The sequence below is a fragment of the Paraburkholderia sp. BL21I4N1 genome (assembly GCF_002973525.1).
Lineage (GTDB): Bacteria > Pseudomonadota > Gammaproteobacteria > Burkholderiales > Burkholderiaceae > Paraburkholderia.
The window spans coordinates 114,066-341,567 of sequence record NZ_PVEN01000002.1; the positions used below are offsets into that span (position 1 = coordinate 114,066).

General features: G+C 64.2%; 203 protein-coding genes, 2 tRNA genes, 1 pseudogene and 1 riboswitch (2 of these 207 running past the window's edge). Of the genes and pseudogenes, 120 read left to right on the top strand and 86 right to left on the bottom strand.

The features are described from left to right. The 4 genes from pheT to B0G83_RS06840 form a co-directional block, all read left to right on the top strand. Nucleotides 1-1,345, top strand: partial view of a phenylalanine--tRNA ligase subunit beta gene (gene pheT / locus B0G83_RS06825; protein ID WP_105506702.1) — the 3' portion only. Its footprint begins 1,091 nt before the window's first position; 1,345 of the gene's 2,436 nt are visible here — the last part of the coding sequence; its start codon lies off the left edge, out of view; the stop codon is at nucleotides 1,343-1,345. Between the two features lie 69 nt (nucleotides 1,346-1,414). Further along, nucleotides 1,415-1,825 carry an integration host factor subunit alpha gene (locus tag B0G83_RS06830; protein ID WP_035546911.1) on the top strand — a complete coding sequence of 137 codons (411 nt, stop codon included), beginning with the start codon at nucleotides 1,415-1,417 and terminating at the stop codon, nucleotides 1,823-1,825. 46 nt (nucleotides 1,826-1,871) lie between these two features. After that, nucleotides 1,872-2,288: a MerR family transcriptional regulator gene (locus B0G83_RS06835; protein WP_105506703.1), complete on the top strand. Its 417-nt coding sequence runs from the start codon at nucleotides 1,872-1,874 to the stop codon at nucleotides 2,286-2,288. 63 nt (nucleotides 2,289-2,351) lie between these two features. Further along, nucleotides 2,352-2,428 (top strand) — tRNA-Pro (locus B0G83_RS06840). A 79-nt stretch (nucleotides 2,429-2,507) separates the two neighbouring features. Here the strand turns inward: B0G83_RS06840 and B0G83_RS06845 are convergent. The 4 genes from B0G83_RS06845 to B0G83_RS06860 all read right to left on the bottom strand — a co-directional run bounded on the left by B0G83_RS06845 (nucleotide 2,508) and on the right by B0G83_RS06860 (nucleotide 8,902). Continuing rightward, nucleotides 2,508-4,088 carry an aspartate:alanine exchanger family transporter gene (locus B0G83_RS06845; RefSeq protein WP_105506704.1) on the bottom strand — a complete coding sequence of 527 codons (1,581 nt, stop codon included), beginning with the start codon at nucleotides 4,086-4,088 and terminating at the stop codon, nucleotides 2,508-2,510. Nucleotides 4,089-4,316: 228 nt separating this feature from the next. Beyond that, the gene (locus B0G83_RS06850) at nucleotides 4,317-5,474 is read right to left on the bottom strand and encodes an acyl-CoA dehydrogenase family protein (protein WP_105506705.1); all 1,158 of its coding nucleotides are present in this window, start codon (nucleotides 5,472-5,474) and stop codon (nucleotides 4,317-4,319) included. A 12-nt stretch (nucleotides 5,475-5,486) separates the two neighbouring features. Further along, entirely contained in the window at nucleotides 5,487-6,695 is a 1,209-nt protein-coding gene (locus B0G83_RS06855; RefSeq protein WP_105506706.1) for an acyl-CoA dehydrogenase family protein, read from the bottom strand. Nucleotides 6,696-6,781: 86 nt separating this feature from the next. Beyond that, nucleotides 6,782-8,902: a 3-hydroxyacyl-CoA dehydrogenase NAD-binding domain-containing protein gene (locus B0G83_RS06860; protein WP_105506707.1), complete on the bottom strand. Its 2,121-nt coding sequence runs from the start codon at nucleotides 8,900-8,902 to the stop codon at nucleotides 6,782-6,784. A gap of 147 nt (nucleotides 8,903-9,049) precedes the next feature. Here B0G83_RS06860 and B0G83_RS06865 point away from each other — a divergent pair, with 147 nt between their 5' ends. Continuing rightward, nucleotides 9,050-9,958: a LysR family transcriptional regulator gene (locus B0G83_RS06865; RefSeq protein ID WP_105506708.1), complete on the top strand. Its 909-nt coding sequence runs from the start codon at nucleotides 9,050-9,052 to the stop codon at nucleotides 9,956-9,958. 111 nt (nucleotides 9,959-10,069) lie between these two features. Beyond that, nucleotides 10,070-10,261: a hypothetical protein gene (locus B0G83_RS06870; RefSeq protein WP_105506709.1), complete on the top strand. Its 192-nt coding sequence runs from the start codon at nucleotides 10,070-10,072 to the stop codon at nucleotides 10,259-10,261. Nucleotides 10,262-10,395: 134 nt separating this feature from the next. On the opposite strand, the gene B0G83_RS06875 is transcribed toward B0G83_RS06870, so the two are convergent. Both B0G83_RS06875 and B0G83_RS06880 read right to left on the bottom strand, forming a co-directional pair. Next, a complete protein-coding gene (locus B0G83_RS06875; RefSeq protein ID WP_105506710.1) occupies nucleotides 10,396-10,761 on the bottom strand; it encodes an RcnB family protein in 366 nt (121 codons plus the stop codon). Between the two features lie 259 nt (nucleotides 10,762-11,020). Further along, a complete protein-coding gene (locus B0G83_RS06880) occupies nucleotides 11,021-11,653 on the bottom strand; it encodes an ABATE domain-containing protein (protein ID WP_105506711.1) in 633 nt (210 codons plus the stop codon). Between the two features lie 148 nt (nucleotides 11,654-11,801). Between B0G83_RS06880 and B0G83_RS06885 the strand changes: the two genes are divergently transcribed. The 3 genes from B0G83_RS06885 to B0G83_RS06895 all read left to right on the top strand — a co-directional run bounded on the left by B0G83_RS06885 (nucleotide 11,802) and on the right by B0G83_RS06895 (nucleotide 14,275). Then, complete coding sequence (locus B0G83_RS06885) at nucleotides 11,802-12,497, top strand: alpha/beta fold hydrolase (protein WP_105506712.1); 696 nt, start codon at nucleotides 11,802-11,804, stop codon at nucleotides 12,495-12,497. 83 nt (nucleotides 12,498-12,580) lie between these two features. After that, entirely contained in the window at nucleotides 12,581-13,435 is an 855-nt protein-coding gene (locus B0G83_RS06890) for an alpha/beta fold hydrolase (protein WP_105506713.1), read from the top strand. 69 nt (nucleotides 13,436-13,504) lie between these two features. Continuing rightward, a complete protein-coding gene (locus B0G83_RS06895; protein ID WP_105506714.1) occupies nucleotides 13,505-14,275 on the top strand; it encodes an SDR family oxidoreductase in 771 nt (256 codons plus the stop codon). Nucleotides 14,276-14,333: 58 nt separating this feature from the next. On the opposite strand, the gene B0G83_RS06900 is transcribed toward B0G83_RS06895, so the two are convergent. After that, complete coding sequence (locus B0G83_RS06900) at nucleotides 14,334-15,203, bottom strand: oxidoreductase (protein ID WP_105506715.1); 870 nt, start codon at nucleotides 15,201-15,203, stop codon at nucleotides 14,334-14,336. Nucleotides 15,204-15,326: 123 nt separating this feature from the next. Here B0G83_RS06900 and B0G83_RS06905 point away from each other — a divergent pair, with 123 nt between their 5' ends. Beyond that, on the top strand, nucleotides 15,327-16,319 hold the full coding sequence (locus B0G83_RS06905; RefSeq protein WP_105506716.1) for a LysR family transcriptional regulator: 993 nt from the start codon (nucleotides 15,327-15,329) through the stop codon (nucleotides 16,317-16,319). On the opposite strand, the gene B0G83_RS06910 is transcribed toward B0G83_RS06905, so the two are convergent. Further along, complete coding sequence (locus B0G83_RS06910) at nucleotides 16,316-17,368, bottom strand: trans-acting enoyl reductase family protein (RefSeq protein ID WP_105506717.1); 1,053 nt, start codon at nucleotides 17,366-17,368, stop codon at nucleotides 16,316-16,318. The two genes, B0G83_RS06905 and B0G83_RS06910, sit on opposite strands and share 4 nt — an antisense overlap. A 141-nt stretch (nucleotides 17,369-17,509) precedes the next feature. Between B0G83_RS06910 and B0G83_RS06915 the strand changes: the two genes are divergently transcribed. Beyond that, nucleotides 17,510-18,106, top strand: coding sequence for a TetR/AcrR family transcriptional regulator (locus tag B0G83_RS06915; protein WP_258167759.1), 597 nt, complete (start codon nucleotides 17,510-17,512; stop codon nucleotides 18,104-18,106). Between the two features lie 63 nt (nucleotides 18,107-18,169). Here the strand turns inward: B0G83_RS06915 and B0G83_RS06920 are convergent, their stop codons facing one another. After that, nucleotides 18,170-18,649, bottom strand: a complete 480-nt coding sequence (locus tag B0G83_RS06920; RefSeq protein WP_105506718.1) for a cupin domain-containing protein — start codon at nucleotides 18,647-18,649, stop codon at nucleotides 18,170-18,172. Nucleotides 18,650-18,761: 112 nt separating this feature from the next. Here B0G83_RS06920 and B0G83_RS06925 point away from each other — a divergent pair, with 112 nt between their 5' ends. The 5 genes from B0G83_RS06925 to B0G83_RS06945 all read left to right on the top strand — a co-directional run bounded on the left by B0G83_RS06925 (nucleotide 18,762) and on the right by B0G83_RS06945 (nucleotide 22,514). Further along, a complete protein-coding gene (locus tag B0G83_RS06925; protein ID WP_105506719.1) occupies nucleotides 18,762-19,673 on the top strand; it encodes a LysR family transcriptional regulator in 912 nt (303 codons plus the stop codon). A 112-nt stretch (nucleotides 19,674-19,785) separates the two neighbouring features. Continuing rightward, nucleotides 19,786-20,187, top strand: a complete 402-nt coding sequence (locus B0G83_RS06930) for a hypothetical protein (protein ID WP_105507187.1) — start codon at nucleotides 19,786-19,788, stop codon at nucleotides 20,185-20,187. 207 nt (nucleotides 20,188-20,394) lie between these two features. Further along, nucleotides 20,395-21,105, top strand: a complete 711-nt coding sequence (locus B0G83_RS06935; protein WP_105506720.1) for an SDR family NAD(P)-dependent oxidoreductase — start codon at nucleotides 20,395-20,397, stop codon at nucleotides 21,103-21,105. Nucleotides 21,106-21,165: 60 nt separating this feature from the next. Continuing rightward, nucleotides 21,166-21,402: a 4-oxalocrotonate tautomerase family protein gene (locus B0G83_RS06940; protein ID WP_105506721.1), complete on the top strand. Its 237-nt coding sequence runs from the start codon at nucleotides 21,166-21,168 to the stop codon at nucleotides 21,400-21,402. 200 nt (nucleotides 21,403-21,602) lie between these two features. Next, nucleotides 21,603-22,514 (top strand): LysR family transcriptional regulator, encoded by a 912-nt coding sequence (locus B0G83_RS06945; protein WP_105506722.1) that lies wholly within the window; start codon nucleotides 21,603-21,605, stop codon nucleotides 22,512-22,514. A 28-nt stretch (nucleotides 22,515-22,542) separates the two neighbouring features. Here the strand turns inward: B0G83_RS06945 and B0G83_RS06950 are convergent, their stop codons facing one another. Next, complete coding sequence (locus tag B0G83_RS06950) at nucleotides 22,543-23,445, bottom strand: LysR family transcriptional regulator (RefSeq protein ID WP_105506723.1); 903 nt, start codon at nucleotides 23,443-23,445, stop codon at nucleotides 22,543-22,545. A 94-nt stretch (nucleotides 23,446-23,539) separates the two neighbouring features. Between B0G83_RS06950 and B0G83_RS06955 the strand changes: the two genes are divergently transcribed. From B0G83_RS06955 to B0G83_RS06970, 4 genes are all read left to right on the top strand, one after another. Then, complete coding sequence (locus tag B0G83_RS06955) at nucleotides 23,540-24,418, top strand: alpha/beta fold hydrolase (RefSeq protein WP_105506724.1); 879 nt, start codon at nucleotides 23,540-23,542, stop codon at nucleotides 24,416-24,418. A gap of 13 nt (nucleotides 24,419-24,431) precedes the next feature. Continuing rightward, nucleotides 24,432-25,853: a 3-isopropylmalate dehydratase large subunit gene (leuC, locus tag B0G83_RS06960; RefSeq protein WP_105507188.1), complete on the top strand. Its 1,422-nt coding sequence runs from the start codon at nucleotides 24,432-24,434 to the stop codon at nucleotides 25,851-25,853. Further along, nucleotides 25,850-26,476: a 3-isopropylmalate dehydratase small subunit gene (leuD, locus tag B0G83_RS06965; protein WP_105506725.1), complete on the top strand. Its 627-nt coding sequence runs from the start codon at nucleotides 25,850-25,852 to the stop codon at nucleotides 26,474-26,476. The genes leuC and leuD overlap by 4 nt, the downstream gene beginning before the upstream one ends. A 116-nt stretch (nucleotides 26,477-26,592) precedes the next feature. After that, nucleotides 26,593-27,936 (top strand): dicarboxylate/amino acid:cation symporter, encoded by a 1,344-nt coding sequence (locus tag B0G83_RS06970; RefSeq protein ID WP_258167760.1) that lies wholly within the window; start codon nucleotides 26,593-26,595, stop codon nucleotides 27,934-27,936. Nucleotides 27,937-28,029: 93 nt separating this feature from the next. Here the strand turns inward: B0G83_RS06970 and B0G83_RS06975 are convergent, their stop codons facing one another. After that, complete coding sequence (locus B0G83_RS06975) at nucleotides 28,030-28,734, bottom strand: TetR/AcrR family transcriptional regulator (RefSeq protein WP_105506726.1); 705 nt, start codon at nucleotides 28,732-28,734, stop codon at nucleotides 28,030-28,032. A gap of 166 nt (nucleotides 28,735-28,900) precedes the next feature. Here B0G83_RS06975 and B0G83_RS06980 point away from each other — a divergent pair, with 166 nt between their 5' ends. The 3 genes from B0G83_RS06980 to B0G83_RS06990 are packed head-to-tail and all read left to right on the top strand — an operon-like array spanning nucleotide 28,901 to nucleotide 32,018. Then, on the top strand, nucleotides 28,901-29,818 hold the full coding sequence (locus tag B0G83_RS06980) for an SDR family oxidoreductase (protein WP_105506727.1): 918 nt from the start codon (nucleotides 28,901-28,903) through the stop codon (nucleotides 29,816-29,818). Continuing rightward, nucleotides 29,815-31,494: an acyl-CoA synthetase gene (locus B0G83_RS06985; protein WP_105506728.1), complete on the top strand. Its 1,680-nt coding sequence runs from the start codon at nucleotides 29,815-29,817 to the stop codon at nucleotides 31,492-31,494. The genes B0G83_RS06980 and B0G83_RS06985 overlap by 4 nt, the downstream gene beginning before the upstream one ends. Beyond that, nucleotides 31,491-32,018, top strand: a complete 528-nt coding sequence (locus B0G83_RS06990; protein ID WP_105506729.1) for an Lrp/AsnC family transcriptional regulator — start codon at nucleotides 31,491-31,493, stop codon at nucleotides 32,016-32,018. The genes B0G83_RS06985 and B0G83_RS06990 overlap by 4 nt, the downstream gene beginning before the upstream one ends. An 82-nt stretch (nucleotides 32,019-32,100) precedes the next feature. Here the strand turns inward: B0G83_RS06990 and B0G83_RS06995 are convergent, their stop codons facing one another. Beyond that, the gene (locus B0G83_RS06995; RefSeq protein ID WP_105506730.1) at nucleotides 32,101-32,511 is read right to left on the bottom strand and encodes a DUF2000 domain-containing protein; all 411 of its coding nucleotides are present in this window, start codon (nucleotides 32,509-32,511) and stop codon (nucleotides 32,101-32,103) included. Between the two features lie 294 nt (nucleotides 32,512-32,805). Between B0G83_RS06995 and B0G83_RS07000 the strand changes: the two genes are divergently transcribed. From B0G83_RS07000 to B0G83_RS07015, 4 genes are all read left to right on the top strand, one after another. Further along, a complete protein-coding gene (locus B0G83_RS07000) occupies nucleotides 32,806-33,204 on the top strand; it encodes a VOC family protein (protein WP_105506731.1) in 399 nt (132 codons plus the stop codon). A 110-nt stretch (nucleotides 33,205-33,314) separates the two neighbouring features. Continuing rightward, nucleotides 33,315-34,001 (top strand): tat (twin-arginine translocation) pathway signal sequence, encoded by a 687-nt coding sequence (locus tag B0G83_RS07005; protein WP_105506732.1) that lies wholly within the window; start codon nucleotides 33,315-33,317, stop codon nucleotides 33,999-34,001. A 71-nt stretch (nucleotides 34,002-34,072) separates the two neighbouring features. Next, entirely contained in the window at nucleotides 34,073-35,659 is a 1,587-nt protein-coding gene (locus B0G83_RS07010; protein WP_105507189.1) for a GMC family oxidoreductase, read from the top strand. A 165-nt stretch (nucleotides 35,660-35,824) separates the two neighbouring features. Further along, nucleotides 35,825-36,175: a ribbon-helix-helix domain-containing protein gene (locus tag B0G83_RS07015; protein ID WP_105507190.1), complete on the top strand. Its 351-nt coding sequence runs from the start codon at nucleotides 35,825-35,827 to the stop codon at nucleotides 36,173-36,175. 25 nt (nucleotides 36,176-36,200) lie between these two features. Here B0G83_RS07015 and B0G83_RS38490 read toward each other — a convergent pair whose 3' ends face one another. Continuing rightward, nucleotides 36,201-37,385 carry a hypothetical protein gene (locus tag B0G83_RS38490; RefSeq protein ID WP_181156737.1) on the bottom strand — a complete coding sequence of 395 codons (1,185 nt, stop codon included), beginning with the start codon at nucleotides 37,383-37,385 and terminating at the stop codon, nucleotides 36,201-36,203. A gap of 231 nt (nucleotides 37,386-37,616) precedes the next feature. Here B0G83_RS38490 and B0G83_RS07025 point away from each other — a divergent pair, with 231 nt between their 5' ends. Further along, nucleotides 37,617-37,997 carry a DUF5594 family protein gene (locus B0G83_RS07025; protein ID WP_105506733.1) on the top strand — a complete coding sequence of 127 codons (381 nt, stop codon included), beginning with the start codon at nucleotides 37,617-37,619 and terminating at the stop codon, nucleotides 37,995-37,997. A gap of 116 nt (nucleotides 37,998-38,113) precedes the next feature. Here B0G83_RS07025 and B0G83_RS07030 read toward each other — a convergent pair whose 3' ends face one another. The 3 genes from B0G83_RS07030 to B0G83_RS07040 form a co-directional block, all read right to left on the bottom strand. Beyond that, entirely contained in the window at nucleotides 38,114-39,694 is a 1,581-nt protein-coding gene (locus tag B0G83_RS07030; RefSeq protein WP_105506734.1) for a methyl-accepting chemotaxis protein, read from the bottom strand. Between the two features lie 31 nt (nucleotides 39,695-39,725). Beyond that, entirely contained in the window at nucleotides 39,726-41,525 is a 1,800-nt protein-coding gene (locus B0G83_RS07035; protein ID WP_105506735.1) for a methyl-accepting chemotaxis protein, read from the bottom strand. Between the two features lie 275 nt (nucleotides 41,526-41,800). Next, on the bottom strand, nucleotides 41,801-43,192 hold the full coding sequence (locus tag B0G83_RS07040) for a PLP-dependent aminotransferase family protein (RefSeq protein ID WP_105506736.1): 1,392 nt from the start codon (nucleotides 43,190-43,192) through the stop codon (nucleotides 41,801-41,803). Between the two features lie 360 nt (nucleotides 43,193-43,552). Between B0G83_RS07040 and B0G83_RS07045 the strand changes: the two genes are divergently transcribed. From B0G83_RS07045 to B0G83_RS07080, 8 genes and pseudogenes are all read left to right on the top strand, one after another. Then, entirely contained in the window at nucleotides 43,553-44,035 is a 483-nt protein-coding gene (locus B0G83_RS07045) for an MSMEG_0572/Sll0783 family nitrogen starvation response protein (protein ID WP_035546812.1), read from the top strand. A 19-nt stretch (nucleotides 44,036-44,054) separates the two neighbouring features. After that, nucleotides 44,055-45,089: a Nit6803 family nitrilase gene (locus B0G83_RS07050; RefSeq protein WP_105506737.1), complete on the top strand. Its 1,035-nt coding sequence runs from the start codon at nucleotides 44,055-44,057 to the stop codon at nucleotides 45,087-45,089. After that, nucleotides 45,040-46,152 (top strand): MSMEG_0568 family radical SAM protein, encoded by a 1,113-nt coding sequence (locus B0G83_RS07055; protein WP_258167761.1) that lies wholly within the window; start codon nucleotides 45,040-45,042, stop codon nucleotides 46,150-46,152. Before B0G83_RS07050 ends, B0G83_RS07055 begins: the two co-directional genes overlap by 50 nt. A gap of 2 nt (nucleotides 46,153-46,154) precedes the next feature. Further along, nucleotides 46,155-46,709: pseudogene (locus B0G83_RS07060) on the top strand (MSMEG_0567/Sll0786 family nitrogen starvation N-acetyltransferase); the annotation flags it as partial. 119 nt (nucleotides 46,710-46,828) lie between these two features. After that, nucleotides 46,829-47,815, top strand: a complete 987-nt coding sequence (locus tag B0G83_RS07065) for a sll0787 family AIR synthase-like protein (RefSeq protein WP_105506738.1) — start codon at nucleotides 46,829-46,831, stop codon at nucleotides 47,813-47,815. Continuing rightward, entirely contained in the window at nucleotides 47,812-49,032 is a 1,221-nt protein-coding gene (locus tag B0G83_RS07070; RefSeq protein WP_105506739.1) for an MSMEG_0565 family glycosyltransferase, read from the top strand. Before B0G83_RS07065 ends, B0G83_RS07070 begins: the two co-directional genes overlap by 4 nt. A gap of 13 nt (nucleotides 49,033-49,045) precedes the next feature. After that, nucleotides 49,046-49,330 carry an MSMEG_0570 family nitrogen starvation response protein gene (locus tag B0G83_RS07075; protein WP_035546803.1) on the top strand — a complete coding sequence of 95 codons (285 nt, stop codon included), beginning with the start codon at nucleotides 49,046-49,048 and terminating at the stop codon, nucleotides 49,328-49,330. A gap of 25 nt (nucleotides 49,331-49,355) precedes the next feature. Beyond that, complete coding sequence (locus B0G83_RS07080; protein WP_105506740.1) at nucleotides 49,356-50,645, top strand: MSMEG_0569 family flavin-dependent oxidoreductase; 1,290 nt, start codon at nucleotides 49,356-49,358, stop codon at nucleotides 50,643-50,645. An 86-nt stretch (nucleotides 50,646-50,731) separates the two neighbouring features. On the opposite strand, the gene B0G83_RS07085 is transcribed toward B0G83_RS07080, so the two are convergent. From B0G83_RS07085 to B0G83_RS07100, 4 genes are all read right to left on the bottom strand, one after another. After that, nucleotides 50,732-52,843 carry a phosphocholine-specific phospholipase C gene (locus tag B0G83_RS07085; RefSeq protein ID WP_105506741.1) on the bottom strand — a complete coding sequence of 704 codons (2,112 nt, stop codon included), beginning with the start codon at nucleotides 52,841-52,843 and terminating at the stop codon, nucleotides 50,732-50,734. Between the two features lie 81 nt (nucleotides 52,844-52,924). Then, nucleotides 52,925-53,260, bottom strand: a complete 336-nt coding sequence (locus B0G83_RS07090; RefSeq protein WP_105506742.1) for a hypothetical protein — start codon at nucleotides 53,258-53,260, stop codon at nucleotides 52,925-52,927. A 145-nt stretch (nucleotides 53,261-53,405) separates the two neighbouring features. Next, on the bottom strand, nucleotides 53,406-53,867 hold the full coding sequence (locus tag B0G83_RS07095; RefSeq protein ID WP_105506743.1) for a RidA family protein: 462 nt from the start codon (nucleotides 53,865-53,867) through the stop codon (nucleotides 53,406-53,408). A 78-nt stretch (nucleotides 53,868-53,945) separates the two neighbouring features. Beyond that, the gene (locus B0G83_RS07100; RefSeq protein ID WP_105506744.1) at nucleotides 53,946-54,833 is read right to left on the bottom strand and encodes an IclR family transcriptional regulator; all 888 of its coding nucleotides are present in this window, start codon (nucleotides 54,831-54,833) and stop codon (nucleotides 53,946-53,948) included. A 117-nt stretch (nucleotides 54,834-54,950) separates the two neighbouring features. Between B0G83_RS07100 and B0G83_RS07105 the strand changes: the two genes are divergently transcribed. The 3 genes from B0G83_RS07105 (at nucleotide 54,951) to B0G83_RS07115 (ending at nucleotide 58,931) form a co-directional block, all read left to right on the top strand. After that, nucleotides 54,951-56,168, top strand: coding sequence for an aminotransferase class V-fold PLP-dependent enzyme (locus B0G83_RS07105; protein ID WP_105506745.1), 1,218 nt, complete (start codon nucleotides 54,951-54,953; stop codon nucleotides 56,166-56,168). A 182-nt stretch (nucleotides 56,169-56,350) separates the two neighbouring features. Further along, nucleotides 56,351-57,466, top strand: coding sequence for a porin (locus B0G83_RS07110; protein ID WP_374954896.1), 1,116 nt, complete (start codon nucleotides 56,351-56,353; stop codon nucleotides 57,464-57,466). Nucleotides 57,467-57,560: 94 nt separating this feature from the next. Continuing rightward, nucleotides 57,561-58,931: a gluconate:H+ symporter gene (locus tag B0G83_RS07115; RefSeq protein ID WP_105506746.1), complete on the top strand. Its 1,371-nt coding sequence runs from the start codon at nucleotides 57,561-57,563 to the stop codon at nucleotides 58,929-58,931. Nucleotides 58,932-58,987: 56 nt separating this feature from the next. On the opposite strand, the gene B0G83_RS07120 is transcribed toward B0G83_RS07115, so the two are convergent. The 4 genes from B0G83_RS07120 to B0G83_RS07135 all read right to left on the bottom strand — a co-directional run bounded on the left by B0G83_RS07120 (nucleotide 58,988) and on the right by B0G83_RS07135 (nucleotide 63,660). Continuing rightward, nucleotides 58,988-59,833 (bottom strand): alpha/beta fold hydrolase, encoded by an 846-nt coding sequence (locus B0G83_RS07120; protein ID WP_105506747.1) that lies wholly within the window; start codon nucleotides 59,831-59,833, stop codon nucleotides 58,988-58,990. An 8-nt stretch (nucleotides 59,834-59,841) separates the two neighbouring features. Further along, nucleotides 59,842-61,434, bottom strand: a complete 1,593-nt coding sequence (locus B0G83_RS07125) for a benzoate-CoA ligase family protein (protein ID WP_105506748.1) — start codon at nucleotides 61,432-61,434, stop codon at nucleotides 59,842-59,844. A gap of 118 nt (nucleotides 61,435-61,552) precedes the next feature. Next, nucleotides 61,553-63,148 carry a 3,4-dehydroadipyl-CoA semialdehyde dehydrogenase gene (locus B0G83_RS07130; RefSeq protein WP_105506749.1) on the bottom strand — a complete coding sequence of 532 codons (1,596 nt, stop codon included), beginning with the start codon at nucleotides 63,146-63,148 and terminating at the stop codon, nucleotides 61,553-61,555. A 44-nt stretch (nucleotides 63,149-63,192) separates the two neighbouring features. Continuing rightward, entirely contained in the window at nucleotides 63,193-63,660 is a 468-nt protein-coding gene (locus B0G83_RS07135) for a DUF4863 family protein (RefSeq protein WP_105506750.1), read from the bottom strand. A gap of 182 nt (nucleotides 63,661-63,842) precedes the next feature. Here B0G83_RS07135 and B0G83_RS07140 point away from each other — a divergent pair, with 182 nt between their 5' ends. The 4 genes from B0G83_RS07140 (at nucleotide 63,843) to boxA (ending at nucleotide 69,446) form a co-directional block, all read left to right on the top strand. Further along, nucleotides 63,843-64,820: a helix-turn-helix transcriptional regulator gene (locus tag B0G83_RS07140; protein ID WP_105506751.1), complete on the top strand. Its 978-nt coding sequence runs from the start codon at nucleotides 63,843-63,845 to the stop codon at nucleotides 64,818-64,820. Between the two features lie 116 nt (nucleotides 64,821-64,936). After that, nucleotides 64,937-66,607 carry a 2,3-epoxybenzoyl-CoA dihydrolase gene (gene boxC, locus B0G83_RS07145; protein ID WP_105506752.1) on the top strand — a complete coding sequence of 557 codons (1,671 nt, stop codon included), beginning with the start codon at nucleotides 64,937-64,939 and terminating at the stop codon, nucleotides 66,605-66,607. Nucleotides 66,608-66,746: 139 nt separating this feature from the next. Continuing rightward, nucleotides 66,747-68,174 carry a benzoyl-CoA 2,3-epoxidase subunit BoxB gene (boxB, locus tag B0G83_RS07150; protein WP_105506753.1) on the top strand — a complete coding sequence of 476 codons (1,428 nt, stop codon included), beginning with the start codon at nucleotides 66,747-66,749 and terminating at the stop codon, nucleotides 68,172-68,174. A gap of 39 nt (nucleotides 68,175-68,213) precedes the next feature. Beyond that, nucleotides 68,214-69,446, top strand: coding sequence for a benzoyl-CoA 2,3-epoxidase subunit BoxA (gene boxA, locus B0G83_RS07155; protein ID WP_105507193.1), 1,233 nt, complete (start codon nucleotides 68,214-68,216; stop codon nucleotides 69,444-69,446). Between the two features lie 51 nt (nucleotides 69,447-69,497). On the opposite strand, the gene B0G83_RS07160 is transcribed toward boxA, so the two are convergent. The 3 genes from B0G83_RS07160 to B0G83_RS07170 all read right to left on the bottom strand — a co-directional run bounded on the left by B0G83_RS07160 (nucleotide 69,498) and on the right by B0G83_RS07170 (nucleotide 70,895). Further along, nucleotides 69,498-69,893: a type II toxin-antitoxin system VapC family toxin gene (locus B0G83_RS07160; RefSeq protein ID WP_105506754.1), complete on the bottom strand. Its 396-nt coding sequence runs from the start codon at nucleotides 69,891-69,893 to the stop codon at nucleotides 69,498-69,500. Continuing rightward, nucleotides 69,890-70,126 (bottom strand): type II toxin-antitoxin system Phd/YefM family antitoxin, encoded by a 237-nt coding sequence (locus tag B0G83_RS07165; RefSeq protein ID WP_105506755.1) that lies wholly within the window; start codon nucleotides 70,124-70,126, stop codon nucleotides 69,890-69,892. Before B0G83_RS07165 ends, B0G83_RS07160 begins: the two co-directional genes overlap by 4 nt. 61 nt (nucleotides 70,127-70,187) lie before the next feature. Continuing rightward, nucleotides 70,188-70,895: a TetR/AcrR family transcriptional regulator gene (locus B0G83_RS07170; RefSeq protein ID WP_258167762.1), complete on the bottom strand. Its 708-nt coding sequence runs from the start codon at nucleotides 70,893-70,895 to the stop codon at nucleotides 70,188-70,190. 342 nt (nucleotides 70,896-71,237) lie between these two features. On the opposite strand from B0G83_RS07170, the gene B0G83_RS07175 reads away from it, so the two are divergent. The 9 genes from B0G83_RS07175 (at nucleotide 71,238) to B0G83_RS07215 (ending at nucleotide 82,122) form a co-directional block, all read left to right on the top strand. Then, nucleotides 71,238-72,518 carry a Zn-dependent hydrolase gene (locus tag B0G83_RS07175; protein ID WP_105506757.1) on the top strand — a complete coding sequence of 427 codons (1,281 nt, stop codon included), beginning with the start codon at nucleotides 71,238-71,240 and terminating at the stop codon, nucleotides 72,516-72,518. A gap of 138 nt (nucleotides 72,519-72,656) precedes the next feature. Next, nucleotides 72,657-74,006, top strand: coding sequence for an NAD(P)-dependent oxidoreductase (locus B0G83_RS07180; RefSeq protein ID WP_105506758.1), 1,350 nt, complete (start codon nucleotides 72,657-72,659; stop codon nucleotides 74,004-74,006). A gap of 98 nt (nucleotides 74,007-74,104) precedes the next feature. After that, a complete protein-coding gene (gene preA, locus B0G83_RS07185; protein WP_105506759.1) occupies nucleotides 74,105-75,433 on the top strand; it encodes an NAD-dependent dihydropyrimidine dehydrogenase subunit PreA in 1,329 nt (442 codons plus the stop codon). Nucleotides 75,434-75,506: 73 nt separating this feature from the next. After that, nucleotides 75,507-77,018 (top strand): NCS1 family nucleobase:cation symporter-1, encoded by a 1,512-nt coding sequence (locus tag B0G83_RS07190; RefSeq protein WP_105506760.1) that lies wholly within the window; start codon nucleotides 75,507-75,509, stop codon nucleotides 77,016-77,018. Nucleotides 77,019-77,082: 64 nt separating this feature from the next. Next, nucleotides 77,083-78,534, top strand: coding sequence for a dihydropyrimidinase (gene hydA, locus B0G83_RS07195; RefSeq protein WP_105506761.1), 1,452 nt, complete (start codon nucleotides 77,083-77,085; stop codon nucleotides 78,532-78,534). Between the two features lie 386 nt (nucleotides 78,535-78,920). Further along, a complete protein-coding gene (locus B0G83_RS07200; protein ID WP_105506762.1) occupies nucleotides 78,921-79,703 on the top strand; it encodes an amino acid ABC transporter substrate-binding protein in 783 nt (260 codons plus the stop codon). A gap of 22 nt (nucleotides 79,704-79,725) precedes the next feature. Further along, a complete protein-coding gene (locus B0G83_RS07205) occupies nucleotides 79,726-80,403 on the top strand; it encodes an amino acid ABC transporter permease (RefSeq protein ID WP_105506763.1) in 678 nt (225 codons plus the stop codon). Further along, nucleotides 80,403-81,176: an amino acid ABC transporter ATP-binding protein gene (locus B0G83_RS07210; RefSeq protein ID WP_105506764.1), complete on the top strand. Its 774-nt coding sequence runs from the start codon at nucleotides 80,403-80,405 to the stop codon at nucleotides 81,174-81,176. Before B0G83_RS07205 ends, B0G83_RS07210 begins: the two co-directional genes overlap by 1 nt. Before the next feature lie 46 nt (nucleotides 81,177-81,222). Then, complete coding sequence (locus B0G83_RS07215; RefSeq protein WP_105506765.1) at nucleotides 81,223-82,122, top strand: LysR family transcriptional regulator; 900 nt, start codon at nucleotides 81,223-81,225, stop codon at nucleotides 82,120-82,122. Between the two features lie 18 nt (nucleotides 82,123-82,140). Here the strand turns inward: B0G83_RS07215 and B0G83_RS07220 are convergent, their stop codons facing one another. The 4 genes from B0G83_RS07220 to B0G83_RS38055 form a co-directional block, all read right to left on the bottom strand. Beyond that, nucleotides 82,141-82,878, bottom strand: a complete 738-nt coding sequence (locus B0G83_RS07220; protein ID WP_146120167.1) for a heme-binding protein — start codon at nucleotides 82,876-82,878, stop codon at nucleotides 82,141-82,143. Between the two features lie 32 nt (nucleotides 82,879-82,910). After that, complete coding sequence (gene leuA / locus B0G83_RS07225) at nucleotides 82,911-84,629, bottom strand: 2-isopropylmalate synthase (RefSeq protein WP_105507194.1); 1,719 nt, start codon at nucleotides 84,627-84,629, stop codon at nucleotides 82,911-82,913. 327 nt (nucleotides 84,630-84,956) lie between these two features. Beyond that, nucleotides 84,957-85,859: a class I SAM-dependent methyltransferase gene (locus B0G83_RS07230; RefSeq protein ID WP_105506767.1), complete on the bottom strand. Its 903-nt coding sequence runs from the start codon at nucleotides 85,857-85,859 to the stop codon at nucleotides 84,957-84,959. Beyond that, the gene (locus B0G83_RS38055; RefSeq protein ID WP_146120168.1) at nucleotides 85,859-86,146 is read right to left on the bottom strand and encodes a hypothetical protein; all 288 of its coding nucleotides are present in this window, start codon (nucleotides 86,144-86,146) and stop codon (nucleotides 85,859-85,861) included. The genes B0G83_RS07230 and B0G83_RS38055 overlap by 1 nt, the downstream gene beginning before the upstream one ends. Nucleotides 86,147-86,173: 27 nt before the next feature. Here B0G83_RS38055 and B0G83_RS07235 point away from each other — a divergent pair, with 27 nt between their 5' ends. Further along, nucleotides 86,174-86,515, top strand: coding sequence for a hypothetical protein (locus B0G83_RS07235; protein ID WP_105506768.1), 342 nt, complete (start codon nucleotides 86,174-86,176; stop codon nucleotides 86,513-86,515). Nucleotides 86,516-86,610: 95 nt separating this feature from the next. On the opposite strand, the gene B0G83_RS07240 is transcribed toward B0G83_RS07235, so the two are convergent. After that, entirely contained in the window at nucleotides 86,611-87,249 is a 639-nt protein-coding gene (locus B0G83_RS07240) for a cadmium resistance transporter (RefSeq protein WP_105506769.1), read from the bottom strand. Between the two features lie 264 nt (nucleotides 87,250-87,513). On the opposite strand from B0G83_RS07240, the gene B0G83_RS07245 reads away from it, so the two are divergent. Then, nucleotides 87,514-88,101 (top strand): hypothetical protein, encoded by a 588-nt coding sequence (locus B0G83_RS07245; protein ID WP_105506770.1) that lies wholly within the window; start codon nucleotides 87,514-87,516, stop codon nucleotides 88,099-88,101. Nucleotides 88,102-88,246: 145 nt separating this feature from the next. Here the strand turns inward: B0G83_RS07245 and B0G83_RS07250 are convergent, their stop codons facing one another. The 3 genes from B0G83_RS07250 to B0G83_RS07260 all read right to left on the bottom strand — a co-directional run bounded on the left by B0G83_RS07250 (nucleotide 88,247) and on the right by B0G83_RS07260 (nucleotide 92,118). Next, nucleotides 88,247-90,142 (bottom strand): glycosyl transferase family 1, encoded by a 1,896-nt coding sequence (locus tag B0G83_RS07250; RefSeq protein WP_105506771.1) that lies wholly within the window; start codon nucleotides 90,140-90,142, stop codon nucleotides 88,247-88,249. A gap of 181 nt (nucleotides 90,143-90,323) precedes the next feature. Further along, nucleotides 90,324-91,568: a DUF3443 domain-containing protein gene (locus B0G83_RS07255; protein WP_105506772.1), complete on the bottom strand. Its 1,245-nt coding sequence runs from the start codon at nucleotides 91,566-91,568 to the stop codon at nucleotides 90,324-90,326. Between the two features lie 85 nt (nucleotides 91,569-91,653). After that, complete coding sequence (locus B0G83_RS07260) at nucleotides 91,654-92,118, bottom strand: DUF2844 domain-containing protein (RefSeq protein WP_105506773.1); 465 nt, start codon at nucleotides 92,116-92,118, stop codon at nucleotides 91,654-91,656. Between the two features lie 469 nt (nucleotides 92,119-92,587). Between B0G83_RS07260 and bamC the strand changes: the two genes are divergently transcribed. After that, nucleotides 92,588-93,817: an outer membrane protein assembly factor BamC gene (gene bamC / locus B0G83_RS07265; protein WP_105506774.1), complete on the top strand. Its 1,230-nt coding sequence runs from the start codon at nucleotides 92,588-92,590 to the stop codon at nucleotides 93,815-93,817. A gap of 256 nt (nucleotides 93,818-94,073) precedes the next feature. Next, nucleotides 94,074-94,229, top strand: a complete 156-nt coding sequence (locus B0G83_RS38495) for a hypothetical protein (RefSeq protein ID WP_181156739.1) — start codon at nucleotides 94,074-94,076, stop codon at nucleotides 94,227-94,229. Between the two features lie 499 nt (nucleotides 94,230-94,728). Here the strand turns inward: B0G83_RS38495 and B0G83_RS07270 are convergent, their stop codons facing one another. The 6 genes from B0G83_RS07270 to B0G83_RS07295 form a co-directional block, all read right to left on the bottom strand. After that, complete coding sequence (locus tag B0G83_RS07270; RefSeq protein ID WP_105507195.1) at nucleotides 94,729-95,655, bottom strand: DMT family transporter; 927 nt, start codon at nucleotides 95,653-95,655, stop codon at nucleotides 94,729-94,731. 370 nt (nucleotides 95,656-96,025) lie between these two features. Beyond that, nucleotides 96,026-97,624 carry an L-lactate permease gene (locus B0G83_RS07275; RefSeq protein ID WP_105507196.1) on the bottom strand — a complete coding sequence of 533 codons (1,599 nt, stop codon included), beginning with the start codon at nucleotides 97,622-97,624 and terminating at the stop codon, nucleotides 96,026-96,028. A gap of 390 nt (nucleotides 97,625-98,014) precedes the next feature. Beyond that, the gene (locus B0G83_RS07280; protein ID WP_105506775.1) at nucleotides 98,015-98,542 is read right to left on the bottom strand and encodes a hypothetical protein; all 528 of its coding nucleotides are present in this window, start codon (nucleotides 98,540-98,542) and stop codon (nucleotides 98,015-98,017) included. Between the two features lie 193 nt (nucleotides 98,543-98,735). Continuing rightward, on the bottom strand, nucleotides 98,736-98,948 hold the full coding sequence (locus B0G83_RS07285; protein ID WP_105506776.1) for a glycine zipper 2TM domain-containing protein: 213 nt from the start codon (nucleotides 98,946-98,948) through the stop codon (nucleotides 98,736-98,738). A 289-nt stretch (nucleotides 98,949-99,237) separates the two neighbouring features. Continuing rightward, a complete protein-coding gene (thiC, locus tag B0G83_RS07290) occupies nucleotides 99,238-101,169 on the bottom strand; it encodes a phosphomethylpyrimidine synthase ThiC (protein WP_105506777.1) in 1,932 nt (643 codons plus the stop codon). A 94-nt stretch (nucleotides 101,170-101,263) separates the two neighbouring features. Continuing rightward, a riboswitch (TPP riboswitch) is annotated at nucleotides 101,264-101,382 on the bottom strand. A 163-nt stretch (nucleotides 101,383-101,545) separates the two neighbouring features. Beyond that, on the bottom strand, nucleotides 101,546-101,956 hold the full coding sequence (locus B0G83_RS07295) for a GreA/GreB family elongation factor (RefSeq protein ID WP_105506778.1): 411 nt from the start codon (nucleotides 101,954-101,956) through the stop codon (nucleotides 101,546-101,548). A gap of 554 nt (nucleotides 101,957-102,510) precedes the next feature. Between B0G83_RS07295 and B0G83_RS07300 the strand changes: the two genes are divergently transcribed. The 6 genes from B0G83_RS07300 (at nucleotide 102,511) to B0G83_RS07325 (ending at nucleotide 107,358) form a co-directional block, all read left to right on the top strand. Then, on the top strand, nucleotides 102,511-102,957 hold the full coding sequence (locus B0G83_RS07300; RefSeq protein WP_105506779.1) for a hypothetical protein: 447 nt from the start codon (nucleotides 102,511-102,513) through the stop codon (nucleotides 102,955-102,957). Nucleotides 102,958-103,163: 206 nt separating this feature from the next. After that, nucleotides 103,164-104,009 (top strand): thioredoxin family protein, encoded by an 846-nt coding sequence (locus B0G83_RS07305; protein WP_105507197.1) that lies wholly within the window; start codon nucleotides 103,164-103,166, stop codon nucleotides 104,007-104,009. A gap of 125 nt (nucleotides 104,010-104,134) precedes the next feature. Beyond that, the gene (locus B0G83_RS07310; protein ID WP_105506780.1) at nucleotides 104,135-104,785 is read left to right on the top strand and encodes a cytochrome b/b6 domain-containing protein; all 651 of its coding nucleotides are present in this window, start codon (nucleotides 104,135-104,137) and stop codon (nucleotides 104,783-104,785) included. A 66-nt stretch (nucleotides 104,786-104,851) separates the two neighbouring features. Continuing rightward, nucleotides 104,852-105,643, top strand: coding sequence for a molybdopterin-dependent oxidoreductase (locus B0G83_RS07315; protein ID WP_105506781.1), 792 nt, complete (start codon nucleotides 104,852-104,854; stop codon nucleotides 105,641-105,643). A 156-nt stretch (nucleotides 105,644-105,799) separates the two neighbouring features. Continuing rightward, nucleotides 105,800-106,048 carry a pentapeptide MXKDX repeat protein gene (locus B0G83_RS07320; protein ID WP_105506782.1) on the top strand — a complete coding sequence of 83 codons (249 nt, stop codon included), beginning with the start codon at nucleotides 105,800-105,802 and terminating at the stop codon, nucleotides 106,046-106,048. A gap of 377 nt (nucleotides 106,049-106,425) precedes the next feature. Next, nucleotides 106,426-107,358, top strand: a complete 933-nt coding sequence (locus B0G83_RS07325; RefSeq protein ID WP_105506783.1) for an EamA family transporter — start codon at nucleotides 106,426-106,428, stop codon at nucleotides 107,356-107,358. Between the two features lie 72 nt (nucleotides 107,359-107,430). Here B0G83_RS07325 and B0G83_RS07330 read toward each other — a convergent pair whose 3' ends face one another. Continuing rightward, a complete protein-coding gene (locus tag B0G83_RS07330) occupies nucleotides 107,431-109,476 on the bottom strand; it encodes an NADPH-dependent 2,4-dienoyl-CoA reductase (protein WP_105506784.1) in 2,046 nt (681 codons plus the stop codon). 361 nt (nucleotides 109,477-109,837) lie between these two features. Here B0G83_RS07330 and B0G83_RS07335 point away from each other — a divergent pair, with 361 nt between their 5' ends. Then, nucleotides 109,838-110,635, top strand: coding sequence for a DUF4397 domain-containing protein (locus B0G83_RS07335; protein WP_105506785.1), 798 nt, complete (start codon nucleotides 109,838-109,840; stop codon nucleotides 110,633-110,635). Nucleotides 110,636-110,912: 277 nt separating this feature from the next. Here B0G83_RS07335 and B0G83_RS07340 read toward each other — a convergent pair whose 3' ends face one another. Continuing rightward, nucleotides 110,913-111,047 carry an entericidin A/B family lipoprotein gene (locus tag B0G83_RS07340; protein ID WP_035546684.1) on the bottom strand — a complete coding sequence of 45 codons (135 nt, stop codon included), beginning with the start codon at nucleotides 111,045-111,047 and terminating at the stop codon, nucleotides 110,913-110,915. Between the two features lie 222 nt (nucleotides 111,048-111,269). Then, entirely contained in the window at nucleotides 111,270-112,748 is a 1,479-nt protein-coding gene (locus tag B0G83_RS07345) for a sensor histidine kinase (RefSeq protein WP_374954897.1), read from the bottom strand. A 170-nt stretch (nucleotides 112,749-112,918) separates the two neighbouring features. Here B0G83_RS07345 and B0G83_RS07350 point away from each other — a divergent pair, with 170 nt between their 5' ends. The 5 genes from B0G83_RS07350 (at nucleotide 112,919) to B0G83_RS07370 (ending at nucleotide 115,254) form a co-directional block, all read left to right on the top strand. Then, on the top strand, nucleotides 112,919-113,095 hold the full coding sequence (locus tag B0G83_RS07350) for a DUF1328 domain-containing protein (protein ID WP_105506787.1): 177 nt from the start codon (nucleotides 112,919-112,921) through the stop codon (nucleotides 113,093-113,095). A gap of 45 nt (nucleotides 113,096-113,140) precedes the next feature. After that, nucleotides 113,141-113,302 (top strand): DUF1328 domain-containing protein, encoded by a 162-nt coding sequence (locus B0G83_RS07355; protein ID WP_006052455.1) that lies wholly within the window; start codon nucleotides 113,141-113,143, stop codon nucleotides 113,300-113,302. Nucleotides 113,303-113,390: 88 nt separating this feature from the next. Next, nucleotides 113,391-113,969, top strand: a complete 579-nt coding sequence (locus B0G83_RS07360; protein ID WP_105506788.1) for a bacterioferritin — start codon at nucleotides 113,391-113,393, stop codon at nucleotides 113,967-113,969. A 203-nt stretch (nucleotides 113,970-114,172) separates the two neighbouring features. Beyond that, complete coding sequence (locus tag B0G83_RS07365; RefSeq protein ID WP_105506789.1) at nucleotides 114,173-114,805, top strand: response regulator transcription factor; 633 nt, start codon at nucleotides 114,173-114,175, stop codon at nucleotides 114,803-114,805. Nucleotides 114,806-114,825: 20 nt separating this feature from the next. Continuing rightward, on the top strand, nucleotides 114,826-115,254 hold the full coding sequence (locus B0G83_RS07370) for a response regulator (protein WP_105507198.1): 429 nt from the start codon (nucleotides 114,826-114,828) through the stop codon (nucleotides 115,252-115,254). An 80-nt stretch (nucleotides 115,255-115,334) separates the two neighbouring features. Here the strand turns inward: B0G83_RS07370 and B0G83_RS07375 are convergent, their stop codons facing one another. The 7 genes from B0G83_RS07375 to B0G83_RS07405 form a co-directional block, all read right to left on the bottom strand. Next, nucleotides 115,335-116,546, bottom strand: a complete 1,212-nt coding sequence (locus B0G83_RS07375) for an MFS transporter (protein ID WP_105506790.1) — start codon at nucleotides 116,544-116,546, stop codon at nucleotides 115,335-115,337. A 151-nt stretch (nucleotides 116,547-116,697) separates the two neighbouring features. Then, nucleotides 116,698-117,525 carry a phosphodiesterase gene (locus B0G83_RS07380; protein WP_105506791.1) on the bottom strand — a complete coding sequence of 276 codons (828 nt, stop codon included), beginning with the start codon at nucleotides 117,523-117,525 and terminating at the stop codon, nucleotides 116,698-116,700. 47 nt (nucleotides 117,526-117,572) lie between these two features. Beyond that, the gene (locus B0G83_RS07385; protein WP_105506792.1) at nucleotides 117,573-118,625 is read right to left on the bottom strand and encodes an ABC transporter ATP-binding protein; all 1,053 of its coding nucleotides are present in this window, start codon (nucleotides 118,623-118,625) and stop codon (nucleotides 117,573-117,575) included. Continuing rightward, complete coding sequence (locus tag B0G83_RS07390; protein WP_105506793.1) at nucleotides 118,622-119,545, bottom strand: ABC transporter permease; 924 nt, start codon at nucleotides 119,543-119,545, stop codon at nucleotides 118,622-118,624. The genes B0G83_RS07385 and B0G83_RS07390 overlap by 4 nt, the downstream gene beginning before the upstream one ends. 50 nt (nucleotides 119,546-119,595) lie before the next feature. Further along, nucleotides 119,596-120,420 carry an ABC transporter permease gene (locus B0G83_RS07395; protein ID WP_105506794.1) on the bottom strand — a complete coding sequence of 275 codons (825 nt, stop codon included), beginning with the start codon at nucleotides 120,418-120,420 and terminating at the stop codon, nucleotides 119,596-119,598. Further along, on the bottom strand, nucleotides 120,417-121,547 hold the full coding sequence (locus B0G83_RS07400) for an ABC transporter substrate-binding protein (RefSeq protein ID WP_105506795.1): 1,131 nt from the start codon (nucleotides 121,545-121,547) through the stop codon (nucleotides 120,417-120,419). The genes B0G83_RS07395 and B0G83_RS07400 overlap by 4 nt, the downstream gene beginning before the upstream one ends. 93 nt (nucleotides 121,548-121,640) lie before the next feature. Then, on the bottom strand, nucleotides 121,641-122,714 hold the full coding sequence (locus tag B0G83_RS07405) for a LacI family DNA-binding transcriptional regulator (protein ID WP_105506796.1): 1,074 nt from the start codon (nucleotides 122,712-122,714) through the stop codon (nucleotides 121,641-121,643). A 184-nt stretch (nucleotides 122,715-122,898) separates the two neighbouring features. Here B0G83_RS07405 and B0G83_RS07410 point away from each other — a divergent pair. Next, nucleotides 122,899-122,983: transfer RNA gene (locus B0G83_RS07410), tRNA-Leu, on the top strand. A 155-nt stretch (nucleotides 122,984-123,138) separates the two neighbouring features. Here the strand turns inward: B0G83_RS07410 and B0G83_RS07415 are convergent. The 3 genes from B0G83_RS07415 to B0G83_RS07425 form a co-directional block, all read right to left on the bottom strand. Continuing rightward, nucleotides 123,139-124,938 carry a chloride channel protein gene (locus B0G83_RS07415; protein ID WP_105506797.1) on the bottom strand — a complete coding sequence of 600 codons (1,800 nt, stop codon included), beginning with the start codon at nucleotides 124,936-124,938 and terminating at the stop codon, nucleotides 123,139-123,141. A 2-nt stretch (nucleotides 124,939-124,940) separates the two neighbouring features. Next, nucleotides 124,941-125,357: a MarR family winged helix-turn-helix transcriptional regulator gene (locus tag B0G83_RS07420; protein ID WP_105507199.1), complete on the bottom strand. Its 417-nt coding sequence runs from the start codon at nucleotides 125,355-125,357 to the stop codon at nucleotides 124,941-124,943. A gap of 87 nt (nucleotides 125,358-125,444) precedes the next feature. Continuing rightward, nucleotides 125,445-126,611: an HPP family protein gene (locus B0G83_RS07425; RefSeq protein ID WP_181156745.1), complete on the bottom strand. Its 1,167-nt coding sequence runs from the start codon at nucleotides 126,609-126,611 to the stop codon at nucleotides 125,445-125,447. A gap of 276 nt (nucleotides 126,612-126,887) precedes the next feature. On the opposite strand from B0G83_RS07425, the gene B0G83_RS07430 reads away from it, so the two are divergent. Both B0G83_RS07430 and B0G83_RS07435 read left to right on the top strand, forming a co-directional pair. Beyond that, a complete protein-coding gene (locus B0G83_RS07430) occupies nucleotides 126,888-127,205 on the top strand; it encodes a DUF1840 domain-containing protein (protein ID WP_105506799.1) in 318 nt (105 codons plus the stop codon). A gap of 52 nt (nucleotides 127,206-127,257) precedes the next feature. Further along, the gene (locus tag B0G83_RS07435; protein ID WP_146120169.1) at nucleotides 127,258-127,668 is read left to right on the top strand and encodes a hypothetical protein; all 411 of its coding nucleotides are present in this window, start codon (nucleotides 127,258-127,260) and stop codon (nucleotides 127,666-127,668) included. 52 nt (nucleotides 127,669-127,720) lie between these two features. Here B0G83_RS07435 and B0G83_RS38500 read toward each other — a convergent pair whose 3' ends face one another. Then, nucleotides 127,721-127,879, bottom strand: a complete 159-nt coding sequence (locus tag B0G83_RS38500; RefSeq protein ID WP_181156747.1) for a hypothetical protein — start codon at nucleotides 127,877-127,879, stop codon at nucleotides 127,721-127,723. Between the two features lie 342 nt (nucleotides 127,880-128,221). Between B0G83_RS38500 and B0G83_RS07445 the strand changes: the two genes are divergently transcribed. Next, a complete protein-coding gene (locus B0G83_RS07445; RefSeq protein WP_105506802.1) occupies nucleotides 128,222-128,731 on the top strand; it encodes a universal stress protein in 510 nt (169 codons plus the stop codon). A gap of 53 nt (nucleotides 128,732-128,784) precedes the next feature. Here the strand turns inward: B0G83_RS07445 and B0G83_RS07450 are convergent, their stop codons facing one another. The 3 genes from B0G83_RS07450 to B0G83_RS07460 form a co-directional block, all read right to left on the bottom strand. Then, a complete protein-coding gene (locus B0G83_RS07450) occupies nucleotides 128,785-132,138 on the bottom strand; it encodes an autotransporter (protein WP_105506803.1) in 3,354 nt (1,117 codons plus the stop codon). Nucleotides 132,139-132,219: 81 nt separating this feature from the next. Continuing rightward, nucleotides 132,220-135,447: a winged helix-turn-helix domain-containing protein gene (locus B0G83_RS07455; protein WP_105506804.1), complete on the bottom strand. Its 3,228-nt coding sequence runs from the start codon at nucleotides 135,445-135,447 to the stop codon at nucleotides 132,220-132,222. A 199-nt stretch (nucleotides 135,448-135,646) separates the two neighbouring features. Further along, the gene (locus B0G83_RS07460) at nucleotides 135,647-136,270 is read right to left on the bottom strand and encodes a GNAT family N-acetyltransferase (protein ID WP_105506805.1); all 624 of its coding nucleotides are present in this window, start codon (nucleotides 136,268-136,270) and stop codon (nucleotides 135,647-135,649) included. A gap of 274 nt (nucleotides 136,271-136,544) precedes the next feature. Between B0G83_RS07460 and B0G83_RS07465 the strand changes: the two genes are divergently transcribed. After that, the gene (locus B0G83_RS07465; protein WP_105506806.1) at nucleotides 136,545-137,024 is read left to right on the top strand and encodes a hypothetical protein; all 480 of its coding nucleotides are present in this window, start codon (nucleotides 136,545-136,547) and stop codon (nucleotides 137,022-137,024) included. 53 nt (nucleotides 137,025-137,077) lie between these two features. On the opposite strand, the gene B0G83_RS07470 is transcribed toward B0G83_RS07465, so the two are convergent. The 11 genes from B0G83_RS07470 to sctU all read right to left on the bottom strand — a co-directional run bounded on the left by B0G83_RS07470 (nucleotide 137,078) and on the right by sctU (nucleotide 147,292). Then, nucleotides 137,078-137,533 carry a CesT family type III secretion system chaperone gene (locus tag B0G83_RS07470; protein ID WP_105506807.1) on the bottom strand — a complete coding sequence of 152 codons (456 nt, stop codon included), beginning with the start codon at nucleotides 137,531-137,533 and terminating at the stop codon, nucleotides 137,078-137,080. Between the two features lie 188 nt (nucleotides 137,534-137,721). After that, nucleotides 137,722-137,889, bottom strand: coding sequence for a hypothetical protein (locus B0G83_RS38505; RefSeq protein WP_167378473.1), 168 nt, complete (start codon nucleotides 137,887-137,889; stop codon nucleotides 137,722-137,724). 159 nt (nucleotides 137,890-138,048) lie between these two features. Then, nucleotides 138,049-138,297 carry a type III secretion protein gene (locus tag B0G83_RS07475; protein ID WP_105506808.1) on the bottom strand — a complete coding sequence of 83 codons (249 nt, stop codon included), beginning with the start codon at nucleotides 138,295-138,297 and terminating at the stop codon, nucleotides 138,049-138,051. A gap of 40 nt (nucleotides 138,298-138,337) precedes the next feature. After that, nucleotides 138,338-139,609 (bottom strand): type III secretion protein, encoded by a 1,272-nt coding sequence (locus B0G83_RS07480; RefSeq protein WP_105506809.1) that lies wholly within the window; start codon nucleotides 139,607-139,609, stop codon nucleotides 138,338-138,340. Between the two features lie 155 nt (nucleotides 139,610-139,764). Further along, the gene (locus B0G83_RS07485) at nucleotides 139,765-140,871 is read right to left on the bottom strand and encodes a hypothetical protein (RefSeq protein WP_105506810.1); all 1,107 of its coding nucleotides are present in this window, start codon (nucleotides 140,869-140,871) and stop codon (nucleotides 139,765-139,767) included. Nucleotides 140,872-140,907: 36 nt separating this feature from the next. Then, nucleotides 140,908-141,171, bottom strand: a complete 264-nt coding sequence (gene sctS, locus B0G83_RS07490) for a type III secretion system export apparatus subunit SctS (RefSeq protein ID WP_035546645.1) — start codon at nucleotides 141,169-141,171, stop codon at nucleotides 140,908-140,910. Nucleotides 141,172-141,196: 25 nt separating this feature from the next. Further along, entirely contained in the window at nucleotides 141,197-141,847 is a 651-nt protein-coding gene (sctR, locus tag B0G83_RS07495; RefSeq protein ID WP_035546643.1) for a type III secretion system export apparatus subunit SctR, read from the bottom strand. Next, nucleotides 141,831-143,318, bottom strand: coding sequence for a type III secretion system cytoplasmic ring protein SctQ (gene sctQ, locus B0G83_RS07500; RefSeq protein ID WP_258167763.1), 1,488 nt, complete (start codon nucleotides 143,316-143,318; stop codon nucleotides 141,831-141,833). The genes sctR and sctQ overlap by 17 nt, the downstream gene beginning before the upstream one ends. Then, a complete protein-coding gene (gene sctP, locus B0G83_RS07505) occupies nucleotides 143,315-144,037 on the bottom strand; it encodes a type III secretion system protein SctP (protein WP_105506812.1) in 723 nt (240 codons plus the stop codon). Before sctP ends, sctQ begins: the two co-directional genes overlap by 4 nt. A gap of 10 nt (nucleotides 144,038-144,047) precedes the next feature. After that, nucleotides 144,048-146,156 (bottom strand): type III secretion system export apparatus subunit SctV, encoded by a 2,109-nt coding sequence (gene sctV, locus B0G83_RS07510; protein ID WP_374954903.1) that lies wholly within the window; start codon nucleotides 146,154-146,156, stop codon nucleotides 144,048-144,050. A gap of 8 nt (nucleotides 146,157-146,164) precedes the next feature. Next, nucleotides 146,165-147,292, bottom strand: coding sequence for a type III secretion system export apparatus subunit SctU (gene sctU / locus B0G83_RS07515; protein WP_105506814.1), 1,128 nt, complete (start codon nucleotides 147,290-147,292; stop codon nucleotides 146,165-146,167). A 322-nt stretch (nucleotides 147,293-147,614) separates the two neighbouring features. Between sctU and B0G83_RS07520 the strand changes: the two genes are divergently transcribed. The 10 genes from B0G83_RS07520 (at nucleotide 147,615) to sctC (ending at nucleotide 157,414) form a co-directional block, all read left to right on the top strand. Beyond that, complete coding sequence (locus B0G83_RS07520) at nucleotides 147,615-148,229, top strand: HrpB1 family type III secretion system apparatus protein (RefSeq protein WP_105506815.1); 615 nt, start codon at nucleotides 147,615-147,617, stop codon at nucleotides 148,227-148,229. A 14-nt stretch (nucleotides 148,230-148,243) separates the two neighbouring features. Further along, on the top strand, nucleotides 148,244-148,642 hold the full coding sequence (locus B0G83_RS07525; RefSeq protein ID WP_105506816.1) for a type III secretion protein HrpB2: 399 nt from the start codon (nucleotides 148,244-148,246) through the stop codon (nucleotides 148,640-148,642). Nucleotides 148,643-148,664: 22 nt separating this feature from the next. Beyond that, the gene (gene sctJ / locus B0G83_RS07530) at nucleotides 148,665-149,495 is read left to right on the top strand and encodes a type III secretion system inner membrane ring lipoprotein SctJ (protein WP_105506817.1); all 831 of its coding nucleotides are present in this window, start codon (nucleotides 148,665-148,667) and stop codon (nucleotides 149,493-149,495) included. Nucleotides 149,496-149,513: 18 nt separating this feature from the next. Beyond that, complete coding sequence (locus B0G83_RS07535) at nucleotides 149,514-150,335, top strand: type III secretion protein HrpB4 (RefSeq protein WP_105506818.1); 822 nt, start codon at nucleotides 149,514-149,516, stop codon at nucleotides 150,333-150,335. Continuing rightward, nucleotides 150,320-151,111 (top strand): type III secretion system stator protein SctL, encoded by a 792-nt coding sequence (gene sctL / locus B0G83_RS07540; protein WP_105506819.1) that lies wholly within the window; start codon nucleotides 150,320-150,322, stop codon nucleotides 151,109-151,111. The genes B0G83_RS07535 and sctL overlap by 16 nt, the downstream gene beginning before the upstream one ends. After that, the gene (gene sctN / locus B0G83_RS07545) at nucleotides 151,108-152,460 is read left to right on the top strand and encodes a type III secretion system ATPase SctN (protein WP_105506820.1); all 1,353 of its coding nucleotides are present in this window, start codon (nucleotides 151,108-151,110) and stop codon (nucleotides 152,458-152,460) included. The genes sctL and sctN overlap by 4 nt, the downstream gene beginning before the upstream one ends. Further along, entirely contained in the window at nucleotides 152,457-152,981 is a 525-nt protein-coding gene (locus B0G83_RS07550) for a type III secretion protein (RefSeq protein WP_105506821.1), read from the top strand. Before sctN ends, B0G83_RS07550 begins: the two co-directional genes overlap by 4 nt. Next, on the top strand, nucleotides 152,978-153,853 hold the full coding sequence (sctT, locus tag B0G83_RS07555) for a type III secretion system export apparatus subunit SctT (protein WP_105506822.1): 876 nt from the start codon (nucleotides 152,978-152,980) through the stop codon (nucleotides 153,851-153,853). The genes B0G83_RS07550 and sctT overlap by 4 nt, the downstream gene beginning before the upstream one ends. 208 nt (nucleotides 153,854-154,061) lie before the next feature. Next, nucleotides 154,062-155,537, top strand: a complete 1,476-nt coding sequence (locus B0G83_RS07560) for a helix-turn-helix transcriptional regulator (RefSeq protein ID WP_105506823.1) — start codon at nucleotides 154,062-154,064, stop codon at nucleotides 155,535-155,537. Between the two features lie 86 nt (nucleotides 155,538-155,623). Further along, entirely contained in the window at nucleotides 155,624-157,414 is a 1,791-nt protein-coding gene (gene sctC / locus B0G83_RS07565) for a type III secretion system outer membrane ring subunit SctC (protein WP_105506824.1), read from the top strand. 103 nt (nucleotides 157,415-157,517) lie between these two features. Here sctC and B0G83_RS07570 read toward each other — a convergent pair whose 3' ends face one another. Next, nucleotides 157,518-158,603 carry a response regulator transcription factor gene (locus tag B0G83_RS07570; protein ID WP_258167764.1) on the bottom strand — a complete coding sequence of 362 codons (1,086 nt, stop codon included), beginning with the start codon at nucleotides 158,601-158,603 and terminating at the stop codon, nucleotides 157,518-157,520. 490 nt (nucleotides 158,604-159,093) lie between these two features. Here B0G83_RS07570 and B0G83_RS07575 point away from each other — a divergent pair, with 490 nt between their 5' ends. The 4 genes from B0G83_RS07575 (at nucleotide 159,094) to B0G83_RS07590 (ending at nucleotide 167,862) form a co-directional block, all read left to right on the top strand. Continuing rightward, complete coding sequence (locus B0G83_RS07575; RefSeq protein ID WP_105506825.1) at nucleotides 159,094-160,191, top strand: aromatic ring-hydroxylating dioxygenase subunit alpha; 1,098 nt, start codon at nucleotides 159,094-159,096, stop codon at nucleotides 160,189-160,191. Then, nucleotides 160,191-162,218, top strand: a complete 2,028-nt coding sequence (gene menD, locus B0G83_RS07580; protein ID WP_105506826.1) for a 2-succinyl-5-enolpyruvyl-6-hydroxy-3-cyclohexene-1-carboxylic-acid synthase — start codon at nucleotides 160,191-160,193, stop codon at nucleotides 162,216-162,218. Before B0G83_RS07575 ends, menD begins: the two co-directional genes overlap by 1 nt. Next, nucleotides 162,215-163,588: a polysaccharide pyruvyl transferase family protein gene (locus B0G83_RS07585; protein WP_105506827.1), complete on the top strand. Its 1,374-nt coding sequence runs from the start codon at nucleotides 162,215-162,217 to the stop codon at nucleotides 163,586-163,588. Before menD ends, B0G83_RS07585 begins: the two co-directional genes overlap by 4 nt. 164 nt (nucleotides 163,589-163,752) lie before the next feature. Further along, complete coding sequence (locus B0G83_RS07590) at nucleotides 163,753-167,862, top strand: hypothetical protein (protein ID WP_146120170.1); 4,110 nt, start codon at nucleotides 163,753-163,755, stop codon at nucleotides 167,860-167,862. A 133-nt stretch (nucleotides 167,863-167,995) separates the two neighbouring features. Here B0G83_RS07590 and B0G83_RS07595 read toward each other — a convergent pair whose 3' ends face one another. Then, nucleotides 167,996-169,081 (bottom strand): LLM class flavin-dependent oxidoreductase, encoded by a 1,086-nt coding sequence (locus B0G83_RS07595; protein ID WP_105506829.1) that lies wholly within the window; start codon nucleotides 169,079-169,081, stop codon nucleotides 167,996-167,998. A 15-nt stretch (nucleotides 169,082-169,096) separates the two neighbouring features. Next, entirely contained in the window at nucleotides 169,097-169,618 is a 522-nt protein-coding gene (locus tag B0G83_RS38510; protein WP_181156749.1) for a DUF3455 domain-containing protein, read from the bottom strand. Between the two features lie 515 nt (nucleotides 169,619-170,133). Between B0G83_RS38510 and B0G83_RS38880 the strand changes: the two genes are divergently transcribed. The 4 genes from B0G83_RS38880 to B0G83_RS07625 all read left to right on the top strand — a co-directional run bounded on the left by B0G83_RS38880 (nucleotide 170,134) and on the right by B0G83_RS07625 (nucleotide 173,902). After that, on the top strand, nucleotides 170,134-171,192 hold the full coding sequence (locus B0G83_RS38880; protein ID WP_219849009.1) for a TylF/MycF/NovP-related O-methyltransferase: 1,059 nt from the start codon (nucleotides 170,134-170,136) through the stop codon (nucleotides 171,190-171,192). Next, on the top strand, nucleotides 171,186-172,430 hold the full coding sequence (locus B0G83_RS07615) for a cupin-like domain-containing protein (RefSeq protein ID WP_105506833.1): 1,245 nt from the start codon (nucleotides 171,186-171,188) through the stop codon (nucleotides 172,428-172,430). The genes B0G83_RS38880 and B0G83_RS07615 overlap by 7 nt, the downstream gene beginning before the upstream one ends. Next, on the top strand, nucleotides 172,427-172,846 hold the full coding sequence (locus tag B0G83_RS07620; RefSeq protein ID WP_105506834.1) for a hypothetical protein: 420 nt from the start codon (nucleotides 172,427-172,429) through the stop codon (nucleotides 172,844-172,846). Before B0G83_RS07615 ends, B0G83_RS07620 begins: the two co-directional genes overlap by 4 nt. A gap of 225 nt (nucleotides 172,847-173,071) precedes the next feature. Further along, a complete protein-coding gene (locus tag B0G83_RS07625; RefSeq protein WP_105506835.1) occupies nucleotides 173,072-173,902 on the top strand; it encodes a hypothetical protein in 831 nt (276 codons plus the stop codon). Between the two features lie 124 nt (nucleotides 173,903-174,026). On the opposite strand, the gene B0G83_RS07630 is transcribed toward B0G83_RS07625, so the two are convergent. Beyond that, on the bottom strand, nucleotides 174,027-175,454 hold the full coding sequence (locus B0G83_RS07630; protein WP_105506836.1) for a dienelactone hydrolase family protein: 1,428 nt from the start codon (nucleotides 175,452-175,454) through the stop codon (nucleotides 174,027-174,029). Nucleotides 175,455-175,700: 246 nt separating this feature from the next. Here B0G83_RS07630 and B0G83_RS07635 point away from each other — a divergent pair, with 246 nt between their 5' ends. The 6 genes from B0G83_RS07635 (at nucleotide 175,701) to aspA (ending at nucleotide 182,644) form a co-directional block, all read left to right on the top strand. After that, nucleotides 175,701-176,852: a serine hydrolase gene (locus tag B0G83_RS07635; RefSeq protein ID WP_105506837.1), complete on the top strand. Its 1,152-nt coding sequence runs from the start codon at nucleotides 175,701-175,703 to the stop codon at nucleotides 176,850-176,852. A 58-nt stretch (nucleotides 176,853-176,910) separates the two neighbouring features. After that, nucleotides 176,911-177,174 carry a DUF2164 domain-containing protein gene (locus B0G83_RS07640; protein ID WP_105506838.1) on the top strand — a complete coding sequence of 88 codons (264 nt, stop codon included), beginning with the start codon at nucleotides 176,911-176,913 and terminating at the stop codon, nucleotides 177,172-177,174. A gap of 109 nt (nucleotides 177,175-177,283) precedes the next feature. Then, nucleotides 177,284-178,195 carry a LysR substrate-binding domain-containing protein gene (locus B0G83_RS07645; RefSeq protein WP_105506839.1) on the top strand — a complete coding sequence of 304 codons (912 nt, stop codon included), beginning with the start codon at nucleotides 177,284-177,286 and terminating at the stop codon, nucleotides 178,193-178,195. A 178-nt stretch (nucleotides 178,196-178,373) separates the two neighbouring features. Continuing rightward, on the top strand, nucleotides 178,374-179,675 hold the full coding sequence (locus B0G83_RS07650) for a dicarboxylate/amino acid:cation symporter (protein ID WP_105506840.1): 1,302 nt from the start codon (nucleotides 178,374-178,376) through the stop codon (nucleotides 179,673-179,675). Then, nucleotides 179,672-181,180, top strand: coding sequence for an aspartate/glutamate racemase family protein (locus B0G83_RS07655; RefSeq protein WP_105506841.1), 1,509 nt, complete (start codon nucleotides 179,672-179,674; stop codon nucleotides 181,178-181,180). Before B0G83_RS07650 ends, B0G83_RS07655 begins: the two co-directional genes overlap by 4 nt. 48 nt (nucleotides 181,181-181,228) lie before the next feature. After that, entirely contained in the window at nucleotides 181,229-182,644 is a 1,416-nt protein-coding gene (gene aspA / locus B0G83_RS07660) for an aspartate ammonia-lyase (protein WP_105506842.1), read from the top strand. A 51-nt stretch (nucleotides 182,645-182,695) separates the two neighbouring features. Here aspA and B0G83_RS07665 read toward each other — a convergent pair whose 3' ends face one another. After that, entirely contained in the window at nucleotides 182,696-183,643 is a 948-nt protein-coding gene (locus B0G83_RS07665) for a D-alanyl-D-alanine carboxypeptidase family protein (protein ID WP_105506843.1), read from the bottom strand. A gap of 211 nt (nucleotides 183,644-183,854) precedes the next feature. Here B0G83_RS07665 and B0G83_RS07670 point away from each other — a divergent pair, with 211 nt between their 5' ends. Beyond that, nucleotides 183,855-185,498: a serine hydrolase gene (locus B0G83_RS07670; RefSeq protein ID WP_105506844.1), complete on the top strand. Its 1,644-nt coding sequence runs from the start codon at nucleotides 183,855-183,857 to the stop codon at nucleotides 185,496-185,498. A gap of 419 nt (nucleotides 185,499-185,917) precedes the next feature. Then, nucleotides 185,918-186,313, top strand: a complete 396-nt coding sequence (locus tag B0G83_RS07675) for a hypothetical protein (protein ID WP_258167765.1) — start codon at nucleotides 185,918-185,920, stop codon at nucleotides 186,311-186,313. An 87-nt stretch (nucleotides 186,314-186,400) separates the two neighbouring features. Here the strand turns inward: B0G83_RS07675 and B0G83_RS07680 are convergent, their stop codons facing one another. From B0G83_RS07680 to hmpA, 4 genes are all read right to left on the bottom strand, one after another. Then, nucleotides 186,401-186,859: a cupin domain-containing protein gene (locus B0G83_RS07680; RefSeq protein WP_105506846.1), complete on the bottom strand. Its 459-nt coding sequence runs from the start codon at nucleotides 186,857-186,859 to the stop codon at nucleotides 186,401-186,403. A 115-nt stretch (nucleotides 186,860-186,974) separates the two neighbouring features. Beyond that, on the bottom strand, nucleotides 186,975-187,649 hold the full coding sequence (locus tag B0G83_RS07685) for an FMN-dependent NADH-azoreductase (RefSeq protein WP_105506847.1): 675 nt from the start codon (nucleotides 187,647-187,649) through the stop codon (nucleotides 186,975-186,977). Continuing rightward, on the bottom strand, nucleotides 187,646-188,206 hold the full coding sequence (locus B0G83_RS07690; protein WP_105506848.1) for an Rrf2 family transcriptional regulator: 561 nt from the start codon (nucleotides 188,204-188,206) through the stop codon (nucleotides 187,646-187,648). The genes B0G83_RS07685 and B0G83_RS07690 overlap by 4 nt, the downstream gene beginning before the upstream one ends. 177 nt (nucleotides 188,207-188,383) lie before the next feature. Further along, nucleotides 188,384-189,565 (bottom strand): NO-inducible flavohemoprotein, encoded by a 1,182-nt coding sequence (gene hmpA / locus B0G83_RS07695; protein ID WP_105506849.1) that lies wholly within the window; start codon nucleotides 189,563-189,565, stop codon nucleotides 188,384-188,386. 111 nt (nucleotides 189,566-189,676) lie between these two features. Between hmpA and norR the strand changes: the two genes are divergently transcribed. The 3 genes from norR (at nucleotide 189,677) to B0G83_RS07710 (ending at nucleotide 192,600) form a co-directional block, all read left to right on the top strand. Further along, the gene (norR, locus tag B0G83_RS07700) at nucleotides 189,677-191,269 is read left to right on the top strand and encodes a nitric oxide reductase transcriptional regulator NorR (protein ID WP_105506850.1); all 1,593 of its coding nucleotides are present in this window, start codon (nucleotides 189,677-189,679) and stop codon (nucleotides 191,267-191,269) included. Nucleotides 191,270-191,432: 163 nt separating this feature from the next. Then, entirely contained in the window at nucleotides 191,433-192,062 is a 630-nt protein-coding gene (locus tag B0G83_RS07705) for a hypothetical protein (protein ID WP_105506851.1), read from the top strand. A 13-nt stretch (nucleotides 192,063-192,075) separates the two neighbouring features. Further along, nucleotides 192,076-192,600: a M48 family metallopeptidase gene (locus tag B0G83_RS07710; RefSeq protein ID WP_105506852.1), complete on the top strand. Its 525-nt coding sequence runs from the start codon at nucleotides 192,076-192,078 to the stop codon at nucleotides 192,598-192,600. An 11-nt stretch (nucleotides 192,601-192,611) separates the two neighbouring features. Here B0G83_RS07710 and B0G83_RS07715 read toward each other — a convergent pair whose 3' ends face one another. Further along, nucleotides 192,612-194,963: an FdhF/YdeP family oxidoreductase gene (locus B0G83_RS07715; RefSeq protein WP_105506853.1), complete on the bottom strand. Its 2,352-nt coding sequence runs from the start codon at nucleotides 194,961-194,963 to the stop codon at nucleotides 192,612-192,614. Between the two features lie 211 nt (nucleotides 194,964-195,174). Between B0G83_RS07715 and B0G83_RS07720 the strand changes: the two genes are divergently transcribed. The 3 genes from B0G83_RS07720 (at nucleotide 195,175) to B0G83_RS07730 (ending at nucleotide 198,257) form a co-directional block, all read left to right on the top strand. Further along, the gene (locus B0G83_RS07720; protein ID WP_105506854.1) at nucleotides 195,175-196,644 is read left to right on the top strand and encodes a PLP-dependent aminotransferase family protein; all 1,470 of its coding nucleotides are present in this window, start codon (nucleotides 195,175-195,177) and stop codon (nucleotides 196,642-196,644) included. Between the two features lie 60 nt (nucleotides 196,645-196,704). Next, complete coding sequence (locus B0G83_RS07725) at nucleotides 196,705-196,989, top strand: helix-turn-helix domain-containing protein (RefSeq protein ID WP_105506855.1); 285 nt, start codon at nucleotides 196,705-196,707, stop codon at nucleotides 196,987-196,989. A gap of 137 nt (nucleotides 196,990-197,126) precedes the next feature. Beyond that, nucleotides 197,127-198,257, top strand: coding sequence for a BMP family ABC transporter substrate-binding protein (locus tag B0G83_RS07730; protein WP_105506856.1), 1,131 nt, complete (start codon nucleotides 197,127-197,129; stop codon nucleotides 198,255-198,257). Between the two features lie 30 nt (nucleotides 198,258-198,287). Here B0G83_RS07730 and B0G83_RS07735 read toward each other — a convergent pair whose 3' ends face one another. Then, nucleotides 198,288-198,911 (bottom strand): lysozyme inhibitor LprI family protein, encoded by a 624-nt coding sequence (locus B0G83_RS07735; protein WP_105506857.1) that lies wholly within the window; start codon nucleotides 198,909-198,911, stop codon nucleotides 198,288-198,290. A gap of 307 nt (nucleotides 198,912-199,218) precedes the next feature. Here B0G83_RS07735 and B0G83_RS07740 point away from each other — a divergent pair, with 307 nt between their 5' ends. The 6 genes from B0G83_RS07740 to B0G83_RS07765 all read left to right on the top strand — a co-directional run bounded on the left by B0G83_RS07740 (nucleotide 199,219) and on the right by B0G83_RS07765 (nucleotide 205,877). Beyond that, nucleotides 199,219-200,127: an SH3 domain-containing protein gene (locus B0G83_RS07740; protein ID WP_105506858.1), complete on the top strand. Its 909-nt coding sequence runs from the start codon at nucleotides 199,219-199,221 to the stop codon at nucleotides 200,125-200,127. Between the two features lie 272 nt (nucleotides 200,128-200,399). Then, nucleotides 200,400-202,757: a bifunctional diguanylate cyclase/phosphodiesterase gene (locus B0G83_RS07745; RefSeq protein WP_105506859.1), complete on the top strand. Its 2,358-nt coding sequence runs from the start codon at nucleotides 200,400-200,402 to the stop codon at nucleotides 202,755-202,757. A 157-nt stretch (nucleotides 202,758-202,914) separates the two neighbouring features. After that, the gene (locus B0G83_RS07750; protein ID WP_105507201.1) at nucleotides 202,915-203,106 is read left to right on the top strand and encodes a hypothetical protein; all 192 of its coding nucleotides are present in this window, start codon (nucleotides 202,915-202,917) and stop codon (nucleotides 203,104-203,106) included. 112 nt (nucleotides 203,107-203,218) lie between these two features. Further along, a complete protein-coding gene (locus B0G83_RS07755) occupies nucleotides 203,219-204,619 on the top strand; it encodes an FAD-containing oxidoreductase (RefSeq protein ID WP_105506860.1) in 1,401 nt (466 codons plus the stop codon). Nucleotides 204,620-204,774: 155 nt separating this feature from the next. Then, complete coding sequence (locus B0G83_RS07760) at nucleotides 204,775-205,350, top strand: TMEM175 family protein (protein WP_105506861.1); 576 nt, start codon at nucleotides 204,775-204,777, stop codon at nucleotides 205,348-205,350. A gap of 29 nt (nucleotides 205,351-205,379) precedes the next feature. Continuing rightward, a complete protein-coding gene (locus B0G83_RS07765) occupies nucleotides 205,380-205,877 on the top strand; it encodes a metallophosphoesterase family protein (RefSeq protein WP_105506862.1) in 498 nt (165 codons plus the stop codon). A gap of 66 nt (nucleotides 205,878-205,943) precedes the next feature. On the opposite strand, the gene proP is transcribed toward B0G83_RS07765, so the two are convergent. From proP to argA, 3 genes are all read right to left on the bottom strand, one after another. Then, nucleotides 205,944-207,446, bottom strand: coding sequence for a glycine betaine/L-proline transporter ProP (gene proP / locus B0G83_RS07770; protein ID WP_258167837.1), 1,503 nt, complete (start codon nucleotides 207,444-207,446; stop codon nucleotides 205,944-205,946). 697 nt (nucleotides 207,447-208,143) lie between these two features. After that, a complete protein-coding gene (locus tag B0G83_RS07775; protein ID WP_035546551.1) occupies nucleotides 208,144-208,419 on the bottom strand; it encodes an oxidative damage protection protein in 276 nt (91 codons plus the stop codon). Nucleotides 208,420-208,485: 66 nt separating this feature from the next. Then, on the bottom strand, nucleotides 208,486-209,874 hold the full coding sequence (gene argA / locus B0G83_RS07780; protein ID WP_105506863.1) for an amino-acid N-acetyltransferase: 1,389 nt from the start codon (nucleotides 209,872-209,874) through the stop codon (nucleotides 208,486-208,488). 23 nt (nucleotides 209,875-209,897) lie between these two features. On the opposite strand from argA, the gene hrpA reads away from it, so the two are divergent. Next, nucleotides 209,898-214,202, top strand: coding sequence for an ATP-dependent RNA helicase HrpA (gene hrpA / locus B0G83_RS07785; protein ID WP_105506864.1), 4,305 nt, complete (start codon nucleotides 209,898-209,900; stop codon nucleotides 214,200-214,202). 7 nt (nucleotides 214,203-214,209) lie between these two features. On the opposite strand, the gene B0G83_RS07790 is transcribed toward hrpA, so the two are convergent. Continuing rightward, nucleotides 214,210-216,411 (bottom strand): YadA family autotransporter adhesin, encoded by a 2,202-nt coding sequence (locus B0G83_RS07790; protein ID WP_105506865.1) that lies wholly within the window; start codon nucleotides 216,409-216,411, stop codon nucleotides 214,210-214,212. Between the two features lie 569 nt (nucleotides 216,412-216,980). On the opposite strand from B0G83_RS07790, the gene B0G83_RS07795 reads away from it, so the two are divergent. The 4 genes from B0G83_RS07795 (at nucleotide 216,981) to B0G83_RS07810 (ending at nucleotide 220,917) form a co-directional block, all read left to right on the top strand. Next, nucleotides 216,981-218,000: a beta-propeller fold lactonase family protein gene (locus B0G83_RS07795; RefSeq protein ID WP_105506866.1), complete on the top strand. Its 1,020-nt coding sequence runs from the start codon at nucleotides 216,981-216,983 to the stop codon at nucleotides 217,998-218,000. A 58-nt stretch (nucleotides 218,001-218,058) separates the two neighbouring features. Continuing rightward, nucleotides 218,059-219,066, top strand: a complete 1,008-nt coding sequence (locus tag B0G83_RS07800; protein WP_105506867.1) for a sterol desaturase family protein — start codon at nucleotides 218,059-218,061, stop codon at nucleotides 219,064-219,066. A gap of 147 nt (nucleotides 219,067-219,213) precedes the next feature. After that, entirely contained in the window at nucleotides 219,214-220,047 is an 834-nt protein-coding gene (locus tag B0G83_RS07805) for an EI24 domain-containing protein (RefSeq protein ID WP_105506868.1), read from the top strand. A 30-nt stretch (nucleotides 220,048-220,077) separates the two neighbouring features. After that, nucleotides 220,078-220,917: a molybdopterin-binding protein gene (locus tag B0G83_RS07810; RefSeq protein WP_105506869.1), complete on the top strand. Its 840-nt coding sequence runs from the start codon at nucleotides 220,078-220,080 to the stop codon at nucleotides 220,915-220,917. A gap of 231 nt (nucleotides 220,918-221,148) precedes the next feature. Here the strand turns inward: B0G83_RS07810 and B0G83_RS07815 are convergent, their stop codons facing one another. Next, nucleotides 221,149-221,613, bottom strand: coding sequence for a rhodanese-like domain-containing protein (locus B0G83_RS07815; protein WP_105506870.1), 465 nt, complete (start codon nucleotides 221,611-221,613; stop codon nucleotides 221,149-221,151). A gap of 450 nt (nucleotides 221,614-222,063) precedes the next feature. On the opposite strand from B0G83_RS07815, the gene glnA reads away from it, so the two are divergent. The 3 genes from glnA (at nucleotide 222,064) to ntrC (ending at nucleotide 226,357) form a co-directional block, all read left to right on the top strand. Then, nucleotides 222,064-223,479, top strand: coding sequence for a type I glutamate--ammonia ligase (gene glnA / locus B0G83_RS07820; RefSeq protein ID WP_105506871.1), 1,416 nt, complete (start codon nucleotides 222,064-222,066; stop codon nucleotides 223,477-223,479). A 188-nt stretch (nucleotides 223,480-223,667) separates the two neighbouring features. Continuing rightward, nucleotides 223,668-224,810, top strand: coding sequence for a nitrogen regulation protein NR(II) (glnL, locus tag B0G83_RS07825; RefSeq protein WP_105506872.1), 1,143 nt, complete (start codon nucleotides 223,668-223,670; stop codon nucleotides 224,808-224,810). A gap of 35 nt (nucleotides 224,811-224,845) precedes the next feature. After that, nucleotides 224,846-226,357, top strand: a complete 1,512-nt coding sequence (ntrC, locus tag B0G83_RS07830; protein WP_105506873.1) for a nitrogen regulation protein NR(I) — start codon at nucleotides 224,846-224,848, stop codon at nucleotides 226,355-226,357. Nucleotides 226,358-226,427: 70 nt separating this feature from the next. Here the strand turns inward: ntrC and B0G83_RS07835 are convergent, their stop codons facing one another. Further along, entirely contained in the window at nucleotides 226,428-226,901 is a 474-nt protein-coding gene (locus tag B0G83_RS07835; protein WP_105506874.1) for a hypothetical protein, read from the bottom strand. A gap of 214 nt (nucleotides 226,902-227,115) precedes the next feature. On the opposite strand from B0G83_RS07835, the gene B0G83_RS07840 reads away from it, so the two are divergent. After that, on the top strand, nucleotides 227,116-227,502 hold the beginning of the coding sequence (locus tag B0G83_RS07840; protein ID WP_105506875.1) for a prolyl oligopeptidase family protein. 1,719 nt of this gene lie beyond the right edge of the window; the window shows 387 of its 2,106 coding nt (coding positions 1-387); it begins with the start codon at nucleotides 227,116-227,118; its stop codon lies beyond the right edge, outside the window.

Genomic DNA, 227,502 nt, shown 5'->3' on the forward strand with positions numbered 1-227,502 from the left:
TCGCTTCGAACGCGGCGTCGATTACGCGACCACGGTCGAGCACATCGAGCGCATCACGCAACTCATTCTCGACATTTGCGGCGGCGCGGCCGGTCCGGTCGACGACCAGACCGTCAACGTGCCGAAGCGCGAGCCGGTCAAGATGCGTGTGTCGCGTGCGAACCGCATCATCGGCATCAAGATCGACGCGGACGAAATCGCGCAAATCTTCACGCGTCTCGGCCTCACGTTCGAGCGCGGCGACGACACGTTCTCGGTGATGCCGCCGTCGTACCGCTTCGACATTGAAATCGAAGAAGACCTGATCGAAGAAGTCGCGCGTATTTACGGCTTCGAAAAGATCCCGGCGCGTCCGCCGGTTGCGACCAGCGAAATGCTCGCGACCAACGAAACCCAGCGTTCGGTCCACGTGATCCGTCACGCCCTGGCTGCGCGCGATTACGCGGAAACGGTGAACTTCAGTTTCGTCGACGCCGAGTGGGAACAGGACTTCGCGGGTAACGACAAGCCGGTCCGTTTGCTGAATCCGATCGCGAGCCAGTTGTCGGTCATGCGCACCACGCTGTTCGGCAGCCTGATCCACGTGCTGCGCACGAATCTGAATCGCCGTGCCGCGGATCGCGTGCGCGTGTTCGAAGCGGGTCGCGTGTTCCTGCATGATCCGTCGATCAAGGCCGGCGAACTCACGGTGGAAGGTTTCGCGCAGCCGAAGATGATTGGCGCGCTGGCCTACGGTCCGGCGCTCGACGAGCAGTGGGGCGCGGCCACGCGCACGGTCGACTACTTCGACATGAAGGGCGATCTCGAAGCATTGCTGGCGCCGGCGGTGGCACGCTTCGTGAAGGCGGAACATCCGGCGCTGCATCCGGGACGCAGCGCGCGTATCGAAGTGAATGGTCGCGCAGTCGGCTGGATTGGCGAATTGCATCCGCGCTGGATGCAGAAATATGATTTGCCGCATGCGCCGATTCTGTTTGAAATCGAATCGGAAGCATTAATGCAGCGCGTATTGCCCACTCCCGCGGAAGTGTCTAAATTCCCGCCGGTACGTCGTGATATCGCGCTGGTTGTCGATCAGAAAATCGAGGTTCAGGCGCTGTTGGACGAGTTGCAGAAGGCGCAATCCGAGCCCGCCTGCAAGAGCGTTCAGAAGGTTGCGCTTTTCGACGAATTCCGTCCAAAATCAAACACTTCCGGTGGTCTGGCCGCTCATGAGAAAAGCCTTGCGTTCCGTGTGACCTTGCAAGATACTGGCGGAACCCTTCAGGATGAGACGGTCGATCTGGCCATTCAAACTCTGGTGGAACGTCTGGCTCGAGTATATGGCGCACGGTTGCGCGGATAACCCGCATTTAACAATTGCACGGCTGTTTCCGCATCCTTTGTTTTTTGCTTGGCGCGCCATTTGATAGATATGAATGAAATGAACTCGAGTGATTTCGAAGCCCTTCTTACGGCGCAACGCAGCGCCATGATTCGCGATATTCCGACATCACCCGCCGTCGTTTCTGCTGAAACGCCGACGCTCACCAAAGCTGAACTTGCCGAGTTGCTGTTCGACAATGTCGGGCTCAACAAGCGGGAAGCGAAAGACATGGTCGAAGCGTTCTTCGAGGTGATCCGCGATGCGCTGGAGAGTGGCGACAGCGTGAAGCTGTCGGGGTTCGGCAACTTCCAGTTGCGCGACAAGCCCCAGCGTCCCGGCAGAAATCCGAAGACCGGCGAGGCGATTCCGATCGCCGCGCGCCGGGTTGTGACGTTCCATGCGAGTCAAAAGCTGAAAGCGCTGGTCGAGAACGGCGCTGAAGCGAGCTTCGCGCGCTGATCGACTGGCGCATTCCTGCGCAACCCACCACGACGGCTAACTGACGATGACAGCGACGATCGAAAAAGTCGTCTTGCCTCCGATTCCGGCGAAGCGCTACTTCACGATTGGTGAGGTCAGCGAACTATGCGGCGTGAAGCCGCATGTGTTGCGTTACTGGGAGCAGGAGTTCACGCAGTTGCGGCCGGTCAAGCGACGCGGCAACCGTCGGTACTATCAACACCATGAGGTGTTGTTGATCAGACGGATTCGTGAGTTGCTGTATGAACAGGGCTTCACGATCAACGGCGCGCGCAATCGTCTCGATTCACATGGTGGCGGGGCGCACGGTGCGCCGGCCGAGGGACTGGACGAAGGCGAGAGCGTCGCGGCCGCGCAAACGCCCGCGGCACCCGCCGCTTCAGTGGACGTCGAGCAGTTGCGCAAGGAGTTGCTGCACGTCATCGATCTGCTGGGTCGCTAGTTCACTTTGTTCGTACCCGGCGGTTCTAATCGAAAGAAGTGTCTGTTATAATTTTCATCTGTTCGGGGCGTAGCGCAGCCTGGTAGCGCACACGCCTGGGGGGCGTGTGGTCGGAGGTTCAAATCCTCTCGCCCCGACCACAAGAAATCAAGGCCTTACAAGCATCGCTTGTAAGGCCTTTTTCTATTTCTGTTCTATTTCTGGGCGGAGTTTTTAAGCTCACATCAACTTCGGCACGATATCCACAAACAGTATCTTCACGATCGTCATCGCGGGAAATATCATCGCGTAGCCGATATCGGGTCGGTCGGTGGGCGTGAGCTTATTGGCGAACGCGAGAATCGCCGGGTTGCCGCATGCACCCGCGACAATCCCCGCCACCTCGTCATACGGCAGCCGGTAAACCAGCAGTCCGAGAATCAGAATCGGCACGGCCAACGCGAGCAGCACGAGCGCGCCCAAGCCAAGCATCAGCAGTCCGGTTTGCGAGACCGTTGCGGCGAATTTTGGCCCCGACGCCATGCCCACTTGCGCGAGAAAAATTGTCAGCCCGAGATTGCGCATCACGAGATTCGCGGGTAACGGCATGGTCCAGTTGATGCTGCCGGTGCGGCGCAATTTGCCCAGTACGAGCGCCACGATCAGCACGCCGCATAAACCCAGCGCCAGTTTGCCGAAGCCCGGCAGCGGAAGCTGCAGCGCACCAGCCAGAAAGCCGAGTGCCATCCCAAGGCCGACCGAGATATAGCTGAACTCGGCGGTACCCTTGATCGAGTCGCCGAAGAACGTGCGCAGCGTGGGAAAGGTCGCGCGTTTCGTCAGCAGGCCGACGCGATCGCCGTATTCCAGCATGAGGTCGGGGCGCGGCATGATGTCGGCGTCGCCGCGTCGTACATGCGCGACGATCGAGCCGTCGGGCAACGCGAGTTCGCCGAGCGGGCGTCCCACCACGTTTGCGCGCGACGCAAACACCCGCAGATAATCCAGATCGCCGCGATCGCGCAGCACGCGGCCGGGCGCAGCCTCGCCCAGACGTGTGCGGGCTTCGGCGAGGGAGTGTTGATTGGGGCTGACGGCCAGCACCACGTCGTTTTCGGCGAGCACGAGTTCGAGGGACGCGGGCGCATTGTGATGCGCGCTGCGCACGGCAACGATCTGCACGTCGCTGGGCAACGCGGCGAGTGCTTCGCTCAATGTCTTGCCGCAGAAGTCGGGATTGCGCAGCGCGATTTCGAGAATATCCAGACCGGCGCCGGAGGCGGCGTCGATCTTTGGCGACAGGATCGCGAACGCCATGTAGAGCAACAGAATCGGACCGGCCACGCCGAACGGGTACGAAACCGAATAGCCGACCGCGGCGTTGTCGTTGCCGAGCACGGCGATCGCCGCTTGCAATGCGGCGGTACTCGTGCCGGAACCCGAGAACAGACCGAGCGCATAGCCCGGATCGAGTTGCATGATTTTCTGAATCGCCACGCTCACCGCGCCCGCGCACACCACCCCCACGAGCGCGAGCAGATTCGCGCGCCGGCCCGCGGCGCTGGTGAGACCGAGGAAAAACTGCTTCCCGTACTGAACACCTACTGTGTAGAGAAAGAGCGAGAGGCCGAGCGTGCCTATCATCGGCGCGGGCGCGGCTTTCGGCGCGAACCAGCCGGCCGCCAGCGCGACGAACAGCACCGCGCCGACACCGAGCGAAAACCCTTTGACGTTGATCTCGCCGACGAAATAGCCCGCCGCGATGGTGAGGAACAGCGTCATCAGAGGCTGCTGCTCGAGAAGCGTCTTCAGGGCGTCCATGTCGGCTCCGATCAGGTTGGAGGCTTCCGCGAGTCCAGCGGATTGTGTGGCGGTGATCCTGAAAGGTGAGGCGCAAGCGAAATGCGTAACGCGCGGCAAGCGTAAAGCGCCACGTCATGCCAGACCCCGCAGGGTCCGGCTGTTCGCCAGTATCTACTAGATTGCGCGTTTTGTTTCCAATCCCAGCGACGCCACGCCAACGCCGCGCCTCACGGCGCCGCCGACTTGCTACGCCTCCCGTCCGAGCGCGATAAACCGTTCGAGATGGTGATCTTCGTCGCCGAGTTGGTGATCTATCATCACGAGCCGTTTCGCGTAGTGAGCGAGCGGCAGTTCCCACGTCATGCCGATGCCGCCATGCAGCTGAATACATTGCTCGGCGACCATCGCCCCGATTCTGCCGATACTGTATTTAGCCGCCGACAACGCCCGTTCGCGCGTCGTACGCGGCGCACCGAGCGTGGCCGCTGCATTGATCACCGCCGAGCGCGCCTGCTCGATCTCGAGCAGTAGATCTGCCATGCGATGCTGCAAGGCCTGGAAGCTGCCGATCGGCACGCCGAACTGCTTGCGCGTGCGCAGATACTCGAGCGTGTGATCTTTCGCGACGTCCATTGCGCCGACGGCTTCGGCACACAACGCGAGCACGCCGCAGCCGATCGCGTATTCGAGTGTCGCGAAGCCTTCGCCCGCCGTGCCGAGCAGCGCGCCGGCGTCGAGCGTGACGTGGTCGAATGTCACTTCGGCGGCGCGGCCGCCATCGATCTTGCGATAGCCGCGCACGCTGACGCCCGGCGTCTCGCGCGGCACGAGAAAGAGGCTGATGCCGGGTTCCGCGTCCTCGGCGCCGTGCGTGCGGGCCGAGACCAGGAAGAGGCCGGCCTGTTCGCCGTGTTGAACCACCGCCTTCGAGCCGTTCAATTGCCACGCGCCGCCATTGGCATCGGCATCGCCATTACCGTCGCGCAGCGCACGCGTCGTCACCCGAGCCAACTCGTAGTGCCCCTCCGGCTCGCCATGGGCGAGCGCAACGATCCGCGAGCCGTCGATCAACCCCTCAAGCAACGCCCGCTGCGCGTCATTTCCGCTGCGTGCCAGCGCTTGCCCAACCATCAGCGTATCGAGAAACGGCTCGACCACGAGCCCACGACCGAGGCATTCGAACACGACAGCCATGTCGAATCCGCCGCCGCCAAACCCGCCGTTCGCTTCGTCGAACAACGCGCCGATCACGCCGAGTTCGGCAAAGCGGCCCCACAATTCGCTGCTGAAACCTTGCGTCGAGCGCGCGATCCGGTCGCGCGTTTCGAAGCCGTATTGCTCGCTGACGAATCGATTCAACGAGTCCGCCAGCATGCGGCGGTCTTCGGTGTGCTGGAAGTTCATGACGTGCGCCCCTTACAGTCCGAGGATCATTTTGGAAATGATGTTCTTCTGGATTTCATTCGAGCCGCCGAAGATCGACAGCTTGCGATTATTGAAATACAGCGACGCGGCGCTCGCCGCTTCGGCGGGGCCGACCGGCGCGCCGTCGAAGCCCTCGTGCAAGGCTTCCTCGACGAACGGTTGCGCATACGGTCCCATCGCGCGACGCGTCAACGAAGAAATCTCCTGACGGATCTCGGTGCCGCGAATCTTCAGCATCGAACTCTCCGCGCCCGGCACGCCGCCGCCCGCCACCGCCGCGATCACGCGCAGATTGGTGGTCTTCATGTTCTCCAGATCGATCTCGACGCGCGCCATGCGCGCCGCGAACGAGGGATCGTCCGCGAGCGGCCGGCCGTTGCGTTGCTGCTTCGCGGCGATCTTGCGCAGCCGGTTGAAGGCGGCGACCGAGAAGCCGACGCCCGCGATGTTGGTGCGCTCATACGTGAGCAGATACTTCGCGTAGGTCCAGCCTTGGTTCTCTTCGCCGACGAGATTCCCGGCCGGCACGCGCACGTAGGTGAAAAACACTTCGTTGACTTCGTGCTCGCCGTCGAGCGTCACGATAGGACGCACTTCGACGCCCGGCGTATTCATGTCGATCAGCAGGAAGCTGATGCCGGCCTGTTTGCGCGCGTCGGTGTCGGTGCGGACGAGGCAGAAGATCATGTTCGCGAAGTGGCCGAGCGTGGTCCACGTTTTCTGGCCGTTGACCACGTAATGCTCGCCTTGCGCATCCAGGCCTCGTACCGCACGCGTATTGACCGCCGCGAGATCCGAGCCCGCGCCCGGCTCCGAGTAGCCCTGGCACCACCAGTCCGAGCCGTCGAGAATGCGGGGCAGCCAATGGCGTTTCTGCGCGTCGCTGCCGTACTTGATGAGCACGGGCCCCAGCATGTTGACGCCGAACGGCACCACACGCGGCGCGCCGGCCAACGCGCATTCGTTTTCGAAGATGAATTTCTGTACCGGGTTCCAGCCAGGGCCGCCGTACTCCTTCGGCCAGTGATTCGCGAGCCAGCCTTGCGCGTTGAGAATCGCGTGCCATTGGGCCAGGTCGTCGCGCGTCAGACGGCGGCCGCCGTGCACCTTGTCGGCGAGACGCTGCGGCAGCTTTTCGCGCAGGAATGTCCGCACGTCGGTGCGGAAGGCTTCTTCTTCAGGGGTGAAGTTCAGATCCATAGCGGAGTGTTCCGTGGAAAGTGAGCGGGCGGGGCGCGGTTGCGCGCCACCGGCCATGCGGCATGACAGTGCAAAAAGCGGCGGCCTCAGACCGTCTGGTTCAGACTCGCGAAGTCGGCGCCGCGTTCGACCAGATCAACCAGCAGCGGCGAAGCTTGCCAGAACAGCGGGTCTTCCTTGGCGAACTCGCGGATGTCGGCGAGAATCCTCGGCAGCCCCACCATGTCGGCGTATTTCATCGGACCGCCGCGGTAGCGCGGAAAACCGTAGCCGTAGAGGAAGGTCACGTCGACGTCCAACGGCCGCAGCGCGATGCCTTCATGCACGACGTTCGCGCCTTCGTTGATCATCGCCGCCATGTAGCGGCGCACGATTTCTTCGTCGGTAAAGGCGCGCGGCGTGATGCCGGCGCGTTCGCGTTCGGCGTCGATGATCGCTTCGACTTCGGGGTCGGCCGTGCCGCTGCGCGAACCTTCGGGATACAGATAGAAACCGCAGCCGGTCTTCTGGCCGAACCAGCCGCGCTCGCACAAGCGGTCGCTGATCTGCACATAACGGGCGGCGGGATTGCGGGTCGCGGCGCGCCGTTTGCGCGTCGCCCAGCCGATGTCGCCGCCCGCCAGGTCGACCACCTGAAACGGTCCCATCGGGAAGCCGAACGCGCGCACGGCGGCGTCGATCTGATACGGCGACGCGCCGTCTTCCATCATCGCGTCGGCGGCGCTGCGATACACGGCGAGCACGCGGTTGCCGATGAAGCCGTCGCACACGCCCGCACGCACCGGTGTTTTACGCAGCGTCTTCGCGAGTTCGAACGCGGTGGCGACCACGTCGGCGCTGACCTGCTTCGGCACGACGACTTCCAGCAGCTTCATGATGTTGGCCGGCGAGAAGAAGTGCAGACCGATCACGTCGGCGGGGCGCGAAATGCTCGACGCAATCGCGTCGATGTCGAGGTAAGACGTGTTGGTCGCGAGCACCGCGCCTTGTTTGCAGACGCGATCGAGTTCGGCGAACACGGCCTGTTTCACGGCGAGATCTTCGAAGACGGCTTCGATCACGAGGTCGGCGTCGGTCAGCGCGTCGTATGACGTGCTGCCGCTCCAACGCGCCATCACGGCGGCTTTTCTCGCCGCGCTCAGGCGGCCTTTCGCGATCAGGCCGTCGTAGACTTTTTCGATGTGCGCACGGCCGCGCGCGAGCGATTCGTCGTCGCGTTCGATCATCGTCACCGGCAAGCCCGCGTCGAGCACCGCGACGGCGATGCCCGCGCCCATCGTGCCGCCGCCGACCACGCCGATGGCGCCGAGCGCGCGCGGTTTCGCGGAGCGCGTTTCGGGCGCCTTGAGCACTTCACGTTCGGCAAAGAATGCGTGAATCAACCCGGCACGTTGCGGACTGTCGAGGCAGTCGAGGAACAGCTTGCGTTCAAGCCGAAGGCCTTCGTCGAAGGGCTGTTCGATGGCGGCTTCGACCGCGTCGACGATCTTGAGCGGTGAGAACAGGCCGCGCGATTTCTTCGCGGTATCCGCGCGCGCGGCGACGACCGCGGCGAGATTCGCGGCGCGATCGGCCAGTGCCGCGGCGTCGCGTGTGCGACGCACCGGCGCGTGGGCGGCCAGCAATTCCTGCGTGTAAGCGAGGCCTTCGGCAAGCAGATCGTCACTGCTGCCGACGCGGTCGACCAGACCCAGCGCCAGCGCTTCCTGCGCGCTCGCATGACGGCCGCTCAGAATCAGATCGAGCGCGGCGGCGGCGCCGATCAGGCGCGGTGTGCGCTGCGTGCCGCCCGCGCCCGGCAGCAGGCCGAGTTGCACTTCGGGCAGGCCGAGCTTCGCGCCGTCGAGTGCGATCCGGTAATGCGCGGCGAGCGCCACCTCCAGGCCGCCACCGAGCGCCGCGCCGTGAATCGCGGCCACCACCGGCTTCGTGCACGCTTCGATGCGGTTGCACACGTCCGGCAGCGAAGGCGGCACCGGCGGCTTGCCGAACTCGCGAATGTCCGCACCGGCAATGAAGTTGCGCCCCGCGCCGACGATCAGCACCGCCTCGACGGACGGATCGGCGTCGGCGGCGTCGATCGCGGCGGCGAGGCCCCGCCGCACGTCGGCGGAGAGGGCATTGACCGGCGCGTGGTCGATCGTCACGAGCAGCACCTTGCCGCGTACGGCGTGCGTGACGACATCGGTCGAAGGGGTGAGGGTCATGGGGGTGTCTCCTGTCCTGAACGGTTATCCGTGGCTGCGCGCAGACCGCGTCTGGCGAATTCTGCGATTGTGCGGAGGTCAAGGTTTATTGACAATCACATGGTCGGTTGACAGACTGTCAAAATTCTTTTGACAAAGGGCGCCTCCGTGGACGTCAATTCGCTGACCTTGCTGGTGGACATTCTTGACGCGGGCAACCTGAGCGAGGCGGCGCGGCGGCTGAAAATGAGCCGCGCGAACGTGAGCTACCACCTGAACCAGTTGGAGCGCTCCATCGGTCTGCAACTGGTCAGGCGCACCACGCGGCGTGTCGAGCCGACCGAAATCGGCCTGCAACTCTACGAACACGGCCGCGCGATCCAGAACGCGCTGCTGGCCGCCCGCGAATCGGTCGCCACGCTTGGCCAGGGCCTGCAAGGACGGGTGCGGCTGAGCGTGCCGAGCGGCTACGGGCAACTGGTCATGTCCGACTGGCTGATCGCGTTCAAGCGTCTTTATCCGGGCATCGTGCTGGACGTGATGTTTGAAAATCGTGTCGAGGACCTGATGCGGGACGAAGTGGATATCGCCGTGCGGGTCATGTCCGAGCCGCCGCAAAACCTGGTCGCGCGCGACATGGGGCCGGTGCGCTATGTCGCGTGCGCGTCGCCCGGGTTCGCCGAAAGCCGCGGCATGCCGGCGCGGCTCGACGATCTGCGCACGGCGCCGTTGATCACGTCGGCGGTGGTCGGCAGGCAATTGCGCGTGGCCGCGTACTGGCGCGACGAGCGGCACGAAGTGCTGCTCGAGCCGACGCTCATCTCCGAGAACTTCCTGTTTCTGCGTGACGCGGTGCTCGCGGGTCTGGGCGTCGGGCTCGTGCCCGACTACGTGGTGCAGGACGATCTGAAACGCGGCGCGGTAGTGACCGCGCTCGACGAATGGCGCCTGAGCATCTTCGGCACGCACATGTACATGCTCTATATGCCGAACCGGCATCACACGCGCGCGGCGGCGACTTTCATCGAGTTTATTTTGCAGCAGGCGCAAGGCAGCGGCAGAGGCACGGGCGCGTGATCCGGACAGTCCCGGATCGGGAAAGCCGCAAATTATTTTTTCCGCGTGCGCGGGTATGCTCGGTGTGAAGGGACGCTTGACTTCACAACCATTGGGACGCGGAGGTGTCAGATGAAAGGGATCGTCCGACTTCTGGCCGTGGTGGCCGCACTCGCGCTGATGACGCTATTGATGTTCCGCCTGCCCAGCGAAGACGCGATTCGTTTCGCCGGCTACGCGGGCACCGCCGCGTTCGCGGGACTGATGGGCTTGTTGTTCCGCTGGTGCGCGAGCCGCGCGAAGCGCAATAACAAGCGCGTGTGAATGCCGGGTCAGGCGAACTGGCCGGCAATCCGAGCATGCGCGTCGGTAAGGTGGAACCCCTGCCGCGCGAGGTCGTCGAGACACACTGCTGAATCGACGCCCGGGGCTGCATGGTCTACCACCGTACCGGCTGGTTAGTGCCCGGACAGCAGCACGTCGGCAATCACGCCGGTGGCGACAGCGGCGAGCACGTAATCGCCATTCACGCCGACCCATTGATAGCCGCGCGGCGGCGAATGCAGCCCGTGTTCGCGCCAGTTGTCGACCACGTAACTGCGATCGCGATACTCGGACGGAAGCCGCTCGCCCTTGTGCCAGTCACTGTGCGGAATCGGACCGCCCTGACGGCCGATATCGGCTTCGCGTGGCGCACCGTGTCCTCGCATGTTGTGAGGTGGCGGGCCTCCGTGTTGATCGTCGTGGTGGGGTTGCTGCGCGAGTGCGGCAATCGATGTGCCGAGCAAGGAAACGATGACAAGCTGCGCGATGACTGGTTTCATGGCTACGCCTCGAAGAGAGTGTCACGAACTATCGGCTGTTCGACGCGGCCCGGGCGGATTCGCCCAGAAGGCCGGCGCCGGCAAATAATCGCACGAACGAGGTGGCTTTGCCAAAAGCGCGGGGGATCGATGCCGCATGATTTGCGCTTGATGCGCCACGGCTGGTGAGGCTGGACGCGCCCGCGTTTCAACATGAAGCGGAAGGTTGAAACGTGAACGCGACATAACCGTCACGCAGGCGTTTGGCGTCCGCGCAACATCAGTTGGCCTCCTGCTCCTTGATCCGCTTGCGATGCGCCGCCACCTTCGCGCGGTTACCGCAAAGCGCCATGCTGCACCAGCGCCGCGCATGCCCGCGGGTGTGATCGGCGAACAGCAGCGTGCATTTCGGTCCCTCGCACGCTTTCACATACGTGAAGTCTTCGTGGCAGACCAGTTTCGCCATCGCCTCGGCGATCGGCATCAGCAACGATTCGGCGCAGCCCCAGCGCCGCTTGTCGCTCAGTTCGAACACCGTCGCGCCACCTGACGCAGCGGCGACGATCTCGCGATGCTGTTCGTCGCGCGCCAGCAGCCGGTTGAGCGGCTCCAGCTCGCGCAGATTTTTTGCGCTCAACGCGCGGCCCTTGCGTTTCTGCACAAATCCCCTGAACCACTCGCGTAGTTCGCGCGCCTGCCCGGCGACGTGGTCGAGTTCGGCGTTTGTCGAGCGCGCGCGAATGTCCGCCAGCGCGGCGGGCGTCACGAACCCGGCCTGTTCCAACCAGGCCAGCAAGCCTGCGCCGTCGCCGATCCAGTCGACGGGCTCATCCACCGGCGTGGCGATGGAGTTCAGGAAATCGAGGCCGCCCGCGTCGGCTACGAATATCGGGGGAATCTCACGGTAGTCCATGTCTTCTGACGAATGCGAAAAGGTAACGCATTCATCGTAACCACTAAAAATCGTCTTGACAAGTTACATGGCGCTTGAGTAACCTTTAAAACACAAATTTAGAGGTTACAAACAAATCGATGTCTCTTTTCATTCAAGGAGCGCGGAAATGAATTCTCGTAACGTGACGGCGGTGCTCGTGCATGGCGCGTGGGCCGACGGTTCGAGTTGGAGCAAGGTGATCGAACGTCTTGCCGCCCATCACTTCGGCGCGGTGGCGGCGCCGCTGCCGTTGACGTCGTTAGCCGACGACGTGGGCGCGCTCGAAAGAACGCTCGAACGGATCGACGGTCCGGTGGTGCTGGTGGGTCATGCGTATGCGGGCGCGGTGATCGGTTCGGCGCGTTCGGCGGCGATCGAGGCGTTGGTCTACGTTGCCGCGCTCGCGCCGGACGAAGGCGAAACGGTCGCCGACGTGTTCTATCGCGGCACGGCGCATCCGCAGGCGCCGCGGTTGGCGCCGGATCGGCATGGATTGATCTGGCTGCCGCACGACGCTTTCGCGGCGGCGTTTGCCCAGCATGCCGCGCCGCTCGAACTGACGACGCTCGCCGCGGTGCAGCGTCCGATTGCGGCGGCGTGCATCGGCGAGTCGGTCGCCCGCCCGCTTTGGAAAAATCGGCCGAGCTGGTTTCTGGTCGCGGAACAGGACCGGATGATCAGTCCCGACACGCAGCATGCGATGGCGCGTCGCATGAACGCGAACGTGCGTACGTATCAGGTCGATCACACGCCGATCGTCACCGCGCCCGACGTCGTGACGAAGATCATCGTCGAAGCGGTCGAGTCGTTAGCCGCTCGTTAAACGTGGTTGCAGTCTTGTTGCACGGGCGGTCGCGAACAGTTCGCCGACCGCGCTAAACCCTTCTTTTCTCATAGGTGAGAATCATGTCCCCCACGACTTATCGCACCGCGGATGTCGACGGTTTCAACGTGTTCTACCGCGAGGCTGGCCGGCCGGGCGCACCGAAGCTGCTGTTGTTGCACGGCTTCCCGAGTTCGGGCCACATGTTCCGCGATCTGATTCCGAAGCTGGCCGACCGTTTCCATATCGTGGCGCCGGACCTGCCCGGTTTTGGGCAGTCGGCCATGCCCAGCCGCGACACGTTCGCGTATACGTTCGACAACCTCGCCAACGTGATCGACCGCTTCACCGAAGTGATCGGTTTCGATCGCTACGCTGTCTATGTATTCGACTACGGCGCACCGACCGGTTTCCGGCTCGCGCTCAGGCACCCCGAGCGAATCACGGCAATCATCTCGCAGAACGGCAACGCGTACGAAGAAGGCCTCAGTGACGGATGGAATCCGATTCGCGCGTATTGGCAGGATGCATCACCGGCCAACCGCGAAGCGTTGCGCGCGATGCTGACGCTGGAGACAACCCGCTGGCAATACACGCACGGCGTGCCCGATACGACGAGCGTGTCTCCCGACGGTTATACGCTCGACGCGTTCTATCTGAACCGCCCCGGCGCCGACGAAATCCAGCTCGACCTGTTTGGCGATTATCGAAACAACGTCGCGTTGTACCCCGAGTTCCAGCAGTATTTCCGCACGCATCAACCGCCCTTTCTGGCGGTGTGGGGCAAGCACGATCCGTTCTTTCTGCCGCCCGGCGCCGAAGCATTCAAGCGTGACATGCCGCAAGCGGTGGTGCGCTTCTTCGATACCGGCCATTTCGCGCTGGAAACGCATGCTTCGGAGATCGCCGCGGCCATCGGCGATTTTCTGACCCGTTGATGTCGATGTGTGCAGTAATGGATTGAATATCGCGAACGTTCGCGTTCGGCAAACGAAAGGAGCCATGACATGTCCACGAAAGTAGCTATCGTGACCGGCGCGAGCCAGGGGATCGGCCGGTCGACCGCGATCAGGTTGGCGCGGGATTTTCAGTCGATCGTGCTGGTGGCGCGTAACCGCGAGAAGTTGGAAGAAACCGCCGTCGACGTGAAAAATGCGGGCGCCGAAGCGCTGGTGCTCGACCTCGATCTGTCCGTCCCCGACGCCGCGCGGAAGGTGGTCGACCAGACGGTCGCCCGCTTCGGTCGAATCGATGCGGTGCTCAACATCGCGGGTGCGGTGCCGCAAATCGACGTGCTCGACATGACCGACGAGCAGTGGGACAGCGGCCTCGCGTTGAAACTGCACGGCGCGCGACGGCTGACGGTCGCGGCGTGGCCCGCATTGAAAGCGTCGTCGGGTTCGGTCGTGTTGATGTCGGGCAATTCCGCGTTGTTTCCGAAGGCGCCGTACGCCGCGGTGGGCACCATCAACGCCGCGATCGTGGCGCTCGCCAAGGCCTTGTCGGATCGCGGCATCGCGGACGGCGTGCAGGTGAACAGCGTCTTGCCCGGCGCGGTCATGACAGGGCGGCGGCAATCTTATCTGGCGCACTGGGCGCCGCTGCACGACATGACGGTCGAGGAAGCGACGGCGAAGTTTCCGCTCGAGGCGGGCATCACGCGTTACGGCACGCCGGAGGAGATCGCCGAGCTGATGGCATTTATCGTCTCGCCGGCGGCGCGCTGGATGACGGGATCGGCGTTGCGAATGGACGGCGGCGAGGTCAAATCCGTGTGAGCCCATGCACTGCCCGGGCTCATGCGGACTTGACCGGCCTACGTGGCGCAGCAATGGTTCAGGCCGCGAAATCGGTCGAGGCCGACAGCGTTCTCCACGCGTCCATTTCCTGCGCTACATAGGCGTTTTTCGCGGCGATCGCGGCGAGCGTGTCGTTGCCGAGCGGCAGGCGCAGCGGCGGGGTATCGGCATCGACCAGCGCGATCATCGCGGCGGCCAGTTTGTTCGGGTCGCCGGGTTGGTTGTGATTCATCTGCGTCGCCCGGCGGCGCACCGCGCCCGAGGTTTCGTCGTAGTCGTCGATCACGTGCTGCGCCACGACCAGCGACGATGCATCGAGAAAGTCCGTGCGGAAATAGCCCGGCTCGACCACCGTCGCGTGAATGCCGAGCGGCTTCAGTTCGGCATGCATCGCTTCGGTGATGCCTTCGACGGCGAACTTGGTCGACGAGTACACGCCGAATCCGGCGGCGGCCCGATAGCCGCCGATCGACGAAATATTGATCACGTGTCCCGCGCGCTGCGCGCGCATGACCGGCAGCACGGCACGCGTGACGTTCAGCAAACCGAACACGTTCGTGTCGTACATGCGGCGGACGTCCTGGTCGGCGGATTCTTCCACCGCGCCCAGCAGGCCGAAGCCGGCGTTGTTGACCAGCACGTCGATGCGGCCGAACTTTTCGATTGCGGCTTGCACGGCGGCTTTGGCTTGCGCCTCGTCGGTGACGTCGAGCGCAACCGGCAACAGTGCTGGCGAGTCGCCAAAACGCGCACTAAACCGTTCGACGATCGCCGCCACGTTGCGCCCCGCGGCGACCACCGCGTTACCGTCGGCGAGTGCCGCTTCGGCGATCAGCGCGCCGATGCCGCGCGCTGCACCGGTAATCAACCATACCCGCTTGAAATCGCCGCGTTGCGTGTCAGCCATGATGTTTCTCCTGCGTGTTGTCGAGTTGAAGTGATGCCATGGTAAAAGACGAGACTGACACTCACTAGCCGTCAATTGCTAGACTCATAATCAAGGTTTACTTGCGAATCGGGAGCGCACGCCATGAACGAAATTCGAGCGATCACCACGTTCGTGCGAGCTGCCGCGCTCGGCAGCCTGCGGCGCGCGGCGGTCGATCAGGGCATCTCGCCGCAGGCCGCGAGCCAGGCGGTCATGCAACTGGAGAAGGAGCTGGGCGTACGCCTCTTTCACCGCACCACCCGCAAGCTGAGCCTGACGGAGGAGGGGCAGCGGCTGTTCGACAGCGTGCAGCCGGCGCTGTCGATCCTGTCGTCCGCGCTCGGCGACGCGCGGCGTTCGAAAGAAGAGGTGGACGGTCTGCTGCGCGTGAGCGCGCCGAGGGCATTCGGCATCCCGGTGCTGTGGCCGTACTTCGAGGAATTTCAGCGGCTTTATCCGCACGTGCGGCTGGAGGTCCAGTTCGACGACCACTTCACCGATCTCGTGACCGAGCGCGCCGACGTGGGGTTCCGCGGCGGTCCGCCACCGTCGGGAGGATCGATTGCGCGGCGGCTTGTGCCGATTCAACTGATCGTGTGCGCATCGCCGGCGTATATCGAACGCAACGGCGCACCGCGCGGCATCGACGACCTGGCGCAGCATCGCTGCACCGGCTATCGGCGCGCCAACACCGGCAAGCTCGCGCAATGGCAGTTTCAGATCGGCGACGAGATCGTCTATCGCGACGTGCCGCCCATTGTCTGCGTGAACGACACGGAGATGGAAACGCAGGCGGTGCTGTCGGGTCTCGGGGTTGGGCAACTGGGCAGCTTCAACGCGGCGCCGCACATTCGCAGCGGCCGGCTCGTGCCGTTGCTGACGCAACATGTCACGGAGTACGGCGCGCTGTATATCTACTACGGGCATCGCACCGAACAGCCGTTGCGTGTGCGGACGTTCATCGACTTCATGATCGAACGTATGGCCGATAACCGCGCTTTCTTTCTCGATGCGGCGGAGTTGCGCGCCGCGCGTGCGCCGCAGCGGGGGGCGGGCGGTGGGCGCGCGCGGAGGGGGCTAGTGCCTGGTGCCTAGTGCGATGGCGTGCGGGCGAGCCGCGGGTTGCCGGTGACGTCATAAGAAACGCTCAGCGTATCGAGCGCGGCGAGAAAATCCCTCGCGTCGAAAATCTCGCCCAGACTGACTACCCCGCCCTGGGTTGTGGACTTGCCGCCGACCAGCCGCTCGGTCGCCTCAACGATAATCGGCGCGGTCACGGCATAGATGTCGCGTCCGGTCGCGGTCGCGCGCCGCGTCACGCCGTTCTGAACGATCACCACGTCGACGACGAACTGTTGGGCAGAGCGCCCTAGCTCGTCGTCGGCTTGGGGCGGCGGCGTATTCGGATCGCGAATGTCGCGCAGCGCGGCCGACGCGAGCCACGACTCCATCGTCCCGACACGCAGATGACGCGACACCGCGAGCACTTCCGTGAACGGCAGCATCACCACCTCCGCGTCGCCGAGCGGGGCCGGGAACGACCACTGGCTTTCCGGCGCGGGTTGCGGCAACGGCACGAGCCTGCCGTCCCGCTGGACCATCCGGGCCGCGTGATTGCGCGCGCCGGTGAGACGTGTTCCGCGGGTCGGATGCCAACTGTCGAGGCCAATGGCGACGTCCACGCGATCGAGCGCCTGCCTGGTGTCCGCCACCGAGCTGACCAGCAGGTCGGCCAGCCCGCCGTAGAACGCGGCGGCCGGGATCAGCGTGATCCCGGCGTTGCGCGCGCGCTCGTCGCGTTGGTCGATCAGCGCCTGCAGCGCCGGCTGTTCCGCCGTAACGTCGAGATAGGGAAGGCCGGCTCGCAAGGCGGCATCCACGATCGGCAGCGCCGTATCGAGAAACGGTCCGGCGCAGTTGATCACGGCGTGCGTACCGCGCAGCGCCGCGTCGAGTTGCTCGGGGTTGCCGACGTCGGCGACGCGCCAGGGTGTCGTTGCGTCACCGGGCGCGTTTTCCTGCAGCCGCGCCGCGTCACGTCCTATCCGAACCACACCGAGCCCACGCCGCCGCAACTCCGCCACGACGAAGCGCCCTGTGTGACCCGCCGCGCCGTACACCGCCACTGTGATTCGATCGTTCATGTCTCTTACTCTCTTTGTCCAAATTGTTTTAAGAACGCTACAGACCGGTATGTTTTATAGTACAGATCTGTAGCGCCGTCAATCGCGCGGTGCTATGATCGATTTCACTGTGACGGCAAATGAAAATGGTTGGGGTGGAACATGATGAAGAAGCGAGGGCAGGCGAGCGAAGCCGTTCCCGATACGCGCGAACGCATACTGCGAACCGCCAGCGAACTGTTCTATCAGGAAGGCACGCGTGCGGTGGGCGTGGACCTGATCGTGGCGCGCGCGGGGGTCGCCAAGACCAGTCTGTATCGTCACTTCGGCACGAAAGACGATCTGATCGAAGCCTTCCTGCTGCTCGAAGATAAAGACTTCTGGCAGCACTGGGACACGGTCGCGGCGCAGCACAAAGGCGCGCCGCGCGAAGAACTGGACGCGCAATTGCAGTGGATCGGCGAGCGCATTGCGCGGCCGGGCTATCGCGGCTGTCCGCAGATCAACATCGCCGCCGAATATGCCGACGACGGCCATCCGGCTCGCAAGGTGGCGGTCGCCCATAAGCGGGAGTTACGGCATCGGCTCGCGGAGCTGGCGCGCGCCATGCGCGTCGACGAGCCGCAGACGTTCGCCTTACGGATGGGCACGATCATCGACGGGGCATTGAGCAGCGGGCGCGCGCTGCATGGGGAAGGGCCCGTGGTGTTTCTGCAGGAGTTGGCGAAGCTGCTGATTCCGAAGAAAACGAAGAAGTGAATCCCGCTCCAGGGCGAGCGCGACGGCAATGCCCGGCAGCGCCGGGCATGTCCTCGTGGTCCGTTATGCCGGAATGGGCGCCACGTTCTGCGGCGGAATCAACGTAATACCGAAGCGCGGCGCGGCGTCGCGCATTCTCTGTTTCGAGGCGTCGCTCGGCGGCGCGGTCTCGTAGGGCGCGGGCAGCACGTCGGCGCAGGTCTCGACGAATTCGTCGAAGCCGGCCGGCGCGCAGATGACCAGATAGCGTGCCGTCGCGTCCGAGCGGTTAATCAGTTGATGCGCGGTGCCGCGTTCCAGATAAAGCGTCTCACCCGCGCGGACCGTGTGCGTCGTGCCTTCGATGTTGACGTCGAGTTCGCCTTCCAGCATATGGATCGTCTCGTCCTCATGCTGATGCCGGTGCGCCGGCGTGGCCCGGCCCGCCGGAGAAAAAATTTCGATCATGCAGTACGATCCGGCGGATTGCTTGCCGGAAACGAGCATCCGGGCGTGCGAGCCGCCGAAATCGTAGTCGACCGGTTTGATGTTCTGGAAAGACATGATGGGTTCCTTGGGTGTCGAGTTTGTTGATGCCCAATTTACCCGGATATGCACCGTTGTTTGATCTCCCTACTGCCGTTTCATTGATGACAGATTGTCGGGAATAGCCTGGATGAAAAACCTGAGTCAGTTCCTCAATTTCGCCGCCGTCGCGAGGCATGGCGGCTTTGCACATGCCGCGCGGGAGCTGAGCCTTGCTCCTTCGTCGGTGGCGAAAAGCATTGCGCGGCTCGAACAGGAGCTCGGCGTGCGGCTGTTTCATCGCACGACGCGTTCCGTGCATCTGACCGAGGAAGGTCAGACGCTGTTTGCCAAGTGTTCGCGTCTGCTCGACGAAATCGACGCGCTCGATCTGCGCAGCGTGTCCGCCGCCGCCGAGCCGGCCGGCACGCTGTCCATCGGCGCACCGATCGGCTACGGCACGCAGATCGTGTTGCCGGCGCTAACCGCTTTGCAGCGGCGCTATCCCGCGCTCGAATTCGATCTGCGGCTGTCGGACGAGCAGGTCAATGTGGTTGGCGAGGGACTGGACGCGGTGATTCGTTTTGGCGCGTTGAACGATTCGAGCATGATTGCACGCCAATTTGATTCGCAACCGCTGGTGTTATGCGCGAGTCCGGCTTATCTCGCCGCTCATCCGAAGATTCGCGCGGTCGCCGATCTTGCGCAACATGCGTTGGTCGCTTTCAGAATGCCGACGAGCGGGCGGGAACGTGCGCTCGAATTCGTCGAGAAAGGGCATGCCGTCACGATCGCGCCGAAATCGCGCTTTCGGATCAGTCATGGCGAGGCGCTGATTGGCGCGGCGGTGCAGGGCGCCGGGCTAGTCCAGGTGCCGGAGTTCATGGCACGCCGGCACCTCGATAGTGGCGCGCTGGACGAGTTGCTGCCGCAGTGTCGTCCCGCACCGTTGCCGGTCAACGTGATCGTGCCGGGCTCGCGAACGCGGCCCGCGCGCGTCGATGTATTGATCGACGCACTGATGAATTCGCGGCTGGGCGCGGGCTACGCCGTTAAGGCCTGAGCTGTCAGGGGCGCTCGGCTCGCAGATAGCGCGAGCATGAGCCGCTCACCGACCCCGCGGCGAACCAGCCATTACAATCCACTACTTCGATCCGACCCACATGAATGACGCCATGAAATCCTTTATCGCATCGACTCTCGTGGCGCTCGTCGCGGCCGCCGCCAGCACGGGCGCGCTCGCCCAAACCTCGGCCGGCGGCACACCCAAACTGCAATGCGCGATCGGCTACGTCACCGGTGTCGGCGGCGCCGCGCAAAGCTTCCACGACTATCTGGCCACGCCGGATCGCGACAAATACCGCTACATTGCCGACAACCCGATCCAATGCAAGGTCTCCGACGAGGGGCGCGCGTCGGGCTGCACGGGCGTCACCAACCTTCGGCGCGAAGAGGTGAGCGTGTATGACGACGTCGACGACGCGACGATCGCTGTGGTCGCGAAGGTGGAACTCGAGCACGGCACCTATCCGATCATCATCCAGGTGCGCAGGCAAGACGTGAAATGTGAGCAGTAAATGACGTGACGCGACGCAGCATTCGAACCGCCGCGTTGCGTATTTTCAGCCTCAAACCCGCACCACGCTTCATTTGTACCTCGCACGCACGACTGTTTGTCCACGGCGGGTATTCGAGATCCGCGCCAATGCGCCTAGATTTCATACCTATCGGAGCCCGTGGCCCGATCAGCATCTGATCCCAAACATGTCACCCAGAGGTTCACCATGAGCACGTCACAAAAAGTCGTCGTTGTCACCGGCGCATCGCAAGGCATTGGCGCGGAAATCGTCAAGGCGTTCCGCAAGCTCGACTATCGGGTCGTCGCCACCGCGCGCTCGGTCAGCCCGTCGGACGATCCCGATCTGCTGACTGTCGCTGGCGATATTGCCGATCCGGCCACCGCGCAGCGTGTGATCGCCGCTGCGGTCGAGCGCTTCGGCCGCGTCGACACGCTCGTCAACAACGCGGGCATCTTCATTGCCAAACCGTTCACCCAGTACGCCGCGGAAGACTATGCGGCCGCCATCGGCGTGAACGTGTCCGGTTTCTTCCACATCACGCAGCGAGCGATTGCCGAGATGGAAAAGCACGCGAGCGGCCATGTGGTCACCATCACGACCAGTCTGGTCGATCATGCGATCGACGGCGTGCCTTCGGTGCTGGCGTCGTTGACCAAGGGTGGCCTGAACGCGGCCACCAGATCGCTCGCGATCGAGTACGCGAAGAGGGGCATTCGCGCCAATGCGGTCTCACCCGGCATCATCAAATCGCCGATGCACGCCGAGCAAACGCACGCGGCGCTCGGCGCCTTGCATCCGATGGGGCATATGGGCGAAATGAGCGATATCGTGAACGCTGTGCTGTATCTGGATGCCGCGCCGTTCGTGACGGGCGAAATCCTGCACGTGGACGGCGGCCAAAGCGCCGGTCACTGATCGATCCCAGGGCGCCGTTCGCGGCGTCTTTCACGTCCCGCCAAGACTACGGAGAACGCTATGCCCATCGTCACGATCCAGGTGACCCGCGAGGGGTCCCGACCCGGCAACGATTCCGTCACCGCCGAAGAAAAAGCCCGCCTCATCGCCGGCGTGAGCCAGGTGCTGCTCGACGTGCTGAACAAGCCGCTCGACTCGACCTTTGTCGTCATCGAAGAAGTCAACCTGGAGAACTGGGGGTGGGGCGGCATGCCGGTCGACGCGTTTCGCAGGCAGCGGGCATTGAAATCGGAGTGAACGCCGCGAAGCGCGCGTTGGCTTCGAATCGATTCGTCCGATAGTCCTGATATTCTGTGTGGATCCTTGTTGCGTCACGCAGGCGGCCTCGGCTGTCCGCGATACGCAACCTTCAGCGTTTGGCATTTAGCGCTCGGCATGCGGCCGCTCCGGACGCATCCGCTACGCGAAAAGCCGCCACCGAAGCTTGTCGAGCGTCCATGCAGCGCCAATTTGAAGATGTCCTTCTGGGCAGTATCGAACTGTTCTGCCTCGCGGCCGAACTGGAGAGCTTTACGGTGGCCGCAACCGCCGCGGGCGTGACGCCGGCGGCGGTGAGCCGCACGGTGGCGCGTCTGGAGGCGCGCCTCGGCGTGCGTCTGTTCGTGCGCACCACGCGGCAGATCCGGCTGACGGATGCGGGCCGGCGATACTTCGAACAATGCCGTCAGGCGCTGGGTCAGCTTGCCGATGCCGAGCGCGAAGCCACCGGTCAGCAAACCGCGCCGAGTGGCGTGCTGCGCATCAGCATGCCGACACCGTACGGCCACTATCGGGTGCTGCCGTTACTGGCGGAGTTTCGCACGCGCTATCCCGGCATCACGGTGGAAACCCACCTCAGCAACCGCAACATCGACTTCGCCGACGAAGGTTTCGATCTCGCGATTCGCGGGCGCGCGCCGAGCGATTCCGGTTTGATCGCGCGCAAGATCGAGGACGCGGAGTTGGTCGTCGTCGCATCGCCCGCTTATCTGCGCAACGCGGGCAAACTCGACACGCCCGACGATCTGCTCCTTCACGACTGCATTCAGTACGCGCTGCCGAGCACCGGCCGCAACATTCCATGGCTCTTCAAACAGGCGGGCGACGCGGTCGAGATGATGACGCGCGGCGGCAACGTGTCGTCGGGCGACGTACTGGCCGGTGTGACGTTGGCGCGGCACGGCGCGGGCCTGTTTCAGACCTACCGTTTCATCGTCGACAAAGACCTCGCCGACGGCACGCTCGAGGAATTGCTCGTGCCTCATGGCGGATGCTCGCGGCCCTTCGTGCTGCTTTATCCGCATGCCCGGCATCTGTCGTCGCGCGTGCGGAGCTTCGTCGACTTTCTGATGGAAAAGCTCGGGACGTGATCGTCATCCCTGCGCCGCGCCCGCCGTACTAGATCGGCTTCACACTCTCGCGCAACTCGTCGCCGAGAAAGTCGATAAACGTTCTGAGCTTGGCCGACAAGCTGTGCCGCTCCAGGTAGATCGCGTGGATGTCCGCATTCGGCAGCGTCCAGTCGCTCAGCACAGGCGTTAATTCGCCGCGTCGCACGTGTCCGGCAATTTCCCACGCCGAGCGCACCGTAATGCCGCGACCGTCGAGCGCCCACTTCAACACGGCGCTGCCGTCGTTACTGCTCAACGGACCGTCCACCTTCACCGTCTCCGCTTTCTTGCCGCGCGAAAAATGCCACGTGCCATACGCCGATTCGTTCTCGCGTAACACGAGGCACGCGTGGCGCGTGAGATCGTGCGGCATCTGCGGGGCACCATGCCGCTTCAGATAAGCCGGTGACGCGCACGCCAGACGCTGGTTCTTCAGCAGCAAACGCGCATTGATGCGCGCGTCGGGCACGTCGCCGAAACGGATGCCGAGATCGAAACCTTCTTCCTGCAAGCTCAGCGGCCGGTCGGTCAGATGCAGTTGAATCTTCATCGACGGAAACCGCTCGCTGAAGCGCGAAATGGCCGGCGCAATATGCACGCGGCCGAAACCGAACGAAGCGTTCACGCGCAACAGACCGGTCGGTTCGGCGCGGCTCTGCGTCACCAACTGTTCAAGTTCAGCGAGATCGTCGAGGATGCGCGAGCCGTTCGCCAGATAGATTTCGCCCTCCGCCGTGAGACTGACGCGCCGCGTGGTGCGATTGACCAGCCGCACGCCGAGGCGCTGTTCGAGTTGCGCAAGGCGCTTGCTGATGGACGGCGGCGTCACGCCGAGTTCGCGCGCGGCGGCCGCGAGATTGCGGTGGCGCGCGACCAGGGCGAACAGATTCAGATCGGAAAAGCCGTCCATTGATTCGTTCCTAAAAGTTAATTCCGGATTGCCTGGAGAGAAACCACATCGCTGCAGGCATCAATTAGACTGCAATCACACACCGGAGGCAACGATGTTTGCAGACTTCATAGACGCGTCGGCCGAAGTCGACGGGATTCGGATCAACGCGATTCGCGGCGGCAGCGGGCCGGCTTTACTGCTGCTGCACGGTCATCCGCAGACCCACGCGATCTGGCACAAGGTCGCGCCCGCGCTGGCGCGGCACTTTACGGTGATCGCCGCGGATTTGCGCGGTTACGGCGACAGCGGCAAACCGCCGGGCGCGCACGATCACAGCAACTATTCGAAACGCCGCATGGCGGCGGATCAGGTCGCGTTGATGCAGGCGCAAGGTTTCAGCGAGTTCGCGGTGATCGGTCACGATCGCGGCGGGCGCGTTGCCGCGCGCATGGCGCTCGATCATCCGCAAGCCGTGACGAAACTCGTGACGCTCGACGTCGCGCCGACGCTCGCGATGTACGAGCAGACCTCGTTTGCCTTCGCACGCGCTTACTGGCACTGGTTCTTTCTCGTGCGGCCCGCGCCGTTTCCCGAGACGCTGATTCGCGCGGACGCCGACCTGTATCTGAAGCAGACCATTGGCGCGCGTAGCGCCGGGCTCGCGCCGTTCACCGCGGAGGCGTACGCGGAATATCTGCGCTGCCTGAGCGATCCTGCGACCGCGCACGGCATTTGCGAGGACTATCGGGCGAGTATCTCGATCGACCTCGATCATGATCGGGCCTCGCTGGACGAAGGACGAAAGATCGCTTGCGCGTTTCTCGCGTTATGGGGCGCGCAAGGCGTGATCGAACAGTGCTTCGACCCGCTCGCCGAATGGCGCCTGTGGTCGGCGCACGTGAGCGGCGAGGCGTTGCCGTGCGGTCATTACATTCCCGAGGAAGCGCCCGAGTTGCTGCTCGAACGCGTGCTTCCGTTTTTACAGGCTTAGGCGCGTGTCGATCATGTCATCTCCCTCTCTCACCCTCTATCAGAAGCTGGTCGATTCGCATGTCGTCAAACGGATCGATGCGCAGAACGTGCTGCTGTATGTCGATCTGCATCTGATGAACGAATACACCAGCCCGCAGGCCTTCAGTGCGCTCAAGGACAAGGCGCGCCAGGTGCGTCGGCCGCGGCAGCAGCTTGCCGTGGTCAGCCATATCATCCCGACGCATGCGGAATCGCCGCGCATGATTCGCGACGCCGCTTCGCTGCTGCAGGCGAATAACCTGGCGCGCAATTGCAAGGCGGCCGGCATTCAACTGCACGACGCGAATGATCCGCTGCAAGGCATCGAACATATCGTCGCGCCGGAGCGTGGTCTGATTCGCCCCGGCATGGCCGTGCTGTGCGGCGACAGCCACACGACCACGTATGGTGCGCTCGGTGCGCTGGGCTTCGGCATCGGCACGTCGGAAGTCGAGCACGTGCTCGCCACGCAGACACTGGTGTATCGCGTCGCGCAGACCATGCGCATCACGATCGACGGCGCGTTGCCGTACGGCACGTCGTCGAAAGACGTGATTCTGTGGATCATCAGCCGGATCGGTGCGCAAGGCGCGCGCGGCTATGCGGTCGAATTCGACGGCTCGACGATCGCGTCGCTGTCGGCGGAAGCGCGCATGACCCTGTGCAATATGACCGTCGAAGCGGGCGCGCGCGCCGCGCTGATCGCGCCCGATGCGACGACGTTCGACTATGTTCGCGCGCATACCCCGTCGCTCGATGACGCCGCGTGGAATGCCGCGCTGAACGACTGGCGCGAACTGAAATCGGACCCGGATGCGCGCTTCGATAGCGAACATCGTTTCGACGCGCACGACATCGCGCCGTTTGTCACATGGGGCACGAGTCCGGATCAGGCTATCGCGGTCGATGCGCGGATTCCCTCGGCCGCCGCCCAAACCACGCCGGAAGCCGCCGCCTCGTTGCAGCGCGCGCTCGACTATATCGGCCTCGACGCCGGGCAACCGATTGCCGGCACGCCGATCGATCGCGTGTTTATCGGTTCCTGCACGAACGGACGTATCGAGGATTTGCGCATCGTCGCGTCGATCGTGGCGGGCCGCCATGTCGCGCAAGGTGTGCGCGCGATGATCGTGCCGGGCTCGGGCAGCGTGCGCCGCCAGGCGGAAGCGGAAGGCGTGGCCGCGACGCTGCGCGCGGCGGGCTTCGAATGGCGCGAGCCGGGCTGTTCGATGTGTCTCGCGATGAACGACGATTTTCTGACGGCCGGCGAGCGTTGCGCGTCCACCACCAACCGCAATTTCGAAGGACGCCAGGGACGCGGCGGCCGCACGCATCTGATGAGCCCCGCGATGGCCGCGGCGGCGGCCCTGAGCGGACGCATCACCGACGTCCGCACGCTGGAGACGCAATCATGAGCGCAACATCCACGAGACTCGTCAACATTCACGGCACGGCCGCGCCGTTGCCGATCGACAACCTTGACACCGATCAGATCATGCCGAAGCAATTCCTGCGCATTATCGATAAGGCCGGGCTCAGCGAGGGACTGCTGTACGACTTGCGTTTCGACGCACAAGGCGCGCTGCGCGACGATTGCGTGCTGAACCAGCCCGCGTATCGCGGCGCACGCATTCTGCTGGGCGGCGCGAATTTCGGTTGTGGGTCGAGTCGCGAACACGCGGTATGGGGACTTCAGCAAGGCGGTTTCGACGCCATCATTGCGCCGAGCTTCGCGGAGATCTTTTATTCGAACGCAATGAATAACCGGTTGTTGCTAGTACAACTGGAACGCGAGCAGGTCGACGTGCTGCTGCGCGATGTGGCCGCCCAGCCCGCCGCGCAGCTGCGGATCGACGTCGAACAACAAACCGTGACGTCCGCCGACGGCCTCGTGTTCGCCTTCCCGCTCGGCGCGCGGCATAAGCAGATGGTGATCGAGGGCATGGACACCATCGACCTCACACTCGCCTCGCTGCCCGACATCGAGACCTTCGAGCGCGATCACTTTGCCCGGCACCCCTGGGCCGCCGTGTTGTAGCCGTCAGCCAGGCGGCGCGCCGCGCCGCCGTTCAACCGCAATGCGTGACCGATTCCTCGCGAGAAGGGAAGGGACGCGTTTTGCCCAAAATCTGCCTGAAGCAGACCGGAGGAGACATGAAACGCAAACCGCTTTACAAGGTGCTGTACGTGCAGGTGATCGTCGCGATCGTGATCGGCGTGGCCTTCGGTCATTACTGGCCGACGCACGCGGTGGCCATGAAACCGCTCGGCGACGCCTTTATCAAACTCGTGCGCATGATCATCAGCCCAGTGATTTTCTGCACGGTCGTGACCGGCATTGCGAGCATGCACGACATGCGCAAGGTGGGCCGGGTCGGCGGCAAGGCGCTGCTGTATTTCGAGGTCGTGTCGACACTCGCGCTGGCGATTGGTTTGCTGGCCGCGCATCTGCTGCAACCCGGCGCGGGCTTCAACGTCGACCCCGCCACGCTCGACGCGGGCGCGGTGTCGTCCTATACGGCGCAAGCCGCGCATGGCGAAGGGCTCGCGGGCTTCTTCATGCACATCATTCCCGAGACGTTTGCCGGTGCGTTCACGCAGGGCGACATTCTGCCGGTGCTGCTGATCGCCATGCTGTTCGGCACCGCGCTCGCCGTGATGGGCGAACCCGCGAAACCGCTGATCGGCCTGATCGAATTGCTGTCGAAAACCTTCTTCAGAATCGTGCGGATGATCACCAGCCTCGCACCGCTCGGCGCGTTCGGTGCGATCGCCTTCACGATCGGCAAATACGGCATCGTCTCGTTGCTGCCGATGATGAAACTGATCGGCACGTTCTATCTGACCGCATTTCTATTCGTGTCCTGCGGCCTTGGCCTGATTGCGCGGGCCTGCGGCTTCAGTCTGTGGCGCTTCGTGGTCTATATCAAGGACGAACTGCTGATAGTGCTCGGCACGTCGACCTCCGAAGCCGCGTTGCCGCAATTGATGGAGAAGCTCGAACGCCTCGGCTGCTCGCGTGGGATCGTCGGACTCGTGGTGCCCACCGGCTACTCGTTCAACCTGGACGGCACCAATATCTACATGACGTTGGCGGTGCTGTTTCTCGCTCAGGCCACCAATACACATTTGACGATCGCGCAGGAGATCACCTTGCTGGCGGTGACGATGCTGACGTCGAAGGGATCGACAGGCGTGACGGGCGCGGGATTCATCACGCTGGCCGCGAGTCTTTCCGTGGTGCCGACCGTGCCGGTGACGGCGATGGTGCTGATACTCGGCATCGACCGTTTCATGTCCGAGTGCCGCGCGTTGACCAATACGATGGGCAACGGCGTGGCGTCGATCGTGATCGCGGCGTGGGAAAAGGAACTGGATCGCGACCGGATGAAATCGGCGCTCGCGAAACCGGGGCGTGAGGCGCCGGCGGCGCAGGCGGAGACGGAGGTTGCGGTGAATAGCATGCCGCAGCGCGAAGAGGCGCAACGTTCCGCGTGATGGTCACGTGTCGTGGCGAGCACGCCGCGTTCACGCGCCGGGTTGGCGTTCAGCGTGGCGTGGCATAGCGCGTGCAGCGAAACGCGCTGCTCGTTACTTCGACTCCGCCGCCTCGAAGCGCTTTACCGCGCCCACGATATCGTTGCGCAATTGCCTTAACGCCGCCTGCCGCGCGTCGGGTGGCACAAGTCCCTGCCACAACAGATCGCTCAACGACGCAGCCGTCGCTTCGATGTCGACGGCCCGCTGTTTGCGTACCGCGTCCCACAACACGTGCTCCATCGGACCATATACCGCCGAACGCAGCAGACCGAGCGGCATGTCGGCCCGCACGTCGCCACTCGCAATACCCTCGGCAAGTACCTGCATCATCGGCGCCGTATAACGTCGTTGCAGTTCGACGATGACGTCGCCGAACTTGTCGTCTTTCTCGCGCCCCTCGGAAAGAATCAGCGCGCACAAGCCGGTTCCGTCCACCGTCAACCGATAGAGATGCGTGTGCACCAGATACGCGAATTTGCTGCGGGTGCCGTCGATCAGCGGCAATTCGCCTTCCACCTGCGCGATGATTTCATCGTACCAATTGCTCAACACCCGTACGCATAGATCCCGCTTGCTGGCGAAGTACGTAAAGATCGTCGCCTCCGATACTTCTACCCGTCGCGCTATCTCCGTCATTGTGGCGGACGCATAGCCAACCTCGGAAAACACCAGACGGGCCGCCTCGAGAATCGCCCTCAGACGTTGCTCGGAACGCGCCTGCACAGGCACACGGCGGGATGAGGCGGATACGGTCATGGTCGAGAAAGAAGGGGTAGGTGTATTTTAGTTGAGTCTAGCTCAAACATGTTCCGAGTAAAAGCTGCTATGAAGCCAATGAAAAAAATTTATTCGACACTGTGCATTCATATAACTTGAGCTAAACTCAAAAAATAACATCGAGCCGCCTGTGAAGGAGACACCCATGCCCATTGCTCCACCCGATACGTCGGCGCCGTCGAACGGCTATCGTTCCGTCTTCCGCGAAGGGTTGTTCGCGAGCAAGGTCGTTGTGGTCACGGGAGCGGGAAGCGGACTGGGCCGGTGTACGGCGCACGAGCTCGCCTCGTTGGGCGCCACGATTGCACTGATCGGTCGTAGCGTGGACAAACTCGAAGCCGTGCAAGCCGAACTTGTCGCCGACCACCCAAAGGTCAGCGGCCATCGACTCTACGCCTGCGATATCCGCAACGAACAACAGGTGCGCGAGGCAGTCACGGCGGTCGTTCGGGATCTCGGCCGTATCGACGGGCTCTTCAACTGCGCCGGCGGACAATTCCCCGCGAGGCTGGAGTCGATCTCGCTGAACGGCTGGGACGCGGTGGTGCGCAATAACCTGCACGGTACGTTCCTGATGTCCCGCGAGTGCTACACGCAATGGATGCAGCACCACGGCGGCGCCATCGTCAATATGCTGGCGGACATCTGGGGCGGCATGCCCGGCATGGGCCACTCCGGCGCAGCGCGCGCGGGTGTGTGGAACTTCACGGAAACGGCGGCGTGCGAATGGGGGCACGCAGGGGTCAGGGTCAACGCGGTCGCACCGGGCTGGATTGCCTCCGCCGGTATGGACAGCTATGACGAAACCTACCGGGCGTTGCTGCGCTCGCTGAAGCATAAAGTGCCGTTGCAACGCTTCGGTACCGAGTCGGAACTGGCGAGCGCGGCCGTGTTTCTGCTGTCCGAGGCGTCGACGTTCATCAACGGCACGGTGATTCGCGTGGACGGCGGCGTGCCGAATGCGCGCCACTCGTGGCCGCTGCCGGCTGCGGAGCGTACGATCGAATACAACGGTTTTCCACGCTACCAACCGCCAACCGGCTTGCAGGAGCAGACACGATGAACCTCGACGGCCAGACCTACGAATCGCTAACGGCCGGCTTCGCGTGGCGGATTCCGCCGCGTTACAACATCGGCGTGGATGTCTGCGATAAATGGGCCGATGGTTCAGGACGCCTCGCGCTGATCTATGAAGATCCCGAAGGCCGGGCCACGCACTACACGTTCGACGAATTGAAGGCGCTGTCGGATCGCTTCGCCAACGCGCTGCTCGCCTCGGGCGCACAACGCGGCGACCGCGTCGGCATCTTTCTGTCGCAGTCCATCGAGACGGCCGTCGCGCACCTCGCCGCGTACAAGGCGGGCATGGTGGCCGTGCCGCTGTTCGCGCTGTTCGGTATCGATGCGATCGAACATCGCCTGGGCGATAGCGGCGCAGTCGCATTGATCACGGACAACGCGGGTGTGCAAAAGATCGCCGGGATTCGCGCGGCCTTACCGGCGCTGCGCAATGTGTTCAACGTCGATATGGCCGATGAAAGCGCCTACGAGGCCACACAAGCCAACCCGGTGCGTTCGTTCTGGTACGCGCTGAATCATGCGCCTGCGGGTTTCACACCCGCCGATACCCGCGCCGACGATCCCGCCGTCATCATCTACACTTCCGGCACGACTGGCAAACCGAAGGGGGCGTTGCACGGTCATCGCGTTCTGCTCGGGCATCTACCGGGCGTCGAGTTGTCGCAACAGGGTTTCCCCGCGCAGGCCACGCTCATGTGGACGCCCGCCGACTGGGCATGGATCGGCGGTCTGTTCGACGTGTTGCTGCCTTCGTGGCATCACGGCGTTGCCGTCCTGGCGCGCCGTTTTGCGAAATTCGACGGCCAGGCGGCGTTCGATCTGATGGCGCGTCACGCGGTGTCGCATACGTTTTTGCCGCCGACCGCGTTGAAGATGATGCGCGGTGTCGAGCATCCGGAGCGCTGGCCGCTTGCGCTGCGCTCGGTGGCGAGCGGCGGTGAGTCGCTCGGTGAGGAACTGATCGGTTGGGGCCGCAAGGCGCTCGGCGTCACGATCAACGAGTTCTATGGGCAAACGGAGTGCAACGTGGTGGTGTCGTCGTGCGCGGCACTGTTCGAACCGTGCTTCGGCGCGATCGGCCGCGCGGTGCCCGGGCATCACGTCGCGATTGTCGACGCCGACGGCAACGAACTACCGCAAGGCGCGATCGGCGACATCGCGGTGGCCGCGCCCGATCCGGTCATGTTCCTCGGCTATTGGGGCAACGAGGCGGCCACGCGCGAGAAGTACCGCGGCAAGTTCCTGGTGACCGGCGACCTCGGCACGCGCGACGCGGACGGCTTCATCCGCTTCGTCGGTCGTGGCGACGACGTGATTACCAGCGCGGGCTACCGGATCGGCCCGGCTTCGATCGAAGATTCGCTGCTGCGTCATCCGGCGGTATCGATGGCGGCCGTGATCGGCGCACCGGATCGCGAACGCACCGAAATCGTCATGGCGTTCGTGGTGCTGAAAGCCGGCTTTATCGGCGACGACGCATTGGTGCGTGACATCCAGCAGCACGTCAAGACACGCCTTGCCGCGCACGAGTATCCGCGCGAGATCCGCTTTGTCGACAGTTTGCCGTTGACGGCGACCGGCAAGGTGATTCGCCGCGCGCTGCGCGACGGACTCGGGCAAGATGGCGAGCATCCCGCCGCGAAACCTCAATCCCGATGACTGAAGACTCCCGTCCGCCTTCGAGCCGATCCGGCAAGGCGCTGAAGACGCCCGGCGCGCAACCGGCCGTCGCGGCCGTGCTCGACGACACCGACCGCAAACTGCTGGCCCTGCTCGCGGAAGACGCCACGCGCACTTACGCGGAACTCGGCAAGCTGCTGTTTCTATCGGCGCCTGCCGTGCATGAACGCGCGCGACGTTTGAAGAAGGAAGGCGTCATCAAGGCGACCGTCGCCGCGCTCGATGCCGCGCGCCTGAACCGCCCGTTGCTTGCGTTCGTGCATGTCGATACGACGAGCTGGGCGGTCACGCGGCAACTGCTCGCGCTCAAGGAGCTCTCGGACGTCGAGGAGATTCACACGGTGACGGGGGAGAGCGCGATGCTACTCAAGGTCCGCACGCGCGATACGCAGACTCTCGAACAACTGCTGGCGCGGATTCATGCCATTGAAGGGTTCACGGGCACGCGCAGTTATATTGCGCTGACCACGTATCTGGAGCGTGGGCCGAGTCCGGAGTTGTGACTTGGGCGGGGCGGCGCATGTCGCGATGGCACCGCGCCACCCGTTCAACGCGATATCGCGTCACCCTGTCCCACGTTGCCGCTCATGCATGCAGCGACAAGCCCTTAACCGCTTTATCGACCGCCTTCTTTAACCCGCGCACCGCCAGCCCGACGAGATCGGGTGCGTCCGCGGGTTCCGCGCGGAATACCTCGCGATTCGCCTGATCGTGGCCGGTGGAGAACATCGCACGCACATAGACGGCGCGCGTCAAGTCCCGCTCGATGCCCTGACGGAACGCGCGCAGCAAGCCGGCGCTGTCCGCCTGATACACCATCATCGGTTGGCCGAGCAACCTCGCGTGCTGGCGGCCGGCGGCGTCTTCATACGGTTCGCCGAGCGCTTCGGGCGCGGCGCCCGCGATACCCGTCGCGAGAAACGCGGTGACGTTGAGTTTTTGCCATACCGCCAGATCGTCCAGCACGATGATTGCAACTTTCGTATCGAATTCCATCTTCCCCATCGCTCCACGGCGCGTTAGCGCACAGATAAAAAACCGATCTACTGCCGAATGGTAAGGAAAGCACGGCGCTTGCGCACGGTCTCGCGGCAAAAACGAATGCGCTTCGCCAAACCCGCGCTCGCGTTGCGTCGCAAGCGGTTTTTGCCGAATGCCATTCGGCGCGCGTGCGTGCTGCAATGCAACCTGACGGGCACGACATAGGGCAAGTCCCTGGCGCGATTTAGCCGTGCATTACCACTCGCGTGGACAGCCTCCTAAACTTGAATCAAACAGGAGGGGACACCGATGGCCAAACTCATCCACACGATGATCCGCGTGCAGGACCTGCCGCGTTCTCTGCAGTTCTATCAGAAGGCTTTCAATTTCGACGTCGCTCACCGGCTCGACTTTCCGGACTTCACGCTGGTCTATTTGCGCAACGACGAAGCCGACGCGGAAATAGAACTGACCTGGAATAAAGACCGCGTGGAACCGTATTCGCACGGCGATGGTTACGGTCACGTTGCCCTCTGCGTGGACGACGCGAACAGCGAGCGGCAGCGGCTGATCGCGCTCGGCATGACGCCCAACGATCTACGGGAATTTCACGACGACGGCGGCGAATTGCTGGCGCGCTACTTTTTCATTCAGGACCCGGACGGCTACAAGATCGAAGTGTTGGAACGCTACGGCCACTATCAATAGAACAGGCAATCCGGCGGCCGCCGCGTGTTGTGTACTACCCCACAGAAACTATCTTGCATGGGACTCGCGTCGGCGCCACAGCGCCGGCTCCGGTCCACAAGGAGACAGACATGAAGACAACGGTCATTCCGATCGTCGCGTCCGATCACGCACACGCCACGCATCATTCTCATGAGCCCGGGCACGGCCATGAGTCTCACCATGACCACCAGCATCGCGCGGCGCAGGCGGCGGCCGTGGCCATGCGCATTCCGCTCACGCGACGCGCGCTACTGCGCGGCACCGGTGTGTTGATGGGCACGCTCGCGTGGTCGTCGGTACTGTCGACGCTCGCGCCGAGTCGCGTCTGGGCGCTCGAACTGCAAGGGCTCGACACGCACCAGGGCGAAGTGATTCTCGCCTTCACGCGGCAACTCTATCCGCACGCCACGCTCGACAACGCGGTGTACGCACTGGTGGTCAAGGATCTCGACACGAAGGCGAAAGCCGATCCCGCCGTGCGTCAGCAGCTTGCCGACGGCGTCAGGCAACTCGACGCGCAAGCCGGTTCCGACTGGCTCAAGCGGCCGCCCGCCGATCAGGCGCAGGACGTCGCGGCGCTTGCCGGTACGCCGTTCTTCAACACGATCCGCAGCACGGCGGTGGTGTCGCTGTACGCCAACACCATGGCCTATGCGCATTTCGGCTACGGCGCATCGGAGGGCGACGGCGGTTATCTGACCAAGGGGTTCAACAGTCTCTCGTGGCTGCCGAACCCGCCGGCCGGCGCTAGTGGTCCGATCCCTTCGGATAGTTAACGGATGCGGCGAGTGCATGTGACTGGCGTATGGCCCTGAAGCGCGACGCCAGCCAACAATGGAGACACGATATGAATCAGGACAACAACAAGGTGCGGTTTTCGCACAACGACGACAAGGTCGTCGTCATCATCGGCTCAGGCGCGGGCGGCGGTACGCTCGCCAACGAACTGGCGCAGAAGGGCATCGACGTCGTGGTGCTGGAGGCGGGCAAACTGCATACGCAAGCGGATTTCACCACCGACGAATGGGGCGCGTTCCAGATGCTGTCATGGCTCGATAAACGCACCACGTCGGGCACCTGGCGTGTCGCCAAAGACTTCCCGAATCTGCCCGCATGGATCTGCAAAACCGTGGGCGGCACGACCACGCACTGGGCGGGCGCGAGCCTGCGCATCCAGCCGCACGAATTCAAGGCCAGGACTACGTACGGCGATATCAAGGACGCCAACCTGCTCGACTGGCCGCTCACCCGCGCGGAACTCGATCCCTACTACGACCGCGCGCAGCAGAAGATGGGCGTGACGCGCACCAACGGTCTGCCGGGTTTGCCGGGCAACAACAACTTCAAGGTGATGTCGGCCGGGGCGATGAAGGTCGGCTACAAGGAATGCAACACCGGCCACATGGCGATCAATAGCGTGGTGCGGGACGATCGCGCGCATTGCTTCCAGCGCGGCTTCTGTTTTCAGGGCTGCCGCACCGGCGCGAAATGGTCGACGCTGTACACCGAGTTGCCGCGCGCGCAGGCCACCGGGCATATGGAACTGCGCACGCAGGCGCACGTGGTGCGAATCGAGACCGACGCGCGCGGCAAAGCGAAAGAGGTGCTGTACTACGACGGCAACGGTAAATTGCAGCGTCAGAAAGCACGCATCGTCGCGGTGGCCGGTAACTCGATCGAAACGCCGCGTCTGCTGTTGAACTCGCATTCGAGCAGGTTCCCGCAAGGACTCGCGAACGGCTCGGGGCAGGTAGGCCGCAATTACATGCGCCACACCACAGGCTCGGTGTACGCGGTGTTCAACGACAAGGTGGACATGTTCAAGGGCACCACGATGGCCGGCATTATCGAAGACGAAGCGGTGTTCAATCCGCAGCGCGGTTTCGCGGGCGGCTATCACATGGAGACCGTGTCGCTCGGACTGCCGTTTTACGCGGCGTTTCTGAACCCCGGCGCATGGGGGCCGACCTTCGCGCAGGCGATGGATCAGTACGCGTACACGGCCGGTATGTGGATTGTCGGCGAAGACATGCCGCGCGACAGCAATCGCGTGACCTTGAATACCGACGTGAAAGATCAGTACGGCCAGCCGGTCGCCAACGTGCATTTCGACGATCATCCGAACGACGAAGCCATGCGCGAGCACGCGTTCAAGCAGGGTACCGCGGTGTATGAAGCCGCCGGCGCGAAGACGGTGTATCGCGTGCCGCCGTATCCGTCCACGCACAACCTCGGTACCGCACGCATGAGCGCACGTGCCGAAGACGGCGTGTGCAACAGTTTCGGCCAGACGCACGAAGTGTCGAACCTGTTCATCTCGGACGGTAGCCAGTTCACCACCGGCGCAGCGGAAAATCCGACCATGACGATCGTGACGCTGGCGATCCGGCAGGCCGATCACATCGCGGCGCAGATGGGCAAACGCACGGTGTAGCGGGGTTAGTGGGTTCGTTGGCGGGTTCGCCAGGGCCAGCGCGGCGTTCGGGTTCGACGCGATTGTCGGGCGGCGGAGGCCGGCGTATGTTGGGCAGAAGCGGCGGTGTGCGGCGGCGTCGTGAAGGCGCCGCCGCACACCGCTGCGAAACACGGAGCAAACGTCATGTGTGGGATCTACATCAACGCCGATCCGATCCTCTACGAATCGCGCACCCGTTCGTTGCGGATTCACGGAGTGATCACGACAGTCCGGCTGGAAAACCTGTTCTGGGACGTGCTGCACGAAATCGCCGCGCGCGAGAGCATGACGACCAGTCAGTTCGCGGTCAAACTCTACGACGAACTGATCGCGTTGCGCGGCGAAATGCCGACCAACTTCGCGTCGTTTTTGCGGGTGTGCTGTCTGCGCTATTTGTCGATGCGCACGGAGAAGGGCGCGACCGTGTCCGGCACGGCGCCTGAAATGACGGCGGCCGTGAGCGAAGCACGGCCGCGGATTCTGAAGACGGTCTGACGTAACGCGCTATCGTGTCAGGCGGTCAGGGAAACATGTTGCGCTTCGGAAATTCCTGATCGCTTTCCCAGATGCCCTGCCGTTGACGTCGCGTCAGTAGCCATTTGCCGTCGACAAAGCGGTAGGTTTCGTAGCGCGTCACGAAATCGTCGTCGTCGCCGGTACTGTCTTTCTTGTCGAAGTCCGGGCTGCACGCCACCTGTTGAATCTCATCGGCGCCGCCTTTGCGCGACGGCGAAATCTTCCAGGCCGCCTTACCGGTGGCGGCGAGCACCAGCGCGGCGCTTTTGCCGTCGTCCGCGGTGTATTGCACGGGGTCGAGCGACTGCCGCGCCGGCATCAGGATCTGCGTGGCGGGGCCGCTGTAGGAACCCATCGGCGCGGTGGCGTCGATCGTCAGAAACAGCACCGGGCCGGGCAGGCCGTGCAGCGGCGCGGGCTCGACGCGGGCCAGCGGATAGTCCAGTTGTCGCGTGGCCGCGATCGCGCCCGATGCCGACACGAGGCGCAACTGCGCTTTCACGAGCGGCTTCGGATCGTTGCCGGGCAGACCTTCTTCCGACGCGCCCGTACCCCAGAGCTGCTTTTGCAGCGCGGGGGTGATGCGCTCGTCTTCGAGCAGTTCGATCGAATCGCCATCCAGGCCAGGCGCGCGCTGCGTGACGTGGTAACCGTCAGGGGCCGCGACGGTGGGTGCGGGCGTTGCGGTTTTGGCGGGTGCCGCGGGTGTGGTTGGTGTTGCCGCAGACGCCTGAACTGGCGACGGCGCCAGCGCCAGCGCTTGCGCTTGCGTTTGTGCGGCCGGTTGCAATGCGGCTGCGTCGTCGGTGAATACGGGCGAAAAATCGATGTTCGGCACGACGAATGTCTCGACCGTTGTCGAACCCGGCCGCTGGTAGCTCACCACCGACGTATTCTTGCGCGCCGTCAGCACGGTGACAGTCACGCCCGGTTGAATATCGATGCAGCCGCCCGCCTGGGCTTGTGCCAGTTGCTCGGGCGTGGCGCTCGCGCCGTGGCTGCGGCTCTCGCCGCCGGGCAGCGTGAGTTGCGCGAGCGCTTGCGCCGAGACGCACATCACACCGGGTTTCGTCGCGATCAGATCGGCCGCCATGGCTTGTGTGCCGAACCAACCCGCAGCGGCGAGCAGGAAAGCGATATGGGTTTGCAGCCGCGTTTTGAACCGAATCTGGAACCGCTTCTGGAACATGTACTGCCTCGAATGGTTAAGCTTAGCCGCGGATTATAGAAAACCCCCGTAAGCGCAACAAGCGCGGCGAGCAAGGGCAAACAGGTCGCGCACGAGCGGCATTCCGTGGGTCACCCAACGGCACGAAAGCCCGCACCAGCCCCGCAAAAATCGCGGCGCCTACGCAACAGATCCCGGCCCGCCCGCATGCTACGATGCTTCGCTCATCGAGCATGAAAGTCGGAGACCCAGATGCGCCCGGAGAATGCCGCCCGTTTCGACGAACAGTTTGCGCCGCGCATCGCCGCGGCGATCGCCGCCTGTTTCGCCGCCACCGTGCATACCGAAGTGCTGCCGTACGGCGGTCACGGGCAACCTACCCGCGTGCGGATCCACGCCGCGCCGCTCGATAACCTGGGTCACTATCCGCATCCGCTGAACCTGTATCTGACGTGGGACAGCGACGAAATCGAACGACTGATGGGCCCGCAAGGGGAGGCGAGATTCGCGGGCTATCTGGCCGCGCTACCGCGCAAGCTTGCCGCATGGAACCATGCGCGCGAACTGGACTTTCTGTCGCATACGCAGGCCGAGCCGGTGGCCTTGATCGGCGGACTCGACTTCGAATCGTAAGCGGCGCGTAACCTGCCGCTGCGTTGCGGAAGCGAAAACGCCGCAACAAGTGCGGCGCTATACAACCATTCAATCGACGAACGCCACCGCTACGCGCGCAGCGCGGCGCCGCTTCGTTAAGCCGTCGCGCCCAGCTGGAAGAAACTCACGCTCTGCACCAGCCCCGACGCTTTGCTCTGCACCGCGTCGGCGGCAGCGGCGGCCTGCTCGACCAGCGCCGCGTTGCTTTGCGTCACCTGATCCATCTGCGTCACCGCGTCGTTGACTTCGGCGATACCCGTCGCCTGATCGACGCTGGCCGTCGCGATCGCCTCGACGATACGCGTCACGCTGCCGGCGCTTTGGACCACGCCTTCCATTGTATTGCTCGCGTGGTTGATCAACTGGGTGCCGGCGTCGATCGTCGCGACCGATTCGCGAATCAGCGTCTTGATCTCGCGCGCGGCGTCGGCGGAACGTTGCGCGAGGCTGCGCACTTCGCTCGCCACTACCGCAAAACCGCGGCCTTGCGTACCGGCGCGCGCGGCTTCGACCGCCGCGTTGAGCGCGAGAATATTGGTCTGCGCGGAAATCGCCTCGACCACGGCAATGATGTCGACGATCCGCTTGGACGCCACGTTGATCTGATCCATCGTGCGGACCGCGTCGGTCATCACGACGCCGCCTTCGCGTGCGGCTTGCGCGGCGGTTTGCGCGAGCGAGGTGGCTTCGCGGGCATTCTCCGCGTTGCGCTGAACCGAGTCGGTGAAATGCTGCATCGACGCGGCGGTTTCCTCGAGCGACGCGGCCTGCTGTTCGGTGCGGGCGGAGAGGTCCAGATTGCCGGCCGCGATTTCCTGCGTCGCCGACGAAATCGTATGCGCGCCTTCACGAATCTCGTGGACGATCGTGCGCAAACGGTGGTTCATGTCGTTCAGCGCCACCAGCAGCTGGCCGGTTTCGTCGCGGCTCACCACGGCCACGTCGGCCCGCAGATCGCCGGCCGCCACCGCTTGCGCGACGCCGACCGCCTGCTTCACCGGCAGCGTGATGCTGCGGCTCAGGAACCACACCGCGAACGCGCCGAGCCCGAGCGAGCCGAGCACCACGCTCAGCAGCAGTACGCTAGCCAGCGTGTAAGCGCTCTGCGCGGCTTCGGCCGTCTGCACGTTCGACGTCTGCGCCTGCTGCATGACGGACGCGACGATGTCGTCGATCGCGGCCGTCGGCGCACGGTCGATACCCTTGACGAGGCCGTCCACCGCGTGCGCGGTATTCGGATCGGCGGCGTCGTAGTGCTTGAGCGCCTCGAGGTAGCTGTCCTGCAACGACGCATGCGTGGCGAGCGCCTTGTCGACGCCGTCCACATTCGCGCCCAGCGCGCTCAACTGATCTTTCAGATGCAGGAGCGCCGCGTGCGTGGTGCCGCTTTCCTTGCTGAACGCGTCGCGATATCTGGCGAACGCGGCCGGATCGGCGCCGCGCAGCAGCAGGTCTTTCCATTCCTGCACCTGCTTCTTGAACTCGACCTGCGCGACGCGCGCCGTGTCGGCTGCTTGCGCGTACTGACTCAAGGTTTGGGCCGACTGGATTTGCAGCGCATGCGTGTCGGACAACGCATGCCAGCCTTCCAGCCCGACCACCATGGTGGCGGCGAGCAGCACCGCGCCAAGCAACGCCAGCTTGATGGCGATTTTCAGATTGCGATAGAACGTCACTGCGTGTTTCCCTGGCGTACCGGTAATGCGATTAATCGAGCTTGAATTGCGTCACTGCGCCCGCGAGGCTGACTGCCTGACTCTGCAATGCCGCGGCGGCGGCAGTCGATTGCTCGACCAGCGCGGCGTTCTGCTGAACCATTTCGTCGAGCTGGCTGACGGCGCGATTCACTTCCTGAATGCCGCGCGTCTGTTCGTTCGCGGCCTGGGTGATTTCGGAAATGATGGTGGTCACGTTGGCGACATTGCTGACGATCTCCGTCATCGTTTCGCCGGCCTGACGCACCTGGCCCGACCCCGACGTGACGCTCGACACCGTCGCTTCGATCAGCGCCTTGATTTCCTTCGCCGCCTGCGCGCTGCGTTGCGCGAGGCTGCGCACCTCGCCCGCCACCACCGCGAAACCGCGGCCCTGTTCGCCGGCGCGTGCGGCTTCGACCGCCGCGTTCAACGCAAGAATGTTGGTCTGGAACGCGATGCCGTCGATCACGCCGATGATATCGGCGATCTTCACCGACGCGTGTTCGATTTCACCCATAGTCGTAATCACTTCCGCGATCACCACGCCGCCGCGCGAAGCAACCTGCGACGCGGACACGGCGGTGTCGTCGGCCTGCTTTGCGGCGCTCGCCGATTGCGTGACCGTCGAGGTGATTTCTTCCATCGACGCGGCGGTTTGCTGCAAGCTCGCCGCCGCGGATTCGGTACGGCCCGACAGATCGACGTTGCCTGCGGCGATTTCATTCGCCGCCACGCGCACCGATTCGCTGGCGTCGCGAATCTGGCGCATCACCTGGCTGAGTTTGTCGATGAAGGTGTTGAACGAACGCGCGATCTGCGCGACTTCGTCGTTACCCTCGGCCGGCAAACGTTGGGTCAGATCGCCTTCGCCCGAACCGATCGCGTCCATCGCATCGCGCACGTTCGAGAGGCGCTTGAACGACACGGCGGTGACCGCGGCCACGACCGCCGCGGCAATGCCGGCGATCACGACCAGCGCGATCAGCGAGGCGGTCAGCAGCGAACGCATGCCGGCGGTTGCTTCCGCTTTATCCAGCGCGACGACCGCATACCAGTCGGTACCGGGAATCGCCTCGGTACGCAGCAGTTTGGCGCTGCCGTTCACGTCGACTTCGAGCGGATGCTCGGCGCTGAGGAGGGCGGTCAGTTTGTCGCTGGTGAGTGCCGGCACGAGATCGGAGACCGGCTTCAACGTCAGCTTCGAATCCGGATGCGCCACGATGTGGCCGCTCGCGTCGATCAGCATGCCGAAGCTCGCGGGCGTCGGATGAATCGCCTTGACGTTGGCGATCACGCTGTCCATCGCGACGTCGCCGGAGACCACGGCTTTCACCACGCCGTCGCGCACCACCGGCGCGGCGAACGCGACCACCAGCTTGCCGGTACCCACGTCCACATACGGCGGCGTTACGACCGGCTTGCCGGCCGCGGCGGCCTGCTTGTACCACGGACGCCCGGTCGGATCGTAGTCCGGCGGAATGCCGGTCGGGTCGGAGAACTTCGCGGTCTTGTCGGCGTAGCCGACATACACGTTGGTGAACTTGCCGCCGGCGGCGACCAGCTTCAGCGCGGCGCTCGGGTCCGGCTGCAGCACGGCGTCCTGCAACGAGTCGATCATCTGCTTGTGCGTAACGACCCAGTCGTCGATCCCGTCGGCGTGACCGCTTTCGACAGCGTTAAGACTGTTTTCGATCGCGTCGGCGTTATACGAGTTGGCGACGACATAGTTGAGGACCGCGTTGGCGGCGAGCGCAACCACAACGATAGCGACGCACAGGGCGACGATGCGCGCGCGAATGGAAGAGAACATGTCGGGAGTCTTTCGGAGTAAGCAGTGAGCCGTGGTCGGTGAGGCGGGGGCCTCACCAGAGGTATACGGCGTGGGCAGTGTGGACTTGAGCGGGTAATGCTTTCAGTTTATGACAGGGGCCGGGAGACCCGCTCGTGGCGGGTCGCCGCGATGCTACACAATTTTTCGCGCGGCGCGGACTTTTCAATAAACACCGAAACCCGCATGAACAGGGGCTCTGCGAGGCGCTGTATTCATCAGACAATAACGCTACGTAGCGTTGCCACGAGATCGCTTCACATCACCGGAGAATGCAGATGATGCGGATGCTCGAGTGTCTCCGCCACGATGCGCAAAGCCTCGGCGCATTCGTCGCGCGTCTTCGAGCCGCCCAGGCAAACACGCATCGCGTTGGGGGGATTGCCGTCGGTGGAAAACGCCGCACCCGCGACTGCCGCGATGCCCTGGTTGCGCAACTGCAACGCGAGTTCGGACGCGCTCCAGCCGCTCGCTACCGGCACCGGCAACCACAGGTGAAAGCCGTCCGGATGCGCGTCGTAAGGCCACGCTTCGAGTTGCCGCGCCGCGATCGCCTGACGCGCGCGAGACTCGTTGCGGATGGCATTGAGCATGTCGAGCGCGGTGCCGTCGGCGATCCATTGCGTGGCCAGCGTGACCGTGAACGGACTCGCCATCACGGTGGTCGCGCGCAACGCGCCGGCGAGGCGCTGCGTTTGACGCGGCGTCGGCGCGTGCAGATGCGCCACGCGCAGGCCCGCGCCGAGGCTCTTCGATAAACCGGTCACGTAGTAGGTCAACTCGGGCGCGAGGGTGGCGAGCGCATCCGGCGCGCTTTGCGGCAGCATCGCGTAGGCGTCGTCTTCGATGATCGGCACGCTGTAGCGCAACGCGACGTCGGCCAGCGCCTCGCGCCGTTTGTGCGTGAGCGTCAGCGTGCTCGGATTCTGTAGCGTCGGATTGCAATAGAACGCGCTCGGTTTGTCGGTCTTGCAGAGCGCTTCGAAGGCATGCGCGAGCGGACCTTCGTCGTCGCGCGGCAAGGCCTGCAGGCGCACGCCGAGTTGCGCGGCGATCGCCTTGATGCCGGGGTAGGCGAGCGAGTCGAGGCAGATCGTGCCGCCGGGCCGCGCGAGTTGCGACACCAACGCCACCAGCGCGCTGTGAATGCCGGGGCAAACCAGTACGTTTTGCGCATCCGCGTGCGGCATACGGCGCCGGAGCCAGTCGGCGCCCGCGTCCTTGTCGGCGGCCGAGCCGCCGAAGTCCTGATAACGCAGCAACTGGTACGGATCGCTGTCGGCCATCCGGCGTGCGGCGGAATCGCGCAGACGGTTCGCGTAATCGGGCGGCTCGGGCGGCGTGTTCATCGACATTTCAATGCTGCTGCCGCCGGTGAGCGGCAACGTGGCGGTGCGGCCGCGCACGAACGTGCCGCTGCCCGCGCGCGAATCGAGCAGGCCGCGTTTGCGCGCCTCCGCATATGCGCGCGCCACCGTCGTGTAATTCAACGCGAGTTCCTCGGCCAGATCGCGCAGGCCGGGCAAGCGATCGCGTGGCCGCAACCGTCCGGTGGCGAGATCTTCTTCGATCAGATCGGGAATCGCGAGGTAGGCCGGCTTGCGGAGGTCGGCGAGACGTTTGATCCAGTGATGGGTTGGGCTGTTCATCGCATGCGCGCTTTCGATTGGGGTGACAGGACCGATAAAAATTGATCGGATCTAAAAGCGATCAATGATCGGATTGATCGCCGGTGGTGAATGACTGCACCATGCCGACACGTTCGCGCCCGCGAATCGCACCCGGCTGGTGCGGTGACGCGTCGCGGATCGCACTTACGCGGCATGTCCCGGCGGTACGCAAACTTCACACCCGAAAATTTTTGTGTCGGACTTCGAATCGAGGCGGAATTGATTGCTGATTGATCGCATTCGCGCGGCCGATCAATGGCACGGCCGTTGCATTGAGAGAAGCGCGCACACACTGAACGCGCGCCTTCTTTTACTTAGCAAACCTGATCGGAGAGTGTCATGCCAGCCGTCAACAAACCGCTGCATCAGAAGGGCGATTACCTTGTCGACTACGAGGAGAAAGTCTTTGAGGACGTGAAAGCCGAACCGGGAGAGAAGGCGCTCGTCACGTTCCATACGGTCGCGTTCGAAGGCTCGATCGGTTTCGTCAATCTGCTGCAGGCCACGCGCTTGCAACGCAAGGGCTTTGAAACCTCGGTGCTGCTGTATGGACCCGGCGTCACGCTCGGTCTGCAACGCGGCTTTCCGACTCTCGGCGACGAAGCGTTCCCTGGCCATCTGAACTTCAACAAGCAGTTGATGAAGTTCATGGAAGAGGGCGGCAAGGTCTACGCGTGCCGTTTCGCGCTGCAGGCGCTGTATGGACACGGTGAAGCGTCGCTGATCGAAGGTATCCGGCCGATCAGTCCGCTCGACGTGCTCGATATCCAGCTTCTGCATCGCAAGGACAACGCGCTCGTCATCCACACGTGGACGGTTTGACGGAACACGGGTGACCACTATGTCCGACAAACGCATCGTGCGTGCCGCCGCGGTCCAGATCTCACCGGATTTCGAACGCAGCGGCGGCACCCTCGAAAAAGTGTGCGAGGCGATCGGCAAGGCGGCGCGCGAAGGCGTGCAGTTGATCGTCTTCCCTGAAACCTTCGTGCCGTATTACCCCTACTTTTCTTTCGTGAAGCCGCCGGTTGCCTCCGGCGCCGAGCATATGAAACTGTACGAGGAAGCCGTGCTCGTGCCCGGACCCGTGACGCAGGCGGTGGCCGAGCAGGCGCGTTTGCACCGGATGGTGGTGGTGCTCGGCGTCAACGAGCGCGATCACGGCAGCCTCTACAACACGCAGTTGATCTTCGACGTGGACGGTCAACTGGTGCTCAAGCGCCGCAAGATCACGCCGACGTTTCACGAACGGATGATCTGGGGGCAAGGCGACGCGGCGGGCCTCAAGGTGGCGCACACGGCGGTGGCGCGCGTCGGCGCGCTCGCCTGCTGGGAGCATTACAACCCGCTCGCGCGTTATGCGTTGATGACGCAGCACGAGGAGATTCATTGCAGCCAGTTTCCCGGCTCGCTGGTGGGGCCGATTTTCGCCGAGCAGATCGAGGTGACGATTCGCCATCACGCGTTGGAGTCGGGGTGTTTCGTGGTCAACGCAACGGGTTGGCTCACGGATGAACAGATCGCTTCGGTGACGTCGGATACGAATCTGCAGAAGGCGCTGCGTGGCGGTTGCAATACCGCGATCGTGTCGCCGGAAGGGCAGCATCTCGCGCCGCCGTTGCGCGAAGGCGAGGGCATGGTGATCGCCGATCTCGACATGGCGCTGATCACCAAGCGCAAACGCATGATGGATTCGGTCGGCCATTACGCGCGGCCCGAGTTGCTGAGTCTCGCGATCAACCGGCGTCCGGCGGAAACCGTCGCGCCGATGCCGCGGTGGTCCAGCGCGGCGCAGACCGATTTCATTTCAACCGCAGGAGAGTGCGATGAACGCCAGCGAGACGCTGTCGGCCGAGAGCCGGCAATTGATGACTGAATTGCAGTCGGCCGGCTTGCGGCTCGTCTCGCCGGATGCGGGCGCGGCGAGCCGGCGCGGCGGCGCGGGACCATCGGACCACAAGGCCGTGACGGTGGATGGCGTGACGATCATGGTGCCGGTGCATACCAGCACCGCGTGGCACTCGCCGTTCGTAGCGCAAACACCGGATGCGTCGGGATCGAGCGCGCTGCTGCGCGGCACGATTCCGATTGCGAACATCAGCTTTCCCACGGCACCGCGCTTTTACGGCATGCAGACGCTCGACGGCGTGCCGTATTCGAAGATCGCCGCGCTGCATAGCGCGGACGTGCTTGCGACCACGGTGTTGCAGACCTGTATTCGCTACGAGAGTCGCCGCAAGAGTTGCAAGTTCTGCGCGATCGGTCAGTCGCTTGCGGCGGGACGTACGATTGCGCGCAAGACGCCGGAGCAGCTGGCGGAAGTGGCGCGCGCGGCGGTGTTGCTCGACGGCGTGAAGCATATGGTGCTGACCACCGGCACACCGCCCACGCCGGATCGCGGCGCACAGATTCTGTGCGAGAGCGCGTTCGCGATCAAGACCGCGGTCGATCTGCCGATCCAGGCGCAATGCGAACCGCCCGACGACGACCGCTGGTTCGCGCGCATGAAGGCGAGCGGCATCGACACGCTCGGTATGCATCTGGAAGTGGTGACGCCCGCGCTGCGCGAACGCATCATGCCGGGCAAGGCGAGCGTGCCGCTGTCGCGGTACATGGAGGCCTTCAAGGCGGCGGTCGCGGTGTTCGGACGCGGACAGGTCAGCACGTACCTACTCGCGGGACTCGGCGATAGCGCGGAAGCGATTCTGACGATCTCGCGCGAGTTGATCGAGTTGGGGGTTTATCCGTTCGTGGTGCCGTTCGTGCCGATCAGCGGTACGCCGCTGGAGGATCATCCGGCGCCCACGCCTGAGTTCATGAAGTCGGTGTTGCAGCCGCTCGGCGGCATGCTCAACGCCGCTGCGATGCGCTCCAGCGATATCAAGGCGGGTTGCGGCAAATGCGGCGCGTGTTCGTCGCTTTCATCGTACGAGGCGTGATCATGTTTGGTGAAGCGATTGCAGGCATTACGCTGGACTCCGATATTGAGTTCACGCCTTATACGCCGAGCGAATTCCGTATCAAGTGGACTACGCTGGATTGGGAAGCCGATGAAGCGTTCAAGTTGCGGCGCGCGGTGTTTTGCATCGAGCAGGGCATTTTTGTCGGCGACGATCGCGACGAAATCGATCTGCACGCGCAACAACTGGTGGCGGTGAGTTGCGTGGCCGGTATGCCGGAGCAGGTGGTCGGCACGGTGCGGATTCATCGCGACCACGACAACGTGTGGTTCGGATCGCGGCTCGCGGTGCATGCGGCGTTCCGGCGGCACGGCAAGATTGGCGCGACGCTGATTCGGCTTGCGGTTAGCAGCGCGCATGCGCTCGGTTGCGAAACGTTTCTCGCGCATGTGCAGAGCCAGAATGTGCCGCTGTTTCGGGCGATGCATTGGGATGTGCTGGCCGAAGAAACCTTGCTCGGCCGTCCGCATCATTTGATGCAGGCGCAACTGGATTGGTACGCGCCGTGTGTGACGCCTTATGGCGGCTTCGTGACGCGTACGCCCGTTGCGTCGCCGAAGCGTGAAGCCAACTCCACAGCCGGTTCCGAATCCGCTTCTGCTTCTGCTTCTGCTTCCGCTTCTGCGTCCGCTTCCGCTTCTGCCCGGAGCGCGGCATGAGTGTCGCCGGTCTGGTCGCCGCTTTGCGCGAGAGCCGTGGTTTTCGCCATAAGACCGATATCGTCGACGTGGTCGGAGCGTTGGCGCGGCACTTGCCTCGCGGTACACGCGACCTCGATCAGGCGGTCGCGCTCGGCGACGATTGCGCGGCGATTGCCGATGGCAGCGGCTATCTGCTGTTCGCGATCGAAGGCATGGTCAGCGATTTCGTCAGCGCGATGCCGTGGTTCGCCGGCTATAGCAGCGTGATGGTCAACGTCAGCGATATCTACGCGATGGGCGGCCGGCCGCTGGCGGTGGTGGACGCGTTGTGGAGTCAAGGCAGCGAGGCGGCGGAACAGGTGTTGGCGGGCATGGCGGCGGCATCCGTGGCCTACGGCGTGCCGATTGTCGGCGGTCATACGAATACGCGCAGTGACGCCGCGCAGTTGGCGGTGTCGATTATTGGCCGCGCTAACGCGTTGCTGTCGAGTTTTAATGCGCGGCCGGGCGACAGCCTGATGATGGCGGTCGATCTGCGCGGCCGCTTTGAAGAGCCGTATCCGTTCTGGAATGCTTCGGTGGATGCGCCGTCGGAGCGGCTGCGTGCGGATCTCGACCTGTTGCCGCGTCTCGCGGAAAGCGGGCTGTGCGATGCCGCGAAAGATATCAGCATGGCGGGTACGCTCGGCACCGCGCTGATGTTGCTCGAATGCTCGCAGGTGGGCGCACGGATCGATCTTGAGCGGATTCCGAAACCGGAGGGTGTGGCGCTGTCGCGCTGGGTTACTGCATTTCCGAGTTACGGTTATTTGCTGTCGGTGCGGGCGCATCAGGTGGACGCGGTGCAGGCGATTTTCTATGAGCGCGCGCTGGCTTGCGCGGTGATCGGATCGGTCGACGCGACGCGTCACGTGATACTGCATCAGCACGATGATGCGGCGATGTTGTGGGACTTCGAGCGCGCGCCGTTCATCATGGCAGGGAAAGGCGGTGCGCGATGAATCCGCTGCGTATTGCGTTGCTCACGCATTCGGTCAATCCGCGCGGCGGTGTCGTGCATACGCTTGAACTAGCGACGGCGCTTACGGCGTTAGGGCACGACATAACCATGTTCGTGCCGGCTGTGCGTGGAGAAAAGCTGTTTCGCTCACCGCCATGCCGCGTGGTCTATGCGCCTATCTTGTTGCCTCAGTCCAACACCGTCGCAATGGTCGAAGCACGTATCGACGCGTTCAAACGCGCATTGATCGAACACGAAGCCACGTCGTTCGATCTGCTGCATGCGCAGGACAGTATCAGCGGCAATGCGCTCGCCGAGTTGAAAGCTGAAGAGCGCATTTACGGTTTTATCCGCACGGTGCACCACCTCGACCGGTTCGACGATGCTCGGCTGGCGGCATGGCAGCGTCGCGCGTATGAGGATGCCGATCAGGTGCTGTGCGTAAGCGAGATGTGGACGTCGGAAATGCGGTCGACCTATGGCATCGATGCGATCACCGTGCCGAATGGTGTCGACGTCGAGCGCTTTTCTTCTCGTAAGCGTGAGCATGAGCGCGAGCGCGTGCATGCGGAAGACAACGCATCGCTGCGACGACGTCTGGGTATAAATAGCGACGGCGGTCCCATCGTACTCGCCGTCGGCGGTATCGAAGCACGCAAAAACACGCTGACTCTTTTAGAAGCATTCGCTGTCGTACAGCGCGTTCTGCCGCGCGCGCAACTCGTCGTCGCGGGCGGCGCGAGCCTGCTCGACCATGACGCTTACACCCGCCGTCTGTTGCAACGGGCAGCCGAGTTGCGTCTGTCGATCGGTCCGCAGGAAAGCGTGGTGGTGACAGGGCCACTCGACGATGCCGCGATGCCCGCGCTATTTCGCAGCGCCGACGTGCTGGCGATGGTGTCGTTGCGCGAAGGCTTCGGCCTCGTCGTGCTCGAAGCGCTGGCGAGCGGCACGCCGGTGGTGGCGTCGGCAATTGCGCCGTTCACCGAGTATCTCGACGACAGCACGTGCTACTGGGCCGATCCCGCCGACGTCGAATCGATTGCGGCCGCGCTGCTGCGCGCGTTGGCTGCGCCGGGTTCATCGGGTGCGAACGCAATCGATTTCGAGCACGCGGTCCCCGCCTTGCTCGCGCGCTTCAACTGGACGGCGAGCGCACAACGCCACGTCGACATTTACCGCCGCTTCGTCGCGAAGCACGCACCGGTTATCAACTGATCGAGGTTTAGCCATGCCTGTCATGCACTTTCGGATTCAATGGCCCGACGGCGACGAAGCGAACTGCTATTCGCCGTCGCTCGTAATCGGCGATTTTTTCACGCCGGGCGAAGCTTATCCGCTCGACGATTTCGTCGCGCGTTCGCAGCAGGCGCTCGGCATCGCCTCCGAACGGGTACGCGAGAAATACGGTTTCGCCTGCTCGGCGGCACTGGACCAGCTCGCGCAGATCGAGCGCGACGCGGCGCGGTTTCGCGACCGGCCCGACGCGACCGTCAAGGTCATCGCCTTCAGCTAGGCGCTCAATTTTCAGAGGACGCATCATGTCGAATCGAAACCATCCAGCGCGCGCCGATGGGCATTACAGCGTGCTTGTCGTCGGCGGCGGGCAGGCGGGCCTGTCGGTCAGCTATTGTCTGAAGCAGGCCGGCATCGATCATCTGGTCGTGGAGAAGAACACGGTCACGCACACGTGGCGCGAGCAGCGCTGGGACGCGTTCTGTCTCGTCACGCCGAACTGGCAATGCGCGTTACCCGGCTATCCGTATCGCGGTGACGATCCGCACGGTTTCATGAAGAAGGATGAAATCGTCGCGTACCTGGACGGGTTTATCGCGCACGTCGATGCGCCGGTCGTCGAGCGCGCGGAGGTGAAACGCGTGAAGCGGCGCGACGACGGCATCTATACGGTCGCGACGACGCAAGGCGAGTTCACTGCCGATCAGGTCGTGGTGGCCTCGGGCGGCTATCACACGCCGATCGTGCCGCGTCTCGCCGAGCGCTTGCCTGCGCGCATCGTGCAGATGCAATCGTCCGCGTATCGCAATCCGCACGCGTTGCCCGACGGCGCGGTGATGGTGGTCGGCACCGGCCAGTCCGGCGCGCAGATCGCCGAAGATTTGCATCTGGCGGGCCGCCAGGTCGTGCTCGCGGTGGGCGAGGCGCCGCGTTGCGCGCGCTTCTATCGGGGCCGCGACGTGGTCGACTGGCTTGCCGACATGCAGTATTACGACATGCCGGTCGAACAGCATCCGTTGCGGGAAGGGGTACGCGACAACACCAATCACTACGTGACCGGCCGCGACGGCGGACGCGATATCGATCTGCGCAAATTCGCCGCCGAGGGCATGGAGTTGTATGGCCGACTCGACGACCTGCGCGACGGCCAGTTCCATTTTGCGCCGACGTTAGCAGCCAATCTGGATGCAGCCGACGACGTCTATAACCGCATCAACGCGAGCATCGACGGATTTATCGCGAAGCACGGTATCGATGCACCGGCGGGCGATCCCTACGAACCGATCTGGCGTCCGCTCGAAGAACGCGCCACGCTCGACGTGGAGACCAGCGGCATCGCCGCGATCATCTGGTGCATTGGTTTCACGCCGGACTTCAGTTGGCTCGACGCGCCGGTATTCAACGGTCGCGGTTATCCGGCGCACACGCGCGGTATTACGCCGATCGACGGGTTGTATTTCGTCGGTTTGCCGTGGCTGCATACGTGGGGCTCGGGGCGCTTTTCCGGCGTCGCGCGCGACGCGGAATTCATCGTGCAGGCGATTCGCGACAAGTTGCGCGAGCGGGAGACGCTGAGCGCGGCGGTGGCGGCATGAAGCAGTAACGCGAGAAAAAAACGGCCGCTGCGGTGTTACCCGCAGCGGCCGTCGTTTTCAATCACCAGCGTGCAGCGTCTTCGCGATCAACTGCCCAGCGCCGGATCGCTCATGCTGCTCTTGCCCGTTTCCACATGGCCCGCAAAGCGGCGCGCGAACAGCGGGTCGGTATCGACCGTGATCGTCAGGTCGTACCAGCCGTGCGCGTTGCGCAGATCGAGGTAGAGCGGGTCCGTATCGCCGCCACGCACCGAATGCGTGATCACGTTGCCCGGATCGTACGCATTGACGATCGAGAACTTGCAGCGTGCGCTGCCCACGTTTTCCAGGCGCAGTTGCAGGTTGCCGTTCGACACGTCGTAGCCTTCCTCGACTTCGGGGCGCGCGATATCCGAACCGTTCCACCAGCTGCGCGCAACCGGCTTGCCCGCATAGCGGCGCAGGAAACCGTTCGGACCGTAGACGGTGAAGTCGTAGGTGCCGTCGGCATTGCACGGCAACTGATCCTGCAGGCGCTTGCCGGCTTCGACCGTATAGGTGCGCGGCGCGTTGAGGCTCTTGGCGGCATAGACGAGAAACGCCGCGCCCGCACGGCCCGAATTGACGAAGCGCATGGTGAGCATGTTGGCCGAGCCTTCGCCATGCACGCGCACGAACAGTTCATACGGCAATGCGCGAGCCGGGCGCACGCCGGCTTCCTGCTTCGGCACCGCCTGCACCAGCGGCGGCAGCGGCACGTAATCCGGATGACGGTTCTGGTCCGGCGGCACGTAGCCGCTCGTGCTCGGCAGCGTGGGGACCGCGTCGTTCGGGTTACTGAAATTGAAGGCCGACATCAGATCGCCGCACACCGCACGACGCCACGGCGTGATGTTCGATTCGGCGAGGTTGTGATCGTGACCGAAACGCTTTTCGATAAAACGGATCACCGACGTATGGTCGAACAGTTCCGAGCACACGTAGCCTCCTTTCGACCACGGTGAGACCACCAGCATCGGCACGCGCGGTCCGAGGCCGTACGGGCCGGCCGGGTAGCTGGTATTGCCGGCGAAATTTTCATTGCTGACGTCGACGGTCGACAAACCGTTCGCGCTCGAAGCCGGTGCGAACGGCGGCGCCATATGGTCGAAGAAACCGTCGTTCTCGTCGTAGTTGATCAGCAGCACCGTCTTGCTCCACACCTCGGGATTCGACGTCAGAATCTGCAGGACCTGATCGATGTACCACGCGCCGTAGTTCGACGGCCAGTTCGGATGCTCGGAATACGCTTCCGGCGCGACGATCCACGACACTTGCGGCAGCGCGTTGTTCTGCACGTCGCGCTTCAGAATGTCGAAGTAGCCGTCGCCCGCCGAAGCGTTCGTGCCGGTGCGCGCGTTGTCATACAGCGGATTGCCCGGCTGCGCATTGCGATACTGGTTGAAGTACAGCAGCGAGTTGTCGCCGTAGTTGCCGATATACGGATTCTGCGTCCAGCCCCACGAGCCGCTTGCGTTGAGGCCGGTGCCGATGTCCTGATAGATCTTCCACGTAATGCCCGCGTTCTGCAGCACTTCGGGATAGGTGGACCAGCCGTAGCCGGCTTCCGCGTTGTCGATCACCGGGCCGCTGCCGCTGCCGTCGTTGCCGACCCAGCCGCTCCACATGTAGTAGCGGTTTGGATCGGTCGGGCCCATCAGCGAGCAGTGATACGCATCGCAAATGGTGAAGGCGTCGGCGAGCTGATAGTGAAACGGAATGTCGTCGCGCGTCAGGTAGGCCATCGTCGTGGTGCCCTTGGACGGCACCCACTGATCGTAGCGGCCGCCGTTCCACGCGGCGTGCGTGCTGGTCCAGTCGTGCGCGAGATCCTGCAGGAATTGCAGGCCGAGATTCGGCGCGCTCGGGCGGAACGGCAGCACATAGCCGAGGTCGGCGGCGAGCGGTTGATACCACACCGGTTGACCGTTGGGCAGATTGATCGCGCGCGTGTCGCCAAAACCGCGCACGCCTTTCAGTGTGCCGAAGTAGTGGTCGAACGAGCGGTTTTCCTGCATCAGCACGACGATATGTTCGACGTCGCGAATCGTGCCGGTCTTGTTGTTGGCCGGAATGGCGAGTGCGTTGCGAATGCCCAGCGGCAGCATGCTCAGCGCGGTCGCGGAACCGGCTGCATGCGCGGCGGAGCGCAGAAAATCACGGCGATTTTTTGAGGTCATGATATTGGCTTTCGATCTTCGGTAGAGGAACGATGCACACGGCGCGCGAGCGTGAGCCACGCGCCGTACGGAGCGTGGAACTCAGTCCACGGTGTGAATGACGGGTGGGGCGAGCGGCGCCGACGCGGCGGCGGACAAAGCCGGGTCGGTGCTTGAGGCGGGCAGTGCTGGGCTTTGAATCGTGAGTGCTGCGGGTGCGGGTGCTACGGATGCGGGGTTCGCTGACAGCACGGCGGTGCTGTTGTCGGCGCCAGTGTCGTTCGCGGCGGCACCGCTGGCGGCGCTGGTCGTGGCCGGGTCCGGCATCTTGTCGTCGTCACTGCAGGCGCCGGTCAGCGCGCACAGCGCGACGGCGATCAGCACGCCGGCCAAACGTTTGCAATGCAGGGCTACAGTCGGCTTCGACACACAGGACATGGCAACGTCTCCGGCACGGGGGAAGAGCGCCAGGGCATGCATGTGCCCGGGTCAGCGATGCCGAAGGATAGTCGCTTACCTGTGTAACTTTTGTGAAGAAATGGTGAGATGGGGAAAATTGAGGATTTGGCCGACCGGGCGGTATTTAATCCTCGACCGCGACGATGGCTTCGATCTCGACGGTAATATTGCCCGGCAACGAACCCACGCCGACGGCGGAGCGCGAGTGACGGCCGGCGTCGCCGAACACGTCGACGAACAGGTCGGAGCAACCGTTGATCACGCGTGGATGCTCGGTGAAATCCGGCGCCGCGTTGACCATGCCGAGCAGTTTAACGATGCGTTTCACGCGGGCGAGATCGCCGAGTTCGTTGTGCAGCACGGCCAGCAGATTCAGGCCAACCAGTTGTGCGTGGCGATACGCTTCGTCGGCGCTGACGGTGGCGCCGACTTTGCCTGTCATCAGCGAGCCGGTTTCGTCGAGCGGACCCTGGCCGGACAGAAACAGCAGATTGCCCTCGCGCGTGCAGTGCGTGAAGTTGCCGATCGGCGTCGGCACCTGCGGAAGCTTGAGGCCGCGCGTGTGCAGCCGGTCGTAGCAGTTCATCGATAGGAAAGTGAGGGTGTTTGTTTTAAGGGGACGTGACGTGGCGTCACTGTCGTGGCGTCACCGTTGTGGCGTCACTTAAGCAGCCGGTTCCGGATCGCGATGCCGCCAACCGAGGCGCGCTTCGATGCGGGCGGCCACCGCCTGCACGGCTTGCGCGAAACGCTCGGTGCCGAGTTCGGCCTTGGCCTCGGGCATCACGATCGAAATCGTGAAGACGCAGGCGCCGGTGTTGTCGAGCACGGGCGCCGCGAGGCACGCCACGGATGCGTCCGACTCGCCGACCTGAATCGACAGCCGCGCGTCGAGCGCTTCGCGCGCGATCCGCGCGAGGACCTCGGGCCGCGTTTCCGCGCGACCGGTGGGCGAGCTCTGCGCGTGCTGCGCGAAAAATGCGACGCGTTCGGCGTCCGGCAGGTGACCGACCAGCAGGCGGCCCGATGCCGTCCAGTTCAACGGCACGCGACTGCCCACGCGCGACGTCACGCGGAAATGGCCCGGACCTTCGGCCATTTGCTGCACGACCATCATGCCGTCTTCGAGACCGCACACTTGCACGGTTTCTTCGACTTCGGCCGAGAGCCGTTGCATTTCCTCGTTCGCGACCGCGAGATAGTCGAGCGAACTCGCGTACGTCAGGCCGTAACCGTACAGACGCGAGCCGAGCCAGATCGTGCCGTCCATGCGGCGCGCCAGCAGATTCTTGTCGACCAGGTCGTTGATGATCGAATACACCGTGGACAACGGCGCGCCGACGATCCGCGCGACTTCATACGCGGTGGCGGGGCGGTTCGCCTGCTGGAGCGCGTCGAGGATCTGCACGGCGCGGTCGAGCGCGCTGGTGCGGGTGCGCGGCGCGGCCGCGTCGGTTGGTGCTGAAGCGGGCTCGGCCGCCGCTGCCGCGGATGCCTTGGACGGGCGCGCGGCGGCGGTTACAGCCGCGGAAGGTCGAGACGTACGGGCCATCGTGCTCCTCTGTCACAGCTTGTTTTTGTCCAGTTGACGCAGGGGGATTGTATGCTAGACTGATCCTCAATTACAACATATATTCCATAATTAAGAAATACCGGTTGGAGGCGCTGCATGGACATCCGCTCTCGTTTTGGCTTACGCCCTGTCATCAATGCTTCGGGCACGATGACAGGCCTGGGCGCGTCCAGCGTCGGCGCACCGGTGATCGATGCGGTGGCGCGGATCCTGCCGCAATTCGTCGAGATCGACGATCTGCAACGCAAGGCCTCGGCGGTGATCGCCGAAGCATGCGGCAGCGAAGCCGGTTATGTCACGGCGTCGTGCTCGGCGGCGATCACGTTGACCATTGCCGCCGCCATGACGGGAGACGACCTTGGCCTGATCGAACGTTTGCCGGATACGACCGGTATCTCCGGACTGCCTGCCCTGCGCAATGAAGTCGTGATCCAGACCGGCCACCTCGTCAATTATGGCGCACCGGTGGACCAAGCGATCCGTCTGTCCGGCGCGCGCGTCGTGCCGGTCGGCGCGGCGACCGAAGCGCACGGCTACCAGTTGAACACCGCGATCACCGAACGCACCGCTGCGGCGCTGTACGTGGTCTCGCATCATACGGTGCAATTCGGCCTGATCCCGTTGGAGGAATTCGTCGCCGTTGCGCATGCGAAGGGTGTGCCGGTGATCGTCGACGCCGCCTCCGAATACGACCTCAAACGGTTCATCGCCGCCGGCGCGGATCTCGTGCTGTACTCGGCGCACAAATTCCTGGGTGGTCTCACGGCCGGACTTGTTGCGGGCAAGAAAGCGCTGGTGCGTGCCGCGTATTTCCAGAACGGCGGCATTGGTCGCGGCATGAAAGTCGGCAAGGAAGGCATTGCCGGCGCGATCGTCGCACTCGAACAGTGGCGGCAGCGCGACCACGTCGCGATTCGCGCCCGCGAGCGCGGCTACCTGACGCTGTGGCGCGAAACGCTGAACCGTTGCGATGGCGTGTGGGCCGAAATCGACGCCGATCCGACCGGCAATCCGCTCGACCGTCTGAAGCTGCATATCGATCCGAAGGTGGCGTGTATCTCCGCCTGGGATCTCGCGGATGCACTCGCGCGTGCGCCCGAAGGTGAAGCGCCGGTGATCGTGCGCGATCACGAAGCGGAATTGCATTTCTTTTTTCTCGACCCGTGCAACCTGCACGCAGGCGAAGAGCAGATCGTGCTGGCCCGCATTCTGGCCGAACTCGAACGGGCGCGTGTGGCGTCCGAGCCGATCGTCACGCCGTTCCATCAACGCGACGCGCGCCGTCTTGCCGCGCGCCGCAACTGGCCGGACTGATGTTCTCCGATTGATCCTTTCCGGTTGATGCTCTCCCGTTAGCCGCCCCGAAGACTGTTGTTTGACCCGAACACCGGACGCCAACCCGGTGTTGCTTTGACTCGCCTGTTTAGTACTACAAATATCGCCGGAACATTGAAATGCCACCGGCGTTCGTCACTTTTCGACTTGAGGAAACCATGATGCACAAGCAGATTTTTCGTACCGCCATCGCGCTCGCTGCCGCCGGATTCGCCGCCCAGGCCGCTCACGCGCAAAGCAGCGTGACGCTCTACGGTATCGTCGACGCCGGCTTTACCTTCACGAATAACCAGAAGGGCGAGAAGGCCTATCAGGCGACTCAGGGCAATGTGCAAGGTTCGCGCTGGGGTCTGCTCGGCACGGAAGATCTGGGCGGCGGCAACAAGGTGATGTTCAAGCTCGAAAACGGCTTCAGCCTGGAAACCGGCGCGGCCGGGCAGGGTGGACGGATTTTCGGCCGTAGCGCATGGGTGGCGCTGGTTAACGACAAGGCCGGCACGATTACGCTGGGCCGTCAGTACAACAGCGTGCAGGACTATCTGTCGAACATGCAGATCAACGGTGTCGGCGCGATGAGCCAGTACGGCAACGCGATCTACGACAACGACGATATCAACAACACCTACCGTACCAACAACGCGGTCAAGTACACCACGCCGACCTATGCCGGTTTCACGGCGAACGCCATGTACGCGTTCTCGAACACCGCGGGCGAATTCGCCAACAACCGCGCGTGGAGCGTCGGTGCGGACTACGTGAACGGTCCGTTGCACCTCGACGCGGCGTACTCGCTGGTAAATCAGCCGGCGACCAGCACGGCGGGCGCGGCGCCGTCGGACAACTACTACAGCGCCAGCTCGTCGATCATTAGCGGGGTGGCGCGCAACCAGGTGTGGGGCGCGGGCGGTTCGTACGTGTTCGGCCCGGCGACCGTCGCGCTGCTGTATACGAACTCGCAGTTCCAGTTGCTCACGGGCGGCAGCCTGCGTTTCGCCAACTACGAGGCAAGCCTGAAGTATCAACTGACGCCGGCCACGCTGCTCGCGCTCGGCTACATCTACACGACGCAGAACACCAGCGGCACCACGGCCACCAATGCGCACTACAACCAGTTGAGCGTGGGCAGCGAGTACTTCCTGTCGAAGACGACCGACCTGTACCTGAACGGTATCTACCAACGTTCGTCCGGTTCGAAGGCATGGGTGGAGGGCATTTCGAATCCGTCGAGCAACAACGGCCAGTTTGTGACCGTCGCCGGCATCCGCCACAAGTTCTAAGCACGCGGCACGCGCCGCCGCCCATCCAAACAACATTTCACGCGATGCGATCCGTGAAAAGCGGCGGCGCGCTTCTTTCTCTTCAGGAGCACCTATGGCGACCGTTCAAGGAAGTCTGTTACTCGTCTATGCATTGATCGCCATCATCGCGCTGGTCGTGCTGATCGCGCGCTTCAAGATGAATCCGTTCATCACGTTGATGATGGTGTCGGTGGCGTTGGCGCTGGCCGTCGGCATGCCGGCGACGTCGATTCTCAAGTCGTTCGAAACCGGCGTGGGCGGCACGCTTGGGCACATCGCGATCGTGGTCGGTCTCGGCACGATGCTCGGCAAGATGATGGCCGAGTCGGGTGGGGCGGAGCGTATCGCGCGTACGTTGATCGGTTTGTTCGGACCGAAGAACGTGCATTGGGCGATGATGTGCATCGCCTTTCTGGTCGGCTTGCCGGTGTTCTTCGAAGTCGGTTTCGTGCTGCTGATTCCGATCGCCTTCAATGTCGCGCAACGCACCGGCACGTCGATGATTCGCGTCGGCATTCCGATGGTCGCGGGGCTCTCCGTCGTGCATGGTCTGATTCCGCCGCACCCCGCCGCGTTGCTCGCCGTGACCGCGTATAACGCGGATATCGGCCACACAATTTTCTACGCGCTGATCGTCGGCATTCCGACCGCGGCGTTGGCCGGGCCGCTGTTCTCGAAGCTGATCGCGCGATTTGTCGTGCTCGACGGCATCAACCCGATGGCACGGCAATTCATCGAGCAGGACGCGAAGCGCTCGCAGCAGGACTTGCCGGGCTTCGGCATCACGCTGTTGACGGTGTTGCTGCCGGTGCTGCTGATGTTAGTGGGCAGTTGGGCCGATGCGATCGTGCCGGCGAAGTCGGCGGCGAACAACGCGTTGCGTCTGATCGGTCACCCCGATATGGCGCTGCTGCTGGCCGTGCTGTTGAGCTTTATCACCTTCGGCCGGGCGCGCGGTTTCAACCGTGAGCAGATCCTCAAGTTCACCAACGAATGTCTCGCGCCGACCGCGAGCATCACGCTGGTGGTGGGAGCGGGCGCGGGCTTCGGGCGCATTCTGATCGACAGCGGCGCGTCGAAGGCGATCGTCGACGTCGCGACCGGCGCACACGTGCCGCTGCTGATTCTCGCGTGGCTGGTGGCGGCATTGATTCGCGTCGCAACCGGTTCGGCGACGGTGGCGATGGCGACCGCGGCGGGCATCATCGCGCCGATCGCCGCCGCGGCGGCGGGCACGGTGGGCGGCGTGCGTCCCGAGTTGCTGGTGCTCGCGACCGGCGCGGGTTCGCTGATTCTGTCCCACGTGAACGACGGTGGCTTCTGGCTGGTGAAAGAGTACTTCGGCATGACCGTGCCGCAGACCTTCAAGACGTGGACAGTCTGCGAAACGATTATTTCGGTGACGGCGCTGTTGTTGACGCTGGGATTGTCGACGGTGATCTGAAGCCGATGAAGATGTACTCGCGGCGCGTTCGAAAAGACGCGCCGCTTTTTTTCGTGCTACGAACGCTGCCGCGAAATGAACGCGGCAATCGCGTCGTTCAGTGCCTGCGTCGCGTCGCGGTGCGGGGAATGTCCGCAAGCGTCGAGTTTCGCGAGTTGCGCATGCGGCACGCGCTCGGCAAGGGTGTCGATCTGCGCCATCGTGCCGTAGTTGTCGTCATGCCCTTGCACCGCGAGCAGCGGTTGGCGGATCAAGGCCAACTCGTCGACGATCGACCACTGCCTGAACGCCGGATTCAACCAGATGTCGTTCCAGCCATAGAACGCCGAATCGACGTCCGCGTGATAGCGGGCGAGTTTGTCGCGCAGGTCGGTGGTTTCATAAAGCTGTTTGGTCAGCGCGATGCTTTCCACCGAGATATTCTCGACGAACACATGCGGCGCAATCGCCACCGCCCCGGCCAACGCATCCGGATGCAGCGCCGCATACAGCAACGCAATCGACCCACCGTCGCTATGGCCCACGAGCCACATGCGCCGACGCTCGCTCGCGTCGATGTCGAGCGCGTCGAGCAACGCCGGCAGAATATCGCGCGCCTGGGCGGTCATGAAATCGATCGGCCATTTCACGTCATGCGCGCGCGGTGTCGACAATCCATAGCCGGGCCGCGAATAGACCAGACCGCGCATGCCGAGCCGTTCGCACAACGCTTGCGGCCAGTCGCGCCACATGGCGATCGAACCGAGCCCTTCGTGCAGAAAAACGGCGACCGGCGCTTCATGCGCCGCCTCGTTGACCCAACGATACTCGATGCGCAACGGGCCGTGCGACGCACCAGCGGGCAATTCGGCAAAGCGACTAGCCGTACTACTGACGGCAGCGCCGACGGCGGGGTTCTGCATGGATCACCTTATGACTGTTCGCGCAATTTGAAGCGTTGAATTTTACCGGTGGCGGTTTTCGGCAGATCGTCGACGAATACGATATCGCGCGGATACTTGTGCGGCGCGAGCCGTTCCTTGACGAAGGCCTTCAGGCCATCCGCGAGTATCTCAGACGCCGCGAATTCAGGCTTCAGCACGACGAACGCGCGAGTTTTGACGAGGCCGCCATGATCGACACCGACCACGGCCGCTTCGAGTACCGCGTCGTGTTGCACCAGCACCATTTCCACTTCCACGGGCGACACGTATTGTCCGCTGACTTTCAGCATGTCGTCGCTGCGGCCCGCGTAAACGTAGCAGCCATTCGGCAAGCGGCAGTATTTGTCGCCGCTGCGAATCCATTCGCCGAGAAAGGTGGCGCGCGACTTCTCGCGATTGCTCCAGTACATCAGCGCCGCGCTTGGCCCTTTGATATACAGATCGCCGACTTCGCTATCGGCCACGGGGTGTCCGGCCTCGTCGCGCAGTTCGACTTCATAGCCGGGTACCGGACGTCCGGTCGTGCCGTATTCGACTTCACCGGCGCGATTCGACAGGAAGATGTGCAGCATTTCGGTCGAACCGATCCCGTCGAGAATCTCGCAGCCGAAATGCGCGGTGAAGCGCTCGCCGATTTCGCGCGGCAACGCCTCGCCGGCCGACGTACACACGCGCATCGCGACATCGGCGCGCGCGGGCAGCGCGGGCGACACCAGCATGCTTGCGTAGAGCGTCGGCACGCCGTAGAACACGGTGGGCCGATGCTGTATCAGGCGCGCGAAAATCGCGTCGGCGGTGGGTCGTTCCGCCATCAGCACCGCGGTGGCGCCGACCGACAGCGGAAAGGTCAGCGCGTTGCCAAGTCCGTACGCAAAGAAGAGTTTGGCCGCCGAGAACACCACGTCGCTTTCGACGATGCCGAGCACGGGCTTCGCGTACAGCTCGGCGGTCCAGTACAGATTCGCATGCGTGTGGACCGTGCCTTTCGGCTTGCCCGTCGAGCCCGACGAATACAGCCAGAAGGCAATGTCGTCGCAACCGGACTGGGCCGCTTTGACCGAGGGCGTGGCGGCGTCGATCAGGTCGGCGAGCACGGGTGCTGATTGCGATTCATCGGCGCGCGGTTGCGAGACGATCAACTGACAGCCGTCGTGTTCCGCTGTATTCATCGCTTCGACGACGTTCGGCAAGAGTGCGCCGGATGCGATCACGGCGCGCGCGTGGCTATGCGTGAGCATGTACACGTAATCGGCGGCGGTAAGCAGTGTATTCGCGACGACCGGCACGATGCCCGCATACAGCGCACCGAGAAAGACGATCGGCAATTCGACCGTGTCGTGCATCACGAGCAGCACGCGTTCTTCCGGATGCACGCCGAGCGTGCGCAACGCGGTGGCGAAGCGTCGCGCGCGATCTTCGAGCGCGGCGTAAGAGGTCACGCCAGTGTCGTCGATATAGGCCGCTTTGGCCGCGCGCTGCTCGTTCAGTCCGAACAGATACGACGCGAAATTGAACAGCGCGGGCGGTGGCGCGACCGTCGCGGCGGGCTGGCTGACAGCCGGTTCCAGCAGAGCTTGCATGTGTCTCCTCCATCGGGGTGAGGCGGGTCCGGCTGTTGTGCGCTCTTGATCCGCTCGACGTGTGGCTGATTGCGTGTTTCCTGATCTCGATGTGTCGTCGCGTCGTTGCCTCGTTCTGCTAGGCCGCGGGCCAATGCGTCGTTTGCGTGAGCGCTTCGATCGCAGCCGCCGGCGCTTGAATCGCCGAGCGCCGGTGATAGAACCCCAAGGCCCGCAGGCCACCGAGTTCCTCGCCGCCGCCCGCGCGTCCCGGTCCACCGTGCAGCGACATCGGCATCACGTTGCCGTGGCCGGTCTGACTCTGCTGCACCGACGGCGAGATCGCATGCACGCGGCCGTGCGAATCGGCCAGCGCCAGCGCAAGCTGGCCGAGGTGGGCGTCGTCGTTCGAATAGATCGACGCGACGAGCGAGCCCTGAGCGCGTCGCGCGAGGGTGACGGCGTGCGCTTCGGGCAACGTGTCGGCGTCGGCCGAGACGCGATACGGCGCCACGCTCGCCACCGGCCCGAACACTTCGAGGTCGTGCAGCAGCGTGGCATGGTCCGGATCGTTGACCACGAACAGATGCGGCGCGACACAAGCCGCCATGCTTGCGTCCGCATCGATCAGCGGCACGGCCGAACCGTCGTAGGCGAGCACCGCTTCCTCGCGCAGCGTCGCGATACCGGCCAGCACGTTGTCGTACTGTTCGCGGCTCACGAGCGAGCCCATGCGTACGTCGTCGTTGCGCGGATTGCCCACGCTGATCCTGGCGAGCTTCGCCTTGAGCGCGTCGAGCACGGCTTCGAGCGACGCTTCCGGCACGAACGCACGACGGATCGCCGTGCATTTCTGGCCGGATTTCACGGTCATTTCGTGCACCACTTCCTTGATGAACAGGTCGAACGCGGGCGTCTCGGGCGTCGCGTCGGCGCACAGAATCGCGCTGTTCAGGCTGTCGGCTTCGACATTCAGACGCGCGCCGCGCTGCACGAACGCCGGATGCGCGCGCAACGTCGCGGCCGTGTCGGCCGAACCGGTGAACGACACGACGTCGAACGCCTGAATCGGATCGAGCAGGCCCGCCGAGCCGCCGCAAATCACCGACAGCGCGCCGGGCGGCACAATGCCCGCGTCGACCACATCGGCGACCATGCGTTGGGTGAGCCAGGCGGTCGCCGTCGCGGGCTTGACGATCACCGGCACGCCGGAGAGCAACGCAGGCGCGGCCTTTTCCCACAAACCCCAGGACGGAAAGTTGAACGCATTGATAAAGAGCGCGACGCCGCGCGTGGGCGTCAGCACGTGCTGCGCGCTGAACGACTGATCCTTGCTCAACGCAACGGCGGCGCCGTCGCGTAGGGCGTGCACGTCGCCGAGCGCCGCGCCGAGTTTCGCGTAGTACGACAGCGTGAAAATGCCGCCGTCGATATCGACCGACGAATCGTTGCGCGTGGTGCCCGCGTTGGCGGTGGCGATTGCGTAGTAGTCGTCGCGTTTCGCTTGCAGCAGTTTGACGATCTCGGCGAGGCGGGCGGCACGCTGCGCATAGGTCAGCGCGCGCAACGCGGCGCCCGCTTCCTCGCGAGCGAAGCTGAATGCCTGCGCCAGGTCGAGGCCTTCGCTCGATACACGGACGAGCGCTTCGCCCGTTACGGGATCGGTGAGCTTCACACCGGCGCCGCCGCCGGCGACCCATCGGCCCGCTACGTAGTTCTTCAAAAGTTCGGTCATGGCTTCTCTCAGGCAATCGGCAGTGAGCAGTGAGCGGTGGGCAATCAGGCCGGCGTGAATTCGATCGCGCCTTGTGGCAGCAGATACAGCACCAGCGCGTCGCCGTTCGCCACCGTCGGCCGATGCGCCGAGCCGGGGCCGTACACGCACCAGCCGGCTGGGTGGCCGTCGAACGTCGCGCCTTCGGTGAGCGGCATGATGAGGTCGATCTCGCCGTGCGGATGCACGTGATGCGGGCCGGCGATGTTGTTCATCGCGACCACGTCGACGGAAAAACCATGGGTATCGGGCAGCGCCTTGAAGATCCGGCCGTAGCGGATGCCGCCACTTTCGCGGTTGCACAGCCAGCCTTCGGCGACGCCGGTGCGGCACGCCGCGGCGAGTTCGCGGAAGGTCTCGCCATCGGCCGGCCAGGTGTCGTTCAGCCAGGCGGCGAGCTGGCTGTCGAGCGGCCGGTCGACGAGTTGCGTGGTCACGCCCGCAATCAGGCGCTGGAATGCTTGGGGGGACATGTGAGCCTCCAGATCGGCGCGCACGCAACTTAATTCATGCGTGCTGCTGCGCCATCTCCGTGACGCCGCCGATAAATCTCGACAGCGTTTGTTATTGGATCAATATTTGGCGAAAATTAACCGTTCACCCGGTGTGTGTCAAGCACTATAGTACATGTATCGACGTTGAGAGGTAGTAAAACATGAATCAAAATTACTCTCCCGCACCCTTGGACGATGCCGCCGACGAAGACGCCAACCGCGCCGAACGGCCCGAGCGCGGCGGCGAGCGCGAGGAGCGCGATCCGTTCCTGACCGCCATGGGCGAGCGCGTGCGGCTGCTGCGCGCGCGTCGCGGCATGACCCGCAAGACGCTGGCGAGCGAAACCGGTTTGTCGGAGCGGCATCTGGCGAATCTGGAGTCGGGGGTCGGCAATGCTTCGGTGCTGGTGTTGCGGCAGATCGCGGCGACCTTGAACTGTCCGCTGGCGGAAGTGATCGGCGACGAAACCACCGCCTCCGCCGAATGGCTGCTGATCCGCGAGCTGTTGCAGGGCCGCGATCAGGCGGCGCTGCAGCGCGCCCGCGTGGCGCTGGCCGAGATGTTCGCGCAGGCGCCGCGCGACCCGCATCGCAAGGACCGGATTGCGTTGATCGGCCTGCGCGGCGCGGGCAAATCGACGCTGGGGCGGATGCTTGCACAGGAGCGCAAGGTGCCGTTCGTCGAGCTGACGCGCGTGATCGAGCAACTGGCCGGCTGCCCGCCGTCGGAGATTCACTCGCTGTATGGCGCGACCGCGTACCGGCGCTATGAGCATCGCGCGCTCGAAGCCGTGATTCACGAGCACGAGCGCGCGGTGATCGCGTCGCCGGGCGGCCTGGTATCGGAGTCGGGTACCTTCAACGCACTGCTGTCGCACTGCTTCACCGTGTGGTTGCAGGCCACGCCGGAAGAGCATATGCGCCGCGTCGTCGCGCAAGGCGATTTGCGGCCGATGTCCGGCAACAAGGAGGCGATGGATGACCTCAAGCGCATCCTGGCCGGCCGCGGCGAACTGTACGGGCGGGCCGACATGAGCTTCGACACCAGCGAGAAAACCCTCGCCGACGCCTATCTGCAATTGCGCGACCGTCTTGCGGCGCGAGTCGCGGCGGAAGCACCGGACGACGTCGGCGGCTGAGATGCATTGAGGGGTCAGGGTTTACACGTTAACATGCATTAAAGTGCTTTACATGGGTGTGACGATGCACTATTGTTCAAAAAACAATGTTGCATCGTCCAGTCAGGAGACGCCCCATGTCCACAGCAGCAACCGCCATCGCGCCGGTCGACTACCGCACCGATCCTTCGCAGTACAAGCATTGGAAGCTGAGCTTCAACGGTCCCGTTGCCACGCTCGGCATCGATATCGCCGAAGACGGCGGCATTCGTGACGGCTACAAGCTGAAGCTGAATTCGTACGACCTTGGCGTCGACATCGAATTGCACGATGCGATCCAGCGCATCCGCTTCGAACATCCCGAAGTCAAAACCGTCGTGCTGACGAGTCTGAAGGACCGCGTGTTCTGCTCGGGCGCGAACATCTTCATGCTCGGTTTGTCGACGCATGCGTGGAAGGTCAACTTCTGCAAGTTCACCAACGAAACGCGCAACGGCCTGGAAGATTCGTCGCGCTACTCGGGCCTGAAGTTTCTCGCGGCGGTGAACGGCGCGTGTGCCGGTGGCGGCTACGAACTCGCGCTCGCCTGCGACGAAATCTATCTGGTGGACGACCGCTCCTCGTCGGTGTCGCTGCCGGAAGTGCCATTGCTCGGCGTGTTACCGGGCACCGGCGGCCTCACGCGTGTGACCGACAAGCGCAAGGTGCGCCACGATCGCGCGGATATTTTCTGCACGGTGGTGGAAGGCATTCGCGGCGAGCGCGCGAAAGCGTGGCGACTCGTGGATGAAGTCGTGAAGCCGAACCAGTTCGATCAGGCGATTCAGGCACGCGCGCTCGAACTCGCCGCGCAGAGCGATCGTCCTGAGAACGTGCAAGGCGTGGCGCTCACGCGTATCGACCGCACCGACCGGGACGACGGCCTGACTTATAAAACGCTCGATGTCACGATCGATCGCGCCAAACGCATCGCCACCTTCACCGCCAGGGCGCCGCACGCCGACCAGCCCACGACGATCGACGCGATCGTCGCCGCTGGCGTGACCTGGTGGCCGCTGCAATTCGCGCGCGAACTCGACGACGCGATTCTGTCGATGCGCACCAACGAACTCGAAGTCGGCACGTGGGTGTTCAAGACTGAAGGCGATGTCCGCGCGCTGCTCGCCGTGGATGCCACGCTGATGCAGCACAAGGACCACTGGTTCGTGCGCGAGACGATCGGTTTGCTGCGCCGCACCCTCGCACGCATCGACGTGTCGTCGCGTTCGCTGTTCGCGCTGATCGAACCCGGCTCGTGCTTCGCCGGCACCTTCGCTGAACTTGCGTTTGCTTGCGACCGCAGTTACATGGCCGCGCTGCCGTCGAACGAAGATGAAGAGCCGGCGATCACGCTGTCGGAAGTCAACTTCGGTTTGTATCCGATGGTCACGCAGCAATCGCGGCTCGCGCGGCGCTTCTATGAAGAGGCCGAACCGCTCGACGCCGTGCGCTCGCGCATCGGTCAGCCGGTCAAACCGGTCGATGCCGAACGCCTCGGTCTCGTGACCGCTTCGCCCGACGATATCGATTGGGCCGACGAAATCCGCATCGCACTCGAAGAGCGCGCGGCCATGTCGCCGGATGCGTTGACCGGCCTCGAGGCGAATTTGCGCTTCAACGGTCCCGAGACAATGGAGACGCGCATTTTTGGACGTCTCACCGCGTGGCAGAACTGGATTTTCAACCGGCCGAATGCCGTGGGCGAGAAAGGTGCGCTCAAGGTGTACGGCAAGGGCAGCAAGGCGCAATTCGACGTGTCGCGGGTTTGAACGCGCGCTATTTGAACCAGGTAACGCGCGTCGATAACGCGGCCTGAAATAAAGCCTTTTATTCGATACGCGCCTCTCATCACGTCTGTCACCGCGTTTGTCCGATTAAGCACTGCAGTTTCCGAACCAGGAACCGACCATGTCAACGATCAACTACAGCGAAAAGATTCCGAACAACGTCAACCTCGCCGATGACCGCGCGCTGCAACGCGCGCTTGAACAATGGCAGCCGAATTTCCTGGCATGGTGGGGCGATATGGGCCCGGAAGGTTCGCATGGCTATGACGTCTATCTGCGCACGGCGGTTAGCGTCGACGCGGGAGGCTGGGCGCATTTCGATCACGTGAAAATGCCGGACTATCGGTGGGGCATCTTTCTCACGCCCAGCGAGCAGGACCGCAAAATTCACTTCGGCGAGCACAAGGGCGAAGCGGCGTGGCAGGACGTGCCCGGCGAGCATCGTGCGAATCTGCGCCGGATCATCGTCACGCAAGGCGACACGGAACCGGCCTCGGTCGAGCAGCAACGGCATCTGGGTTTGACCGCGCCGTCCATGTACGACTTGCGCAACCTGTTCCAGGTCAACGTGGAAGAAGGGCGTCATCTGTGGGCGATGGTGTATCTGCTGCATCGCTACTTCGGCCGCGATGGCCGTGAGGAAGCGGAGGCGCTACTCGGCCGCCGCTCGGGCGACGACGACAATCCGCGCATTCTCGGCGCGTTCAACGAGAAAACGCCGGACTGGCTCGCGTTCTACATGTTCACGTATTTCACCGATCGCGACGGCAAATTCCAGTTGTCGGCGCTCGCCGAGTCGGGTTTCGATCCGCTCGCGCGCACCACGAAGTTCATGCTGACCGAAGAAGCGCATCACATGTTCGTCGGCGAGTCGGGGGTGTCGCGCGTGATTCAGCGCACCGCGCAGGTCATGAACGAACTCGGCACCGACGACGTCGCGAAGATTCGCGCGGCCGGCGTGATCGATCTGCCGACCATTCAGCGCTATCTGAACTTCCACTATTCGGTCACGATCGATCTGTTCGGCGCCGATCATTCGTCGAATGCGGCGACGTTTTATAGCTCGGGCTTGAAAGGCCGCTATGACGAGAACAAACGCGACGACGATCATCAATTGAATGGACAGAGCTACAAACTGCTCGACGTGCAGGACGGCAAGCTGACCGAACGCGAAGTACCCATGCTCAATGCCATGAATGAAGTGCTGCGCGACGACTACATCAAGGATTCGGTGGCGGGCGTGGGGCGCTGGAACAAGGTGCTCGAAAAAGCCGGTATCGATTTCCGCATGACGGTGCCGCACAAGGCGTTCAACCGGCAGATCGGCACGTTTGCAGGCACGCGAGTCTCGCCGGATGGCCGCGTGATCAGCGAAACCGAATGGGCCGCCAACGAAGCGAAGTGGCTCGCGTCGCCGGAAGATCGCGCGTTCGTCGCGTCGCTGATGGGCCGTGTCGCCGAGCCCGGCAAGTTCGCTAACTGGATCGCGCCGCCGGCGATGGGCGTGAACCGTCAGCCGGTCGATTTCGAGTACGTGCGCTTTAACTGAACGCGTGTGTCGCGTTGGCATTACCCGATGGAGGAAGTCATGAACGGCCCAGTGTCGATCGAAGTTCTCAGGCAGCATCTGATCGATCCGGAAATCTGCATTCGCTGCAATACGTGCGAAGAGACTTGCCCGGTCGATGCGATCACGCACGACGACAACAACTACGTGGTCAAGGCCGACCTGTGCAACGGCTGCATGGCGTGCGTGCCGCCGTGCCCGACCGGTGCGATCGATAACTGGCGCACCGTGCTGAAGGCCGACGCTTATCCGGTCGGCGAGCAGTTTACGTGGGACGTGTTGCCGGAACAGAACACGATGGCGGTGCCGGTTGTTGACGAGTCGTTAGCGTCGAGTGACTCGCCGGAGGGCGCGAGCGGCATCGAAGTGGATACCGTGCGTGGCTCGGTGGTGCCGCCCTGGTCGGCTGCGAAGCCGTATGTGAATCTGTACACGCACAAGGCGCCGACCACGGCGACCGTGGTGGGCAACTACCGGCTCACGGACGGCTCGACCGACAGCGATATTCATCACATCGTGCTCGATTTCGGGTCGATGCCGTTCCCGGTACTGGAAGGACAGTCGATCGGCATTCTGCCGCCCGGCGCGACGGCGGATGGCCGCATGCACCACGCTCGCCAGTATTCGATCGCGAGTCCACGCGACGGCGAACGTCCCGGCTATAACAACGTGTCGCTGACGGTCAAGCGTGTGTCCCAGCAACACGGCGACGCGATCGATGGCGTGTGCTCGAACTACCTCTGCGATCTGAAAAAGGGCGACGTGGTGACCGTGATCGGTCCATTCGGCGGCACGTTCCTGATGCCGAACCATCCAAACTCGCATCTGCTGATGATTTGCACAGGCACCGGTTCAGCGCCGATGCGCGCGATGACGGAGTATCGGCGGCGCCGTCGTCTTAAGGGCGCCACTGGCAAACTGATGCTGTTCTTCGGCGCGCGAACTAAAGAGGAGTTGCCGTACTTCGGGCCGCTCACGAATTTGCCGAAGGACTTCATCGACACCAACCTGGCTTTCTCGCGCACGCCGGGGCAGCCGAAGCGCTATGTGCAGGACGTCATGCGTGAACGCGCGGTGGACGTCGCGCAGATGCTGAAGGACGACAACACGCACATTTACGTGTGTGGTTTGAAGGGCATGGAAGATGGTGTGCTGCAGGCGTTGAAGGAGATCGGTGAGCAGGTTCAGCTGGATTGGGACGTGATGTGGGCGAAGTTGAAGAAGGAAGGGCGCCTGCATCTGGAGACGTATTGAGGAGACACGGTCAGGGTGTGATCTGACCGGTATCTTCGCCTGTCAGCTTTCTCACCAGATAGTTTTGACGTGCGGGTACGCGCGGATTTTTTCATCTTTCGTGATGAGCGGGGCGGCGAACTTGCGTGCCGTTGAGACGATCATCCGGTCCGCGGGATCCTTGTGGAACTCGCCGGGAAGATCTACTGACTTTATTGCGATCTCGACGTCGACGGGTACAAAACGTATTGACTCGATCGCGGAAACCGTAGCGAGCCAACTGCTGACGTCCATTGAGAGTACTAGCCTTTCACGCTCTACCAGCATGGCAATTTCCCACGCGGAAATTGCCGATACGAGGATCTCGCCGCCCTGCATTTCGTGCGTGATCGCGGTCTTCGCCTTCTTGCTCAACGTCGGATCGCCAGTGACCCACCAGACAAGCGTATGGGTATCCAGAACGATCACTCAGCGGCCTCCCAGTCGTTTTCTCCAACTGGCGCAGTCGGATTGTCGTAATGCAGAACCGTGCCGCGCAGCACCTCAAGCGGGCTGCGCTCGACGCCACGGTAAACGCGCACTTCTACAGCAGGCTTGCCATGGTCGGTCACGATCACACTTTCCCCCGAAGATTCCACTTGCCTGAAGAATTCGAGCGCCTTGGCTTTGAATTCGGACTTTGATACCAGATTCCCTGCCATGATTGTACCTATAGTCAGATGTCTATAGTCATAATTGCGAGATGGAGTTGAATTATACAGACTACCTGGTTGGCGCGGCTTTCGTGTCTCCCGGCGACACCGCCCCGCACGCGCGAATCACCAATTGCACCACCTCTTCCGTCGTCGCCTCGAACGCCTTCTGCGTCAACGCGCGCTTACCTTTAAGCGCCCGAATCTGCGCATCGAAGTCGGCGTAATGCTGAGTCGTTGCCCAGATCATATACATCAGCGTTTGCGCATTCACGGGCGCCAGCAAACCGCGCGCGATCCAGTCGTCGATCACTTTCACGCGACTATCGAGCCACGGCTTCACGCGGCCGGTCAGAATGTCTTCCATGTGCTCGGCGCCATGAATGATCTCGCTCGCCCACACCTTCGAACCCAACGGCCGGCGCCGCGACAATTCCATTTTCGCGCGGACATACCCGCCGATCGCTTCGACCGGATCGTCGCTGCATTCGAACGTATCCGCCGCGCGATGCCAGTCCTCGAATAGATCTTCCAGCACGCGACGATAGAGCGCGAGCTTCGTCGGAAAGTAGTAATGCACGTTGGCTTTCGGTAAGCCTGCACGCTCCGCAATCATCGCGGTGCTGGTGCCGTCGAGTCCACGCTCGGCGAACACGGCCTCCGCGCAAGCCAGAAGATGCGCCTCGTTCGACTCGCGAATGTGTGCCTTGCGCCGCCGCAAAGGCGCGCGCGTTTCTTCGTTTTCCACGATGCCCGCTGTCACGTCGTCGTCTCTCATGTTCGCCTTCGGCGGCATGGGTGCCGCGTCGCGCTTCATTCTAGTCGTTTGGCGCGACCCTCACCTACCCAATCTTCACGACTCGCAAGAACGTGCTGCAGTGCAATGGCACGCTTCTCGCTATGTTTGTCACCGTACGAAAAGCATTGATTTGGCGGGCTTAATCGTCTACAACCTGTCCAACTGGACAGGATTGGAAGAGCGGCCGATGCCCCAGGGTTTGCCCCTTCTCACAAGAGGCGATCGAGCGTATCGAGTGTGCACCGCCGCCGTGCGGACACGCCCCAAAAACCGCCGCCCATGCACCAGTTTCATGTCGGTTCACCGAAAGGAGCGAGACGAATGAACGCGGTATCCGAAGCACTGAGGGGCGCCGAACCCACGACGTCGATCAAGGTCGACGGCAAGCGGCTGTGGGACAGCCTGATGACGATGGCGAAAATCGGCGCGACGCCGAAAGGCGGGGTGTGCCGCCTCGCGCTCACCGACCTCGACAGGGAAGGGCGAGATCTGATCGTCGGTTGGGCGAAGGAAGCGGGCTGCACGATCAGCGTCGATCAGATGGGCAATGTGTTCATGCGTCGCGCGGGACGGGTGGCGGATGCGCTGCCGGTCATGACTGGCTCGCATGCGGACTCGCAACCCACCGGCGGCCGCTTCGACGGCATCTACGGCGTGCTTGGTGGTCTCGAAGTGATCCGCAGTCTGAACGATCACGGCATCGAGACCGAGCATCCTGTCGAAGTGGTGATCTGGACCAACGAAGAAGGCTCGCGCTTCGCGCCGGCGATGGTGGCCTCGGGTGTTTTCGCCGGCGTGTTCACGCTGGACTACGGCCTCTCGCGCAAAGACGTGGACGGCAAAACCCTCGGCGAGGAACTCGAACGGATCGGCTATGCGGGCGATGTGCCGTGTGGCGGCCGTCCTTTGCATGCGGCGTTCGAACTGCACATCGAACAGGGACCGATTCTCGAAGCGGAACAGAAAACGATCGGCGTGGTGACCGACGCGCAAGGTCAGCGCTGGTATGAAATCACGCTGACGGGTCAGGAAGCGCACGCGGGTCCGACGCCGATGCCGCGTCGCCGCGACGCCTTGCTCGGTGCCGCGCGCGTGGTCGATCTGGTCAACCGTATCGGCCTCGACCATGCGCCTTTCGGTTGTGCAACGGTCGGCATGATGCAGGTCTATCCGAACTCGCGCAATGTGATCCCGGGCCGCGTGTTTTTCACCGTCGACTTCCGTCATCCGGACGACGCCGTGCTCGCGAAAATGGATGCCGCGTTGCGCGAGGCCGTGGCGAAAATCGCGAGCGGTATCGGCCTCGAAACCGAACTCGAACAGATTTTTTACTACGCGCCGGTCGCCTTCAACGAAGCCTGCGTGAAGTCCGTGCGCGCCGCGGCCGAACGTTTTGGCTATCCGCATCGCAACATGGTGTCCGGTGCGGGACATGACGCGTGTTATCTGTCGCAAGTCGCGCCGACGTCGATGGTGTTCGTACCGTGCGTCGACGGGATCAGTCACAACGAGATCGAGGACGCCACCTTCGAGTGGATCGAGGCGGGCGCCAACGTGCTGCTGCACGCCATGCTCGAGCGGGCCTGCGAGCCGGTTTCATAACGCAATCGCGGACCCGTTGACGGTCCGCACGGTTTTAGCGGTCGCTTCACCGTCGTGCCCATAAAACATGCCGCCCCGGCTCCGCTTCAGCGCAGCCGGCGGGACCGGCTACGTCCTCACATCGAAGAAGGAACGTGTATGGCTATCAAGCAAACCGGCGACATTGCCGCGCAGCGCCTGTCGCCCGAGCAGCTGTCGTGCGAGTTCTCGGATATCGCACCCTTGCTCGACGCGAGCGCGGCCGCCGCGGCGGCGAGCCGCTGCCACTACTGCTACGACGCGCCGTGTGTGAATGCGTGTCCGACGCGGATCGACATTCCCAGTTTCATTCGCAAGATCGGCAACGGCAATCTGAAGGGCGCGGCGGTGGATATTCTGTCGGCCAATCCGCTGGGCGGCATGTGCGCGCGCGTCTGTCCCACCGAGATTCTTTGCGAAGGCGCTTGCGTGCGCAACCATCAGGACGCGAAGCCGGTGGCGATCGGCGCGCTGCAACGTCACGCGACCGATTGGGCGATGGCGCGCGGCGAAGTGCTGTTCAAGCGCGCGGCGGACACGGGACGGCATGTCGCGGTGGTCGGCGCGGGACCGGCGGGACTCGCGTGTGCGCATCGGCTTGCGTTGAGCGGCCACCAGGTGACGATTTACGACGCGCACGAAAAAGCCGGCGGTCTGAATGAGTACGGCATTGCCGCCTATAAAACCGTCGACGATTTCGCGCAGCGTGAAGTGGCATGGCTGTGTTCGGTCGGCGGCATCGACATTCAACACGGTATGGCGCTGGGACGCGATATCGCGCTCGATACGCTGCGCCAGCAACACGATGCAGTGTTTCTCGCGATCGGCCTCACCGGCGTACGCGCGCTCGCCATGCAAGGCGAGGACCTGAGCGGCGTGCTGAACGCGGTGGACTTCATCGAACAGATTCGCAGCGCGAGCAATGTCGGCACGGTTCCGGTCGGGCGGCGCGTCGTCGTGATCGGCGGCGGCAATACGGCGGTGGATGCCGCCGTGCAAAGCCGCAAACTCGGCGCGACCTCGGTGACGATGGTTTATCGCCGCGGTGTCGAATCGATGAGCGCCACGTGGGCCGAGCGCGATTTCGCACAGACCAGCGGCGTCACGCTCGTCACACATGCGGCGCCGACGCGTCTGATCGGCGATGCCGGTGTGGTAACCGGCGTCGAGTTCGAGCGCACGTCGGCTGAAGGCAGCCTGGAGCGCTTCGTGGTCGAGGCCGACATGGTGCTCAAGGCGATCGGTCAAACGCTGGTGCCGGTCGGGATCGAACGCGAGTTGTTGACACTCGACGGCAACCGCATCGCCGTGGATGCACAAGGGCAGACCTCGTTGCCCGGCGTATGGGCGGGTGGCGACTGCGCGGCCAGCGGCGGCATCGACCTGACGGTGCAGGCGGTGCAGGACGGCAAGATCGCGGCCGCCGCAATCGATGCGCAGTTCGCCCGCACCGCGGTGAAAGCTGCATAAGCCGTAACGCCGCGCACGGCTGACGCCAACGACGCCAGCCGCGAGCAGTACGCATCCCAACACCCAGACAAAAAATAGCCGTCCCCAAGGAGCCGAACATGGCCGATCTGCGCTGTACGATTGCCGGCATTACCTCGCCGAATCCTTTCTGGCTCGCCTCCGCGCCGCCCACCGACAAAGCCTATAACGTGAACCGTGCGTTCGAAGCGGGCTGGGGCGGTGTGGTGTGGAAGACGCTGGGCCTCGACCCGCACGTGGTGAACGTCAGCTCGCGCTACGGCGCGGTGCAATGGAACGGCCAGCGCATCGCGGGGCTGAACAATATCGAACTGATCACCGACCGCCCGCTCGACGTCAATCTGCGCGAAATCGCGCAGGTCAAACGCGACTGGCCGGATCGCGCGATGATCGTCTCGCTGATGGTGCCGTGCAACGAACGCGACTGGAAGTGGATTCTGCCGCTCGTCGAAGATACCGGCGCCGACGCGGTCGAACTGAATTTCGGCTGCCCGCACGGCATGAGCGAACGCGGCATGGGCGCGGCGGTCGGGCAAGTGCCCGAGTACATCGAGATGGTCACCCGCTGGGTGAAGGAAGGCAGCAAGCTGCCGTGCCTCGTCAAACTCACGCCGAATATCAGCGACATCCGCCTCGGTTCGCGCGCGGCTTATCAGGGCGGCGCGGACGGCGTGTCGCTGATCAACACGATCAACTCGATCGTCGCGGTCGATCTCGACGCGATGTCGCCGCTGCCCATGGTCGACGGCAAGGGCACGCACGGCGGCTATTGCGGTCCGGCGGTGAAGCCGATCGCGCTAAACATGGTCGCGGAAATCGCCCGCGACGTCGAAACGCCGAACCTGCCGATCTCCGGTATCGGCGGTATTTCGACGTGGCGCGATGCCGCCGAATTCATGGTGCTCGGCGCGGGCAGCGTGCAGGTCTGCACGGCGGCAATGCACTACGGCTTTCGTATCGTCTCCGATCTCGCCGACGGCCTGTCGAACTGGATGGACGAAAAAGGCTACGCCACGCTCGACGATATTCGCGGCCGCGCGGTGCCGAACGTCACCGACTGGAAGTACCTGAACCTCAAATACGACATCAAGGCGCGCATCGACCAGGACAAGTGCATTCAGTGCGGCCTGTGCCATATCGCCTGCGAGGACACGGCGCACCAGGCGATCATGAAAGAAAAAGATGGCGTCCGGCATTTTGAAGTGATGGACTCCGAATGTGTCGGCTGCAATCTGTGCATGCATGTGTGTCCGGTCGAGCAGTGCATCACGATGGAACGCGTGGATCAGGGCGAGTACGCGAACTGGACCACGCATCCGAACAACCCGGCGCGTGTGAATGCAGGGGAGCCTGCCGCGACGGAAGCGGCCGATACCGCCGAGCATGCGCACGCGGCCAAGGCGGCCTGATACGCACGTTCCCCAAGGCCCACAGCGCCGTCAGAAGCCGCGCGGGCCTCAACGATCCAGTGGAGATCTTTCGATGAAGCAGACAGCGCAACCCGCCGATCCGCAGTTCGCGGCCGGCGCGCAGGGCAGCAGTCTTTACAACGACGACCTTGCGCCGACCGGCGTCGCGCAGCGCACGTGGAGGTGGTATCACTTCGCGGCGCTGTGGGTGGGGATGGTGATGAACATCGCGTCGTACATGCTTGCCGCGGGTTTGACCGAAGAGGGCATGTCGCCGTGGCAGGCGGTCGCGACCGTGCTGCTCGGCAATCTGATCGTGCTGGTGCCGATGCTGCTGATCGGCCACGCCGGCGCGAAGCACGGCATTCCGTACGCGGTGCTGGTGCGCTCGTCGTTCGGCACGCAGGGCGCGAAATTGCCGGCCATGTTGCGTGCGATCGTCGCGTGCGGCTGGTACGGGATTCAGACGTGGCTCGGCGGCAGTGCGATCTATACGCTGCTGAACATACTCACCGGTAACGCGCTGCATGGCGCGGCCTTGCCGTTTCTCGACATCTCGTTCGCGCAGATCGCGTGCTTCCTGGTGTTCTGGGCGTTGCAGATTTACTTCATCGTGCATGGCACCGATTCGATTCGCTGGCTCGAAAGCTGGTCCGCGCCGATCAAGATCGTGATGTGTATCGCGCTCGTCTGGTGGGCGACCTCGAAAGCGGGCGGCCTCGGTTCGATGCTGTCCGCGCCGTCGCAATTCGTGCCGGGCGGCAAGAAGGAGGGCCTCTTCTGGGTGACGTTCTGGCCGGGTCTCACGGCCATGGTCGGTTTCTGGGCGACGCTCGCGTTGAATATCCCCGACTTCACGCGGTTCGCGAAGACGCAGCGCGATCAGATCGTCGGCCAGTCGATCGGGCTGCCGGTGCCGATGGCGCTGCTCTCGGTGATCTCGGTGGTGGTGACGTCGGCGACGGTGGTGATCTACGGCAAGGCGATCTGGGATCCGATCGACCTGACGAGCCGCATGACGGGTATCGGCGTGGGTGTCGCGCTGATCATCCTGACGCTCGACACGATGTGTTGCAATCTCGCCGCCAATCTCGTCGGCCCGGCTTATGACTTTTCGAGCCTGTGGCCGAAGGGGATTTCGTATCGCGTCGGCGGCATGATTACCGCGACCATTGCGATCGTGATGATGCCGTGGAAGATTCTCGCCACCACGCAAGGCTATATCTTCACGTGGCTGGTCGGTTACTCCGCACTGCTCGGACCGGTGGCGGGCATTCTGATGGTCGACTACTTTCTGATTCGCGGCACCCGGCTCGATCCGCGCGAGCTATTCGACGAACACGGTGAATACAGCTACACCGGCGGCTGGAATATCGGCGCGGTCGTCGCACTGGTGATCGGTGTGCTGCCGAATCTGCCGGGCTTTTTACACACCGCGTTTCCGGCTTCGTTTCCGAATGTGCCGGCGATCTTCAATACGCTCTATACGTATGCATGGTTTGTCGGACTCGCGTTGGCGTCGATCGTTTATAGCGCGTGGATGAAGCTCAGCAAAGGAACGAGCGCGCGCGTGGCGAGCGCCTAGCGTCCAATGTGGCGTGATTGATAGAGGTAGCACGGACACCAGCAGTTCATAAGGAGGCGGCAACATGACGACCCTGATTCGCGGCGGCACGATTATCGACGCGGAGAACACGTATCGTGCGGACGTATTGTGCGCGGACCCGCAGGACGGCGGCACGATCCTGCAGATCGGCGTGGACCTGGAAGCGCCGGCCGGCGCCACGCTTGTCGACGCGGGCGGCCAGTACGTGATGCCCGGCGGTATCGATCCGCACACGCATATGGAATTGCCGTTCATGGGCACCACGGCGAGCGACGACTTTTATACCGGCACGGCGGCCGGATTATCGGGCGGCACGACCAGCATTATCGATTTCGTGATTCCGAGCCCGAAGCAATCGCTCATGGAAGCGTTCAGGGAATGGCGCGGTTGGGCGGAGAAAGCCTCGGCGGATTACGGCTTTCACGTTGCGGTCACCTGGTGGGACGACTCGGTCTATCGCGACATGGGCACACTGGTGCATGAACACGGCGTGTCGAGCTTCAAGCATTTCATGGCCTACAAGAACGCGATCATGGCCGACGACGAAGTGCTGGTGAACAGTTTCTCGCGTTCGCTCGAACTCGGGGCGTTGCCCACCGTGCATGCGGAAAATGGCGAACTGGTGTTCCAGTTGCAGCGCCAGTTGCTTGCGAAAGGCTTCACGGGTCCGGAGGCGCATCCGCTGTCGCGGCCGCCGGAAGTGGAGGGCGAAGCGGCTAATCGGGCGATCCGTATCGCGCAGGTCTTGGGCGTGCCGGTGTATATCGTGCACGTGTCGGCGAAAGACGCGGTCGATGCAATCGCGCGGGCGCGCAGCGAAGGTTTGCGCGTATTCGGCGAGGTGTTGCCGGGCCACCTCGTGATCGACGAAGCGGTGTATCGCGATCCCGACTGGACGCGCGCGGCGGCGCACGTCATGAGCCCGCCGTTCCGCTCCGCCGAGCATCGCGAAGCACTGTGGCGCGGTCTGCAAGCGGGCCAGTTACACACCACGGCAACCGACCACTGCGTGTTCTGCGCGTCGCAAAAGGCGATGGGCCGCGAAGACTTTACAAGGATTCCAAATGGTTGCGGCGGCGTGGAAGATCGCATGGCGGTGCTTTGGCATCACGGTGTGAATAGCGGACGTCTGACGCCGAATGAATTCGTGCGTATCACGTCGACCAACGCGGCGCAGATCTTCAACCTCTATCCGCGTAAGGGTGCGGTGCAAGTCGGCGCTGATGCCGATCTCGTGGTGTGGGATCCGAACGCGAGCAAGACGATTTCGGTGAAGACGCATCATCAGAAGGTCGACTTCAACGTGTTCGAAGGCATGACCGTGCAAGGCGTCGCGATGCACACGCTGACGCGCGGCGCGCTTGCGTGGACCGATGGCGAGTTGCGCGCGGAACGCGGGGCGGGGCGTTATCTGAAGCGGCCGCCGAATCCGGCTTACTTCGACGCGATCCGCGTGGCCAACAAGCGCAAGGAGCCGCATCCGGTGGAGCGCTAGTCTTTCCGTAGACCAGCCAGGGGCAGTGCCGTGGTTTTCCACGGCACTGCCCTTTGTTTTGCCGCCGCGCATTCGCCACATTCGCCAGATTAGCCACATTAGCCGCGCAAGCTGTGACAGCACCCCTCCCGTGTTTTCCCCGATGGCGTCCTGCCCGCGTTCCATGATGCGATGCATGCCGCGTTCGTCTATCTGCTATAACGTCTTATTCGACGTCGGACCATCGATCGCGGCTGTCGCCTTAGCACGGTTGCGCATATTGATCGGAAACCTGATCCTTTGTAAAAGCGTGAGCCGTTTGCTACAGTCCGCCCACTCTGCCGGGCGCAAGCGCGGCGGGCCCTGCCCAAGCATCATTGATGCAGCAAACCTGACGGAGCCACCTGATGAAGTCGATTCGTTCCATTCTGCTGATCGCGCTGTTTCAAGCCGCTGCCGTGACCTCGGCCTTCGCCGCCGACGAACTCGCGCAGATCAAATCCGCCGGCGTCTTCAAGATCGGCACCGAAGGCACCTACGCGCCGTTCACGTATCACGACGAGTCCGGCAAGCTGACCGGCTTCGACGTGGAGATCGGCACCGCGATCGCGCAGCGCCTGGGCGTCAAGCCGCAATTCGTGGAAGGCAAGTGGGACGGCTTGATTGCCGGTCTCGACGTGAACCGCTACGACGCGGTAATCAATGAAGTGGCCGTTACCGACGCGCGTAAGGTCAAATACGATTTCTCGGACCCGTACATCACGTCGCACGCGGCGCTGATCGTGCAGTCGAACAACACCACGGTGAAGAATTTCGACGACCTGAAGGGCAAGAAGTCGGCTAATACGTTGACCAGCAACTTCGGCAAGATCGCGGCGGCGCATGGCGCGGAAGTGATCCCCGTGCAGGGCTTCAACGAGTCGATCGATCTGTTGACCTCGGGCCGCGTGGACGCGACCGTCAACGATTCGCTGTCGTTCCTCGACTTCAAGAAACACAAGCCGGACGCCAAGGTGAAGATCGTCGCGCTCGACACGTCGTCGGACAGCAGCGATAAATCGGCGGTGCTGATCCGCAAGGGTAGCCCGGAACTGGTGGCGGCCATCAACAAGGCGCTTGCCGACATGAAGAAAGACGGCACCTACGAGAAGATCTCGCAGAAGTACTTCGGCAAAGACGTTTCCCAGTAAGCCCCCACCGCGAGTCTGAATCATGCCGGCATGGTTGCAACTGATGGCGCATTCGCTGTGGCCCCTGCTGTATGCGGGGCTTGTGTTCACCGTGCCGCTGACGCTGGCGTCGTTCGCGATCGGCATTGTGCTCGCGTTCGTCGTCGCGTTGGTGCGGCTGTTCGGGCCGAAATGGGCGGTGGCGATCGTGCGTTTTTACGTGTGGCTGTTTCGCGGCTCACCGTTGCTCGTGCAACTATTCGTGATCTTCTACGGCTTGCCGAACGTGGGCATCGTGCTCGATCCGTTGACGGCGGCGATTATCGGTTTTTCACTGAACGTGGGCGCGTACAACTCCGAAGTGATTCGCGGGGTGATCGAATCGATTCCGAAAGGACAGTGGGAAGCCGCTTACTCGATGGGGATGACGCGCAGTCAGGCACTGCGTCGCGCGATCCTGCCACAAGCGGCGCGCGTCGCGCTGCCGCCGCTGTCGAATTCGTTTATCGCGCTGGTCAAGGACACCTCGCTGGCGGCGGTGCTGACGGTGCCCGAAGTGTTTCAGGCGGCCCAGCGGATCGCCTCGGTCACCTACGAACCGCTGATTCTCTATACCGAAGCGGCGCTGGTCTATCTGGTGTTCAGTTCGGTGTTGTCGTCGGCGCAAGTCAGGCTCGAACGCAAGTTCGGTCGTCACGCACTTTTCCAGGCAGGTAGCTGATGATACGACTGGAAAAAATCGACAAGTATTTCGGCGGCTTGCGCGTGCTGAGTTCGGTGGATCTGAAACTCGAACCGGGCAATGTCACGGCGCTGATTGGCCCGTCCGGCAGCGGCAAAAGCACGCTATTACGCTGCGTGAATCTGCTGGAAATTCCCGAGGCCGGGTCGCTCGAACTCGGCGATCAGCGGCTCGAATTCAGCCGCGATGAAAAACCGTCGCGCGAGGCGGTGCTGACGATTCGCCGTCGCACCGGCATGGTGTTTCAGAACTTCCAGTTGTTTCCGCACCTGACGGTGCGGCAGAACGTCATGGAAGGTTTGCTGACCGTGCAGAAGTGGGACAAGGAAAAAGCGCGGGTGCGCGCCGACGAATTGCTGGAGAAGGTCGGCATTGCGCACAAGGCGGACGCGTGGCCGGCCACGCTTTCCGGCGGCCAGCAGCAGCGTGTGGCGATTGCGCGGGCGTTGGCGCCGTCGCCGGAGGTACTGCTGTGCGACGAGCCGACCTCGGCGCTCGATCCGGGTCTCGCCGCCGAAGTGGTCGAAGTACTCAAGCAACTCGCCACCGAAGGCATGACGATGCTGATGGCCACGCACGACCTGCGACTCGCCGCGACGATTGCGCGCGACGTGGTGTTTCTGAATAACGGCGTCGTGAAGGAAGCGGGGCCGGCGCGCGAGATTTTCATGCAGCCGCGTGAACCGGAAACGGCGCATTTCGTGTCGACGTTGACACACAGTCTGCCGGACGCGTGGACTGAACGAGGTTGAGTGCGAGCTTCAGAAGCGGATCAAACTCTTCAGAAAGCGAGATGCCGTGACGGAGTTCTCTCTACAGGACTTTTCTCTCTTCGTGCGGCTCGCCGAATCGTTGTCCGTTGCGGCGGTGGCGCGCGAACGCGATGAACATCCTAGTCAGGTGTCGCGTGCATTGTCGAGAATGGAAGCGGAATGCGGTCTGCGGCTCTTTCATCGCAGCACGCATGGTTTGTCGCTGACCGACGACGGCCACCTCTTTCTCGAACACGCAAAACTGATCTCGGGCAATGCAGCCCGGTTAGCAGACGATCTCGCCTCGCGAGGCGACAAGGTATTGGGATCGGTCAGAATTAGCGTGCCGTGCATTCTGGCCGAATACGTTCTGATTCCGAACTTGCGCAGGTTGATCGAGCGCCACGCGGACCTCGGCGTGAGTCTGCACATCGCCGATAGACCGGTGGATATGTCGACGGAAGGCATCGATATCGCAATCAGGGCGGGCATCTTGCCGCGAGACACGCATGTTGCGCTAAAGCTCGGATCGCACCGCAGAGCCTTATATGCCTCGCCCGATTACCTTGCCGCTCGTGGCATGCCTGGATCGCCCGGCGACCTGGCGCGTCACGATCTGATCGCCAATGCGGCGGTAACCTCGCACAATCAATGGCCTTTCGACGGCGACGATGCGTTCGCCACGTTCCCGGTGGCGGGAAGAGTACTGGCGGACAATACATCGGCCATTGTCTCGCTCGCGCAGGCGGGGCTGGGCATCGGTCGCATCAACAAGATCATAGGCGATGAACTTGTGCTGCAACGGAAACTGACGCAAGTGCTGGCGGATTACGAGGACACGACCGAATTCGACATTTCTGCCGTGACGCTCGCGCCGAGAAATCGCGTGCCGAAGATTCGCGTCTGTCTGACGTTTCTCTCCGAGTGCTTTGCGGGTTTCAGATAGGCCGCTTGAAAAAACTGTTCAATTGGGCGACGGCGACGTGTCGGTCAGGCGACTCCTGATCTTGTCGAGACCGGCTTGCGCGCAAACTTCGTCGTCGACACTTTTGGGCGCGCCGCTCACACCGATGGCGGCGATCGCTTGCCCATTCGCTTTCACCAGCACGGCGCCCGGCAGGAACAGAAGATTCGGCGTGCCACTGGTTGCGACTGCCGGAAGCGTGGGCGAGAAACCGGATATCAGTTTGATGAGCGCGCCATTCGTGTCGGCGCCCATCATCGGCCCCATGCTCATGACGGTGTAGGCCTTGCGAAACGAGAAGCCTTGCGAGTGAATCGGGCTGCCGTCGCCGCGTAATTGCAGCTTGATCACGCCGTCCGCATCCACGATCGCAACGGCGACGCGGAAGCCTTTGGCTTCGCAAACGTGGACCGTTTCGGTCGCGGCGTCGATGGCCAACGACAGCGGGAGTACGCTGGTGACCAATGGCGTGGCGGCATTCACAGGCATCGACAGTGTGATGCATGACGTTGCTAACGCCGCAAGTCTTGCCAACGTCCTGTCGAGGCCACGTCCTTTAGCTATAGCATATTGAGCGGTCATTATTTGCACTCTCGCATTCATGTAGACGGCGCAACTATCGCAGCGTCGCTTTGCCGCCGAAAGAGCGTGGAGTGCAATTCGGTATTGCAGAACCAGCACGACGTGCTCTGCGGACAATAAAAAAGGGCGTCCGAAAAGAATCGAACGCCCTTTCAACAACACTAGCCTTCTATCACAGGCTAGCTATTTCATACGGCTACGTCTTGCGCCGCCTCGTTCAATGCGGCGTCGAAGAAGCGTGCTTTCGCCTCCGCATTCGCGCGTGCATACGCACGATTCACGCCGCTGATTACCGCGCGAATCGACGCGGTCACCAGATTAGCGTCGATCCCGACACCGAATGCGCTGCCCGCCACATCGGCCCCGGCCATTTCGGCGACAGCCACCGCACGCGCGTCCGCGCCTTGCGTCAACGCGCGCTCTTCATAGTGCTGGATCCGCACCGGCGCGCCGATTGCGTGCATCAGCGCGTCCAGCGGACCGTTGCCTTCGCCGCTCAATACGCGGCGCGCGCCGTTGATCTCGACCGTGAGCTTGATGTGTTCACGGCCGTCGCGCTCGGACAGGTTGTGGCCAATGTAATGAATCGGCGCGACGTTCTGAACATACTCTTCCTGGAACAACGCCCAGATCTGCGCGGGCGTGACTTCCTGGCCGCTTTCGTCGGTAGAACGCTGCACCGCCGAACTGAAATCCACCTGCAGGCGACGCGGCAATACCACGCCGTAGCTCTGCTCGAGCAGATAGGCAATGCCGCCTTTGCCCGACTGACTGTTCACGCGGATCACCGAATCGTACGTCCGGCCGAGATCGCTCGGATCGATCGGCATGTACGGCACTTCCCACAACGCGTCCGGTTTCTGCACCGCGAAACCCTTCTTGATCGCGTCCTGATGCGAGCCGGAGAACGCGGTGAATACCAGATCGCCGACATACGGATGACGCGGATGCACCGGCAATTGCGTGCATTCTTCCGCGGTACGCGCGACTTCGTTGATGTTCGAGAAATCGAGCTCGGGATCGACGCCCTGCGTGTACAGATTCAACGCGAGCGTTACGAGGTCGACGTTGCCGGTGCGTTCGCCATTGCCGAACAGGCAGCCTTCGACGCGATCCGCGCCGGCCATGACCGCGAGTTCCGCCGCCGCGACCGCGGTGCCACGGTCATTATGCGGGTGGACCGACACGATTAGCGAGTCGCGGCGCGCGAGATTGCGGTGCATCCATTCGATCTGATCCGCGTAGACGTTCGGCGTGGCCATTTCGACGGTGGCGGGGAGGTTGACGATCGCCTTGTGGTCCGGCGTCGGTTGCCAGATGTCGAACACGGCGTCGCAGACTTCCTTCGCGAAGTCGAGCTCGGTGCCGCTGAATACTTCCGGGCTGTATTGCAGCGTGAAATGCGTTTCCGGCGAGGCGTCGGCGAAACGCTTCATCGTGCGCGCGGCTTTTTGCGCGAGCTCCTTCACGCCGCTCTTCTCGAGACCGAAGACGATCTTGCGAAATTCCGGCGCGGTCGCGTTGTACAGATGAACAATCGCACGCGGCACACCGCGCAACGATTCGAAGGTGCGTTCGATCAGGTCGTCGCGGGCTTGCGTCAAGACCTCGATGGTGACGTCGTCCGGAATATGGCCGCCTTCGATCAGCTCGCGCACGAAATTGAAGTCGGTCTGCGACGCGGACGGAAACGCGACTTCGATTTCCTTGAAGCCGATCTGCACCAGCGTCTTGAACATGCGCATCTTGCGCTGTGCATTCATCGGCTCGAACAGTGCCTGATTGCCGTCGCGCAGGTCGGTGCTCATCCAGATCGGCGCGCGCGTGATGGTGCGCGACGGCCATTGGCGATCCGTCAAGTTGATGGGCTTGAACGAGCGGTATTTGGTAGCAGGGTTTTTCAACATTTTCATCATCCGAGGGTGAGACCAGATAGCTGGGAATCGACCGGACGACGAACAGATGCCACAACGCCGCCGGTCGGAAACCGGGGCTGGGTCAGTTACTGGGGAATTGAGCGGTGCTTCGGGTGTAGCAGATTCAGATGGAAGCGCGCAGCAGCAGACCTAGCCCGGTAGAGGAGGCTAGTAGTAGCGATAGGAGGGTCTGGGCGCGGTACATAGTGCGCCATAGGAACATATTATTGGGATGGCGTCAAGCATCATCCCGCCGGCGGGGCTTGTTGGCGGCGCGGGCAGGCGGCACGTGTGGGCGCTCCTGCGCGCGCCGCGGATTTACTGCGCCGGTTTGAGGAAGCGCAAGGTCATGCGGTCCGATTCGCCGATGGCCGCGTATTTTGCCCGGTCGACGTCGCCGCCCTCGTAGGTGGGCGGCAGCGACCAGACGCCGTGCGGATAGTCTTTCGTGTCGCGCGGATTGCTGTTCACTTCGCTGCGGCCGATCAACTGAAAGCCGGCCGCGCGGGCGTGTTCGACGACGTAGTCTTCGGTCACGTAGCCGCTGTCGATGGTTTGTTGCAGCGAGGTGCCCGGCGTCGCGCGATGTTCCTCGACGCCGAGTATGCCGCCGGGTTTGAGCGCGGCGTAAAAGGCGCGCAGGTTGGCGTCGATCTGGCCGTCCTTGATCCAGTTGTGAATGTTGCGGAACGTCAGCACCCGATCGAAGCGGGCGTCCACCGGAATGCCGGTGAACTGGCCGGCCTTTAGCGTGCCGACCACCACGTTGCCATACACGGCGGGCGCGGCGGCGAATTTGCGCGCGAACGCGGCCCGGTTGGCTTGCGCTTCCGCCGATGGCACGGCTTGCGGGTCGTCGTATTCGGCTTCGTAGAGCTGGCCGTGGTCGCGCAGGTAGGGCGCGAGGATTTCCGTGTACCAACCGCCGCCGGGCGCGATCTCCAGCACGGTTTGCGACGGCGTCAGTTCGAAGAACTGCAAGGTGGCTTGCGGATGACGGTAGAGGTCGCGCTGGCGAGCCTTGTCGCCGCGTTGCGGGCCGGCCACCGCGGCTTGCAGTTGCGCCTCGTTAGCGGCGGTGGTTGTCGCGTTCGATGCCGATGCGGATAACGTCGACGCAGGGCCGGCGCATGCCGTCATGAGCAGCGCGGCGCTGAATGCCGCGAACGTGCCGGACAGCGCGCGAGCTTTCGGAATGGGGTAGGCGTTCATGAGATCCATTATCGGGGTGTTCGAATCGCGGGGAAATCGGCAATTGGAATAAAGATAGAAGATAAGCGGTTATGGATTCGAGTGCTGGCGTTGCGACGATTGCCGTTGCAGAGGTCGAAGCGGTCGAACTGGCTGAAGCCGCTGGATCGACTGATGCGACGCAGATAGCCGAAGCCGCCGACGTGGCCGAAGTTGCCGAATCCGAACCGGGCGGTGGCGCGTATAAATAAGGTGCTCAGCGTTGGCCGCGCGCTGGCTCGCCGGATCGCCCGATCGGAAACCGCGGACAGGATCACCTTCTTTTCACATTGCCGGAGGCAGCCATGAAACGAACGTCGAGGACATTGAAGGCAGTACGGATCTTGCTGTGCGCCACCGCGTGCGGGATGGCGGCGCAGGCGGGCGCTCAGGGCCTGAGCACGCAGGACGACGTCAACGCGCCGCAAAACAGCTTACGTCTGATGCCGAACGCCGCGCGCGGCAGCGAATATCCGACGCACGGCAACCAGCAGGCGGGCGAGATGAACCTGAATCCGACCGACCCGCGCGCGCAACTGGTCAACGGCTTGCCGAACAACACGAATGCGGGCGGCTACGGTTCGCCGCTCGCGGGTGTGCGCACTTATGTGCAGCCGACGGCCACGCCGTCGATGCCGGCCAATTGAGGGTTCGGATGGAGAACGGCCGTGCCGCATCGCGCGTTGGCGTGTAGCGCATCTCCGCACGGGCCGCTTGCCGACCTATTGAAACCTGGCGCCTTTTAGAGGCCAAACACGATCCGCAGCGTGTCGTTCCCGACGATCACGGACACGCCGATCACCAGCAGGATCAGCGGCAGCAGCGCCGTGCCGTAACGCCGGATCGGCGCGCCGAGCAATGGATGTTCGACCAGCCACACCGCCGCGGCGCACCATAGTCCAATCATCACGATAAACACCAGTGAGATGAACATGCCGTCGGCATGCGAATGGCTGGCGTACAACGGCACGTAGACGGCGATGTTGTCCGAGCCGTTGGCGACCGCCACGCAGGCGACGGTCCACCAGGATGAGCCGCCGCGCATCGATGCGGCCGGTGCGGATGCACTTGGCGGGTTGGAGCTGCCCGCACCAAAGCTTGCCGCGTTGGAGCTGCCCGGACCAAAGCGCTCCCAGGCCTTGGCGAGCCCGACACCGATCGGCAGGAAGCCGAGCAGGCCGACGTAGCCCGTGGGCAAACGCGTCAGCAGGGCCGCTGCCAGGATCGCCGCCACGATCAGCGCCAGCGAGCCGGCGAATTGCCCCGCGATCACGCGACCCCGCTCGCGTCCCGCTTCCGCGAGAAAGGCGAGCAACACGAACAGATTGTCGATGTTGGTGGCGACATAAGCCGCGATAGCGAGCAGGGCAAGGCTGAGCATGCGGGAAAGCCGGTCGATACGGGGTGAAAAACCGGGCTGCGTCACGAGAAAGACACAGACGGGAAAAAGGCCGAGCGGGCGACAGCGATGACCGGTCAACACGATGCCGATACGCGCCGACGAGGTCAAGGTTTTGACGTGTCGCCTGCCGTTTCGCGCCAGGTCCACGGCCCCAAGCCGGTGCGTCGTGCTGCCAGAAGCGGCCGGCGTCGAGTGGCTGCCCCGTAAGCTACAATTGCCGACGGCTTGAAAAACGGAACATCAATGAAGATTCGCATTCTCTCCCTCGTCTGCGTCACGACCGCTGCCACGCTGCTGGCCGGCTGTGCCGTCTATAAGAACCCGAGCGCATGCGAGCAGTTGATGCGAAGCAAGCTGGCCGACACTTCCACGGATACGCTGAAGATCGATCACGCCGGCGTGGCGATCGACGGCACACGTGTGGTGGTTGAAGGTTCGATCGAACACGTGATGACGGCGTCGGAAGTGGCGGCCGCTACGCCGCCTGTCGTGCCGAAGGCGGCGGCACCGGTTGTGGCTTCAGCGGGGCAGGTGGCAGCGGTGGAGCAGATGGCATCCGCGGCTTCGGCCGGATCTTCGGCTTCGGCGCCGGCCGCTGCGGCAAATGCCTCCGGCGCATCGGACGCAGCAGCGGCAGCACTCGCAGCACCGGCGGCCGTGGCCGCAGCGGCTTCGAGCGCCGACGCGCTTTCGGCCAAAAACGCCAAGCCGAAGAAGACGACCACGGCCGCCGCCGCCGAATGCACGTTCCAGGGCGAGACGCTGGGTGTGTTCACTTGGCTGGCGCCTGCCAAGCTCGCCGCGCCGCCAGCCGAAGACGCCGAGGAGTAAATCGCCTGCGTGCGCTGGTGTGTTGGTGCGGTGTCTCCCTCGCGAGCGGGCCTTCGGTTGTTATCCCGAGCCGTATCAGGCCCAAGCCTCCAGGCGGACCGCAAACCGCAGACCGCTCTACCTCCAAACCAACGCCAAGCCCGAATCACCCTCCAGCCATCGCCTCCGCGCGATGGCTTTTCTTTCCCCGCATCAGTTCGCGCACACGCTCGCCAAACGCCTGCGGCCGCCCCTCGAAGCAACGCTCCACCGCCCGCGTATCGATCAGACGCTGCCGTAACCGCATGCGCTCGTTGTGCGAGTCGATCATTCGAATTGCGGCGACGACGTAATCCTCGACGTTGTCGGCCGTGGTCCACGACGGCATGCCCACCCGCTCGAAGAGCGCGCCGTCGATCCGCTCGAACACCTCCGGCCCCCGTTTGCACACACCCGGCAAACCCAGCGTGAGCGCGTCGACAATGCCATTGGTATTGCCGAATGGAAAGGGGCTGAGAAACAGATCGGCACGATTGACGCGCGCCAGATAGCCGGTGTAGTCGTGAAAGCCATGCACGACAGCCCGCGGCAGCGCTCGGCCGATTACGTCGCGGATTCGCTCCAGCGGCAAACCTGCCGGCACACCGCTCATGAAGTGAAACTCGACCGGCGTCGCGGCGCGCGCGCCGATCTCGCGGCATGCGTCGAGAAAGCCGGGATTCAGCTTCATCGCGCTGGCCGTGACGATGACCTCGAGGGTCTCGCGCGACGGCGGAATCCGCGCGACGAGTTCCGGCAACGACACCGAAGGGCGATACGGCTGACCGTCCTTCGGCAGCTTCAGCAGGCGTTCGCTAAAGCAGGCCGGGTTGCCGATGTAATCTTCTTCGACACTCACGTAGTCGATCTTGTCGGAGTGCGTGGTGGCCGGGTGTCCTAGTCCGGCGATCTGCAGGGGTGCGACGCGCAGATTCGACATGAACACGCTAAGCACGAACATGCCCACGCTCGGCATATACAGCACGTCCGCCTGTTCGGCTTCGGCAAAGTCGCGAATTGTCTTCAGGCATTCGCCGATGTATTCCGGCTGCTCCAATTCGATGAAACGATCGAACACCGCGCGCCCGATGTCGTCGATCGCGTAACCGAACCCGAAGCCCACCACCTCGAAATGTTCGCGCGCCGCTTCCAGCGTGCGCGAATGGGTGCGGTAGATTGAATGAGCGCCGCCGAACCACTCCAGCACGACCAGCATCAGCGGTTTCTTGCCGCGCCGCGCGCGGCTTTTCGCCGGCGCTAAAGCCGCCGCCGGCGCCTCCGCTGACGGCAGGTCGGTCAATCCCAGTTGCGTCAGTTTGCGGCGCACCAGTACGTTAATGTCTCGCTTGATCTCGTGCCGCCGTGGCGAGTTCGCGTAGCTGCAGAACATATAGGCGTTATGCAGCAGGGCGGTGGGTAAGTCGTCGAGGTCGTCGATCTGCCGCAGCTTGCCCGGCAGCCATTCGATCAGCGCTTCACGTTTGACATGCGCGCTCGGTGAGCCCTTGAATGTCGGCGCGAGCAGCGCGAGCGCGAGACTGGCCGCGAGGGTTTTGTCGTACGCCCACAGCGCGGCGAAGTCGATCTCCAGTTCGGACTCGGTCGAATAGAGCACACACAGTTTTTCGACGAAACTGTCGCCGGCAAGAAACTGCGTGTTCTCCGGGCCACGTGGGTTCAGGTGACGGCTCACCGGATCGGCATTGCCGAACGGCGTGGTCGAGAACACCAGGCCGAGCCATTCGTGCAGCGTCAGGAGCAGTCTGAGGCACTCGGCGGGCAGTTTGAAATCCGGGTCGGCAAACAGCGTGGACGAGGCGCTCGCGAGACGGCTGCAGAAGCGGTGGTGCTGCTCGCCGGGCGTGAGGTCGAGCATACCCGACGCAACGAAGCCGTGGTCCAGCTTGCCGCGCTTCTGCTGTAACAGCGCCAGCGCGGCGATGAGCTGGATCGACGCCTTGACGTGCTGACGCGTGTAGACGAGTTGCTCGAAGTGGTCGAGCGAAAAGGTGGCTTCTTGCATCAGGCAATTTTCTCGAAATACGCATGACTAACTAAACCGAAGCGACGTTAGTCGAAGCCGGGGATTATCGCAGCCGACCAATATCAAATAGCCCCGTCCCATGAATTCGGGAAGTTTCCGCGTCTGAAAGCGCGGTCTAGATGCCGTGTGTAGGGAGAATCTGTCAGAACAGCGGTCAGCTTTAGAACGCGTAATAAGGCCCCGGTCCCGCCGACGTCACGCGTGCCGAGATGGCGGTGTAGACACGTCGTCCGAAGAAGAACGGCAGGCCCCAGCCGAAGCTGCCGCCCGCCACGCCGGCCAGGTTGTCGAAAGCGTTGTTCCCCGACGCGAACAGCACGCGCGAATTGCCGATTTCGAACGACACCGGGTTCGACGTGCCGTTCGTGCCGGAAATCGCGGCGCTGGCGGCCTGCGTCGCGCTGGGGCAATACCAGAAGCCGCACTGCGGCAATTGCGTATTGCTGAAGAAAAGCCCGTTCGAGCCGCTGTCGATATAGCTTTGCGAATACGTTTGCCCCGCGCTCGTGGTGACCACGTAGCCGGTCTGCGAATTGGCCTTGATGACGCCGGCGCCGCCGAGTGTGTTGTTCGCCTGGGTATCGATGCCGAAGATCAGCGAGCCGGACACGTTGGCCGCGCCGTTGTCGGCAACGGCCGGCAGGTCGATCACGACGCCGTTGTTGTCTAGCGCGAAGCGGCTGACCGGGTTGGTCACCTGTTGCGCGAGCGCCTGCGTGCTCGCGATGCAGGCGCCGTTCGCGTCGCAACGGTAATACCAGCGCGGCAAGGCGGTGTTGACGCAGCCGGCGCCGCAGTCGGCCGCGAACAGGCCGACGCCGAGAATGCCGTTGGAGCGCAGGCTCGCGACAGTCAGCATGGCCGGTCCGGAGGCGGCGCAATCGGCGGGGACGGTCGGCGCCGCCGGGTCGGAGATCAGCTGGATCGGGATCGCCGCGGCCAGCTGGCCGGCCATGCGCACGTCCGCGCTGCGTACCGTGCCCCACGCGTAGCCGCCGCCGAACACCGCGCACTCGCCGGTGATGCCGTCGCCCGACGCGATCGCCGCGAGCGGGAGGTTCGCCGGCAGCGCCGACGCCAGAATCCGCAAACCGTGCGAGCCGGTATCGACCTGAACATTGTCGATGGTCGCGCAGTTGTCGGTGCCGGGCTGACAGACGGTGACGCTCGTCGTCAGCATGTTGCGCGTCAGGCCCGGCGCGGTGGTGACGGCGATCGGCTGGACGTTGGGAAGGGTCGATTGCGGCACCGACGTGCTGGCGGCTGGCGTGGCGGCGCTGGCCGGGGCGCTGGCGGAGCCGGTTTGGCCGGCGCTGGTTGACGTGCTGCCGCCGCCTCCGCCGCCGCAACCGGCGAGCGTGGCGGAAACGAGGACCAGCGTGAGCAAGGGGATAGACGGGGTCATGGTGCGAGCGGTCTCCGGCGCGTTGTTTTTTGTGAGTGCGGCTAGGGCGGATGCAGGGCGGGCGGATATCGCGCGCCGCCGTCCATTACCGAAAATCGTCGGCCGCGACGCCGGCGGGCAACGCCGACGGCAGCCACGCGCGTCCCACGTAGCCGCGCATCGGGCCGCCGGACTCCACCATCACATCCGGCCGGACCACGCGCGACGCATGCAGATTGCCGCTCGCCGCCGCCGCGGCTGCACCGCTGCGGTACGACGCCGCGTACGGCCCGAGCAGCGTCTGCAAGTCCGGCATGGTCGGGCCTTGCCACGCATAGGCGACGATCAGCCCGGTGCTGGTGGCGTACTCGTTGACGGTGGTCGCGCCGGCATCGGTCAGCGTGCGCAGGCGCAGCGCGCCGTTCAGCAGCGTGCGCGGCATGACGCCGGTCGAATCGGCGTCGAGCCGCATCGCGCCGCCCAATTCGGCGTGCGCGGGGGGATTCGCGCAAAAGAGGGAAATGGCCAGCGCCGAAACGATCAGGGCCTGACAGGCGCGCGTTTTTTGCATAGCAGTCGATCTCGCGATGGAAGCGCTCAAACTTTATTGAGACGTCCAATTCAAGATATCACTGAGGTTTCCTGATCTTCGACAGACGGGCGATTCGCTGGATCGAGCAATCTCAAAAACGACGTGCGAGCGGAACGCGAAAAGCCTTTGAGACAAGGATCTGACGCAGATGTGGGATAGGTCTGACAATGAATTGGGAAAGGTTGCGGATTGTTAAATATGCGGTATGAAAGCGGGCCGAAAACGGTCGCGGCCGAGCTTTTCCCGCGCCGGAAAACGCCTCGCGTGCGTCGTGACATCGCAGGATCTATCGCAGAAAAAACGGCCTGGCCCAATGGCTCGACCAAACCGCATCGGCTGCTTATTTCTGAGGCAAACCCCAGTTTTTGCACATGACTCGCCGGGATCGGTAAAATGTTGGGTTGATCCACGGAAACTTGCCGTGGCGTAGCGGAAGGATTCCCCGAACATGACTGATCTTCGTCTTACCAAGCGGTTTGCAGTAATGCTGATGGCATGCGGTCTGGTCGCCGGCTGCGGCACGTCGTCGCCGACCAAAATCGACTACAAGAGCGACTCGAAATCGAAGCAGGTGTCACTTGCCGTCCCGCCGAACATGATCGACGAGACGGCCGATCAGCGTTCGTTGCCTCCGCAAGGCGGCGAAACCTCGTTGTCCACGCTCAAGCAGGTTCAGGCGCAGGCTCCGTCGGCCAATACCACGGTGGTGGTGCCGCCGGTTACCGGCATGCACATCCAGCGCGACGGCACGGAAAGCTGGCTGGTCATCGACAACAAGACGCCTGACCAGGCCTGGGCGGCGATTCGCCGCTTCTGGCAGGAGCAGGGCTTCCTGCTGGTGGTCGACCAGCGCGACAAGGGCGTGATGGAAACCGACTGGAACGAAACCCACGCGCAAATCAACGACGGCCTGATCCGCAACACGCTGTCCAAAGCCATGGGCAACAGCTACGTGAGTTCGGAGCGCAACAAGTACCGCACGCGTCTCGAAACGTCGCCGAGCGGCGGCACGTATGTGTTCATCAGCCAGAAGGGGTTGCGTGAGGCGGTCACCGGTCCGAACAACGATTCGACCAAATGGGAAGCCAAGCCGAACGATCCGGGCCTCGAACAGGAATACCTGAAGCGCCTGATGGCGGCGTTGGCGCTGGCCGACTCGCGTAAATCGGGTGACACGCAAAGCGCGGATCTGTCGCCGGCCGGCGCGCAAACCGCGCCGAACGCCGCCACCGCGGGCGCCAAATCGGCGGCAGCGGCCACCGCGGCGCAAAACGTCGCGCTGTCGGCGCAGCAGCCCATGCCGGACGCGGACTCGGCGAACACGCAGGCGCAGTTCTCGTCGACCGAGCTCACGCTGGGCGAGCCGTACGACCGCGCGTGGTTGCGCGTGGGCCTCGCGCTCGACCGTAGCAACTTCACCGTCGACGACCGCGATCTGACCCGTGGCCTGTACTTCGTGCGCTACGTCGATCCGAAGGATCTGACGTCGGCGGAGCAGGGCTTCTGGAGCCAGGTTTTCCACGGCAAGAAGGAAAAAGTTGCCAAGCAGTATCTGGTCAACGTGCGCGCCGTGACGCCTAACCAGACCCGCGTCGCCGTGGTCAACGACAAGGGCGATGTCGATCAGAGCCCGCAGGCCAAGCAGATCATGAGTCTGATGGTCGACCAGTTGCACTGAGCGAAACCGCCGGGCCTGCCGCAAACGGCGGTAAGGCGCGGTAAGTCGTCAGTCACGGCAGGTGGTCCAGCTGTCCAAAAGCCCGTCCGGGGTTCATCCCGGACGGGCTTTTTTTCGCCCGCGAGTTTGACCGCGCACTGCCACCTGGCAGGCGAATCCGAACCCGACTATCGGCCGGACGCTGACTCTACAGACGAGCACGTGTTTTGCTTGACTCCGACGACCGGGATAACCCGGCAATCAACCGGAGTTGGCCATGTTCGACGTGATTCCGTACTGGATGTGGGCGGCGAGCTTGCTCGTCCTGGCGCTTGTGTGCGGCGCGGCGTTGAGCCCGCGAGAATCGCGGCCGCCGACGGGGCTGCGTTTGCGGCACAGCGTGGCGCAACGGCCGAAGTGGCCCACCCATTGAGCGCCGCCTTGCCGGCCGCGGCGTATGAATCGAACGTATGCGGCCGCGCTGTGCGGCCGCGTGTAACGTGACGTTACCCCGGTGACGTAACTGTCTAAGCCCGCTCCACCGCCTCCCTCCGCCGCACCGTCTCGCAATAAATTCTAATAAGAATCAAACGCTTGCGAGATTTCTCCGTTGACTTTCAATAACTGGCACACAAGCTGCTTTTATAGACTCATGGGGCCGGATTGGTTAAGCCGACAGGGTTTTCCAGGCAAGTGTTCCAGACGATTCCAGCATCGGACGATGAACCGGTGCTGCGCCCGATGATGGCCTGCGCGCAACGCGCGCGGCCTCGGTGGCCCCGTCGCCTATCCTCGTAGGGCGACGGTTTCGCCCGCACTCCGAAAGAGTGCGGGCTATTTTTTTGCCGACGCGCAATGCGTGGCCAATCAAAACGCAAACACCGCAACATGCGACGCGCGTCGAACAGGGTCCGAGCCCGGTCAGGCTCAGCTCAGGTGTCGGCGCGCCGCGGGCCGACCCCGGGTAGCCGCTTGATGACACCAGTGGCGAGCGCGGTGCCGACCAGAATCACGCCGCAGCCTTCCAGCATGCCGGGCGACACGCTTTCGCCGAGAAACAGCGCACCCCACAAAATGCCGAAAATCGGAATCACGAAGGTCACGGTGATAGCGCGCGCCGGTCCGGCCACCGCGATCAGATGGAAGAACAACATATACGCGACGCCGGTGCACGCCACCCCCAGCGCGATCACCGCGCCCCACGCATGCGGTGAGATCGGCGCGGCCGGCCAGTAGATCACCGCGAGCGGCAGCAGCACGATGGTGGCGCCTGTCATCGTGCCGGCGGCGACGGTGAGCGCATCGACGCCGGTCAGGTGGCGCTTGGTGTAATTGGCGGCGATGCCGTACAGCAGCGTGGCGCCGAGCGCCGCGCCGGCCGCCAGCGCGGTGGTCAATGGCGTGGCCGCCGAACTGCCCGGCGCTGCGATCTGGTCCCACACCAGCATCAACACGCCGAGGAAGCCGACCACGAGACCGAGCGTGCGCATTCCGCTCAGCCGGTCGCGCAGCCAGACGAACGCGACCAGCGCGCCCCACAGCGGCGTGCTCGCATTGATCACCGACGTGACGCCGGCCGACAGCGTCAGCTCGGCATAGGCGAACAGGCAGAAGGGCGCCGCCGAATTCAGAATGCCGACCACCAGCAGCGGAAAGGCGCGCGTGCGCAGGATCGTGACCGATTGCCGCAACGGCCGGCGAGCGATCAGCACGATGATAAGGAAGGCCGCGCCGATGCCGACACGCAGCGCCATTAACGGCGCGACGCCGAAATCGGTCACGCCGACGCGGATAAACAGAAAGGACGCGCCCCATAAGGCAGCGAGAATCAGTAACTGGAGGAGGTTTTTAGCTTTCATCGAAGGGGCGCCGCGCGCGGTTGAGTCGAGACGCCAGCGCATCGTAGCAGCGCGATCGCGCGAAACGTTTCAGCCTGGAATGAAACGGCAAGATGCGGGAGAGTGGGGGCGTCGGATAAAGGGGATCGTAAGCGCTGGCGCGGCGTATGCAAAACGAGCAATTCTCACGCTGATGTGAGAAAAATTACGATGAGGTGGTTGTGCGGTTGGAGCCGTGCCAGTCGGGGCCGAGCGCGTGTGGCGAGATCGTGAATTATTTTGCGGTAGCGTGGCGTTTCGGAAGTACGGGAATACGGAAGTACGGAATCACGGAAGTTGACCGCCGCGGAGGCAACGGCTGAGGCAACGGCCAACTTCCCTCGCCATCTTCCTAGTGCGGAATCATCCCCTGCAACACGTTCTGCTGCAGCCACACCAGCACCCCGAGCAGCACCGTCAGCAGAATCGAATGCTTGAAGGTCCGGGCGAACACCACGCCTTCCTTACCTTTGAGTTCGGTGGTCGCCACGCCGGTCGAGATGTTTTGCGGCGAAATCATTTTGCCCATCACACCGCCCGACGAATTGGTCGCCGCCATCAGGATCGGATTCAGATTCAACTGATGCGCCGCCACCACCTGCAGGTTGCCGAACAGCGCATTGCCCGACGTATCGCTACCGGACAGAAACACCGCGACCCAGCCGAGGAACGCCGACACCAGCGGAAAGAACGGCCCGACCGACGCCGCGCCCAGACCGAGCGTGTAGGTCAAGCCCGAGTAGTTCATCAGATACGCGAGTCCGACGATGGTCGCCACCGTCAGGATGGCGATACGCGTTTGCACCCAGGTATCGGCGATCGCCTTGCCGAACTCGCTCGCGCTCAGTCCGACCACGAACGCCGTGATAATCGCCGCGACCAGAATGGCCGTGCCGGTGGCGAGCGGCTGGAAGTCCCACACGGCGCTATACGGCGTGTTGTACAGCGTGATGAAGACGGCCTTGTCGAGTCCGGGCCACGGCACCTTGACGTCACCGATCAGGAAGATCTTCGCGATGGTCCAGATAATGACCACGACCGACACGATGATCCACGGATACCAGCCCTGGCCGCCGCCGATCTTGCCGCGCACCTCGCCGACCCGGTCGATGTTGATCGCGAACTTCGGATCCGCCGCCGGCCGCCAGACGCGCAGGAACGCGATGGTCAGGATCAGCGACACCATCGACGACAACACGTCGGTCAGGCTGTAGTTCACGTAGTTCGACGCGACGAACTGGGTCAGTGCGAAGCTCGCGCCCGACACCAGCAGCACCGGCCACACGCGCAGCATGTTGCGAAAACCGGCGTACACGCCGATCACATAGAAGGGCAGCAGGAACGCGAAGAACGGCAGCTGGCGGCCGACCATCTTGGCGAGCGAATCGGCCGGCAGGTGCGTGACCGCGCCGAGCACGGTGATCGGCACCCCCAGCGCGCCGAACGCGACCGGCGCGGTGTTGAAGATCAGCGTGAAGGTGAGTGCTTCGAGCGTCGGAAAGCCGAGCAGGATCAGCAGCGAACTGGTAATCGCGACCGGCGTGCCGAAGCCGGAAATCCCTTCGAGCAGCGCACCGAACGAGAAGCCGATCACCACCAGCACGACGCGCCGGTCGTTCGGCAGATTGTCGATCATCCACATGCGGAAAGCCGCGAAGCGCCCCGAGCGCTGCGAGATGTTGTACAGCAGGATCGCCGTGAACACGATCCACATGACCGGCCAGCAGGCGAACACGACGCCGTTGGCGACCGAATCGAACGCGAGTCCCAGCGGAAATTGCCAGAAGAAGATCGCCACGATCAGGCCGACGATCAACCCCGCGAGCGATGCCTGCCAGGCCGGCCGCCGGGCCCAGCCGAGCAGGAGCAGCACCACGATGATGGGCAGCGCGGCGACCAGGAACGAGAGCGGCAGTGAGTTGCCGACCGGAGTGAGTAGTTGATGAAACATCGCGTCTCCTTCGTTGTTGTTCGGACTCGACGCGGGACCACGCACTACGGGGCGCGTCGTTAGGACGGATGGGCGCCGGCGGCAATGGTGTGGTCGGCCGGGGCGCTTATTTAAACGGGTACTGCGTGCGGTTCTACAGAAGCATAGAACTCGGCTGGGGCAGGTCAAGAGGGGAAACTACGGGCGCGAGATGAAGGCGGGCAGCGGGGCGCGTCGCCCGACGGATGGGTGACGCGCTGCGCATCAAGTAATGCCTGGCGGCGTTTCAGACGGCCACAGGCCACGCAAGGGTCTCTAATGGCAAGTTGAAGAACTGAGCCTGCGACCTGGGCACGCGGGAGACACGTAGGCAAGCGGCCCAAGCAGCGAAAAGCGCCGAAACCGGCACGCTCAGTGCCAGTGGCCGTGCCCGCCCCAGCCGCCATGACCACCCCAATAGCCGCGGAAACCGAAGCCGATGGATACCGACGGCCCATACCAGCCCGGATAGCCGCCGTAATAGGCCGGGTAGGCGGGATAGACCGGCGGCGGATAGTAGGCGGGATAAGCCGGCGCAACATAGACCGGTGGTGGCGGAACCACCGCGGTCGCGTAGGTGGCCGGTGGCACTTGCTGGGCCGAGCGCGCCTGCGACTGGGCCTGTTGTGCTTGCAATTGCTGCTGTTGCTGTATCGCGGCCGGATCGTTTTGCGCCACGCCCAGATCCTGCTGGGTAGCGCCGGCGGGGACCGTGGCGTAGTACGGCGAGTAAGCGCCCGGATAATAGCCGTACGGGTAATAGCAACCGGACAATGTGAGCACGCAGACCGCGCCGCCGAGGGCGAAGCCGGTTCGCGAAAAACGGGTTAAGCGACGATAAAAGCCGCGCGGCAGCTGCGGGCCGAGCGCACGGAACGGATTGACGACGCGGGACTTCATGACGCGCTCCTGGTTATATCGAACGCCGGCCGGCGGCGTCATGCCATGAGCTTACGCCGCGACGATGCGCGCAGGATTGCAAAACCGTAACGGCTTATTTCAGGTCATTGCAACGCATCGACGAGGCGGCCGACCGGATCTCATCCATCCCGGCCAGCCGCTCGCCACCCGCTCGCCACCGTTATTTGCACCGTTACTTGCCCACCTGGTTACCGATGATGCCGCCCGCCGCCGCACCGCCCACCGTCGACAGCGCATTGCCGCCGATCGCCGCGCCCGCCGCGCCGCCCAAGCCAGCACCGATGGCCGTATCGCGGCCCTGCCGGCTCATGTCGCCACAGGCGGATAGGCTCGCCACCACGGCGACGAGCGTGGCGAGCGCGGTGATTTGTCGGATCGATTTCATGATGCTGACTCCCGTGGAAGTGAGTTATTCGAAGTGGATGGAACAGTGGACACCCATGACGGAAATGACCATCCCTGCATTTGATGGTAGAGCCGCAGCCCGTATCAAGATGTGTGAGCTTGTGAGCGGGCTGTCGGTTTCGTAATCAAATGTTTCCCTTCTGTCAGCATGCGGCGTGCCTGATGTCGAGCACCAAAAAAGCCCGCGCAATGGCGGGCTTCGGTATTGCAATGCAAGGTCGTGCGCGTGAGGGCGGGGCAATCGCACCGCCCACTCAACGCCTCAACCGTTATTGACGCTGATAAATTTCCGCGCCTTTCTTCATGAACTCGATCGACTTCACTTCCATGCCTTTCTTCAGCGCTTCGTCGTCGGTGACGCCTTGTTGCGCGGCGAATTCGCGAACGTCCTGCGTGATCTTCATCGAGCAGAAGTGCGGACCGCACATCGAACAGAAATGCGCGACCTTCGCCGAATCCTTCGGCAGCGTTTCGTCGTGGAATTCGCGCGCCTTGTCCGGGTCGAGACCGAGGTTGAACTGGTCTTCCCAACGGAATTCGAAGCGTGCTTTCGAGAGCGCGTTGTCACGCACCTGCGCGCCCGGATGGCCCTTCGCCAGATCGGCGGCGTGCGCGGCGAGCTTGTAGGTGATGATGCCGGTCTTGACGTCGTCCTTGTTCGGCAAGCCGAGGTGTTCCTTCGGCGTGACGTAGCACAGCATCGCCGTGCCGAACCAGCCGATCATCGCCGCGCCGATACCCGACGTGATGTGATCGTAGCCCGGCGCGATGTCGGTAGTGAGCGGTCCCAGCGTGTAGAACGGCGCTTCGTCGCACCATTCCAGCTGCAGGTCCATGTTCTCCTTGATCAACTGCATCGGCACGTGGCCGGGGCCTTCGATCATGGTTTGCACGTCGTGCTTCCACGCGATCTGCGTGAGTTCGCCGAGGGTCTTCAATTCGCCGAGTTGGGCTTCGTCGTTGGCGTCGTAAATCGAGCCCGGACGCAGGCCGTCGCCGAGCGAGAAGGCCACGTCATAGGCCTTCATGATTTCGCAGATATCTTCGAAATGCTCGTACAGGAAGCTTTCCTTGTGATGCGCGAGGCACCACTTCGCCATGATCGAGCCGCCGCGCGACACGATCCCGGTCATGCGTTTAGCGGTGAGCGGCACGTATTGCAGACGCACACCCGCGTGAATCGTGAAGTAGTCGACGCCTTGCTCGGCCTGTTCGATCAGCGTGTCGCGGAAGATTTCCCAGGTCAGGTCTTCGGCCTTGCCGTTGACCTTTTCCAGTGCCTGATAGATCGGCACCGTGCCGATCGGCACCGGCGAATTGCGGATGATCCACTCGCGCGTTTCGTGAATGTGCTTACCGGTGGACAGATCCATGACCGTGTCGCCGCCCCAGCGGATCGCCCACGTCATCTTGTCGACTTCTTCGCCGATCGACGACGTCACCGCCGAATTGCCGATGTTCGCATTCACCTTCACGAGGAAGTTGCGGCCGATAATCATCGGCTCGCTTTCCGGGTGATTGATGTTGTTCGGAATGATCGCGCGGCCGCGGGCGATTTCCTCACGCACGAATTCCGGCGTGATCGCGGTGAGGCCGTTCGGACCGAACGCGCTGGCGCCGAACGCCTGGCCCGGATGCTGGCGGCCCATCATCGCGGCGAGCTTTTCACCGTTCGGGCCGCTCGTCTTCAGGCTTTCCAGATATTCCGCGCGGCGCTGGTTCTCGCGAATCGCGATGTATTCCATTTCCGGCGTGATGATGCCCTTGCGTGCGTAGTGCATCTGCGACACGTTCTGGCCGGCGATCGCGCGGCGCGGCGTGCGGTGCAGGCCCTTGAAACGGAGGTCGGCGGTGGCGGTGTCGGCGGCGCGTTCGCGGCTGAAGTCGCTCGACAGACCCGTCAGCGCTTCGGTGTCGCCGCGCTCCTCGATCCACGCCTGACGCAGCGCGGGCAGACCGGCGCGAATGTCGATTTTGGCATCCGGATCGGAGTAGGGGCCCGACGTATCGTAGACATAGACCGGCGGATTTTTTTCGCCGCCGAAGCTGTCCGGCGTGTCCGCTTGCGAGATCTCGCGCATCGGCACGCGGATGTCGGCACGCGAACCGGTCACGTAGACCTTGCGGGAATTCGGCAGCGGCGCGACAGCGGCTTCGTCGACGTGCGCGTCGGCGGAAAGGAATTTCGGGTTGGCGTTCATGCGTTATCTCCTGAGCCAATAGCAATGTGGGGCGGCTAAGCAGGAGACGAGACGGAAGAAGTCGGAAATCGCGAGAGATGAAACGGTAGACCGGGAGCGAAATCCGTACGCTTCCCTGCGCTGGCATTATCCAGATCAGGTTCAAAGGGTATTTCTCACCCACGCAGCACGGACCCCCAACCTCCGTGCGACGCAGGACCCCCGCGTTAGCAGCGCACACGATACACCGGCCGGCCGCTGCTTGGCAACCCATCTTGAAAACTCGGATACCGGGTATCACGGCGGGTATCACTGTCGCCGGGCGCGACCTATTCTTCTAGAGATAGGCCCGGCAGACATGCTGCGACGCAACGATTCACGGCGCCGCGCGGTGGGTTCACCGCGTGAAGTCGTCGGCGGCTTCGGGTTGAAACAGGATCTTCTCGAGCTTCAGCACTTTCTCGGCGCCGCTCGGCGGCGTGAAGCGGATTTTCTCGCCGCGCCTGGCGCCGAGCAGCGCGAGACCGAGCGGCGAGAACACGTTCAGACGGCCGCTTGCGAACTCGGCCTCTGGGGGATAGACGAGGGTCCACGTCATGTGCTCGCCGCTGGTTTCGTCGACGAGGATAGCCTGCGAATTCATCGTGACGATGTTCGCGGGAATCTCGCGCGAGTCGACGATCGCGGCGCGTTCGAGAACCTGGTCGAGCATGTCTTGCAGCCGGGCGTCGGCGCCGGGCGCGGCCGCGTGCTTCTCGAGACGGGCGACGTCGAGTTCGGTGAGGTAACAGGTTTTCGTCTTCTTCACGACGGGGACTCCAGTGCGATCTGCGGGTGAGGGAACAGCATGCGGAGGCGATCGGCCCGGAACCCCACTACGCGGCTCGGGCAAGGAGCGGGCTGCGTCAGATCGGGCGCCGGGCGGCGGAGAGCGGGAGAAGTTGGGGAAGCTTTCGCGGAAGCATTCGGGCCGGCTCACCGCCGCGCAGCCGGGTGAATTCCTTGCGCGCGCAACCGGTTGCGCGGCAGGGGCGCAAGCGGGTGTGGGCAGGAAAAGTCGGGAAGCGCATGGGGTTGACCGGCAAGGTTCGGAATCGAATCGGTTCGGCGCCGCGAGAGCATCGATCGCGGCGCAATTGAAAGGAGAATGTTAGCACGGCATCCTGAGTCTCTTCGTTCGACGCCACGCCGAGCCGTCTGCGTGGCGCCGGTTCGGCTTCGTATGCGTGTGTCATTCAAGGCCGCGCATGCCGGTGCCGTTAACGCGCCTGTCAGACGGGCCGTACTCCAGCGTAACGATGTCGCGCTGCGCGGCCCGCCGATGACGCGATGCGATTCGAGGCGGCTTAAGGAGAGAGGCTGATGAAAACGGCAACTGGGCGGTTTGTGGCGCTCGGCACGGCGGCCACGCTGGCGCTGATGACGGCGCCGCTAGCGGCGTCGGCGTCGGAAGGCGGAACGATCACGTTTTCCGGCGCGATCGTGGCGCCGCAACTGGAAGTGTCGGCGGCACCCGGCGCGCGGGTCGGCACCATGGGCGCCTTGCAAGGACTGCAAGGTTCCGCGGTGACGCTGACGTTCAGTGGGCCGCCAGGGGTGACCGCAGGTGCCGATGTCGCGTTGCAGGTGAACGGCGGCGCGAGTTCGGGCGACAGCATGGTGACGCGCTTTGTCGAACGTGGCGGGCGGCTTGCCCCGGCGACGCGCGACGGTCACTACAAGGTCGGCCGTGACGGCGGCGTGATGTCGTTGTCGCCGAAAAACGCCACGCCGGACACGCGCGTGACGGTAGTGATGAGTTACGACTGAGCCGCTCGCGCTGAGCGGGCAGGTCGGTGGAAATAAATTTGGAACGGCCTGTCATAAGCGGCCGGGCGGTTCGACAAACGTGCAGATCCTGATGGGAGCACGTCATGCAAACCGCCCGTACCCGCCGCGCCGGCTATCGGCCATTAACGCAGTCGATGGCGCAACGGCTCGCTCGACCGCTGATGCGGCCGTTCGTGTGGCTGTGCATGCAGCCGCAAACGCCGCCGACCACGCGTCCTTCGTTCCGCCTTTTCACGCGAGCCATCGCTTGCGTCGCCGCGGTCAGTCTGCTTGCCGCCAGCGGCCTCGCCAACGCGGCGGCCGCCGTCTGCAGCGCCCACAGTCCGGCGCATCGCGTGGCGCTGGTCGAGCTTTACAGCAGCGAAGGCTGCAATAGCTGCCCGCCCGCCGACAACTGGCTGAGCCAATGGAAAAACAGTGGCGCGACGCAAGGCATCGTGCCGCTCGCGTTGCATGTGGACTACTGGAACAGCCTCGGCTGGACCGACCGTTTCTCGCAACATCGCTTCACCGAACGCCAGCAGACGCTGACCGATCTGGCCGGCGGCCACACCATCTATACACCGGAAATCTTCGTGTCGGGCCGCGAGCTGCGTAGCTGGTCGCAACGCGACAGTTTCGACAGCCGCATCGGCAAGGTCGTCGCCGAACCGGCGCAGGCGAACGTCGCGCTCGAACTGAATCCGCAGGCGCCTGGCGCGTTCAATGTCACCGCGCAATTCACCAGCAAGGCCACGGACGCCGCCGGACAACTCAACGCGTACGTCGCCGTGTATGAAAACGCGCTGAGCTCGCACGTCGGCGCGGGTGAAAACAGCGGCGCCACCTTGCATCACGAACGTGTGGTGCGGCAATGGATCGGGCCGGTGCCGCTGGTCGGCGGCAATGCGCGGATTCACCGCGACGTTCGCGTCGACGCAAGCGGCGCCGATGCCGGCGGCAGCGCCGATCGCTTCGGCGTGGTCGCGTTCGTCGAAAACGACGCAACCGGCGACGTGCTGCAAGTGGCCGAGCTGGCCGCCTGCCAGTGAGCCGGCGATCCGGCCGTTCACAACCACGACTTGGCAAAGGATCAGGGTAAGCGTTATGGGACCAGGGGCAGCGCGATGGCGTTAACTCTGGAAGACACGCCCACTCTGTTCGACAGGAGATTTTCATGGCAACCCCTCATGCACTGCGCGATCGCGACCCACAGCTCGCGCCGCCCGCCGTGCCGCAGCCCGGCACGATTCATCCGCTATGGGTGCGCGTTACGCATTGGCTCAACGCGCTCGCGGCGATCCTGATGATGCTGTCGGGCTGGCGCATTTACGACGCGTCGCCGATCTTCCCGGCGTTTCGCTTCCCGACCGACATCACACTCGGCGGCTGGCTCGGCGGCGCGCTGCAATGGCATTTCGCGGCGATGTGGCTGCTGGTTTTCAACGGGCTGCTGTATCTCGCGCTGAACCTGGCGAGCGGGCGTTTCGTGCGCAAATTCCTGCCGGTGTCGCCGCGCGCGGTGCTGCACGACTTCATCGCGGCGCTGACCGGCAAGCTTTCGCACGCCGATCTGCGCGTCTACAACGCGGTGCAGAAATTCGCCTACCTGTTCGTGGTCTGCGATCTGATCGCGCTGGTGTTGTCGGGCCTCGCAATCTGGAAATCGGTGCAATTTCCGCTGCTGCGCGAACTGATGGGCGGCTATGACAACGCCCGCATCGTGCACTTCTGCGCGATGTCGCTGATGGCGGCCTTCATTGCCGTGCATCTGGCGATGGTGGCGCTCGTGCCGCGCTCGCTGCTGGCCATGTTGCGCGGGCGTTGAGTCTCCACTTAGCCGCCGCTTAGTCGCCACCGAGTCGCCGCAACCGAAAGTTATGGATATCGAATCATGAACAAGCCCATTCGAAAACCCTCGCAGCAAGCTGCGCACTCGCTCGATCGCGAATCGATCCTGATCGACGCCCGGCGCGAACTCACCATGCCGTCGCGTCGCCTGTTCGGCAAGCGTCTGCTGACGCTCGGCGGCCTGTCGATGCTGACCGGCTGCTCGCTCACCGACAACGACTCGGTCAATAAATTTCTGACCGCCGTGTCGCGCCTGAACGACCGTGCGCAGGCCGCGCTGTTCGATCCGAAGCAGCTCGCGCCGACCTACACCGAAGCGCAAATCACGCGACCGTTCCCGTTCAACGCGTTCTACGGCATCGATGACGTGCCCGAAGTGGATGGCGCCGATTATCAATTGAAGATCGGCGGCCTCGTCAACGGCCAGCGCGCGTGGAGCTTGCCCGAGTTATACGCATTGCCGCACGCCGAGCAGATCACGCGACACATCTGCGTGGAAGGGTGGAGTGCGATCGGCCGCTGGGGCGGCACGCCGTTCGGCGATTTTCTCCGACGCATCGGCGCGGACACCAGCGCGAAATACGTCGGCTTCAGATGCGCGGACGACTACTACGAAAGCATCGACATGCCGACCGCGCTGCATCCGCAAACGCTGCTGACGTTCGACTACGACGGCGAACGTCTGCCCGCGAAATACGGCTTCCCGATGAAGCTGCGCATGCCGACCAAGCTCGGCTACAAGAATCCGAAGCACATCGTCGAGATGTTCGTCACCAACACGTTCCCTGGCGGCTATTGGGTCGACCAGGGCTACAACTGGTTCGGAGGCTCCTGACGCACGCGGGTCGCGCGATGAGCCGGCATTGACGCCTGGCCCTTCACGCACCCCCGGGCGGCAGAAGCTTCGGAAATACGCCGGCGATCAGGCGATCTGTGCATCGAATCACCCGATCAGCCGGTTTTGAAATATCCACAACAACGGAGTTATCCCATGAAAAAGTTCGCAATCGCAGCAGTGGCCGTCGCTCTTCTGACCAGCGGCGGCGCCGCGTTCGCGCAAGCCAGCGGCGCGATGTCCAACGACGCCATGTCGAAAGACACGATGTCGAAGGACTCCATGTCCAAAGACACCATGTCGAAAGACAGCATGAAGAAGAACACGATGAAACACGACAAGATGAAGAAGAGCGGCGACGCGATGGGCATGAAGCACGAAGCATCGGGCGCCATGGCCAACTGACGCACGCCGTCGATGCCGCTCGCATAGCGTGAACGCGGCGGCGCCGATGGGTGCTAAAAACGGTGTCAAAGCCGGGGAGAAATCCCCGGCTTTTTTTGTTGCAAGTACGCTAAAAAGTTACGATTCTTTCGACTGACGCGGTGGGCGCTTACTGCATAATGCGATGCGCGCCGAGCATTTGGCGCGTGTTCGCCGCGAATCGACCTCTTTCGAATGCCGCGGCGTTGTGGCCCTTTGGCCATTTATCGTCCTTCCGTTCCACCACATGTCCGCCAGCCTCGCCCGTCCGACCGCATCGCCGATGCGGTGTCCGCCATCCCGCCACCGGGCCTTCCGCGGGAACGCGGGATCGTTAGCGGCAGGGGCGGGTTGAACGCATGTCGCCGCCACTCCTCAATCGCTTTCCGCGCAGTTTTCCCATCCGTTTGCCGCAGTCGCGCAACGGCCAGATCGCGCTGGCGCTCGGCGTCGTTTATCTCGTGTGGGGCTCGACCTATCTGGCCGTGCACGTCGCGCTTGGCTCGTTTCCGCCGCTGCTGCTGTCGGGCATGCGCAACCTGTTCGCCGGCATCGGCCTGTTCATCTTCGCGGTGCGTCGCAAGCCGGCCTGGCCGAGCATGGCCGAAATCCGCAATGCCGGGCTGGTCGGCACGATGCTGGTCGGCTTGTCGAGCGGCATGCTGGCGTTCGGCATGCGTACCGTCGGCACCGGCACCGCCGCCGTGATGGTGGCCACCGTGCCGCTGTTCGCCACGGTGATCGCGGCGGTGGCGGGGCGCAAGATCGGCCGGGGCGAGTGGTTCGCGGTGGGGTTGGGGCTCGTCGGCATCGCGATTCTTAGTCACGGCGACAGCTCGCCCGGGTCGGCGGGCGGCAGTCTGGCGATTCTGTGCGGCGCGCTGTTCTGGGCCGGCGGCGCGCATCTGGCCGGGCGTCTGAAACTGCCGTCGGACCTGTTTCTGTCGACCTCGCTGCAGATCGGCCTGGGCGGCGCGATGTCGAGCATGGTCGCGTGGGTCTCCGGCGAGCGGATGCTCGAAGTGCATTTTCTGCCGGTGCTGGCGTTTGTCTACCTGATGCTGATCGGCACGATGGCCGCGTACGTCGCGTATGGCTTCCTGATCCGGCACACCAGTCCGATCATCGCCAGCAGCTGTATGTACGTGAATCCGGTAGTCGCGGTAGCGCTCGGCGCGCTGTTGCTCGGCGAGCCGGTCACGCGGTCCACCGTGATCGCGACCGTGGTGATTCTGGCGAGCGTGGGGCTGTCGTTCTGGTTCGATTACCGCAAGAAGGGCCTTGCTGCCTGATGCGTGCGCCGGGAGGCGAGGTTCGCCGAGCGGCGAGCATGCCGCCGCCTCGCCTTCGCAAACCGCGCTGGATTAAAGCGCCGCCGCCACCTCAGCGCCTTCGCGGATCGCCCGCTTCGCGTCCAGTTCGCCTGCCAGTTTGGCGCCGCCAATCACGTGATAACGCGGACCCCCGGTCTGCACGGCGACATGCTCCGCCGCCACCGGATGCAGATCGCGCAGCGAATCCTGCCCCGCGCACACCACGATCGTGTCCACTTCGAGCCATTCCTCGACACCGTCACGCTCGATCTTCAAACCGCGCGCGCTGATCTCCCGGTACGACACCCCGCCGAGCATCTTCACGCCGTTTCTTGCCAGCGTCGCGCGATGCACCCAGCCCGACGTCTTGCCGAGTCCCATTCCCAGCTTGCCGGCCTTGCGCTGCAACAACCAGATATCGCGCGGCGGCTGCGGCGTGACCGGCGCTTTCAGGCCGCCGCGTTCCCGCACCGCGAGATCCACGCCCCACTCGTCGAGCCAGGTGTCGCGCGGCGTCGGCAGCGGCTCACCGGGGCGATGCAACAGGAACTCGCTGACGTCGAAGCCGATGCCGCCCGCGCCGATCACCGCGACGCGGCGCCCGACCGGCGCGCCGCGCAACACGTCCACATACGACAGCACGTTCGGCCCCTCAATGCCGCTAATCGCCGGCCGCCGCGGCACGATGCCGGTGGCGACGATCACGTCGTCGTAAGCGCCGGCCGCCAGCAGGGCGGCATCGACGCGCGTGTCGAGCCGCACGTCGACCTGATGTCGCTGCAACTGGCTCTGAAAATAACGGATGGTCTCGCTGAACTCTTCCTTGCCGGGCACGCGCATCGCCAGATTGAACTGGCCGCCGATGCTTGCGCCCGCATCGAACAGCGTCACGCGATGCCCGCGCGCGGCCGCCACGGTCGCCGCCGACAAGCCCGCCGGCCCCGCGCCGACTACGGCGACCGAACGCGCCGCCTGCGGACTCGCGACCGGGCGATAGACCAGTTCGGTCTCGCGCCCCGCGCGCGGGTTCACCAGGCACGACGCGCGCTGGTTCTTGAACGTGTGATCGAGGCAGGCCTGATTGCAGGCGATACAGGTGTTGATTTCGTGCGTGCGGCCTTCGGCGGTCTTGACGACGAACTCCGGATCGGCCAGCAGCGGCCGCGCCATCGACACCAGATCGCCAGCACCCTGTTCGAGTAGCGCTTCGGCGACTTCCGGCGTGTTGATGCGGTTCGACACGATCACCGGCACCTTCACCGCGGCCTTCAACCGCGCGCTGAGTTCGGCAAACGCCGCGCGCGGCACCGACGTTACGATAGTCGGCACACGCGCTTCATGCCAGCCGATGCCGGTATTGAACATCGTCACGCCGGCCGCTTCGAGTGCCTTGGCGACCTGCACGGTCTCGTCCCAGGTATTGCCGCCTTCCACCAGATCGATCAGCGAAAGCCGGTACACGACGATAAAGCGTTCGCCGCACGCCGCGCGCACCCGCTCGACGATCTCGCGCGCGAGCCGCAGGCGATTCCCGATGCTGCCGCCATAGTCGTCAGTGCGCTTATTGGTGCGTGGGCACAGGAACTGATTGAGCAGATAACCTTCGCTGCCCATGATTTCGATGCCGTCGTAGCCCGCGCGTTGCGCGAGGCGGGCGCAGCGCGCGTAGTGGCGCACGGTCTTCGCGATGCCGGCCACGCTCAACGCGCGCGGCTTGAACTTCGAGATCGGTGATTTGAGCGCGGAGGCCGACACCACGAACGGCTGATACCCATAGCGGCCCGCATGCAGGATCTGCAGCGCGATCTTGCCGCCTTCGGCATGCACGGCTTCGGTCAACTGCCGGTGATTGCGCAGATCGAACACCGAGTTCAGCGTGCCGCCGAACGGCAGCAGCCAGCCTTCGCGATTCGGCGAGATGCCGCCGGTGATGATCAGTCCCACGCCGCCCCTGGCGCGTTCGCGGAAATAGGCGGCCAGCTTCGGGTAATGCCAGAAGCGGTCTTCCATGCCGGTGTGCATCGAACCCATCACCACGCGGTTGCGCAAACGGGTGAAGCCGAGATCGAGTTCGGCGAGTAAGCGTTGGTAAGGCATGCGGGGGACCGTGTAAGTATGGGACGCGGACGAACGATACACCGCGCGTCGGGCCACGCCGCCGAGGAAAAATTCTAATCCACGCAAATCATTGCGCCGTAAGACATTCTTGCGTCGCCGCAAGCCAATTCGACCCCCGCGGCACACGCATTGCTCAAAGCGAGCGTCCATCGACACGGACCGCGCCGCTCCTGATACGGGCGCGTTGTGCGGCAGGGAAGGAGGGAGTGCTCCGTTTCGGAACGCCGTCCAGACACCATTCGAAGCAGCGTTGAAAACGGGTGTCGGACATTCCGAGGTTCGAGGCGAAGCACCCATAAATCAATGGGCCATGAGCCCAACATCGAAATAGGTGAACACAATGAAAACGATCCGAACCATGGCGGCGATGGCTGCTGTTGCGTCCCTTCTGAGCGCCTGCGGTGGCGGCGGCACCAGCGACGTGGGCAAGGAACTCGGGATCACGAATCCGGAGATTCATTTCATCAATGCGAATCCCAGCAGTCCGGCACTCGACTTCCTGGTGAACGGCACCGCGCCTTCGGGGCAAACCAACGTCGGCTATAAAGGCGTGACCAACCTCACCAATATCGGCACGGGCTCGACCACGGCCGCCTATGCGGCGACCGGCACGACGACCGCGCTCGCGAGCGGCAATTTTCCGAACGTCGCGAACGGCCACGACTACACCGTGATCGCGTTGCCGAACGTGACCGCGCCGGACATCGGCCTGATCGACGATCCGTTCGACAAGGGCCTGTTGTCCAACAGCGCGCGTCTGCGCGGTTTCAATGCGTCGCAGAACGCGGGCAATCTCGACCTGTACCTGGTGCCGGCCGGTACGACCGATGTTACCAATCTCACGCCGACCATGACGGGTGTGCAGTACAAGAACGCCGTGCCCGCCAGCGGTCAGGATTCGATCTATGTGTCCGGCGGCCAATACGAGCTGATCGCGACCGTCTCCGGCAACAAGACGCCGATCTTCCAGTCGGCCGCGTTCTCGCTGTCGAACAACGCGGACTGGCTGGTGACGTCGGTGCCGATCGGCGGCACGCTCAGCCAGTTGCTGCCGGGGCAGATCCATCTGCTGATCGCGCAGAACGGCAATACCGGCACGCCGAGTCAGGAACTGACGAACACGCTGACGGGGCAATAAGCACGCCGCGCTCACAGGCGTATGTAGCGCCTGTGAGCGGCGGACAGTCTTGGGGAGGACGGAGCGGCGATCCACGCGAGTGGGTCGCCGTTTTGTTTGCGGGCGCGACTGTTTCGCGCCTGCGTCTCGCCTGCGTTGCGCCTGCGCCACCCTTTAAAAAAAGCCCGTCGCGAGATGACTCGCGACGGGCTTTCTGTTCCTGCAAAAGCACGACACAGCGTGAGGCAACGGCTCGCGGCAGCGCCGCGAAGCGCTGCCGTGTCGCTCGGCGACCGGCTTACTTCGCCTGATCCGCCGAGTTCGTGATGGCGTTGCCGCCCTTCGAGATGTCCTGCCCGGCGCCGGCCATCGTGTTGCAACCCGCGAGCGCGGCGGTCCCTGCAATGAGAAGCAAAGCGATCAGTCGAGTCATGAAAGTTCTCCTTGTCGAGAATGCATCGGTTGATGTGCCCGTGCTGTCCGGCACATGCGACCGGGGCTTGTGTCAGATCGCCAGTCGATCCGGTCTGATTGCATGTTAAAAAAAGGGCGGGGGCCGCGCTGTCAGTTGCGTCGCGATTTTGTTGTAGGTGGGCTCCGGTGTTTGCGTCGGCGCACTCCTACACGTGCTTGAACGACGCAGGGTCGCGCCTTGCTAGACCGGCGAGCGCGTGGGCGTGGCCGGCGGCAGATCGATCGACGGCGTTGCGGTGCTGACGCTCGGCATCACGACGTCGATGTCGGTGCCGTTCGGCTCGCCGCGCCGGATATCGAAACGCCCGCCGTGCGCGGCGACCCGCTGGCGCATGCCGAGCAGGCCGTGCGTGTGGGTGCGCTTCAGATCGGCCGGCATGATGCCGACACCGTTATCGGCGATATGCAGGGCCACCTGGCCGTCGCCGACCTCCAAGGCAATCGACACCCTCGACGCCCGCGCGTATTTCGCCGCATTGGTCAGCGATTCCTGGGCGACGCGAAACAGTGCGATCTCGGTCTGCTCGTCGAGCTGGATATCGTCGGCGGGGAGGTGCAGGTCGAGCGTCCAGCCGTTGCGTTGCGCGGCTTCGTCGGCGAGCGTGCGCAGCGCGGTGACGAGCCCGAAATTGGCCAGCACGGTGGGCCGCATGTCTTCGATGATGCGGCGCTTGAGCGCAATGCCCTGGTCGAGATTGGCGAGCGCGCGTTGAAGCTTGTCGGCGATCTCCGGCGCGCTGTCCTTCAGCTTGCGGTTAGCCCACGCCACATCCATCTTGCTGGCGGTCAGAATCGCGCCGAGTTCGTCGTGCAGTTCGCGCGCGAGCTGGGTCTTTTCGTTTTCGCTGACCGCCTGCAAATGCCAGCCCAGCGCTTCCAGTTGACGCGTGCGTTCGCCGACCAGCTGGTCGAGTTCTTCCTGTTGTGTGATCAACTGACGCTGCACGCGTGCCTGGCGATCGATCTGAATGCCGAGATTGCGAAACAGCAGAATGAACAACACGATGTTCAAGGCCGACAGACCCGCCGCGCACAGCGTGGAAATGCGCTGATCGGCGCGGCTCGCGGCGAGCGCGTGCTGCGCGCGGCGTTCCTCGTTGTCGCGTAACAGCGAGAGGGTGCTGTCCACCAGCGACGCGTCGGCGGGGTTCGCCGTGCTCAGCGGCCCGCACGCGGCCAGATCCAGCGGCTGCGGCGCCGCCCGTTGCAGTGCGGCGGCGCCCGCGCCGATGCGCGCCTCGATCAGCGCCAGGATCTGCGTGAAGCTCGTGAGTTCGGCGTTATCCGCCTTGCCGCCGCGGTAGAAGCGGTTCAACTGCTGCTCGCTCTGGCGAATTCGCGAGGCGGTCGCGCAATAGGCGTGCGCGGTCGCCGCCTGCTTCGTCAGAAGAAAGTCGCTCTGCTGTGCGCTTAGGTTCGATAGCTGACTGGCGAGTGTGCTCAGTTGCACCGTGACGTCGCGGGACTCGAGCGCGGTCTCGTACTCGGCGGCAATGCGCTCGCGCGCGGTCTCCAGAATCACCAGGCCGCCCACCGTGATGACGATCGCCACCGTCATCGCGATGGCCCAGCTGCGCTTGTGCATCCACTGACCCAGTCGCGTCGTGGCTGCCGGATCGCGCGGGGTTTGCAGGTTCGACGGGTTCAGCGCATTCGGCACATTCGGCTCCTCGGATGGGGCATCAGTGTAACGTCCGCCGCGTAACGCTGCCGTAATCCAATGTAAGCGGATTCTCACACGAAAACCGGCGTGCGTCGGAATGCGCCTTCGTGCCCCGATCGATAGCATGAGCCTTGATCGTTCATTCATTCTTTCGGGAGAAAGCCACCATGCTGAAATGGGCGTTGTTCTTCGCCGTGATCGCGATAGTCGCCGGGCTGCTCGGCTTTACCGGCCTCGCGGCGGGTGCGGCCGCGATTGCCAAGTTCCTGTTTATCGTGTTCGTGATTCTGTGCGTGGTGTTCCTCGTGCTCGGCTTCGTGGTGACGAAAAAGATCGTCGATTAGCGAGGCTCGTGTATTGAGCGCAACCCCACTGAAAGGAGAATTGCCATGCTTCACTATGCCATCGTGTTTTTCGTGATCGCGATCATTGCCGCCGTGTTCGGTTTTACCGGCATTGCAGCGGGCGCGGCGGAAATCGCCAAGATCCTGTTCTACATTTTCCTCGTCGTCTTCGTGGTCACGTTGTTGCTTGGCGTGTTCCGAACGTAGCGCCGCGGTGATTCCTCTTTGACCGGCGCATCAGGCGCGATTCGTGCGGGATGCGTTGTTCCCCCAATACGGATTAAGGAGAAATTAAATGTCGAAATCACCAGGTGCGCCGAGCGCCGCCACGCAAACTCAGCCGAAAGAGCCGTTCGTGATGGACCTGAAGAAGATCCGCGAGGACGCGCGCAAGCATATGTCCGACGGACCGGTCACGCAGACTTACGGCGCGGATCGCGACACCGTGCTAAAGCTGCTCAACGACGCGCTGGCCACGGAAATCGTCTGTACTTTGCGTTATAAACGGCATCACTTCATGGCCAAGGGCATCAACTCGGAGGCCGTGGCGGCGGAGTTCGCCGAGCACGCAGCCGAGGAGCAGGAGCACGCCGACCGCATTGCCGAGCGCATCGTCCAACTGGGCGGCGCACCGGATTTTGCGCCGGAAGGTCTGAAGACACGCTCGCATTCGGAATACAAGGAAGGCGATAGTCTGACGGAGATGATCAAGGAAAACCTGGTCGCCGAGCGGATCGCGATCGACACGTATCGCGAGATCGTGCGTTATCTCGGCGAGAAGGACGTGACGACGCGTCGCCTGTTCGAAGACATTCTCGCGGTCGAAGAAGAGCATGCCGACGATATGGCGGATCTTCTCGAAGGACGGGAGTAAGCACGGTGACGGGTTGGTGGCGCGTGCCGGGTGCGGGTGGGTCTGGAAATAAGCATGTCCCGCGCCCGTTGCACGCGGCATGAATGACATGAGTCGCACGCGTCGCCGCGTTCCGTAGCGCTCTGCATGACGGGCGCGCCCGCGTGCCGGAGATCATTACAATGTCTGCTCTGGAGCGTTTCCATAGCAGGGACACCAAGCCGATGATTCGAGTGTTGATAGCCGACGACCATGCGATCGTCCGAGGGGGTTTCAGGCAATTCGTCGCCGACGAGCCGGACATGTGCGTCGCGGCGGAAGCCGCCACCGGCGACGAGACCATCAGCCTCGTGCGCCAGCAGGCGTTCGACGTGGTGCTGCTCGACATCGCCATGCCGGACAAAAACGGCATCGACACATTGCGGGTAATCAAACAGGTGCGCCCCGAGCAGGGCGTGCTGATTCTGTCCGGCTACCCGGAGAGCCAATACGCGATCAACCTGCTACGCGCGGGCGCGAACGGTTATCTGAACAAGGATTGCGAGCCGGAAGAAATCGTGCGGGCGATCCGTTCGGTAGCGCGCGGGCATCGTTACTTATCGGAGGCGGTCGCCGATACGCTCGCCGACAATCTCGACAAGCCCGCCACGGGGCGGCCGCATGAAGCGCTCTCGGAGCGCGAGTTTCAGGTCTTCTGCAAGCTCGCGGCCGGCCGGCTTCCTACTGAAATCGCGGAGGAATTGCATTTGTCCGTGAAGACCGTCAGCACCTATCGGGCACGTGTGCTCGAAAAAATGCGTTTGGCGAACAATGCCGATCTGACCTATTACGCGATCAAGAACGGCCTGATCGAATAATGGACGATCGAGACCTGCCGATGAATAGCGAACCCAACCCTGTTGCCGAGTCAGTGAGCCGCACGCCGTTGCGCGTGCTGCTGATCGAAGATTCGCCGCTCATTCGTCGCAGCCTGGTGGAAGCGATCGACGCGTCGGGTTTGCTGCGCGTCTGCGCTTACGCCGATTCCGCCGATCAGGCGATCGCGTTGTTGACCGACGAGCCGTTCGATGCGGTGATCGTGGACCTGCAACTCAAGCAGGGCTCGGGCGTGCCCGTGCTGGCGTATCTGCAACGCGAGGGGCTGATCGACAGGGTATTCGCCGCGGTGCTGACCAATCACGCGCTGCCGGCTTACCGCGAGCGTTGCGAGCAATACGGCGTACGGCACTTTTACGACAAGTCGTTCGAGTTCGACCGCGTGATTGATGCGCTGCATGACTATGCGTATGCGCGAGGCGGTGAATGAGCCTTGCGGGTCTGGCGCGGCGGCAAAAAAAGCCGCTGGAAACAGCGGCTAAGGTTTCAAATTTTTAACGGCTCGAAGTTTCAAAGCAAACCCTGCCGTTTCGCGCGAGCCGGCAGCGCCAGATGATTCCACGCCGCGAGCCCGGCGAACGCGAGTCCGGCCACGCTCACGCCGAGCCATCCGAACATCGGCCAGACAAACGCGCCGACCCCGGAACCGAATGCGCCGCCAATGAAATACGCCACCATGTACACCGTATTCACGCGTGAGCGTGCATCGGGCTTGAGTGCGTAAATGCGCGACTGGTTCGAAATCTGCGCGGCCTGCACGCCAATGTCGAGAATGATCACGCCGACCACGAGCCCGGCGAGACTCCTTGCCGACGCCCCGAACACCACGAATGAAATCGCCACCAGCGCGATCGACACGGTGATGATCGATTGCGGTCCGCGTTTGTCGGCAAACTTGCCGGCGAGCGGCGCAGCCATTGCGCCGGCCGCGCCAACGATCCCGAACAGCCCGGCGGCCTGCGGCCCGAGATGAAACGGCGCACCTGCCAGCAACAGCGCCAGCACCGACCAGAAAATACTGAACGCGCCGAACATCGCCGCGCCGGTCAGCGACGCCTCGCGCAGCGCGCGATGCTCGACCACCAGATGCCACATCGACACCAGCAACTTGCCGTAGGGGAGGGTCGAGGTCGGCTGGCTCTTCGGCAGACGCAGAATGATCACGACCGCCAGCACCAGCAGCGCGACGACCGACACGGCGAACACCGCGCGCCACCCAAAGTATTCGGCGACGAGGCCGGAGGCCGTGCGTGCCAGCAGAATCCCCAGCAGCAGACCGCTCATCACCGTGCCGACCGCGTGACCGCGCTCGGCCGGCGGCGCGAGTTCCGCGGCGAACGGCACGGCCTGTTGCGCGATGGTGGCGAGCACGCCGATCGCCAGACTCGCGACGATCAACACGGTCAGCGTCGGCGCCGCCGCGGCCACGATCAGCGCGACGCACATGCCGACAATTTGCAGCAGGATCAGCCGACGCCGGTCGAAACGGTCGCCAAGCGGCGCCAGCAGCAGCATGCCGGCGGCGTAGCCGAGTTGCGTGACGGCCGGCACCGCGCCGACCCACGACGCGCCGGCCGGAAACGACTGGCGGAAATTGTCGAGCAGCGGCTGGTTGTAGTAGATGTTCGCGACCGACACACCGGCGATGGTCGCGAGCAGAAACAGCAGACCGCGCAACGACCGGTCGGCGGCAGCGGGGGAAGACGGGTTGGGTGTGGACATGAGAGGCGACGTTCGACGGACCGGCCCATGCGCGGTCCTTGAGCGTGCCGATCATACCGGAGCAGGGCGGATCGTGCTGACGGTGCGGCAGCCGCCCGATGCGTTCTCCCCGCGCCGCGAAGGCCCGGGGAGAACGCAACAAGCGCCCGGATCAGTCGATCAACGCGCCTTCGGGTTCATAGAACGGATATGGCCCGTCCGAGGCCTCGACATACGCATGATGCGTGACGATGCCCGTCGCCGGATCGTAGCGATGCAACGCGTACGCGGGCGGCTCCATCATGAACGCGGAGGGCGCGTCGTCGCGCAGATCGAGCGCGACCTGGTGCGCGGGCGCCGGCACCGCCGACGCGATCGTGCCGCCGAAGCGCACGAACATCGGCCGGTGCACATGGCCGCAGATCACCCGCTCCACATTCGGATAACGCGCGATCAACGCGGCGAGTTTGTCGGCCGCTGCCGGGTCGAGCCGCAATTCGTCCATATGACCGATGCCGCACACGAACGGCGGATGATGCAGCGCGACCACGGTCGGCTTGCCTTGCGCCGCGTCGAGCTGCGTCGCGAGCCAGGCGAGCCGTGCGTCGCACAGCAAGCCGGCGCTTTGACCCGGCACCATCGAATCGAGCGCGATCAGGCGCAGCGGGCCGATATCCACGGCGTAATGCACGAACTCGCCGCCGCTCTGCAATTCCGCGCGATCGGGAAACGCCGCGCGTAAGGCGGCGCGTTCGTCGTGATTGCCGACCAGCAGAAAGTAGGGCATGTCGAGCGGCGCGAGTAGCGCTTTGAGGTGCTCGTACTGCTCCGGGTCGCCCTGGTCGACGAGGTCGCCGGTCATCACCACGGCATCGGGACGCGGTTCGAGCGCGTTGAGCGCGGCGACGCAGCGCGCCAGATGCGCGCCGGTGTCGACGCGGCGGTAGGCGAGCGCGCCCGGCCGTTTGATATGCAGGTCGCTAATTTGAGCCAGCAGCATGGGGTAGTCCTTTTTTATAGCGCGTTGAGTCGGGCAGCGCGATGTCGTCAAGATAGCGCAATCAGCGCGTCCTGCGCGATCGACAGTCCGACCGGCGTGCCGCGCGCCAATTCGACGCGGCCCGCGACGTCGATCAGCAACGCGTCCGGTGCGGCGCCGCCTATCGTCAGACGGGTGCGCTCGCCGAGAAACGCCGTGCTTTCCACATGACCGCGCAACTGTGCGCTGGCCGGATCGGCGAGATACGCGTCTTCCGGACGGAAGAAAATTTCGTGCGCGGCGCTGTCTTGCGCGGTGCTCAACACGGAAGGCAACGGCACCGCGCCGCCGGTGGTCGTCAGCATGCCGTCGCGGCGTTCGCCCGCCAGCCGGTTGATCGTGCCGACGAACTGCGCGACCGTACGATTCGCGGGCCGATAGTAGATGTCGCGCGGCGAGCCGATCTGCTCGATGCGTCCCGCGCTCATCACGACGATACGGTCGCCCAGTTCCATCGCTTCGGCCTGATCGTGCGTTACGTAGACGGTCGTGATGCCCAGCTCGCGCAACAGCGTGTTCATCTCGCTGCGCAAGGTGTCGCGCAAACGCGCGTCGAGGGCGGTGAGCGGTTCGTCGAGCAGCAGCACGCGCGGCTGCACCGCGAGCGCGCGAGCCAGCGCGACGCGCTGACGCTGGCCGCCCGACAACTGGTCGATCGGTTTGTCGGCGTGCGCGGTGAGACGCATCATCGCGAGCAATTCGTCGACGCGCTGACGCGCGGTCTCTGCCGCCATGCGCCGGATCTTCAGTCCATAGCCGATGTTGCCGCGCACCGTCAGGTTCGGAAACAGCGCGTAGCTCTGGAACACCATGCCGACCTGACGTTTTTCGATGGGCAGCGCGGTGACGTCTTCGTCGCCGAAAGCGATGCGGCCGCCCGCGTCCGGTGTTTCGAGACCTGCGATCATGCGCAGCGTCGTGGTCTTGCCGCAGCCGGACGGTCCGAGCAACACCAGCGTTTCACCCGCGCCGATCCGCAGGTCGAGCGGTTCGAGCACGCGCGTGCCGCGAAACGTTTTCGCGCACTGCGCGAGCGTAATGGGAACGGAGGCGAGTTTCATGGCGTGGACGTGGGCGTTGACTGAATGATGGGTTTCGATGTCGAGGCCGCGCTACGTTGTTTCGCCGCGCTGCGCTGACCGGTCGCATCGACGCCGAGCCACTGCATCGCGACGAGCAGGGGCATCGTCATGATGAAAAACAGAATCGTGTACGCGCTGCCGATCTCGATGCGCAACGACGCGTAAGTGTCGGCCAGACCGACCGGTAGCGTCTTGGTGTCGGGCGTGTGCAACATCCACGTGAGGTTGAATTCGCCGATCGACAGCGTCACGACCGCCAGCGCGCCCGCCACGATGCCCGGCCGCGTGTTGGGCAGCACGATCGTCACGAAACGCTGCCAGAGGCTCGCGCCGAGACTCGCCGCGCCTTCTTCGAGCGTGCGCAGATCGCTGCTCGCGCAGACCGCGGCGACCGCGCGCACCATGAAGGGCAGCGTGAACACCACGTGCCCGACCACGATGAAGGCCACGCTCATCCGGAACATCGTGAAGCCGCCGTAGACGACCAGCAGCGCGAGCGCGGAGGCGAGACCGGGCAGTGCGATCGGCAGCACCAGAAATTCCTCGATGATGCGCGACAGCCGCGTCTTGCTGCGCGCGAGCACATAGCCTGCCGGCACGCCGGTCAGCAACGTGATGAACAGGGTCGCGGCGGCGACTTCGAGCGACAGGAACACCGAGTCGTGATACTGCGTCCACACTTCGACGAGCCAGCGCAGCGTGAGTCCGCTCGACACGCCTTTGAAGTAGTTGACCGTCAGCCCCGCCATGATCGACATGACGACCGGCACGATCAGAAACGCGCATAGCAGCAGCGTGACGAGCCATTGGCCGGCCGCGAGGCACGTTCTCGACGCGGGCAGTTTGAACCGCGAGCGTGGCTTCACGGCGGGCGGGAAAGGAGCGGGGACGGTGTTCATCGAAGACGCAGGGTCCGGTTGTCGGGTTGCCCCGGGTTTGACGACGCCGCTCATGCGCTTGCCGCCACGGCGGAACCGCTCACGCTCCGCGCGAAGGCCAGCACCGCCCACGTGACGATGCCGAGCACGATCGAAAGGCCTGCTGCCGTCACCATGTTCGCGTTCAGCGTGAACTCGGTGTAGATGGTCATGGGCAGCACGTCGATGTCGGTGGCGAGCGTGAAGGCCGTGCCGAACGCGCCCATCGCGGTCGCGAAACACACCGCGCCCGCCGCGATCAGTCCCGGCGACAGCGCGGGCAACACGATGTCGCGCGTAATCCGCCATGGCGAGGCGCCGAGCGAACGCGCGGCCTCTTCGAGCGACGCGTCGAGCTTGGTGGCCGACGCCATCACGGTGACGATCACGCGCGGAATCGAGAAGTACAGGTAGCCGAGAAACAGGCCACTCATCGAATATGCGAACACCCAGCGGTCGCCGGTGAGTTTGAGCGAGAGCGCGCCGATCAGCCCCTGGCGTCCGGCCAGCATGATGACCATGAAGCCGACCACCACGCCGGGAAACGCGAGTGGAAACGTAAGCAGCGCGAGCAGCGTGCGCTTGAGCGGGAACTCGCGGCGCGCCAGCAGGAGGCCGGCGATCACCGAGAGCACAAGCGTCGCCGCCGTGACCGCGGCCGACAGCAGCACGGTCGCGCCGAGGCTCGACATGTAGCGCGGATTGGTCAGCATCGCGCGATAGGTGGCGAAGGCGTGGCCGTCGCCGCTCAGTTGCGCGAGCGCGCCCATCGGCAACAGCCAGAACGCGATGAATACCGCCAGCGCCGGCGCGATCAACGCAATGCGCCAGCGCAGCGGGAACGTGATGTCGTTCAATGCATCACCTGGAGATAACGCTCGCCGAAGCTCGATTGCTTCTCCGCCATCTTGCCGAAATCCACCGGCCTGGCGCGTGCGTAGTCGGCGGCCGGCAGGAATTTGGCGGCCAATTGCGGGCTCATCGCGCCGGCGCGGACCGGACGCAGATAAGCTTCGGCCCACAGCTTCTGGCCTTCGTCGGACAGCACGAAATCGAGCACCTTCTTGCCGTTCGCTTCGTGCGGCGCGCCCTTCACGAGACTCATCACGTACGGCACCGAGATCGTGCCTTCCTGCGGAATCACGAATTCGACGTTGGCGTGATCCTTGTATTTGGCGCGGTAGGCGTCGAAGTCGTAGTCGAGCAGGATCGGAATTTCACCGGACATCACGCGCGCGTAGGCGGTTTGCTTCGGCACGATCGGCGCGTTGGCCTTCAGCTTGCGGAACCAGTCGAGGCCGGGTTCGAAGTTGTCGAGCGTGCCGCCGAGCGCCTGATTCACCGCCACCGCGCCCGCATAGCCGACGAACGCGCTCGACGGATCGAGGTAACCGATCATGCCTTTGTATTCAGGCTTGAGCAGGTCGGCCCACGAACGCGGCACCGGCTTGCCTTCGAGCGCGTCCTTGTTGACGAAGAAGCCCAGCGTGCCCGAGTGGATCGCGAACCAGTAGCCTTGCGGGTCTTTCTCGTTGGCGGGAATGTCGTCCCAGTGCGCCGGCTTGTACGGCTGGATCACGCCCTTGTCCTTCGCCTGGAATGCCGACGACACACCCAGATAGACCACGTCGGCGACCGGGCTCTTCTGCTCGGCCATCAGTTGCGCGATCGACTGGCCGGAGTTCTTGTTGTCGAACGGCACGCGAATGCCGGTCTTTTGCTGGATCGCCTTGATCTGGCTGGCCCAGTCGGCCCATTCGGGCGGGCAGTTGTAGCAGATCGCGGTTTCGTCGGCATGGGCCGCTTGCGGGGCGAGCGCGCCGAGAGCGGCGCTGAGGACGACGCCAGCGGCGAGCGTGGCGCTGGCGCGCGCGAGGCGGGACCAGAGCGGCTTGAGCGGGTTGCGTGACGGGCGTGACTTGAGCGATTTAAGCGACTTGAGCGACTTAAGCGGTGAAGCGAAGCGGGCGGACGAGCGGATCACTGCGGGTCTCCTGGAGAGGACGAGAGCGGGTGGTTCGGGGTCGAGATGCGTGAGTCGGAAGACGTGAGTCAAAGACGTGAGTCGGAACACGGGTCAGGCGAACGGTTTTTCCGCGGCGGCCGCCGATGCCTGCGGCGACGACATGGCATCGCGATTCGGAATCGCCGCGATGGTCGCGCCCTGGCGCAAGCTGTGCGGCAAGGTCAGCGTCAGCGAGGTTTCGTTCAACGCCTCGTACGTCCCGCCGACGCGTGCCAGCAATCGCTCCCAGGCCGCGCAGCCGATTTCGCGATTCGGCGCGCAAATGCTGGCGAGCGGCGGCGACAGCAGGTCGCCCATGGCGAGGCCGTCGAAACCGAGAATCGACATGTCGTGCGGAATCTGCAGACGCGCGCGGCGCAGGCCGCGCATGACCACCATCGCCAGCAGGTCGTTGCTGCAGAACAGCGCGCTCGGGCGATTCGGCCCGCTGGTCAGATGCGCGAGCACCGACGGCGACAGTTCGTCGGCGTTGAAATCCACTTCGAGCGCGGGCGCCGGCGAGAGGCCGGCCTGCTGCATGGCTTGCGAGTAACCCAGATGCCGTTGACGAGCGCGGTCCGACGCGGCTAGCGAACCGGCCAGCATCAGGATGCGGCGATGCCCGTGAGCGATCAGCATGCGCACGCCGTCGTACGCGGCGAGACGATTGTCGACGGACACCGACGGACGACGTACCGTGTCGTTATGCATCAGCACGTAGAGCAGGCCGTCGCGGTCGAGTTCGTCGAGCAGCGGGTGCGTATCGGCGTCGGACACGGTCAGGATCAGGCCTTCCACGCGATGTTCGCGCAGCGTTTCGATCGCGTGGCGTTCGCGATCGGCGTCGTATTGCGTTGTCATCAGCATGAGCCGGTAGCCCTGCGCCGACGCGAGTTCGTCGATGCCTTGCAGGCATTCGGCGAACACCGGGTTGGCGAGCGTCGGCAGAATCACGCCGATCAGACGCGTGCGCTCGCCGCGCAGTTGCCGGCCCAGCGGGCTGGGGCGGAAATTGAGGGCGTCGATCGATTGACGCACTTTGTCGAGCGTGACGGGATTGACGGTGTGCGGCGCGTTGATCGCGCGCGAGACCGTGGCGATGGAGAAGCCAGCGTGCGCGGCGACATCTTTGATCGTCGGGGTCATGGGGTTCCGCTCGGATTGTAAACGTTTTCGTGAGCGGATTATCGGCAAGCTTTGTGACTGGCGGATGACTTCGAAATTCAGCGCGGCGGAGGCGGCGAAGGGGGGACGGACTCCCGGATCGCGCCCGTTTGGTGCGCTCGCGAGGCAATGGTAGAATTCGCGTCCACGTAAGATTCAACGCCCTGCCGGGGTGATGAAATTGGTAAACATAGCGGACTTAAAATCCGCCGCCTTACGGCTTGCCGGTTCAAGTCCGGTCCCCGGTACCAGAGGGTTTGTTGCAGCACGCTGTACAACCTGCCCAATATTTTTCTGGAAAAAATAGAGCTAAATCAATAATTTAGCGGGCAGTTTATCTGGCTTCAATGCTGGTTTTATCCTCCCTCCGCTTAGCGCCACGCACAGCCCCCAGCCTTGCCGGCTTTCAGTCGGTTTTTCCAACCGGGGCAAAGCGCCGCTTGCCGCGTGGCGGCGTCAAACGCCGGAAACGTTCCCGCTTATGTTCTTCCTCGAAGTGGCTCAGTGACGGTTTGACCAGATCGCTGCGCGACACGATCCCAACAAGGCGCATGGTCTTCTGGTCGGCGACGACCGGCAGCCGCTCGAGTCCGTGGACCGCCAGTCGCGTGGCGACGAGCCGGCAGGTTTCGGACGGCAGGGCAAAGGCCGGCGGCATCCGATCGAACAGCTGCGCGAGAATCGTGGCCCGTTCGAGCGCGTCGTCTTCGCGACAGAACCGTTCGAGAAATGCCCGGTCGACCATGCCGAGAACCGCGCCCTCGCGTACCACGGGGTAAGCGCGACGCACCTGATTGGCACCGAAGAATTCCTGCAGCGTCGCGCCGACCGTCATGCCGGCGTCGATCGACTCGACCGTGGCCGTCATCACCTCGTCGACGTAGTGACGCTCGAGCGGATCGACGCCGTACTCGCGATAGATGTGATAGCCGCGGCGTGCGATCTTCTCCGTCATGATCGAGCGGCGCATCACCACCGTCGAAAAGCCGTGCGCGACCAGCGTCGCGGTCAATAGCGGCAGCAGCGCATTGCTGTCGTGCGTCAGGCCGAACGCGAACACGATTGCCGTGAGCGGTGCACCGAGCGTTGCGCCCAACGTCGCTGCCATGCAGACGAGCGGCCAGAGGGCAGGCTGATTGCCCGGCAGCCAGTGCGAGAGCACCGTGCCCAACCCCGCGCCGAGCATCAGCAGCGGTGCGAGCACGCCGCCGGACGTGCCGGAACCGAGTGCGACGACCCACATGACGGCTTTCACGGCCAGCAGCAGGAGCGCGATCTGCAATGCAATGTGCTGATGCAGCAGATCGCCGATCACGTCGTAACCGACGCCGAGTGCGCGCGGTTCGAGCCACCCGCCAATACCGACGACAACCCCGCCGAGCGCGGGCCACCACATCCAGTGGATCGGCAGTTTGCCGAACAGGTCTTCAGTCTTGTACAGCGCCGCGGAAAGCCCCGACGCCAACGCGCCCGACAACAACCCGGCGATCACGCAGGACACCAGCGACCAACTGTCCGGTGCGGCTGTTTCGAGAGGAAATAGCGGACCCGTGCCGAAGAACAGGGCGCGGGCGAAACCGGCGACCGCGCAGGCCACCGCCACCGGCAGGAAACTGCGCGGCCGCCATTCGAACAGCAGCAATTCGACCGCCAGCAGCACGGCGGCGACCGGGGTGCCGAACACCGCGGTCATGCCTGCGGCCGCGCCCGCCACCAGCAGCGTCTTGCGTTCCGCCGAGGTCACCTTCACGCATTGCGCGATCAGCGAACCGAGCGCGCCACCGGTCATGATGATCGGACCTTCCGCGCCGAACGGACCGCCGCTGCCGATCACGATACCGGACGACAGCGGCTTGAGCACCGCCACCTTCGGCGACATTTTGCTTTTGCCGAACAGGATCGCTTCGATTGCCTCGGGAATACCATGCCCGCGGATTTTTTCGGAACCATACCGCGCCATCAGGCCGACGATCAGACCGCCGATCACCGGCACGCCAATGACCCAAAGGCCGAGCGTATTAGTGGCGGGCGAACGTTCAACGAACGACAGCGTGCCGAAGAAGAACAGATTGGTGAACAGATGAATCAGATTCAGCAATACAAAGGCGGCCAGCGTGCTCACCACGCCGATACCGGCCGCCAGAGCGAAAATGCCGGGCAGCCGCGCATTGGCCGAAAAGTCGCGCTTGTGGGAATCCATGCTCATGGTTAGTCAAGGTCGATCTGTGGAATCTGGAAAGCGCCCTCGAGCGATTTCAACTCTGCGCGGTGCAATTCCGCGAGCCTGGAAAGGACTCGCTCGCCCGCTTTTTCAAGGTGAACTTCCACCTGGCGCCGATCGCTTTCGCTGACCTGGCGGCGCACCAGACTGAGCGCCTCGCAACGCGACACCAACGCGACGACGCCGTGATGCTGGGACTGCAGCCGCTCCGCCAGTTCGCCGACGGTCGCCCAGTCGCGTTCCGGATAGCCCTTGATATGCAGCAGCAACAGATACTGCAGCGGCGTTATCCCTTCGCTCTGCGCGGCCTGTTCCGAAAACCGTTCGAAGCGCCGCATCTGGTAGCGAAACTCCGACAGTTGCTCGAAGTCGGTTTTTCTCAACCCATTGGCTCGTACTTTCATTGCCTGTCCGTCATTGCGAATAAACGACGAATGTATCACATAATGATACATTCGTCTCGTGGTGCCGAACCGGTGACCAGCGTGTTTTCACGCGATCTGATGTGCCTTGATGAGGGTTTGCTGGTAGAGGCCGGAGATCAGATCCACTTGCGTAATCATGCCGACCATATGTCCCGCGGCGTCGAGCACCGGGATATGGTGGTGGCCATGGTTCGCGAAAATCGGCACGAGGTCGGTGATCGGCGCGGTGGCTTCGATCGTGCGAACTTCGGTCGTCATCACGCCGCCGGCGGTCGGCGCGCGGAGCGCATCGCCTCGAAGCCAGCCGTCGAGGTAGGCGACGAACGGGGTGAATTTGCCGAAAATCCGCTTGTCGACGAGATCGGTCCGCGTCACGATGCCGATCAGGTTGCGCTCGCTGTCGGTAACGGGCAGCGCCTTGACCTTGTTGCGCTTCAGCAGCGCCCACGCGGCCGTCGCTCGCGTGCCGGCGGAAACCGACACCACGTTGCGGGACATGATGTCTTCGCAACGCAGTTCGTTGAAGCTGCGTGAGAAGGCCTGAAGTTCCGTCTCGCGCAGCAGCGATTCGAGGTCGTCAGGGTCGATATCCAGCATCTCGCCGCGCCGCTTCAGAACGGCCTCGAGATCCGCGCGGGTAAAGCCGGCGCGCGACGTTTCGCCGGCCGGGCTGCCGGTCGCGGTGCGAGCCGGCCGCCCGGCGTGCGGGTAGCGGTGGCCGGTGGCGGCATGATAGGCGAGCGCCGCCGCGAGCAACGCGGCCGACTGGATCGCGATCGGCTCAAGGACAAACCGGTAGCCCAGCGCGTGAATGGCGGGGCCGCCCAACACCGCCGTCAATGCGACCGCGCCCGAGGGCGGGTGAACGCAGCGCAGCGCGAACATGCCCCCGATCGAAAGAGCAACCGCCAGCGCAGCCGCCAGAGTCGGGTCGGCGATTGCGCCGGCGCAGGTCACGCCGATCGTAGCGGACACGAGATTGCCCCCAATGATCGACCAGGGTTGCGCCAGCGGACTTGCGGGGACGGCAAACAGCAGGACGGCGGATGCGCCCATGGGCGCGACCAGCAGTGGAATATTCGCCGCCGGGCCCAGCAGCAGAAGCATGGAGCCGCCGGTGAACGCGATGCCGAGCAGCGCGCCAAGGCAGGAACGCGCGCGCTCCTGCCATCTCACGGAGACCGGTGCGGGGATGAAGCTGGCCAGCCAGCGAACAGCGAGGGAGCGGGACACGGTATAGAGCAGGAAAAGGAGGTTGTCGATTGTGCGGGGGCGACATTACCGGGGAACCCCCGGCGACGCGAATACACTCTGGTCATAATTATATGGCAACGTGATATAAAGAGCCGCGTTGACCGGTTGCAGCGCACAGCGGTTGTATCCCTTGTACGTTTCAAATATGTCATGTTGTGATATACAATGAAGGCGGGCAAATCGATTCGCCCGGCAATTCGTGTAGGCATCCGATCGAGTGAACGATTGCCAGGTGCCTTTCACAAGGGAGCCATCATGCTGATTACTTTTCAATCGACGGCGTCGCCTGACGTGGTCATGCTCCGGGACCTCGCGCAGTATTTGCTGGGTCTGATCGGCAAGCGTCTCGCGGATCGCGGCGTCATCATGCACGACGAACTGCCCGGCGCAATTGGACGGCTGGAAGCCGCGATCTCTGACGATGCGACAGCGGAGGCGAGCCACGAAATATTGCACCGCTCGACGCACGATCGTCGCGACTCACGCAACGGGCTTTCGCAACGGGCCTGGCCGTTTCTGGACATGATGCGTGAAGCCCGCAAGAGCGACGCGGACATCATCTGGGGGCTTTAGACGTTCAGTCCGCTTGTCGACGCTTCGCCGCGTACCGTTGAAGGACCGATTGATGAAACGACTTGTGTCGCGGCCGCGCAGCGCGATCATGCTGGCGGCGTGGGTTTTCCCGGTAGTTTGCTGCTCCGCTGCGGCCCGAGCGACCGGCCACGTCGCCGAACCTGCGAGTGTTGTAACCGCATGGGCACGCGATCGGGACGTTTCATTGCAACAGGCCAAACCTGCGCTCGTCCCGTTGGTGCGATCAACCCCGTATTTCGACGACGTCCCGATGACCGTGTTTGGGGTGTATGGCGCAACCGTGCTCGATATGCTGGCGGGTGGCCCATTGGTCCTCGTGAAGTGGCCGGGCGACTGTTGCTCACCGGGCCAGAAGTGGCACACAGGAGGGCTCGCCGAGGGAGCATCCGCCAATCGTCAGAAAGATGGCGCCCATATTTTCTTTCTCTGGCCCAACCTCTAGTGCGACATACGAATCTTTTCGATGTTATACGGCATCGGTCGCGTTGCAGCAGTTAGTGTCCATTCCGGTGCCGGTTCCACCAGTGGCGGCGCACGCCGGCGTGAAGAATGCGCTCCCTGAGGTTCGCGCGAGGCTCGAGAGAGACGACCAGAAGGATCACCATGGCCAGAACACCGGCGGCGACGGCCAACTGCACCAGCAAATCCATCATGACGGGACTCCAATAGCGTTTGTCATGGTTCAGTCGGCGAGGAAATCCGCGACCTCGAACAGAACACCGCACGACACTCGTGTCTCGCTGACCCGTAACAGGGAGGCGGAGCACGTCGAGGATCGCATGCCGCGGCGGTAGCCCACACTCGCTCCCGGAGACCATGAGCGCTTCTCGCACGACACGGATTGGCCTCTCGCATATATATCATGAAGTGATATATAATGAGATCGTGATGAAACGGCCTGGCGGCTATGCATTGGATAGCCCGGTGCATACCGCGCCGTCATTCACGAACACAGACTGTCGCGCTGCCCCAGACGCAGCGCAGGGGGACATGACATGGCGGCCTTCAATCGCATTCTTCTCTGTTACGACGGAACGCGCGAAGGACAGCACGCCCTGAAAGACGGCGCGGCGCTCGCCCAGGAACTGAAGGCGGAGACACACGTACTTTGTGTACTCAACAATTCCGCCTGGGTGCAAGGGGCCGACATTACCTCGGCGATTCCCGTCGATCTCGTCACCGAGTCAGCCAAAAGTCTGCTGGAAGAAGGCTTGAACAAGCTCACCGCGCGCGGAATTCGGGCTATCGGGCACTTCGCGATCGGTGATCCGTTGGATCAGATTCCATTCTTTGCGAACAGGCTGGGGGTCGATATGGTCATCGTCGGACACCGTCGTGCCAGCAGGCTGGCGCGTTGGTGGAGCGGCAGCAGGAACGACGGCCTGTTGCTGGATCGGGTCGGCTGCAGTGTGCTGGTGACCGTGGGGCCGGCGAGCGATGTGCAGGCGGCGGTTGCCGGAACGTCGAGCGTCGACGAGACGTCGCCTTCGATCGAACATTCGTAGCCGGAGAAGCTGAGGTCATGATCCGGGCGGCCATGCTGCCGGCACCGCCCCGGTTACCCATCCAACCGATCCACCAGCGCAAACGGAATACTCTCCGCGAACAATTCGCGGTCACCCGTCGCGCTGGTCTGCGTATTCAACTGCAACGCGAAATTGAACCCCGGACTGCGTGTACTCGTGGTGCGTTCCTTGACCTTCAACTCGATCGGCATCCACGAAGCCGGATCGTTGAGAATCCCGTCCACCTTCGCATTGATCTGCGCGTGCCCCGCAGCCGTCTCCGCCGGCGGCAATTGTTTCGACATTGCCGCCAGCAGATCGAGTTCCTTAGCCGCTCCACGCCTGAGCCGATACCGATGGAAGTAGGTCTGGTTCGGCCGCCGGTTCGCCTTCACATCGCCGAGATGCCGGTCGAGGCGTTCCTCTGCCACCGTGCGCGCCGGCGGTTGCTGCGGCGCCGGCCGGCCGTTCAGTTGCGCGTCCCGACGCTCGGCGTCCTGCTCCGCAAGCGCCTGCTCGGCGAACAGATCGACCCACTGATCGCGGCTCGCGTCGAGCGCGCGCGTATAGGTCTCGGCGCTCGAATACTCGGTGTCGAACAGACACGCGCGATGCATCAGCGCGCCGTTTTCGCGCACGAGTTGCACTTTGGCGAGATGGCTGTCGTCGGCGAACGTCATGCTCGCGGAGGGCGCGTCGAGCGAAACGAGCCCCACGCCCAGGCTCGAATCGTGCGCGCCGACCGATTGGGTGGCACTGAGCGTGCCGCTCAGGCGTCCGATCAGCCGCGAGCCGGCACCTACCCGATGCTGCTCGACTTGCATGCGGCCGCTTTGCTCGTCCGAATCCAGCGTCTGCTTCGCGGTCTTTTCATAGCCGATGCCGAGCGCGGCGCCCGCGCGAAACGGCGAGCCGACCTTCGGTACGCTCACCGACACGCCGAGATCGGCGGATGCACCACGCTTGACGGTGCGCGCCACCGTATCGGTCCAACTGACGGACACGTCGGGATCGTCGAAGTAGTGCTCGGCGAGCCGGTTCCAGGTGCCGCGCGCGCCACCCGAATTCGCGCCGTGCGCCTGGGTCGTTTCGTCGAACACATGATCGATGATGCCTTCGAGTTTCTCGCGCATCGCGCCGTCGTCGTAGCCGGTGCCGTTCTGATTGACGCGGCGCGCCACGCGCAGCGACACGCCGCTCGGTTCGGACAACTCCTGCGAATGCAGCACGGCCTGGGTGGTCAGCCCCGCGCGCACCTGGGTCAGGCCGACGTCGACGTCATAGCCGACCAGCACGCCGACGCCCGCATGCCGCACCTGCGTTCTGGCGGTGCCGACGAACATCTCGACGCCGTGCGTGCCGCGGCTCAATTCGACCACCGCCTCACGCGTTTTCGACGCGCGCAGATCGAGGCGCGGCGCGATCGGCACGGCGCCCGCGTGCAGGACCTTGCTGAGATTCGCCGACAACCCGCGCGTGCTGACGCCGATACGGCTGCCGTCGGTCAGACGCAGCCGCGAACTCGATTGCAGGTCGTGCGCGACGTCCTTGAGCGTTTGCCGGACCGCGCCGGCGCTCTCCGCGTCGGCCGCCGGCGTGGGCGGGCGCGCCCGATCTTTCAGCGACGACACCTGGGTCCAGAACGGCGAATCGGCGGGCACCTTCGCCACCTTGCCCCATGACGCGAGCCGCTCCAGATTGAACGGCTGTTTCGCGATCGATTTGAACGGCTTGCCGCGCGCGAGCGTGTGCGGGTCGGTGTTGGCCCAGCGCGTGGTCTCGGTGCGCAGACGGTCGAGCGTGGCGGGCGAACCGACGTCGCGTGGCTGCAGTTCCGCGCACAACTGCCGCGCGCGCTCGGTGACCTGATGCAACTGGGCGGCGTCGAGCCGGCCGTTCGGAAAGCCGCCTGATTCGAGCCAGACATGCAGCGCGGCGAGCTCGGCGATCGACTGCTCCGGACGCGCGTGCGACAGCGCCGCCGCCGCGCGCATTTCCGGGCGCTCGCACAACGGCGCCAAGGCCTGGCGCATGCCGTCTTCCAGTCGGGCCTGTTCGGCGGCGACGGTCTTGCGCGGCACGCCTTGCGTGCCGAAGCGCAGCGCCGACAGCGGCGAACTGCGTTTGCCGACGAGCCGTGGGAAAAAACTCTTCCAGCGGTTTTCGCCGACCCGGTCGATGGTCTTCGCGGAAAACTTGTTCAAACGCTCGCGAGCCTGCGACAGATCGCTGCCGCGTCCGTCTTCGCGGAAGTTTTGACGCCACGCGAAGAACGCGCCTTTCTGATCGGCGTTCAACGCGCCGCGCCCTTGCGTGGTCAGCGTCGCTGCCGCGTCGTAGGCTTGCCAGGCGAGCGGGGTGTCGCCGACAGGCGTGCCCGCGGCAGGCGCGACGCGGGCGGCGACCGACGCGGGCGCCGGATCCTGCGCGGGGCCCGCCCCGTGCAGCGGCGGATCGAGCGCGTCGGCGGCTTGCAGCATCATGCGTTGCGCGAGCTGGGTCGACGCGGTGCCAGGCGGCGGCGGGCCGTGATGACGCAACTGGTTGAGCGCGTCGAAACCGGCGTCGGTGCGCGCCAGCGTGCGCGCGACCTGCCATGCGCCGGCTTCGGCCGGCGTGCTCGAACGGGCGGTGTGCATCTGCGCGAAGTCGAGCTGTTCGAGTGCATCGAGCACGTCGTTGGCGCTGCGCGCGTCGCCGATCGTCGCGCCGTGCAGGGCCTGGGCGACGAGCGCGCCGCGGCTCGCCGGCAACGCGGCGTCGGGGCCGCCTAACGCGTTCAGTCGATGCGCGAGGGTGGCCTGCGAGAGCAGATCGTTGGCCGGGGCGGGGAGTTGATGGCCGACGTACTCGCGCAAGGCGGCTTCGCCGGCCATGGCGTCGAGCGGGATCGTCGAGGCGGGTTGTTCGTGTGCGGCGGCGGGAGCGGCGTTGCGCGCAGCCGCCGCGACGGACGGAGCCGAAGCAGGCGGCGCCGAAGAGGCCGCTGTTGCAAAAGCAGAAGCCCCCGAAGCCCCCGAAGCGCGCGCCGTCTTCCCAAGCGCCTGACGCCCCTGCCGCTCGCTCCTCGCCAGCGGCGTGGCGGCCACCGTCGACCCTGCCACCGGTTTAGCCGGATACCGCTCGCCATCGGCGGTGAAATCCGCTGGCGCGAACGGCTTGCCGTGCCGGTTTGCTTGCGACAGCGCGGTGCTGACATCGAACTTGCTTGCCCGGAGTCGCGCACCGGTTCGCGTCAGGCTATTGCCGAGCCGGCCCAGCAGGGTATCGTCGACCAGCGGCCGCGCTTGTGGCGCACCGGCGGGCGTCGCGGCGGGTGCTTCGCCGGGCTGATGAGCCGGCGCCGCGGCTGCTTCGGTTTCCGGCGTGCGGGGCACGCGCGGCGGTACGGCATGGATGTCGGACATGGCGAGTGGCGTTCAACGAGCGGCAGTTGAACCCACGGTATGCAGCGCGTATGACACCCCCGCGCAGCGGGCGAAGCAACGTCACCGCACGCGAAGCAGCCCCACGCCGGCCGATGCCTCCAGCGCTTCGAGATCGACGCGGATACGCAGCGCCAGCCGTTGCGCGCCATGCTGCCGCGCCCGTTGCAGCGCGCGTTCGAGCAGCGGTCGCACGGTGCCCGGATCGTCGCCGCCGCGCAAACGCACCATGGCTTCCAGACGCAACAACTCCGGCACGTACCAGAGCTCGCCGGTTCGCTCGCTGCGTGTCACGGCATCGCGCAACGTTGCACCGAGCGACGCCGCGAGTTCCGGCGCGCCGTCCAGCGCGACACGCGGCAACAGCGTCGCGATGAAGGCGATGTCGGGCACCTGCACGCGTTCGCGCGCGATGCGTTTCGCCGCGCCGCCGATCAGCCGCCGCGCGGCTTCCTCGTCGCCGCGCCGGGCATCGAGCCAGAGCTGGAAATCGAGACCGACGCGCAGCCACCGTTTGACGCCCGCCGCGCGCGCCCGCGTCACGAGTGCCGCGGCGCAGGACTCGGTGAGCGCGATGTCGTCGTCGAGTGCGGCGAGCGCGCAGGCGAGGCTAAGCGCGATGCAGCACGCGAGCGGTTCGCTCTCGTCGGCGGGATCGCGAATCGTCACGCGCAGCGGCGCGGCCGTCTGCGGTTCGCCGACCAGCCACAGCGTCACGGCGTGAATCGCCCGCGCCACGAGATGCAGCGAGAGCCCGTAACTGGTGGCGACGGCATTGGCCTCGCGGTTCATCTCTTCGTCGACGCCGTCGGCTTCGTCAGTGAGTCCGATCACCGGCGCGAGCAGACGGAGCGCGGTGTCGAAATCGCCGCCATACGCCGTAACGATGCCTTCGATCCGCCGTGCGTTGATGCTCACCACCGGACTGCGCGCGACGGGCGCAATCTCGCTGAACTGGCCGGACAGCCACCGGCAATGCTTGATCTCGCCGACGTCGAGCGCGCACATCACGAGGCAGAACAGCGCGCGCAGCCGGTACGGCGTATCGGCGCAGATGTTGGCGAGTTCGTAGGTGCGCTGCCAGCTCTCGACGATCTCCGCCGACGCGCGGCGTTTGAGCATCAGCGCCCGCGCGAGCACGGCGCGCAGCCGCATTTCGTCGCGGATGCGCCGCATCGACACGCTGTCCACCCGCGCCAGCACCGCCCGCACCCAGCCGATGTATTCGTCGACCAGCGCGAGCGCCGCCCAGATCGGGGCCGTGTTGTCGAGCAGCTCGGTGCACAACTCCACTTTGTCCACGGAGACGGCCCATTCCAGCGCGGCGCGCAACGCGTCGATATCGTAGCGGCTGTGCGCCGTGGCCATGGCGACGCCCGCACCGAACCGGCGCGCCATATCGCGAGCGACGAACTGCGCATGATGCAGGCCCGCCTCGGCGCTTTCGCGATTGCGCTCCAGCGCGTCGAGCGCGAAACGACGCACGGCGGGCGGCAGGCGCAGTCGCAAGGTGCCGTCGCAATCGACCGCATTCACGAGCCCGGCGTCCATCAACGTATGCAGCTGGTGTTCCAGTTGCCGTCCCTCGGGCGGTTCGAGACCGTAATCGCTGCCGAACGCGCTGAGCATTTCGTAGGCGGCGTCGTGCGAAAACGCCGTGGCGAAAATGCCGAGCCGGCGCAGCATCGTGCGAGTCGGCGCTTCGAGCGCGGCGTACGACAGATCGAGCATCACGTGGACGATCGCCGCGCGCGGCAGCACGATGCGGCGGCCGCCGCCGCGATGGGTCATGACCGTGTCGAGTTCGCGCGCGAACGCGACGATGGCGTCTTCCGGCGCCATGCCGCTGCGCACCTGACCGGCGATGGTCGCCGCCGCCAGTTCGAGCGCGAACGGCACGCCGTCCACACGCCGGCAAATCAGCGCCGCGGCCGCGAAGGTGGCCGGCGCGAGCTGGCTCACGTCGGCCAGCGGCGCCTGCGAAGCCGCCGCTTTCAGACAGTGCGCAAGCCGGGTGAACAGGAGCCGCAACGCGTCGTAGTCGAGCGTGGCGGGCGTTTCGTCGGTCTGTTCGGGCGGCACGCGCAACGCGGCCACCGGCACCGCCGCTTCGCCGCCGATGAACAGCGGCGATTCGCATGTCGCAATCACGTGCAAGCCGGTGGTGTTCGCGACCAGCGTATCGATCAGGGCCGCCGCCGCTTCGCTCAGATGGTCGCAGTGATCGACGATCAGCAGCAGGCGCCGCTCGCCGATCTGCGCGGCCAGATTGGCCGAGGTGGTCTGGTCGCCGGTGGGCTCCAGGCCGAGCGCCGCACCGATCGCGTTGGCCACGCGATCGGGTTGCGCGAGCGAAACCAGCGCCGCGCAGAAATCGCCGTCGGGAAATTGCGGGCCGAGGTGGCTCGCGGCTTCGATGGCCAGACGCGTTTTACCGACGCCGGAAGCACCCGTCAGCGTCACGATGCGGCGCGTGGGCACCAGCGCGAGCAATTCCGACAACTCGGCATGACGGCCGATGAACGGCGACGGATCGATGCTTTGCGAACGCAGCGAGGCGCTCGCGCTGGTCGGCATCAGCGCGGGAAACGCGGGTAAGGTCGACGCGCTGGAAGCGGCCGACGCGGCGGTGAGGCGCGATGCCAGCGGGGCGTCCCACGCCGCGGCGGGAGCGGACGTGGACCGCGCGCCGGACGGGATACCGAGTTGCGCGCCGAACGGCGAACCGGGTTGTGCGCCGGATGGCGTGCCGAATTGCGCACCGAACTGGGCACCGTAGGAGAAGCCCGACGACGAGCCCGATCGGGTCGCGCCAAACGTTGCGCCATACGTGGACGCCGAGCTCGACGCGAGCGTGGCGGTAGCCGACGGGCCGGCCGTTTCACTCGCCGCAAACGAGTTGGCGAGCGAGGCCGCAATGCTGCCCGCATTCGCCGCGGCGAGATCGAGTCCGGCATCGGGCGTGTCGAGCACGCGGATTTCACCCGCGAAGCGATAGCCGCGACCGGCGACGGTGACGATCAGATCTCGCGCGTCGTCGAGCGCGCGGCGGATCGCGGAAATTTGCGCCTGCACCGTGTTCGCGTCGATCGTGCTGCCCGGCCAGACGAGTTCGCGCAACTCGGCGGTCGACACCACGCGGCCGCGGGCGTCGAGCAAGGCCGCGAGCATGGCGAACGAGCGGCCGCCCAGTTCGATGACGGCGCCGTCGGATATCAGCAGGCCCACGTCGCGTGCGAGCCAGAATCGCGAAAAAGCGATGACCTGACCAGTGAGCCGCGGTAGCGACATGATGGGTCTCCGGCGTAGTAGTGTTTCGGTCCACCGGCGAGGGGGTCTCGCAAGGCATGCGTATCGAATCGCCGCCGTGCGGCCATGCCGTGCGGCCTTTCGTCAGACCTTTGTATTATCGCCTGATAAGTGAACAATTGCCTGCATTGCGAACACTTCTTCGAATTCACGGCGGTGTCGTTCGCCTCGTCGTGCCGCGTCAGGCATCTTCGAGGCTCCATTGCATGGTGTTGCGCAGCCATGCGGCGCCTTCGCTTGCCGGTTCCGGCGGCACGGGTGCCGGTCGCGTCAGGGCGAACAGATAACTGTCGGCCGCGACGAGGCTGCGATTCGGGCGAGGTTCGTGGTTGGTCAGCAAGGCTTCCTTGACGAAGCCGAGCCGCTCCATCGAACTGTGCGCCGCGCCGTCCACCGCGCAGCACGCGAAGACGCGGTACACGCCGGGCTGTTCGATCAGCCAGTCGATCAATTCCTGCAGCGCCAGCACGCCGGCCCGGCGTCGCCGCGCGCCACCGTGACGGCTGATGATGACGCCGAGTTCGACGCGCGGCAGCGTCGGCTTCAATTCGATCAGCGCGGTCAGGCGGCCGGTTTCCTTGCATTCGAGCGTGTAGCGAATCAGGCTGCCGTCGTCCCAGCCGCGCAGCGCCTCGGCGATGAAGCCCTCCGTCTGGCTCACGCCAGTCTGACGCAACACCGGCAGATCGCGCATCGTGTCGGCGTCGCCGAGCATCTGGTCGAACAGGGCGGGGGCGTCGGCGGGGGTCAGCGGACGCAGCCGCAGAAGCGGCGTGTCGATGCTATCGAGCGGGATGAGGCGCATGAGTCGGACTCCGATTGAGCGACGAGTCCGTGCAGTGTGCCGCTGCCGTGTGACTCGTACACGACCGGCCGCGAACCGGCGTCAAGAGTTGCGAACACCGGGGCGCTCGCGGAGGCGTTGCCGGCGCCGCCTGGCGCTTCGCATCCGCGCACCCGGGTTCGCATCGCGCCGGCAGGCTTAGCGCGTGGGTTGTAAGGTCGATCAGGATGCCCGTTCGATGTCGTTGTTCCGTGCTTCGCTCGTGCGGCGCACATTCACACCAGGAGCCCGCACCATGCCGAATTCCCCCTCGATCGGACGTTCCAGCGGCGCGTTGCCGCTCAACGAATCGCATACTTCGCCGTCACCCGCGACGGACCACGGTCAGCCAGCCGGCGGTACGCCGCACGCCGGTCCGCAAGCGGATGCGAAGCTGAACGCGCTGGCCGGCAACGGCGGCAATGCGTCGACGGCGGCAGCGGGCAAGGGCGCGCGCGCGTCGTTCGCGGCCAAGGTGTCGTCGGCGGCGACGGCGGCCACCTCCGCCGCGGCCGCGATGCCGCAGAAGCTCGCGGCCAATATGCAGGGCCGCGCCGGCCGCATGGGCGCGTTTTCGCAAGGCATGGCCAATACGGCGAACGGCGTCACGGGGATGGCGGAGGCCGGCTTGAACGTGCTCGGCGGCGTGATGCAACTGGAGCAGGCGGCGGTCAATCAGATTGCGGAATTGATGAAGCAGGGCGCACGCAATATCGAGGAAGCGTCGAAGGGCTGACGTGTGCGTTGAGGGCGGCTTCTTCGTGCATTCCCGGAGCCGCCTTCAGGCCACTAGGCCCGCAACCAGAAAAACTCTCCCGAGGCGATCCCCTCGAACATCTCGTCGCTCGATTCCACGATGTTTTGCCGCCAGTAGCGGCCGTGCTCCGCGTAGTGCGCGAGCAGATCGGCCAGCGCATTGCCGTCGAGGTCGTCGGCGAACGGCAGCCGCAACACCAGCACGACGCCGCCGGTGTCCGTGTCGAGTCCCAGTTGCGCCTGGTCCTGCGCATAGATCAACAGGTTGGCCTCGAGCATCAGCCGGAACACGACGAGCGTGCGCCCGGCGGTGACCGTGCCGAAATGGAAATTCGCGTACATCGCGTCGAGGTCGCGCTCGAAGTAGTCGAGCCGCACGTCGAAGCCTTCAACTTCGATCGAGCGTGAGCGCAGCACAGGGTCCGCGTCGCCGAGACCGACGACCGCGCACAGATCCGTGATCAGGCTGGTGTAACGCTCGCTGCTCATCCTCGTACCTTGCGTGGCGGTTGCGCGTGCTGCTCAACCGGATGCCCCGGCAAGCCGCGTCGCGGCGCCGGGCGAACAAACTAAAAAACGAAGCGCACACAAGACACGGCCGGCGCCCGTCGGAAACAGAAACGGGGCCGGCCGCATGCGAACCGCCGCCGTTGGCGAGCGGCCCGCGTCAGCGACGCTTAGCTGCCGCGCGACGCATCCTTGACGTTGCTTGCACCGCTCTTCGCAATGTTCGCCACCGACGAATACATGCTTTGCTCGACTTGCATCTGGGCGGACATCATCGTCATCTGGTCCATTTCCTGCGTGAGACCAGCCATCATTCCGCCTGCGCTTCCTACGGACATAAGAACCTCCAGTGACTAGGGATAAAGAGTGGGAGTGGCCTACATCGAGACCTGCCGCCGCGTCGGCTGCCCAGGTGAGCCACACCGCCGCGACAAGCGCGTTGCCCGTCGCGCCGGCGCTGCCGCGCCGGGATGACGGTGAGCCGTTGCGCCGCCCTGTCAGGCGTGCGCGCCGGCCTGTTTTTCCTGCAGCCGCGCAATCACGCGCGACGCAGCGAGAAAGCCGCGATACAGCTTGGCCAGATTGTTGCGATCGAGGTCGGTGGCCCCTTGCGTTTCGCTGATCCGCTGCGCGGTCGCTTCGAGCGACTGGCGGATCGCGTCCACTTTCGGCGTGCCGGCCGGATCGGCGAGGGTCTTCTGCAAATCGTTGAATGCGCTGGCGTGGGCTTCGAGTTGCTCGTACATGTCGATCTCCTGATAGAACGGGGCAAGGGCGGTTATCGGGTCAGCTTGCCGGACCGTGGGATTGAGCCGATGGCAATGTCGCGGGGTTCGGCAGCGGCACGGCGCCGGCCGCGCTGCGGGTGACGGTGTCGTTGTCGACGATCGCGGTGTTGGCGGCGTTGTTCGCGTTGGCCTTGCCGTTCGGCGCCGTGTTGGCCTTGGCGGTTTTACTGGCACTCGTGTCGGCGCTTGCAATGGTGTTGGCGCTCGCATGCGCACTGGCCGTGGGCGCCACGCTGGCCACGTTCGCCTCGCTGTCCGACGCGGGCGGGTCGACGGCGTAAATATGTTTGACGCCGTCCGGTGTCTGCGCATAGCGGACGTCGTCGGAGGAAATCATTTCGGAATACGATGCGGGCGCGGCACCGCCCGCGACGACGTTGCCGTTTTCCGCCACCTGCACCACGATGTTTTTCACGTTCGCGTCCAGATCGGCGCGCACTCGCGCCAGCGCGGCGTCGAGATCGGCGCGGCTGCTGACGGCACCGGTGATCGCGAAGTTGCCGTCGCCGAGATAGCGGACATGCGCGCCCGCCACGCCCAGCGAATCCTCGATGCTGCGTGCGTCGTTCTGCGCGACGTCGTAGTTGCGTGCCATGCCGCCCGGCGACACTCGCGCCAGCAGGGTGCGCACCGCATCGTCGTCGGCGGGGCTCGTGACCATGCCGGTCACCACCACCGTGTTGCCGACCGCGTGCGCCTGCAGGCCGCTCAGATGGGCCGCGGCCAGCGCCTCGCCGACGCGTTGCGCGCGGTCGTCGGCATTGCGCGGCAGGGCGGCGCGGCTCATCTGCGTGGTGGTCAGCAGCGAACCCGCGACGATCACGATACCCAGCACGAAGCACGCCGCCACGGCGCCGACGTAACGGCGCCGCTTCTTGCGTTCGGCGGCGAAGCGCGCTTCGGCGGGCCGCGCCAGCAGCATCGACAGCAGGTCGAGGTCGGACGGCCATGCCGCGTCGTCCGCGCCGATGCACAGGATCATGTCGTCGAATTGCATCGGCACGAAGTCCACCAGCAGCACCACTTCCTCGGCCGCGGACGGCGCGGTGGTGTGGCCTTCCACGGTCTGCGCCGCCGGGACGGCGGCGGCACTGGCGACGCGCTGCGCGCTGACCACGCCGCTCGCGTCGACGTGCAACAGCGCATCCGCGCCGCGCCAGTCGGTGAGGCGGATGTCGGCATCGTCGTCGGCGCCGACGCGATGCGTGCCCGGCGTGAGCTGCAACTGCGCTCCCGCGTGAACGCCCGTCAGTATCCGCAGCAGTTTCATCGTGCTCGCACAGGTTGGGTGGGAAGGGCGCCGGAGGGGCGCGCGACTTGAGCGGCTCGGCCGGCTCGATCGTATTTAATGTAGCTGCGCGATGTGGCGCGCCGCCGCGAGAATGCGAAGGTGCCGCATGGGATGCGAAGCCGTGCCGCAAATGACTAGCGGCTGCCGCCGGGAAAGGCGCGACGTGGGGACGATGGCGCCGCGTCGGAGGCGGCGGCATGAGGGCTGCCTGCGGCGGCGGAGTGGTATGCGGCGCCTCGCGCACCGGATGCACCGGATGCACCGGGCAAGCCGGATGAACCGGGAACGCTGGATGCACCGGAACCGCCAGATGCGCCAGCCGCGCCAGCCGCGCCAGCCGCGCCAGCCGCCCCGCCGGCCGTCCGCCCAAGCACACCACCACGCAGCCCACACAAGGTATCGATCGACCGTCCGCGTTGCGTCGCCGTCGCAGGTTTATCCGCATGCAGCCACAACAGCGGAAACAGCAGGTTGAAGCGCTGCACCCGCTCAGGCGGCGGCAGCCGCGTCACCCCTTGCGCGCCCGCGCCACCCGCCTGCTCACGCAGCGCGGCGACGCCCGAATTCGCCCCCGGCAGCGCCGCCGGAATGCTGCCGATGCGCTGCTGCACCCCGAGCAGATCGATCGACTGTTCGAGCACGCGCGCGTCGAGCTGCATCTGTGGATTGGCGGCCAGTTGCCCGCGCAGGCTCAGCATGTCGCCGCGCCACGCGTCGCGCACCGCGGCGGCGCGCGCGCTTTCCTGACCCGGCTGCGCATACTGCGCGGCGACCGCGTCGAGCCGGCCGGACGGTGGCGGAGGCACTGCGCCGCGGTCGCCGCGCGCCTTGATCGCGGGCGCCGCGCCGGTGCCGTGTTCGTCGCCGTGATCGCCTTGCGACTGGCCACCGCCGCCGCCGCGTCCGCCGCCGTCGCGGTTCACCTTGTGGCCTTCCGCGTGATTCGCTTCGGCGTCGTCCGGACCGTCGTCGTCGAGACCGGCGCCATTGCTGCGCTGTTTCTTGGCCGCGCGACGCTTGCGTGCCAGCTGGTCGGCCATGCGTTTCGCGCGCACCGAACTGACCGACGGTCCACGCTGCGCGTCCGACCCGTACGTGAAATTGGTCGTGCCGCGATACAGCGCCGCGAACTGCGCGCCGTTGCGCGCGCCTTGCGCGTTGGCCGATTTCTGCTGCGCGTCGGCGGTGTGCTGCGCGTGCGCCGCCGCCGCGTCGTTACCCTGATGAGAGATGCGGCTCATATCGATCGCCTCGCGAATTAGCGCGCACGGGCCGCGTCAAAGCGGCACGGCGGCTTGCATCATTTCGTTGGCGAAGTGCAGAATCGCCGCGCACGACAGCGGCGCGGCCACCACGATCACCACCGTCACCGCAATCAATTTGACCGCGTGCGACAAGGTCTGATCCTGCATCGACGTGATCGCCTGCAGGAACGACACGCCGAGGCCGACCACGGCCGCGACGATCACCGCCGGCAACGACACGGTCAGGCACAGCAGCATGCCTTCGGTCGTGAAGCGGATCAGCGAATCGATTTCCATCTGGCTCTCCGAAGGCGAATCCGCGCTATTTGTAGGACATCACGAGGCCGTGAATCAGCGTCGACCAGCCGTCCATGACCACGAAAAGCAGCAGCTTGAACGGAATCGCGACGTTGGTCGGCGTGACCTGGTTCAGGCCCATCGCGAGCAGCACGTTGGCGATAATCAGATCGATCACGATAAACGCGATGTACAGCAGAAAGCCGATCTTGAAGGCGTCGGTCATTTCCGTCAGCGTGAAGGCGGGCGCGAGCACGATCAGATCGTCTTCCTTGATCTGCGCGGCTTCTTCCTTCGGCCATACGACGGAGGCCGAGCGCAGGAAGAAGCGTTTCTCCCGCTCGTTGGTGTGCTTGACGAGAAATGCGCGGAACGGCTCGCGCGCCGCGCCGAACGCCTGGATCAGCGCTTGCGACGGTTGGGTCGCGAGTTGCTGGCCTTCGAGGGTTTTCGCGGCGAGCATGCCGATCGGCGCCATCACGTAGATCGAGACGAGAATCGCAATGCCGTTGAGCACCATGTTCGGCGGCACCTGCTGCACGCCGAGCGCATTGCGCAATAGCCCGAGCACGACGACGATCTTCGCGTAGGAGGTGACGACCATTGCAACGAAGGGCAGCAGGCTGATCGCGACGACGACCAGCAGCAGCCCGGTGATATCACTGAATTGGACCATGCCTGTGCGCCATGCGAATGATGCGGATACCGAGATGCTCGCCGACCGTCACCAGCTCGCCATAGCCGATGGTCTGGCCATGCGCGACGAGCCGCAATTGGGCGTCTGCCGCGGGGACGGGCAGTTCGAGCACATAACCTGGGCCGAGCGCCGACAACTGGGCGAGCGGTAAGGCCACCGTATCGATCTCGAACTGCACGGGCAGCTCGAGCTCACCGATCCGGATCGGATCGGCGGGGTCGTCGATGGCGAGCCCGGCGTCGGCGCTCGCCGGGTCCAGCTCTTCTGACATGTTCGGCTCCTTGACGATGACGAGCGTTTGCCCGTCGATTTCCACAGCGGCACACACACGGGTGAGCCCGGGGGTTCCCCACGCGGCGACGGCACGCAGCCGCGCGCGGGGGGCAGAGGGGTCGTGCGATGTGCCGGGCAGCGCCGCATCGAGCGAGGGGAAGGTGGCGCGTAACAGCACGTCGCCGGGTTCGAGCGCATGCAGCGTGTCCACTGGCAAACGCTTGATGCCGAGGATCAGGCTGCCCGGCACGTCGACCTGGACGGCGGCATAGGGCGGCTGATCGTTTGACGCGGAGGCTGCGCGCGGATCGGTGTTGGCGGTGTTGGCGGTGACGGCGGTGCTCGAAACCTGCGCCGCTGCGCTGGTATGCAGTAGTCGGTCGAGCAGGTCGTAGCACACAGTAGGCGCGCGCAGCGCGGCCTGATAGTGGCGCCCGGCAAGCACGAACGACAGTGCGATTACCGGTGCGGCGACATGAGTCCCGGCCATGTGCTCGCGCAACGGACGCGTATTGTCGAGACGTCCACGGCGCACATCGGCGACGCGTGCGTCCTTGAAGCCGGCGTTATTGAGTCGCGCGAGCAACGGCTCCAGCACGACGCCCGCCACGGCCTGGCGCAAGGCGGCATCGGCAGGCGGTTTCGCGCTCAGCGCGTCGCTGTCCGGCCACGCGGCTATCGACAGCGCCGGGTACGCATGCAGATCGAGCGCCAGATGCAGGCTGACCGCCGCGCCGCCGTCAGGCGACGCGAGCATCAGGTCGACGACACCGGCGTCAACGTACGAGGCATCGAAGCTGCGCGTGCCGGTCAGCGACGCTTGCCATTCGGTGATGCCGAGCGTTGTGTGCAGATGTTCGGCCAGCCGCGTATCGCAGACGGTTCGCGTGATCCGCGCAGCGGCGCGTGTGATGGCCGGCATGTTCAGCGGCGCGATCGGCGCGTCGTGCGTCTCGCCGGAAGCGCGAGCGTGCTCCGAGACTGCCGCCGTGGCTGTCGCTGCGACCACGGGGGCAGCACTCGCCGCTAGCCGCGCCTCACCGCGCACCGCCGCGCCTGACAACCCTGCCAATTCCGCCGCGCGCGCAGGCTTACCGGCCGCATGCGGATCGGCGATGGCTTCGTCTTCGGTCGTCGGCTCGTCGAGCGGATAGATCATGCGCGGAGAATCTGTCACCAGACAGTGAGTTCGATGTCGCGGGCTTCACCCCACGCGCGCAGCAAGGTGTCGAGTTCTCGCTCGAGCAGTGCGCTGTGTTCCAAGAGTAATTGCCTCGCGACGGTATCCGTCGTGTCGAACCGAAGCTGCAGACTGAAACGCGAAAGCGTCAGATACAGCGTGGTCTGCGGCAGCAGTTTCTGATCGAGCGGCAGTTGCACTTCCCAGTTGCCCGCTTCGGCAATCGACGGATCGCCGCAAAACGCGCCGATCTCGCGAGCCAGCGAGCCGAGCAATTGCACGAAGCGCTGCTGCTGCCGATACACCGCAGAGACGACGGGCTGCGCGGCGTCCTCGACCCGCGAGCCGATCGCGAGGCGTTCGGGCAACGGCGTGTGGCCCGCGCTCGCCGCGCCGTTCGCGCGGGAACCGGCGGCGTCTTCCGCCGTTTGCGGGCTGCTGCCTTCGTCGTGAGAAAAGAACGGCTGCGGTGCGGCCGGGATCGATGCGTGCTCAACGGCTTCGGCGTCGTGCGCCGAGGGATCGTCCTGCGACCCAGCACCGGCGTGCGCATCGCCCTGATGATTCAAGCGAAGCACGGCCCGCCTGCGTCCGAGCAGCGACGCGTAGTCGAACCCGCGTCCGCGCGAAGCCGAACGCGCGGCGGCGTCGTCGGCCGTGCCAGTGTCCGCCTCACCCGGAATCACGCGCACGTGGCGCGACACGATATGCGTCATCGCCACGGCCTCAGATCGACACGCGGCCGAGTGGCCGCAACTCGACGTGCTCGCCGAGTTCCTGGTACGAATACACCGCGAGCCAGCTCAGCCGCGCTTCGATCATGCGCCGCACGTAACGGCGAATATCCATCGACGTCACCAGCGCCACGCCGTCGCGCGGCGTCGCGCCGACGAACGACTGGATCTTGTCGATCAGCAAGGTGGCTTCATCCGGCGGCAGCGCGAGGAAATTGCCGGTGGGCGTCTGCTTGATCGACTGACGGATATGCTGCTCGACCGGCATGTCGAACAGCACCGCCGACAAGGTCCGCTCGCCGCTCGCCGCCCGATGCGCGAGAAAACGCGAGAGGTCGCCGCGCACGTACTCCGTCAACATCAGCATGTCCTTTTCCTTCGGTCCCCAGGTGATCAGGCTTTCCATGATCGTGCGGACGTTGCGGATCGAAATCTGTTCCTCCAGCAAGCGGCGCAGCACGTCGGCGATCCGTTGCGGCGGCAGGACTTTCTGCACCTCGGCGACGAGACCCGGGTAGTCGGTCGCGAGCTGGTCGAGCATCCACTGCACTTCCTGAATGCCGAGAAACAGCGGCGCGTGGCGCCGCATCAGCGCGACGCAGGCATGGGCAATCGCCTGTTCCGCGCGCCACACCGGCGTCTTCGGCGGCACCGCGCGTTCTTCGAGCCAGCGCGTCGGCGTGCCGCTCGGGTCGATCGGCGGACCGGCTTCGGCTTGCGCGACGAGTGCTTCCAGCGCCGCGCTTTCGTCGGCCGTCAGCGTGACGGCGGCGGCCGAATGCGCGAGGCGGCTCGCCTCGGGCAACATCACCTTGCCGGCGGGCAGTTCGATGGTCCGTTGCGGCACGTCGTGCACCAGAATCTGACAGGTGGACGCCGGCAGCGCGGCATAGGTCCACATGGTGATGCCGGGAAACGGCAGGCCGAGTTCTTCCTGCAGCCGCGCGCGTTCGGTTTCGAACGACTTGTCGAGCGCCGGCATGGTGAGCCGGGCCACGAGGTCGGGGGCGATTCGCACGCCGAGCGGGCAGGTGAATTGCGGCGCGCGCGCGAGGATCACCGGCACGTCGATCTTCGAACCCGAGCGTTGCATGGCGTGCAGCGACTCGCGTTCGTGGCTGCTCTGCTGCGGCCTCTTCGCATTCAGCCGCCACGCGGTGAACGCCAGCGAACCGGCCAGCAGCAGGAACAGCGCGGCGGGGAAACCCGGCACCGCGGCGAAGCCGAGTAGCAGCACCGCCGCGAAATACAGCGCACGCGAACTGGAGCCGAGCTGACGGCCGATTTCATCGCCGAGCGATGCGGGTTTCGCCTGCCGCTCGTCGGCGACGCGCGTGATCATCACGCCGGCCGCCACCGAGAGCAACAGCGACGGAATCTGCGACACCATCGCGTCGCCGACCGACAGAATCGAAAAACGGTTCGCCGCTTCGCCCGCGCTCATGTTGTGATACGCCACCCCCACCGCGATCCCCGCCACGATATTGATCATCGTGATAATCAGGCCGGCAATGGCGTCGCCCTTGACGAACTTCATCGCGCCGTCCATGCCGCCGTGCAACTGGCTCTCGACGGCGAGGGTCGCGCGCTTGCGGCGGGCTTCCTCGGCGCTCAGCAGATTGGCGCGCAGGTCGGCGTCGATACTCATCTGCTTGCCGGGCAGCGCGTCGAGCGTGAAGCGCGCGCCGACTTCCGCGACCCGTTCCGAACCCTTGGCGATCACGATGAACTGCACCGTGGTGATAATCACGAACACCACCAGCCCGACCACCAGATTGCCGCCCACCACCAGCTCGCCGAAACTTTCGATAATGTGACCCGCTTCGGCATGCAACAGAATCGACTTGGTCGAGGCGATATTCAGCGACAGCCGGTAGAGCGTCGTGAACAGCAGCAGCGACGGAAACGCCGACAGCGACACCACGTCGGGCACGTACAGCGTCACCATCAGCAGGGTCACGCTGATCGCGATGTTCACGCCGAGCAGGATGTCGATCAGCGTCGGCGGCAGCGGCAGGATCATCAGCGAAATGATCGCCACGATCAGCGCCACGATGCCGATCTCACCGCCGGCGGGAAGTTTCAGTGTCTTCAGCATGATGGGTTTCGTCAGTGGAGGGCGGGCGGCGGGGCCGTGGCATCGTGCGAGGCATGGGAAGACGCGGCGTCGTCCGACGCCGGCGGGCCTGCCGGGCGTCGCGCGCCGATCGATTCGACCCAGCGCAGAATCGCCGCGACCGTTTCGAACAGTTCTTCGGGAATCGGTTCATCGAGACCGACCTTGTACAGCGCGCGCGCCACCGGCGGATTGCCGATGATCGGCACGCCCGCGTCGCGCGCGGCGCGCCGCAATTCGGCCGCGCTTTCGTCCATGCCCTTGGCGATGACGCGCGGCAGCGGATGTTCGTCGGGGGCATAGCGCACGGCGACCGAGTAGTGCGTCGGATTGACCACCATCATGTTGGCCATGCCCACTTTCGATTGCGGCGGCGCGTTCAGCATCTCGCGCGCGAGCCGCCGCCGTTCGCCCTTGATACGCGGATCGCCTTCCTGATTCTTGTGCTCGCGTTTGACCTCGTCCTTGGACATCTTCATCTTCTTGAGGAACATGAAGCTCTGCAGCTTGACGTCCGCGGCGCCGACCAGCACGAACACCGCCGCCGCCACCATGAACAGCTTGATCAGCAACGCCCAGAACATGCGCACCAGTTCCGGCAGGGGCTGATAGAGCGAGCCGACGATCAGCGGAAACAGCCATTTGATGGTCTGCCACATCACGCAGAACACAATGGCCGCTTTGACGATCATCTTTGCGCACTCGATCAGCGTGCGCACCGAGAAGATCTTCTTGAGGCCCGCCATCGGGCTGACGGCTTTCGGGTCCGGCGTGATCGGCTTGGTGGCGATCTGCATGCCGACCTGGCCGATCGAACCGGCGATCGCGGCGAGCGCCGCGATACACACGCACGGCACGATCGCCGAGAGCGCGAGGCCGCCGAGCTTGTACAACTGCGTCTGCATATTGGTCAGCGAATGATCGCCGTCGACGAAACCCGTGGCGATCAGCACCGCCTGGCGCAGCGCGTCGCTGAAGTGGCTCGCGCCCGCCATCAGCAACAGCACGACCGCCGACATCGAAATCGAATCGGTCAGATCGCTGCTGCGGGACACCTGACCTTCCTTGCGCGCGTCCCGCAGCTTTTTCTGGGTTGGCTCTTCGGTTTTTTCGTCGCTCATGTCGGCTCGGTCGCGATGGGAGAGGGCAGTGGGTGGACGCTGCGCGTGCCGTGGGGGCGCGTCCACGCGTTGAGCGTGACGGGTGCCGCAAAAAGGACGCTTGAGACCCCGCCTGACGATAGCGCTCGCGCTGCCCGCACGCGCCCGACCAGGCGAAGCGGCCGCAGCGGATGCGAAGCACCCGCGCGGCTTCGCATCCGGTGCGGCGACTTCGCATCCGGGCGTGGCCCGCCGTGCGGCGGTTGCTATGTTTGCGTCATCCTTCCCGACCTGCTGCAACCCGCGGGGTCGATTTCAACGCTTCTGTCAGGAGCCCATCGCCATGACCGTCAGCACGCCGGATTACCTGAACTGCAGCCCCGATGTCGTCGGCGGCCTGATCGAAACCGTCTCGACCGCCTTGCTCAGCCACTTCCCGAAAGTGTCGGCCGATCCGTACGACATCGAGCTCGTGCTCGACGCGCTGCGCGTGCTGCGTCCGCGCGTCGCCGAAATCGATACGCTCGACGGCATCCTGCACATGGTGCGCGGCCACTGGGACGACGCCATTCACGTGCTGCGCCAGGTCGGCGAAAACGCGCCGCGCTTCGGCTACGCCAAGGCGCTGCTCGCTTTCTGCCTGTCCGCCAAGGGCGACCCCGACTGGAAGCAGTGCGCGGCCGAAGCCATGGCGGACAATCCGACCCGCGATACGCAGTCGCTGGTGCGCGCGCTCGAAGCCCGCGAGGATCTGCTCAACGCGATGAAGGTCAAGCGCGCGGGCGGCCAGTTCGTCACGCCGAAATCGTGCGAGGCGCTGGCGGAATTCGACGCCGAGACCGCTGAAGGCGCCGAAGCCACTGCCGACGCCAGTCCTGCGGAACCGGTCGCGCATGCCGCGGTGGCGGCCACGCCCGCGCCGCACGACTACGCGAACCCGTCTTTCCTGCGCGCCTGATCGCGGAGTCGCACATGACCGTCAACGCCACCACGACCGCCTTGCAGGCGTCGCTCGATCAGATGTCGCAAGGCGCGGCTGCCGCGCCCGCCGCGCAGACTTCGCCTGAACTGGCGGACAAGTTCCAGTCGCTGATGCAGAAAGGGCAAATGAGCGCGCCCGCCACGCCGCAGCAGGACGGCACGGCGGTCGCCTCGAAGCTGGTCGCGAGCCAGGACGCCGAGTTGCAGCACACCGTCAACGACGCGCTGCAACTGGCGCAGCAGGCGCCGACCATGACGATGAACGAGATGAGCGCCGGCACCATTCGCATGACGCTCGAACTCGCCAGCACGCAGCTCGATCTGGAAGCGAAGATGGGCGTGGTGGATTCGTCGAAGTCGGCGATCGAAACGCTGATGAAGAACCAGTAACGCTGCCACGGACGCCGCCACCATGTTCGACCGATTGCCCACTGTGCGAGCCAGCCGCCGCGCCGCGCCGTTGCTCTGCGTGCTCGCGCTGTGCATCGCGCTCAGCGGCTGCAAGAAGGAGCTGTACGGCAATCTGTCCGAGCAGGACGTCAACGAGATGGTGGTGGCGCTGCTGGAGCGGGGCGTGGACGCCTCCAAGGACACCTCCGACGCGGGCAAGACCTGGTCGCTCGACGTCGACGACACGCAGATGGTGCGCGCCATGGAAGCGTTGCGCGCGCGCGGTTTGCCGCACAGCAAGTTCGACGACCTCGGCGCGCTGTTCAAGAAGGACGGCCTCGTCTCGACGCCGACCGAGGAGCGCGTGCGCTTTATCTACGGCACGTCGCAGGAGCTGTCGTCGACGCTGTCGAAGATCGACGGCGTGCTGGTGGCGCGCGTGCAGATCGTGCTGCCGAACAACGATCCGCTGGCGCAGACCATCAAGCCTTCGTCGGCGGCGGTGTTTATCAAATACCGGCGCGACTCCGACATCGGCGCGCTGGTGCCGCAGATCAAGACGCTGGTGATGCACAGTGTCGAGGGCCTCACCTACGATCAGGTCAGCGTCACCGCCGTCGCGGCCGATCCGGTCGAATACGCGCAGCCGCCGCAGAGCAACGGCATGCCCGCATGGCTGCTGGGCGTGCTGGCGGGCGCCGTGGTGCTGGCTGCCACCGCGCTGCTGGTGTTGGCGCGTCGTGGCGTGCTGGCCGGGCGGCCGGGCGCCGACGCGGTGGCTGGCGATGGCGCGGCGAGCGGCCGGCTGGGCGGATTGCTGGCGCGCCTGCGCCGCTTGCGACCCGCGAACTGAGCGGGCGAAGCGGCTACGATGAACGCGCCGACCGATTTGCCTTTTCTGCGCGTGGCCGCGGCGCTCGACGCGTATCGCCGCAACCTCGCCGGAGTGGCCCGCTGGGCCGACCCGTCGTGGAGCGCCGCGTTGCTCGGCGCGGACGCCGTGCAACTGGACGCCTGGCGCGGCGCCCTCGAACGCGCCGGTGCCGTTGCCGTCGAAACCTGTTCGCAGGCGCTCGCGGATGCCGCGGGCGTTATACCGCCTTCATTCGCCACCCTGACGCACACCGCGCTCAAACCCTCGCCCTCCGGTGTGGTGCAACCGAACGCCGTGCTACTCGACGTCTTGCCGGTGCGGCACGCGCTGCAGGTGCTGTGCATGCGCGCGCTGTCGTTCCGGCGCGCGGAGGCACGCCGGTTGATCGACAAACGCACGCGCTCGCTGCTGGCGGAGTGGACCGGAGTCGGCGTCGATCGTCTCACGCAGGACGCGCATCTGGCCGACGCGCCCGACATTGCGCGCCTCGCCACGCGCGCGGCGATGCCACCGCTGACCGCGCTCGATGCGAACGCGCTCGCTGTCGAAGGCTGCGCGTTGCTGTTGCGCGATCTGGGTAGCGTGAGTGCGGCGCACGGCTTGCACGACGTCCAACGAATGAACGCGGCGCACTCGGTGAGCGCGGCCGCTGAAGCCGGCCGCCTGCCGTTCCCGTTGCTGCGGCTCGCGTTGCCGCGCGTGCTGCCCGCGCCGGCCTGGCTCGCCGCCGTGCCCGCCGCGCTCGACGCACCCGGTTCGGCGCGCCTTTTTGCGCGCCTGTCCGATCTGCTACCGGAGTTTGCATGGCTATTTGGTTGAAGCACGCGCGCTCCGCTTTTGGCGAAACCGATGCACAGGGGTGGAGCGCGCGCGTCGGTGCGTCGACGGATGTGATTCCGCGTGCCACCTTCGGCGAACTGGTCTCGATCGACGAAGCGTATGCCGCGCTGGCCGTCGAACGCGAGGCCTTGCTGGCCGACGCGCGCGACGAAGCGGCGCGGATCGTCGACGCAGGGCACGCGCAGGCCGCGGAGATCGCGGCGCAGGCACAGCGCGAATACGACACCGCCAGCGAGCAGGGCTACCGCGACGGCTGCGACCGTGCGCTGGCCGACTGGATGCAGCGCCTCGCCGATGTGGCCGACGCGCAGAGCCAGTTGCAGATCCGCATGCGCGAGCGGCTGGCGCAGATCGTCGCGTCGGCGGTCGAGCAAATCGTACGGGTGGAACGTCACGAAGCATTGTTCGAGCGGGCGCTCGCCACGGTCGATCGCATCGTGGAAGGCGCGACCTATCTGCGCGTGGCCGTGCATCCCGACGACTACACCGAAGCCAAAGCCACCTTCGACCGGCTCGCCTCGCGCTGGCGCGATCTCGGCCAACCGATTCCGCTGTCGGTGATCGCGGACAAACGGCTCGAACCCGGCAGTTGCGTTTGTGAATCCGACTTCGGCACCGTCGACGCGAGTCTCGACACGCAATTGCGCGCCATGCGCAGCGCGGTGTCGCGCGCGTTGAAGCGGTCGGTGGAAGTGGCCGACGCACAAGGCGAAGCGCCGCCGCCTGACAGCATGGCCGACGAGGCCGCCGCATGAACACGCCCTGGCTGACGGGCACGGTCGATTTCGACCGGCTCACCGACGAGATCGAACGCGAGATTCTGGCCGAGCCGGGTGTGACCCGGACCGGCAAAGTGCTCGAAGTGATCGGCACGCTGATCAAGGTCGCCGGGCTCGATCTGTCGCTCGGTGAGCTGTGCGAGTTGCGCGCGGCGAACGGCACCTTGCTGCAGCTTGCCGAGGTGATCGGTTTTACCCGCGACGTCGCGTTGTTGTCGCCGTTCTCGCGCCTGGAAAACATTTCGCGTTCGACCCAGGTGATCGGCCTCGGCCGTCCGCTCTCGGTCAAGGTGGGTGACATGCTGCTTGGCCGCGTGATCGACAGCCTCGGCGAACCGGTCGATGGCGGCCCGCCGATCGAGTCCGACACGCTGCGGCCGATCTTCGCCGCGCCGCCCGAGCCGATGAGCCGTCGCATGATCGACGCGCCGTTACCCACCGGCGTGCGCGTGGTCGACGCCATGATGACGCTCGCCGAGGGGCAGCGAATGGGGATTTTCGCGCCGGCCGGCGTCGGCAAGAGCACCTTGCTCGGCATGTTCGCGCGCGGCGCGTCGTGCGACGTCAACGTGATCGCGCTGATCGGCGAACGCGGCCGCGAAGTGCGCGAGTTCGTCGAGTTGATTCTGGGTCCGGAGGGCATGGCGCGTTCGGTGGTGGTGTGCGCCACCTCGGATCGCTCGTCGATGGAGCGCGCGAAAGCCGCCTATGTCGCGACCGCGATTGCCGAATACTTCCGCGATCGCGGCCAGCGCGTGCTGCTGATGATGGATTCGCTGACGCGATTCGCGCGCGCTGGCCGCGAGATCGGCCTGGCTGCCGGCGAGCCGCCCGCGCGGCGCGGCTTTCCGCCGTCGATTTTCGCCGAATTGCCGCGTCTGCTGGAACGCGCGGGAATGGGCGAAACCGGTTCGATCACGGCGCTCTACACGGTGCTCGCCGAAGACGACAGCGGCAGCGATCCGATCGCGGAGGAAGTGCGCGGGATTCTCGACGGTCACATGATCCTGTCGCGCGAGATCGCGGCGAAGAACCAGTATCCGGCGATCGACGTGCTCGGCAGTTTGTCGCGTGTGATGCCTCAGGTCGTGCCGGACGATTACGTGCAGGCCGCCGCGCGGATTCGCGAATTGATGGCGAAGCATCGCGAAGTCGAAATGCTGTTGCAGATTGGCGAATACCAGCCGGGCATGAACGCGCTGGCCGACGAGGCGATCGCCAAGGCCGACGCGATCAAGGCGTTCCTGTCGCAGCGCACTGGCGATTACGCGGCGCCGCAGGACACCGAGGCGCAGCTCTACGATCTGAGCGGGCCCGGCGGATGAGCGCAGCGAAAGGCATGCAGCAGCGGCGCATCGTTGCGCTGGAGCGATCGTGCACGCGGCGTCGCCGTCTCGACGAGACCTTGCGAGCGACGCTCACGGCGCAGCGCCACGCCCACGCGCCGCTCGAAGCCGCGCGCGACGCGAAGCAGGCGCAGTTCGCGCACGAAACCGGCGTGCTGCGTTTCTACGAGCATCGTATGGACGGCATGATGACGGGCACCGAGCCGTTTTCTCTCGACGACTTCAATAACTGCCGCCTGTATCTCGGCGTGGTGAACGACCGGTTGCATTTGCTCGAAGCGGAGCTTGCACAGACGGAAGCCGCCGTGCAGGCGAATCTCGCCGCGATTGCGCGGACGCAACGCGAGATCGCGTTGAATCAAGGCCGCATCGATCTGTGCGGCGAGCGCATTCAGGCGATTCGCCGCGCGCAGGACAACGCCGAGAGCGACGCGAGCGACGAAGAGGCCGAGGAAACCGCGCTCGCCCGACGCTTCCACGCACGTGGAGCGCCCGCATGAACGACATCGCTTCGGCGCTGCCGCAACTCGGCGCGCTGCTGGTCGGCTACATCACGTTGATCGGCGTGTGCTCGCTGCGGCTATTTATCGTGATGTTCATCTTTCCACCTACTGCCGACGGTTTGCTGCAAGGCGTGGTGCGCAATGCCGTGGTGCTGCTGTTCAGTTCCTACGTGGCCTACGGTCAGCCCGTCGCGTTCATGCAATCGCTGCACGGCGTGATGCTGCTCGAAGTCGGTTTGCGCGAGGCGCTGATCGGCCTGGTGATCGGCTTCGCGGCGTCGATCGTGTTCTGGGTCGCGGAAGGCGCGGGCACGTATATCGACGATCTGACGGGTTACAACAACGTGCAGATCACTAATCCCACGCGCCAGGAACAGTCCACGCCGACCGCCACGCTGCTCGGGCAGATTGCGTCGGTGGCGTTCTGGGCGCTCGGCGGCATGACCTTTCTACTCGGCACGCTGTACGAGTCGTATCACTGGTGGCCGATCGTTTCGGCCGCGCCGAACGTGTCGAACATTCTCGAATCGTTCGTGCTCGCGCAGACCGACTCGCTGATGCAAACCGTCGCCAAGCTCGCGGCGCCGATGATGTTTATTCTCCTGCTGATCGACTTCGCGTTCGGCTTTGCCGCGAAGTCCGCCTCGAAGCTCGATCTGATGACGCTTAGTCAACCGGTCAAGGGCGCGGTCACGGTGCTGATGCTGGCGCTGTTCGTCGGCGTCTTCGTGGACCAGGTGCGCGATCAGGTGACGTTGCGCGGTCTCGCCGCGGAGTTTCGCGTGTTGTCCGATTCGACGAAGACGCCGGATGCGCCGCAATCGCCGCGCACACCGGATACATCCGCCGCGCCGGCGAACCGCCCTTGAGCTTGCGTTGAGAAATTGCAAATGTGGCATGACGTGCCGCATAAAACGCTGCATGGCAGCGAGATCGTCTCAAAACTCAAACCTTCTCAAACGCGCCGAGAATGTCAGATTAATTGAAATTTCGCTCGACCGGCCTGGCTACATTGACTCCACCCGACGCAACGCGCTTGCCGCCCGCGACGCGTTCCCGCACTCAGAGGAGTCGTCCATGCTTTCGATGCTTTATTTCCCCGTGGTCTCTGCGCTCGCGACACCGGCACCGTGTGCTCACACCGCGTCCGCCGATCGTTTTCTGGATACCTTGCTCGATGGCAAACTGAACGCCGCGAGTCAGCTCACGAGCCGCTGGACCGACGAAGCCGGTAATGCCGATTTCGCGCCGCACGCGTTGCAACTGCACGCCGACCTGCAACTGATGCTAGGCATTGAAGTCGAGGCGGAAGAAAACTATCGTCGGGCACAGAAACTGATCCGCTCGTCGAAGCACGCGATCCGCACCGCGTCGTGTCGGAATGCCGCGTGGCAGGCGTTTTTCCGTCATCGCCTGGGCACGGCCCTGGCCTGTTTTTCGCGGGTCGCCGACGAACCCGAAATCGAGCCGGCGCGCGCCGTGGAGGCCCACTTCGGGATGGTCTGCGTGCTCTATGAACTGGGTCGCACCAGCGAAGCCGCCGACGCGCTCGACGATCTGATCGAGCGGGTGGAGCGCGACCTCGACGATACGCAAGGCCATTGGCACGCGCTGCTCACAACCCTGCGTTTCGACTTCGCCGTGCAGGCGGAAGTGCGCGGCGCGACGGCGCTACGCGATCATGTCTACTGGCATTCTGGATTGTCGAGCGAACGCGCGCCGCGCCCGGGACAGGGCACGGATGCGAGCGTCGACGGTCTCGCGCGGGCGGTGTTCGGCGTGCGCTCGCCGTTGCTGCGCGCGCGGATCGATTATCTGCAGCAACTGCGGCTGGCTGCGTGTGCGGATCGCGATGCGATCGGCGAATTGCAGCGTCATCTGCAATGGTCGCGCGAGCAGGGACTCGCCGACTATCAACGCACGCTGCGCCTCGAAATTGCGCTGGCGACGCTGGCCGGCGCGGCGCCGCATCTGGCGTGCTCGATTCTCGAACCGCTGCATCAGATCGGGCGTAACGGCACGACTGGCCACCGTCAGCTCGAATACCTCTACTGCAGTGCGAAAACGCGTCAGGCGGAAGGACGCGCGCAGGAATCGCTGCAACTCTATAGCCGCTATGCGCTGGTCGCGATGCAGTGTCTGCGCGAAGACTCGCAGGTCCGCGCGCCGTTCCTGCAACGCAGCGCGAAAGCCTCGCCGCAACTGGACGACGTGGGCGCACGCCTGCCGGCCAAATATCGCCGCGCCTACGTCTACGTGCTCGATAACCTCGATCGTCGCGATCTGTCGGTACGCGAAGTGGCGGCCGAAATCGGCGTGACCGAACGCGCGCTGCAAAGCGCCTTCAAGAATTTCCTCGGCCTGTCGCCGACCGAATTGATCCGCCGTCAGCGCATGGAGCGGATTCGCGCGGAACTCACCGACCGCTCGTATTCGAGCGAGCGCGGCGTGCTCGGCGCGGCCAGCAAATGGGGCGTGCAAAACCGCTCGACACTCGTCAACGGCTATCGCAAGCAGTTTCACGAAGCGCCGTCCGAGACGCTCGAACGATAGCGCGGCCATGGCTGCGCAGGCCCGCTCGCGGCGGCATCGCGAGCGGGCCCGGGTCATTTTTCCTTCACCTTCACACAGTCGACTCCATGAAATCGAAGACGCTGTTCTGCGCCGCGTGGCTCGCGGCGTCCCTCACGTTGAGCGCGCTGCAACCCGCGAGCGCCGCGCCGGTGCGTTGGCGCGGCACGACCGTACACATTGCCGTCGAAGGCAAGGATCTGAAAGACGTGCTGCGCGATTTCACCGCCAGCCAGGGCGTGGCCGCATCGATTGCGGGAAACGTTCAGGGCGCGGTGACAGGGCGTTTCGATATGTCGCCGCAACGCTTTCTCGATACGCTTGCGTCGACCTTCGGCTTCGTCTGGTTCTATGACGGCAGCGTGCTGTCGATCAGCAGCGCCAACGACGTCACGCATCAGGTGATCAAACTCGACCACGCCTCCGCCGGCGATCTGCGCGCCGCGCTGCACACCATGAGTGTGGACGACCCGCGTTTCCCGGTGCTCTATGACGAAAGCGCGGGGACGGCGATCGTCAACGGTCCGCCGCAATACGTGCAGATGGTCGGCGAGATCGCGAAGCGGCTGGACGACAACGCGAGCCGCCGCAGCGGCTCGGTGATTCGTGTGTTCAAACTGAAGCATGCGTGGGCCGCCGATCACAAGGTGCAGATCGACGGCAACACGATCACGGTGCCGGGCGTGGCCACGGTGCTGTCGAACATGTATCACGCGAAGCAGGAGAAGGGTGGCGCCGGCGGCCAGTCGCAGACCTCGGTGTCGCCGAACCTGCAACGCGTGCCACCGATGACGGACGTGAACGGAGGCAACAACGGCGGCGGTCAGGTGAACAATCCGCCGTTGCCGCCGAACATGGCGGGCGGCGACGGCTCGGCGCTCGGCGGCCTGGTCGGCAACGCGCAGCCGTCGAATTACGGCAGCTCCGGCGCCGTGGGCTACGCGAATACGCCGGGCTCCTCGGGGATGAGCCCGCCGAGCGGCGGCGATCTCACCTTGCCGATCATGCAGCCCGATCCGACCACCAATTCCGTGCTGATTCGCGATACGCCGCAGCGCATCGACCAGTACGCGTCGCTGATCGAACAGCTCGACACCCGACCCAAGCTGATCGAGATCGAGGCGCACATCATCGAAATCGACGACGACCTCCTCAAGCAGATCGGCGTGGACTGGCGCGCGCATAACAGCCATCTCGACTTTCAGACCGGTAGCGGCACGTATCAGCAGAACAGCTATGCGAACGGTTCGATCAATCCGAACTTCGGCACCTCGACACTTGCCGACGGCACCACGGTCGTGTCGGCCACGCCGGTGGGCGCGTCGATTACCGCCGTATTGGGCGATGCCGGGCGCTATCTGATGGCGCGGGTCAATGCGATGCAAAGCAGTTCGAAGGCAAAGATCGACGCGTCGCCGAAGGTCGCGACGCTCGATAACGTCGAAGCGGTGATGGACAACAAGACCAAGTTCTTCGTGCGGGTGTCCGGCTATACGTCGGCGGATTTGTATAGCGTGTCGACCGGCGTGTCGCTGCGCGTATTGCCGATGGTGGTGCAGGAAGACGGCCAGACGCGTATCAAGCTCGAAGTGCATATCGAAGACGGTCAGCTCACGGGGCAGCAGGTCGACAACATTCCGGTGATCACCAGCAGCGAAATCAATACGCAGGCATTTGTCGGGCAGGGCGAGAGTCTGTTGATCGCGGGTTATAGCGTGGACAACAACTCGAACGGTATGACTGGTGTGCCGGGGTTGTCGAAGATTCCGCTGATTGGCGCGCTGTTCCGTTACAACAACGACGAGCGCTCGCATATGGAGCGGGTCTTTCTGTTGTCGCCCCGGGTGCTGGATCTGTAAGAGCTTGCGTTGAGCCTGGGTTGACGCCGGGCAGGGGCAACGCGGCGAAGACCGCGCTTGCCCCTGTGTGCGTTTGCGTGCGGCGTGCGCCTTGAGCCGCTGTTTAGCGGCGGCGTGCGTTGCCGCCAGGCAGCGCGGCGGGAATCGAGAACGAGGTCAGCGCGATCGACGTTTCACCGTCCAGCGCCTCCGCGCCGGCCGCCGTGAAACCCGCCAATCGATGCACGACGTGCGTCGTAGCGCTGTGCCACATGGCGGCATACTGGCCCCACGGCTGCGCGTTGCGTGCCGTCTCACTGTCTTTTGCATGGATGTCCAGCGTCCGCACAGGGCGCGCCGTCTGCGTGGCGCAGTCGCTCGCGATTTCCTCGCGTGCGCTGTCCACGGCGTGGGTGATCGCGACAATCGCCTCCTCGGTTCGGGTGTTTCGGGTGTTTCGGGTGGCTTGCGTGGTCGGCGACAGGTCCGGCGCGATCACGTCGCTCTCCGCCCGGCCGTCGCATAACTCGACGCGATAACCGTGCGCATACATCGTGCGCAGTTGCACACCCGACGCCCCGTTCAAAGCCAGCTTCTTGCGCAGCTTGTAGATGTGCTGTTCGAGCGTGCGTCCGACGATATCCTCCGTGCTGCTCCAGATCGCGCCCGCGATCTGCCGGCGGCTCACATACTCGCCGGCGCGCGAGAACAGCAGCCACGCAATCGCGAATTCGCGTACCGTCAAGCGGATTTCCTGATCGTCGACCAGCACGGTGCCGGTGCGCCGGTCGAGCCGGTAAGGTCCGAGTTCGGCCCAGTCCTCCGACTGCACCGGCGTCGGCGACTGAAACCGGCGGAGCGCCTGGTAGGTGCGTGCTTCGAGTTCGCCGCGATCGATCGGCGAGAGCACGACGTCGTCGGCGCCGATTTCGAAAGCCCGCTCGATGCTGTCGCGATCCGCAAACGCACCGATCACGATCAACGGCGCGCGACGGTCGCCGTAACAGGCACGCCGTGCGAACACGGCGCGCGTCGCGTCGATCCCCGTGGCGGCGTCGACAAGAATGGCGTGATAGTCCTCGCGGTAGATCGCCCGGGAAAGCGCGACGTCGTCGAGGAAACGGCAGCATTCGATTGCCTCGTCGTGAAAGCATTGGCAAATCAGATTGAACAGACTGCTGCTGGTGGTCATCACGGCGAATTTCAACATGCCCTCCCGGGACTGATGCTTAAGGTTGCTTCCCAAACCATCTGGCGTGCCCCGAAAATTACGGCCCTTAAAATATCAGGGCTGTAACGAATTGTTTCCCCTCAACAGGTACTGAAAGGGCATGAATTACGGGTAAAGGTTTTCGAATCGACTTATGCGGGCCAATAGAGCGAAAGATCGTGCATGTTGAATGGAGATGATTGATTGATGCTAAATGCGGTATCAATTTCCCGCAGTGCCGAGAGAGCAGGTAAAAGACACCTAAATCGGCCGGAATCGCACGCGAAGCAAAGGTTCGCAGCACCTTTCAGCGTTGCAAGGCCTATTTACTTTTGTTGAGAATCGCGCAACTGCGTTTTATGCGCATAGCTTCGGATTGGCATGAGTTTTTTTGAAACTGTGGGACAACCGGCTCCTTAGACTCGCATGAGGCCGCCGGAAAGCGGCGTTCAGCTATTTTTTTCATGCCGATTCCATTGCGAGTGCGCCCATGTCCTTTCTGTTAAACGCCTGGTATGTCGCCGCGTTCTCCCACGAGGTTCATCCCGGCACGCCGTTTTCGCGCACGCTGCTCGGCCGGCCGGTGGTGTTGTATCGCGATGCCGACCAACGCGCGATCGTGCTGGACGATCGTTGTGCGCATCGCTTCGCGCCGCTGTCGCAAGGCCGCGTCGTCGATGGCACGCTCGAGTGTCCGTATCACGGTCTGCGCTTCGGGGCGAGCGGGCAGTGCGTGCACAATCCGCACGGCGACGGCCGGGTGCCGGCGGGCGCGAAGGTGCGTACCTATCCGGCACTCGAACGTTACGGCGCGATCTGGTTCTGGCCTGGTGATCCGTCGCGCGCGGACGAAGCGCTGCTGCCGTCGTTTCCGTTCGTCGATCCCGCGACGAACTTCACCCACGACGGTTATCTGCACACGCGCGCGCACTATCAACTCAGCGCCGACAACCTGCTCGATCTGAGCCACTTCCAGTTTCTGCATCCCGATACGCTGGGCAGCGAGGCGATCGCGCGCGGCGACGTGCAGTCGGGCAACCTCGGCGACATCGTCTGGGTGCGCCGTAGCGCGTACGACGAAGCGCTGCAGCCGTTCGTCGCGCAAGGCTTCGGGATTGCGCCGGGGACGCGGGTGGATCGCTGGATGGATGTGCGCTGGACGCCGCCGGGACTGCTGTCGATCGTGGTCGGCGTGACCGCCGCGGGCATGCCGCGCGAGGCCGGGTTGATCGCACCGTCCGCGCATTGGCTCACGCCGGAGACGGAGCGTACGACGCATTATTTCTTCGCGTTCGGTTTGCCCAGGGAGATGGGCGAGGCCGCGCATGAACTGGTGCGCTATGCCGTCGAAGGGCTGATGAAGCCGTTCGAGTGCGAAGACCTGCCGATGCTCGAAGCGCAGCAGAAGAACCTGGGCGACAACGACTTCTGGGCGATGCAACCGGCGCTGCTGCCGATCGATGCCGGCGCGATTAGCGCGCGGCGCGTGATGGAGCGGCTGATCGCGGCGGAGCGGACGGCTGCCGGCGCGCCCGCGCGCACGATCGCGATCGCGCCGGTGGCGGACGCTTCGCGAGCGCTCGCGTGATGGCGGCCGGGTTTGATACCGCGACGATGCACGGCGAAGCGCTTTGCGACGCCGCCGCCGCCGCTGCGGATGACGAGTCGCTCAATGCGGTCTGGGTGGAGTGCATCGTCGAGATGCTGAGCGCGGCCGGCGTGCGTCACGCGGTGTTGTGCCCCGGCGGACGCGCGAGCGCGATGTGCCTCGCGATCGACGCGCATCCGCGTATCGCCGTCGAGATGGTGTGCACCGACGAGCGCGGCGGCGCGTTCGTCGCGCTTGGGCTCGCGAAGGCGAGCGGGTCGCCGGTGGCGATCGTCACGACGTCCGGCTCGGCGGTGGCGAATGTGTTGCCGGCGCTGGTCGAAGCGGACGCTGCCGATGTGCCGCTAGTGGTGCTCACGTGTGATCGTCCACGGGCTTTGCGTGGCACAGGCTTCGGGCAGATGGCCGATCATCTCGGCGCGACGCGAGCATTCGTGCGCGCTCAGGCGGATCTGGGCGATCCGGTTGATTCGACGCAGGCGGTGGAGCAACTCCGTGGGAGGGTGGCGGCGGCGCTCGCGGCGATGATGGACGGGGTGGACGATATCGGCGATGGCTTGTCGCGCGCCGATGCGCATCCGCCCGCCCGGCGGCCTACTCGCGGGCCGGTGCATGTGAACGTGCCGCTCGCCGGTGTCTACGATGCCGTTGAGACGCAGCCGGTGTCGAGCGAAACGGTTCGCGCGGCGCGGGGAGCGTGGGATGCGGCGGGGGACGGAAGCGGAACGGTGAGGCTGCGCGATGTGGTTGGAGAGGCTGAAAGCGTTGTTGCGCGCGTGATGTCTCGTGTGCTGGCGACGCGCGTCGACCGGCCGCTCACGGACGGTGTCGACGGCCTGATCGTCGTCGGCCCCGAACCCGGCGTGCCGCTCGACGCGATTTTCGCGCTGGCGGCGTCGAGCGGTTTTCCGGTGCTCGCCGATGCCGGCAGCGGACTGCGTTCGGGGCCGTCCGCACTGGCGCCTCAGACGGCGGCGCGCGGCGCGGCGGGCGCGCTGATCGTCAATGCCTTCGACGTATTCGGTGGCGCCGCGCGGCTCGCGACGACGCGCGCGGAATTGATCGTGCGCTTCGGCCTCGCGCCGGTGATGCCGGTGCTCCATGCCTACCTCGAAACGCAGGCCGACGTACCCACCATCAAGATCTCACCGTGCCGCGTGGCGCACGACTATCTGCATCAGGCGCTCGATCCGCGCGATGTCCTGGTCGCACCTTCGGCGAGCGCATTGCTGGAGATGGGGCGAGCATTGGGTGAAGCGGTGCGCGGCGGAGTGCATTTGCAGGCTCGCGCCGAAGCCAACACCTACACCGAAGCCAACACCCACCCCAGCCAACCCGCCGCGCCGGTTGCCTTCGCGTGGCGCGACCGCTGGGCGAGCGTCGCCAGTTACGGCGCGCGCGAGCGACGCGCTTATGTCGCCTCGCTCGAATGGGGCGAAGTGTCGGCGGTGCATCGCGTGCTGGCCGCGCCGGGCTTCGCCTTCGTCCATCTCGGCAATTCGATGTCGATGCGTCATGCCGATATCGGCTACGACGTGCGCGTCGCCCGTCAGGACATCTATGTCAATCGCGGCGTGAGCGGAATCGACGGCACGCTGTCGACGTTCATCGGCGAAGCGCTCGCGCGTCGCGACGCGGGGCTGCTGTTGCTCGGCGATCAGGCGCTGGTTCACGATCTGTCGGCGTTGGCCAGCGCGCAGCGTGTGCCCACGCCCGCCTGCGTCTGCGTGGTCGACAACGGCGGCGGCGCGATCTTCGATTTCCTGCCCATCGCGCAAGCGCCGGCATATCGACGCACGATCCGCAATCCCTATCGGCTCGACCTGGGCGCACTCGCGCAAGGGTTCGGACTGGCGCATCGGCGGGTCGGCACGCGCGCCGAGCTGGACGCGGCCCTCGCCGACGCCAACGATCACCCCGGCGTGACCATCGTCGAAATCGCCGTCGAACCGCACTCCGGTGCGATGCAGATGAATCAGCTCGCGCAAGCGTTGGGGGCGGCATGATGGATTGGGACGTGGTGGCCAGTCCGTTGGAGCGCTCGCTCGCGGCCTTGAACCGGTATGCGAGCGCCAGTGCCCCGGACGAAGTATTTCTCGACGACCTGCAGCAGCGCATCGGCGCGGCGCGGCGTGCGTCGGCGCGTGGCGGTTTGCGTGCGCCGCGTGCCGCAAACGACGCTCCCCGCATCCTGCTGCTCGGCTATACCGGCGCGGGCAACACCGGCGCCGATCTGCGCACGATCGAAACGATCGCGCAGCTACGCCGCGTGCTCGCGCCGCGTGTGCCGCGGATCACGTTGTTCGCGCTCGGCGACTGTTTCGATCACCCGCTGCTGGCCGGCACGCCGCGCCTTACGCCGGCGCTGCCTTACCTGCCCGACGCACTCGACGCCGCCGTGCGCGAAGCCGACCTCGTGCTGAATGTCGAAGGCTCGACGTACACGTCGAAGTTTTCGGATTCGCTGGCGGGCGTGCTGATCGGCGGCGTCGCGCTCGCACACGCGCATGGGCGGCCGGCGCTTGCCTATGGCGTCGACAGCGGCGCGATGAGCGCCGCGCTGACGCGCTTCGTCGAACGTAACGCCGAGGGCGGCGAGGTGATCTGCCGCAACGATGCGGCGCGGCAACAACTCGCCTTACTGGGCGTGCTGGCGCAGACCGGCGCCGATACCGCATGGACTTATCGGGCAACGCCCGAAGCCAGCGACGCGGCTTCCAGCGCGCGGCGCGTCGCGCTGTGTCCGAACAATCCGTTCTGGTGGCCGGTACACGCCGACGCCGCGCGCGCTCGTGAGCTCGACGCGCGCGGCGCGGCATCGCCGCTGCGTTATGGGCCGCTGCATTTTCACAGTTGGGACGCGGCGCGCGCCGAGGCTTATCAGGCTTATCTGGATCGCTTCGCGCGGATTGCCCTTGGCTTGCGGGAGCAGGGTTATACGCCGGTGCTGGTGGGCATGGAGCAGCTCGATCACAACGCCTGCGTCGATCTGGCCGCGCGGTTGCCGTTCGACATCGAGCTTGTCACGCGTGGCCCGCGGACGCTCGACGAAGTCGCCGCCGCGGTCGCGCAGGCTGCTTGCGTCGTGACGACGCGCTATCACGCGGCGGTGCTTGCGATATCGCATGGTGTGCCGGTGTTCGGGCTGTCGATGGACACGCGCATCGAGCGTCTGCTTGGCGAAGTGGGGTGCTCGCAATGGCACGCGTCATGCGACGACGTGGACGGCGCGAAAGCCGCACTGACGGCAATCGGGTCGCTATGCCGCGATGAAGTGCGCACCGCGTTGATTGACGCTTACGCGGACTATGCGAGCTTGCAACGCACCCGTATCGATGCGATGGGTGACAGACTGCGCGCCGCGCTCGACGTCTGAATGCGGATCGCGCACCCATTCGTGCCGCATTAAAACTTTCCCGCAACCGTCATCACCCTGACAAAAACTTCGCCTGGCCGTTCGGCAGTTCCGTTTTGCGTCGGGCCGACCCGTTGATTTCCGATGTACTGACGAATCGAGCCCCGATCGCCACGGAGAACAACATGTCGACACCGTCCATTCCAAGTTCGCACAGTGCGGCGCATGTCCCCGACCCGAGCAGCGGCGAGCACCCGTCGACCGATCCTTCCCACCCGGCTCCCGCATCGACGACGCCCACACCGACGCAGCAAGGCAGCGCCCAATTGTCGACACTGGGCAAGCTGAAGGCGAAGCTCTCCAAGGCGACCAGCAAGACCGGAGAAGGCATCGCGGCCATCGAATCGCCGCTTGGCACGACGGCATCGGGCGGCTATCTGGGATGGGGCGTGAACAACGCGGCGTCGTCCGGCGGCGGCCTCGCGAGCGCGGCAGGCCACGCCTCCGAGGGCACCAAAACGCTCGCCGAGGTCGTGGGCGCGCTCGGCGCCGTGCCGCAGGCGCTCGACATTGCCGCCACCACCGTCGGCACCGCGCACAAGGCCTTCAAGGTCGCGAACAGCGCGAACAAGGTCAAGACGACGGAGAAAGGCACGCTGGACGGCGACGAAGCCCGCCGCGCGCTGGCGCAGGACAAAGGCAATCTCCAGCGCGCCGCGCCCGGCGCGTTTCGCGATGTCGGGCTGGGCGCGTTGAACATGACTAGCCGCATGGAATCGGTCACGCATCCGGGGACCTCGCTGTACGGCAAGGCGCCCGGGCCGGTGTATGCGGACGGTGCGCTTGCGATCGCTTCCGGCGCGATGTACACGGCGGCAGGCGCGCTGCAAAGCCGGGCGGTGGACCGCAAAGTGCAACGCACCCACGCGTTCAGTACCGCGCTCGACCATCCGGCGAGTGCGCGCCAGGACGGGACGAGCCCGGGCCTGCAGGAACTCGACGACCTGCACGCGCGAGGCAGGATCGACCCGAACGTTTATTCGATCCTGCGTCAACGCAGCGACGCCGAGGTCACGAAGTTCACGCAGAATTTCGCGTCGGTGGGCGGCGGCGGACAGCAGCGGCTGAACCAGATGCTGCATTTTCCGGGCGAGCGGATCAAGCTCAACGTCCTCAACTTCAACCGCAAGACCAATCTGAATACGGCGAGTACGCGCCGCGCGATTCGCGAGGACGTGATCGACGCCTTCATCGCCGCCGACGTGAGGCCGGGCAGAACGGATTCGCTGTTCACGCATCTGGCGACGGTTCGGGAAGCGTCGCGCGGCAAGCGGGCCGGTCCCGATCTGGGCAAGCTGGACCCGCATTTCGCGACACACGGCGTGCAGAAAAGCGAGTTCGACAAGAACGCGCTCACGGCGATTGCCCGCTCGGGCGATCCGGATGCGTTTCTGCAGCGCTACCAAGGCCTTTCCGAGACCGACCGTTCGCGCGTGCGCGACACGCTGCACTTCGGCTCATGGCGTTTCTGGAAGAGCGACGCCACCTTGCCCACGACGAAGTATCAGCGCGGCGACATTCGCCAGGCGCTGGCGAAACATTTCATCGGCGGCGCGACGATCGAGCGGATGCAGGAGCTCAAGACGCGCTACAACGCGAAAGTCGTCCCGTTGAAGCCGAGCGGCACGACGCCGCTGACCGCCGCGCCACCGGAGATGCTGAAGCAGCATCTGTCGGCGTACCAGGCGCTCAATCTCGACAATCTGAAAGAAGAAAAGCGGCACGCGAAGGTGCAGGTCGCCTACGGCGCGGTGAACATGGCGGTGGGCGTCGCCGAGTTGGCCGTGAATCCGGTCGCTGCGGCGACGGCAGGCCAGGTGAGTGCTTCACGCGCGGTGCTGAGTCCGGTGTATCTGATCTATGCGGGTCGTCGGGGGATCGTCAGCTATATCACGCAGAAGAACGCCCGGCCGATCGACGCGAAGATGCGCGAGGAAGCGCTGTTGCGCGCGCTGCCGCGGGTGCGCGAGCGGATCGAATCGGGCGCGGCGTCGACGCAGCGTCTGCAGCATCGGGATATGTTCCTGCGCAACGAACTGAAACTCGGCGACGCGGACATCAAAAAGCTGGATGGGCTCGAACGGTCCGGCAACCACGCGGGCGCCCGCGAGTTTCTGGCGTCTAAAAACCCGGAGAACAACGTGCTGGTCGCGCTACGTGTGCTGGCCGACGAGCGCGGCGGCGTCGCCTCGCATTTTCATCGCAATCAGGCGCGCCAAACGATCGATGCCGAAGCGCGGACTCATGACTCCGCCGCCCTGCGCGCGATCGACGACGACGCGAATCCGGACGAATCGTTTGCCGCGCTCAAGACGCATTTCCTCGATGAAGCCGCGTACCATCCGGCCGCCGGAATCGGCACGCTGTCCGAACAACTGTCGACGGGGCATGCCACGGGCGACCTCGGTTTCGACAGGACCGGCTATCAGGGCAAGACGCCCGACGCGATCGCGGAGCACCTGAAAACACGTTTCGCGCAGGACAATCCGCCGTTCGCGGTGCGCCAGTTCGTGGCGGGGTGGCGCGACGGCGGCGAGGGCGCGGTGGCGGCGCGGAACATGCTGCGCGATTTCCGCTTCACCGAAAAGGATATCGCGAGCCTCGAAGGCATGAGTCGCAAGGACGCGTGCAAGTGGCTCGAAGGCCATCTGTTCGGCGAGAACGTGCGGCGGCGTTTTTCCACGCTCACGCTCGACCAGGCCGGCCGCCATCGCGCGGCGGACGCGGTCGAGCGGGTTCAGGTTCAGCGCTCGGACGCGGCCGAGCCGTTGCAGTGGCGCAGCCATTTCGAAGAAGCCGGTGTCGATGTGATCGACAACCCCGGCACGCCGGGTCTCGATTCGATGCTGTATGCGCTGCATCAGAATTTTTCGGGCAAGAGCGACGCGTCGTCGAGCGCGATGAACCGGCAGGTGATGAAGGCGCGCGAGCAGGTGATCGATACGTTGCGGCAAAGCCAGAACGCAGCGCCGGGGGGCAGTGCGCCGCCGTTGCTGCCCGTCGATGTGGCGCAGCATGCCGAGGTCATCGCGAGGGTCGCGGCACAGGTCTACGGCAAGCCGGGCGCGGCGGTCAAACTCGTGGATGCAACCGGCGCGCAGCCGCATCAACGGCTTGGCGGCGATGGCAATGCCGCCAAGCCGCTGGCCGCCGTGCTGTGCTACGACAGCCAGTCGAAGCGCACCTTCACGTTGCACGGCGGGAAGCCGGCTCCCGCGCCGACGGTGAGTTCGTCTTCGTCCGGCTTCAGGCCGCGGCAAAACGTTGGAGGCTCCGGTCTCGACCCCAACGCCGCGGGCGAGGTCGAGATGCAGCCGATGGCGTCATTGCCTTCAGGGTCGTCGAGTTCGTTGCCGGGGCCGAGGCCAATGCCGATGGCGAGTCCGCAGAGTCGGCCGGCGGTTGGCGCAAGCGTGTTGCCGCCGAACACGCCACCGGCGTCGCCGGTTACGCCGCCGACCCCCAAGCCGTTGAAGCCATCGACCAGCGCGAGCGTGTCGCCGCCGCTCAATTCGCCGCCGCAGACCGCACCGCTGACCGCACCGCAGACCCCCACGCCCAAGTTGAAGACCGTGGCCGCATCAAGCGCCGCAAGCGCCTCATCGTCGTCAAGTGCCGCACCCGCGCCGGTCGTACCCGTCACGCCGGAGCGCCAGGCGCTCGACGACCGGATCAACAAGGCGTTGAGTGCGCTCGATGATCTGCCCCAAAGCACGGCCACGGTCGAAAAATGGGAAGACCTGTCCAGCGAGATGCAGGCGGTCTACAAAGGTAATCAGTGGGAGTACGAGCAGCAAGCCACGGCGGCGGCCACCCATTTCGCGCCAACGCAAGCCAGCCTCGAGCAAAGCGGCTTCAGCGTCGTGAAAAACGACGGTGACCGGAACAACTGTCTGCTCATCTCCATGGTGCAGCATGCAACCGGCGACTACAGCCAGCCTCACACGGAGCAGGTGCGCCAATACCGGGAGAAACTGGTGGGCGAAGGACACGTCCTCGACGGCGATCCGATGACATTCACCGGTGCTGCCGGCAAACGTCTGGTGGCGATGATCAACGAAGATCCGCGGACCCAGCAGCCGCTGCATGTGTTGGGTGTCACCCAGGTGGCGGGGAGAACGCACGTGGATCACATCGGCGCGGATCAGCAGGCGGCAAATGTGCGCGAGGTGATGATCTGGGATCAGGGCGGCCACTTCGAAGCCGTGAAGCCGAAGGATCCGCTGGCGGTGTGAGTGTCTGCTGGAGGTCGAGTGCGGGGGATGGCGGCGCTCGACCGGTTGAGGCAGGGGGCGGTGCTCTAGTGCTGCTCACTGTTTGCCACGCACCACGCACCACGCACCACCCCCGCGTTCACCACCCCCGCGTTCACCAGGCCAGCGTCGACTCCCACTGCGGAAGCGGCACCGCCGCCTCGTGCGAATCGGCCGCCCGCTCGCGCGCGAACGCCGGCATCACGTCCCGCGCGAAACGGCGCATGGATGCCATCGCCATGTCGTGCGGCATCGAGCCGAACCAGAAGCTCGCGCTGAAGTAGTCGCAACCGAGCCCGGTCTGAATCCGGCGCAGTTGATGAATACATTCGTCCGCCGTGCCGATCACGAGGAAATCGTTGCGCAAGACGTCGTCCGACGGCTCGTCGGGCAGGGGTGCCGCAGGCACGATGCCGTCCACCACGTCGCCCAGATCGTGACGCAGGCGCAGCGTCGCGCGTCCGTTCCAGCGCGCATGCTCGACGGCCTCGCGGGCCTGTGCCTCGTTTTCGGCGACGAACACCGGGCGCTGCGTGCCGATACGCACCGTCGCCAGCGCCTCGGCGAGATCCGGGTAGTGGCGCCGCACATCGGTCAGCTTCGAAATCGGTTCGAGCACGCCGGTGAACAGATTGGCGCGCCGCTTCACGGCCTGTTCGACCGACGCCCGCCGGCTCGAATTGACCACCAGCCACAACGGTATCGCGCGTTGCAGCGGCTGCGGCACGAGCCCGGTACGGGGAATGTCGAAGTGCTCGCCATGATGCGAGAACAAGGGCTCGCGCAATGCTTTCAGCAGCACGTCGATCGCTTCGTCGTCGCGTGCCGCGCTTGCGCCTTTGGTGAGCTGGAAGCGCTCGTACTGGTAGCGCTGATAACCGCTGCCGAGACCCGCTTCGACGCGGCCGCCGCTCAGCACGTCGAGGGTGGCGAGTTCTTCCGCGATCACCAGCGGATGATGCAGCGGCACCGGCACGATCGCCGGTCCGAGACGCAGATGACGCGTGCGCGCGGCGATGCGCGAGAGCAGCATCAGCGGGCGCGACGAATGCGAATAGTTCGTGAAGTGATGCTCGGCGAGCCATAGATGACTGAAGCCGAGCGTATCGGCGGCTTCCGCCATGGCGAGCGCGCGTTCGTAGAGCTCGGCGGCGGGCCTGGGTTCGGGCGCGGGCAGTGTCAAGAACAAACCGAATTGCATGGTCGACTCCCGGGGTTAATGCTGTGCCTGGTTCGCCGAGAGGGCGACCGGCGCGAGCCCTTTGGCGCGATAGAACATATAGGTCGCGCCGTAGGGCACCAGCAGATGGGCGCCTTCCAGTTCGCAGGCGGGTTCGGGCGGCAGGCCGCCCGAAGTGTCGATGCGCTGGATCGAGCTGATGTCGGCAAGCCGGCCCTCACCGGGGCGTCGCGCCGCGATGAAGCGCGTGGTGTAGCGCACCCAGGTCAGCGCGTTCGCGCCGACCTGGTTTTCGCCGGCCACGTTGCCGATCACGTAGCTGCCGTCGTACGCGAGGAAGTAACGGCCCGGCGCAATGGTGCCCACGCTCTGGCCGCTCGCGTCGACGAGCAAGGCTTCGGATCCCAGTGGATCCCACAGCAGTTGCGTGCCGTCGCGGGCGATGCCGGGCAAGCTTGCGCCGGCCTGTGAGGCAGCGCCGGCGATGGCTGCGTCGGACTTGATGCGGCGGCAGACGTAGGTTTCATCGCCGTGCGTCGTCATCACTTCCTGGAGCACCTCGTTCTGACCGGCGCGTAGATCGGGGGGGAGGGACTCGTTGGCGGTCGGTGGCGGCGTTTTTGAGGTTGCGCAGGCGGCGAGCGCGAGCAGGCAGCCGGCCGCGAGACCGGTTAGCGACGGGCGCGACCAAGACGCGAGTCGTGTGAATGGCGCGAATGGCGCGGGGCGGGGCGGAGAACCAGTCATCGGCGGAAGGAGAAAGCGGGCGATGCGGCCATCACACCTGATCCTGTGCCGTGCCGTGGGCGCCGACACGAAAGACTGCATCGATAACCGCACGCAGCGTGCCGCGTGCGGCAAGTGGGGAGCGGGACAGTGCACGGCGAGGCAATCAGGCAATGAGGCGGCGAGACGCAGCGGTTCGCCTGCGCATGCAATGGTTCGCGCTTCGGCAAAACACGTTCGCATGCCGGCCGATACTCGGTCAGGCTTGCCGTCGCGCTCAACGTGGCACGACGCCCGCGTTTCGCCTCTCTTCCGACCAACGGCCCGAGCGCCCACCCGAACCCGCGATGGAATCGACTCTTTCGAACTCCCCAGGCCTGACCCGCGTCTCATGGCTCGACGCCGAGCCGAAGCCCCTCGCGCCGCATGCCGACGACGACCGGGCCTACGCCTATCTGGCGATGATCCGCCGTTACATCGGCGGCGCGGCGGATGCCGATGCGCGCACGGACGCGCTCGCACCCGCCGCCACTCCGAACGCTCCGAACGCTCCGAACGCTCCGAACGCTCCGAACGCTCCCAACGCTCCCAACGCTCCCAACGCTCCCAACGCTCCCAACGCTCCCAACGCCCCCAACGCCCCCATCACCGCTGCCGATTGTCTCGAACGGCTCACCGAAGCGGATCGCGTCTTCGCCGACTGGCTTCGGCCGCTGCATCGCACGGCGGCCGACATTGCCGGCGCCGAGCCGTCGCGCATGGCCGATGCGCTCAATCACATGCATCACGCGTCGCGCCGTCTGACCCTGTGCGATGCCGTGCTGCTCGACAACGTCGTGGATCTGGCGCGCACGACGATCGACGAACAGGTGCCCGGCGACTTCATCGAAACCGGCGTGTGGCGTGGCGGCGTGACGATTCTGTTGCGCGCCGCGCTGAGCGCGTTCGGCGACGCCAGCCGCAACGTGTGGGTGGCCGACTCCTTCGCGGGACTGCCGGCACCGGACCCCGCCGTCGATCTGCGCGAGGCGATCTGGCATCACGTGATGGGCGCGGTGGACGGCCTGCGCAGCGATCTGGCCGGCGTGCGCGAATCGTTCGCCCGAGCGGGACTGCTCGATCGTCGCGTGCGCTTTCTGCCGGGCTGGTTTGCCGACACGCTACCCGCCGCGCCGATCGAGAGACTGGCGCTGATGCGGCTCGACGGCGACTGGTACGAGTCAACCCGCGTGGCGCTCGACGCCTTGTATCCGCGGTTGTCGCCGGGCGGCTTCGTGATCGTCGACGATTACGGCTTGCCGACCGGCTGCGCGCGGGCCGTCGATGAATATCGCGCCGCGCATGGGATCGACGCGCCGCTGACGCGTGTCAACGGCCAGGCGGTCTACTGGCGCAAGCCGTGGTGAGCCGTGACGCGCACGCGGCGTTGAGCGCGTTGCTGGAGGCGCGGCTCGCCGAGCACTATGTCGCGCCGCCGCGAACGGTGGCGGTCGATTTGATCGTTAGCGATTGCGCCGACGTGTCACGGCGCTTTCTGCTCGGCCCTTCGATCGCGTCGATGCCGATTTCGGCTTCAACGCCAACGCCAACGCCGGCCGCGGCTCCCATTCCCTCCGTCGGCCCCCACCACGCCGCGGCGCGCCTCACGCTGAACCACGCGCTATTAGCGGCGATGCTCGACGACCCGACCGGTTTCGATCCGCGCAGCGCCGCGGCCCTGGCGCTGGGCGGCGTACGGATCGACGGCTCCGCGCGGCTCGCGGCGTACTGGCTGCAATTGCTCAAACGTCCTTCGGCAATGGCCCGCGCGGCGCTCGAACGGGCCCGGCAACGCGCGCCTGCCACCCTAGCGTCGGTGCCCACGGTAAGCACGATGCGCGCGCGCGGTGGCGATCACAACGACGTGCGCACGGCTCTCGCCGACGCGCTCGACGCCTCGATTCCACTTGCCGTGCGTGGCGTGATCGACTGGCCGGAAGTCTCCTGGACCCTCGACGATTGGCTTCGCCACGAAGGCTCGACGGTGTTGCGCGAGGATCCATCGAGCGGCGGCGCGCAAACCGTGGCCGGCTTCATCGACGCAATCGCCGCGCACGGTGTGGCTGAACCCGGGGCCGCGACGTACACGGAAGGCTGCCTGCTGCCGCCAACGTGGGAAGCGCGCTTTGCGTTGCCAGGTCTCCCGGTGCGCCGGTTCGGCGCGGGTCAACTCTGGTTCGGCCGCGCGAGCGGCGCATCGCTAGTAACGCGTTTGCATTGCGATCCGGCGAACTCGTTCCTGGCCCAGATTCACGGCCGCAAGCGCGTGCGTCTTTACGCACCGGCTCAGGAAGACGCGCTCTACGCGTTCGATTCGTTCAACACGTACCGCCCGTGCCGCGTCGACGTGGCGTCGCCCGATCTGACGCGCTTTCCGCGTTTTGCCCAGGCGCGAGGCGTCGATGTCGTCCTGGAACCCGGCGACCTGCTGGTGATTCCAACCGGCTGGTATCACTGCGTGTGGGCGCTGGATCACGTGCTGTCCATCAGCCGTTTCACCGGCGATGCCACCGATGCCACCGATGCCGCCGCGCCGACGCTGCGCGACGGCATGATTTACCCATCGAAACTCACGAACCCGGTGAACACTGCGAGGACTGAATGAACCATGCAACCCGAAGCGACTCGCGTCGCCCGCGCTATTTGACGTCGGTTCGCCGCTCGTTCTCGGCGGCGCTGTTCGCGTCGTCCGCGCTACTGAGTCCGCTGGCCGCGCATGCCCAAATGCAACCGCAAACCTCGGCGGCGATGACACAGGTCTGCGCGATGCGCGCGAACAACGCGAAGCTGATCGCCCAGGACCGCGACGCGGGCGTCAGCAAACAGGACGAATTACGCAAGACGCAAGCGGTGGCGGCGGCAATGCCGATTGAACGACAGGTCTACGCGGAAGCGGAACTGGCGACGTTCGTGGAACGTCTGTACGGACGCTACGCCAAAACGCCGCCGCAGCAGGCCTACGACAAATACCTCGCCTACTGCGAAGGCCAGGCCGCGCGCGGCGCCGCTCAGGTGCAGTGACATCGGGATGCATTACCGCTCCGATGCATGCCGCTTCAACGCTCCGACGCTCCAATGCGTGACGCGTCACACCGCAGCCATCGCTTCGCATTTTCAGCGCGTTTTTCGGGTGCCGCGACTTGGCCCCGATGCGACCCCCTAGCATTAGACGACCCCGGACCGCCGCTGTGTGTGTTTCGTCTCCGCTTCACCGTTGGCGGTCGATCTTCCCTTGCAGAGGACGCCATGACCGCCATCGCCAACGACACCGTTTCCAGTCTCGCCACGCCCAGCACCGACAGTTCGTTTTCGTCGGAGGATCAGAACATCAAGCAACTCGAGCAGCAGGTCGACCAGATGATCAATCAGGCGCTGCAGCAGAGTTCTTCGTCGCTCGGTCAAAACACGACCGGGCAGGACGCGGCGGGGACGCTCGCGAGCTATATGAATCAGAACGGCATCTCGTCGCTCGATCCGAACAAGCTGTATCAGCTCGCAAATAATCCGCCGGCCGGCACGCCGCCCGCGGTGTCGTCGGCGGCGTCGTACATGTTGCAGAATCCGGATGTCTACCAGCAGATCGAAACGCACGACGTGGCCGGCGCGGACGGCAAGTCCGGCGTGGGCAATTTCGAGTGGGCCGCGCAGGGCGGTCTGGACAGCGAGCCGTCGTCGAGCACGACCGACGCAATGAATTCCACTTCGACGCAAGGCGCGATGATGGGCGCGCAGGACGCGGCGGGCACGCTGTCGAGCTACATGAGCCAGAACGGAATCAAGTCGCTGGATCCCAACAAGCTCTACCAGCTGGCCAATAATCCGCCGGCCGGTACGCCTTCGGACGTGTCCGCGGCGGCGTCGTACATGTTGCAGAATCCGGACGTCTACCAGCAGATCGAGACGCATGACGTGTCCGGCGCGGACGGCAAGTCCGGCGTGGGCAACTTCCAGTGGGCCGCGCAAGGCGGCCTCGACCAGATGGTGTCCGACGGCAGGTCCAAACTGCCTGACTTGAACCTCGATCTGTCGATGAACCTGTCCAATATGCCGGACTATACGAAGACGCTGTCCGCCTGATTGCCTGCGGCCACGGCCGCGCGGCGTTCAGTTTCAGGTTCACGTTCGGGAACTGACCGGTGGCATGGGAGCCTGTGCCGCCCGGCTCGCTTCACCCCTCGAAGCGCGTTCGATTCATTGGGTTTTATTGGCCCGGCGCGCTGCCGGCCGCTTTCGCTGCCCACACCACATCGCCGTCCACCGCGTAAAGTCGGCAACCGCCGTGACCGTTCGCGCACGCAACGAGCGCGTCGTTCATGGGATCCAGACCCGACGCCACGCCCCACGCACCGTCCGGCGCAATCGCGAACGCGCGTGGCCGGCGACTCGTCAGAAACGCGCCATAGGCCTTGCGTCCCTGAGCGTTCAGATAAGGAATCGCCGATGCGTCCGTCAACGCCGCAAAGTGCGTGCTCGGCGGCTCCGATTCGAGCCGCGGCCACACCACCTTGTTGTCGACCGCGTACAACTGGCAATAATGCGTGCGTTCCGCACAGCGCTGCATCGCCATTGCGGCTGCATCGAAACCGCCCGACGACCAGACCGCGTCGGTGGTCCCGATCGCGATCGCGCGCGGCAGCGGCGCCGCCAGAAAACCCCGATACAACGTCTCCCGCTGTTTCGCGTCCAGATAGGGCAGCGCGCCGACGTCGTTGAGATCGGCATACGCGCTCGTCGTGTACGCCTGGTTCGGCAGATACTCCGGGTTGACCTCCCGACCGGGCATGCCGATGCTGGCGAGGAACGCGTCGGCTTTCTTCACCCACAGCGGCAAACCCGCCGCCGACGCCGTCATGGCATGCGCGTCCTGCTGGAAGGTGCCGTAGTCGACGAGTTCCGCGGGGGCGCCCGCCGCGGCGTATCGACGAAACATGTCGCGCCACGTTGACGTGGCGAAGGTCTGATCGTTGTCGCCGAAGAACCAGATCGAGCGCAGTTTCGTGTGAGCGCCGAGTTGGCCCGCGCCGTTAATCAGGCTGGCGTCCGGTTCGTGACAATCGGATTCCTTGAGACCGCCCGCAAAGCTGACGAGTCCTTTTACATCGGGCGGGCTTTGCGCGCCGAACACCAGCGTGTTCCATCCGCCCATACTTTTGCCGACCATGACGATCCGCGAGGCATCGACGCCGGGTTGATGCTTCACGAAGTCGAGTACCTGACGAATGTCCCGCGCTGCGTCCATGCCGGTTGCCACGAGATCGCAACCATGTGGACGCATATAGCCTTCGGAGCCGGCGTAGCCGCGCATCATCGGCATGGCGACCGCGTAGCCGCGCGATAAAAAGTAGTAAGGGATGAAGTTGTCGGCAATGCGCGGCGCGTTCGCCGGATCGTGCGACGCACCGTGATTGACGAGCGCGAGCGGAAAGGGGCCGCCGCGCGACGGCATATAGAGGGTGAGCTTGAGCCGCACCGGTGGCGACGACGCGACGGGTACCGTCAGGATGCGCTCGTTGAGCGGTGCACTGGGCGCATCCGCCGCGATCGCCGCCGTACTGTAGAGACCCGCATGAGTTAGCAACGCGAGCGATACCAGTAACGGCAGAACGCTGTGCGTGGGTGCTTTCTCCATAGGGCGCGGGATCGATTCTGAAACGAAGGGTGATGGGTTCGAAAGGGTATCTTTGCGATAACGGCCGATTCAGTTTTTTCTGTAGCTCGGGGATCGCGAGGATGAAATCAACCCTGAACGAATGGAGCGCGGTATGCGGTACTGCGCGTCCGCGCAGCAACTTTCGTCTTCCTGGCGCAAAATGGTCGCCCCGTGCCGGCAACCATGCCCACCACGGGCTTCCCACCACGAGCGCAGGAGATACCCATGACATTCGACGGTTCGGCCATCAAGACATTGCTTGACAACGCGGTTTCGACAGGCGGCATTCACGGCATCGCGGCCGTGGTCGTCGACCGCGACGGCCCGCTGTTTCATCACGCGGCCGGCGAGGCAAGCCAGCATACGATGTTCCGCAACGCGTCGATGACGAAGGCCGTAGCCACCACGGCGGCGCTGCAGTTCGTGGAGAAGGGGCTGCTGAATCTCGACGCCACGGTCGAATCGATTCTGCCGGCGTTCGGCGAGTTGCAGGTGCTCGACGGTTTCGACGGCGACACACCGCGTTTGCGCGCGCCCGCGAGCAAAGCCACGGTGCGCCAATTGATGACGCACACCGCCGGTCTCGGCTACTTCTTCCTCAACGAAAAGCTGATGCGCTATCACGAACTGACCGGCGTGCCTCAGCCACTCTCGGGACTGAAGCGGAGTTTTTCCACGCCGCTCGTCAACGATCCCGGCACGGTCTGGGAATACGGCACCAACGTCGACTGGCTCGGACTCGTCGTCGAAAAGCTGGCGGGGCAAAGTCTGGGCAGCTACATCCGGCAGCACGTGTATGAGCCGCTAGGCATGAACGACTCGACCTTCGAACCGAACGCGGAGCAGCGCGGCCGATTGCTGCGCGTGATGCAGCGCCAGGCGGACGGCACGCTCGCGCTCTCAAAGATCGATCTTCCGCCCGCCTCCGAATGGGACGCCGGCGGTCACGGCTCGTACGGCACCGTGCAGGACTATGGTCGCTTCGTGCAGGCGTGGCTCAACGACGGCGCCGGCATCCTTCAACCGGCGACAGTGCGGATGGCGCTGCAAAATCAACTCGGCCAGATCACGCTGCCCGAGTTGATGAAGTCCACGCTGCCCGAACTGTCGAACGACACGCCCGGCGCGCCGTGGCCGCAGAGTTGGGGGCTCGGCTTCCAGCTGACGCTCACCGATCTGCCCGGCATGCGCAGCAACGGCACCGGCAACTGGGCCGGCGTCTTCAATTCGTTTTACTGGATCGACCGTTCGAAGGGCATCGGCGCGGTGCTGATGACGCAGTTGCTGCCGTTCTTCGATATGCCGGTGATCGAGACGCTGCTTGGTTTCGAAACGGCGGTGTATCAGCAGGTGGGGGCGGTCGTGCCGGCGGCGTGAAGTCCACGTCGAGATCGACCGTGGTATCGACATCGACCATCGCCTGAAGAGGAACCCTATGGCAATCGAACTGGACAAGGACGTCCGCAAGGAAGCAATCGCGTCAATCCAGCGCTATTTCAAGCAGGACATGGAGAACGAGATCGGCAACATCCAGGCCGGCGCGTTGCTCGGATTCTTTCTGGAGGAGATCGCGCCGGCGGTCTACAACCTCGCCGTTCAGGACGCGCAGGAGCGGATGCAGGCGCGCGTCTCCGAACTCGATCTCGATTGTCACGAGGAAGCGTTCGGCTATTGGAAGAAGTACGACAAGCGGCGCTGAGCCACGCTGACCGTTGGATCGCGGCGCGCGCGGCGAGATGTCCGCGCGCGCGTAGAATTCGGCTCTTTAAGCGCGACCGGCTTGTCACTGCAACGCACGCGGAACGGACATGGAAATCAAGTGGATCGAAGACTTCATTGCGCTCGCCCGATATCAAAGCTTCTCCCGGGCAGCGGAATTTCGAAGCGTGACGCAGTCCGGCTTCAGCCGGCGCATTCAGTCACTTGAACAATGGGTGGGCGCCGACCTGATCGACCGCAGCAGTTTTCCGCCGACGCTCACGCCGGCCGGTCGGCTGTTTCGCGAAGCCGCCGAAGACATTCTCGACAAGCTGTTCGACACCCGCGCGATTATCCGCACCGAGCAGAGAATGGCCGGCAAAGGTCTGCAGATCGCGGCGGGCCACACCATCGCGCTGAGTTTTCTGCCCGCATGGCTGAAAGCGCTGACCGTGCACGTCGGCGAGGTACGCGCGCGGGTGATTCCGACCAACGTGCACGATTCCATCCTGATGCTCGTGAATGGGAACTGCGAGCTGATGTTCGCGTATCACCACCCGGAACTGCCGCTGCATCTCGACCCGGTGCGTTACCAGCATCTGACCGTCGGCGTGGACACGTTCATGCCGGTGTGCCGGCCCAATGAGCGTCTCGCGCCCGCGTTCCGCTTGCCCGGTACCGCGAACCGTCCGCTGCCGCTCATCTCGTACACGGAAACCAGTTATTTCGGTCGTTGCCTCGCACTGCTTCTCGGTCGCGCCAGCGCCGCGCCGGTGCTGCAACTGCATTACGAATCGGACATGGCCGAAGTGTTGAAGAAACTCGTCATGGAAGGCGAGGGCGTGGCGTGGCTCCCTAAAAGCTCGATCACGACCGAACTCGAATCCGGTGAACTGATTCCCGCCGGCCGCGCCGAATGGCATCTCGAAGTCGAACTGCGCGTGTACCGCGACGCGTCGAATCGAAGCGAGTTTCTGGAGACGCTGTGGGGGCACATTCGCGCGGCGAGCCAGCCGTCGTGATAGGGTTTTCACGGGTTATGCGAAATCAGCATAGGCGCATGCAGTACTAGCATCGCCGTCTTTTTTCGGTTCCTTAATATCCGTCCAGACACAGAGACCCGCTCATATCGCAGGGTTTCTGCCTTTCCTGCGCGTGGTGTGCGGTTCGCTCACCGGCGCTACCTCTGGACGGATTCACATGAAGAATCGCCTGACTCTCTACATCTTTGTCGGCATGGTGCTCGGCGTTGTCGTCGGGTATATCTGTCACCGCTCGGTGGCGAATGCCGACGAAGCGAAGGCCGTTGCCGGCTACTTCTCCATCATCACCGATATCTTTCTTCGCCTCGTGAAGATGATTATCGCGCCGCTGGTGTTCGCGACGCTCGTCTCGGGACTCGCGGGCATGGCGGGCACCAGCGACGTGCGCCGTATCGGCTTCCGCTCGGTGGGCTGGTTCCTGTGCGCGTCGCTGCTGTCGCTCGCGCTCGGCCTGGCGCTGGCGAACGTGTTCCATCCCGGCGCGGGGCTCAACCTGGTGCAGACCAGCGCCGACGTCAGCACCGGACTGAATACCGCCGGTCTGAACTTCAAGGATTTCGTCACCCACGCGTTTCCGACCAGCATCATCGACGCGATGGCCCGCAACGACATTCTGCAGATCCTCGTGTTTTCCGTGCTGTTCGGCGTGGTGCTGAGCGTCATCAAGAGCGACCCGCGAGTCGCGCCGCTGGTGGCCGGCGTGGACGCGCTGGTGCCCGCCATGCTGAAGCTGACCGATTATGTGATGCGCCTCGCGCCGATCGGCGTGTTCGGCGCGCTGGCCTCGGCGATCACCGTGCATGGGCTGGATGTGTTGACCACTTACGGCAAGCTGATCGGCAGCTTCTACGTGGGCCTCGTCCTGTTGTGGACGCTACTCGTGGCGATAGGCTATGTCTTTCTCGGCAAGCCGATCTGGGCGCTGCTGAAGGCGGTTCGCGAGCCTGCCATGCTGGCGTTTTCGACGGCGAGTAGCGAAGCGGCGTATCCGCGTTTGACGGAAAAACTCGAGGAATTCGGCGTCGACAAGAAGGTGGTCGGGTTCACGCTGCCGCTTGGCTATGCGTTCAATCTCGACGGCTCGATGATGTACCAGGCGTTCGCGGCGATCTTCATCGCGCAGGCCTTCGGCATGGACATGCCGCTCGGCACGCAGATCATGATGCTGCTGGTGCTGATGGTCAGCAGCAAGGGCATGGCGGGCGTGGCGCGCGGTTCCGTGGTGGTCGTCGCGGCGGTGGCGCCGATGTTCCATCTGCCGCCTTCCGGCGTCGTGCTGATTCTCGCGATCGACCAGATTCTCGACATGGGGCGAACCGCGACCAACGTGATCGGCAACAGCATCGCAACGGCGGTGATAGCGAAGTGGGAAAGCAAACGTGCGCTCAGGCAGGCGACGGTGGCTGTCGCTGTCACGGATGAACCGGCTTACGCGCAATGGCAAGGCGAGACGAAATGAACGAAGGGCCGGCAAAGAGCGTGCGCAAGTTTGGTGTGGTGGGCGGACTTGGGCCGCTCGCGAGCGCGGACGTATTTTTTAAACTCGTCAAATCGACGCCCGCGACGAGTGACGCCGAGCACTTCGACGTGATCTTCGAGCAGCATCCGTTCCGAACCTCCGGCACGGGGACGGCGGCGACGACGGAGCGCAAGCTGTACATCTTCGATCTGATCAGCCGCTTCGAGAAGCAGGGCGTGACGACGGTCGTGTTGCCTTGCTTTCTCAGTCACACCTTTATAGATGAACTGCGGGCCAACTCGCCGCTGCAGATCGTCGATATGGTCGAGGCCGTGCGCAGTCACGTGCGACGGCGGTTTCCGCCGGTGCGTCGCATTGGCGTTCTGGCCTCGGACTACACGCGTCGCAAAGGCTTGTTCGAGCGGTATTTTGCGTCGCCCGAATTCGACGTGGTCTATCCGCGCCAGCGGGACGAGGTGGATCTCGTCACCGAGGCGGTGTACGGCGCGCAAGGCGTGAAGAGCGGCAACCTGAACGGCCGCCCGGTGACGCTGTTACGCGAAGCGTGCGAAGACCTGATCGCGCAGGGCGCGACGATCATCGTGCCGGGTCTGACCGAAATCGCGCTGGTGGCCGGCGAGATCGGACCGTTACCGGTGCCGCTGCTCGATTCGAATCTGGCGTACGCGCAGTACGTGGTGTCGGGCCAGTACGCGTCGCCGGAAACGCTCTTCAAGGTCGGCGTGGTGGGTGGCGTGGGTCCGGCGGCCACCGTGGACTTTATCCACAAGATCGTGCGCAATACGCCGGCCAAACGGGATCAGGATCACATCAAACTCCTGGTCGAGCAGAACCCGCAGATTCCGGACCGCACGGAAAGTTTGATCGGCGACGGCCCCGATCCGACGCTCTCCCTTTACGCGACCTGCAAGAAACTCGAAGCGGGCGACGCGGATCTCATTGCGATTCCATGTAACACCGCGCACGCGTTCGTCGAACGGATTCAACCGTATCTGAGCATACCGATCGTGAACATGCTAACGGTGACGGTTCGCTATCTGCGCGAGAACTTTCCATCGCTGCGGTCGGTGGGCGTATTGGCGACCACGGGGACGGTGGAAAGCGGCGTCTACGAAAAGGCGCTCATGTCGCAAGGATTGCAGCAGGTTCTACCCGGCCCGGCTTTGCAGGCTCGCGTGATGGACGCCATTTACGGCGCAGAGGGCGTGAAGGCCGGCTTCACGAGCGGACAGTGCCAGCTCGATATCGCCGCCGCGATCAATGGTCTCGTCGCGCAAGGCGTGGAAGTGGTCATTCTTGGTTGCACCGAATTGCCGCTGCTTCTACCGCAGACGGATTACGTGGGCACGAATGGCACGTCGGTCCGCCTCGTGGATCCGACCGACGTGCTTGCGCGGCAATGCGTTGCGTATGCCACGGCGGCCGCCGCTTCCGCTGCCACCGCGACTGCCACCGCGATTCCCGCTGAAACGCACCACGTCTGAACGACCACATCACGTCTTCGCCCGTCATCTTTAACTATCGAGGTATTCATGCTCACCGCCAACGAACGTATCGAACACGATCTTCTCGGCGACCTCGCCGTGCCCGCGTCGGCGTACTACGGCGTGCACACGTTGCGCGCCTTGGAGAACTTCCCGATCACGGGGATGCCTATTTCGGTGTATCCGAATCTCATCAATGCGCTGGCGAGCGTCAAGGAAGCGGCTGCGCTGGCGAACTACGACCTCGGACTACTCAGCGAGCTCAAGATGTCGGCGATTGTTCAAGCGTGCAAACAGGTCCGCTCCGGTATTGCGCATGATCACTTTGTGGTGGACGTCATTCAGGGCGGTGCGGGGACCTCGACCAACATGAACGCCAACGAAGTCATTGCCAATCTCGCGCTCGAACACCTCGGGCATCAGCGAGGCGAGTACGGCGTTCTCCATCCGAATGAGGACGTCAACCTCGGCCAAAGCACGAACGACGTGTATCCCACGGCGCTGAAGATCGCCACCTACGCGGGCATCATGCAGCTGATCGACGCAATGGGCGTGCTGCGTGCGTCGTTCGAACGTAAGGCGGAAGAGTTCAGAAGCGACCTGAAGATGGGCCGGACGCAATTGCAGGACGCTGTACCGATGACGTTAGGGCAGGAATTCAGCACCTTCGCCGTGATGCTCGGCGAAGACGAGGAGCGCCTCAGGGAAGCGTCGAAACTGATCTGCGAGATCAACCTGGGGGCAACGGCGATTGGAACGGGCATCAATACGCATCCGCAGTATGCGGGGCTCGTCTGTACTCACCTGAGCGAGGTGACGGGTATTGCGCTCACCACCTCGCCGAATCTGGTGGAAGCGACTCAGGACGTCGGCTCATTCGTGCAGTTGTCCGGCGTGCTGAAGCGGGTTGCCGTGAAACTGTCGAAGACCTGCAACGATCTGCGGCTTCTGTCGAGCGGTCCTCGCGCGGGGCTGGGGGAAATCAATCTGCCGCCGGTGCAGGCGGGCTCCAGCATCATGCCGGGCAAGGTCAATCCGGTGATTCCGGAGGTGGTCAATCAGATCGCGTTCGAAGTGATCGGCAACGACGTGACCGTGAGTTTTGCGGCGGAAGCCGGGCAACTGCAACTGAACGCGTTCGAGCCCATCATCGCGCACAGTCTTTTTAAAAGCGTGGCCCATCTGCGGGCAGGGTGCTTGACGCTGGCGTCCCGATGCGTCGACGGGATCACCGCCAATCGCGACCGGTTGCGGGCGATCGTTGAAAACTCGATCGGGATCGTGACCGCGCTCAACCCGTATATCGGCTATACGCATGCCACGGAAGTCGCGCGGGAAGCGCTTGCTTCCGGCCGAAGCGTGGCCGAGATCGTGGTGGAGAAAGGGCTGTTGAGTCAGGCGCAACTCGATGAGATTTTGCAGCCCGCGATGTTGACTCAGCCGCGGAAGGTGGGGGAGTCGTAGGAGTGGATTAACCGGCGGCGCATATGATGCCGCCGGTGATTGACTGAGTTCTCAAGCCCGATGCGAGACGGTTGCGCCGGCCTGCAATGGTTGCGTGACCACTTGATGACCTGCGCCTTCAGCGGGATAGTCCCTGAACGAGCCAAAGCCGTATTCAAGCAGGGTATGTGCGCCCGAAATGCGTTGTTTCGCCGTGGCCGCGCCTAGCAGAACCGCAAAGACCCGACGTTTCATCGGCGGGTTCGACTGCTGGCGCCTTGCCGTGGCAATGATGCAGAAACCGGCGGCCTTTGTATGACCCGTTTTCAATCCATCGACGCTTGGGTCAGTACCCAGCAGCCAGTTCTTGTTTTGCTTTTTAAAGCGGCCGTATTCGAAGTGCTGTTGCGATGAAAAGGAATAGTACTCGGGGAAGTCGCTCGTCAAACGAAGGGCGAGTGTGGAAAGATCGCGAGCCGTCGAATAGTGGTTCGGTGTCGTAATCCCCGAAGGCGAAGCGAAGTGAGAGTCGTTCATACCTAATTCGCGGGCCTTGCTGTTCATCATTTGCTCGAAGCCGGCGAGACTGCCGCCCAGCCGTTTCGCGAGCACGAGCGCGGCGTCGTTCGCCGATGCGACGATCAACCCTCTGACCAGATCACGAACGGCTACCTCCCGTCCTGCCATCAGGTACATCTGTGCTTCATCGCTTTTTACGCTGGCGGTGTCGTCGGCGGATATCCGCACTTTCTCGTCCCAGCTCAGGGCGCCCCGCTTCAACGCGTCGAAGACGAGATAGGCCGTCATCAGCTTGGTTAGCGAAGCAGGCTCGCGATGCGCGTCGGCGTTGTGTTCGGCGAGCACCTGGCCGGATTCGCCGTCGATCACGAGCCAGGATTCGGCTTGAATGCCGCTGGGCGACGCGGCGAGGGCTGAATGCGTGGTGATCGCGATCGTGGCCGTGAAGAGGGCGGAGAGCAGTCGCGTACGCATCGTCGGCTGCGGGGTCGGGCTTTTCATATTCGTAACGGGTATAAGCGGAGATATCTGGCGAGAGAGCGCCAGGCGTTCGCGGCGCTGTTACTTGCTGCGTGCGGAGGAGGCCGGAATCATAAGCCCTTAGAGGTTTCTCTCAATGACGATTCGGCATGATCCAATGCGCGCGAGGCATGTCATGCGATCATTCGACACCTACCCATGAACGCTGAGTGCTTCCATCAGGAGCAAATAGATGTCGTCAATGGCTGCCGAAACACCTTCTAACGCCTACGCCCTTAAAGCCGCTGCTGTCGTAGCTCCATTCGTGGACGCCAACCTGTTTTCCGGCCTTATTCTGGTTGCGCATCAGGGCAAGCCGATTTTCCACGAGGCATTCGGCCTGGCGAATAGAGAATGGATGATCGCCAACACGCCGGATACCCGATTCCGGATCGGCTCCATCACCAAGCAGTTCACGGCGGCGGCCATCGTTCTGCTTGCCGAACGCAGCAAACTCAATGTCACGGATCCGGTGTCGACTCACTACGCGAATGCGCCGGAGAGTTGGCGAGACGTGACCCTTCATCAGTTGCTGACCCACACTTCGGGCATCCCTTCGTACACGGGTCTCCCGGACTTTGTTTCGCAAATTGGGCGAATTGACCATACGCCCGAACAGATTCTCGATCTGGTGCGTGACTTGCCATTGGAGTTCACGCCCGGCGAGCGGTTTTCCTATTGCAATAGCGGCTATGCGCTACTCGGCCTGATTGTCGAAAAGGTTAGCGGCCAGACTTACTCCGCTTTTCTGCAGAGTGAGGTCTTCGATCCGCTCGGTATGAGCAATACGGGCTACGAAGAGACTCGCGCGATTCTTCCGCGGCGGGCGGCGGGACATGAGCGCCAAGGCGGAAAGTGGATCAATGCGCTGTTTTCCGCGATGAGCGTACCGTATGCCGCCGGCGGTCTTTATTCGACGGCCAACGATCTTCTGCGCTGGTCCGAGGCGCTTTCCAATGGGAAGGTCATCAGCGCCGCCTCGCTGGATGAGACGCTGCGCGATCATGGCCACGGGTACGGCTACGGCTGGTTCATTGTCAATCGTCTCGACCGTCGCCTGCATCACCATGGCGGTGGAATCAACGGTTTCGTGTGCGCGCTGGACCGATATCCGGACGACGAACTGACGGTCGTCGTTCTGTCGAATCTTCAACATGTGATTATTCCCGCGATTGCGGAGCGGCTGGCGAAGCTGCACTTCGGCCGCTACGAACCGCGCAAAAGCATACCGACCGATCCGCTTCTGCTGGAGGCGTACACGGGTTGCTATCGACTCGGGCCGAAGTACTTTGTTCGGGTCTCTATCGAAGCAGGCGCGTTGAATGTTTACGCTCGCGGCCAGGAGCCGTTGCGACTGGCATACGCGGGTGCCGATACCTTCTTCTGCCAGGTTCGGGACATGCAGATCGATTTCCAGCGCGCAAGCGAGGGCGGCGTCGTCGCGTTAGTGGATCGCGAAGGTGGTCGTGACTTTGTGGCTGATCGAGTGGACGAAGGGCTTGCGCAGCAGATTGAACAGGCGCCAGTGCAGAGCGCCGACCATGCCGGGTTGGAAGTGCAAGACTTTGCCCAATATGCCGGCTGGTATCGACTCAGCGACTATACGGACCTTGAAGTGACCTGCGACGCAGGTCAGATCCATGTTCAGGCCACCGGTCAGAACAAGTTGGCAACCGGCTATCGCGGCATGCGCCGATTCGAGCTGGTCGGTCCCATTGCCGCCGCCATCACATTCGAGCTCGACGGCGAGGGCGCTGTGTGCGGTCTGGTCCTGCATCAAGGCGGAGTGGATTGGCGCAGCTTCAGGCTAAACGAGGCAAACCGCCCAGCCCAATAGACTCCTATAGCCGCACCGATTGGTCAATAGAGAAGTGTGCTCAATTGCCCATCGGCGGCGCCGGTCCGATACTCGCCGTAACGTCCCCTCGCTCATAAAAATCATGGCCATGCCAACGATCAGAGCAGACCTATTCGACGCCGCGCGTTCCCGGTTCCTATCCGGGTTTGCCCGCAAGATTCAGGGCAACGCCGGCACAGGGGCCGCGAGACTCAAGGGAGCCTGACATGGCGTACACCGATCTGGCGGTACTTGGGGGAGTCGGGGTTCTCGCACTGGCTTGCCTCGCCGTATGCGGCGTGTATGTGTACTGGGGCAGCGACCGATATCGCCATCGGCAGCGGCAGCGCGCGGCGCAAAAAAGCGTCGCTCAACTGGCGGCTCCAGATAACAAAAAGCTTACAGGAGCGCGAGCCACCATGGGTACGGAACTCAGTCACCTCTGCAAGACCTCCCTGTATCGGGCCGTGTTCAGCCACGACCAAGACGAAAGCGTCGTGTTTCTGAGCGCCGACAGCCGCGACGACGCGCGAGCGCGCGCATCCGCCGCGCTGGCCGCGATCCATCGACTCGCGGTTGAGGAGGTGACGCTCAGCAATCTCGCTTCGTTTCGCGAGTTGGTCGACATCGGCGTGAGCGACGATGAAGACATGCGGATCTTCGAGCTCGCCTGGAAAGGGCCGCAGGTCAGCGCATGGGCCGAGCATCCGTTGTTCCTGATCAACGATCCGAGTTTGCTCGGCAAGTGGGCCGAGCTCTATGCGGATCTGGCGCGGGAAGTCGCGCTCGCCGCGATCGATCGGGCGCGCGGCTAACGCGCCGCCTGCTTGCAGCAGCGCCTGGTGATTGTCAGTGCGTACGTGCGCCCTGACAATCGTTGGGCAGCCGCCGTGACCTCCTGATTACTTCTTGTCCACCGTCACCAGATCCTTGTCCTTGCTGTCCGCGACGAAAATAGCGAGCAGTTTGGCGGGTTCGGTGTCGCTGGCGTTTTCGCTGACGGTGTGATGAGCGCCGGGCTTTTCAGTCCAGTGCTCGCCGGCGTGATAGACGTGCGTCTCGCCGCCGTTGACCTGACTGCGGATCGCGCCGGACAGCACATAGCCGATCACGAAGGCCTGACCATGCCGATGCGCGGGCGTCTTGCCGCCGGGCGCATAGTCGACGATCAACGCCGTCATCGTTTTGCCCGGCACGTTGGCGATCGGTTCGACGAACGCCGGCGCGATGGTTTCGCGCGGCGCAGTGACGGTGGACGCCGCGGCGGGGGCCGAAGCGTCGGCGGCGTAGACGGTTTGCGACGCGGCGGCGACCGAGAGAGCGGCGAACGTCGTCGCCGTGATGAGTGAACGGAGGTCCATGATGATTTTCCTGCCTGATTGATTTCAATGGCCGTTTTAACGGCGACACGCTTCCCGACGATTCGCATGGCGAATCGTCCACTATGTCGGTACGGGACGGGAAGTAATTCGACTTCTATGACGCCGTCAGCGACGCTTCGTCCGCCTCAACCGGCGATTGCTCATTCGCCCATTGCGCGGCGACGGCGTCCAGTTCGCGATGCGCGCGTTCAAGTGCTTCGGCGCGGGCCGACTGGTCGGCGAACTGCAACGGCTGCGCATCGACGAAGGTGGGTTTCGCCACGCCGATAAATCCGAACGCAGCTTTCAATGCGGGTGTGAGCGCATCCATCGACGACAACGGCGTGCCTGCACGCAGATCCGCACCGCGGCTCGTGATGAACACGGTTTTGTGCCGCTGGAGTTGCCCTTCGTAACGACCGTCCGCGGTGTTCACGTACGTGAGGCCGGTACGCGTAATGTTGTCGACATAGGCCTTGAACGCGGAAGGCATCGACCAGTTGTACATCGGCATGGCGAAAATCAGCGCGTCGGCATCGAGCAGGCGCCGGCACAGTGCGTCCGACGCCGCCAACGTCGCTTTCATAGCCGGTGTGCGCTGGTGCTCCGGCGTGTAGGTGGCGATCGCAAACGCTTCGGTGACGTGCGCAGGCGTGTCGACCGTGACGTCCAGATAATCGATCTCGAGCGCCACGCCTTCACTGCGCAACCGTTCGATGAAATAGCGGCTCAACGCGCGCGAATTGGAACGTTCGCGCTTGGCGCTCGCGTCCACGTGCAGGACTTTCATGACTTCTCTCCTTGATGGGGATTTCGATGAGGATGGCCGCTCTCGCTGCGGCGTGTGGACGAGCGGTGCCCGAGCCACTTGACGACCTGATGCCCGTATGCGGCGGGCGCTTTTTCGACCGTGCGCGTCGCCAGGTCGGCTAGCGAATGCGCGGCGAGGGCTTCGGTCATGCGCTTTTCAGCGTCCAGCATCACGGCATGGATCGAGCACACTCCGCGCGTGGCCCACGCCGGTGGTTTCTCGCCGAACACCGCGCAATTCGCGCGGATTTCGCGGCAATCGAACAGCGCCTTGTTGCCGTCGATCGCATTCACGACGTCTAGCACGCTGATCTCGGCCGCCGGCCGCGCCAGCCGGAAACCGCCTCGCACGCCTTCGGTCGCGGCCACGATGCCGGCCCGCGAGAGTTTGGTGAACAGCTTGGCGACGTACTCCACCGGCACGCCCTGAAGCTCCGCGAGATCTTTCGCGCTGGCGTCGCTCACGCCGGCCGAGGGATTGCTGAGATAGAGCAGGCAATGCAACCCATACTCGACACCCGTGCTGATGTGTGACATTTCCTTAACTCCGACTCACGATATCGTAGTTAGAAATGTAATCGACTTTGCGCTCAGGTGCAACCCTCGGTTTCTGGAACAGACTGTTGCCTGGTTTTAAGCGCGGGCGTAAACGCGATTCGGGAGCGAGGGGTCTCGCTCCCGAATCGGCCTTCCGCGAACAGGATGGCTATTCGATTATTCGAGCGCCGCGGCGGGACCGAAGAACTCGCAGCGGCTTTGCGACTCCGGCACGCCGATCGCCTTGAGATGCTTCTTCATGGCTTTCATGAAGGCGATCGGGCCGAGAAAATAGACATCGACGTCGCGTGTTTTCGGCAACCAGCGATCGAGCCGCGCCTCGTCGAGATAGCCGATCCCGTGCGCGTCGGCGTCCTGCTCGCGGCGCTGCTCGTAGCAGTAGAAGCGCTTCAGTTGCGGATGACGCGCGGCGAGTTGATCGATCGTGTCGCGGAACGCGTGAACGCCACCGTGCCGCGCGGAATGGATGAAATGCACGAGACGCCCGCTGCGAAGCGCGGCTTGCAGCATCGCCAGCGTCGGGGTGATGCCGACGCCGCCGCTGATCAGCACGAGCGGTTTGTCGCTGGCTTGAAGCGTGAAATCGCCGGCCGGCGCGAACAGTTCCAGCGCATCGTTTTCGGCGACCTGGTCGTGCAGATAATTCGACACGGCGCCGTTGGGCTCGCGCTTCACGCTGATGCGGTACTCGTGGCCATCGGCCATGGCCGACAGCGAATAGTTGCGGCGCACTTCGACACCGTCGATCACGAGCCGCACGCCGATGTACTGGCCGGGCTCGAACGCGAGCAACGCGCCGCCGTCGTCGGGACGTAGATGAAACGACGTGATCTCGTCGCTCTCGCGCACCTTGCGGGCCACGCGGAACAGTCGCGTGCCGCGCCAGCCGCCGGGCGCCGCTTCTCGTGCGGCGTACATTGTTTCCTCGACGCCGATCAGCAGACCGGCGAGTTGCTGATACGCGGCGCGCCAGGCTTCGATCACGGCGTCGGTGGCGATCTCCGCGCCGAGCACTTCGCGAATGGAGCGCAGCAGGCACTGGCCGACAATCGGATAGTGCTCGGGCAGGATATTCAGCGCGACGTGCTTGTTGGTGATCTGCCCGACGAGACCGCCGAGTTGCTCCAGCTTGTCGATATGGCGCGCATACATCAGCACGCCGTTGGCGAGCGCGCGTTGCTGCGCGCCGCTGGCCTGATTCGCCTGGTTGAACAGCGGGCGCACCTCGGGATATTCGCGGATCATCAGGTCGTAGAAGTGCGTGGTCAGCGCTTCGCCGCCGCTTTCGAGAAGCGGCACGGTGGCTTTGACGATGGCGCGATGTTCTGGGGAAAGCATGGGAAGTCCTCGTGGTGAGTGGATGACAGGCCGGGTCTCGGCCGATGCCTTCTCTATCCATGTTTCGTGCCAGGTGTAAAATTCAAATAAATCAATGAGCTAAATTTCAAAATGGTCGATCCGACTCTGGTCAAAGAGACTCCATCGGCAGTCGGATTGACTGCGCGAGCGGTGCTGGATGGGCTGACGCCGCTAATCCAGGATCTGTCGCGCGAGCTATCCGACAGCGAGCGCTTTCGCCGCTTGTTGAGCAGCCTGCGCACGCTGTTTCCCGGCGACGCGGCGGCGCTGTTGCGTCTTGACGGCGACACGCTGGTGCCGCTCGCCATCGACGGTTTAAGCAGCGATACGCTCGGGCGGCGCTTTCGCGTCAGCGAGCATCCGCGCTTCGCGCAATTGCTCTCGCGCCCGGAGCCGACCCGCTTCGCCGCCGACTCCGATTTGCCCGACCCCTACGACGGCCTGGTGCAGGGCGTGGCGGGGCATCTCGAGGTTCACGATTGCCTGGGCTGCCCGCTGCTGATCGGCGGCCGCCCGTGGGGCCTTCTCACCCTCGACGCGTTGAACCCGGCGCGCTTCGACGCGATCGACATGGCGTCGCTGCAAGCTTTCCTGAGCCTCGCGGCGGCGACCGTCAGCGTCGTGGAGCGTATCGACACGCTGGCGCGCACCGGCGAGGAAGAGCGGCGGCGTGCCGAAGCGTATCGGCAGGCGAGCGGTCAGAGTCGTCGCGAGATGGTCGGCCGCAGCGAGTCGCATCAGCATCTGATCGAAGAAATCGAGGTGGTGGCCGGCAGCGATCTGACCGTGCTGATTACCGGCGAGACCGGGGTCGGCAAGGAACTCGTGGCGAACGCGATTCACGCGCTGTCGTCGCGGGCCGGCAAGCCGATGATCAGCCTCAACTGCGCGGCGTTGCCGGATACGCTGGTGGAAAGCGAATTGTTCGGCCATGTGCGAGGGGCGTTTTCCGGCGCATCGTCGGACCGGCGCGGCAAATTCGAACTGGCCGATGGCGGCACGCTGTTTCTCGACGAGGTCGGCGAATTGCCGCTCGCCGTGCAAGCCAAGTTGCTGCGCGTGCTGCAAAACGGTCAGTTGCAGCGCATCGGCTCGGATCACGAACACAAGGTCGACGTCCGCCTGATCGCCGCGACGAATCGCGATCTCGCCGACGAGGTCAGGGCGGGCCGCTTTCGCGCCGACTTCTATCACCGTCTCAGTGTTTATCCGTTGCGCGTGCCGCCGTTGCGGGAACGGGGGCGGGACGTGTTGCTGCTGGCGGGCTTTTTCCTCGAGGAAAACCGCTCGCGGCTCGGCTTGCTGAGTCTGCGTCTCGCCGCCGACGCTCAAGCCGCGCTACTGCGTTATCCGTGGCCGGGCAACGTGCGCGAACTCGAACATCTGATTGGACGGAGCGCGCTTAAAGCGCTGGCGAGCAATCGCGACCGGCGGCGGATTCTCACGTTGAATGCGGCGGATTTCGCTTTTGCCGGGGCGCTCGGCGAACCGCGGGAAGCCGGGTCCGGGTCCGCGCCGGCCGTCGTGGATAAGGATTTTCGTAGCGCGGTGACGACGTTCGAGCGGAGCATCGTGGTCGAGACGCTGGCGCGGCATCAGCAGAATTGGGCCGCGGCGGCGCGTGAGCTCGGCCTCGATCGCGCGAACCTCAACCGACTCGCGAAACGGCTCGGCTTGAAGTAGCGCGGCACACGCCGCGAAGCGGGCGTGGCGCGCGTCCCAGGTTAGACTTCGTGGATGGAAAACATCGATCTAACCAGCTGGGTTCGTCGGCAGCCGCCGGGAACGACATTCATCGTCGGCGACAAGGGTGACGAGGGTGTCCGGACGTTCAACGGAGAAGCTGATGAGCAGTGAAAAATCGAAGCGCGCACGCCGCGCCGCCGAAGACCTTTTCGGCGGATTGCCGGCCAGCGGTTCCGCGGCGGCGAGCCGCCCGTCGAACCCGTTCGGCGACCCATTCTCCGACTCGCCCAGTTTCGTTCCCGCGGACGACCTGCTGGTCACGTTGCCGGCTGAAATGGAACTGCCACCCGGCTACGCCGATTCGGCGGCCATGCGCGACGCGCTCACGCGCGCCTGGCGGATGGACTGGATCAAGGTGGGGAAAGACGAGTGCGTCGTCAGACTGCCGGTGGACTGGATCGCGGACAAATCGGTGGACGGCGTGCTGCGTATCAAGGGCGCCGGCATCGTGCGCGCCGAGGGTCGGTTGGTGAAAGGCGCCACGCTGCTGATCCTGCCGCGTTACTACCTGAAGGCGGAGTTCCACGACCTGAACGAACACTGCCGGATCGTCGTGCGGGACCGCGCGCGTAACAACGCCATCCTCAAGGAATCGTTCTGGGACACGCGCAGCGGCCCGAATCATCCGCAGTGGAAGGTGCTGTCCGACTGGCTCGACGCGCAATACCCCGCGCATCGCGATCCGCTCCGCTATTGGGACGATTGCGAAGACAACCTCCGCTCAGCCTGAGCCGCGTATCGCCATGTCGCATCTGAAATATCTGACCGGTTATCCGGCGCCGCTGCAAGAGAAAGTCAGGAAGCTGATCGCCGACGAGCAACTCGGCGCGTATCTCGCCGAGCGTTATCCGCACACGCACGACGTGCAAACCGACCGGGCCTTATACGCTTACTGCGCTGATCTGAAACGAGAACATCTGCGCAGCGCGGAGCAGATCGACAAGGTCACCTACGACAGCAAACTCGACGTCGTGCGTCACGCGCTCGGACTGCACACCAGCATCTCGCGCGTGCAGGGCGGCAAGCTGAAGGCGAAGAAGGAGATCCGCGTCGCGTCGCTGTTCAAGGCCGCGGCGCCGGAGTTTCTGAAAATGATCGTCGTGCACGAACTCGCGCATCTGAAAGAGAGCGATCACAACAAGGCTTTCTATCGCTTGTGCGAATTCATGCAGCCGGGTTACCACCAGATCGAATTCGATTTGCGTCTGTATCTGACGCATCGCGACCTGGCGAAGAGCCAGGCCGCGCGCCCGGTGCTTCAGGTTTGAACTCTCAAGCCTCAAGCGGCCACGGCCTCGTGCGCTTCTAGCAACTCACCCGTTTCACTCACCCTGACTGTCGACGCTTTCAACAACACCGGAATCGACTTCGACGTCGGCGTGCCCGCGCCGTCGGCGACGGAAGAGAGCGGCACCAGCGGATTCGTCTCCGGATAATAGGCGCCGAGGCAGCCGCGTGGAATGTCGTACTCCACCAGCAGGAAACCCTCGGCGTGACGTTCGATTCCATCCGCCCACACGCTCGTGATATCCACCCGCTGACCCACGGAGAAACCGAGCATCGCGATGTCGTCCCGATGGGCGAACAGCACGCGTCGTTGTCCGTAGACGCCGCGATAACGGTCGTCGAGGCCGTAAATCGTCGTGTTGTACTGGTCGTGCGAACGCGTCGTCATCAAGGTCATCAGGCGCTCGCCGTATTGCTTGCGCGCCTGGTGAATCGGCGTGTCGACGGCAATGGCATGCACCAGAAACTGCGCCTTGCCGCTCGGCGTTTTCCAGATCCGCTCGCGTGACGCGACGCCGAGGTGGAAGCCGCCGGGGGTCTTGAGCCGCTCGTTGTAATCGTGGAAACCGTCGATCACCTGCGCGATGCCGTCGCGAATCAGCGCGTAATCCGCCGCCTGCGCGAGCCAGTCCACTTTCTCGCTGCCGAGCGTGGCCTTTGCCATACGCGCGACGATCGCAATCTCCGACAGCAGATTCTCCGACGCCGGTTTGTTCATACCGTACGAGATGTGCACCATGCTCATGGAGTCTTCGACGGTCACGCCTTGCGCCACGCCGTTCTGCAGATCGATCTCAGTGCGGCCGAGCGTCGGCAGAATCAGCGCGTCGCGGCCGTGAATGAGATGGCTGCGGTTCAGCTTGGTGGTGATGTGCACGGTCAACGCGCAGGAACGCATTGCTTCCCACGTGCGCGGCGTGTCTGGTGTCGCGATCGAGAAGTTGCCGCCCAAACCGATGAACACTTTCACCTTGCCGTCGAGCATCGCCTGAATCGTGTTGACGACGTCGAGTCCGTGCTCGCGCGGCGGCTCGAAGTCGTAGACCTCGCCGAGCCGGTCGAGAAACGCCTGGGTCGGCCGTTCCTCGATGCCGACCGTGCGGTCGCCCTGCACGTTCGAGTGGCCGCGCACCGGGCACAGACCCGCGCCGCGCCGTCCGATATTGCCGCGCATCATCATCAGGTTCGACAGCAGTTGAATGGTCGGCACCGAGTTCTTGTGCTGCGTGAGGCCCATGCCCCACGTCGAAATCACCGCGCGGCCTTTCACGTAGATGTCGGCGAGCTTCAGCACCTCGTCGAACGGCACGCCGGCTTCGGCGACGATCGTGTCCCAGCTTTCGGCGCGCAGGTCGTCGGCGAAGGCGTCGAAGCCCACCGTGTGCTGCGCGAGGAAGTCGAGGTCCAGCACGCGTTCAAGACCGGAGGCCTGCGCTTCGTCGTCGAGTTCGATCACGCGCTTGGCCACGCCCTTGATCAGCGCGAAGTCGCCGCCGACCCTCGGGCGGATGAACACGGAGCTGATCTTCGTGCTGCCCATGGTCAGCATTTCCACCGGATGCTGCGGGCTCGCGAAACGTTCGAGCCCGCGCTCCTTCAGCGGATTGATCGACACGATGGTCGCGCCGCGCTTCGCGCATTCGCGCAGTTCGCCGAGCATGCGCGGATGGTTGGTGGCCGGATTCTGGCCGAAGATCAGCAGCGTGTCGGCGTGTTCGAAGTCGTCGAGCGTGACCGTGCCCTTGCCGATGCCGACCGTGCCCGGCAAACCGCGGCTGGTCGCTTCGTGGCACATGTTCGAACAGTCGGGGAAGTTGTTGGTGCCGTACATGCGCACGAACAACTGGTACAGAAAAGCGGCTTCGTTGCTGGCGCGGCCGGAGGTGTAGAACGCGGCGTCGTCGGGATGGTCGAGCGCGTTCAGATGGCGCGCGATCAGGTCGAACGCTTCGTCCCAGCCGATCGGCACGTAACGGTCGCGCAGCGCGTCATAGACCAGCGGATCGGTCAGGCGGCCGTGCTGTTCGAGTTCGAAGTCGGACTGTGCCATCAGCGCTTCGACCGTGTGTTCTTCGAAAAACGCGGGCGTGACGCGTTTGCTGGTCGCTTCGGCGGCGACCGCCTTCACACCGTTTTCGCAGAATTCGAAGGTGGAGGCGTGTTCGCGGTCCGGCCATGCGCAGCCCGGGCAGTCGAAGCCGTTCGGCTGATTCTGCTTGAGCAGCGTGCGGTAGTTGCCGCCCGCCACCTTCTCCTTGAGCAGGTTGATGGCGACGTATTTCAGCGCACCCCAGCCGGCGGCGGGGTGCGTGTAGGGTTCGATGCGAGCTTCGGGTTTCTTCATGATCTTGCCGCCGGGTAGGCCTCGACATGGCTTTCTGAGCCGATACCGTCAGCCTACTGTGTTCCAAATAGCGCGCAGCATACAGAAAATTGGAAAGGGAAGGGATACAGTTGCCGGGTTTTTGGCATAGACTGGCTTCCCAGTCCATGCCGGGGTGGGCGTTCCCGATGCTTTTTTGAACCTGTCCGGTGTCTCCTGTGAGCCCAAGTCCTTGAAACTGTACGAAAAGCTGGCTGCGGAAATGACGGAGGCCGTCCGGCGCGGCGTGTTCGCGCCGGGCGAGCGGATTCCGTCGGTGCGGCAGGCGAGCCAGCAGCATGGCGTCAGCATCAAGACGGTGCTGCACGCGTATGCGTTGCTGGAAAGCCTGGGGATCGTCGAGACCCGTCCGCAGTCGGGCTATTTCGTTCGCGACGCCGTGGCGACGGCCGCCGCGCTCGACAGGGCGGCGACCTCGGCTGTCACCGCTATTTCCGAGCCTCAGCGCCTGACCCGCCAATCCACGCCGCAAGCCTCGCCGGTAGCCGCCGCGGTCGACGTGAGCCGGCTGGTGCTGTCCACGCTGCGCAGTATTCGCGCGCACGACGCCGTGCCGTTCGGCTCGCCGTATCCCGATCCGTCGTTGTTCCCGTGGCGGCGCATCAACCAGTACGCGAACGCGATCGCGCGACGTCAGGCGAGCTGGAATCTGATCGACGATCTGCCGCCCGGTAATCCCGAACTGATCCGCCAGATCGCCCGGCGTTACGCCGAGAACGGCGTGCCCGTCGATCCGGGCGAGATCGTCATCACGCTCGGCGCGACCGAGGCGATCAACCTCAGCCTGCAAGCCGTCGCCAAACCGGGCGACACCGTGGCCGTCGAGTCGCCGACCTATTACGCGATGCTGCACGCGATCGAACGGCTGGGCATGCGCGCGATCGAGGTGGCGACGCATCCGGTGCACGGCATCGACCTCGACGCGCTGGCGCGGGTGATCGCCGGGCAGAAGATCGCGGCCTGCATGGTGATGCCGAACTTCCAGAATCCGCTCGGTTTCCAGATGCCCGACGCGCGCAAGCAGCAACTCGTCGAACTGCTCGGCGCGCATGAAATTCCGGTGATCGAGAATGACGTCTATCAGGAACTGTATTTCGGCGACACGCGGCCTTCGACGCTGAAGAGCTTCGACACGCGCGGACTGGTGCTGCATTGCGCGTCGTTTTCGAAGAGCCTGACCGCGTCTTACCGGATCGGCTGGGCGCTGCCGGGACGGTATCGCGCGCAGGTCGAGAAACTGAAGTTTCTCAACACGCTGACCACGCCCTCGGTGCCGCAGGTCGCCGTCGCGGATTATTTGCGGCACGACGGCTACGATCGGCATTTGCGGCACGTCCGCAAGGTTTACCGACAGCAGGCGCGCATCATGACGGCGCTGGTGCAGCGGTTTTTTCCGGCCGGCACGCGGATGTCGACGCCGCAGGGCGGCTACGTGCTGTGGGTGGAATTGCCCGAGCGGGTCGACTCGATGCGGCTCTACCAGGCCGCGCTCGCGCGCAGCATCACGGTAGGGCCGGGGATGATGTTTTCGACACGCAACGACTTCCGGCATTTCATCCGGCTGAACTACAGCTATCCGTGGACGCCGCAGACCGAAGCGGCGTTGAAGACCCTCGGCGAACTGGTCACGCAGATGGCGTGAGTCCGCGGAGCGGGTTTGGACGACATTGATGGGTTAGGCGCAGAGACTGGGAGACAAACCATGCAAGACGACGAGATCGATCCCGTATTGGTGGCCGTGCTTGCGCAGTTGTGGCGGGCGCATCGCGAAACGCCGGGCGGCGCGTGGTCGCTAGCGAAACTGTCGAAGCAGGCCGGTGTGCCGATGAGCGGCCTGCGCCGTCAGCTGACGGCGTTGACCGATGGTGGCCTGGTCGACACCACCTTCAATGAGGAAGGCACGGGCACCGCGCGCCTGAGCGAAGCGGGCGAAGGGTTGTGCGCGGAGTTGTTCGGCGCGGACGAGGGTCATCAGGCGAAAAACTGATGCACGCCACGCCCGCAAAAAAATTTTCGCGCTGAAATTGATCTCCGAATATGGCCCCCTATGCTGGAGCCTGGCCTGGCGATGTCGAACCCGGTCAGGCGCTGCGGCGGGCGTCCTTATCCATTTTCGGAGAATCCATGAAAACAAAGCTGGCGCGAGCACTCCATCAATCATTTGGCATTAGAACCGTGCGTGCCGTGCTGGCCGCGACGCTCACGTTAGGCGCGGCCGGCGCGGCTCATGTCGCGGTTGCGGCCACCGCGCAGCCGCTCGGCATTGCGTTCGTCTACCTCGGCAATCCGGGCGATGCCGGCTGGACCTACGCGCACGAACAGGGCGTCAAGGAAGTCGAGGCGAAGTTCGGCGACAAGATCAAGGTGACGCGTGTCGAGAACGTGCCGGAGTCGGCGGACTCGGAGCGCGTGTTTCGCGATCTGGCGTCTAAGGGCAACCGGATCGTGGTCGGTTCCAGCTTCGGTTTCCAGGACTTCGAACTGAAGGTCGCGAAGGATTTTCCCGACGCCGTGTTCGAACACGCGACCGGCTACAAGAAGGCGGCCAACTTCGCCACGTATGACGTGCGCACTTATCAGAGCGCATACCTCGCCGGTCTCGTCGCGGGTTACACGACGAAGTCGAACACGCTCGGCTTCGTGGGCTCGGTGCCGGTGCCCGAAGTGGTGCGCAACATCAACGCGTTCACGATGGGCGCGCGCTCGGTCAATCCGAAGGCGCGCGTGAAGGTGGTATGGATCAATAGCTGGTTCGATCCGGGCCGCGAAAAGCAGGCCGCCGAAACGCTGATCGGGCAGGGCGCCGACGTGCTGATTCAGAACACCGATTCGACCGCGACCATGCAGACCGCCGAGCAGAAGAAAGTGCATGCGTTCGGCTGGGATTCCGACATGAAGAAGTTCGGACCGAATGCGCAACTCGGCGCGTGCGTGAGCAACTGGGGCGTGTACTACACGCATCTGGTGGATCAGGTGATGGCGGGCACGTGGAATAACGCGCCGGTCTGGTGGGGGCTGAAAGAGAAAGCAATCGACCTCGCCGATATCAACACCGACGCCGTCTCGCCGGTCGCGCAAAAGGCCTTGAGCCAGAAGCGCGACGACATCGTCGCGGGTCGCTTCAATCCGTTCGCCGGGCCGATCATGGATCAATCCGGCGCGGTGAAGGTGGCGGCCGGCAAGTCGCTGAGCGATCCCGAGTTGCTGCGCCTGAACTGGTTCGTGCAAGGGGTGGACGGGTCGCTGCCTAAGTGACTACCGGCCCGGCGGCGCTCAGGCGCCGCGTCACGGCGCGGCGGCCGCTGCCACCTCCGTCGTTGCGGCGGGTTCGAGCATCGCGACGCCGCAGAACCAGTCGCCGCCATGCGGCTTGTATTTCCAGCGACTGCCGTTCTCCCTGAGCACGGTGGAACACTGTTCGTTCACCACGATGCCGGGATTCGCGGCGGTGCATTCGAGCATCGCCGTGGCGGTTCCGGGCGCGGGCGGAAGCGGCGGTGTGTGCTGATTAGTTGAGGCGGTCGCTGCGGCCGGTGCAGTTTGCATAGCCGACGCAGCCAGCGACGTCAGCGCCGGTTGCGTGCCCGCCTGCAAGCTCGCGTTCAAAACCTGCAGTTCCTCGATACGCGTCGCGTACCACGTCGAGAGACATGCCGCATCGCGGCAGTTCGCTTCCCGCCACGCCCATTTGCTGTCGCTGTCGTTGAGAAAGGCGCGCCGGTTGACGACTCGCCGCCGTGCTTTCCAGTAGAGTCGGCCTAGCGTGTCGTCGAGCGTCGACAGCGCGGGGTCGTTGCAAATCATTCGCTCCGTGAGCGAGCGTCCCTTGTTGCAGTCGAAGCTGGTCGCATGCGCGGACATGCCGACGAGTATCAGCGCGGCGATCAGGCAAGGGCGAAGGGTCTTCATGGCGGTCCCGGTAGTGCATGGCTTTTTCATGCCGTCGATGATCGGTCGACTCGACGCAACCCGGACGCCGGAACAACGCGTGAGTTCGGGTGGGTGATTACGAAATCTTGCCGGTCGAGACGAATGCGAAGGCCTGAAAGACTTACGGTCAGGCGTTGACGGAAGGCTTTCAGGCATGCGCCGTGCAACACTCGGATTGGCGGAAGGGTTGTGCGGATGCGATGGTCTTTATCCCCGCGCAGGCCGGCCGGCAGTCGGAACGCGGTGGTTGAGCAAACGGGAAAAACAGCAAGCAACGGGAGACGGAATGAAACAACACCTCGTTCGACGTTTTCGATGTCTTTATGCCGCGGCCGGTTTGCTCGCTGCGTCCGCGGGGGTTCACGCGCAGTCGCAGGCCTATACGAGCAGCACGGTCAATGTGCGTGCCGGTCCCGCGTCGGATTACCCGGTCGTCACGCAATTGCCGGGCGGCGTTCCGCTGACCGTGATGGGGTGTCTCAGCAACTATCAGTGGTGTGACGTCGCCGCGCCGAACCTGCGCGGCTGGGTGTATGCGGGACGTCTGACTTATCCGTACCAGGGCGGCAATGTGCCGGTGATGAACTACGGCACGGTGATCGGCTTGCCGATCGTGACGTTTTCGATTGGCACTTACTGGAGGAATTATTATCGCGGCCGGCCGTGGTACGGGCAGCAGTCGCGCTGGTCGCATCATCCGCCGCCGCCTCCGCCGCGACCCGGGGCGGGACGGCCGCCGGGCGGTGGCAGGCCGGGTGGTCCGCCGCCGGGGAATGCGGGTGGTGGCAGGCCGGGTGGTCCGCCGCCGGGGAATGTGGGGGGTGGCCGGCCGGGCGGTCCGCCGCCGGGGAATGCGGGTGGTGGTCGGCCGGGTGGTCCGCCGCCGGGGAATGCGAGTGGTGGCAGGCCGGGTGGCCCGCCGCCGGGGAATGCGGGCGGTGGCAGGCCGGGTGGTCCGCCGCCGGGGAATGCGGGCGGTGGCCGGCCGGGTGGTCCGCCGCCGGGGAATGCGGGTGGTGGCAGGCCGGGTGGTCCACAGCCGGGAAATGGGGGGGCCGGCCGTCCAGGCGGGCCTCAGGGGAATGCGGGTGGCCGTCCTCAAGGCGGTCCTCCGCAAGGCGGCGGAGGCAGGCCGCAGGGCAGCGGCGGTGGCGGAGGCGGAGGCGGTGGTGGCCGTCCACCCGATCAGCACTGAATGCGGGAGCGGCGCGTACGAGTGGAACACAACCTCTCGGCGCGTTCGCTGAACTGCTTGTACGGCGCCACCTGCGACATCGGTGGCCGCCTGCAAACACTTCGGCCCACGCCAGGCGGTACACGCCCGCCCATCACCGATCCATCAGCCATCCGTCAGCCGCCAAATCCCATCGAACATCATGCGTCGCGATTAAATCGCGACAGCCTCGCGTAAACCCCGGTGCGCCGCGTACACTAAGCTGCCGATGTTGGATTGGGGGGAGCGCACATATGACTTGTGAAGCGACATCTGGTAGTGCGGCGGAAACGACGCCCGAAAACAAGCCTGAGAGCACGCCCGGGACCACGCATTGTCGGCCGCAACTGGCCGAGGAGATGCTGGCCTCGGAGCGCGGCGTATTGCGGCTGATCGCGCGCAATACGCCGCTGCCCGAGTTGCTCGACGAGGTCTGCCGTCGCGCGGAGACGTTGCTCGGCAGCGGCGCGTCATGCTCGATCCTGCTGCTGGATCCCGACGGCGTGCATATCAGGGTGGGCGGCGCCCCTTCGCTGCCCGCGCACTACAGCGCCGCGATCGACGGCGCCGAGATCGGTCCGCATATGGGCTCCTGCGGCACCGCGATGTACGAGGGGCGCCTCGTCGCCGTGGACGATATCGAAACCGATCCGCTGTGGGCGGACTATCGGCATCTGGCGTTGCCGCTCGGCTTGCGCGCCTGCTGGTCGGTTCCGTTCGACAACGATGCCGGCGTGGTGCTCGGCGCTTTCGCGGTCTATCACCGCAAGTCGCGCCGGCCGACCGCCGAAGAAGAAACCATACTGCGCGACATCAGCCGCAGCGTCGGTCTGGCCGTTCATCAGGACGCCATGGCGCGGCGTCTCGAACAAAGCGAAGAACATCACCGCCTGGTGGTCGATCATCTGATCGAAGGGATCGTCGTGCAGTCGCGCGAGGGTGTCGTGCTGGCCTGCAATCCGAGCGCGCAGCGCATGTTGCGCACGACGCCGCAACTCGTCGGGCGCAGCATTCAGACCGTCATGAAGCGCGCCTATCACGAAGACGGCGCCGTGGTAACCGAGGCCGAGCGTCCAACCGTGCGGGTGCTCGCCAGCGGCAGGCCGATGCTCGGCGTCACGATCGGTCTGGAACTGGTCGACGGCCATGTCGTCTGGCTCACCGAAAACGTCGTGCCGATCTTCAAGCCGGGCGAGACCGTGGCGGGCGCGGTGCTCATTTCCTTTACCGACATCGGGCCGGTGCGCGAGGCGCAACGCCAGCTCAAGTTTCTCGCCACCCGCGATTCGCTGACCGGTCTCTATAACCGCGCCTATCTGACCGAGCGGATGCGCGACCTGTTCAAACCGGGCTCGGCGCCCGGCATGCCGGAACTGGCGAGTGTCGCCGTGCTGTTCGTCGATCTGGACAGCTTCAAGAAGGTCAACGACACCGCCGGCCACGAAGCCGGCGACGCCTTGCTGTGCAGCGTCGCGGAACGCCTCTCGGCGTGCATCGGCCGTGACGACACGCTCGCGCGCGTGGGCGGCGACGAGTTCGTGATCGTGGTCAGCGCCTACGACAACTCCGCGCATCTGATCGGCCTCGCGCGCCGCATTCTCGACATGATCGCGCTGCCGTTCGCGGTGGCGGACACCGAGTACTACCTGGGCGCGTCGATCGGCATCAGCCTGTTTCCCGAAGACGGCCAGGACGTCGCCACGCTCATGCGCAACGCCGATTCGGCGATGTACCACGCGAAGCAGCGCGGCCGGAACAATTTCCAGTTTTTCACCGCCGAGCTCAATCAGCATCTGCAACGCCGTTTCATGATCGAGCAGGCGTTGCGGCGCGCGCTCGCCGGCAACGAGCTGAGCCTCGTGTACCAGCCGATCGTCGACAGTCAGGACGGCCGCACGATCGGCGCGGAAGCCTTGCTGCGCTGGTACAACGGCGAACTGGGCAACGTCTCGCCAGCCGAATTCATTCCGGTCGCGGAAGATTCGGGCCTGATCGCCGAGATTGGCGAGTGGGTGCTGGCGCGCGCGTGCGAACAGGCCGCGCTGTGGCGGCAGACTTTGGCGCCCGAGTTGATCGTCGCCGTGAACCTGTCGCCGCGGCAGTTCAACGACGGCCTGCTGGAGCGGATCGAACGCTGTCTCGCGCGCTCCGGTCTCGAACCGGCCGCGCTCGAACTGGAGATCACCGAACGCCTGCTGATGCACGACAGCGACGCCGTGCTGCCGATATTGAGCGCGCTGAACGCCATGGGCGTGCGCATTTCCGTCGACGATTTCGGCACCGGCTACTCGTCGCTGTCCTATCTGAAGCGGTTCCCGTTGCATAACCTGAAAATCGACCGGTCGTTCGTCGCCGGCTTGCCGGATCATCGCGATTCGATTGCGATCACGCAGGCGGTGGTGGCCATGGCGCATTCGCTCGGCATGAACGTGACCGCCGAAGGCGTCGAGACCGTCGAACAGGCCGCGTTTTTGCGCTCGATCAATTGCGACAAGCAGCAGGGCTATCTGTACAGCCGGCCGGTGGGCGCGAGCGCCTATGCCCGCGGGCTGGGCGACGTGCAGCTGGGCATGATCGACGGCGCGGTTCGGGGCGCGATTCATACCCGTTGACGCCGCGTTGACACCGCACTGAGTCCGATTGTTCTGTTTGGCAAACAACTGACTTCGCTTTCCTGGTATTTATCCGGAGGCGCGGTCTGCCTAGAATTCACCCATCGAAACGTAAATGGTGCAGGCGTCGAAGCGGCGCCGGGCGATGGGAGTTGTCATGCCAGCTGTAATCAGAGATCAGCTTTACCGGCCGGCGGTGGTTCTGCCGATGGTCGCGCTCATGCAGGTGATGGTGTCGCAAGACTTCAACCTCGGCCAGGTCGGCTGGGTGGTGGCGGCGCGCGGCGCGCAGGCCGCGTTGCAACGCTCGCGCCGGCTGATTTGCGCAGCCGCGCATGGCGAGGCTTGAGCGGCGGCGTAAAGTTGTAAGGGCGCAAAGGAGTCAGGGCACCCAGCACAGGCAACCCGAAGCGCTGAGGGTAAGATGCTACGACCTGCATTCAAGCCCCTGGAGCGTTGCCATGCCACAGCACTTCGACGCGGTCGTGATCGGTACGGGACAAGGCGGTTCGCCGCTGGCCGTACGCCTCGGTAAAAGCGGCCGCAAAACGGCGGTGATCGAGCGGGGCGCCTTTGGCGGAACCTGCGTGAACGTGGGCTGTACGCCGACCAAATCTTATGTGGCCAGCGCCCGCGCGGCGCATGTGGCGCGTCATGCCGCCGAACTGGGCGTGCAGGTGAGCGGGACGGTCAGCGTCGATCTGGCGGCCGTCAAGGCGCGCAAGGACCGCATCATCGGCCAGTCGCGCGACGGCGTCGAAAAATGGCTGCGCGGCGCGGACAACGTCACGGTGTTCAAGGGCCACGCGCGTTTTACCGACGCCCATACACTGTCCATCAGCGGGCCGGACGGTGCCGTGACCGACGAAATCAGCGCCGACGAAATCTTCATCAACACCGGCACACGCGCCGTCGTGCCGCCGCTCGAAGGACTCGAGCGGGTTCGCTACTACACCAACTCCAATCTGCTTGAACTGACGGAATTGCCGGCGCATCTGGTGATCGTCGGCGGTAGCTATATCGCGCTCGAATTCGCGCAGATCTTCCGGCGCTTCGGCAGCCAGGTGACGGTGCTCGTGCGTGGCGAGCGTGTGCTGACGCGCGAGGACGCCGACTTTGCCGAGTCGGTGCGCAAGGTGCTCGCGCGGGAAGGCGTGGAGTTTCGCTTCGGCGTGCAGCCTTCGCGGGTCGAGCCGCATCCGCATCATGAAAACGACGTGTGTATCGGCTTCGAGCAGAACGTGCCCGCGCTGGAGGCGTCGCATTTGCTGTTCGCGACCGGGCGCGAGCCGAATACCGACGACCTGGGCCTTGCCGCCGCGGGCATTGCGGTGGACAGGCACGGCATGATTCCCGTCGACGGACAACTGCGCACCAGCGTGCCGGGCGTCTGGGCAATCGGCGATGTCAACGGCCGCGGCGCGTTCACCCATACGTCGTATGACGATTTTCAGATCGTCGCGGCCAATGTGATCGATGGCGGTTCGCGCAGCGTCGATACCCGCATCATGGCGTATGCGGTGTTCGTCGATCCGCCGCTGGCGCGGGTGGGGATGTCGGAGGCCGAGGTGCGCAAGGACGGGCGGGCGGCCTTGATGGCGACCATGCCAATGTCGCGAGTGGGCCGCGCGCGCGAACGCGGCGAGACGGACGGTTTCATGAAGGTGATGGTCGACGCGCAGAGCAGGCAGATTCTCGGCGCGGCGATCCATGGGATCGAAGGGGACGAGGCGATCCACACGTTTATCGACACCATGACGGCCGGCGCGGCATACCCGACGCTGCAGTTCGCGATGCATGTGCATCCGACGGTGAGTGAGCTGGTGCCGACGTTGCTGGACGGGTTGAAAAAAATGGTGTGAAGGGACGAAGGCGAACACCGACCTGAAACTGGCGCCGCATTCGACAAAGCCTTCCCCCATCGCCGATAATCGCCCTCGGCGCGAGCCGCCGGTGCAGGGTTATACACACCGGCGGTTGGTGCGCCCAACCGCATTCATCATCAGGAACCCGAGCGATGGGCAAAGGACGCGTCGAAGCCTTCAGCGATGGCGTAATCGCCATCATCATCACGATCATGGTGCTCGAATTGAAGGTGCCGGACGGCTTCGACCTCGCCGCGCTGCGTCCCATGGTGCCGGTGTTTGGCGCGTACGTGCTGAGCTTCATCTACGTCGGCATTTACTGGAACAATCATCATCATCTGTTCCATACCGTGCAGAAGGTCAACGGCGCGGTGCTGTGGGCCAATCTGCATCTGTTGTTCTGGCTGTCGCTGCTGCCGGCCGTCACGCATTGGGTCGGCGAAAATCATCTGGCGTCGTGGCCGACCGCGATGTACGGCGTCGTGCTGTTCATGTCGGCGATCGCGTATTTCATTCTGACGCTCGTGCTGATTCGCGAGCATGGGCGGGACTCGACGCTGGCCAGGGCGATCGGCAACGACTTCAAGGGCAAGGTCTCGGTGGTGATCTATCTCGCGGGGATCGTGCTGGCTTTTGTCGTGCCGTGGATTTCCGTGGCGCTCTATGCGCTCGCCGCCGCATGGTGGCTGGTGCCGGACCGACGCATCGAACACGTACTTGAAGCGTAGGGCAGCGTGATCGCGCTTAGGGATGAACGATGTCTTCAGCCACACTTAAGCTCGTAGCCTCCGCGGTCGCTCGCATCGGCTTGATCTCGGATACGCATAACCTCGTGCGTCCGGAAGCCTTGCGCTATCTCGAGGGTTGCGATGCAATCCTCCACGCGGGCGATATCTGCAATCAGGCCGTGCTCGACGCGCTGGCGCAAATCGCACCCGTCACCGCCGTGCGCGGCAACAACGACACGGGCGACTGGGCCGCGTCGCTGCCGACGCATGCAAAGCTGACCGTCCATCAGGTGACGATCCTCGTCGTGCACGATATCGCCGACGTACCCGCCGACCCACGCAGCGCAGGCATCGACGTGGTGGTGACCGGCCACTCGCACAAACCGTCTGTTAGCGAGCGTGACGGTGTGCTGTTCGTCAATCCCGGCAGCGCGGGCCCGCGGCGCTTCAAGCTGCCGATTTCGGCGGGCATGTTGCGGGTGGAAGGCGCGCATGCCAGCGCTACGTTCGATTTGCTGTCGACATAAAAAAACGGGCCGACATGGCTGTCGACCCGTTTCGTGCGGTTCCCGATCAATCGATCGATCTATCTATCAGGCACGCGCCGTGGCCGCCGCCGCATACCCTTCATCCATCTCCGCCGCTTCACGCTCGCCGCGCAACACCGCATGCGCTTCCGCCCGCGTCGCCACGCACGGACCGGAGCCCAGCAACGGCTTACGCGCCGTTTCACGCAGTGCGAGCACCGACACGATACCGATCAGTGACGCGCCCATCAGGTAGTACGCGGGCATCATCAGATTGCCGGTGCTGTTGACCAGCCACGCGGTCACCAGCGGCGTGGTGCCACCAAACAGCGACACCGAAATATTGAAGCCGATCGCCAGCGCGCCATAACGGATTTTGGTCGGAAACAGTGCCGGCAGCGCCGACGGCATCACGCCGGTAAAGCACGACAGCAGCACGCCCAGAATCATCAGCCCGCTGAACACCGGCAGCACCGTGCCCATGCGGATCAGCAGCAGTGCCGGAATCGACAGCGCGAACAGACCCACGCAACCGAACAGCATGACCGGCTTGCGGCCGATCGCGTCCGACAGGCGGCCGGCGGCGAGCGTCATCGGCATCATCAGCACCATGACGAGCAGCACGAGGAACAGGCCGTGCGTTTCGTCGAAGTGCAGCGTGGCCGACAGATAGCTCGGCAGATACGACAGCGCCATGTAATCGGTGACGTTGAAAATCAGCACGAGGCCGACGCACAGCAGCAGCGGCTTCCACTGCTGCGCGAGCAACTGGCCGAACGACTGCTTCGGCAGCGCCTTGTCTTCGGCTTCGCGTTGCTCGGCCTGCTTCTTGAACGCGGGCGTTTCTTCGAGCTTCATGCGGATATACAGACCCACCAGACCCAACGGACCGGCGATCAGGAACGGCACACGCCAGCCCCACGAGAGCAGCGCGTCGTGCGAGAGCGTCGCGGTCAGCACGGCGACCGTGCCCGCGCCGAGCACATAGCCGATCAGGGTGCCGAACTCGAGGAAGCTGCCCATGAAACCGCGGCGCTTATCCGTCGAGAATTCGGCGATGAAGGTGGCCGCGCCGCCGTATTCGCCCCCGGTCGAGAAGCCTTGCACCAGCCGTGCGACCAGCAGCAGTACCGGCGCGAAAATGCCGATCGTCCCGTAGCTCGGAATCAGGCCGATCGCGAAGGTGCCGACCGCCATCATGATCATGGTCATGGCCAGCACGCGTTGCCGGCCGATCCGGTCGCCCAGCGGCCCGAACACCATACCGCCGACGGGCCGCACGAGGAACGCCGCGGCGAACGTGCCGAACGTGGCGATCAACTGCGCGGCCGGACTCGCCGACGGAAAGAACACTTTGCCGAGCGTGACGGCGATGTAGCTGTACACGCCGAAATCGAACCACTCCATTGCGTTGCCGAGCGCCATGGCGCCGACGGCCCGCTTGAGGAGAGATTTGTCGACGACGGTGATGTCGTCGAGAGAAAGGCGTTGTTCTTGTTGTTGGTGTCGCCAGAAGCCGTTGCTGGAAGCGGTCAAGGTAAAAACTCCAATGACTGCGACGAAACGCATGGTGCGCATGAACGTTCCGCCACGGGTGCTGGGGAAGTGCAGTTTCGCGAGCCAAAGCGAAGGCGGCGCTCGTCGCCGGAGCCGGCGAAGGAGCGAAAGGGACGCCAGAACGAAAACGCCCGTGCCTCGCGAGACCTCTCGCGAAAAAACACTCGTCTAGATTGTGCTTGCTGTTGCACCTGCGTGGCCGTGGAAGGGGGGCAGGTACATGAGGACGCTGGGGTGGCTGGAAGCTGGCCCACGCGCCGCTGGAAGGCTTGAAACGAAAAAGGCCGGTGTGAATTCACCGCTCACTGAGTGACATGAGGCGGGGAAACGACCGACGAGCCTTCTTGTATAAAAACTGTTCGATTCAGGTCTGCGTGTGGACAAGATCGAGCACGAAACTCGCACGGCAGGCCATGTTGAAAAGAACGCGAATGAAGGTGAAATGCAGTTGGAACGACGCACATATTAGCACGATGACAGAGGATCGTGCAAACCCAAGGTTCGGCGCAAGCCTTGGCGGAGCGGCTCAATCCCTTACAGGACGGGGGATTGAGCGAATTGAAACGGTATGTAAAGACGGCTTAAAAGTGTGCCCGAAATGGACCGTTTGGAGAATTTCGAGCAAAAAAAATCCGCGCACGCGGCGCGGATTTTTGCGGGCTTCATGACCTGCTTCAGGACCTTCCTTGCAGCGCGAAGCGCGTCGGTTTTACTCCGCCGTGGGCGGCACATACCCTTGTGCGGTATCCGCGCCTTCGCCGAAGAAGAACTTTTCGGTCTGCTTCATCAGATATTGACGTGCGCGCGGATCGGCCATGTTCAGACGGTTTTCGTTGATCAGCATGGTTTGCTGCTTCAACCACGCCTGCCACGCTTCCTTCGAGATGCTTTCGTAGATCCGCTTGCCGAGTTCGCCGGGCAGCGGCGGGAAATCGAGGCCTTCGGCTTCCTTGCCGAGCTTCGCGCATTGAACCATACGAGTCATGCTGTGCTTCTCCTTGAATCCTGTTTTCGATGTGGGGGGCGGGCAGTCGCCTGATCGCGGCGCTGCTCAGAGCTGTTTCATCAGCACGAGCGATTTGCGCTGCCAGTTATAAAGTCGGCGGCGATCTTCAGGCAGGTCGTCGACCGTTGCCTTGACGAAGCCGCGTTTGAGAAACCAGTGTTCGGTGCGCGTGGTGAGCACGAAGATGCGCGTGAGGCCGCGCGCCCGTGCGCGCTGCTCGATGCGCTTCAACAGCCGCTCGCCGTCGCCGGTGCCTTGCGCTTCGGGGGCGACCGTCAGGCATGCCATTTCGCCGATGCGCTCCTGCGTGTACGGGTACAGCGCCGCGCAGCCGAACAGCACGCCATCGTGCTCGATGACCGAGAAATGGTCGATGTCGCGTTCGATCTGATGGCGGCCGCGCCGCACCAGCGTGCCGTCCGATTCGAGCGGATCGATCAGCGCCAGAATACCGCCGACGTCGTCCGGCGTGGCTTCCCGCAGGCTTTCGAGATTCTCGTACGAGATCATCGTGCCGACGCCGTCGTGCAGGAACAGTTCGAGCAGCAGACTGCCGTCGAGCGCGTAGGGGATGATGTGCGCCCGCGCCACGCCGCCGCGGCAGGCGCGAATGGAATGCTTCAGGTAGAAGCCCGCGTCGCCGGTGACTTCACCGCTTTCGTGCAGCTTGTAGGCGTCGTCGAGCGACAGTTCGCGCACCAGTTCGGGACCTTCTTCGCCGTCTTCCATCAGGCCCGGCGTTTCGGTCAGGAACACGATCTTGTCGGCGCGCAGCGCGATCGCCGCGGCCGAGGCCACGTCTTCCATGGACAGATTGAATGCTTCGCCGGTGGGCGAGAAGCCGAGCGGCGACAACAGCACCAGCTTGCGGCTCGCGAGCGAATGGCGGATCGAATCCGCGTCGATCTTGCGCACCACGCCGGTGTGGGCGAAGTCGACGCCGTCGAGAATGCCGACCGGCCGCGCCGTCACGAAGTTGCCCGACACCACGCTGATGTGCGCGTGCGCCATGGGCGTATTCGGCAAGCCCTGGCTGATCGCCGCCTCGATATCCAGCCGCACTTCGCCGGCCGCTTCTTTCGCGGACTCGAGCGCGCGGGCGTCGGTAATGCGCATGCCGTGCGAAAACTCGGACTCCACGCCGTGCAGGCTCATCTGCTCCTCGACCTGAGGCCGCGAGCCATGCACCAGAACGATCTGGATGCCCATGGCCTGCAACAGCGCGATATCGGACACGAGCGCATTCAGGAGCCCCTGATGCACCACCTCGCCGCCGAACCCGACGACGAAGGTCTTGTTACGGAATGCATGGATGTAAGGGGCGACTGAGCGCATCCAGTCGACGAATTGCGCATGCTGGGCGAGGTTTTCCGTTGCTCCGGCGGGGGCCGGAACGCTCGCGGGCGCGGGGACGAGGTCGGTTTGGGAATTCATGCCGGGGATTATAATGCGCCCCCATGTCGAATGTACCCAAAAGTCCCGCTGCGGCGAACGAGAATCCGGCGCCGGCCGCCGATCAGTTGAACACCGGCGACGCTACGCGCCGTCCCAAGCAGGACGCCAACCGCAACACGCCGCACAAGGCGCGCGAAACGCGTCGTCCGGAGCAGGCCGCGCAGGCGCACGCGCAGAAAAAAAATCCGCCGCGAGAGGGTGGTGCGAGTGGCGCGCAGGCGCCGAATCAGCCGAAACGCGGTGAAAATCGAAGCGACCAGCCGCGCCGTGAACCACGCGCGCCCCGCGCCGTGCGCGTCGTCGAACCGAACCCGATTCCGCCGATCACTTTCCCGGAAGCGCTGCCGGTCTCCGGCCGCCGCGACGAGATTGCCAAAGCGATCGCGGAAAACCAGGTCGTGATCGTCTGTGGCGAAACCGGTTCGGGCAAAACCACCCAGTTGCCGAAAATCTGCCTCGCTTTGGGGCGTGGCCTCGGCGCGGGCGGCGCCGGTCTGATCGGCCATACGCAGCCGCGCCGGATCGCAGCATCCGCCACCGGCCGCCGCATCGCCGAGGAACTCGGCACGCCATTCGGCGAAGTGGTCGGCTACAAGGTGCGCTTTACCGACAATCTGTCGCCGGGCGCGTCGGTCAAACTGATGACGGACGGCATTCTGCTCGCCGAAACGCAGACCGATCCGCTGCTCAAGGCCTACGACACGCTGATCATCGACGAAGCGCACGAGCGCAGTCTGAACATCGATTTTCTGCTGGGCTATCTGAAGGAAATTCTCGTCAAGCGTCCCGATCTGAAGCTGATCGTGACCTCGGCGACCATCGACGCCGATCGTTTCGCGCGCCATTTCGGCCGCGACGAAAAACCCGCGCCGGTGATCGAGGTGAGCGGCCGTCTGTACCCGGTCGAAGTGCGTTACCGCCCGGTCGTGGAAGACAGTCCCGCGGTGAAGGCGGCGGAGGGGACCAAAGGCGCGGCGGGTTCGCAAGGCGGCCGCCCTGATCGTCCCAAAACGCAGCGCGAAACCGACCGTGACCTGATGGACGCGATCGTCGACGCCGTCGACGAACTGTGCCGCGAAGGCCCCGGCGACGTACTGGTGTTCCTGCCCGGCGAGCGCGAAATTCGCGACGCCGCCGAGGCGCTGCGCAAACACCATCCGCCGCACACGGAGATTCTGCCGCTGTTCGCGCGACTCTCCGCCGCCGAACAGGAACGCGTGTTCCGTATTTCGAACACGCGCCGCATCGTGCTGGCCACCAACGTCGCCGAAACCTCGCTGACGGTGCCGGGCATTCGCTACGTGGTCGACACCGGCCTTGCGCGCGTGAAACGCTATTCGTACCGCAACAAGGTCGAGCAGTTGCAGGTGGAATCGATTTCGCAAGCCGCCGCGAATCAGCGGGCCGGGCGTTGCGGCCGGGTGGCCGACGGTATCTGCATCCGTCTGTACGAAGAAAGCGATTTTCAGGGCCGCGTGCGCTTCACGGATCCGGAAATTCTGCGTTCGTCGCTGGCTTCGGTGATTCTGCGGATGAAATCGCTGCACCTCACCGCGATCGAAACGTTTCCGTTCATCGAACCGCCGCCGGGCCGCGCGGTGGCCGACGGCTATCAGTTGCTCAACGAACTGGGCGCCGTCGACGACGACAACCGGCTCACACCGCTTGGCCGCGAACTCGCGCGTCTGCCGCTCGATCCGCGCGTCGGCCGGATGATTCTGGCCGCGCGCGATCAGCAGGCGTTGAAGGAGGTGCTGATTATCGCCAGCGCGTTGTCGGTGCAGGATCCGCGCGACCGGCCAATCGAAGCGCAGGAGCAGGCCGACCAGGCGCATCGCCGCTTCGCCGACGAGCGCTCCGAATTCCTACAGTGGCTAAAAATCTGGAACTGGTTCGAGGAAGCGATCACCCACAAGAAGTCGAACAAGCAGTTGCACGAGGAATGCCGCAAGAACTTCCTGTCGCAAATGCGTCTGCGCGAATGGCGCGACGTGCACTCGCAATTGCTGACCGTGGTGCGCGAACACGGCTGGCGTCTGAACGAGGTGGAAGCGACCTTCGAGCAGATCCACCTCGCGTTGTTGACAGGCCTGCTCGGTAATATCGGCCTTAAAGCCGACGACGAACCGTATTACCTCGGCGCACGCGGCATCAAGTTTTATTTGTGGCCGGGCTCGGCACTCGTGAAGAAGGCGGGCAAATGGGCGATGGCCGCCGAACTGGTCGAGACGAGCCGGCTGTACGCGCGCTGTATCGCGAAGATCGAGCCGGAGTGGATCGAGCGGATCGGCGCGCATCTGTTGAAGAAGTCGCTGTCCGAGCCGCATTGGGAGAAGCGCGCGGCGCAGGTGTCGGCGTTCGAGAGGGCGATGCTGTACGGCCTGCCGATCTATCACCGCCGCCGCGTGAGCTTCGGCCACCAGGACCCGGCGCGCGCGCGTGAGCTGTTCATTCGCGGTGCGCTGGTGGAAGGCGAGTTCGACACGAAGCTCGCGTTCTTCGCGCACAACCGCAAGCTGCTGGCCGACATCGAGCAACTCGAACACAAGTCGCGCCGCCAGGACGTGCTGGTCGACGACGAGCTGATTTTCGGCTTCTACGATCAGGCGGTGCCGCAGGGCATCCATACCGGCGCGGCGTTCGAGCGCTGGTATCGCGACGAACTGAAAGCGGCCGGCCAGACCGAGGACAAGCTGCGCCTGCTGTACCTGTCGCGCGACGATCTGATGCGTCACGAGGCGGCCGGCGTCACGACGGATCTGTTCCCGAAGCGGATGACGATGTCGGGCGTCGAGATGGCCTTGACGTATCACTTCGAACCGGGTTCGCCGCGCGACGGCGTGACGCTCGCCGTGCCGCTGTATGCGCTGAATCAGGTCGACGCGCGACGTTGCGAATGGCTCGTGCCGGGCATGCTGAAAGAGAAGGCGCAACTGCTGCTGAAGTCCTTGCCACAGAAATTGCGACGTCATTGCGTGCCGTTGCCGGAGTACGCGGCGGGTTTCGTCGACCGGCATGGCGCGCCGCGTTACGGCGCGGGCGGCTTGCTCGAGTCGCTGATTGCCGATGTTCGCGAGCAGAAACAGATCGCGATGAAGCAGGCCGACTTCAAGCTCGAGACCTTGCCGGCGCATCTGTTCATGAACTTCAAGGTCGTCGACGAGCACGGCCGTCAGCTCGCGATGGGCCGCAACATGGCGCAATTGCGCTCGGAGTTGGGCAGCCAGGCGCAGCAGCATTTCCAGAAGATCGCGTCGAGCGCGGCGGGCGCGGCGCTGGCGGACGCGAGCGGCGGCAGCGTCGCGGCGGCCGCGCAGTTGGGTGGGCGAGGTGCGCAATCCGGTGCGCAGTCTGGTGCGCCAGGAAATGTGGGCGCGGCGGCGCAGCGCGGCGGTAAGGGTGCGCATGGCGCGGCTGTCCCGCAAGCCGCGCAAACCAGCACGGCCGGCACCGCGCTGTACGAAAAACTGACCACGTGGAATTTCGGCAAGCTTCCCGAGTTGCTCGAAATCCGTCGCGGCGGCCAGACCCTGTTCGGCTATCCGGCGCTGGTGGATCGCGGCACGCATTGCGACGTCGAAGTGTTCGATTCGCCGGAAGAAGCAGCGCGGATTCATCGTGCGGGTTTGCGTCGACTGTTTGGTCTGCAGTTGAAGGAGCCGATCAAGTATCTGGAAAAAAATCTGCCGGGCTTGCGCGAAATGGCGATGCAGTTCATGCCGCGTGGCACGCAGGAAGAGTTGCGCGATCAATTGATCGATACCGCGCTGGATCGCGCATGTTTGCAAGACCCGCTGCCCGATGACGATCTGTCGTTCCACACGCGCCGCGACGAAGGCCGCAGCCGTCTGACCTTGCTGGCCCAGGAAATCGCCCGTCTGGTGGGGCAGATTCTCACCGAATACGCGACGGTGACGAAGAAACTGGTGCAGGCCCGCACGTTCACGGCCGCGCACGCCGACCTTCAGAATCAGCTCGATGCGTTGATCGGCAAGCGCTTCGTGGTCGACACGCCGTATTCGCAGTTGGCGCACTTTCCGCGCTACCTGAAGGGTATCGTGCTACGCATCGACAAGCTGCGCGCGGACCCCGCGCGCGACGCGCGGCAGTTCGCCGAGTTTCAACCGCTACTGCAGAACTACCAGCGCGCGGTGGCACAACGTGGGGGCGTGCTCGACACGCGGTTGTCGGAGTTTCGCTGGCTGCTGGAAGAACTGCGGATTTCGCTGTTCGCCCAGGAGTTGCGTACGCCAATGCCGGTGTCGGTGAAGCGGCTATACAAGGTGTGGGAGTCGATGCAGCGGTGAGTGCTCGTTACCAATGCATACCGGCGCCCAACGATGCGCCGAACTGGCCGCGTGAGTCCGTCGTGCCCTGCGCCTTGTAGACCCATTTTCCGGTTGCCGAGAGTTGCGATACGCCGATCGCCAGCGCCGATTGCCCGCCGTAAGTGCCGCCGGCCATGGCCACCATGCCGCGACCCGGCAGCACCGCTTGCGGCAAGCCCGCTACGGCGAGCGCCGCCGCCGTGCCGCCATAGGTGTCGCGGCGAGCCGAGCGAATCTGGTCGTCGGTGTAACTGTTTGCCTGACCGAGCGCGCCGCTTGTGCTCTGCTGCAATTGGTCGACGTTGACCGCGTCTGTGCCTTGCACGCCGTTGGCGATGTTGGCAATCTGCCGCTCTTGACCCGCCGCGCCGACCGACACGGTGTTGGCTCGATTCGCGATTGAACCCTGGCCTAATGCGACGGCGTTGTCGGCGCTGGCGTTCGACGACGTGCCAAGCGCGGTAGCGTTGTTGCCGCTCGCGCTTGCATTTGCTCCGAGCGCAGCGGCATTCGCGCCGCTCGCTTTTGACCCGGAGCCGAGCGAGGCGGCGCCGTTGCCCATGGCGCTCGCACCGGAGCCGATCGCGACGGCGCCGTTGCCGCTCGCGTTCGAACTCGTGCCCATGGCTGCGGCGCTCGCGCCGAAAGCTTGAGCGTTCGCGCCGGAAGCGACCGAGTGCGTGCCCGCCGCCACCGCGCCCTCGGTGCCGCCGTCGGCACTGAACAGCGGATTGGCGACCCCAGCGTTCACCACCGCATTGTTGACGACGCTGCTGATCGCGGCATGCAACTGCCCGAGGTTGATCGCGTCGCTGACCTCAATGCCGTTTGCGACGTTGCGGATCAACGTACCGCCGGCCGCCGTGTCGCCGGCCATCGTCACGGCGTTCGGGTTGACGGTGCCGTCCGCGTTCTGGTCGTAATTCACCGTGCCGTTAAGTCTTGCCGTCGCGCCGTTGGCCCTGACCTCGAGCGCTCTCAACTGACTGACGTTGACCGCGTCGGTGTCGTTCGCGCCGGCGGCGACATGGGTGAGGCGGCGCTCGTTGCCGGCGGAGCCGATCGAGACCTGGCCGATGGCTTGGATACCCTGAATTCGCGAGGCATCCGCGCCGGCTGGGAGGTAAGCCGCCCCGGTCAGCGTAGCCGCGACGGAGCCCGCGCCTAGCGCCACGCTGTTAGCCTCCGAGACGAACGCCCCGGCGCCGAATGCCGACGACTGGCTGGCCGTGGCGCCCGCGCCCGCGCCGATCGCGGTGCTGTGCGCCCCGGAGGCCGCGGACGATCCGCCGACTGCGAGTGCCTCCGCACCAGCCGCGCGAGCCCACGAACCTGCCGCGAAGGTGTCGTCGGCACTCGCGAGCGCCGATGCGCCGATCGCAGTCGCGTTCGTTGCCGTCGATGTGGCGACGTTGCCGATTGCGATCGAGCCCGGGCTGCTCGCGAGCGCACGGTTGCCTATCGCCATGGCGGCGTCGCCGTCGGCGACCGCGTTGCGGCCCACGGCGAGACTTTGCGCACCGGAAGCCCGGGCCCACGAACCCACCGCGACGCTATTGCCGGCGACTGCGCTTGCGCCGTAACCCAGGGCGACGTCTGCGCTTGCAGCGGCGAGCGCGTAAGCGCCGAAGGCCGTGCTGCCGCTGCCATTGGCCTCGGTGTTGCCACCGACGGCCGTTGCCGCCTGACCCATTGCGCGTGCCGCATAACCGGTGGCCGTGGCCTCGTCGGCAGCGGCGACCGAATAGGCGCCCAGCGACAGGCTCACGGTGTTCGTTGCATTTGCGTTGGTGCCGAACGCCACGCTGAACAGACCCGACGCGCTGGCCTCGTAGCCTATGGCGATCGCGCGCCGGCCTTTCGACGTGGCGCGCTCGCCGAGCGCGACCGCGCCCTCAGTGCTCGCCAGCGCGCTCGGGCCGATCGCCAAGGCGTTCTGGCCGGTCGCCGCGGCGTCGTCGAAGCCGATGGGCAGTGCGCCGACGTCGAAGTAATGTTCCGCGAGGCTCGGGGAGAGGGCGGCGTGAGCGGCGGTCATGCCGCCCAGCAGCGCGGCGCCGGAAAGCGTCAACCGGGCCGTGGTGAGTTTGTGCTGATTAACCAGGCCGATTTTAACGATTGCACTTTGCTGCGGGCCGTTTGCATTGACGACCGCGCCGCTCCACGTTGATTCAATCATCCTGCTCATATTTTTCTGGCACTCCTCAAATTTATGGGAAATAAAGTCTGTATTTCGAATGAATTCCGCCCGTTTGTACGACTCACTGGGCGTGGTAATAGCTTGGGTGGGACAGAACCGCGCGGCGACCTGAATTTTGTTGAGCGACCGCCAATATGAAGTGCGGCTGGATCAGGTGTGCGATGCTTGGCTAGCGCTATTCTGGCCAATGTTCGATCAGCACGGTGATGGGATAAGTCTGAAAATGGGCATCGACTCGAAATATCGTAGTTTTGAATATTCCTATTTCTGGAATGCGAGGTAAATTTGGGGGTTAATAAAGTGCGGGCGGGATAATAAATAACAAAATTTATAAATAAAAGTGGAGTAGTCTTGACTGTCGCGGTGGTAACTAATGGTTGAATAGGAAAGTTCTGTGCTCAATTTAAAATTAGCGACTCGTAGCTATTTTTTTTCATCGGCAGCTCGCTGCGAAAACACCACACTGCTGTGCCACACGACCCAACCCCCGACCCATGTCAACCTTGCACCACAGTAAACGTTCTACAATGACGAACGTTCTCCCGAAGTGAGTTTTCATGCGCAATTTTTCCTTCGCCGGCTTGACCGGCACGGTCCTGGCGGGCGCGGCAGTGGTCGCGGCAACAGGTTTCTTCTCTCCCGCGGCGCACGCGAACAACGTGATCGTGCTCAACTCCGGCGAAGCCACGCTCAGCCTGATCGACGAAGCCACTCACCAGGTCGTCGGCACGGTGCCGACCGGCAAGGAACCGCACCATCTAATGGCCACGCCGGACAATTCGTCGTTGATCGTCGCGAATTCGGTGTCCAACAATCTGATGTTCGTCGACCCGAAAACGGGCCAGGTGCAGCGCTGGGTCGAGAATATCGAAGACCCGTACCAGATCGGCTTTTCGCCTGACCGCAAGTGGCTGGTTACCACCGGCCTGCGTCTGGACCGGCTCGACATCTATCACTACGACGGCCAGAAGAACCAGATGACGCTGGCCTCGCGCCTGCCGCTCGCGGTCATGCCGAGTCACATGGCGTTCACGAACGACAGCAAGACGGTGTTCGTCACGCTGCAGGTGTCGGGCGAACTGGCCGCGATCGACCTGGCCACGCAAACTGTCAAGTGGAAGATGAAAGTCGGCAAGGTGCCGGCCGGGCTGTGGATGACGCCGGGCGAAAAATACCTGCTGATCGGCATGACCGGTTCGGACTACGTCGCGGTGGTCGACTGGCGCAATCAGAAAATCGTCAAGACCATCCCGACCGGCAAGGGCGCGCACAACTTCCGCTCGCTCGCCGACGGCAAGCATGTGGCGGTGTCGAACCGGGTGGCGAGCACGATCAGCATCATCGACGAAGACACGCTCACCAATGTCGGCGACATCACGGGCCTGATGCCGGGACCGGACGACATGGAACTGTCCGCCGACAAACGCTATCTGTGGGTGACGTTCCGCTTCGCGAAGCACGTCGGCATCATCGACCTGACTACCCGCAAGCTGATCCAGACGATCGCCGTGGGCCGTTCGCCGCACGGCATCTATTTCTACAATCGCGCACCGGTCACGGCGCCGAACGGCGCGTGACGCGCCTGAAGGCTGCCGCCCAGGTGTGCAACGACGCATGAAGTAACAGGTCAGCACCATGTTCCATCAGATTTTCGCTTCCCTCGACAGCTTCGTCTCCGCCGTGCAGACGTTGCTGTACGTCGACGTGGTGCAGCCGCTGCTGTTCCGGTTCGACCTGATGGATTACGACGAAGACACCTATGACAGCCTCTACTGGGTGATCGTCGGCGTGCTGGAAGTGCTGGCCATGTACGCGGTGCTGCGTCCGCTGGAGGCGCTGCGTCCGGTGGAGCGGTGGGCCGATCGCCGCGCGGTGCGGGTCGACGTGATCTACACGTGGATCGCCAAGCTCGGCATTCTCAACCTGTTCTTCTTCTTCGCGCTGCAGCCTTTGTTCGACAATGTGCAGGCGTGGCTGCGGCTGCATGACATCGCGAATCTCGAGTTCGACAATGTGTGGCCCGGCGTCACCACGCAGCCGCTCGTCACGTTCGTGATGTATCTGCTGGTGCTCGATTTCGCCGGGTACTGGTATCACCGCTGGCAACACCGGGTGGGCGTGTGGTGGGAGCTGCACGCGGTGCATCACAGCCAGCAGCAGATGTCGCTGTGGTCCGACGACCGCAATCATCTGCTCGACGATCTGCTGCAGGCGTCGTTCTTCGCGGTGATCGCGCTGGTGATCGGCGTGCCGCCGTCGCAATTCGTCGTGCTGGTCGCGATCACCAATCTCGCGCAGAGCGTGCAGCACGCGAACATCCGCCTGTACTTCGGCTGGCTCGGCGAGCGCTTGCTGGTCAGCCCGACTTTCCATCGCCGCCATCATGCAATCGGCTACGGCCATGAAGGGCTGAAGTACGGCTGCAATTTCGGCGTGCTGTTTCCGTGGTGGGACATGCTGTTTCGCAGTGCCTCGTGGAGCCGCGTGATGGAGCCGACCGGCATCAGCGATCAACTGCAAGGTCGCCGCTATGGCGACGGCTTCTGGGCACAGCACGGGCTCGCGTTCGTGCGGATTGCCCGGCGCCTTGCGTCGAAGCGCGGCGGCGAACGCGGCGCGGGCAGCGACGCTACGCCCGTTTGAGTCTTCCTCCCGTTGCGCCGCCGGTTCCCCGGCGGCGTGTCTCGTGGTTTATCCTGTTCAGGTTTTCGCGCGGCCCGAAGGCAAAAGCTTCGGGGCGGCGCGCGGCTTTCCTCATTCCATCGTTATGTTTACCGGCACTGGGCTCGCATGAATGATCTGTTGCGCTCGTTCGGGCGCGCGCTGGCAAGCGCGCTCCACCCGCGCATGCTCTGGCTGACCTTCATGCCGTTTTTCGCGGCGACGGTTGGCTGGGGCGTGATTCTGTGGTTCTGGTGGCAGACGCTGATCGGCGCCACGCGTGGCTGGCTCGACAGCTGGTCGTTCACGCTCACGTTGTACCGGCTGTTCGACTGGCTCGGATTCTCGGCGCTGCACACGGCGGTCGCACCGTTTCTGGTGATCGCGATGGCGATTCCGCTGATCGTCGTCACGGTGTTGCTGCTGATCGCCACGCTGTCGATGCCGTCCGTCATCCGCTTCCTCGCGGCGCGGCAATTCGCGAGCCTCGAAATGCGTCGTGGCGGAACGTGGTACGGTAGCCTCGGCCAGGCGCTGTGGACCACGCTGGTCTGTCTGGTGCTGCTGATCGTCACGCTGCCGCTGTGGCTGATACCGCCGTTCTTTGCGCTGATTCCGCCGCTGCTGTGGGGCTGGCTGACTTATCGCTTGATGAGTTATGACGCGCTCGCGCTGCATGCCACCCGTGAGGAGCGGCGCGCGCTGGTGCGCCGCTTCCGCCTGCCGCTGCTGCTGATCGGCGTGGCCAGCGGCCTGCTCGGTTCGCTGCCCACGTTGTTGTGGGCGTCGTCGGTGTGGCTGATCGTGCTGTTTCCGGTGATCACCGCGGTGACGATCTGGATCTACGCGTTCATCCTCGTGTTTTCGGCGTTGTGGTTCGGTTACTACTGTTTGCGCGCGCTGCAGCGCATGCGCGCGGAAGAGCACGGCGGCGTGCGGCACACGGCGCCGGTTTCTTATTGATGAATTACTGACAAAGCAAAAGAGGCGGCAATGGCATTTGGCGTCATCATCATCGGCGATGAAATCCTGTCGGGCAGACGCGTCGACAAGCATCTGCCGAAGGTCATCGAATTGCTGGGCGCGCGCGGACTGTCGCTCGGCTGGGCGGAGTACATCGGCGACGATCCCGAGCGCATTACCGCAACGCTGCGACGGACGTTCGCGTCGGGCGACATCGTGTTCTCGACGGGCGGCATCGGCGCTACGCCCGACGATCACACGCGGCAATGCGCGGCGGCCGCGCTCGGTGTGCCGCTCGAACTGCATCCCGAAGCCGCCACGCTGATTCAGGAGCGCATTCGCGACATGTATCCGGCGAACGCGGCGACGCCGCTCGATCTGGATTCGCCTGAGAACCGGCATCGGTTGAATATGGGCACGTATCCGCAGGGCGCGTCGATTATTCCGAACGGCTACAACAAGATTCCGGGTTTTTCGATCAACCAGCACCACTTCGTGCCGGGTTTCCCGGTGATGGCCTGGCCGATGATCGAATGGGTGCTCGACACGCAGTACGCGGATCTGCATCACGCCATGCCGCATGCGGAGAAATCGCTTTTAGTATTCGAGCTGCCGGAGTCGCGTCTGACGCCGTTGATGGAAAAGATCGAACATGATTTCCCGAGCGTGCGGGTGTTCAGTCTGCCGAGCATCGGCGACGCGGAGCGCGGCGGCGTGTACGCGCGCCATCATATCGACCTGGGCGTGAAGGGCGAGCCGGAAGCGGTGGCGGCGGCGTTCGTCAAATTGCGGGAAGGGGTGCATCTGTTGGGCGGCGATATTGTCGAGCCCGAGGTGGCGGCCGCCACGGCGGCCAAACCGCGCGGCTGATACGCGCGGCCGGCTGGTTTGATGTTTGAGCTTGGACCTTGGTCCTTGGTCCTTTGACCCGATTCGGGCGCTGCGGCGCCCGTTTTCAATGATGCTCGCGGGCGGCCCCTGCATCAGCGCCTTCGACAGATCATGCGCCTGTCACATTCAGCGCCGACGATGGACTCCGTTCTCCGCCACGGCCCGCGGCGCGCTTTGACAACGCTGCGTACCGCGGCACCGCGCAGCCAATCACGCGCCAATCCACGGCAAGCCCCGAAAGCACCAGCCCGACACCGTCTTCCGATGCCCCTGGCCGTCCTTGTCGCCTTCGAAGCCTTCCAGCAGGTCATACGCCTTCGCGAAGCCGGCCTGCGTGGCGGCGATCGCGGCCAGTTTCGAGCGCGCGGCGCTGCGGCACAGAAACAGCACCGGCGTATCGGCCGACGCCACCTGGCCCAGCTGCTGAAGGAATTCCTGATTCGGCACCGCGCCCGGATAGCGGGTCCATTCCACGTGCGCGTACTGCCCGTCGCCGATCACCGGCCGGCCGACCCAGTCGAGTTCGGCGCGAGTGCGCACGTCGACGAGCCGCGTGCGCGGGTCGAGTTGCAGCAGTTCGAACGCCTCGGCGGGCAACACCGCGCCGGCGTAGGGCAGCTGGTTGTCGGTGCGGCGGGTGTCCGCCAAAGCGTACAGCTGGTCGAGCGTGGCCATGAGCGTCAGTCTCCTTGGGACCAAATGGCCATTCTAGCGCGCGGCGTGCGGCACGTTCGGGGTGGTGAGTCCGGCGGGCGTGATCGTGGGCAAGCGGCGTTCGAGCGACGTTCGCGCGCCAGCATGGTGCAAAATGTCGCACACGCACCAAAATGAGTAACGCTATTGGGTGTCGATGGTCCGATGCACACTGTTGGTGCGTTGTTTGGGCTGAAGATTTCATCGTGGTTCATCGCGCGGTGCGGTCATTCCCCGCAAACGCGCGTGCGCTGTGGTTTTGCGCCGGCTTGGCGCACAGGTGGCACAGAAGCTGCTTTATTGGTGCCGATCGATTTGTTCCAGCAGTTCCTTATGGTCCTCCTCACCGATAGAGGGGTGGACGTGCCGGGGCGGGTCAGCTAGATTGGGCGGCGGCTGAATCCGCCGAATTCGTTAATCAGGAGATAGGTTATGAGTAAATCCGTGGCCGACGTCGTTCAACTCGTCAAAGACGAAGACGTCAAGTTTGTCGACTTCCGTTTCACCGACACGCGCGGCAAAGAGCAACACGTTTCGGTGCCGGTGTCGGCATTCGATGAAGACAAGTTCGAAAGCGGCCATGCGTTTGACGGTTCGTCGATTGCCGGCTGGAAGGGCATCGAAGCATCGGACATGTTGCTGATCCCGGACGCGAACACGGCCTTTATCGACCCGTTCTACGAAGAATCGACCCTCGTGCTGACCTGCGACGTCGTCGAACCGGCGGACGGCAAGGGCTACGAACGCGACCCGCGTTCGCTCGCCAAGCGCGCTGAAGCGTACCTGAAGAGCACGGGCCTCGGCGACACGGCCTTCTTCGGTCCGGAACCCGAATTCTTCATTTTCGATTCGATCAAGTGGGGCACCGACCAGTCGGGCACGTTCGTCAAGATCGGTTCGGAAGAAGCACCGTGGTCGTCGTCGATGGACTTCGAAGGCGGCAACACCGGCCACCGTCCGGGCACCAAGGGTGGCTACTTCCCGGTCGCACCGGTCGACACGTTCCAGGACATCCGTTCGGAAATGTGTCTGCTGCTCGAACAGATCGGCATTCCGGTCGAAGTGCATCACCATGAAGTTGCGGGCCAAGGCCAGAACGAAATCGGCACGAAGTTCTCGACGCTGGTTCAGCGCGCCGACTGGCTGCAGCAAATGAAGTACATCATCCACAACGTCGCGCACACGTACGGCAAGACGGCAACGTTCATGCCGAAGCCGGTGGTCGGCGATAACGGTTCGGGCATGCACGTTCACCAGTCGATCTGGAAAGACGGCACGAACCTGTTCGCGGGCAACGGTTACGCCGGTCTGTCGGAATTCGCGCTGTTCTACATCGGCGGCATCATCAAGCATGCTCGCGCGCTGAACGCGATCACGAACCCGTCGACGAACTCGTACAAGCGCCTCGTGCCGCACTTCGAAGCACCGGTCAAGCTGGCTTACTCGGCTCGCAACCGTTCGGCATCGATCCGCATTCCGCACGTGTCGAACCCGAAGGGCCGCCGTATCGAAACGCGTTTCCCGGATCCGATGGCGAATCCGTACCTGTGCTTCTCCGCGCTGATGATGGCGGGTCTGGACGGCGTGCAGAACAAGATTCACCCGGGCGAAGCTGCCGACAAGAACCTGTACGACCTGCCGCCGGAAGAGGATGCAAAGATCCCGACCGTGTGCGCCGGCCTCGACCAGGCGCTGGACGCACTGGACGCGGACCGCGAATTCCTGACGCGCGGCGGCGTGTTCACGGACTCGATGCTCGACGCGTACATCGAACTGAAGACGGGCGAGCTGCAACGCTATCGTCAGTCGGTGCACCCGATCGAATTCGAAATGTACTACTCGCTGTAAGCGGTCATGGCGCTTCGCCCTTCACCCGGCGAAGCGTTTGACCCGACGCTCGCGATCGGTCAGGAAGGGACGGCGGCGCCGTCCCTTTTTTGTTTCACCAGCGGTAACAGAAACACCCGAAACACCCGAAGCACCCGATTTAGCTGACACCCCGATTTATCACCATCTCCTATCGGCCAGACTGCAAGATGGTTCTCAAGAATCTGATCAAGGCAAGGAAAGGGCACGAGCAGTCGCTGTCGGACGACGTCCAACTCGTCGGTTCCGGCTTGTTGCCGGGCTTCGAGGCGTTGCCCACGGTCGTGCTGGTGCTCGACAAGCGCACGCTGCGCGTCGCGTTTGCGAATCCGTCCGCGGAGTCGATGCTCGAACTCTCGCGCAAGCAACTGACGCAGATGGCGTGGGGCGATGTCTTTTCCAACGGGGAAGAGCTGGTCGCGACCATTTCCGCGATCGCCGCCAACCGTTTTCACGCGACCCATCTGGATGCCGTCCTGGAGCGTCCTGGCCACGAACCGCTGCATGTACATGCGATCGTCGGCTTTCTGGAAAGTGCGCAAGATTACGTGCTGCTCGAACTGTTCGAGAACGAACGGCATCTGCGTAGCGATCGCGAAGAGCGCATCAACGACCTCACCGCGGTCAACAAGCAACTGATCCGCAATCTCGCGCACGAAATCAAGAACCCGCTCGGCGGAATTCGCGGCGCGGCCCAACTGCTCGAATTCGAACTCGGCGAGCGGCAGCGCGACGAGTTGCGCGAGTACACGCAGGTCATCATCAAGGAGTCGGACCGGCTGCAGACGCTGGTGGACCGCTTGCTGGAGCCGCACCGTCATCCGCATATCGTCGGCGACGTGAATATTCACGAAGTCTGCGAGCGTGTGCGCCAGGTGATTCTCGCGGAGTTTCCGCGCGGCCTGACGATCGAACGCGATTACGACGTGAGCGTGCCCGACTTGCGCGGCGACAAGGAGCAACTGATCCAGGCGCTGCTGAACATCGTGCGCAATGCGGCCGAGGCGCTGCGCGAACGCATTTCGCAAGGCGATGCGCGGATCGAATTGCGCACTCGCATTGCCCGCAAGATCACCGTGTCGAAACGCTTATGTAAGCTGGCACTGGACTTGCATATCACTGACAACGGCCCGGGCATTCCCGAGGATATCCGCGACCGCATTTTCTACCCGCTCGTATCGGGGCGCGAGGACGGTAGCGGTCTCGGCTTGACGCTCGCCCAGACCTTCGTGCAACAGCACGACGGTCTGATCGAGGTGGATAGCCGGCCGGGTCACACCGAGTTTCAGATTTTGCTGCCGCTCGACTGCTAACACCAAATGTATCTCTAGACTTCTGACCGACCTATATGAAGCCGATCTGGATAGTAGACGACGATCAATCGATTCGCTGGGTGCTCGAAAAAGCGCTCGCCCGCGAAAACTTCGCGACCCGCAGCTTCGCGAACGTGCGCGAGGCATCGGCGGCGCTCGATCATGACAGCCCGCAGGTGCTGGTGTCCGACATCAGAATGCCGGGCGGGTCCGGCCTCGAACTGCTGCAAACCGTGCGCGACAAGGTGCCGGGCTTGCCGGTCATCATCATGACCGCGTTCTCGGATCTGGATAGCGCGGTCGCCGCGTTTCAGGGCGGGGCGTTCGAATATCTCGCCAAGCCGTTCGACGTCGACAAGGCGGTCGAGCTGATCCGTCGCGCCGTCGACGAAAGCATGCGCGGCGAACAGACGTGGGACGACCGTCCCGCTGAAGCGCCGGAAATGCTCGGCCAGGCGCCGGCCATGCAGGACATGTTTCGCGCGATCGGCCGCCTGTCCCATTCGGCGGCCACCGTGCTCATTACCGGCGAATCAGGCACCGGGAAGGAACTGGTCGCGCGTGCGTTGCACCGGCATAGCCCACGCGCGAACGGTCCCTTCATCGCGCTGAACACGGCGGCGATTCCGAAGGATCTGTTGGAATCCGAACTGTTCGGCCACGAACGCGGCGCGTTCACCGGCGCGCAGGCGATGCGTCAGGGACGGTTCGAGCAGGCCGAAAACGGCACGCTGTTTCTCGATGAAATCGGCGATATGCCGTTCGACCTGCAAACGCGTTTGTTGCGCGTGCTGTCGGATGGACAGTTTTATCGTGTCGGCGGGCACAATCCGCTACGCGCGAATGTGCGCGTGATCGCGGCGACGCACCAGAATCTCGAATCGCGCGTGCGTCAGGGCTTGTTCCGCGAGGACCTGTATCACCGGCTCAATGTGATTCGCCTGCGCTTGCCGGCGTTGCGCGAGCGCAGCGAAGACATTCCGCTGCTCACGCGGCACTTTCTGCAGAAGAGCGCGCGCGATCTCGGCGTCGAGCCGAAGCGCGTGTCCGAGGAGGCGCTCGCTTATCTGGCTTCGTTGCCGTTTCCCGGCAACGTGCGGCAGTTGGAGAATCTGGCCAACTGGCTGACGGTGATGGCGCCCGCGCAGACTATCGAGATCAAGGACTTGCCGCCCGATCTCGGGCCGGCGCAAGCGGGTATCTCCGATCTGAGCGGCGGTGGTGTGCTCGGCGCGGGTGAAGCGGGGCTGGCGGGCACGGTGCCGATCAACGGCGCCGGGGCGGTGGGGCATGCGGCGGCGGGCGGCGGCGTGCCGGTCGCGTCGACGGTGAGCGCCTGGGAAGGTGGTTTGCGTACCGAAGTCGCGCGCATGCTGCGTGAGAACGCAGCGGACTTGATGGACGAACTCGCGCGGCGCTTCGAAGCGGCGGTGATTCGCGAGGCGCTGGATTTCACGCGCGGCCGCAAGGTGGAAGCGGCTGAGCGGCTGGGGATCGGGCGTAATACGATTACGCGGAAGATTCAGGAGTTGAATCTCGAGCCGTGATGCGTGGATCGCTTGACTGGTCAAGGCGGTGTGTACGTCGCCTTGACCTTTTGACATGTTGGCGCTGCCGCTACGACGCGGTCTTTTCCACAGCCTTCACCAGAACGAATTCCGAACCCTCCAGCCGGTAATAGTAGATACCGCCACCGGTCTCGTTCCGGCTGCCGTGCACGACGATGAGACTGCTGTCTCGTCTGAACTCGATCGGTTCGTCGACGTCGGCATCCCAGCAACAGACCGTGAACGGCAGCCAGATAACACCCCCGGTTTTCGCATCGATCGCGACGGTCATCACGCAGGATGCCCCGCATCCCCAACTCGCCAATGTGTAGTGTCCGGCGTAGTTGGGTTTCTGGCCGCTTAACTGACGCAAGCGAGTGGCGAATTTGCGGTCCTCAGCCGATACGATTTTCACTTTTGCGGGTTGACCGTTGAATACGTTTTTGACGGGAAAAGCATCGAAACGGGGCAGGGTTTCTTCCGCGAAGGTTTGGCCGATGCCGCATGTTGCCACTATCAATAACGCGAGGAATAGCCTTTTCATATTCAATACCAATGATGTTTTTCCCAGAATTTTCGAGCAACCTGAACCGTGTGGTAACGGCCGAGCAAGTAGCGAATTCCGCCTTGGCATTCTTCGACCGCGTTGCCAGATTGGGCCGAATTCGCCTCAGTCAAATAGTCGATTAGATCATGCGAGTCGAGAGGTTCGTGCCCCGCAAGGCATAATCAACGCTGTTTTCCTTCGACAGCCGACGATGCCCGCTTCCCCCGCTTCTTCCTCCTGGCCGCTTTCCCCCGATCCTTTCCTGCCGCTCGAAGACCTCGACGATGCCGACGCGCTCGCCTGGGTCGAGCGGCAGAACGCGCGCACACGTGCCGCATGGTGCGATAGCGCCGAATTCGAATCGCTCAAACAACGGCTCGCCGACGCCTATCTGCCGCGCGAACGTCCAGTGATTCCCGATCGCTGGCAAGACTGGGCGTACGACCTCTGGCAGGACGAGCGCAATCCCAAGGGCATCTGGCGGCGCACCCCATGGGCCGCGTGGCGCGGCGGCGCGCCCGTCTGGCAAACCCTGCTCGACTTCGACGCGCTCGGCACCGCCGAAGGCACGCCATGGGTCTGCGTCGAACTCGACATT

Excerpts from the sequence above, each read along its gene's own strand:
- B0G83_RS06830 (WP_035546911.1), top strand. The coding sequence starts at position 1,415 with ATGAATGAAATGAACTCGAGTGATTTCGAAGCCCTTCTTACGGCGCAA.
- B0G83_RS06835 (WP_105506703.1), top strand. The coding sequence starts at position 1,872 with ATGACAGCGACGATCGAAAAAGTCGTCTTGCCTCCGATTCCGGCGAAG.
- B0G83_RS06845 (WP_105506704.1), bottom strand. The coding sequence starts at position 4,088 with ATGGACGCCCTGAAGACGCTTCTCGAGCAGCAGCCTCTGATGACGCTG.
- B0G83_RS06850 (WP_105506705.1), bottom strand. The coding sequence starts at position 5,474 with ATGAACTTCCAGCACACCGAAGACCGCCGCATGCTGGCGGACTCGTTG.
- B0G83_RS06855 (WP_105506706.1), bottom strand. The coding sequence starts at position 6,695 with ATGGATCTGAACTTCACCCCTGAAGAAGAAGCCTTCCGCACCGACGTG.
- B0G83_RS06860 (WP_105506707.1), bottom strand. The coding sequence starts at position 8,902 with ATGACCCTCACCCCTTCGACCGATGTCGTCACGCACGCCGTACGCGGC.
- B0G83_RS06870 (WP_105506709.1), top strand. The coding sequence starts at position 10,070 with ATGAAAGGGATCGTCCGACTTCTGGCCGTGGTGGCCGCACTCGCGCTG.
- B0G83_RS06875 (WP_105506710.1), bottom strand. The coding sequence starts at position 10,761 with ATGAAACCAGTCATCGCGCAGCTTGTCATCGTTTCCTTGCTCGGCACA.
- B0G83_RS06880 (WP_105506711.1), bottom strand. The coding sequence starts at position 11,653 with ATGGACTACCGTGAGATTCCCCCGATATTCGTAGCCGACGCGGGCGGC.
- B0G83_RS06885 (WP_105506712.1), top strand. The coding sequence starts at position 11,802 with ATGAATTCTCGTAACGTGACGGCGGTGCTCGTGCATGGCGCGTGGGCC.
- B0G83_RS06890 (WP_105506713.1), top strand. The coding sequence starts at position 12,581 with ATGTCCCCCACGACTTATCGCACCGCGGATGTCGACGGTTTCAACGTG.
- B0G83_RS06895 (WP_105506714.1), top strand. The coding sequence starts at position 13,505 with ATGTCCACGAAAGTAGCTATCGTGACCGGCGCGAGCCAGGGGATCGGC.
- B0G83_RS06900 (WP_105506715.1), bottom strand. The coding sequence starts at position 15,203 with ATGGCTGACACGCAACGCGGCGATTTCAAGCGGGTATGGTTGATTACC.
- B0G83_RS06905 (WP_105506716.1), top strand. The coding sequence starts at position 15,327 with ATGAACGAAATTCGAGCGATCACCACGTTCGTGCGAGCTGCCGCGCTC.
- B0G83_RS06910 (WP_105506717.1), bottom strand. The coding sequence starts at position 17,368 with ATGAACGATCGAATCACAGTGGCGGTGTACGGCGCGGCGGGTCACACA.
- B0G83_RS06915 (WP_258167759.1), top strand. The coding sequence starts at position 17,510 with ATGATGAAGAAGCGAGGGCAGGCGAGCGAAGCCGTTCCCGATACGCGC.
- B0G83_RS06920 (WP_105506718.1), bottom strand. The coding sequence starts at position 18,649 with ATGTCTTTCCAGAACATCAAACCGGTCGACTACGATTTCGGCGGCTCG.
- B0G83_RS06925 (WP_105506719.1), top strand. The coding sequence starts at position 18,762 with ATGAAAAACCTGAGTCAGTTCCTCAATTTCGCCGCCGTCGCGAGGCAT.
- B0G83_RS06930 (WP_105507187.1), top strand. The coding sequence starts at position 19,786 with ATGAAATCCTTTATCGCATCGACTCTCGTGGCGCTCGTCGCGGCCGCC.
- B0G83_RS06935 (WP_105506720.1), top strand. The coding sequence starts at position 20,395 with ATGAGCACGTCACAAAAAGTCGTCGTTGTCACCGGCGCATCGCAAGGC.
- B0G83_RS06940 (WP_105506721.1), top strand. The coding sequence starts at position 21,166 with ATGCCCATCGTCACGATCCAGGTGACCCGCGAGGGGTCCCGACCCGGC.
- B0G83_RS06945 (WP_105506722.1), top strand. The coding sequence starts at position 21,603 with ATGCAGCGCCAATTTGAAGATGTCCTTCTGGGCAGTATCGAACTGTTC.
- B0G83_RS06950 (WP_105506723.1), bottom strand. The coding sequence starts at position 23,445 with ATGGACGGCTTTTCCGATCTGAATCTGTTCGCCCTGGTCGCGCGCCAC.
- B0G83_RS06955 (WP_105506724.1), top strand. The coding sequence starts at position 23,540 with ATGTTTGCAGACTTCATAGACGCGTCGGCCGAAGTCGACGGGATTCGG.
- leuC (WP_105507188.1), top strand. The coding sequence starts at position 24,432 with ATGTCATCTCCCTCTCTCACCCTCTATCAGAAGCTGGTCGATTCGCAT.
- leuD (WP_105506725.1), top strand. The coding sequence starts at position 25,850 with ATGAGCGCAACATCCACGAGACTCGTCAACATTCACGGCACGGCCGCG.
- B0G83_RS06970 (WP_258167760.1), top strand. The coding sequence starts at position 26,593 with ATGAAACGCAAACCGCTTTACAAGGTGCTGTACGTGCAGGTGATCGTC.
- B0G83_RS06975 (WP_105506726.1), bottom strand. The coding sequence starts at position 28,734 with ATGACCGTATCCGCCTCATCCCGCCGTGTGCCTGTGCAGGCGCGTTCC.
- B0G83_RS06980 (WP_105506727.1), top strand. The coding sequence starts at position 28,901 with ATGCCCATTGCTCCACCCGATACGTCGGCGCCGTCGAACGGCTATCGT.
- B0G83_RS06985 (WP_105506728.1), top strand. The coding sequence starts at position 29,815 with ATGAACCTCGACGGCCAGACCTACGAATCGCTAACGGCCGGCTTCGCG.
- B0G83_RS06990 (WP_105506729.1), top strand. The coding sequence starts at position 31,491 with ATGACTGAAGACTCCCGTCCGCCTTCGAGCCGATCCGGCAAGGCGCTG.
- B0G83_RS06995 (WP_105506730.1), bottom strand. The coding sequence starts at position 32,511 with ATGGAATTCGATACGAAAGTTGCAATCATCGTGCTGGACGATCTGGCG.
- B0G83_RS07000 (WP_105506731.1), top strand. The coding sequence starts at position 32,806 with ATGGCCAAACTCATCCACACGATGATCCGCGTGCAGGACCTGCCGCGT.
- B0G83_RS07005 (WP_105506732.1), top strand. The coding sequence starts at position 33,315 with ATGAAGACAACGGTCATTCCGATCGTCGCGTCCGATCACGCACACGCC.
- B0G83_RS07010 (WP_105507189.1), top strand. The coding sequence starts at position 34,073 with ATGAATCAGGACAACAACAAGGTGCGGTTTTCGCACAACGACGACAAG.
- B0G83_RS07015 (WP_105507190.1), top strand. The coding sequence starts at position 35,825 with ATGTGTGGGATCTACATCAACGCCGATCCGATCCTCTACGAATCGCGC.
- B0G83_RS38490 (WP_181156737.1), bottom strand. The coding sequence starts at position 37,385 with ATGTTCCAGAAGCGGTTCCAGATTCGGTTCAAAACGCGGCTGCAAACC.
- B0G83_RS07025 (WP_105506733.1), top strand. The coding sequence starts at position 37,617 with ATGCGCCCGGAGAATGCCGCCCGTTTCGACGAACAGTTTGCGCCGCGC.
- B0G83_RS07035 (WP_105506735.1), bottom strand. The coding sequence starts at position 41,525 with ATGTTCTCTTCCATTCGCGCGCGCATCGTCGCCCTGTGCGTCGCTATC.
- B0G83_RS07040 (WP_105506736.1), bottom strand. The coding sequence starts at position 43,192 with ATGAACAGCCCAACCCATCACTGGATCAAACGTCTCGCCGACCTCCGC.
- B0G83_RS07045 (WP_035546812.1), top strand. The coding sequence starts at position 43,553 with ATGCCAGCCGTCAACAAACCGCTGCATCAGAAGGGCGATTACCTTGTC.
- B0G83_RS07050 (WP_105506737.1), top strand. The coding sequence starts at position 44,055 with ATGTCCGACAAACGCATCGTGCGTGCCGCCGCGGTCCAGATCTCACCG.
- B0G83_RS07055 (WP_258167761.1), top strand. The coding sequence starts at position 45,040 with ATGAACGCCAGCGAGACGCTGTCGGCCGAGAGCCGGCAATTGATGACT.
- B0G83_RS07065 (WP_105506738.1), top strand. The coding sequence starts at position 46,829 with ATGAGTGTCGCCGGTCTGGTCGCCGCTTTGCGCGAGAGCCGTGGTTTT.
- B0G83_RS07070 (WP_105506739.1), top strand. The coding sequence starts at position 47,812 with ATGAATCCGCTGCGTATTGCGTTGCTCACGCATTCGGTCAATCCGCGC.
- B0G83_RS07075 (WP_035546803.1), top strand. The coding sequence starts at position 49,046 with ATGCCTGTCATGCACTTTCGGATTCAATGGCCCGACGGCGACGAAGCG.
- B0G83_RS07080 (WP_105506740.1), top strand. The coding sequence starts at position 49,356 with ATGTCGAATCGAAACCATCCAGCGCGCGCCGATGGGCATTACAGCGTG.
- B0G83_RS07085 (WP_105506741.1), bottom strand. The coding sequence starts at position 52,843 with ATGACCTCAAAAAATCGCCGTGATTTTCTGCGCTCCGCCGCGCATGCA.
- B0G83_RS07090 (WP_105506742.1), bottom strand. The coding sequence starts at position 53,260 with ATGTCCTGTGTGTCGAAGCCGACTGTAGCCCTGCATTGCAAACGTTTG.
- B0G83_RS07095 (WP_105506743.1), bottom strand. The coding sequence starts at position 53,867 with ATGAACTGCTACGACCGGCTGCACACGCGCGGCCTCAAGCTTCCGCAG.
- B0G83_RS07100 (WP_105506744.1), bottom strand. The coding sequence starts at position 54,833 with ATGGCCCGTACGTCTCGACCTTCCGCGGCTGTAACCGCCGCCGCGCGC.
- B0G83_RS07105 (WP_105506745.1), top strand. The coding sequence starts at position 54,951 with ATGGACATCCGCTCTCGTTTTGGCTTACGCCCTGTCATCAATGCTTCG.
- B0G83_RS07110 (WP_374954896.1), top strand. The coding sequence starts at position 56,351 with ATGCACAAGCAGATTTTTCGTACCGCCATCGCGCTCGCTGCCGCCGGA.
- B0G83_RS07115 (WP_105506746.1), top strand. The coding sequence starts at position 57,561 with ATGGCGACCGTTCAAGGAAGTCTGTTACTCGTCTATGCATTGATCGCC.
- B0G83_RS07120 (WP_105506747.1), bottom strand. The coding sequence starts at position 59,833 with ATGCAGAACCCCGCCGTCGGCGCTGCCGTCAGTAGTACGGCTAGTCGC.
- B0G83_RS07125 (WP_105506748.1), bottom strand. The coding sequence starts at position 61,434 with ATGCAAGCTCTGCTGGAACCGGCTGTCAGCCAGCCCGCCGCGACGGTC.
- B0G83_RS07130 (WP_105506749.1), bottom strand. The coding sequence starts at position 63,148 with ATGACCGAACTTTTGAAGAACTACGTAGCGGGCCGATGGGTCGCCGGC.
- B0G83_RS07135 (WP_105506750.1), bottom strand. The coding sequence starts at position 63,660 with ATGTCCCCCCAAGCATTCCAGCGCCTGATTGCGGGCGTGACCACGCAA.
- B0G83_RS07140 (WP_105506751.1), top strand. The coding sequence starts at position 63,843 with ATGAATCAAAATTACTCTCCCGCACCCTTGGACGATGCCGCCGACGAA.
- boxC (WP_105506752.1), top strand. The coding sequence starts at position 64,937 with ATGTCCACAGCAGCAACCGCCATCGCGCCGGTCGACTACCGCACCGAT.
- boxB (WP_105506753.1), top strand. The coding sequence starts at position 66,747 with ATGTCAACGATCAACTACAGCGAAAAGATTCCGAACAACGTCAACCTC.
- boxA (WP_105507193.1), top strand. The coding sequence starts at position 68,214 with ATGAACGGCCCAGTGTCGATCGAAGTTCTCAGGCAGCATCTGATCGAT.
- B0G83_RS07165 (WP_105506755.1), bottom strand. The coding sequence starts at position 70,126 with ATGGCAGGGAATCTGGTATCAAAGTCCGAATTCAAAGCCAAGGCGCTC.
- B0G83_RS07170 (WP_258167762.1), bottom strand. The coding sequence starts at position 70,895 with ATGAGAGACGACGACGTGACAGCGGGCATCGTGGAAAACGAAGAAACG.
- B0G83_RS07175 (WP_105506757.1), top strand. The coding sequence starts at position 71,238 with ATGAACGCGGTATCCGAAGCACTGAGGGGCGCCGAACCCACGACGTCG.
- B0G83_RS07180 (WP_105506758.1), top strand. The coding sequence starts at position 72,657 with ATGGCTATCAAGCAAACCGGCGACATTGCCGCGCAGCGCCTGTCGCCC.
- preA (WP_105506759.1), top strand. The coding sequence starts at position 74,105 with ATGGCCGATCTGCGCTGTACGATTGCCGGCATTACCTCGCCGAATCCT.
- B0G83_RS07190 (WP_105506760.1), top strand. The coding sequence starts at position 75,507 with ATGAAGCAGACAGCGCAACCCGCCGATCCGCAGTTCGCGGCCGGCGCG.
- hydA (WP_105506761.1), top strand. The coding sequence starts at position 77,083 with ATGACGACCCTGATTCGCGGCGGCACGATTATCGACGCGGAGAACACG.
- B0G83_RS07200 (WP_105506762.1), top strand. The coding sequence starts at position 78,921 with ATGAAGTCGATTCGTTCCATTCTGCTGATCGCGCTGTTTCAAGCCGCT.
- B0G83_RS07205 (WP_105506763.1), top strand. The coding sequence starts at position 79,726 with ATGCCGGCATGGTTGCAACTGATGGCGCATTCGCTGTGGCCCCTGCTG.
- B0G83_RS07210 (WP_105506764.1), top strand. The coding sequence starts at position 80,403 with ATGATACGACTGGAAAAAATCGACAAGTATTTCGGCGGCTTGCGCGTG.
- leuA (WP_105507194.1), bottom strand. The coding sequence starts at position 84,629 with ATGTTGAAAAACCCTGCTACCAAATACCGCTCGTTCAAGCCCATCAAC.
- B0G83_RS07230 (WP_105506767.1), bottom strand. The coding sequence starts at position 85,859 with ATGGATCTCATGAACGCCTACCCCATTCCGAAAGCTCGCGCGCTGTCC.
- B0G83_RS07235 (WP_105506768.1), top strand. The coding sequence starts at position 86,174 with ATGAAACGAACGTCGAGGACATTGAAGGCAGTACGGATCTTGCTGTGC.
- B0G83_RS07240 (WP_105506769.1), bottom strand. The coding sequence starts at position 87,249 with ATGCTCAGCCTTGCCCTGCTCGCTATCGCGGCTTATGTCGCCACCAAC.
- B0G83_RS07245 (WP_105506770.1), top strand. The coding sequence starts at position 87,514 with ATGAAGATTCGCATTCTCTCCCTCGTCTGCGTCACGACCGCTGCCACG.
- B0G83_RS07250 (WP_105506771.1), bottom strand. The coding sequence starts at position 90,142 with ATGCAAGAAGCCACCTTTTCGCTCGACCACTTCGAGCAACTCGTCTAC.
- B0G83_RS07255 (WP_105506772.1), bottom strand. The coding sequence starts at position 91,568 with ATGACCCCGTCTATCCCCTTGCTCACGCTGGTCCTCGTTTCCGCCACG.
- B0G83_RS07260 (WP_105506773.1), bottom strand. The coding sequence starts at position 92,118 with ATGCAAAAAACGCGCGCCTGTCAGGCCCTGATCGTTTCGGCGCTGGCC.
- bamC (WP_105506774.1), top strand. The coding sequence starts at position 92,588 with ATGACTGATCTTCGTCTTACCAAGCGGTTTGCAGTAATGCTGATGGCA.
- B0G83_RS38495 (WP_181156739.1), top strand. The coding sequence starts at position 94,074 with ATGTTCGACGTGATTCCGTACTGGATGTGGGCGGCGAGCTTGCTCGTC.
- B0G83_RS07270 (WP_105507195.1), bottom strand. The coding sequence starts at position 95,655 with ATGAAAGCTAAAAACCTCCTCCAGTTACTGATTCTCGCTGCCTTATGG.
- B0G83_RS07275 (WP_105507196.1), bottom strand. The coding sequence starts at position 97,624 with ATGTTTCATCAACTACTCACTCCGGTCGGCAACTCACTGCCGCTCTCG.
- B0G83_RS07280 (WP_105506775.1), bottom strand. The coding sequence starts at position 98,542 with ATGAAGTCCCGCGTCGTCAATCCGTTCCGTGCGCTCGGCCCGCAGCTG.
- B0G83_RS07285 (WP_105506776.1), bottom strand. The coding sequence starts at position 98,948 with ATGAAATCGATCCGACAAATCACCGCGCTCGCCACGCTCGTCGCCGTG.
- thiC (WP_105506777.1), bottom strand. The coding sequence starts at position 101,169 with ATGAACGCCAACCCGAAATTCCTTTCCGCCGACGCGCACGTCGACGAA.
- B0G83_RS07300 (WP_105506779.1), top strand. The coding sequence starts at position 102,511 with ATGAAAACGGCAACTGGGCGGTTTGTGGCGCTCGGCACGGCGGCCACG.
- B0G83_RS07305 (WP_105507197.1), top strand. The coding sequence starts at position 103,164 with ATGCAGCCGCAAACGCCGCCGACCACGCGTCCTTCGTTCCGCCTTTTC.
- B0G83_RS07310 (WP_105506780.1), top strand. The coding sequence starts at position 104,135 with ATGGCAACCCCTCATGCACTGCGCGATCGCGACCCACAGCTCGCGCCG.
- B0G83_RS07315 (WP_105506781.1), top strand. The coding sequence starts at position 104,852 with ATGAACAAGCCCATTCGAAAACCCTCGCAGCAAGCTGCGCACTCGCTC.
- B0G83_RS07320 (WP_105506782.1), top strand. The coding sequence starts at position 105,800 with ATGAAAAAGTTCGCAATCGCAGCAGTGGCCGTCGCTCTTCTGACCAGC.
- B0G83_RS07325 (WP_105506783.1), top strand. The coding sequence starts at position 106,426 with ATGTCGCCGCCACTCCTCAATCGCTTTCCGCGCAGTTTTCCCATCCGT.
- B0G83_RS07330 (WP_105506784.1), bottom strand. The coding sequence starts at position 109,476 with ATGCCTTACCAACGCTTACTCGCCGAACTCGATCTCGGCTTCACCCGT.
- B0G83_RS07335 (WP_105506785.1), top strand. The coding sequence starts at position 109,838 with ATGAAAACGATCCGAACCATGGCGGCGATGGCTGCTGTTGCGTCCCTT.
- B0G83_RS07340 (WP_035546684.1), bottom strand. The coding sequence starts at position 111,047 with ATGACTCGACTGATCGCTTTGCTTCTCATTGCAGGGACCGCCGCGCTC.
- B0G83_RS07350 (WP_105506787.1), top strand. The coding sequence starts at position 112,919 with ATGCTGAAATGGGCGTTGTTCTTCGCCGTGATCGCGATAGTCGCCGGG.
- B0G83_RS07355 (WP_006052455.1), top strand. The coding sequence starts at position 113,141 with ATGCTTCACTATGCCATCGTGTTTTTCGTGATCGCGATCATTGCCGCC.
- B0G83_RS07360 (WP_105506788.1), top strand. The coding sequence starts at position 113,391 with ATGTCGAAATCACCAGGTGCGCCGAGCGCCGCCACGCAAACTCAGCCG.
- B0G83_RS07365 (WP_105506789.1), top strand. The coding sequence starts at position 114,173 with ATGATTCGAGTGTTGATAGCCGACGACCATGCGATCGTCCGAGGGGGT.
- B0G83_RS07370 (WP_105507198.1), top strand. The coding sequence starts at position 114,826 with ATGAATAGCGAACCCAACCCTGTTGCCGAGTCAGTGAGCCGCACGCCG.
- B0G83_RS07375 (WP_105506790.1), bottom strand. The coding sequence starts at position 116,546 with ATGTCCACACCCAACCCGTCTTCCCCCGCTGCCGCCGACCGGTCGTTG.
- B0G83_RS07380 (WP_105506791.1), bottom strand. The coding sequence starts at position 117,525 with ATGCTGCTGGCTCAAATTAGCGACCTGCATATCAAACGGCCGGGCGCG.
- B0G83_RS07385 (WP_105506792.1), bottom strand. The coding sequence starts at position 118,625 with ATGAAACTCGCCTCCGTTCCCATTACGCTCGCGCAGTGCGCGAAAACG.
- B0G83_RS07390 (WP_105506793.1), bottom strand. The coding sequence starts at position 119,545 with ATGAACACCGTCCCCGCTCCTTTCCCGCCCGCCGTGAAGCCACGCTCG.
- B0G83_RS07405 (WP_105506796.1), bottom strand. The coding sequence starts at position 122,714 with ATGACCCCGACGATCAAAGATGTCGCCGCGCACGCTGGCTTCTCCATC.
- B0G83_RS07415 (WP_105506797.1), bottom strand. The coding sequence starts at position 124,938 with ATGAGCATGGATTCCCACAAGCGCGACTTTTCGGCCAATGCGCGGCTG.
- B0G83_RS07420 (WP_105507199.1), bottom strand. The coding sequence starts at position 125,357 with ATGAAAGTACGAGCCAATGGGTTGAGAAAAACCGACTTCGAGCAACTG.
- B0G83_RS07430 (WP_105506799.1), top strand. The coding sequence starts at position 126,888 with ATGCTGATTACTTTTCAATCGACGGCGTCGCCTGACGTGGTCATGCTC.
- B0G83_RS07435 (WP_146120169.1), top strand. The coding sequence starts at position 127,258 with ATGAAACGACTTGTGTCGCGGCCGCGCAGCGCGATCATGCTGGCGGCG.
- B0G83_RS38500 (WP_181156747.1), bottom strand. The coding sequence starts at position 127,879 with ATGATGGATTTGCTGGTGCAGTTGGCCGTCGCCGCCGGTGTTCTGGCC.
- B0G83_RS07445 (WP_105506802.1), top strand. The coding sequence starts at position 128,222 with ATGGCGGCCTTCAATCGCATTCTTCTCTGTTACGACGGAACGCGCGAA.
- B0G83_RS07450 (WP_105506803.1), bottom strand. The coding sequence starts at position 132,138 with ATGTCCGACATCCATGCCGTACCGCCGCGCGTGCCCCGCACGCCGGAA.
- B0G83_RS07455 (WP_105506804.1), bottom strand. The coding sequence starts at position 135,447 with ATGTCGCTACCGCGGCTCACTGGTCAGGTCATCGCTTTTTCGCGATTC.
- B0G83_RS07460 (WP_105506805.1), bottom strand. The coding sequence starts at position 136,270 with ATGCGCCTCATCCCGCTCGATAGCATCGACACGCCGCTTCTGCGGCTG.
- B0G83_RS07465 (WP_105506806.1), top strand. The coding sequence starts at position 136,545 with ATGCCGAATTCCCCCTCGATCGGACGTTCCAGCGGCGCGTTGCCGCTC.
- B0G83_RS07470 (WP_105506807.1), bottom strand. The coding sequence starts at position 137,533 with ATGAGCAGCGAGCGTTACACCAGCCTGATCACGGATCTGTGCGCGGTC.
- B0G83_RS38505 (WP_167378473.1), bottom strand. The coding sequence starts at position 137,889 with ATGTCCGTAGGAAGCGCAGGCGGAATGATGGCTGGTCTCACGCAGGAA.
- B0G83_RS07475 (WP_105506808.1), bottom strand. The coding sequence starts at position 138,297 with ATGTACGAGCAACTCGAAGCCCACGCCAGCGCATTCAACGATTTGCAG.
- B0G83_RS07480 (WP_105506809.1), bottom strand. The coding sequence starts at position 139,609 with ATGAAACTGCTGCGGATACTGACGGGCGTTCACGCGGGAGCGCAGTTG.
- B0G83_RS07485 (WP_105506810.1), bottom strand. The coding sequence starts at position 140,871 with ATGAGCCGCATCTCTCATCAGGGTAACGACGCGGCGGCGGCGCACGCG.
- sctS (WP_035546645.1), bottom strand. The coding sequence starts at position 141,171 with ATGGAAATCGATTCGCTGATCCGCTTCACGACCGAAGGCATGCTGCTG.
- sctR (WP_035546643.1), bottom strand. The coding sequence starts at position 141,847 with ATGGTCCAATTCAGTGATATCACCGGGCTGCTGCTGGTCGTCGTCGCG.
- sctP (WP_105506812.1), bottom strand. The coding sequence starts at position 144,037 with ATGACGCATATCGTGTCGCGCCACGTGCGCGTGATTCCGGGTGAGGCG.
- sctU (WP_105506814.1), bottom strand. The coding sequence starts at position 147,292 with ATGAGCGACGAAAAAACCGAAGAGCCAACCCAGAAAAAGCTGCGGGAC.
- B0G83_RS07520 (WP_105506815.1), top strand. The coding sequence starts at position 147,615 with ATGACCGTCAGCACGCCGGATTACCTGAACTGCAGCCCCGATGTCGTC.
- B0G83_RS07525 (WP_105506816.1), top strand. The coding sequence starts at position 148,244 with ATGACCGTCAACGCCACCACGACCGCCTTGCAGGCGTCGCTCGATCAG.
- sctJ (WP_105506817.1), top strand. The coding sequence starts at position 148,665 with ATGTTCGACCGATTGCCCACTGTGCGAGCCAGCCGCCGCGCCGCGCCG.
- B0G83_RS07535 (WP_105506818.1), top strand. The coding sequence starts at position 149,514 with ATGAACGCGCCGACCGATTTGCCTTTTCTGCGCGTGGCCGCGGCGCTC.
- sctL (WP_105506819.1), top strand. The coding sequence starts at position 150,320 with ATGGCTATTTGGTTGAAGCACGCGCGCTCCGCTTTTGGCGAAACCGAT.
- sctN (WP_105506820.1), top strand. The coding sequence starts at position 151,108 with ATGAACACGCCCTGGCTGACGGGCACGGTCGATTTCGACCGGCTCACC.
- B0G83_RS07550 (WP_105506821.1), top strand. The coding sequence starts at position 152,457 with ATGAGCGCAGCGAAAGGCATGCAGCAGCGGCGCATCGTTGCGCTGGAG.
- sctT (WP_105506822.1), top strand. The coding sequence starts at position 152,978 with ATGAACGACATCGCTTCGGCGCTGCCGCAACTCGGCGCGCTGCTGGTC.
- B0G83_RS07560 (WP_105506823.1), top strand. The coding sequence starts at position 154,062 with ATGCTTTCGATGCTTTATTTCCCCGTGGTCTCTGCGCTCGCGACACCG.
- sctC (WP_105506824.1), top strand. The coding sequence starts at position 155,624 with ATGAAATCGAAGACGCTGTTCTGCGCCGCGTGGCTCGCGGCGTCCCTC.
- B0G83_RS07570 (WP_258167764.1), bottom strand. The coding sequence starts at position 158,603 with ATGTTGAAATTCGCCGTGATGACCACCAGCAGCAGTCTGTTCAATCTG.
- B0G83_RS07575 (WP_105506825.1), top strand. The coding sequence starts at position 159,094 with ATGTCCTTTCTGTTAAACGCCTGGTATGTCGCCGCGTTCTCCCACGAG.
- menD (WP_105506826.1), top strand. The coding sequence starts at position 160,191 with ATGGCGGCCGGGTTTGATACCGCGACGATGCACGGCGAAGCGCTTTGC.
- B0G83_RS07585 (WP_105506827.1), top strand. The coding sequence starts at position 162,215 with ATGATGGATTGGGACGTGGTGGCCAGTCCGTTGGAGCGCTCGCTCGCG.
- B0G83_RS07590 (WP_146120170.1), top strand. The coding sequence starts at position 163,753 with ATGTCGACACCGTCCATTCCAAGTTCGCACAGTGCGGCGCATGTCCCC.
- B0G83_RS07595 (WP_105506829.1), bottom strand. The coding sequence starts at position 169,081 with ATGCAATTCGGTTTGTTCTTGACACTGCCCGCGCCCGAACCCAGGCCC.
- B0G83_RS38880 (WP_219849009.1), top strand. The coding sequence starts at position 170,134 with ATGGAATCGACTCTTTCGAACTCCCCAGGCCTGACCCGCGTCTCATGG.
- B0G83_RS07620 (WP_105506834.1), top strand. The coding sequence starts at position 172,427 with ATGAACCATGCAACCCGAAGCGACTCGCGTCGCCCGCGCTATTTGACG.
- B0G83_RS07625 (WP_105506835.1), top strand. The coding sequence starts at position 173,072 with ATGACCGCCATCGCCAACGACACCGTTTCCAGTCTCGCCACGCCCAGC.
- B0G83_RS07630 (WP_105506836.1), bottom strand. The coding sequence starts at position 175,454 with ATGGAGAAAGCACCCACGCACAGCGTTCTGCCGTTACTGGTATCGCTC.
- B0G83_RS07635 (WP_105506837.1), top strand. The coding sequence starts at position 175,701 with ATGACATTCGACGGTTCGGCCATCAAGACATTGCTTGACAACGCGGTT.
- B0G83_RS07640 (WP_105506838.1), top strand. The coding sequence starts at position 176,911 with ATGGCAATCGAACTGGACAAGGACGTCCGCAAGGAAGCAATCGCGTCA.
- B0G83_RS07645 (WP_105506839.1), top strand. The coding sequence starts at position 177,284 with ATGGAAATCAAGTGGATCGAAGACTTCATTGCGCTCGCCCGATATCAA.
- B0G83_RS07650 (WP_105506840.1), top strand. The coding sequence starts at position 178,374 with ATGAAGAATCGCCTGACTCTCTACATCTTTGTCGGCATGGTGCTCGGC.
- B0G83_RS07655 (WP_105506841.1), top strand. The coding sequence starts at position 179,672 with ATGAACGAAGGGCCGGCAAAGAGCGTGCGCAAGTTTGGTGTGGTGGGC.
- aspA (WP_105506842.1), top strand. The coding sequence starts at position 181,229 with ATGCTCACCGCCAACGAACGTATCGAACACGATCTTCTCGGCGACCTC.
- B0G83_RS07665 (WP_105506843.1), bottom strand. The coding sequence starts at position 183,643 with ATGAAAAGCCCGACCCCGCAGCCGACGATGCGTACGCGACTGCTCTCC.
- B0G83_RS07670 (WP_105506844.1), top strand. The coding sequence starts at position 183,855 with ATGTCGTCAATGGCTGCCGAAACACCTTCTAACGCCTACGCCCTTAAA.
- B0G83_RS07675 (WP_258167765.1), top strand. The coding sequence starts at position 185,918 with ATGGGTACGGAACTCAGTCACCTCTGCAAGACCTCCCTGTATCGGGCC.
- B0G83_RS07680 (WP_105506846.1), bottom strand. The coding sequence starts at position 186,859 with ATGGACCTCCGTTCACTCATCACGGCGACGACGTTCGCCGCTCTCTCG.
- B0G83_RS07685 (WP_105506847.1), bottom strand. The coding sequence starts at position 187,649 with ATGAAAGTCCTGCACGTGGACGCGAGCGCCAAGCGCGAACGTTCCAAT.
- B0G83_RS07690 (WP_105506848.1), bottom strand. The coding sequence starts at position 188,206 with ATGTCACACATCAGCACGGGTGTCGAGTATGGGTTGCATTGCCTGCTC.
- hmpA (WP_105506849.1), bottom strand. The coding sequence starts at position 189,565 with ATGCTTTCCCCAGAACATCGCGCCATCGTCAAAGCCACCGTGCCGCTT.
- norR (WP_105506850.1), top strand. The coding sequence starts at position 189,677 with ATGGTCGATCCGACTCTGGTCAAAGAGACTCCATCGGCAGTCGGATTG.
- B0G83_RS07705 (WP_105506851.1), top strand. The coding sequence starts at position 191,433 with ATGAGCAGTGAAAAATCGAAGCGCGCACGCCGCGCCGCCGAAGACCTT.
- B0G83_RS07710 (WP_105506852.1), top strand. The coding sequence starts at position 192,076 with ATGTCGCATCTGAAATATCTGACCGGTTATCCGGCGCCGCTGCAAGAG.
- B0G83_RS07715 (WP_105506853.1), bottom strand. The coding sequence starts at position 194,963 with ATGAAGAAACCCGAAGCTCGCATCGAACCCTACACGCACCCCGCCGCC.
- B0G83_RS07725 (WP_105506855.1), top strand. The coding sequence starts at position 196,705 with ATGCAAGACGACGAGATCGATCCCGTATTGGTGGCCGTGCTTGCGCAG.
- B0G83_RS07730 (WP_105506856.1), top strand. The coding sequence starts at position 197,127 with ATGAAAACAAAGCTGGCGCGAGCACTCCATCAATCATTTGGCATTAGA.
- B0G83_RS07735 (WP_105506857.1), bottom strand. The coding sequence starts at position 198,911 with ATGAAGACCCTTCGCCCTTGCCTGATCGCCGCGCTGATACTCGTCGGC.
- B0G83_RS07740 (WP_105506858.1), top strand. The coding sequence starts at position 199,219 with ATGAAACAACACCTCGTTCGACGTTTTCGATGTCTTTATGCCGCGGCC.
- B0G83_RS07745 (WP_105506859.1), top strand. The coding sequence starts at position 200,400 with ATGACTTGTGAAGCGACATCTGGTAGTGCGGCGGAAACGACGCCCGAA.
- B0G83_RS07750 (WP_105507201.1), top strand. The coding sequence starts at position 202,915 with ATGCCAGCTGTAATCAGAGATCAGCTTTACCGGCCGGCGGTGGTTCTG.
- B0G83_RS07755 (WP_105506860.1), top strand. The coding sequence starts at position 203,219 with ATGCCACAGCACTTCGACGCGGTCGTGATCGGTACGGGACAAGGCGGT.
- B0G83_RS07760 (WP_105506861.1), top strand. The coding sequence starts at position 204,775 with ATGGGCAAAGGACGCGTCGAAGCCTTCAGCGATGGCGTAATCGCCATC.
- B0G83_RS07765 (WP_105506862.1), top strand. The coding sequence starts at position 205,380 with ATGTCTTCAGCCACACTTAAGCTCGTAGCCTCCGCGGTCGCTCGCATC.
- proP (WP_258167837.1), bottom strand. The coding sequence starts at position 207,446 with ATGCGTTTCGTCGCAGTCATTGGAGTTTTTACCTTGACCGCTTCCAGC.
- B0G83_RS07775 (WP_035546551.1), bottom strand. The coding sequence starts at position 208,419 with ATGACTCGTATGGTTCAATGCGCGAAGCTCGGCAAGGAAGCCGAAGGC.
- argA (WP_105506863.1), bottom strand. The coding sequence starts at position 209,874 with ATGAATTCCCAAACCGACCTCGTCCCCGCGCCCGCGAGCGTTCCGGCC.
- hrpA (WP_105506864.1), top strand. The coding sequence starts at position 209,898 with ATGTCGAATGTACCCAAAAGTCCCGCTGCGGCGAACGAGAATCCGGCG.
- B0G83_RS07790 (WP_105506865.1), bottom strand. The coding sequence starts at position 216,411 with ATGAGCAGGATGATTGAATCAACGTGGAGCGGCGCGGTCGTCAATGCA.
- B0G83_RS07795 (WP_105506866.1), top strand. The coding sequence starts at position 216,981 with ATGCGCAATTTTTCCTTCGCCGGCTTGACCGGCACGGTCCTGGCGGGC.
- B0G83_RS07800 (WP_105506867.1), top strand. The coding sequence starts at position 218,059 with ATGTTCCATCAGATTTTCGCTTCCCTCGACAGCTTCGTCTCCGCCGTG.
- B0G83_RS07805 (WP_105506868.1), top strand. The coding sequence starts at position 219,214 with ATGAATGATCTGTTGCGCTCGTTCGGGCGCGCGCTGGCAAGCGCGCTC.
- B0G83_RS07810 (WP_105506869.1), top strand. The coding sequence starts at position 220,078 with ATGGCATTTGGCGTCATCATCATCGGCGATGAAATCCTGTCGGGCAGA.
- B0G83_RS07815 (WP_105506870.1), bottom strand. The coding sequence starts at position 221,613 with ATGGCCACGCTCGACCAGCTGTACGCTTTGGCGGACACCCGCCGCACC.
- glnA (WP_105506871.1), top strand. The coding sequence starts at position 222,064 with ATGAGTAAATCCGTGGCCGACGTCGTTCAACTCGTCAAAGACGAAGAC.
- glnL (WP_105506872.1), top strand. The coding sequence starts at position 223,668 with ATGGTTCTCAAGAATCTGATCAAGGCAAGGAAAGGGCACGAGCAGTCG.
- ntrC (WP_105506873.1), top strand. The coding sequence starts at position 224,846 with ATGAAGCCGATCTGGATAGTAGACGACGATCAATCGATTCGCTGGGTG.
- B0G83_RS07835 (WP_105506874.1), bottom strand. The coding sequence starts at position 226,901 with ATGAAAAGGCTATTCCTCGCGTTATTGATAGTGGCAACATGCGGCATC.